The organism is Streptomyces noursei (genome assembly GCF_016917755.1).
Taxonomy (GTDB): domain Bacteria; phylum Actinomycetota; class Actinomycetes; order Streptomycetales; family Streptomycetaceae; genus Streptomyces; species Streptomyces yunnanensis.
In genome coordinates this window covers 8,739,806-8,964,787 of record NZ_CP070326.1, presented here as the reverse complement: position 1 = coordinate 8,964,787, position 224,982 = coordinate 8,739,806, and the positions used below count along the sequence as shown (strand labels likewise).

The following is a 224,982-nucleotide window of genomic DNA, read 5'->3' as shown; positions in this document are numbered from 1 at the left end:
GCCGGGCGTGGGCCGCGGCGCGGGACCGGTGCGGCGGCCAAGGACGCGGGCCGGCGCGGTCGGCCGCGCCGGCGGTCCTAGCGTCTGATCGTGCGCCCCGGCCTCAGCGGCCCTGAGCGGACTTGGCGTTGTCGCCGAAGGTCCAGCCCTTCGCGCCGTCCCAGTTGAGGGACCAGGTCATCAGGCCCTTCAGGCCGTTGCGGTAGGTGTTCCACGCCTGGGCGACCAGGTCCGGGGACATATAGCCGCCGCCCGCGCCGGGCTGGGCGGGCAGACCGGGCACCTGCTTGTCGTAGGGGACCTTGACGGTGGTGCCCTGGATGGTCAGGCCCTTGTCCAGGCAGTCGGTCTGCCGGGTGAAGCCCTCGACGGTGCCGGCCTCGTAGGAGTCGCCGGAACACCCGTACATGCTGCCGTTGTAGTACTGCATGTTCAGCCACCAGAGGCGGCCGTTGTCGGCGTACTTCTTGATGATCGGCAGGTACGCGCCCCAGATCGAGCCGTAGGTCACGCTGCCACCGGTGACGTAGGCGGTCTCGGGGGCCATGGTGAGGCCGAAGCCCGCGGGCATCTGGGCGAGGATGCCGTCGATGATGCGGATGAGGTTGGACTGGGAGGGGGACAGCTGGTTGATGTCCCCGCTGCCGCTCAGGCCGGTCTCGATGTCGATGTCGATGCCGTCGAAGTTGTACTTCTTCAGGAGCGGCACGATCGTCGCGACGAAACGGTCCGCGACCGCGGTGGAGTTGAGGTCGATGCCGGCCGTGGCACCGCCGATGGACATCAGGATCGTCGCGCCGTCGCTCTTGGCCTGGCACATCTCGGCCGGGGTCGGCACCTTCACCGTCGCGTCCATGCCGTCCTCCCAGAGGGCGGTGCCGTCCGAGCGGATCACGGGGAACGCGGCGTTGATGACGTTGTAGCCGTGGGCGCGGATCTGAGGGTCGGTGATCGGGGTCCAACCGAACGGCGGGTGGACGCCGTTGGCCGCGCCGTCCCAGTTCTCCCAGTACCCCTGGAGGACCTTGCCGGTGGGCTTCGTCTTCACGGCGCAGGTGTCGCTGCGCGGCGCGGCGGTGGCGGGTGCCGCGGCGCCCAGCATCGGCAGGAGGCAGACGGCCGCGAGGCCGGCTTTCAGCAGACGCGCTATCCGACCGGTCACGCTGTGCTCCCTTCGCGCCACGACAGGCGTCAGCGGCGGGGAATCGGGGGGTGGTGCGCACACCGTAGATTGGTCCATACCTTTCGTCAATGGGTATGGAGCGGAGGGGAGTTGGGGTGCGGACGGCCCTCTGGTGAGGGGTCAGGAGCCCGTGCGGCGGGTGCGGCGGGGCCGGGAGGCGGCCTTGATCACGAGCGGGAGGTAGGTGCCGGGGAGCTCGTCCGGCGGAAGCTGGTCCGGTTCGACCAGACTCTGGGCGAGCGAGCCCTCATGGAGGGCTGTGACCAGCCGGGCGAGGGAGTCGAGAGCGATGGTGGGGCGCCGCCCCAGACGGTCGAAGAGGATCGCCAGCAGTCCGGCGATCTCCGCGCGGAGGCGACGGTCGTGCTCGGCGAGCGTGCGGGCCGTGTCCGGGTGCCGGACGGCGTGCAGGGTGAACTCCGTCGACAGCAGGTACCAGCGGCGCTCGGTCTCGTCCAGCGCGCTGGTGCGGCTGATCAGCGTGCGCAGCGGGTCCTCGGTGTCCTGCATCTCCTCGACCGCCGCGGCGAGCCGCTCGACCACACGCCGGGCGTGCAGGTCGAAGAGGGCGAAGAACAACTCTTCCTTGGTGCGGTAGTTGGAGTAGAACGCGCCACGGGTGAGGCCGGCGCGCTCACAGATCTCCTCGATGGACGCGCCGTGGAAGCCGCGGTCGGCGAACGTCTCCCGTGCTGCCTCCAGTAGGCGCGCGGTGGTCTGTGGGCGGCGCTTGGTCGGTCCCTTGGGCAACGCTTTCCTCCACAGGCATTCAGGCGCCGACGTGACCCGGCTCACGGTACAACACCGTATGGGATGCGAATCTGTATCCTATACGGCCTGTATTCGGGGCGTTCCGGGTGCTCGTGAGGCTCGTCCGCCATGCTTGTGCGGCCCGTGTGCCAGCCCGTAGGACCCGTGCGTCTGCACCGTGCGCGCCGCCCGACAGCGCCCTAGCGGAGCGTCAACCACTCCTCGCGGGTCAGCGCGTACTCCACATCGCCCTCTTCGTCGCCCTCGACCCGATAGGGCCACTCCTCGAAGTAGGTGCGGACGTAGGAGAGTCCGCACTTCTCCATCACCCGACGGGAACCCGCGTTCACGGACATGGTGTTCGCGGTGATCCGGTCGTGGCCCAGTTCGCCGAAGCCCTTGTCGATGAGGGCGAGGGCCCCTTCGGTGGCGATCCCCTTGCCCCAGGCCGCCCTGCGCAGGCGGTACCCCAGATCGGCCGAGCCCGCCGGGCTGTCCGCCAGCGGGCGGAGGCAGTGCCAGCCGAGGAACTCCCCGGTCGTGCGCAGATGCGTGGCCCAGAAGCCGCCCGGCAGCATCCGCGCGAAGGAGTCGGCGCGGATCTCGTCCCGGATCATCGGGCGGCCGCCGGTGATGTACCGCATCACCTCCGGGTCGCTGTCGAGTTCCACCACCAGATCGAGGTCGGCCTCGGTGTCGGCGAACGGCCGGAGGGTCAGGCGGTCGGTCGTCAGGAAGGTGTCCATGGGGGGATGTTCGGTGGGGCCCGACGAGTTGCGCCAATCAATTACGGGGGCGGGGAGGAGGGGTGGACGGGCCCATCGTGGCGACTTGACCTTCACGCCGACGTGAAGGTCGAGGGTGGTGGCTGTGCGCATCGCGGCGAGCGCGACCGCACGCCGCTCTCGGACGTCCCACGCACCGCCAGTGCGCTCACACCACCGAACACCTCGGCACCCTGAACAGGACCAGCAACATGGACACGACCAGCAACACCCACACCGCCAGTAGCAGGGCAGCGGCACGCAGCACGGCAGTGACCCACAGCAGGGTGGACGGGTGTCCCGCCGTCGACGACGCCCCCGTCGTCCAGGACGCCCCGGCCGTCGAGCGCGCCCCCGTCGCCGTCATTGCCCCCGTCGTCCGCGATCCCGCCCCTGGTGCCAGTGGGGACAACGCGGGCGGGAACGCCTTCAACCGCCGTGTCATCGCGGAGTTCCGGGCCAACGGGGGTGTCGTCGGCGGCCCGTTCGCGGGTCAGCGCTTGCTGCTCCTGACCACCACGGGGGCCAGGTCGGGCCTGCCGCGCACCACGCCCGCCTGCTACCTGGCCGAAGCCGACGGCCGGCTCGCCGTCTTCCCTTCCAACGGGGGCGCGGCCACCCCGCCCGCCTGGTACCGCAACCTCACGGCGCACCCCGAGGTCACCGTGGAGGTCGGCACCCGCGTCTTCCGGGCCCTCGCCACGGAGGTCGAGGGGGCGATGCGGGACCGTCTGTGGGACCGGCAGGTCGCGGCCGACCCGCAGTTCGCCGCGTTCCAGGAGCGCGCCGGGCGGCCCATCCCGGTGGTCCTCCTCACCCCGCTCGGCGACCTGGCTTGACCTTCACGTCCACGGCAAGGTTTACGCTTCCTCCTGACCGCGGCCACCAGGAGGGAGCACCATGCGCATCGGGGAACTCGCCCGCATCACCGGCGTCACCACCCGGGCGCTGCGCTACTACGAGGAGCAGGGCCTGCTCCGCCCGGAACGGTCCACCAACGGCTATCGCAGCTACGGGGAGAGCGCCGTGCGGGTCGTGGCCAACATCCGGCTCCTGCTGGCCGCCGGCCTGACGACCGACGATCTGCGGCTGCTCGACGGCTGTCTGCGCGACGAGTTGACCGGCACGCACGCCTGCGTCGACCCCACCCCCAAGATCGAGGTCTTCGAGCAGCGGCTCGCCCTGCTCCAAGCCCGCATCAATGATCTGGTCGGGGTCCGCGACCAGCTCCTGGACCGGCTGTCCGACCTCCGCGCCCAGCCGAACCTGCCTGCCCGGACGCCGGACCTGCCAGCCCAGCCGCGGAGCCTGCCCGCGCAGCCGGACCTGTCCGTGCGGCCGGCCTGTCAGGGTGCCCCGGACGCCGAGCCCGCCGTCGCGGCCTGAACCGAGGTGTGAGCCGGATCTCATACCTGGGGTCCAGTGCCATACCCAGGGGTGACCGCCCGGCCCCGGAAAGCCCGAACCACGGGTCGACGCTGAACACCGGCCTCGCCAGGCACCGTTGGGGTATGAGCGAATTCAACCGAACGACCAAGCCCTACCGCAGCAGCAGCGTCCAGGGCCGGACCCTTCCGCTTGGCTGTCCGCCGCCGTCGCGGTCATCGTGCACCGCCCGATCGGCGCGACGAGTCGGCAGCCGAGGGTGGCCGGATCGGGGCCGTCCCCGCCGTCCACAGGTCTTGTCGCCGCCATGGGCTGCCCTCCCGATGAGGCTTATGCTGTGCTGCCTGGAGAGGCCGTCGGGTCCGTACGGGGAAGGATGTCCGTGGGGACCGCAGGGGCGAGATCCGGTCACTCATACTCGGGCCAACGGGGGCGCGATGCGAGAGCTTTCACGGGATCCGGCGCGGGATCCCTCACGGGACGGTTCACGGGACGGGTTGCTCCTCGCGGTACGGCAAGCCGTGGCTGTCGTCCGCGACAGCGGCGACCTCACCCCGCTGCGGGCGCTGGAGCGGCAGGGGGTGGTCACCCGGTTGGTGATCAGCATGGACGACGCCCGGTACTCGGACCTCGCAGCGCTGCACGCCGTGGGCATGGCCCGCTGGCTGCAGTACGTCGCCGGCCCCGAGGGCGCTCACCAGGCGGAATGGGAGGCGTCCTTGGAACCGCTGTCCTGCGTCCACGCCAGGGAGCGGGACGCGGTGCCGCCGGAGGCCGCCGCGGTGCTGGAGGCGGTGCGGTCCGGGCGCCGCTTGAGCGGCCCCCGGGTCCCGCGGGAGGTGCGCCGCCGGGTGCTCGCAGGGCTGCGACAGCGCGAGGAGCTCTCCGAGGACTTCCTCACCGCGATCCGCGGGCTGGATCCACGCGGCGGCCGACCGGAACGGGACGCGGCGGCCCTCCGGCCCTTCCTCGAACTGACACCCCGCCACCATGCCGTTCGCGTAAGGGCGTTGCGCCTGCTGACGGTCACCCTCCAGAGGAGCTACCGCGCCACCGGTGACGCCCACACCCTGGCCGAAGCGGTCCGTCTCGGCCGGGAGCTGCTGTTGCTCATCCCGGCCGGCGGGGCGTGTTGGGCCGACGCGGTCGCCCAGCACGCCCGCGTGGTCGGCGACCACTACCGGCACACCGGTGACCGGCGCGACATCGACGAGGCGGTCGACTGTGGCAGGGAAGCACTGCGACACACCCCGCCGGACAGCGAGCGGTTGGCGCCCCGGCTCGACGACTTCGCCATGCACCTGGCGTTGCGCCACGACGTCAGCGGCGCCCCGTCGGACCTCAACGCGGCGATCGACGCCAGCCGGGGTGCGGTACGGGCCGTGCCCGGTGGGACACCGGACGCCGTGTCCCACCGGGCCCGGTTGGCCGGCCTGTTGGTGAAGCGCCACCGGGTCAGCGGGGACGGTGCCGCGCTGGACGAGGCGGTGCAACTGGTCCGCGGCGAACCGCAACCGCTGCCCGCACCGGGCCGGGACGGGGTGTGCGTCGCGCACGCGGAGGTGCTGCACGCCCAGTACCGGCGCACCGGGCTGGTGGACGTGCTGGACGACGCCATCGAGCTGTACCGGCAGGCGGCGGACGAGCGACGGGCCCGCCGCGGCAACCCCGCCGACCTCGCGCTCGCCCTCGCCCACTTGGGCAACGCGCTCTACGACCTGTGCGCCGACTCCCCCGAGGGCGACCTCCCTGCCCAGGGCGCATCGCGGCCCCCGGAACCGCTTGCGCTGCGCGAGGCGATCGCGGTCCACCGCGAAGCCGTGGAGGTCAGCGCGGCCGACGACCCGCAACGGCCCGGCCACCTCGACGACCTCGCCCGCAGCCTGCGCGAACGGGCCCGCCGGGAAGGGCGCCCGGACGCCCTCGACGAGGCGATCTGTCTGCTGCGCGAGGCCATCGAGACCGCCCACCCCGACCGCGTCTTCCGCTCGGGCATGCTCTCCCATCTCTCCGGGGCCCTGTTGGAACGCCAACGGCACGCCGAGGGCCACGAGCCGGAACCCAAGCTCATCCGGGAGGCGTACGCCTTCGCCGAGGCCACCGCCCGGAACGCCGCCGGCCCGCCCGGCGAGCTGATCCGTCTGCACCGCGGACTGGCGGAGCTGGCGACCGCCACCGGCCGCCGCCAGGAGGCCGCCGCGGCATACGCGCGCGCCGTCGCCCTGCTGCCGCAGGCGGTGCCCCACCCACTGCACGGCAGCGAACCGGAGTCGCGACCGGCCCGGCACGGCCAGGGCCTGGCCGCCGACGCCGCGGCCGCGGTCCTCCGGGCGGGCGGCCCCGACGCCCCCGCGCGAGCCCTGGAACTCCTCGAACAGGGTCGCGGCATCCTGCTGACCCGTGCATTCGGACTCCACGGCGAGGAGGAAGCCCTTCGGGACGCCGCACCGCAGCTGGCCGACCGGCTGGCGAAGCTGCGCACCGCCCTGACCACCGCCCCGGCAACTGCCCGCACCGAGCCGGGCGACCTCCGCTGCCAACTGGCCGAACAGTGGGACGCGGTGGTCGCCGAGGCCCGCCGCCTGCCGGGCCTGGCGGACTTCCTCAAGCCGCCGCGGCTGGCCGCACTGCGCCCGGCGGCCGCCGGTGGCCCGGTGGTGACGGTCAACGCCAGTCCGCTGCGCTGCGACGCGCTGATCCTGACCAGCGGAGGAGTGACCGCCGTACCGCTGCCCGCGCTCTCGCATACCGAGGCGGAGATCCGCGCCGCAGGCTTCGCCGAGGCGCTGCGCGCCGCCGAGGCCCCCGGCGCCCCGCCCGTGGACCGCCGTACGGCCCAGGCGCAGCTCCGCGAAACCCTGGAGTGGCTCTGGGACACCACCGCGGCTCCCGTCCTCACCCACCTCTCCCACACCACCGCCCGCAACGGCACCGCCACCACGGCCCCCGCCGATCCGCCCCGCATCTGGCTGTCCGCCACCGGCCCCCTGGCCCTGCTCCCGCTGCACGCCGCCGGCCACCACGACGACCCGGACGGCGCACGCTCCCTGCTGGACCGGACGGTGCCCTCCTACACCCCGACCGTCGCCGCCCTCGCCGCGGCCGTCCGCACGGCCGCCCGCCGGAGCCGGCGCCCCCGGCGCTCGGTGCCCCTGGTCGTGGCGCTGCCCCGCACCCCCGGTTTCGCACCCCTGGCCGGCGCCCTCACCGAGGCCCGCGTCGCCGCCGACCACTACGGGCCCGACACCGTCCTGTTCACCGGTGCGGATGCTCGCCGTGCCCGAGTGCTGACGGCCCTGCCCACGAGCACCCACGTCCACTTCGCCTGCCACGCGGTCGCCGATCCGACCAGCCCCTACGGCAGCCATCTGATCCTCCACGACCAGCCGCTGACCGTCGCCGAGATCTCCCGACTCCGCCTCGCCCACGGCGAGTTCTGCTATCTCTCGGCGTGTGCCACCGCTCGGTCCGGCCGTCCCCCCGACGAGGCCGTTCAGCTCGGCGGCGCCTTCCACCTCGCCGGCTTCAGCCAGGTCGTCGCGACCCTCTGGCCCGTCGACGACCCCACCGAGGCCGCCCGCCTCTTCCACACCAGTCCCCGCACCACCTCCGCCCACGCTCTCCACGAGACCGTACGCACCCTCCGCGCCAACGCACCCCTGCTGCCGAGCCGTTGGGCGGGCCATGTCCACATCGGGCCGTAGGTCGTGTCCGCAAGGTCCCGCCTGCCGTTCGTCGCCCGGCGGGCCGGGGCCGCACTGCCGGGCGGAGCCCTGTCGGGGCGAGGTCCCGCCCGGCTCGGGCCGTTCGGTCAGTTCAGCCGGAGCGGCAGCGCGGCCAGCTGCCAGTTGCCCGGCAGCGGGTTCCGCTGGAGGGTGTCCGGCGCGACCGCCAGCGTCAGGTCCGGGTAGTGCGCGAGCAGCTTGCCGAAGGCGACTTCGCCCTCCTGGCGGGCCAGGCTGGCCCCCAGGCAGTAGTGCATGCCGTGGCCGAAGCCGACGTGGTTCTCGGCCCGGCCCGCCGGTTGGCGGGTGATGTCGAGCCGGGCGGGGTCGGCGTAGTGGCGGGGGTCGTGGTTCGCCGCGACCAGCAGGGGCAGTATGGCCTCGCCCTTCGCGATCCGTACCCCGGCCAGCTCGACGTCCTCGACGGCGTACCGCAGCCGCGTCATCTGCACCGGACCGCACCAGCGCAACAGCTCGTGCACGGCACGGGGGAGCAGCTCCGGATCGGACTTCAGCAGATGCAGTTGATCGGGGTGGGTGAGCAGCGCGGCCGTGCCGTTGGCGATGAGATGGGCGGTGGTCTCGTGACCGGCGATGACAAGGGTCAGGACCATGGTGACCATCTCGCTGTCGCTGAGCCGGCTGCCGTCGTCGTCATGCACCCGGATCAGTTCGCTCAGCAGATCGTCGGCGAGTGCCCCGCGCCGTTCCCGGATCAACTCGTGAATGTAATCGATCATCGCCGGGAACGCCACGCGCAGCGATTCCGGCTGTACGGAGATGAGTTGGGAACTCCAAGTGCGCCACTGCGGCTGGTCCGCCTCCGGAATTCCCACCAGTTCGCAGATGACCGTGATGGGCAACGGATAGGCGAAGTGCTGAATGAGGTCGACGACGCCGTTGTCCGCGTGATCGGGGAGCCGATGCAGCAAGGTATCGGCTATTTCCTCCACCCGGGGCCGCAGATCGGTGATCTTGCGGGCGGTGAATGCCCGGGTGACAAGCCGCCGGAGCCGGGTGTGGTCGGGGGCGTCCATGGTGAGGATGAAGCCGGCAAAATATTCCCGATAGCGCTCGGGCAGTCCCATCATCTCCAGCATCCGGCTGGTCGGCGATTCCCCGTTCCCGGTTCCGGCGAATTTCGGGTCGCTGGCGAAACGCTGATCGCGCAGCGCTTCCCGGGCCTCCTCGAAGCGGGTGATGAACCACACCGGTGTGTCGTCCACGAACCGGCCACGGACCACCGGCCCCTGCTCGCGCAGCTCGCCGTATCCGGTGAACGGGTCGGCGAGCAGGGCCGGTTCCATCACGTTCGGCTCGCCGGGGTGTTTGCCGATGTTCTGGTTGAAGGGGGATTCCGCTAGTTCCGTCATTTCCGTCTCCTGTGAAATGAGCCTTGGGGTGAAAGGGGGCGCGATGGGCACCGGCCGGGCACCGGCCTTGTGCCGCCCGGGTGTTCAGTCGCGCAATTGCCGACGCATCTCCTGGACGCTGCGCTCCACCACCTGCTCGTACAGCGGGATGATCTCGCGTGCGGCGGCGGCCATCGCCTCGTCCGCGGTCGCGCACCGGGGGGCGTCCACATCGGCCGCGGCCCCGACATCCGGCGTACGGAATGCCGCCGGTGGAATTTCCAACGTGCTGCGGATGGTCGTGGCGAGGAGCTCGCCGCGCACCTCCGGAGCGTCCGGCGCGCGGTCGTACAGCATCGCCTCGGCCATGAAGAACCCGCCGGTCGTGGCGAGCAACATGTATTGCTGGTGCCACAGGTCGATGTCGGTGCGCAGCAGTCCGTGCGCCCGCAGCACTTCGAGGTAGCGCACCATGACCTGGTCGTTGAACGCGATGATCTCGGCGAATTCCTTCTTGGCGGCGTCGTTGAGCCGGCCGAGGATGTCGACGTCGTCGGTGTAGAGGGCGCGGAGCACCGGCTCCTCCAGGAAGTCCTGGTAGTAGCCGCGCATCATCCGGCTCGGCAGGACTGCCCGGGCATCGGCCCGCATCCGTCCCAACTGCTGCTGCAGGCTGCGCATCTTGGCTTGCAGGACGACGGCCAGCAGTAGGGAGTCCTTGGTCTTCCAGTGCAGGTAGACCGTCCCCTTACCGACCTTGGCGCGGCGGGCGATCTCGTCGATCGTCACGCGCCGGTAGCCCCATGCGAGCAGGAGCTCTCCAGCGGCCTGCAGGATCCGTTCGCCGCGTTCGGCCCGTTCCACGTGCCTTCCCCTTCCACGTTTGTGACCAGATTTTGAATCTGGTCACACAGTCAAAGCTAGGTCGGGCATGGCATGCCGATAAGGCGGTTTTCGGCCACTCGCCTTTGGTGGAGCGGTAGTTGACCGTCCGCATATGAGGGCCCCGAACGGGCCGGAAGCGTGGCATCGTTCGCCGCAGACCGCGCCGACCGCTCCGAGGCGGCGACGGCACCGAACGGAGGAGAACGCCATGCTCAAGACCTTCGCCGAGCTGTCCACACCCCTGGTGGCCGATGCCTGCGTCCGGCTCGGCGTACCGCTGCGCGCGGCCCCGCCCGGCATCGGCACGGTGGTTCCCGGCCAGCGGGTCGCCGGGCGCGCACTTCCCGCCCGCCACTACGGGAGCGTCGATGTCTTCCTGGAGGCGTTCACCGACGTCCGGCCCGGCGACGTGCTGGTCATCGACAACGCCGGCCGCCAGGACGAGGCGTGCGTCGGCGACCTGCTGATCCTCGAGGCGCAGGCCGCGGGAGTGGCCGGCGTGGTCATCTGGGGACTGCACCGGGACACCCCGGAGCTGGTCGAGATCGGTCTCCCGGTGTTCAGCTACGGTCGCTGTGCGCCGGGCCCGGTCCGGCTCGCCGAGCGGGAGCCCGACGCTCTGACGAGCGCTCGCTTCGGGCCCCATCTGGTCACCGCCGACGACCTCGTCCTCGGTGACGACGACGGGGTGCTGTTCATCCCCGCGACCCGGGCCGCGGACGTACTGGACACCGCACGCACCATCCGGGAGACCGAGCGCGAGCAGGCCCGCAGGATCCGCGCCGGCGACACCCTGCGCCGGCAGACCGGCTTCGACGACTACCTCGCGCGCCGCGCCGCCGATCCGGAGTACACCTTCCGCCGGCACCTCCGCCGTGTCGGTGGAGCCGTGGAGGAATAGAGCCAGGTCAGGGGAGTGGGACGAGGCGTCGGTCGACCTGGGGCATGAGGCCGGCGCCCTCGTACGAGCAGGGGTTGACGTCGAGTTACCACCCTCGGGTCGATGTCGCCGGGCGGCGGATCGCGGACAGTGAGAGGTGTCCGGCACGGCGGGCGGCCGCGCCGGACACACCCGGTCAACTGTCCGTACAGGGAGGCATCATGATCAGGACCGCAGCCACCGCGACCGCATGGTCCGCCAGGGAGCGTCACGAGGCGCTTCGCCCAAGAGAGGTGACATGCCGCAGATGGCCTAATCGTCGGGTTGGCTGTCCATGGGCGTCAGGCTGTGGGCCTTGAGCACGGTCTGACAGGAGTCCGTGGCGGGAGCCCGTGTGAACAGGTCGCGTAAGTGGGTCGTTGAGCGGTGGCGCTGAAGACGAGGGTGACGGCGTTGGCGGGTCCGGTCCCTGCGGCGCGGCGGGAGCAGTCACCATGAGGTCGTCGGGCCACGGCCATGCGGCCCAGCGGCTCTCCGGGCTGGTGGACAACAACGGCTTCGAGGCGCCCCGGGTCCCCGCCTGGATGCGCTGGCTGCCCGCGCTCTATGTCCTGGCCGTGCTGCTGGTGGAGTTCGTGACGCCCACACAGTGGGCGGTGAGCTCCCTGCTGATCGCCGTGCCGGTGCTCGCCGCCTTCACCCACGGCCCGGTCGGCGTCGCCGGTGTCACCGCCTTCGCCGTCGGCCTGGAGGGCGTGCTCGCGGGAACCCCGTGCTGCACGGGCCACAATCCACATCAGTTATGGGGGAACCACTATGTCGCGACGTATATCTCCACCATCGTCGTAGGGATCATGGGCGTGGCGCTGGCCTGGTACCGGCAGCGTCAGCAGCGGCACCTGGTGCGCGTCAACTCGGTCGCCGAGGCCCTGATGCGGACCCTGCTGCGGCCGGTGCCGCACCGGGTCGGCAACGTGCTGGCGGCGGGGCTCTACCGCTCGGGCGAGGTCGGCACCATGGTCGGAGGGGATCTCTACGACATCCGTGCCACGCAGGCCGGCGAGCGGGCCATCATCGGTGACGTCCGGGGGAAGGGGCTGCAGGCGGTTCGTACCGTCGCCGACATCCTCGGCAGCTTCCGCGAGGCGGTCTACGACCCCGGCGACCTGCTGGCAGTCGCTTCCCGGATGGAACGGCGGCTGGCCCGCGAGGCGGCGGAGATCCCCGACGACGAGTTGTTCGTGACCGCGGCCCTGATCGAGTACGACGCCCGGGCCCACCGGGTGACGATCATCAATCACGGCCATATCGAACCGGTGCTGATCTCCGCAGGGGAGGTGATCCCGCTCACCGGTCCGCCTGCTCTTCCGCTGGGGCTGGGCGGGCTGGCCGCCGACTCGCCCGTCTCCTACACACACCGTTTCGCCCACGGTGATGTGCTGCTGCTCTGCACGGACGGTCTGATCGAGGCCCGCGATCAGACCGGTGCGTTCTATCCGCTGTTGGAACGGCTCGGGCAGCGGTTCGGGGGCCGGTCCGCTCCCGGCCCGGCCGATGTCATCGACTTCCTCAACGTCGACCTGCCCCGCCACACCCGCATCCTCCACGACGACGTGGCGATCCTCGCGATCGCACCGTGCGGGCAGGATCCCGCCTAGGCCGGGTCCGGACATCGGTGGGCCGGCTGGGGAACGGTCGGGTGGGGAAACGGCCGGGTGGGCCGTGTGCACTCGGGTCGCCGCCGGCCGCCGGGCGGGGGACCCTGGAAGACGTAACGGGGGCCGTTGAGGAAGCTGTGAGGTGTCCGATGAGCACTCTCGAAGAACACATCGACATCGGTGCTCCCCTCGAAACCGCCTGGGATTGCCTTCATCGTGCGGAGACCTATCCCCGGTTCCTGAAGGGCGTCCGGGATGCCCGGTCAGAGGGTGAGCGGCGGGCGCACCTGGACGTTGACGCGGGCGGCCGGGCGCAGGAGTTCGAGGTCGAGATCGTCGACCGGGAGATGGAGAACGTGATGACGTGGCAGACCACGAGCGGCCCCGATCTGGCGGGGACGTTCTCGCTGCTGCCCATCGACCGGGGGCACACCCGGCTCCAGGCCCGGTTCGAGTACGACCCGGGCACGATCAAGGAGACCTTCGGCGGGCCGCAGGGGTTCGCACAGGCGGTCGCGATCGAGCGGGGCGTGCGCAGAGACCTCCAGCAGTTCAAGGAACTGGTGGAAGCGCAGGGCAAGGCCAAGTGAGCGGCCGGTGACAGGGCCCAGCAGGCACGGGACGACGGGAGGCGACCGATAGCGGGAGGTCGGAAGCGGAGGGGGAGAGGAGCGCAGGACGGGAGGGGAAGCGCCGCGGGAGCGGTGGGAACGCGAGGCGAAGGGGGGAGCAGCGGGTGGCGAGTTGGCCGCACACGCGATGCGGTGGCCCACGGCCCGTCGGTGACGGGTGGGGCGGTGGCGGATGTGGGGTCAGGCGAGGAAGCGTTCCGGCATGGGGCGTTCCACCCCGTCCAGCTCCAGTGTGCAGCGGGGTGCGGTGGGGACGAGCCGCGGCTCCCGGACGCGTATGCGGAAGATCCGGACGGGGTCGTCGGGGAGTTCCCCGGTGAGGAGGTTCAGCCCGGTGCCGTGCTGCTGCTGGTATGCGACGACCTTGCCGTTGACGAGGAGCTCTATCTCGCCGTCCCGCCCGGGGCCGACGTTCACGGTGATCGAGTGGCCACCCTGGTCGAGGTGGAAGTGATGGCTGCGTCCCATGGCCCTCGCCTCCGTCCGCAGGGGGGTACGCGTTCGGTGAAGGCGTTCGCACCTACCGGCGTTCGCACTTCCCGACTTCCAGGTTAGTTCGACGGCGGGGCCGGGACCGGCTGGGACGGCGTCCGGCAGGGAATCCGACGGGGAGGAGTGGCGAGTGACAATGGGGGTGAGTCCGGTGTCGGGCGGTCCGCGGAGCGTGGGGCGTGCGGCCCCGCCAGGAGCAAGCACCGCCCGGGCCGGCGGGAGACGCTGATGAACGGCTCGGTCCGGATCGGACACGTCGTCGGGGTGCCGCTGCGCATGCACTGGAGCGTGCCGCTGCTGGTGGCGCTGTTCGCGTACGGCCTGGGGCGGCAGACGCTGCCGGTGATCACTCCGGGGCGGTCCGCTGTCGTCTACGCCCTGGCCGGGGTCGTCGGAGCCGCGTTGCTCACCGGGAGCCTGCTGCTCCACGAGACGGCGCACGCCGCGATCGCGCGGCGGAAGCAGATATCCGTCGAGGACGTCACTCTGTGGGCGCTGGGCGGGATCACGCGGATGGGACGGCCGCAGACCGCGGCCGCGGCCTTCGCGGTGGCCGTCAGCGGCCCCCTCACCAGTCTCCTCATCGGCGGTGTCGCGCTGGGGGCCGGCTTCGGGCTGAGCCAGTTGTCGCTGTGGGAGGTGCCCGCGGTCGTCCTGGTGTGGCTGGGCTGGGCCAATGTGATCCTGGGCGTGTTCAATCTGCTGCCGGCGGTACCCCTGGACGGGGGCCGGGTGGTGCAGGCGCTCCTGTGGTGGCGCACCGGGGACCGGGACCGCGCGGATCTGGTGGCGTCCCGGGGCGGGCAGGTGATGGGCGCGCTGCTGGTGGCGGTCGGCTGGGTCTCCGTTCTGCGCGGGATGCCGAGCGGGCTGTGGCTGGCGTTCATCGGGCTGTTCGTGATGGTCGTCGCCGGGGCGGAGCGGCGGCGGGCGACGCTGCAGTCCGCGCTGCACGGGATACGGGTGGTCGACGCCATGTCCAGTCCCGTGGAGACCGGGGCGGACTGGTTGACCGTCCAGCGCTTCATCGAGGAGGTGGCGGTGCACACCGGGCACTCGGCCGTCCCGCTGCTGGATTTCGAGGGCCGGCCGAGCGGGATGGCGCAGCTGCGCAGGCTCGCCGCGATACCGGTCGCCCAGCGCGAGGAACTCCGGGTGCGGGACGTGGCGACGCCGCTGTCCCACTGCGCGGTGGCGGCGCCGGACGAGCTGCTGACCGAGGCGCTGGAGAAGCTGTCGCTGCGGGCCGGGCTGCCGATCCTGGTCGTGGATGCGGGGCATCTGGTGGGGATCATCACCGCCAAGGACGTCTCCCGGCTGATGCAACGGCATACGCTCAGCGGCCGGGCGGGGGCCGGATGAGCCCGCGGGCCAGGGGCTGGGCCGTGTCCGCACAGTGCGGCCTGCCGTCCGGCGCCCGGTACGCCGAGAGCACGCGGACACAGCCCGGCCCGCCCGCCGGGCGCACGACGGGACTGTGCGGACACGACCCGGGGGCGAGGCGGGAGGTGCCGCGGCGGATCCGGCGGGGGAGCGACCGCGAGGAGCGACGGCCATGGAGACGGCGGTGCGGTACATCACGGTGGCGGCGCTCAGCCATACCGGCCTGATCCGGGACCACAACGAGGACAGTCTGGTCGCCGGGCCGTGGACGCTGTGCGGCACGGTGACCGAGAACCCTCAGATGCTGGTGTTCCCGATGGGCAGCCCCCTGGTGGTGGCGGTCGCCGACGGCATCGGCGGGCAACCGGGCGGCGAGGTGGCCAGCGCACTGACCGTGGCGCACCTGGCGGCCCTCGGCCCCTCACTGGACAGCGAGGAGGCGGTGCGGGAGGCCCTGACCCGCTGCAACCGCGCGGTGTACGCCGCGGCCGAGCGCGATCAGGCGCTGACGGCGATGGGCACCACGGTGGCCGGCACCGTCGTCCTGCCCGATGCGCTGCTGGTCTTCAACGTCGGCGACAGCCGGGTCCTGGAGGCCGACGGGGACGGGCTGCGGCAGGTGAGCGTGGACGACAGCCCGCCGCTGCGGCCGGGGCAGCGGACCACATCGCTGGTGACCCAGGCGATCGGCGGCGCGGCGCGGTTCAACGCGATCACCCCGCACGTGCGGACCGTGCCGCTCGCCGAGGGCCGTCGGTATGTGGTGTGCACGGACGGACTGACCGACCCGGTCCTGGAGGAGGAGATCGCCGCGGTGCTGCGGGCGCACGACGGCGGGCGGGCCGTCTTCGAGCTGTGGAAGGCGGCCATCGAGGCGGGCGCGCCGGACAACATCACGCTGGCGTTGATCGGCGTCGAGGGCGAGCCGGCTCCTGACTGACGTAGCGGGGTGAGCCGGTCCCCCCGATCGGGCGGGGAGGCGAGCCGGCCCCGATCGGGCTGGAGGGGGGAGCCACCGCCCCGACAGGCGCCGGGGGCGGTGCGGATCTGCCCCCGCGGGGGCGAGGCGGTCGTCAAGGGCCGGGTGCGCGGGCCACCGCCGGGTGTCCGGCGATGCTCTTCGCGGGGCCGGTCGAGAGCACCCGCCCGGACTCCAGGGTGTACACGGTGTCGGTGTACGCCGCGACGAGCGGGGCGTCGTGGCTGACGACGACGAGCGTCAGACCGCGGTCCGCCCTGATCGTGGTCAGCAGGTCCATCACCGCCACGGCGGTGTCCGGGTCGAGCGCCGAGGTGATCTCGTCGCAGAGCAGCACGTCCGGTTCGGGGGCCAGGGCGCGGGCGACGGCCACCCGTTGGCGTTGGCCGCCGGAGAGCTCGTGCGGATAGCGGCCGGCGAAGTCGGGGGCCAGCCCGACCCGTTCGAGGAGTTCGGCCACCCGGCCGGGGATCTCCGGCCCGGCGGCCCGGCGGTGGAGGCGCAGCGGGCGGGTCAGCGTCGCGCCGACGGTGCGGGCCGGGTTGAGGGCGCCGAGCGGGTTCTGCGGTACGAGTTGGATGCGGCGGCGGTCCTCGCGCGAGCGTCTGCGGACGAGGACCGGCAGCGCCCGTCCGTCGAGGGTCAGCGCCCCCGCGTCCGGGCGCTGGAGCCCGGCCAGGACGCGCAGCAGGGTGGTCTTGCCGGAGCCGGAGGGCCCGCACACCCCTGTGGAACTGCCGGGCGCGGCGGTGAAGTCGACGTCCGTGAGGGCGGGGTGCGCGGTGCCCCGCCGGTGGATGACGCGGAGGCGGCGCGCGCCGAGGCCGGTGGCGGCGGGGAGCCGCACCGGGGTGGTGGGAGCGCGCGGCCGGTCGTGGGCCGGATGCGCCGCGGCGCTCTCCCGTGCTCTCTCCGCGGCGGGGGCCGCCGCCGGGGGCGGGCCCGTCAGATCGATCACGTCGTCGGCGTACCGGTCGACGAGTTCGGGGTCGTGGCAGGCGAGGACGATCGCCAGGTGCCGGTTGCCGGCCAGGTCGCGCAGCAACGCGCCGATCTCGTCGCGGAGGGCGGGGTCGAGGCCCGCGGTGGGTTCGTCCAGGAGCAGCACTTCGGGCTCGCGGGCGAGCGCCCGGGCGAGCGCGACGCGGCGCTGCTGGCCGCCCGACAGGGCACCGGGGCGGCGGTCGGGCAGCCCGTCGTCGAGCGGCAGCCGGCATTCGGCGAGCAGCTCCCGCACGGCCCGGGGCCCGGGGTCGGCGGCGACCTCGGCGACCAGCCGCCGGACCCGCATCCGTGGGTTGAGCGCCGAGCCCGGGTCCTGGCCGACGTAGCCGACGCGGCGCCGGCGCAACTCCCGTAGGGGGGACGGCGGGAGGGCCAGCACGTCGTGTCCGAGGACCTCGACCGTGCCGGAGGTGACCTGCGCGCCGTCGGGCAGGGCGCCGAGCAGCGCGCGCAGCAGGGTGGTCTTGCCGGAACCGGAGGAGCCGGTGAGCGCGGTGATCCGGCCGGGTCGCAGGGTGAGGTGGGCGCCGGCGAGCAGCACGGGCCCGTCGACGAGGCGGATCTGAAGATCGGTGACGCGGACCAGGGGCGGTGGGACGGGCTGTTCGTCGGTCATGGTCGGGCCGGGTTCCTCCGTGCGAGTCCTACGGATGGCGAGGGGACGGGAGGGCGGCTCACCGTCTGCTCCATGACGAGGGCGGCTCACCGCCTGCTCACCGCCCGGCGTTCTGCCCCGCGTCCTGCCCCGCGTCCCGCCCGGGGTCCCGACCGGCGTCCCGCCTTCGGCGCCACGGTGTCCGCCGCGAGGTTGACGCTGATGGCCAGCAGGCCGATGGCGAGCGCGGGAGCGACCACGGACCAGGGGTCGAGCAGGATGCCGGAGGCGTTCTCGCGGATCATCAACGCCCAGTCCGCGGTGGGGGGTTGGGGGCCGAGCTGGAGGAATCCGGCCATCGAGATGACGTACACCGCCTCGACGAACCGCAGTCCGAACAGGGCCAGGACGGTGGCCCGCAGATGGGGCAGGATCTCCCGCAGCGCCAGGTGGAACAGCCGCTCGCCACCTGCCGCGGCCGCCTCGACGAAGCCGGAGGCGGCCAGCGGCGCGGCGGCGCCGGCGACGATCCGCACCGCGTACGGCGTGCCCAGGGCGATCGCCGCGACCGTCACCGCGGGCCGTCCGCCCCCGGGCCAGGCCAGCGACAGCAGCATGATGCCCAGCACCGGCGGCAGCAGGATCGCGACGTCGGCGACCGCCTCGATCACCCGCCCCAGCGCGGGGCTGAGCGCGGCCAGGCACCCCAGCAGGGTGGCCAGCGCGGTGACCACCACCGCCACGGCCAGCGCGCTGCCGATCAGCGCGCTGCCGCCGTGCAGCAGCCGGCTCAGGACGTCCCGGCCCAGCTGGTCGCCACCGAGCGGCGCGCCGTCGCCGGGGGGCGCGTACGGGGCGGTGACCGGCTGGTCGGCGGGGTGCGGTGCGAGCAGCGGGCCGAGCAGGGCGAGGACGGTCAGCAGCAGCGCCGGGGCCACCCGGGGCAGGGCGCGGGGCCCGCGGAGCCGGGTGCGGTCGAGGACGGCGGTGGTGCTCATGACCGGTCTCCCAGGGTGCGGTACCGGATCAGGTCGGCGAGGAACAGCACCAGGCTGACCGCGGCGCCGGCGCAGGCGACCACGCCGGCGATGACGGGGGTGTCCCGGTCGGCGAGGGCCCCGGCCAGCACCGTGCCGATTCCCGGGTAGTTGAACAGCGTCTCGACCACGACGGCGCCGCCCAGCAGCATGCCGGTGGAGGTGGCGGCGCCGATGGCGATGGTCGGCAGGGCGCCCGGCAGCGCATGCCGCAGCAGCACCTGGCGGCGGGGCAGACCGTCGAGGTGGGCGGCGGCCACGTGCGGGGTGCGCTCCTGGTCGGCGAGGGCGGCCCGGACGATCCGGGTGTTCCAGCCGGTCTGCGGGACGGCCAGGGCGAGGACGGGCATCACCAGCATCGTCCAGTCGGCGGGGGCGCCGCCGCCGTCGGTGAGGGTGACCGCGGGCAACCAGCCCGTCCACAGGGACAGCACCAGCAACAGGCCGACCGCGACGATGAATTCGGGCAGGGCGAAGGTGGCGGTGGACCCCAGGCCGATCGCCCGGTCCAGCCGTCCGCCGGGCCGGGCCGCCGCCCAACAGCCGAGCACCAGTGCCGCCGCCATCGTCAGGACGAAGGCGGCGCCGCCGAGCAGCAGGGTGTTGGGGAACGGCGCGGCGAGCAGATCGGTCACCTTCTGGCCGCGGGCGGAGGTGCCCAGGTCGCCGGTGGGCAGTCCGGTCATCCACTGCTGGAAGCGCTCCCACAACGGCCGGTTCAGGCCCAGCAGATGGCGGCGGGCGGCGACGCCGGCGGCGCCCTCGCCGCGCTCGGAGGTGGCCGACGCGGCGTCCCCGGGCAGGAGTTGTACCGCGGCGAACACCACTGCCAGGAGGACGGCCAGCATCAGCACCCGTTTGCCGAGCAGCATCCCGATCCGCGCGGCGGCCCGTCCGGCGCCGGTGCCCCGAGTCGGGCCGGGCCGCGCGGTGCGGTCGTCGGGCGGGGCGCTCACCGCGCCAGCCACACGTGCTCCAGCTGCACCCGCCCGTAGCCGGGCAGCTTGGGCAGGTTGCGGACCTTGCGGGCCGCCAGGTCGATGCCGTCCGCCATGCCCCACAGCAGGTAGCCGGACCGGTCGTGCTCGATCTGCTGGAGTGCGCGCAGGGCACTGCGGCGCCGTGCGGCGTCGGCGGTGCCCAGGACCTTGGCACAGGCGGCGTCGAACTGCGGGTCGGACCAGCCGGCCTCGTTCTGCCCGGCGCCGGTGGTCATGGTCTTCGAGGCGAAGAAGACCACCGAGTCGTTGGTGCCCCAGTAGTTGGTGTAGAGGTCGCCCTTGAGCCAGGTCCTGGCGTAGAAGGTCCCGGACTCCTGCTTGGTGACCTTGATCTTCAGACCGGCCTCGCGGGCCTGGGCGGCGAAGAGCGTGGCGGACTCGGCGAGCCCGGCGATGTCCTCGGTGGTGATCAGCTCGTAGGTCCGTGACAGGTCGAAGCGCGCCTCGCCCAGCAGTCGCCGGGCGCGCGCGAGGTCGCGGTGGCGCTGCGGGACGGCCTTGGCGTAGTCGGGGTCGCCGGTGCCGAGGATGTCGTTGGCGACCGTGCCGTAGCCGGAGAGCACCTGCTTGACCATGGCCTCGCGGTCGACGATCAGCTTGACCGCCTCGCGGACCTTCGGGTCGGCGAACGGGCCGTCGGCGGCGCGCATCACGATCGGCATCGCCATGTCGTTCGGGCGGCGGAGGACCTGGATGTCCTGGCGGCCGGCGGCGGTGCGGGCGGCCACCGCACCGGCGTTGGAGGCGAGGTCGATCTGCCCGGCGAGCATGGCGTTGGCCATGGCCTGCGGGCTCTCGAACATGGTCACCTCGATGGCGTCGAGGTGGATCCCGCCGCCGTGCCAGTGGTCGTTGCGGACCAGGCGGGCGTTGCCGCCGCGGTACCGGTCGAGCCTGAACGGGCCGGTCCCGGGGGCCTGGGCCAGCTCCTTCTCGGGGGTGTCCTTCTTCAGGACGAAGGTGGTCAGGCGGGTGAGCAGCGGGAGTTCGGCGTTGGGGCGGTCGGAGACGAGGACGACGGTGTCCTTGCCCTCGGCGGTGATGCGGTGCGCCTGGATGCCGGGGAGCCGGGCGGCGCCGGCGGGGGTGTTGCGCAGTCGACGCAGCGACCAGACGGCGTCCTCGGCGGTGACCGGCGTCCCGTCGTGGAACGTCGCGCCTTCGGCGAGCCTGAACCGCCAGGTCCGCAGATCCTCGGACGCCTGCCAGGAAGTCGCCAGCCGGCCCGCGGTGTTGTCCTTGCGGCCGGGTGCGGTGAGGGTGTCGTGGACCAGCGCGATGATGAGGTAGTCGCTCTCGTTGCCCTGGGTTCCGTGGGGGTCGCGGGTGATCGCGGAGGCCCGGCCGAGGGCGCCCACGCGCAGGGTGCCGCCCTTGCGGGGCGGGCCGTCGGGGCCGCCGCCGTCGGAGTCCGCGCCCGGTCCGCCACCGCACCCGGAGAGGAGTGCCGCGGCCCCCAACCCGCCACTCATACACAGCAGTTGACGCCTGTTCAGGTCCACCTTCGCGCCCTCGTTCCCGCGGTGTCGGAGGAGGGGGATCCGCGAACGGACCCACCGTGACTAAGGTTTGCCTACCCTAAGGTCGGGTGCCTGTGCAAGGGCTCGCACGGGCCTCGGTACGAATCAAAACTAAGGTTTGCCTAACTTAATCCATCTGTGTAGTTTCGGCGGCACCCGCTCACCGCGACCGGCCTCCGTAGTGGACTCAACTCCCGTATGCAGTAGCCGAGTTGTGGTGTGACGACACCTCCAGGAACGGATGACCTCGCCATGAGCACGGGTTCCGCCCCCGTTCGCCTGCTCGACGACGCATCGCTCACCGAACTTCGCCGCGCGGCCGAGGAGATCCTCGCCGCCGCCGGCACCTCGGCCACCTCGCCCGAGCTGCTCGCCGCCGTGGCGCGCTCCGCCGCCGCCCTCGGCGCCCCGATCCGCCACGCCTGCCGCCCCGTCGACACCGACGACGGCCTGTTCGTGCTCCGCGCCCTGGCCGTCGACGACACCGGGATAGGCCCCACACCCGGCAGTTGGGCCACCGCCGGCGACCGCGCCGCCGTCCACGACATCGCGCTCCTGCTGCTCGCCACCGTCATGGGCAACCCCCTCGCCTGGGAAGGCCAGCAGGACGGCCGCTTCGTGCACAACATCATCCCCTCGTCCGGCCACGAACAGGCCCAGACCGGCGCCAGCAGCAGCGTCCTGCTCAGCCCGCACACCGAGGACGCCTTCCACCCCGGCCGCGCCCACCTGCTGATGCTCGGGTGCATGCGCAACCACGACGCCATCGCCACCACCGCCGCCAGCATCCGCAAGGTCCGGCTCGGCGACGAGGACCTGGCCGTCCTCGCCCGCCCCGAGGTCCCGATCCTCCCCGACGACGCCTACGCCGAGGCCCGGGGCTTCGACGGCCGCCCCCCGAACGTCCCCACCGTGTGGGAGTCCGAGGACGGCCGCACCCTCCGCTTCGACCCCGCCTACACCCCCCTCGACGAGGCCACCCCGGAGTACCGGGCCGCCTACCGCCGCCTGTCGGAGCAACTCGCCGCCGTCTCCACCGCGGTCAGCCTCGCACCCGGTGAGGTCCTGGTCGTCGACAACGACCTCGTCGTCCACGGCCGGGTGCCCTTCCGGGCCCGCTACGACGGCACCGACCGCTGGCTCAAACGCGCCTCCGTCCGGGTACCCGGCCGCCGCACCCGCCCGCCCGCCGAGGCCACCGAGCACGGCTACGGACAGGCGGCCATCGAGGCGCACGCCGCATGAACCACCAGCAGCCTCTCCCGGAGGACCTCGTGACCGACCGGAGCACCCCCGTCCACGACATACCCGGCCGCACCCTGCGCGCCCTGTCCACCAGTGACCTCGCCGGCATCGACATCACCCTCGCCGACGTCGTCGAGACCGTCGAGCAGGCGTACCGCACCCTGGCCGGCGGCGCCTCCGACAACCCCCGCAAGCTCACCGTCAAGCCCGCCGACGGGCACTCCGTCGGCTATGCGATGCTCGGCCGCGACGGCTCCCGCGAGATCGTCGCCGTCAAGACCTCGTACAAGCACGGCCTCGACAAGGACCGCGGCGACCAGCACTACTACACCGCGCTGACCCTCTACGACGACATCAGCGGGCTGCCCATCGCGATGATGGACTGCGGCCGGATCGGCGCCCTGCGCACCCCGGCCGTCTCCGCGCTGCTGGCCCGCGCCTGCGCCCGGCCCGGCGCGCGCACCGCCCTCGTCATCGGCACCGGCACCCAGGGCCGGCTGGCCCTGCCGTTCCTGCTCACCACCCTCCCGGACCTGGACCGGCTGCTGCTGGCGGGCAGCCACCCCGACGGCATCGACGCGGTCCGCGCGGAGCTGCACCGCCACTTCCCGGACCGCGACGTGGAACTCGTGACCGATCTGCGGGCCGCCGCCCCCTCGGCCGACATCGTCGTCGCCACCGCCGGTGGCCACACCGCCGCCGCGGTCGAGGCCGACTGGCTCGCCCCGGGCGCGCTGGCCGTCCTCGTCGGGCACGGCCTGGCCCCCTCGACCCTGCACCGCGCCGACCGGGTCATCGCCACCAGCGAGGCCCAAATGCGGGTCACCGGCACCGACATGGCCGACGCCGAAGGGCACCTCCGCCCGGTGGACGCCGAGTTGCCGCGGATCATCGCGGGCGCCGCGGTCGGTCGCCGCACCGCCGACGAGCGGATCTTCGGCTACAACAGCGGACTGGTCGTCACCGACATCGCCCTCGGCCACCGCTTCGCCCAACTCGCCCTCGCCCAGGGCCGGGGGACGCAGGTACCGCTGTGGCAGTGACCGGCGACCGCACCCCCGCCCCCTCCGCGGTCCCCTTCCTCCCGGCCCTCCCGGACCCCGGCACCGACGCCGTCCTGGACAGCGGGCTGCTGCCCGAGCTCTCCCACGCCTTCGGCGGGCCCTTCCACTTCCTGCTGCCCGACCGCTTCGACGCCAATGTCGCCGCCTTCCGCACGGCCCTCGCCGAGACCGGCGTGGACGGCCGGATCCACTACGCCAAGAAGGCCAACAAGGCCGCCGTCTGGATCGAGCGGTGTGCCGCCACCGGCACCGGCGTGGACGTCGCCAGCCTCGGCGAACTCCGCGAGGCCCTCGGCAACGGCGTCCGCGGCGAGCGGGTCGTGGTCACCGGCCCCGCCAAGAGCGACCAACTGCTGCGGGTCGCGGTCCTCCAGGCATGCCTGATCGCCGTCGACTCCCTCGACGAACTGGACCGGTTGCTGCACCACGCCCCGCCGGGCGCCCCGCGCGCGCCCCGCATCCTGCTGCGGCTGCTGCCCCCACAGCAGCCGGGCAGCCGCTTCGGCATGACCGGCGCCGAGCTGGACACCGCCCTCGCCCGCTGCGTCGCGGCCGGTGACGCGGTCCGGATGGAGGGCTTCAGCTTCCACCTCTCCGGCTACGCCATACCGCCGCGCGTCGAGCTCGCCGCCGCCCTCCTCGACCGCTGCCTGGCCGCCCGCACCATGGGCCTCCAGGCCGACCGCATCAGCATCGGCGGCGGCTTCGCCGTCGACTACTGCGCCCCCGCCGACTGGTACGCCTTCCTCACCGCGCAGCGGCCCGGCCACTACCACGCGGACCGGACCTTCGACCCGGCCGACTTCTACCCGTACCACTCACCGGTCGCCGGGGCCGACGCCCTGCGCGCCGTCCTCGCCGGCACCACCGCCACCGGCAGGGACAGCGGACCGCGGACCCTGGCCGATCGGCTGCGGGACACCGGCACCCTGCTGCTGCTGGAGCCCGGGCGGGCGCTGCTGGACGGCGCCGGCGCCTCCGTCTTCCGGATACAGGGCGTCAAGGACCGGGCCGGCTACGCCATCGTGACCGTGGACGGCACCAGCCTGAGCCTGTCCGAGCAGTGGTTCAACAGCGAGTTCCTGCCGCAACCGGTCCTGGTCGGCGCGGACGGCCGGGCGACCGGCGACGCCGCCCACCCCGCCTGCGTCGGCGGCGTCAGCTGCCTGGAGTCGGACCTGCTCACCTGGCGCAAGGTCCCCTTCCCCCGGCGACCCCAACCGGGCGACCTGCTGGTCTACCCCAACACGGCCGGCTACCAGATGGACTCCAACGAATCCCCCTTCCACGAACTGCCGTTGCCCCCCAAGGTCGTCCTCGACCGCACGGACGGGCGCCCGCGCTGGCGGCTGGACCGCCGCCCCGCCCCCTGACCCGACCGCCCTCCCGCCCCAGGAGCCCGCCCCATGAACGAGGCACTGAGCCGCCCCGCCGTGGTCTCCCGCGTGTCCGAACTCGTCGGCTGCACCCCGCTCCTCGAACTGTGCCGCACCGAGAACGGCAGCCGGCTGCTGCTCAAACTGGAGATGTTCAACCCCACCGGCAGCGCCAAGATCCGGATGGCCCGGCAGATGGTCCTGGACGCCGAGGCCCGCGGCGCGCTCCGCCCCGGCGGCCGGATCGTCGAGTCCACGTCCGGCAACACCGGCCTCGGCCTCGCCGTCATCGCCGCCGAACGCGGCTACACCTTCACCGCCGTCGTCGACCGCCACGCCAGCGCCGACAAGCTCCGCACCATGCGCGCCCTGGGCACCGAACTCGTCTACGTCGACGACGACGGCAGCGAGGACCTGGCCACCGCCGCCCGCGAGGAGCTGGCCGAGGAGCTGGCCCGCGGCCGCGACAACACCGTCTTCACCGAACAGCACAACAACCCCAGCAACGGCGTCGGTTACCACCCCGTCGCGCACGAGCTGCACCAGGCACTGGACGGCCGGCTCGACCTCCTCATAGGGGCCGTCGGCACCGGCGGCGCGCTCTGCGGCACCGCCGGCGAACTGCGCACCCTCATACCGGACGTCACCACCATCGGCGTGGAACCCAAGGGCTCCATCGCCTTCGGCGGCCCCGCCCACGACTACTACCAGTCCGGCACCGGCACCCCCGAAGGCGCGGAGATCGGCGCCCTGGTCGACTTCGCCCTCATCGACGAGGGCGTCAAGGTCGGCGACGTCGAAGCCTTCGCCACCGCCCGCGCGGTGGCCCGCACCGGCCTGCTGATCGGCGGCTCCGCCGGCGGCGTGGTCCACGAGGCGCTGCGCCGACTGCCGTCACTGCCGCCCGGGACGACCGTGGTCGCCCTCGTCAACGACGGCGGGGAGAAGTACCTGGATACCGTCTTCGACGACGGGTGGCTGGCCGCCCGCGGCCTCCTCGCCCCCGACGTCGAGCGCGAGATCGACGAACGCCTCAGCAAACTCCGCAGGAATTGACGGCTCATGCCCTTCATGCCCGCCCCGCAGCCCACCACCCTCCTCCGCGACGGCCGCGCCCTGGCCGCGCTGGCCGTGCCGCTGGTCCTCACCCAGCTCGCCCAGGTGGCCCTGACCACCACCGACACCGTGATGATGGGCTTCCTGGGCGCCCGGGACCTCGCGGCCGGCGGCCTCGCCATCGTCCTCTTCAACCAGCTGCGCACCATGGGCGTCGGCCTGGTCACCTCCGTCGGCAACCGGATCGCCGCTGCCGCGGCCCGGGAGGAGGAGGGCGACGCCCCGGGAACCGACGCCGACGTGGCCGCCGTCCGGGGCATCGCCCGGGCCGGGATGGCCGTCGCCACCCTCGCCGGACTGGCCGGCGCGGTCCTGATGGTCCTCATCGGCCAGGCGCTCACCTGGTTCGGCCAGGACGCCGAGATCGCCGACCGGGCGCGGCCGATGCTCGTGGCGCTCGCCCCCGGGCTGCTGCCCTGCCTGTGGTTCCAGGCGATCCGTCAGTTCACCGTCGGCCTGCGCCGCCCGCAGGCCCTGCTGCGGATCACCGTCGCCTCGGTCGCGGTCAACGCCGGCCTCAACTGGGTCCTGGTACAGGGCACCTGGGGACTGCCCAGGCTCGGCCTGCCCGGCATCGGCGTCGCCACCTCCGCCGTCCACCTGCTGTCCTTCCTCGCCCTGTACGCCGCCGCCCGGCGGGACCCGGTCCTGGCCCCGCGGCTCAGCCTCAACGCCGCCGGGGCCGCCGCCGCCACCGTGCGCACCCTCGTCGGCCTCGGCGTGCCGATCGCCGCCACCTACGGCTCCGAGGCCGGCTTCTTCTCCGTCACCGCGCTGATGGCCGGCAGCTTCGGCAGCGCCGCGCTCGCCGCCCACACCGCCGTCAACCAACTCGTCTACATCGTCTTCCAGGTCGCCGTCGGCCTCTCCCACGCCGCGTCCATCAACGTCAGCCGGGAACTGGCCCTGGGCCGCACCGACTCCGCCCGGCGCCTGAAGAACACCGCACTGGCCTGCGCCGCCGTGGTCATGGCGGTGGTCGCGGTGGTCTACCTCGCGCTGCCGGAGCTGGTCCTGCGCCCGTTCTTCGACCCGGGCGCGGCCGGCGACCGGGAGGCCCTCGCGATCGCCGGCCAACTCCTGTTCGTCATCGCCGTGCTGCAGTTCTTCGACTGCGCCCAGAACATCGGCGTCGGCCTGCTGCGTGGCCTGGACGACACCAGGAGCGGCTTCCGGATCACCCTCGTCGGCTACTGGCTGGTCGGCCTGCCCGCCGCCTGGGCGCTCGGCTATGCCGCCGGGCTGCACACCCTGGGCATCTGGCTCGGGCTGCTCGCCGGACTCGGCACCACGGCGCTGCTGCTGCTGCGCCGGTACGGCACCGCCCTGTGGGCGCGGGACACCGCTGCCCCCGCGGAGGCCGCCTGAGCCGTGGTGGGCGGCCGTGCCGCACGGCCGCCGCTACTGCCGGTCGCGGGAGAGCGACGGCAACCCCAGCCGGTTCCCGGTGTCGTCGTCGAATTCCGCGCAGAACCCGCCGATCGCGTCCTCAAGATGGGCGAAAGACCGCGCCGCGAACAAAACAGACTGATAGCAGGAAATACGGTACTGAGTGCTTGCTGCGGCGCAGAGGTCCAGTTCGCGCACTTCCCGGACCTCGTGCGCGGCGATCTCCCCGTACGAGGACAGCAGCGCCGCGCCGAAGGCTTTCGGCCCGCCGGATTCGGTGATCAGCCCGTATTCGAGGGTGTACCAATACACGCGGCTCAGAATGTCCAGCGCCTCCGCGGTCCGGACCCGGTTCGCGGCCCGGCCGATGACCCGGTACAGCTCGGCGATCGCCGGCGACGACAGATGGATCCCGTGCCCGAACACGTCGTGCAGGACGTCCGGTTCGGGGGTGTACAGCGGCACGGCCGGATGGCGTACGAACTGCACCGCATGGAAGTAGCCGTGCTCCATCGCCCCCAGGAACCGCTCGTTGGGCACCACTCCGCCGGCCAGCGTGAGCGAGAATCCGGTGCGGGTCCGCAGCCCGGGCGTGATCTCCGCGTGCTGCGGGATCTGCTCGGCAGGTATGTCCGCGGCCTCGCCGGCCGCCAGCACCTCCCGGCAGGCGTGCGCCCGGTGTGCCGGGGCCAGCGCGTCGTGCACCGTCCGCCAGGTCCGGTGCTCGTCCTCGGTGTACGCGACGTCCTCGTACGGCGCTCCCACCCGGTGGTTCTCGGCGCGGGCCGCCAGGGCGTCGCGCCGCCGCCGGTAGTCCTGGTCGTGGCGCCCGGGGTGCTCGTTCGCGCGACCGAGCCGTCCCTCGACGGAGACGGGGGTCTGCTTTCGTACGGTGCTCATGGCCCTGAACCTGCCCCGCGACGGGGCGAAGATCACCTGGCGTAGCGGTCGAAGTACCCGGTGCCGCGGACCGTTCCGGAGGCCCCGCCGGCCGCTACCGCTCTGCCTTCGGCCTCTCAACGCAGGAGCCGCCCCGATGTCGTTATTGGTTCGTTTCTTGACTATCCGGGCTTCAGTGACGTTCACTCAGCCATTCATGGGCCGAGTCAGGGCGGCCCCTGTGGAGGTACCTTTCATGAGGCCGATGAAGGCTATGGACGCGGTGAATGTGATGAATGCAACAATACGTCGCCGTGTCGTCGTCAGTGCGTTGACTCTTTCCCTCGCCGCCCCCCTGGCGGCGTGCGGAAGTGATCATCAGGAAGCGCCCGAAGGGAAGGACCACATCGGCCTCCTTCTTCCGGAGAACAAATCCACGCGCTACGAGAATTTTGATCGCCGTATCATTTCCCGGCGAATCGCGTCGCTCTGCCTCGAATGCAAAGTGGACTACGGAAACGCCGAGTCCAGCGCGGAGACCCAACGCACCCAGTTCGAGTCCCTGGTGAAGAAGGGCGTCAAGGTCATCGTCCTCGACCCGGTCGACGCCCGGGCCGCCAAGGACTGGGTGGACTCCGCCGCACGTCAGGGCGTCCAGGTCGTCGCCTACGACCGGCTCGCCGAGGGCAACGTCACGGCGTACGTCTCCTACGACAACGACAAGATCGGCCGCCTCCAGGGCGAGGGAATTCTCACCGCGCTCGGCTCCCGGGCGGCCACCGCCGACGTCGTCATGTTCAACGGCTCCCCGGGCGACCCGAATGCCCCGTCCTTCAAGAAGGGCGCGCACGCCGTCCTCGACGGCAAGGTCCACAAGGTCGTCTACGAGAAGGACGTTCCCGAATGGTCCGAGGCGACCGCCAAGAAGGACATGACCGACGTCATCAACTCCCGCGGTCCGCATGGCTTCGACGCGGTCTACTCGGCAAATGACGGCATGGCCGGCGGTATCGCCGCGGCGCTGAAGGCCGGCGGCGTGAAAAACGTCCCGGTCGGTGGCCAGGACGCCGAACTCCCCGCACTGCAGAGGCTGTTGGACGGAACTCAGGCGTTCACTGTTTACAAGGAGGTGCGCCCGGAGGCCGAGACCGCCGCGGAGATCGCCTTCCGCCTGCTGCGCGGGCAGAGCATCGCCTCCCTCACCTCGACCACCGCCGCCAACACGAGCAAGTCCGGCATCCCCGCCAAGCTCTTCAACGCCACGCTGGTCACCAAGGCGAACCTCAAGGACACCGTCGTCCAGAACGGCGCGGTCCGCGCCGACCTGCTCTGCACCCCGGCCGTCGCGGCGGAGTGCTCCTCCCTCGGCATCCAGTGAGGCGCCCCGGGGCCGGCGCGCGCGGACGCGGCCGGCCCCGGGCACACCACGCTTCCCCCGCGCCGTCCGGCCGCCCGCGCCACGCCGGCGCCGCCCGCGCGCCGAACTCCCGCCGGCCGCCCGGCCCGCCGCCCTCAGTCCGGCTGCGCCGCCGCCCCGCCCACGGCCTCGACCAGCGGCAGCATCCGATGCGGTACCCGCTCGCGCAGCACCACCTCGGTGCGGGTGCGGACCACCCCCGGCAGGCTGATCAGCCGCTGGATCACGTCCTCCAGATGTGCCGCGTCCCGGGCCACCACGCGCGTCAGCAGATCCCCGCCGCCGGTGGTCGAGAACGCCTCGATGATCTGCGGCACCTCGCCCAGCGCGGCGGCGACCTCCTCCAGATGCCCCTGTGTCACCTCGATGTGCACGAAGGCCAGCATCGGATGGTCCAGCGCGGCGGGCGAGAGCCGCGGCCCGTAGGCGGTGATCACCCCGTCCCGCTCCAGGCGGTCCAGTCGCGCCTGCACCGTCCCGCGGGCGACCCCCAGCACCCGGGCGTACTCCCGCACGCTCGTCCGCGGCTGCTCCAGCAGCAACCTGAGGATCTTCGCGTCCAGCGCGTCCACGGCCATCGGCCCACGGCCTCCTCACGGTCGGCGGATCGGTCGGCACGGTGCCGAGAGGGGCGGAGCGTTTCCGGGGATAGATCCATTATCCAGGCGCGGAGCCCCTCCCGTCACCGTATCCGAGGAGGATCTTTTGCGCCGATTCGCCCCCTAGCGTGGAGGCACCCGACCCGACGCAGGGTCACCCTCGATGTCTGGAGCACGATGGCGCACGACACACCCCGGCACCGCACCGACGACCTCGCCGCGGCGGCGGCCGAACTGGTCGCCATGGCCGCCGAGGACAACCGGGCCGCACCCCGCGCCAACAGCGGCGACTTCGCCGACCAGTTGGCCTGGCGCCGGCTGACCGCGCGGCACGCCGACCGGCTCACCGAGATCATCGACGCCCACGGCTGGCCCACCGCGGACCGCTTCGGGGCGGACGCCGCCCGCAGCGCCTGGCTGGTAGCCCAGCACGCCGACCGTCAACTGGACGTGCAGCGGCGCGCCCTGCACCTGATGGAACGCGCCGTCGCCGACGGCCTGGCGAGCCCCCGCGACCTGGCCTTCCTCACGGACCGCACGCTGGTCAACGACGGGCGGGAGCAGATCTACGGCACCCAGATCGCCGGGGTCCGGGACGGCGCGCCCGTGCCGTGGCCGTGCCGGGATCCGGAGCGGATGGACCAGCGGCGGGTCGAGGTGGGCATCCCGCCGTTCGACGAGTACGTCGCCCAGTTCGCCTGAGCGCCCCTCGGTGCCCACCCGGCGTCCGGCGGCCCACCCCTCAGGTCACGGTGAGCGTGGCCCTGCCCTCGGCGGTCGAACTGCCGCCCACATAGAGGTCGATGGCGCCGGGCTCCAGCCGGAACTCGCCGCGCGGGTCGTTGGTCCAGAAGCCGAGGTCCTCGGCCGCCAGCCGGAACCGCACGGTCCGGCTCGCCCCCGGCGCCAGCGTCACCCGCTGGAAGCCCCGCAGCCGGCGGACCGGTTGGGCGATGCTGGCGGCCCGGTCGTGGACGTAGAGCTGGACGACCTCGTCGCCGGTCCGGGAACCGGTGTTGGTGACGGTCGCCGTGACCTCGACGGTGTCGCCCGCGCGCAGGCCGCTCGCCGCGATCCGGCCGGTGCTCAGCCGGGGCGCGTCGGTGCGGAACGTCGTGTAGCTCAGCCCGTGGCCGAACGGGAACTGTGGTCCGTCCGGGAGGTCGAGGTACTTCGAGGTGTACTTGTCGTCCGGGTCGTAGGGCCGGCCGGTGTTCTCGTGGTTGTAGTGGATCGGGATCTGACCGACCGAGCGCGGGAACGAGACCGGCAGCTTGCCGCCGGGAGGGACCGTGCCGAACAGCACGTCGGCGACGGCGTGGCCGGCCTCGATGCCCGGGTGCCAGGCCACCAGCACCGCCGGGGCCCGCTCCAGCCAGCTCCCGACGGTCAGCGGACGCCCGTTGACCAGCACCACCGCGAACGGCCTGCCGGTGTCGGCGATCGCCGCGACCAGCCGCTCCTGCGCGCCCGGCAGCCCGAGGTCGCTGCGCGCGGCGGCCTCCCCGCTGAGCGCCGGGGGCTCGCCGACCACCACGACGGTCACGTCACAGGCCCTGGCGGCGGCGACGGCGGCCGGGATGCCGCTGGTGTCGTCCCCCTGCGGGTCCACGCCGCGCGCATGGCGCACCGCGCTGCCGGGCGCCGCCTGCCGCACGGCGTCCAGCACCGTGCCGGCCGGGAACTTCCGGGCCGCGGGCGGCATCACCCACGTCCCCAACAGGTCGGTGGAGTCGCCGAACGGACCCACCACCGCGATCGAACCGACCGAACCGCGCAGCGGCAGCACCCCCTTGTCGTTCTTCAGCAGCACCATCGACCGGCTCGCGGCGGCCCGGGCCGCCGCCCGGGCCTGCGCGGACGGCTCGCCGATCGCCGCGCCCTCGTCGACGTAGGGGTGCGCGAACAGCCCGAGCGCGAACTTCAGCCGCAGCACCCGGGCGACCGCCTCGTCCAGCCGCCGCCGGCCGATCCGGCCCTCCCGGAGCAACCGCTTGCCGTGGGTGACCAGGTTGGTGCTGGTCATCTCCATGTCGACCCCGGCGGTCAGCGCGAGCCGCGCGGCGTCCGCGCCGTCCTCCGCGACACCGTGCGGGATCAGTTCCTGCACGCCGTTCCAGTCGCTCACCACCATCCCGTCGAAGCCCCACGCCCGCCGGAGGATGTCGGTGAGGGTGTGCGGATCGGCGTGCGCCGGGACGCCGCCGATGAGGTTGAACGAGGCCATCACGGTGGCCACCCCGGCGTCCGTCGCGGCCTTGAACGGCGGGAGGTAGAGGTTTCGCAGCCGGGACTCGGAGACGTCCACGGTGTTGTAGTCCCGCCCGCCCTCGGCGCCCCCGTACGCCACGAAGTGCTTGGCGCAGGCGGCGATCCGGTCCGCGGCCGAGAGCCGGTCCCCCTGGTAGCCGCGCACCTTGGCGGCGGCGAACGCGGCGGTCAGATACGGGTCCTCGCCGTTGCCCTCGGCGATCCGGCCCCAGCGCGGCTCGTGCGTCACGTCCATCATCGGCGCGAAGGTCCAGTGCACCCCGTTGGACCGGGCCTCCCGCGCCGACACCTCCGCGTCCCGCACCGCGACCTGCGGATCGAAGCTCGCCGCCTGCGCCAGCGGGATCGGGAACGTCGTCCAGAAGCCGTGGATGACGTCGAGTCCGAACAGCAGCGGGATGCCCAGCCGCGACTCCTCGACGGCGAGCCTCTGGAGCGCGTTGCAGGTCCGGGCCCCGTAGATGCTGAGCACCGAGCCCAACCGCCCCGCGCGGGCGGCGTCCTCGACCGCCCTGGTACCCGGCCCGCCCGGCCCGGTGTCGTACGCCCACGGGAGCTGCTGCAACTGCCCCAGCTTCTCTTCGAGAGTCATACGCGCCAGGAGTTCGCCGACCTTCCCCTCGTCCGGCCCGGGCCGGTGGCCGGAAGCCGTCCCGGCCTGAGTCGCCCCCGCCGCGGCGCCCCGGGGGAGCGCCTGCGCCTGGGACGATCCGGTGCTCGCCAGACCGGCGGCCGCCGCGGTACCGCCCGCGGCGGCCAGCAGTGAACGACGTCGCAGCCCACCCATGCCTTCACCTTTTTCATCGAGAGAGGGGTAAAGGTTTTCCCAAGGCGCCAGGAGCTGAAGCGACGGTAAGTGAGCGCCCGGTAACCGTCAAGGAGTCGCGCGTGAACCGGATGCGCCGACCCGCCGCGCGGGGCCGGGCGCACAGCGCCGCCGCACACCGTGCCGCCCCGCTGGACCGTTGGCCCGCTAATGGCGCATCGAAACCCCGCGATGTTGTGCCAATGGCCCAGCATTTTCGGCATCTGTTGAGCCACCTGGTGCCTTGATGGTGTGATGGCCCTGTCGATGGCGCTGCGGATCCCCGCGGCGCCTTTCTCATGTCGCGGTGCACCTGTGTGCGGAAGGGGCGGGGCAACTTGCTGAAGAAGGCGTTCGTGGCGCCGGATCCGGGGCGTATGCGACTGCGGTTCGCGGCCCGGGCCGTGGTCGGGGTCGGCCTCGCCGTGGCGTTGTGCGGGCTGGCCGGGCACACGCTGGTCGCCGCCATCACCGGCGGCCTGGCCGCGCTGCTCGCCTTGTTCACGGTGACCGACCCGACGGTGCGCGGCCAGGCCGTGACGACGGCGCTGCTGCCCGTCGTCGGCCTCCCGGTGCTGGCGCTCGCGGCGCTGCTGCACGACCTGCCGCTCGCGCGCGACCTGGCGTTCCTGGCCGTCGTGGGGGCGGGGGTGTACGCGCGGCGGTGGGGGCCGCGCGGCCACTCGCTGGGCGTGTTCGCCTTCATGATCTTCTTCGCGGCGCAGTTCCTGCACACCGTCCCCGGCCAGCTCCCCGAGTCGTACGCGGCCGTGCTGCTCGGGCTCGCCGCGTCGTCGGCGGTGCGTTTCGGGGTGTGGTGCTACGAACGGCGGCTGCCGGCGCCCACCGCGGTGGCCGCGCCGGCCGGCGGGACCGGGCTCGCGCGGATCACCACGCGGCAGGCCGTGCAGGCGACCGTGGGGGCCGCCTTCGCCCTCGGCGTCGGGCAGATGCTGTCCGAACAGCGCTGGTACTGGGCCGTCGGCGCCACCTGGTGGGTGTTCGTGAACACCACCTCGCGGGGCGAGACGCTCGTCCGCGGGTTCCGGCGGTTCCTGGGCACGGTGCTCGGGGTCGGGCTCGGCTTCGCACTTGCCGTTCCGCTGCACGACGAGCCGGTCGCGGCCGCCGTGATCGTCGCCCTCGGCGTCTTCGGGATCTTCTACACGGCGGCCGTCTCCTACACCTGGATGATGCTCGCGGTGACCGTGATGGCGAGCACGCTCTACGGGCTGCTCGGCGTGCTCGATCCGGCACTGCTCGCCCTGCGGGTGGGCGAGACGGCCGTCGGGGCCCTGGGCGCGCTGCTCGCGGTGCTCCTGGTGCTGCCGGTGACCACGCACTCCGTCACCGACGAGCAGGTCGAGCGGGCCGTGCGGTGCGTGCACGCGTGCACCGCACAGGCCGCCGCCCGGCTCGCCGGGGACGCCGCGGCCGATCCGGCGCCGCGGGTGGCCGAGTTGGAGGCGATCCTCGGCCGCGTGCGGCTGTCGCTCGTCCCGCTGGTACATCCGCTCAGCCCCCTGCGGGCGCGCAAGCAACGGGCCCGGCAGATCGTCGCGCTGCTCGACGACTGCGCGCGCGAGGTGCGCGGACTGGCGTCCATCGCCGCCGACCCGGAAGCCTCGCACGACGACCGGCTCGTCGCGGCGTGCCGGCGGGTGGAGGCCGCCGTCGAGGCCCTGACCGACGCCCCGCTCGACGCGCCCGGCCGCCGGGCGGAGGCCGGGACGCTGCCGCAGACCGGCGAGGGCGGACCCGTGCTGGCCCATCTGCACGCCCTGGAACAGGCTCTGCTCGCCCTCGCCGTCCCCCTCGGCCGGTCCGAACGGCTCCCGATGGGCGCCTGAGCGGGCGAACCCGCGGCGGCCGAGCCGGTGGCGGCCGGTCGCGTCCCCGGCCGGCCGCGCCACGGTCGTGGACGCTACCTCCTCCGTTTCTCGAAGCGGAGGAATGCCTGGCGCATTCCTCCCGACTTCCACTCGGCTTCCAGCTCGTGCTGCATGGCGAGCGAGATGCGCAGGCGCCGGCGCTCCGGGCTGTCGATCCGCTCGCTGCCGAGGCCGTCCAGCGTCGCCCGGGTCCAGTCGATGCTCTCGCGCCAGAACGGGGTGGCCTGGGCGGTGATGTCGACGTCGTCGACCAGGGCGAAGCCCGCCGCTTCCGCGGCGGTCGCATACGCCTCCACGGTGCCCGGGCGGGCGTGGAAGTAGTCGGCCCACACGACCGCTCCGCGCGGCCGCATCGGGAAGATGTCCTCGACGCACACGCTGCCGCCGGGGCGTATGAGGCGGGCCAGGCGCTGGAACCACGGACCGCGGGCGATCTGACAGCTGCTCTCGATCGCCACGGCGGTGTCGTACTGCCGGTCCACCGGCACGTCGGTCGCGTCGCACACCAGGGCGCGGATGCGGTCGGCGACGCCCACCTGCCGGGCGAAGTCGTGCAGGACCGGCGGATGTTCCGGTGCGATCGTGACGGCCGTGACGTGGGCGCCGTACTCCTGAGCCCAGAAGAGGGAGCCGCCGCCGAGCCCGCAGCCGACGTCGAGGACGGTGCCGGTGAAGCGCCTGGGCGCGTCCCAGAGTTCCGCCGCGTGCCGCAGATGGAGCTCTTGGTGGTGCCAGATGCTGTGGCGGATGGTCTCGGGCGGGGTCCCGGGGGCGTGTTCGGGCGCTGTGCCGTCGGCGTAGTAGCCCAGGTGGTAGTGGACGCGCGGACCGGGCCCGTACTTGTGCTTGAGCTTGGCCGTCATGCCGTCGTAGTAGCCGCTCAGCACATCGGGGTTGAGCCGCGGGTCGAGTTCGGTGGGGAGGTTCACGGTCGGGCTCCTTGCCGGTGCGGGTGCTTCCCGGTCGAGCGGGCGGGAAGGTGGGCGAGGGTGCGGGGCGGTGGGACAAGCGCGCGGCTCGGGTCGCAGAGGGCGCCGAGCCGGGCGCGGGTACTGGTGAGGGCGGGGAGCCGATCGGTCCACTCGACCACCGTCAACCGGGCGGAGGTGATGCGGCATCGTGCCTTGGCCGCGGTGTGCAGCAGCGCGCCGTCGCGCAGGCCGAAGAACCAGAGCGGCAGCGGCAGCCGCGGCAGGCCGCTGCTGCCCGGTGTCCAGACGAGCGTGGCGAGGGGGCCCTCGTCGTCGCTGACGCGGACGCGGCGCTGGCTCCAGTCGAAGGTGGCGGGTTTCTTCGGCAGGCCCCAGATGTGGACTCCGCCGAGCAGAGCGGGTTCGTCGTCCACCCAGATGTGCCGGATCTCCAGACCCGGGCGGAGGCCCCGGCGCGCGTAGGCCGCCAGCACCAGTTCGCTGTAGGCCAGCGTGCCCCGGCGATAGCGGCCGAGGAACAGCAGCATGCGGCGGTCGGACAGGTGGCGCACCCCGCCCATCGGGGCGAGCGGGTCCCGCGCCTTCACCTGCCCCACCACGATGCGCCCCTCCAGGGCCCACGGTGCGTCCGGGTAGCCCGGGCCCGACGGTGCGGATGCTTCGTGCATCGACTCGACTCCCTGCTGTGTGGTGGTGCCGGCTGCGGATTTTCATCGTCTGTTGCGGCGCCCGGTCACCGGTGCCCGGTCACCGGTGCCCGTGCGCCGGGTGCGCGCCCTGCTCCGCACCGTGCAGGGCCGCCCGGGTGCGGGCCACGACGGAATGTCGGTCCGCGATGGGCCAGTCCGCGCGCCCGGCCCGCTCCCGCAGCCCCCGGTCGGGTTCGTAGGCCACCGGAACACCGACCAGGCGCAGGATCTCCGCGTCGGCGTCCGTGTTGCCGAGGGCGTAGGAGCGGGCGAAGTCGATGCGGTGGCCCCGCAGCAGCGTGCCGAGAGCCCGCCGCTTGACGCCGGGAACCCCGGTGGGGAGCCGGACGCGGCCGTTGTACACGCCACCCGGCGCCGCCATGACGGCGCCCTGGCAGGTGCGCACGCCCAGGTGGGCGGCCATCGCCCGGATCACTTCGTGCGGGCTTCCGGAGAGCAGCACGATGTGCAGCCCGTGCCCGCGCAACGTCGACAGGAGGGACGGCACGAACGGGAACAGGTCCCCCTCCACGCGGCGCCAGGTCCGCCGGGCGGCGTCGGCGACATGCGCCGTCGGGAGCCCGGCGAGCACGGCCGCGAAGCCGGCGTTGGCGTCGGCGACCGTGCGCGCGTAGGTGGTGCCCCGCTCCGAACGGCTCCGCTCCACGAGGATGCGCAACGCGTTTCTGTCGGTTGCCCGGCACACTCCGTCCTGGTCGAGGGTGCGCAGGAGTTCGAGGCCCAGCATCGACGGAGTGAGGGTGCCGTCGACGTCGAGCACGGCGATCCCACGAGATCCCGCAGTCATGCGTACACCCTCCGATCCCCGGAGAATCCGAACCAGTGAGTCTTCGGACAGGGGCGATCGGGGCTCAATCGGCGTACTTGCGAAAGGGGTTGGCGTCGGTTCGCGCGCCCGGCGGCGCCCGCGCATTCCGTGCGGGGCGTCGGCGGGTATCCGATGATCCTGTGTTGCTTTTCGGCCGGGCCGGCGACGCCTCCCGATCTGGCTGCGGGCGAGTGTGGCGGGCACATGCCGCTGACATCGGCGACATCGGTGCATTGTCGGGTTTCGCGACGGCCGTCGCTTCCCGCGTCCGGCATCCCCAAACTCAGGACGATTGTTCGCCGCCTCATGCGAACGGTCGGGTTTTCCCTGGGAATTCCCCGCCTGCGGGGAGGGCTGGCCGCCGGCCCTTCTCGGTGTTCGGGAGCTCTCGACCGTGCGTGACGTCCCGCGAACCGGCGGAAAGTCCGGTGCTGGCCTGCGGAGTCTCCGACCGCTTGATTTCCGTGAGGTTCTCCCGTTTCCCGCAGGGCGGCGTGACAGCGCTCCGCGGTACGGCCGTTCGCCCCGTCGCCTGGCCGGAAACCCCTGTTTACCCAAGGGGGCGCGGCGGGGAATCTGGTGGTGGATATCGGCCACGATCAAGGCCGTTACGGGAATGCGAGGGGGCGTGATGAGGGGGCGCTGAGCGTCAACGAACAGGGTTTGACGAGCGCGACACCGCTCCCCGCTTCGAGGTTGAGGTCTCCGCCCCGCCCGAGGGCGACTCGACCTTTCCTTTCTGGTGTCCGCGGCAGAAATGTCGCATGAGCGGGCATCTTCCGAGGTGCGTGTGCGTATATCCGCCTGCCGGGCGAAGTCCGATGGTAGCTACGGCGATTCCGTTGACACGTCCTGCCGGAATTCCCCGAGCTCCGTGGAGGACTCCGGCGAAGCGGACCTCGACCGGAAACGTCTTCGACAGGGAACCTCGGGCAACTTCAGGAAACTTCGACGACTCCGAAGGAACGTAAAGGCATGGTAATGCTATGCATCTGACTCCCCATGAGCAAGAGCGTCTGATGATTCATGTGGCGGCGGACGTCGCCGAAAGGCGCCGGGCCCGTGGGGTGTTGCTCAATTACCCCGAGGTCATGGCCCTGTTGACCGTGCACATCCTCGAAGGGGCCCGGGACGGCCGCACCGTCGCCGAACTCATGGCGTCCGGCAAGAAGGTGCTCGGCCGGGAGGAGGTCATGGTCGGAGTGCCCGAGATGATCTCGTACGTGCAGGTGGAGGCCACCTTCCCCGACGGCACGAAGCTGGTGGCCCTCCACGACCCCATCCCCCGTCGCGACTGCTGTGCGGAGTCCGACGACGAGACCCTGGTGCATCCGGGGAAGATCGACCACCCGGAGGGGGCCGGCCGCATTCCCTTCAACAAGGGTCGGGAGACCACCCCGCTGACCGTCTGCAACCAGTCCGACCGGCCCATCCAGGTCGGCTCCCACTACCACTTCGCCGAGGTCAACCACGGCCTGAGCTGGCGCGAGCCCGGCGGGGGCGAGCGCACCTTCAAGGGCGTTGCCTACGGCAAGCGCCTGCATGTCGCCTCCGGCAGCTCCGTGCGCTTCGAGCCCGGCATCCCGCAGCCTGTTGAACTCGTCCGCATCGAGGGCGAACGCCGCGTCCTCGGGCTGCGTGGTTGCGTCGGAGGTGACCTCGATGACTGACCCCACGACCCGCCCCGCACCCGGGACCCCGCCCGACGACGCATGCGGGAGCCTGGCCCGTGCCGATTACGCCGACCTGTTCGGCCCCACCGAAGGCGACTGCATCCGCCTCGCGGACACCCGGCTGCGGATCGAGATCACCGAGGACTGGTCGGGCGGACCGGAACACAGCGGCAACGAGGTGGTATTCGGCGGCGGCAAGGTGATCCGCGAGTCGATGGGGCAGTCCGCTGTTCCGCGGGACTCGGTGGCGGCGGTGCCGGAGCGTCCCGAACCGCCCGACACCGTCATCACCGGTGTCGTGATCCTGGACCACTGGGGCGTGGTGAAGGCCGACGTCGCCCTCCGAGACGGCCGGATCAGCGCGCTCGGCAAGGCGTACAACCACGAGACCATGGACCGCCTGCACGACGGCCATCCGGTCGCCACGGACTTCGTCATCGGTCCCGAGACCGAGGTCATCGCCGGCAACGGCAAGATCCTCACCGCGGGCGGTGTCGACACCCACGTCCACTTCATCTGCCCCGAGCAGGTCGGTGAGGCCCTGGCCGCCGGGGTGACCACGCTCGTCGGCGGGGGGACGGGGCCGGCGGAGGGCAGCACCGCCACCACGGTCACCCCGGGGCGCTGGCACCTCGCCCGGACCTTCGAGGCGCTGGACGCCTTCCCGGTCAACGTCGGACTGCTCGGCAAGGGCAGCACCATGTCCGAGGAGTCGCTCCGCAACCAGGTGGAAGCCGGTGCGATCGGTTTCAAGATCCACGAGGACTGGGGCGCCACGCCCGCCACCCTTCGCACCTGCCTGAAGGTGTGCCGGGAGACCGGCGTGCAACTCGCCCTCCACGCAGACTCGTTGAACGAGGCGGGCTTCGTCGAGAGCACCCTCGAAGCCATCGGCGACGAGCCCCTGCACGTGTTCCACGTTGAGGGCGCGGGCGGCGGCCACGCACCGGACATGATCACCATGGTGGGCAAGCGGAACGTGCTGCCCGCGTCCACCAATCCCACGCGGCCGCTGACCGTCAACACGGTCAAGGAGCACTTCGACATGGTGATGGTCTGCCATCACCTCAACCCCGCGGTCCCGGAGGACCTGGCCTTCGCCGACTCGCGCATCCGGCCCTCCACCATGGCCGCCGAGGACATCCTGCACGACCTCGGCGCCATCTCGATCATGTCCTCCGATGCCCAGGCCATGGGTCGGATCGGCGAGACGGTGTTGCGGACCTGGCAGACCGCGGACGTCATGAAGCAGCGGCGCGGCTTCCTGCCGGGCGACGGCTGCACCCGGGAGACGGAGGTCTGCCGGGAACACCCCGCCCCGAACCGGGCCGACAACAACCGCGCCCGGCGGTACGTCGCGAAGTACACCATCAACCCGGCCATCGCCCAGGGCATCGACGCGGAGGTCGGCTCGGTCGAAGTGGGCAAGCTTGCCGACCTGGTGCTGTGGGAGCCGAAGTTCTTCGGCGTCCGGACCCATCTGGTCCTCAAGGGCGGCCAGATCGCCTACGCGCAGGTGGGGGACGCCAACGCGTCCATCCCCACCCCGCAGCCGGTGCTGCCCCGCGCCGTGTGGGGGGCCACCGGCCGCTCGCCCCGCTCCATCTCGTTCAACTTCGTCGCCCAGCAGGCCATCGACGACGGCCTGCCCGAACGCCTCGATCTCGGCAAGGAGTTCAAGGCCATCCGCAACACACGGAACATCCGCAAGGAGCACATGAAGGAGAACGACGCCCGCCCCGACGTCACGATCGACCCCGACACCTTCGAGGTCATCATCGGCGGGGCGAAGGTGGAGGACGTCTCCGCACAGATCGACGGCCACGGCGTGGAACGGAACTACGCCACCGAACTGCCCATGACCCAGCGCTACTTCCTCTTCTGAGGGCCGCGGGCACGGTGCGAGGAGAGAAAGGTGAACTGCGGACCATGACGCGCGCCGCGCTGCTCGTCCTGGCCGACGGCCGGTTCCCCGCCGGAGGACACGCGCACTCCGGCGGGGCCGAACCGGCGGTCCGGGCGGGCCGCGTCACCGACAGCACTTCCCTGGAGACCTTCTGCCGGGGGCGGCTGCACACCGCGGGGCTGGTCGCGGCGGGCCTGGCCGCCGCGGCCGCGGCCGGACACGACCCACTGGCACTGGACGAGGCCGCCGACGCTCGCACCCCGGTGCCCGCGCTGCGGTCCACCGCACGGAAACTGGGCCGTCAGATGATGCGGGCCGCCCGCGCCAGCTGGCCGAGTGCCGCGCTCGACGCGCTGGCCGCGGCCCGCCCGCGCGGTGCCCACCAGCCGGTCGTCCTCGGCCTGGCCGCCCGGTCCGCCGGGCTGACCCCGCTGGACGCCGCGTACGCCGTCGCCTACGAGAACATCAGCGGCCCGGCCACCGCGGTGGTCCGGCTGCTGAGCCTGGACCCGTTCGACGCCACCGCCGTCCTCGCCCGTCTGGCCACCGACGTCGACCGGGTGGCCGCCGCGGCCACCCGGGCCGCCGACCGCATCCCCGCGGAGGGGTACGACGCGCTGCCCGCCGCCTCGGCGCCCCTGCTGGACATCACCGCCGAGGCGCACGCCGCCTGGCCGGTACGGCTCTTCGCCTCCTGACCTGCCCACCGGTCCCCTCCCCACACGAGTACGGAGTCACCATGCACCTCGATCATCAGGACGGCTTTCCCGAGCGGCACACCTACAGTGCGGCTGCTCCCGTGCGCGGCGACGGGACGCGGCGTGCGTTGCGGATCGGTCTGGGCGGTCCGGTCGGTACGGGTAAGACCGCGACCGTGGCCGCGTTGTGCCGGGTGTTGCGTGAGGAGTTCTCGATCGCCGTTGTCACCAACGACATCTACACGCGGGAGGATGCCGAGTTCCTGCGTCGTGAGGCGGTGTTGCCGACGGAGCGGATCGTGGCGGTGGAGACCGGGGCCTGCCCGCACACCGCGATCCGTGACGACATCTCCGCCAACCTGGAGGCGGTGGAGGATCTGGAGGAGAGTGTGGGTCCGTTGGACCTGGTGTTGGTGGAGTCCGGTGGTGACAACCTGACCGCGACGTTCTCCAAGGGGTTGGTCGATGCGCAGATCTTTGTGATCGACACCGCCGGTGGCGACGACATCCCGCGCAAGGGCGGGCCGGGTGTGACCACCGCCGACCTGCTGGTCGTCAACAAGACCGACCTCGCCCCGTATGTGGGGGTGGATCTCGACGGTATGGCTCGTGACGCCAAGGCGCAGCGCGGCGAACTCCCGGTCGCCTTCACGGCCCTGAAGCAGCCCGACGGCGTCAAGCCGGTCGCCGACTGGGTCCGGGCACAGCTGACGCACTGGACCACGGCCACCGCATGATCCCCACGATCCCGGAAGCCGCGAAGCCCGCGCCCGAGCCGACCACCCCGGGCGTACGCGCCACCGCACGCATCGCGGCCACCGGCCGGGGCGGCGCCACCACACTGACCGCCCTCGACGGCGACGGCCCCTTCGAGCTGCGCCGCCTGCGCCCGCGCGGGAACGAGGCCCGGGTCATCGTCGTCGGCGCCATGAGCGCACCCCTCGGCGGCGACCGGCTGCGCATCGAGGCCACCGCGGAGCACGGCGCGTCCCTGCACATCACCTCCGCGACCGCGACCCTCGCCCTCAAGGGCGCCACGGCCGCGCCCGCCACCTATGACGTCGCCCTGACCGCCGGCGAGGGAACCCAACTGCACTGGCTCCCCAAACCGTTGATCAGCGCTGTCGGCAGCGACCTGCGGCAGACCCTCACCGCCGACCTCGCCCGCACCGCCCGGCTCGTACTGCGCGAGGAACAGATCCTCGGCCGGGCAGGGGAGCCACCGGGCCGGCTGGCAACCCGCCTGGTCGTCCGGCGCGGGGGACGCACCCTGCTGCACCAGCAGGCCGATTACGGACCGGGCGCGGTCGGCTGGGACGGCCCCGCCGTCCTCGCCGACCACCGCGCCATCGGCCAACTCCTCATTGTCGACCCGTCGTTGGAGTACGCCCGGAACCCGCCCCGGCTGCTCGCCGAAGCCCCGGAGTCGGGCCAGGCCCTGCTGGCCCCGCTCGCCGGCCCCGCCGTGCTCGTCACGGCGGTGGCACGCGACGGCCTCCGGCTGCGCCGCCTCCTCGACACGGCGGAAGCCGCCGTGCGCGGCCCCGGAGGCTGACCGCGGCACGTCGCGCCGTACCGGTCACTCCCGGCCATCACCGGCGCCGCCCCCGCCCGCCCTGTTAGCGTCGCCCGGACAACGGGAACCGTCCGGACGGCGCGGGCCGCCGTGGACCGGCCGGACCCCACGGCCGGGCGGCCCCGACGGGCGGACGAAGGGTGGCGACCAGTGGCGACGACGGGACCAGCGACCGAGCGGACCGGCGGCGGACCGGCGCACGAGGACGGGCCGCGCGCCTACCTCGGCTCCTTCACCACCGCCGGTGGCCTCGGCATCACCACCGCGGCCGTCGACCCGGTATCCGGGGCGCTGACTCCCCTGCACTCCACCGACGTCGTCCCCAACCCCTCCTACCTGGTGCCGGACCCCGGTGCCCGCCGCCTCTACGCCGTCAGCGAGACCCCCGACGGCGCGGCGGCCGCCTTCCGCCTCACCCCCGAGGGGCCCGTCCTGCTCGCCCCCGCAGTCCCCGTGGGCGGCGCCGACCCCACCCACCTCACCCTGACCGCCGGCCACCTGGTCACCGCCAACTACAGTTCCGGCGACGTCAGTACCCTCCCGGTACGCGACGGCGGCACCCTCGGCGGGCCGGCACGGGTCCTCGCCCACCACGGCAGCGGCCCCCGGACCGACCGCCAGGAGGGGCCGCACGCCCACGCCGTGCGCCCCGCCCCCGCCGGCCGATGGCTGCTCAGCGTCGATCTGGGCACCGACGCCGTCCGGATCTGTGCCCTCGACGCGGCCGACGGCACCCTCACCGTCCGGGACGAGACCCGCCTGCGGCCCGGCAGCGGGCCCCGCCACCTCGCCTTCCACCCCGCCGGCGACCTCGTCTGCGTCGTCAACGAACTCGACCCGACCGTGACGCTCTGCCGGTGGGACGCCGAGCACGGGACGCTGACGCCGCTGGGGGAGACCCGGCTGCTCCCCGAAGGGGCCGCGGACACCGGCCCGACGTTCCCCTCCGCGCTGGTCCTCTCCCCGGACGGCCGGTTCGCCTGGGCCGCCAACCGCGGCCACGACAGCATCGCGGTTCTCGCCCTGGACGCCCGGGCCGGGACCGCGACGCTGGTCACCACCGTGCCGTGCGGCGGCCACTGGCCCCGCGACCTCGCGCTGCACCCCGACGGGCGGCACCTCTACGCCGCCAACGAGCGCTCCGGCGACGTCACCTGGTTCACCGTCGACCCGGAGACCGGCGTCCCCGCCCGCGGCGGCTCGGTCCCGGTGCCGGCCGCCTCGTGCGTGGTCTTCGCCTGACGGGCCGGGCGCGGGGCGTTCACCCCTGGGGGAAGCGCCCGCCGAAGTACACCTGGGTCTCGACGAGTCGCCCGTCCCGGACCGTCATCACCTCGACGTTGCGGTGGCGTTCGCCGGTCGTGAGCTCGTACGCGTAGCGGACGAAGACCTGGTCGCCGTCGAACGGCACGGCGTCCAGGATCTCCTGGGAGCGGAACCGGTCCGCGGTGGGGAAGCAGACCGCCAGGAAGGCGGCCCGGTCGATGTGGTCGTCCTGCGGGCTGGTGAAGACGAACTCCTCGGCCAGCAGCCGCTCCATGGCCGGCCGGTCCTGGGCCAGGTACGCGGCGAAGCAGGCCCGGGCGACGTCCTCGGGCGCGGTGGTGTCCGGCACGGTGTCCTCCTGCGGGGCGGGTCGGGTCGGTTCGCGTCGGGTCGGCACGCGGCGGGACCACGACGGTAGCGAGGCGGGGGCTCGAAGCGAAGGCCGCGCGGGGGCGAGGGGCGCGGGCGACGCATCGTGGGGCGCACGACGGCCACAGGGCGCCCGTACAGCGCCTGTGGCGACCCGCTCGCACCTCGGGGGCGCCGCGGCCCTCCCGGGCCGCCTGGTGGGCATCCGCGCCGCTCAGAGGGGGCGCGGGCGGGGTGCGGAGGGGAAGCGCGGAGGGCCGCCCCGCGTGCGGGACGGCCCTCGGTGATCGGGTGCGGCTCCGGTGGTGGTTCCGGTGCCGTGCGGCTGCGGCGCGGCTTACCGGACGGCTGCCCCCAGGCCCTGGCCCGGCAGGGTGATCCCCATCGCCGCCGCGTAGTTGGACAGCACCAGCCGGCCCACCGCGCCGTACGCGCCCAGCGCCTCGGCCGAGGCGCAGCCCGCCTCCGCCGCGGCCGCCCCCAGAAGGCCGTCGGCGAGTTCGGGACCGATCAGGTACGGAGCCAGCGCCAGTTGCTGCGAGCCCGACGAGCGCAGCTGCTCGGCGGTGCGGGCGATCGCGCCCTCCTCGTCCAGGCCCGCCGCCAGGACCGGCACGGCCAGCCGGGCGGAGAGCAGCATGCCGGTGATCCCGGCGGCCTGCACCGCCTCCTCGCCGCCGACGGTGGCGAGGATGATGCCGTCCGCCGCGGTGGCGACGGTGAACAGCCGGGCCCGGTCGGCGCGGGCCAGACCGGCCTCGGACAGCCGGACGTGCAGCGCCTCGGCCAGCAGCGGGTGCGGGCCCAGGACGTCGGTCAGCTCGGCCCCGGAGGCGCTGTTCAGGATGGCCTGGCGTATCCGGCGCAGCAGGGCGCTGTCCGGGCCGGCCAGCAGCGGGACGACGACCGCGGCGGGGCCGGCGGGAGCGGGCTGGCCGGTCTCGGCCGCCCGGGCGTTCTGCTCGGCGGCGGCCTGTGCCAGCACCGCCTCCAGGGACGGGAACTCCTCGCCCTCGCCGTCGACGTAGCCGAGCCGCGCGTCGAGGCCGGGCAGTTCGGACCGGGCGATGCTGGAGACCTCTTCCGCCAGGCTGCGCGAGGCGGGGGAGGGGGTGCCGGGCACGGCCAGGACCAGGGCGGGTGCGCCCTCGGGCGCGGCGAGCGGCTCCGGCTTGCGGTGGCGGCCGGACGGCCGCGTGCGCGGCAGGCGGACGGGCAGGCCGGGTGCGGCGGCGTCGATACGGGGCGAGCCAGGTGCGGGCCCAGTGGGGGAACTCATGGCGCCGCATGCTAACGCCTCGTCGCGCCCGCCCGCCGGGGGAGGGTTCCGCCGCGAGGTATCCGTCCCGTTTTATCCCGCGCGTCGTGCCGGCGAGGGCGTCACATGCCCTGTGATCTGCAACAACTTGCCGTCGACGGGGAGCGTCAGACGGTCCGCGGCCAGCGCCGCGGCGATCGCCAGCGAACCGTCGAGTGGGCTCCCGGCGGCCTCGACGGGACGGGCGCCGGGCAGTCGCTCGGCGAGCGCCGCGCGAAGCGGCGACAGCAGCGGGTCGCCCAGGGCGAGCAGACCGCCGGTGAGCGCGACCGCGGCGTCGGGGCCCGGCGGGCAGACCGCGGCGGCGGAGTCGGCGATGTGGCACGCGGCATCGTCCAGGATCCCGGCGGCGACCGCGTCCCCGGCGGCGGCACAGTGCGCCACCTCGGGGGCGAAGGAGGCCAGCACGGCGGGCCGGTCCGGTCGCGGGTACAGCGCCGCGGGCAGCCCGGTGACGGGGCCGAACGTCTTCTCCGCCCGGGTCAGCAGTTCCTGCGAACCACCGGGGCGTCCGTCGTGGGTGCGCAGCGCGGCCTCCAGCCCGGCCCGCCCGATCCAGGCGCCGCTGCCGCAGTCGCCCAGCAGGTGCCCCCAGCCGTCCGCCCGGCGCCAACCGCCCGTCGGCGTCAGGTCCGTGCCCAGGGCGACCAGGCCGGTGCCCGCGGCCACCACAGCACCGGGCCGTTGGCCGAGCGCCCCGGCGTAGGCGGTCACCGCGTCCGCGGCGAGTGCCAGCCGCCGGACCCCGAAGGCGGTGGCCAGCGCCCCGGGCAGTCGGGCGCGCAGCGCGTCGCCGAGGGTGCCCATGCCGGCCGCGCCGACGCACACCGCGACGAACCGGTCCGCGCCCACCTGGTCCGCCAACTCCGCGCCGGCGGGCAGGAGCTGACGAAGCATCTGATCCGCGTCGATACCGTCCGGGCCGGTATGGACCGGCTCGTGCGAGGCGAACGTGGCCGCCGGTCGGAGCCGTTCGCCGTCCCCGTCGATCCGGGCCACCGCGATCCGCAGCCCCGACCCGCCCGAGTCCACCCCCAGGACGTGGTCCCCGGCTCGCGTGCCGGTGGGCTCAGCCAAGGCCGCGGGAGTCCTGCTTGAGGGCGGTGTCGACGGTCAGCGCGGTGGCCACGACCAGGCTCAGCAGCGGGTCGGGCAGCTGCCGGTGGATCTGGAGGACGTAGTTGTCCGCGGTGGTGAACATCGTCTTGGCCAGGCCCTCCCAGGTCTTGGTGATCCGGGCGATCTCGGCGTCGGTGTGGTCGACGATCGCGAAGTTCCAGGCGCGCCAGTTCTCCGCCTTGATGGCGCCGATCTGCTGGCCGTTGACCATCATCGTGAAGTTGATCTTCCCGATGGCGTTCTGCTGGACGATCTCGCCGACCGGCTGGCCGTCCGGGCGCGTCACCAGCACCTTGGACTTGATGAGCTTGGCGGGCCGGGTCAGCACCAGCTGCGGCTGCCCGTGGGCGTCCCGGATCTCCAGCTTGTGGGTCATGTACTGATCAAGGCTGGAGACCACCCGGAACACCTTGCGCGCGGTGCTCTGACCGATCTCGACGACCGAACCGAGGGTGTTGCCGTTCTGGTCGTAGACCGCGTACTCGTTGCTCACCTCGATGAGCCGGGCCTTCTGGTTGACCACCAGCACCGGTTCGGTGAAGAGCGTGCCGCCGCCCGGCCCGGTGGGGGCCACACCAGCCCTCTGCTGCACCTGCTGCTGTATGCCGGCCTGCTGCATCGCCTGGTGGTGCGCGTCGGCCGGGTAGGGGCCCGGCTGCCCGGGCTGCCCCGGCGCCTGCTGCGGGTAGCCGGCCGGCTGGCCGTACGGGGCGGCGCCCGGCTGCTGGCCGTACGGGGCCTGGACCGGGGCCTGCTGCTGCGGCGGGTACTGCTGCGCCATCTGCGGCTGGGGCGCCTGCTGCGGTGCCTGCTGGGGCACCCGCTGCGCCGCCTGCGGTTGGCCCGGCTGCGCCGCCTGTTCCGGGGCCGGTGCCTGCTGGCCCGGGTGGGTGTGCCCGGTCCACTGGGCGCCGTCCCACCAGCGGAGCTGATGGGGGGTGCCCTGCGGGTCGGCGTACCAGCCCGCAGGGATGTTCGCATTCGTCATGCGGGGAACACTATCGCCCGGCTTCCGGCCGGGGCCCGGGTCAGGGCAGCCGCCAGTCCACCGGCTGGGCGCCCTGCCGGACGAGGAGGTCGTTGACCCGGCTGAACGGCCGCGAGCCGAAGAAACCCCGGTCGGCGGACATCGGGGAGGGGTGCGCGGACTCGACCGACGGCACCTCGCCCAGCAGCGGCCGCAGATTGCGCGCGTCGCGCCCCCACAGCACCGCCACCAGCGGCCCGCCGCGCGTCACCAGGGCCCGGATGGCCTGCTCGGTGACCTGCTCCCAGCCCTTGCCGCGGTGTGCGGCCGGCTTGCGCGGCGCGGTCGTCAGCGCTCTGTTCAGCAGCAGGACGCCCTGCTGGGTCCACGGGGTCAGGTCGCCGTTGGACGGCCGGGGGAGCCCGAGGTCGGAGTGCATCTCGCGGAAGATGTTCTCCAGGCTTCCGGGCAGCGGCCGGACGTCCGGCGCCACGGAGAAGCTCAGCCCGACCGCGTGACCGGGCGTGGGGTAGGGGTCCTGCCCGACGATGAGCACCCGCACCCCATCGAAGGGTTGCTGGAAGGCGCGCAGCACATTGTTGCCGGCCGGGAGGTAGGTCCGGCCCGCGGCGATCTCCGCCCGCAGGAAGTCGCCCATCGCGGCGATCTGCCCGGCGACCGGCTCAAGTGCCTTGGCCCAGCCTGGTTCGACGATGTCTTGGAGAGGTCGTGCAGCCACGGGATCACCCTACTGGCCGATGCCCGTCCTCCTTCAACTCCGGGCCACCGCGGCTCAGGCCGTCGCCGCCGCCCGTACGCAGAGCACGTCGGGCAGGTGGGAGGCGAGCTGCCGCCAGCTGTCGCCGTCGTCGGCACTGGCGTAGAGCTCGCCGTTGCGGTTGCCGAAATACACCCCGGCGGGGTCGGCGTCGTCCACTGAGAGGGCGTCCCGCAGGACCGTGCCGTAGTGCTCCTCCGCGGGGAGGCCGGCGCTCAGCGGCTCCCAGCTCGCGCCCGCGTCGTCGGTGCGGAAGACCCGGCAGCGGTGCTCGGCCGGCACCCGGTCGATGTCGGCGGTGATCGGGAAGAGGTAGGCGACATCGCCTCTTCGGGGGTGCGCGGCCACCGCGAAGCCGAAGTCCGAGGGTAGGCCGCCGCCGATGTCCGTCCAGCTCGCCCCGGCGTCGTCGGACCGATAGACGCCCCAGTGGTTCTGGAGGTAGAGCCGGTCGTGGTCGACCGGGTCCGGCGCGATCTTGTGGACGCACTGGCCGAATTCGGGGTGCTGGTCGGGCAGGAAGACCGCCTTGACGCCCTTGTTGGACGGCGCCCAGCTGGCGCCGCCGTCGCGGGTGCGGAACACCCCGGCGGCGGAGACCGCGACGGTCACCGCGTCGGCGTCCCGGGGATCGGTGACCACCGTGTGGACGGCCAGTCCGCCGCCGCCCGGTACCCACTTCTCCCGGCTGGGGTGCTCCCACAGTGCCCGGACCAGCTCGAAGGTCTCGCCGCGGTCCTCGGACCGGAACAGGCCGCCGGGCTCGGTGCCGGCGTAGACCACCTCGGGCGCGGCCGGGCCCGCGGGGTGCAGCTGCCACACCCGCTCCAGTGAAGTCCCGGTGTGCGCCGGGTACGTGACGGCCGGGCGGGCCGGCTCGTGCCAGGTCTCGCCCAGGTCGTCGGAGTGGAAAACCGACGGGCCCCAGTGCGCGCTGTCGGCGCCCGCCAGGAGCCGGGGCCGTCCGCCACGGGTGTCGATCGCGAGGGAGTACACCGCCTGCGCGGCGAAGTGCGGGCCGCTCAGCCGCCAGGCGCCGCGCCGCCGGCGGCCGATGAACAACCCTTTGCGGGTGCCCACCGCGAGGAGTACGTCTGTCATGCCGGAACACCTCCGGGACGCCGTTGTCTCAGATAGTCGCCAGTGTGCACCCGGCCACTGACAACGGCGTGCCGGTCGGTGTCCGCGCAGGTCGGACGGCCCGGTGACGCTGCTGCGGGATGCCACCGTGATCTTCATGTCCGGGGTGGTGGCCCACTCCAGGACGCGTGCCGACCTTCCGCCGACTCTCGTTCCCCTGCCTCGGCCTCCTGACGTCTCGTCACGTCGCCCGCGGGCGGTCGCAGTCGCGGTGGCGCCGCGGTCGGTGGCCGACGGGACAGGTGCGCTTGTACGAAGGATGTCGTAATTCGAAGGTCTTCGTAGTACGGTACTTGTCGTATCAAGCGCGGCCGAGGTGGCTGCCCGTGTGAACGGAGTCCTTTGTGAGCACCCTCTTTGAGCCCTTTCGACTTCGGTCGTTGACCATCCCCAACCGGGTCTGGATGTCCCCGATGTGCCAGTACAGCGCTGACGCATCGGGACCGGACATCGGCGTGCCGGGCGATTGGCACTTCGCGCACTACGGCGCGCGAGCCGTCGGCGGTACCGGACTGATCGTGGTCGAGGCCACCGCTGTCTCCCCGGAAGGGCGGATCAGCCCCGGAGACCTGGGCATCTGGAACGACAGGCAGTCGGCGGCGTTCCGGCGGATCACCTCCTTCCTCAAGGAGCAGGGCACGGTGCCGGGTGTGCAGATCGCTCACGCCGGTCGCAAGGCGTCGACGGACGCGCCGTGGCGCGGTGGTGCCCCGGTCGGCCATGACGCACACGGCTGGCAACCGGTCGCGCCGAGCCCGCTGCCCTTCGACGAGGGCCACCCGGTCCCGGACGAGCTGACGGTCGAGGGGATTCAGCAGGTGGTTCAGGACTTCGCCGCCGCGGCCCGACGGGCTCGGGACGCCGGCTTCGAGGTGGTGGAGATCCACGGCGCCCATGGCTACCTCATCGGCGAGTTCCTTTCCCCGCACACCAACCACCGCACTGATGCGTACGGCGGATCCTTTGCGAACCGGACGCGTTTCGCGCTGGAGGTCGTGGATGCGGTGCGAGCCGTCTGGCCCGAGGAGCTTCCCGTCTTCTTCCGCATTTCCGCGACGGACTGGCTGACGGAGAACCCCGATGACGAGCGCGAGGGGTGGACGGCCGACGACACCGTGCGGTTCGCCGCCGATCTGAAGGCGCATGGCGTCGACCTGCTGGACGTGTCCACCGGCGGTAACGCGCCCAAGGCCCGTATCGCCACCGGGCCCGGCTATCAGGTGCCGTTCGCGGAGCGGGTCAGGGCCGAGGTCGGACTTCCCGTGGGTGCTGTCGGGGAGATAACCGAAGCACGGCAGGCCGAGAAGATCACCGAGAACCACCAGGCGGATGCCGTACTGATCGGTCGCGAACTGCTTCGCAATCCGTACTTCGCACGGCATGCCGCGCGTGAACTCGGCGGCGACGCGGCAGCGCCGGTGCAGTACCACAGGGCCACCTGACCTCGGATTCCCCACGCGTGCTCGGCAATTCCAGCAGCACGGCCACCGGCGACGGGCGGACCGCCGGTTCGGGGCGTCGGCGGCCGATGCCATCGCGGTGCAACTCGCCCGAACCGGAGGCCGGTTGGCGGTCATCGGTCACTTGCCTTGCTGCCAGACGGAGTTGGCGTGGGCCAGATGCCCTACGGAGCGACGCCCTGCACCGCGCGGACGGTGGTCGTCCGCGGGAAGGCCAATCAAATCGCATGCTTCCAGGGCCTGTTGGGCGCTGACGGCGCCGATACCGGACCGTGGAAGCCCTGCGCCATGTCGAAGGTGTGACCTGCGTCGAGGGCACCTCCCGGCTGCGGACCGGGCGCCCCCCGGGTGATGGCCACCTGGCCTTCACCGGAAATCCCGCGATCAAACCCGCCCTCTCGCTCTTCTCGGCTCCACATGATCAAATAGAAACGGAATTTCCACTGCCTCTCATTGCCGTTCTGTCCGGGGCGGGAAAATGGTCCGTCTACCTACCATTTTCTTCAATGGAAGATTTTCGGTCTTGTGGTCGGACGGGTTCCGGTCGTCCTCGGTGCTCCGGCGGCCATAAGTGAAGGGATCTAGTGCTTTGACCGGGTTGGTTCACCGGGTTGATGGTTCTGGCGGTTGGATGTGCGGTGACGTCCGTGGGCCCGACCGTTGGGGGTGTGGTGGCTGAGCCTGTTCGTGTGCGCAGGTTGACCGACCAGGAGGGGCAGAAGCTGCAGCAGATCGTGCGCCGGGGCAGTACCAGTTCGGTGCGATTCCGACGCGCGATGATGCTGCTGGCCTCGGCCGGCGGGAACCGGGTCCCGGTGATCGCCCAGCTGGTGCAGGCCGACGAGGGCACCGTCCGCAACGTGATCCACCGGTTCAACGAGATCGGCCTGGCTTGCCTGGACCCTCGGTGGGCGGGAGGTCGTCCCCGCCTGCTCAGTCCTGACGACGAGGACTTCGTCGTTCAGACGGCCACCACCCGCCCGACCAAACTCGGCCAGCCCTTCACCCGCTGGTCGATCCGCAAACTCGCCTCCTACCTGCGGAAAGTGCACGGCCGCGTGATCCGGATCGGCCGCGAGGCGTTACGTTGCCTGCTCGCCCGCCGAGGCATCGCCTTCCAGCGCACCAAGACCTGGAAGGAGTCCCCCGACCCCGAGCGTGACGCCAAGCTCGACCGCATCGAGCACGTCCTGGACCGCTTCCCCGACCGGGTTTTCGCGTTCGACGAGTTCGGGCCGCTCGGCATCCGCCCCACTGGCGGCCCCGGCTGGGCTCTTGCCGATCAGCCCGAGCGGCACCCCGCGATCTACCACCGCACCCACGGCGTCCGCTACTTCCATGGCTGCTACTCGATCGGCAATGACACACTCTGGGGCGTCAACCGCCGCAAGAAGGGCGCCGCGAACACCCTGATCGCCCTCCGGTCGATCCGCGCGGCCCGCCCGGACGGCGCCCCGATCTACGTCATCCTGGACAACCTCTCCTCCCACAAGGGCGAGACCATCCGGCGCTGGGCGAAGAAGAACCGCGTCGAGCTGTGCTTCACCCCCACCTACGCGTCCTGGGCTAACCCGATCGAGGCCCACTTCGGCCCACTGCGGCAGTTCACCGTCGCCAACTCGAATCACCGCAACCACACCGTCCAGACCCGGGCCCTGCACGCCTACCTCCGCTGGCGCAACACCAACGCTCGCCACCCCGCTGTCTTGGCCGCGCAACGCAGGGAACGTGCCCGCATCCGCAGCGAGAAGGGAATCCGCTGGGGCGGACGCCCCCTCGTCGCATAACCCCGCGGTCACACGCCCAGCTGACCGCCCGGGACCACCACCGGGTCGGCATCGCGGGCGGGCATCGACATCGCCATGAACAGGGCGACAAACCAGAACAAACCAGTGAAAGTGCCGATCACATTGATCGCGATGACCAACCGCAGGCGCTGAACCCTCCTGCGATAGGCGACGAGCGACGGCACGCCGAGGAAGAGCAACGCGACGAGGGCCAAGCCCGTCAGCTCCAAAGGACCTATGTCTGAGAACACCAGTCCACCCTATCTACGTCCCCCGATCCATCGGATGTGAGGCCGGTCGGCACCACCCCGGCGAACCTTCCCGGTCAGAGCACTAGTGTGATGCGCCAGAAATCTGGTGGGTTAGTTCTTCTCTGTTTTCTGGCTGCTGGTGCCAACCTTGGTGAGGTAGTCGGCGAGGGAGTTGAGGATCTCGTCGGCGGTCTTGGTCCAGGTGAAGGGTTTGGGGTCTTCGTTCCACTGCGCGACCCACGCCTTGATATCGCTCTCCAGGGCCTTGACGGAGGTGTGGACGCCGCGGCGGATGAGCTTGTCGGTCAGCAGGCCGAACCACCGCTCGACCTGGTTCATCCAGGAAGATCCGGTCGGGGTGAAGTGAACGTGGAATCGGGGGTGTTTGCTCAGCCAGGTCCTGATCTCGGCGGTGTTGTGGGTGGCGTAGTTGTCGCAGACGAGATGGACGTCGAGGCCGTCGGGCACGGCCTTGTCTATCGTGATCAGGAACTTCTTGAACTCGATGGCGCGGTGGCGGCGGTGGAGTTCGCCGATGACAGTACCGTCGGCGATGTTGAAGGCGGCGAACAGGCTGGTAATGCCGTGCCGGTAGTAGTCATGGGTGCGCCGCTCGGGCATGCCGGGCATCATCGGCAGCACTGGCTGCGAGCGGTCCAGCGCCTGTATCTGGGCCTTCTCGTCGACACACAGCACCACCGCCTTCTCGGGCGGATTGTGGTACAGGCCGACGACGTCGACGACCTTGGCGACGAACTGCGGGTCGGTGGAGAGCTTGAACGCGTCCTGGAGATGAGGCTTGAGGTCGAACCGCTTCCAGATTCGCCCGATGGTCGATTTGGACAAACCGGTGCGCTTAGCCATTGATGCGCGTGACCAGTGCGTGTCCTTGCCTGGCGTGGACTCCAAGGTGGCCACGATGACCTCCTCGACCTGGTCGAGGAGGACCGAGGGCGGCCGGCCCGAGCGGGGCTCGTCATGCAGACCGTCGAGGCGTTTCGCAATGAACCGTGCCCGCCAGCGGTCCACCGTCGACCTGTCGATGCCGAGGTCGGCCGCGGCCTGCTGGTTTGTCCCGCCCTCCGCGCAGCGCAGCACGATCTTGGCTCGCAACGCGAGGAACTGGGCGGTCTTGGCCCGGCGCGCCCACTGCATCAGCTGCCTGCGCTCCGCCTCGTCCAGGACCAGGTCGGCCTTCGGCCGGCCAATCCAGCCGGCGTCCTCAAGCCCATCCATCCGCTCTGCGGCGAAAGCCCGACGCCACTTGCCGACCGTCCTGGCCTGGACGCCAATGATCCGTGCGACACCTGCGTTTGACATGCCATCAGCACACGCCAGGATGATGCGGGCCTTCTCGGCCGAGCGACGGTCCGGCATTTCCGTCCGGCGCACCAACTCGGCGCGCTCGGCCTCGGACAGCGTGATCTCCACAGCAGAAGGACCCGGATGCGACATAGCAACAGGGTACTTACTAAGCCACTGAATTTCTGGCGCATCACACTAGAGGGAAGACCCACACGATTCACGCCATCCAGCGGCCGGGTGGTGACTTGAGAGGTCTTGTGTGACCCCCGAGTTTGTTGTTGTCTCTTGTTATGTCGAAACCCGGCCAGGATTGATAGTCGGGCGGTATATGTCCGGGACGGGGGTGCCGACTATGCAGGGGACCGTGGAGAGGCGACGCCGCTCACCTGATGCCGGCGTCATGGGGCCAAGGGCGGGACTCGCCATGCCGGATGCCGTCGCGCCGGCCCCGCACCTCGTGCCGAGGCCGACGCCACCGCCATGTCTGGCGCCTATGGGGGCGAACGCCGCCCGCGCGCCCGCCGGATACTGAACGCGGCGTACCCCGTCTCCCAAAGAGGGCAGCGGCAGGGCCGGCTGCGGATGGCGATCCGGATGCCCTCCAGGGCACCGTGCTGATCGATCCGATCTTCGTCAAGCAGGGGGAGCGGCCCGATGTCGCCGACCACTCGCTGCTGGAGTGGTTCTTCTGGGAGCTGCTGTGGACGGAGGGCGGGGCCGCGCCGGTGATCTCGCTGCCGGACGGGCTGGAAGAAGAGGAGAAGTTCGGCTTCATCGTCGAACACGCCACGCGGGCGGGCGTTCTGCCGACGGGCAGTTCACGCACCACCGTGCGGCGCCTGTTCAGGATGTTCCAGGCGCACTGGCGGGCGATCCTCTCCTACCAGCCCGGATCGGGCGACGAGGACCTCGCACTGCTCCGCGCCACCGCGGAACTGCCGGAGATCCTCCGGCCGATGCACCGAGCCGCACAGAGCCTGCACGAGGACCCCACCCATGGTTGGGGAGCCCTGACCACCGGCCATGTCGAGGTGGTGGACGTGCCCGGTGACCACCTGGTCCTCCTGGAGGGACCGCACGTGAACGTCGTCGCCCGCAGAGTCGCCGAAGCGATCGAGAGGAGCGGGAAATGACACGGCGCTCCCCGCGCAAGGCCCTCATCGTCGGAGCCGGGATCGGTGGGCTGGCGGCCGCGGCCACGCTGCGCCGGGTCGGCGTCGAGGTCCAGATCTTCGAACGGGCCGCCGAGTTGCGCCCAGGGACCACGGCGGTCTCCTTGATGTCCAACGCGATCCTGGCGTTGCGCACCCTGGACATCGACATCGCCCCTGGCCTGGACAAGCGCGGTGAGGTCTTCGACGAGCTGAAGTTCCTCACCCGGCGCGGCCGGCCGATCAGGGCGATGCCGTTCCGTGAACTCGCGAACCGCCTGGGCGCGTCGAACTACGCCGTCCACAGGGCCGATCTCCAGCAGACGCTGCTGGACGCGATCGGCGGCGATCAGGCCATCGAACTGAACGCCGCGGCCACGGAGTTCGTCACCGGCGACGACGGGGTCGAGGTGACCTTCGAGGACGGGCGGAAGGCCGCCGGCGACGTCCTGATCGGCGCGGACGGCTTCAACTCCACGATCCGCCGGCAGGTGGCGGTCGCCGACGACCCGCGGCCCGGCAACTACATGTGCTGGCTGGCGACGGTGCCCTTCGGCCATCCGCGGGTGACCAAGGGCTACGCCGCGCACTACTGGGGGCGGGGCCAGCGCTTCGGCCTCGCCGACATCGGTCACGGCCGCGCGTACTGGTGGGGGACGAAGAACATCCCCGCCGGGGCTTCCGGGAGCCGGCGACTCGGCAAGGAGCAGGTCGCCGGCCTCTTCGCCGGCTGGGCCGACGAGGTACAGGAGGCGATCCGGGTCACCCCCGAGGGCATCACCGCCCAGGACCGCCCGTTCCTGCAGCGGTGGGGCACCGGACGCATGACCCTGCTCGGGGACGCGGCGCACCCGATGCTGGTGAGCCTCGGCCAGGGCGCTGCGCTCGCCATCGAGGACGCCGTCGTCCTCGCCGAGCACCTCAAGGAGGCCACGGAACTGCCCTCGGCCCTGCGCGGCTACGAGGACCGGCGCCGGCCGCGGACCGAGGCCCTGGTCGCCGAGGCCCGTGCGCTCAGCGAGACCGAGCAGTTGGAGGGCCCGTTCGCCTCCCGGATGCGCGACCTCTACTTCCGGTTCGCGCCCCCGTCCAAGTTCACCAGCCAGAACGAAGCGGTCCTCACCTGGCCCCCGCCGGGATGACCACGCCCCCTGACCGTCGGCGGCCGCCCCGCGGCGGGTACCCACGTGCCCGCCGCGGGGCGGACACCCCAGCCCGCCGGACCGCCCGCACCCCTCCCAGGAGCACGCCATGGATCTGGCCCACCCGCTGTTCTCCCTCGACCCGTACGCGAACGACGTCCACGCGGAGGCCGAACGGCTGCTCGCCGCCGGCCCCGTCGTACCCGTCGACGTGGTCGGCGTGGCCGCCTGGGCGGTGAGCCACCACGCCGTCGCCCAGCACATACTTGAGGATCCACGGTTCTTGATGAACAGCAGGAACTGGGGGCCCTGCAGCGCGGCGAGGTCTCCGAGGGCTGGCCCCTGATGAAGATCATCAGAGGTCAGAACATGGGAACCGCCGACGGCGCCGAGTACCGGCGGCTGCGCGGACTCGTCTCCCGGGCCTTCACCCCGCGCAGGGTGGAGGCCCTGCGGCCGGGGATCCAGCGGATCGTCGACGACCTGCTGGAACAGCTCGCCGTCACCCCCGCCGGTGAGGTGGCCGACCTCAAGGCCGCCTTCGCCGTCCCGCTGCCGATGGGGGTGATCTGCGAGCTGTTCGGAGTGCCGGACGAGCAGCAGGCGCTGCTGCACGCCCTGTGCAACGCGGTCTTCGACACCACCTCCCGGCCGGAGGAGGTCGCCGCCACCGAGGAGGGCCTGTACCGCTTCATGGCCGAACTGGCCGAGAGCAAGGTCGCCGAGCCCGGCGACGACCTCACCTCCCTGCTGGTCGAACACCGGACCAACGGCACCATCACCCTCGACGAACTCGTCGACACCCTCATCCTGGTCCTGGCCGCCGGACACCAGACGACCATCAACTTCTTCACCAACTCCCTGCTCGCCCTGCTCACCCACCCCGACCAGCTGGAGCTGGTGCGCGCCGGTGAGGTCTCCTGGGAGGCGGTGACCGAGTCGGTGCTGGCGTGGGACTCCCCGGTCGGCCAAAGTCCGTTCCGCTACCCGACGCAGGACATCGAGATCGGGGGCGCACTGATCCGCGCGGGCGAGCCGGTGATGATGTCCTACGCGGCGCTCGGACGGGATCCGGCGCACCACGGCCCGCTGGCCGCGTCGTTCGTCGCCGCTCGCGACACCCGCCATCTGTCCTTCGGCCATGGACCGCACTTCTGCGTGGGCGCCCCGCTGGCCCGCTTGGAGGCGCACATCGCACTGCCGGCCTTCTTCAACCGCTTCGATACCGAACTGGCCGTCCCGGCAAAGGAGGTGGAGCCCTTTCCCTCGCTGGCGCTCAACGGCATCCGCGCACTTCCGGCCGTGATCAGGCCGCGTGCGGGGGCGGCCGCCGGGGTCTGAGACGCGCCCCACCGGGCCGGGCGGCGTCCGTCAACCCGTCGACGTCCGAAGGCACATGGGCGCATCGGCGCATCAGCGGATCGGCACACCGTCACGCCCGGCGCGAAACCCGTGATCGTCACGCAGCAGTGGTTGCGGCATTGGCCGCACATCGTCCGCGGCGACTTCGGCGGTCCCGCCGTCCGGGCCATCGCGGGCGAGAACCCATTTGCGTTTCTGATCAACCACCGCGACTCGATGGAACGGCCGGATGTGATGGCCCGCGGAAGCAAACGCGAATGCGCTGTCAGTGAACAACTAGGCGCTGAGTCAGCCCAGTTGGACGATTGTTGTTACGGTGTGTCAGGTAGGCGTGGGCGGACACGGTGTGGCCTGTTGGGTGGTCCGCCGAGTGGTCCGCTGCCGAATTCAAAGGAGGATCTCGTGGCTATCCGTCAGGCATTAGAAATTAACTCGACGAGCCCTCGACTGGCATCGCCAGCCCCCGGCGGCGGTCTCGGTGATCAGGTCTTCAGCAGGCTGCTGAATGACCGCATCATTTTCCTCGGGCAGGAAGTCGACGACGAGATCGCAAACAAGATCACCGCGCAGTTGCTGATGCTTGCGGCGGAATCCGAGAACGACATCTACCTTTACATCAATTCTCCCGGCGGTTCGATCACGGCGGGCATGGCCGTCTACGACACGATGAACTACATCAAGAACGATGTGGTCACCATCGCCATGGGCTTCTGCGCTTCCATGGGGCAGTTCCTGCTCACCGCGGGCGCCAAGGGGAAGCGTTTCGCGCTGCCGCACACGAAGATCCTCATGCACCAGCCCTCCGCGGGGCTCGCCGGCACCGCCTCCGACATGCGGATCTACGCGGACCAACTGCTCAAGACCAAGCGGGAGATGGCCGAGCTCATCGCGGCGAACTCCGGCAACAGCGTCGAGACGATCACCAAGGACTCGGACCGCGACCGGTGGTTCACCGCGGAAGAGGCCCGGCAGTACGGACTCATCGACAAGGTCATGACCTCTACCGGGGACGCTCCTGGCGGCGGCGGCACCGCCTGAGCGCGTTGCCGGACAACTGGTGCGCCGACCGGCACGCACCGGGTGTCCGACAACGGTCCAGCGAAGCGAGCCCCCCGTCATCGGTGGGGCGTCGGCAGCACCCGAGAAGAGGAAACGAGACCGTCATGACACCAGACTCTTTGCGCGGCAGTGCGCAGGGAATCCTGACGAGCCGCTATATTCTCCCGAACTTCTCGGAGAGGACGACGAACGGGACCCGGGAGTACAACCCGTACGGCAAGCTCTTCGAAGAGCGGATCGTTTTCCTGGGTACCGAGATCGACGAGACGGCGGCCAATGACGCCATGGCGCAGCTCCTCTGCCTGGAGTTCCTGGACCCGGATCGTGACATCTCCATCTACATCAACTCGCCCGGTGGATCGTTCAATGCCCTCACCGCCATCTACGACACCATGCAATTCGTGAGGCCGGATATCCAGACGGTCTGCCTCGGCCAGGCGAACTCCGTCGCGGCGGTCATTCTCGCGGCCGGTACCGCGGGCAAGCGAATGGCGCTTCCGCACTCCCGCGTTCTCCTGTGCCAGCCGGTCAGCCCCGTACGCCAGGGCCAGATCTCCGATCTGGAAATCCATGCGGACGAACTGGATCGAGCCAGGAACTGGATCGAAGAAGTCCTCGGCAAGCACTGCAACTTGGACGCCAAGAAGGTCCGTGAGGACATCGAGCGGGACCACATCATGACCGCCGACGAGGCGAAAGAGTACGGCTTGGTCGACCAGGTGCTCGCCCCCCGCGGCAACTCGGCAAAGAGCGCTGCCACGTTGGCGGGCGGCGCGGGAGGATCCTCGCGCTGATCACGGTCACCGGCGCCGTACCTCCGGCTCCCGCTCGACCTCCGCTCCGCAGCTGGGAGGCGTCCTCGACAAAGGTCACGCCTCCGACATGCTGCGGAGCTTCCGCGGTTCGGTGCCGGCGCATCGTGCGGACGAACGGGCGGGTGGGGCGGTCTCGCCGCTTCTACGACGAGCATCGTATTATGGCAAGTGTCAAACTACGATGGGTCTCGTACAATGGGGTCTTCAAGGGCCGCCGCGACCACCGGAGAATGCCGGGTGCGGGCGCGCCGCAGCTCAACAGATCCGCAGGTCAGGAGCCGTCATGCCGACCGAAACGCCCGCCGCCGGGGCCGCCTCGGGCGCCCGGTCGCTCCCGCACCCGGACCGTGAGGACATCCGGCTCGCCCAGGTGCTGCACGCCCTCGCCGACCCCATGCGGCTGCGGATCGTCTGCGCCCTGGCCGCCGCCGAGGGCGAGCTGAACTGCGCGGACATCGAACTGCCGGTCAGCAAGTCGACCTGTACGCACCACTTCCGGGTGCTGCGCGAGCATGGCGTGATCCAGCAGTTCTACCGCGGCACCGCCAAGATGAACGGCCTGCGCCGGACCGACCTCGACGAGCTGTTCCCCGGCCTGATCGACGGCGTCCTGCAGGCGGCCCGCCTCCAGGAACGCCGCCTCGGCGCACTCTGAACGGCCCGCCGACCGCCCCGGCTCAGCGCCCCACCAGCACCGACCGCGCCGCCCGCAACAGCCCGTCCCAGTCGGCCAACTTGACCGTGCCGCGCCCCAGGCTGCGTCCCCGTTCGGCCTCCGCCGCCTCGATGGCCAGCCAGCCGCGCCAGGGCACCGGCCGCGCCCCGATCCGCTCCAGCGCCGCCACCGGTTCCGCCGCCACCGGCCGCCCGGCCAGCCCGGCCGCGTCGGCCAGCAGGGACCTCGCGGTCTCCTTGGCGCACGGCCGGTTGGTGCCGATCACCCCGGTGGGGCCGCGCTTGATCCACCCCGCCACATAGACGCCCGGATACGGCTGCCCGTCCTTCAGGACCCGCCCGTTCGCGTGCGGCACCGTCCCGCTCGCCTCGTCGAACGGCAGCCCCGGCTGCGGCAGGCCGCGGTAGCCGACCGAGCGCAGCACCAACTGCCCGGCGATCTCCTCGTATTCACCCGTCCCCGTGACCCCGCCGCGTCCGTCGGGCACGGTCCGCTCGAACCGCACCGCCCGGACCCCGGTGACCGGGTCCCCGAGGAGCTCCACCGGGCGCAGGAAGAACCGCAGATGGATCCGGCGCTCGCGCCCCACTCCCGCCGCCATGGCCACCGGCCGCTCGGCCCAGTCGCGCAGTACCTCGACGTTCCGCCGCATCGGGGCCGGGAGTGTGCTCGGATCGCGGTACGCCGGGTCCAGCGCCAGTTCCTCGGGCCGGACGAGCACCCGCGTGCCGGGCAGCGCGCCCAACTCCCGCAGCTCCTTGGTGGTGAACTTGGCCTGCGAGGGGCCGCGCCGGCCCACCATCCACACGTCCTCGACCCGACTGTCGGCCATCGCTCCCAGCGCGCCCTGCGGCATATCGGTCGAGGCCAGTTCCGCGGCATCCCGGGACAGCATCCGGGCCACGTCCACCGCGACGTTCCCCACCCCGATCACCACCGCCGAGCCGGCCGTCAGCGTGAAGCCGTCGACCGCCGCGTCCGGATGCGCGCTGTACCAGGCGACGAAGTCGGTGGCCGGATAGCTGCCGGGCAGGTCCTCCCCGGGGATGTTCAGATGCCGGTCGGTGGCGGCGCCCACGCAGAACACCACCGCGTGGAAGATCTCCTGGAGCTGCGCGAGGCTCACGCCGGCTTCCCCCACCTCGACGTTCCCCAGGAAGTGCACCCGGGGGTGCTCCAGCACCGCCCGCAGGTTGCTCTGCAGCGACTTGATCTTCTCGTGGTCGGGTGCCACGCCGTAGCGCACCAGGCCGTACGGGCAGGGGAGTCGGTCCAGGACGTGGACCTCGACGTCTGGGACGTCCTCCTGCTCGACGAGCGTCTGAGCGGTGTAGACACCGCTCGGTCCGGAACCGATCACTGCGACACGAAGCACGGGTGGCCCCTTCCGCGGAGTACCCCCAGGATCGCACCGGCCGGCCCGCGGCGGGAGAGCTGCGCTATCGGGGTTGCTCCCGGTCCGATGAGCGTGCCGCGCCCGTTGGCCGGGTGAGCTGGAGGCTAGGTTTTGTTTGTGTCGGAAAGTGAGTTTTATACCGATAACCCCCGATATAAAGCGCGAGGCGGGGCATTGGAGTGGCCGGACTGGGAGCTTCAGGCGCATGGCTCGGCCGCGTCCGAACTGGGCCCCTGGTTCAGTGCCCGGCTGACCTTCCCCCACGGCGCCCGGATCGACGTCCTGGTGACGGTCACCGGTGACCGCCTCACCGTCGAGGACGTCCGCGCCGATCCGCCGCTGACACTGGACGATCTCGCCATGCTCGCCCGCTGGATCGAGGGCCCCCTCGACGACGCCTGCCGGGCGGCCACCGGACGCCCCCCGAAGACCGCGCCCGGCCCCGGCGCACCCCGGGACCCGGAGCCCGGACCGGCAGCCGCCGCAGCGGAAGAGGGCGAGGGCCTGGCCCGCCCCCGGTCGGCCCGCTCGGAGGTCGCCGCGCCGGCGGACGACGTCGTCCACGGCGAGGGAGTGCTGCGCGGTGCGGGCGCCGGGCCGGCGGCCGGCAGTGGCGCGGCGGGCGCGGCGCCGGCCGACGGCGCGCCGGATCCGGTGCCGATCGCCGCGGACGACGGTCCGGAACCGGCCGCCGGCCCGGCGCGCGCACCGAGCCCCGACCCGGGCCGGGAGGCCGACGCCGCCCCGTCGCCCGCCGAGTCCCGCGCCGCGGTCCTCGTCCGCTCGCGGGCCGGAGAGCGCCGCAAGATCGCGGCGGCCGCCTACCGCGCCGCCCAACAGGAAGGCCGGGACCCGATCCTGGCCGTCATGAACGCCACCGGCCGCAACCGCCGACGAGCCCTACGGCTGATCGCCGGCGCCCGCGACGCCGGCCTGCTGACGCCACGCCACAACAAGCGCTAGGTCGTGCCGCGCCACCCGCCGGGGCGGCCGCGTGTCGTCGTCCCCTCGGGTGGGCGTTCGCCCGGTGGCACGCCCAACTCCCAGTCCAGTTCGTACCGTTGGAACAGTTCGGCGCGCAGCCGGACCCGGGGCATCTGTGCCCCCGGCAGCAGCATCGGCACCACGGATCCCATCAGCAACGCCCGCAGCATCGGATAGTCGGTATCGGGATCGGCCGACCCGTAGGCCACCACCGTCTCGCGCAGCAACTGGGCCAGCCGCTGTTGCTCCGGGCACTGGATGAAGCCAGGGGCCGTCAGGATGCCGGCCATGTGCGTGCGCATCAGCAGCGGCTCGTCGTGCGCCAGCCCCAGGATCGCGTCGACGGCCCGGGCCAGCAGCTCCCGCCCGGCGTCCGGCCCGGTCGGCCGCGGTTCGCGCTCCAGCGCTGCCTGGAGCGTGCGGTGCATCAGCCGGTGCACGGCCGACTGGAGGAGCTGGTGCTTGCCAGGGAAGTAGTAGGAGATCAGTCCGCGGGCCGCGCCCGCCCGCTGGGCGATGTCGCCGAGCGTCGTCGCCTCGTAACCGCGCTCGCCCACCAGTTCGACCGTCGCCTGCAGCAGTCGCTCGCGGGAGCGCCGCCGCAATTCTTCGTTGACCGATGCGCTGCGGGGGGACATGCTGTAACTCCTGCGTTGACTGGCTCAGAGCCAATATACTCAGCGCAGGTTCCGGAAGTCCGTCCGTGGTGGCGGTATTTCCGGCCAGGCTGCTTGATTCGGGCGACGCGGGGGATCGCCCGAATCAGGTGGAGGTACGTTCGCGATCTGCCCCCTGACCTGCGTTCCCGTAGGTCAGGGGGCAGATCGCGTCCTGGGATGACGCGGACGCGCCGAGGTGACGCGGGGCGGCTGCGGGCGGCGCCGATTGACGCAATGTCAGGAACCCGGAACGCACCGGGCGAATGATCATTGTGTTGCGGCGGAACGACGGCCGCATTTCGGAATGATCAATTGACGGGACGGTCGTCGAGGAAACGATTGTTCGGTTTTGTTGGCTGAGTATCGCCGGCCTGCGGGATTTTCGTGCGGCGGTGCGGCGGTGCGGCGGTGCGGTGCCCTGGGCCTCGCGGGCGAGGGTCTGTCCGATGGGTCAGGGCGCGGACTCGGCCATGACCCGTCGGAGACCCTAGGCGTCCCACCACTCCCGGTGCGTGCGGTACCACTCCACGGTTTCCGCCAGGCCCTCGTCGAAGGTGTGGCGGGGGCGGTAGCCGAGCTCGGCGGTCGCCTTGCCGTGGTCGAGGGAGTAGCGCAGGTCATGGCCCTTGCGGTCGGCGACGTGGTCGACGCTGTCCCAGGTGGCGTCGCACTCCTTGAGGAGCCGGTCGGTCAGTTCCCGGTTGGTCAGCTCGGTGCCGCCGCCGATGTTGTAGACCTCGCCCGGCCGCCCGTGGCGCAGCGCGAGGCGGAGGGCGTGGCAGTGGTCGTCGACGTGCAGCCAGTCCCGGGAGTTCCGGCCGTCGCCGTAGAGCGGCACCCGGCCGCCCCGGAGGAGCCGGGTGGTGAAGAGCGGGATCACCTTCTCGGGGTGCTGGTACGGGCCGTAGTTGTTGGTGCAGCGGGTGATCCGGACGTCCAGGCCGTGGGTGCGGTGGTAGGCGAGGGCGAGCAGGTCGGACGCGGCCTTGGAGGCGCTGTAGGGGGAGGTGGGGGCCAGCGGGGAGTCCTCCGTCCACGAGCCCTCGGCGATCGAGCCGTAGACCTCGTCCGTGGAGACATGAAGGAACGTTCCCGTGCCGTGGCGGACGGCCGCCTCCAGCAGCACCTGGGTACCCACCACGTTGGTGGAGGTGAACGCGGCGCCGGAGGCTATCGAGCGGTCGACGTGCGACTCCGCTGCGCAGTGCACCACCGCGTCGTGGCCGGGCAGCAGCCGGTCGACGAGGTCGTGGTCGCGGATGTCGCCGTGGACGAAGTGCAGCCGCGGGTCGTCGCTCACGGGGGCGAGGTTGGCGCGGTTGCCGGCGTAGGTGAGGGCGTCCAGCACGGTGACGCGGTCGGTCTCCCGGAGCCCCGTGGGACCCAGCAACGTGCGGACGAGGTGGGAGCCGATGAAGCCGGCGCCACCGGTGACGAGGATGTGCATGAGGCGGGTTCTCCCCGGGGTCGGGTGGTCAGGAGGTGAGCTGCACCTTGCTGTGGTCGGCGAGCACGAGGCGGTGCGCGCGGGGTGCCCGGCGCGCGCCGCTGACCTCCACGCCCCGCCCGATCAGCGAGCCTTCGAGGCGGCCGGCGTGGTCGATGCGCGAGCCGTCGAGGACGATGGAGAACTCCACCTCGCTGCCGGTGATCACGCAGTCCCGCCCGACGGCGGTGGACGCGCCGATGTGGGAGTCGGTGATGACGCTGTCCCCGCCGATCACCACCGGTCCGACGATCCGCGACCGGACGATCTTGGCGCCGGGTTCCACCCGGACCCGGCCGACCAGCTCGCTCGCGGCGTCGACGCTGCCGAGCCGGGCGGGCGCGACGCTCTCCAGCACACAGCGGTTGGCCTCCAGCATGTCGGCGGCGTTCCCGGTGTCCTTCCAGTATCCCGTGATCACGGTGGGGCGCACGACGTAGTCGTGGGCGACGAGCCACTGGAGGGCGTCGGTGATCTCCAACTCGCCGCGGGCCGACGGGTTGATGGCCCGGATCGCCCGGTGCACGACCGGGGTGAAGAGGTACACGCCGACCAGCGCCAGATCGCTGCGCGGCGCGCGCGGCTTCTCCTCCAGCCGCACCACACGGCCCTCCGGGTCCAGCTCGGCGACCCCGAACGCGCACGGATCGGCGACCTTGGCGAGCAGCACGCGGGCGTCGGGGCGGGGCGCGTGGAAGTCCGCGACGAGTTCGTCGACGCCGTCGACGATGATGTTGTCCCCGAGGTACATCACGAAGTCGTCCTCGCCCAGCCAGTCGCGGGCGATCAGCACCGCGTGCGCCAGCCCGAGCGGTTCGCCCTGCGGGAGGTAGGTCACCCGGGCACCGAAGCGGGAGCCGTCGCCGACGGCCGCCTCGATCTCGGCCGCGGTGCCGCCGGTGACGATGCCGATGTCGGTGATGCCCGCGGCGACCAGCGACTCGATGCCGTAGAAGAGCACGGGCTTGTTGGCGATGGGGACGAGTTGCTTGGCGGAGGTGTGGGTCAGCGGCCGTAGCCGGCTGCCGGTGCCGCCGGCCAGGACGAGTGCCTTCACGGTGAGTTCACTTCCATGGTGCGTAGCGCATGCAGGCGAGCAGGGTGCGGGCCTGGACGTTGACGTAGTTGCCGTGCCGGGTCAGGTCGGCCAGCTGGCCCGGCGTGGTCCACAGGAAGCCCGGCGGGGCCTCGTCGGGGGCCTCCTCGGCGGTCGCCTCGACGAGCAGGTAGCGGCTCTCGGCCCGCAGGAACCGGCCGCCCTCCTCGGAGTGCACCGCCGCGTAGCGGATGCGCGCCGGCGGGGCGCCGCGCACGAGATCCAGGAACGGCGGTCGCCCGTCCGCCAGTCCGGCGTAGTTGCCGGGCGTGCACTGCACCGTGGGGCCGATCTCGACCGACTGGAGCAGACCGCCCTCGACCTTGGCCCGCGCCAGCAGGTGCCGCACCCCGCCGATCCGCCGGGTCACGAAGGCCGTCACGCCCTCGCCCACCGGCGCGAACAGCGGCTGTGTCCAGCTGCCCACCTCGCGGTTCCCGGCCCGCACGGCCACCGCCACCACCCGGAAGAACCGCCCCTCGTCATGGCTGACCGCGGTGTCGGTGCGGGTCCAGCCGCGGACCTCGGCGAGCGGGATCCGATCGACCCGCAGCAGGTGGGCGGCGCGCTGTGCCGTGAGCCACGAACGCACCGCGGTGTCGGAGTGCAGCGCTTCCGCGCCGTCGTCGGTCGGGGGCACGCAGGACAGCACCGAGCGCGCGTCCATGTTGACGAGGTTGTCGTGCCCCAGCAGCTCGCCGATCTGGCCGAGGGTGAGCCAGCGGAAGTCCTCGTGCTCGGGGACGTCGTCGCGGGTCTCCACGATCATGTTGCGGTTGGCCTTGTGGAGGAACCACGCGCCGTGCTCGGACTGCAGCACGTCGACGAGGACCGAGCCGGGCGCGGGCCGCGCGAAGTACTCCACGTACCGGACCGGCGCGCCCCGGTGTGCGCCGGTGAAGTTGCTGCGGGTCGCCTGCACGGTGGGGGAGAGCTGGACCAGGCCGGGGTTGCCGGGCTCCATCTTGGCCTGCATGAGCACGTGCGGAACCCCGCCGAACTCCTTCACCAGGAGACCGAGGATGCCGACCTCCGGCTGTCGGATGACCGGCTGGTCCCACGCCGGGAACGGCTCCGGACCGCCGGTGACCCGCACGCCCTGCACGGTGAAGAACCGGCCGGTGCGGTGGCCGAGATCGCCGCTGTCGGGGTCGAAGGACCAGCCGTCCAGGGCGTCGAACGGGATCGGTGCGACGTGGTGGCGCTCGGCGGCCCGCCGCTGCGCGATCCACTCCGCGACCTCGCCGGTCGGGGTCCGGGTGCCGGCGAGGTGCTCGGCGGACCGGGCCAGGCGCCGTGCGGCATCGGCGTCCGCGCGTCGGGTGAGGCTCATGTGCCCGCTCCCGCCGCGATCCGCGCCAGCTGCGGGACCAGGGCGGCCGGTGGCGGCATGGCCTCCATGGTGTGCCGCAGCCGCTCGGCCGCGTGCCCGTAGGACGGCTCCCCGAGCAGCGCCTGAAGCGCCTTGCGCAGGAACTGCGGGTCGTTCTGCTGCTCAACGGTGTCGACGGCCATCCCGGCGCCGACGGCCGCCAGCCGCTCGGCGAACGCGAAGGTGTCGGCGAACTGCGGGAGCACCAGCTGCGGTACGCCGAGACCGGCCACGGTCATGCCGGTGCCGGCCCCGCCGTGGTGCACCACCACCGCACAGTCGCCGGCGATCAGGTGCAGCGGCAGCGGGTCGATCAGCCGCACCGTGTCCGGTACCGGGCCGAGCTCCGCGCGGTACGCCTCCGGCACGGTCGCCAGGACCTCGACGCCCGACGACCCGTCGCCGGCCGCCGCCAGGATGCCGCGCAGCAGCGGGACGCCGTTGAGAGCCAGGGTGTGCGAACCGAGCGAGACCAGTACGCGGCGCGGTGGCGCCCCGGCCCGCCGCTCGGCCCGCAACCAGTCCGGCAGCCCCCCGTTGCCGTTGTAGGGCACGTACCGCATGGGCAGGCCCGGGGCGACGCCCGGGAGCTGCAGGTCCGCCGGGCAGGGGTCGATCACCGCGGTGGGTTCCGGCAGTTCCGCCAGTCCCAGTTCCTCGTGCAGCGACCGCAGGGCGGCCCGCGCGGCCGGGCCGACGCCGCCCAGCAGCGGATCGACGCCGTACCGGTGCCGCACCACCGGGACGCCCACGTGGGCGCCGACCACCGGGGCGTTGAACTCCATCACGTCGCAGACGATCAGGTCGGGGCGATGCGCCCGGGCCAGGTCCAGATAGCGCGGCAGCACGTCCGCGCTGTGCCGCTGCCACACGGGCGGGAAGGCGGCCAGCATCTCCGGGGTCCAGCGGCCGACGCATTCGAAGGGCCGCAGTCCGGGCCGGAACAGCAGCTCGCGCATCGCGTCGTCGATGCCCGCGCGCCGCCCGGTCGGCACGGCGTTCAGGCCGGCTCCGGCCACCGCGTCCAGGACGTCGGGCTGGCCCGCCACCAGTACGTCGTGGCCGGCGGCCCGCAGCGCCCAGGCGAGCGGCACCATCGGCAGGAAGTGGGTGGCCGACGGACTGGTGATCAGCAGGACACGCATACGGGCCTCCGGAGCGGCGGCGGGTCCCCGCCGGACCGGCGTCATGCCCGGCCACCCGCGGCGAGCGCGCCGTACTGCGCCAGGCAGTCGGCATAACTGGGCAGCAGCCCGGCGGCGGCGGCCTCCCGCGCGGTGGGGGCGGCCCGGTCCTTGTCGGACATCACCGGCTCCCCGGCCAGATCCCACGGGATGCCGATCTCGGGATCCAGGGCCTGCACATCGATCATGGTGCCGGGCACGTACTCGGCCGAGCAGAGGTAGTTCATGCACACGTCGTCGCTGAGCGCGAGGAAGGCGTGGCCGATGCCGTCGGCCATCAGGACCCCGATGCCGGAGCCCTCGTCCTGCCGGGTGATCTCGTAGCGCCCGAAGGTCGGCGAGCCCACCCGCAGGTCGACGGCCACGTCCAGGGCGCTGCCCCGGACACAGGTGACGAGCTTCTCCTGGCCGGGCGGCACGGACGTGGTGTGGATGCCGCGCAGCGTGCCGCGCCGGGAGACCGAGTAGTTGACCTGGCGGATCGGGAACGGGCGGCCCAGCGCCGCGCCGAGCGCCTCGGCGCGGAACGCCTCGTAGAAGTGGCCTCTGCGGTCCGGTATGTGGTGCGGCTCGATGCGGTAGGCGCCGGGTATCGACAGCTCGGTGACCGTGGCGCGCGGAGTGCGGCTCATGACACGTCCCCCGGGGCCTTCGTGCGGACCGCGCGGGCCGCGAGGGCGTCGATCGTCTCGGCCACCCGCTGCGACTCCGCCGCCGAAGCGGCCCGTTCGGCGGGCGCCTCGCCGCGGACCTCGCGGACGAACGCCGCCACGATCCTCGCGAACTGGTCGTCCGGCGGCAGGCTGATCTGCTCCCGGTGGTCCTGCCGGGCCACGTCGACGACGGGCTGGTGGCCGGGCGGCGGGGTGAAGGCCCGGTCCAGGCGCAGCCGGCCGGTGGACCCGGTGAGGGCGTACTCGGTCCGGTACGCGTGCTCCATGCCGAAGGTCAGCTGGGCCGGCACGCCCTCGGGGGTGACCAGCAGCGCGCTGCCCGACCGGACCACCCCGTCCGCCTCCCGGAGCGTCGCGCCCACCACCTCCAGGCGCGGCCCGAGGAACCGCAGGGCCGCGCGCACGGTGTAGACCGCCACGTCCAGCAGCGCCCCGGCGCCGAGGTCGGCGTGGTTGCGGATGTTGCTCTCCGGCAGCGGGGGGATGGTGAACGCGGCGCTGAATCCGCGCAGTTGGCCGATGGCCCCGTCCGCGAGGAGCCGGTCCACCGCGGTGTGCTGGGAGTGGTGCAGGAACATGGCGTTCTCCTTGAGCACCACCCCCCGCTCCTCGGCCAGCGCGAACAGCCGCGCGGTGTCGGCGGCCCGGGTCGACAGCGGCTTCTCGGCGAAGACGTGCTTGCCCGCGGTGAGCGCCCGCTCGATCCACCCCGCCTGGAGCATGGCGGGCAGCGGGATGTAGACGGCGTCCACGTCGGGACGCCGCAGCAGTGCGTCGTAGTCGGTCACCGCGGCATCGCCGAACCGCTCGGCGAACCGCCGGCCCTTCTCCGGCGAACGACTGGCGAAAGCGGTCAACCGGACGCCGGGATCGGCCGCGAGAGCCGGGGCCGTTCGGCGCCAGGCGATATCCGCGCAGCCGAGCACCCCGAATCCGAGCGGCGGGCATGAGGACGGCCTGGTCACGTCGGTGAACACCCCCTGCGACGCGGCGTGCCGCCGCCTGGGCAGACGGCCACCGCAACGGGAAAAGAAAACGGAAGACGGAAAACTTTGAGAATCGATCTGTGCAGACCCGAAACCGAAGGGTCGCTGCAGTGATTACAAAGGATCCGCTGCTAGGTGATTCCCTAGAGCCATCGGATTGTGCCCATCTGGCGGACTTCTTGACGAAATGTCAGTGTCTTTGTGGGTGCGGGTGTTACCTCCCTCCCTGGAGGAGAGGCTCCGCTGTCCCCGTCCGTCGTCCGTCGTCCGTTTCCGGGTCATGCGGGGCGGTGCCGGGTCACCCGCGACGGTCCCGTGTCCCGTACGGGCTGTGCATGGTGAGATACCGGATCTCCAGGTCCCGTTCCAGGTAGTCCATGCGGCGCTCCCAGAAGTCCTGGAGGTGCGGCAGGGCCAGGTGGGCGTCCAGGTCCTCCTTGCTCCGCCACGCTTCGTAGAAGACGAAGACGTCCGGCTCGTCGCGGTCCTCGTGGAAGTGGTACTCCAGGCAGCCCGGCTCCTGCCGCGTCGGCTCGACGAACGACAGCAGGAGCTCCCGCAGTTCCGTTGCGCGCTCGGGCTTGGGGCGGGCGGTGCCGACGAGGGTGAACGGCTGGTCCATGACTGATCTCCCATCCATAGGTACGGCATTCGTCGTACCTCTCGGACGGTAACGGTGACGCAAGGTACGATGCAAGTCATACCTTGGAGGTGGTGGTGATGCCCGATCGCGAGGGGCACCCCGAGCTGACGGAGATCGAGCTGGGAAAGGTGCTGTCCGCGCTGGCCGATCCGCTGCGGCGGCGGGTCGTGCGGGAGCTGGCGGGCGGGCCCGACGGCGAGGCGCGGACGTGCAGTTCCTTTGCTCTTCCCGTCGGCAAGGCGACCGTCACGCATCACTTCCGCACGCTGCGCGAGGCGGGGCTGATCCGTCAGGTCGATCGGGGCAACAGTCGGATGGCCACCCTCCGCCGGGCCGACATCGAGGACCGCTTCCCCGGACTGTTGTCGCTGCTGGTGGCGGAGGGGGTCGAGGAGGCCGGCGGGGCTGGTGGTGTCGGGGACGCCGGGGGTGCCGGGGGTGTCGGCCCGGCGGTGTGAGGTTTTGCCTTACGGTCGACCGGCGGAGCGCCGTCGTGTCATAGCGTCACTGCATCCCTTGCTCACGATTGCGGGCGTCTCCGGCGGCTGATGCGGCCCTCCGGTGCGGCGGCCCGCCAGGAGGTATGCCATGAACGTCGTCGCCCTGCAGGACAAGGCCGCGCAACTGCCCGATGCCTGGAGCTCGTTGCTGCTCGGCCGGGTCGGGGGCGCGGGGGTGAAGGTGCTGCGGATGGACGGGCGCCCTGTGGTGCCGGAATCCCATGACACGGCGGAAGCGCTGCTGGTGATGGACGGGGTGCTGCGGTTGACGGTCCACGGCGGCGAGGTCGAGGTGCACGCGGGGGAGATGTACCTCGTCGAGGCGGGGGTGGAGCATGCCGTGCGCCCCGGCAGTCGGGGCACGCTCGTCATCGTCGAACACGGCTCGGCGGCGCCCTAGGCGGGTCCGCGAATCCCCGCCTGACGTTCGGCGCTCCCCCAGCTCACGCCGGGAGGTACCCCCAGGCGCGACGCGACCTGGGCGCGTGCGCAACCAGCTGCCCCACTGCCCCGCCTGCAGCCCTCGCCCGGCCGGGCGAGGCGCGAGCCCCCAGAACCCCTTCCCGCCTGCCGGCCTCGCCCGGTACGGTCTCGACCACGTGCCGCGGCGGGGAGCCCAAGGGCTCCGTGCACGGCCGTCCCGGCAGTTCCCGCGCTGAGAGTAGGTTTCGGCCATGGCATCTCGGATCAGTGAACTCGTGCTCGATTGCCGCGATCCCGAGGTGCTGGCGCGGTTCTGGTGCGAGGTCCTGGACTTCGTCGTGCTCGATCGTGAAGAGGACGGCACCCTGGAGATCGGGCCGCGTGAGGGGTTCGGCGGCGCGCAGCCGACCATCATCCTCAGCCGTAGTGACGAGCCGGAGCAGGGCAAGTCCCGGCTGCACATCGATGTCAACGCCACCGACCGCGATCAGGACGCCGAGCTCGAACGCCTCCTGAAGCTCGGGGCGCGCCCGGCGGACATCGGCCAGACCGGCGACGAGCAGTGGCACGTCCTTGCCGACCCCGAGGGCAATGAGTTCTGCCTGCTCAAGGCCCGCCTCAACCCGCTCTGACGGCTCGGTGCCCCCGGCGCGGCGAGAGCGCGTGCCCGGGGGCACCTCCCAGCGTGAGCTGGGGGAGTGCCGAACGCCAGGCGGGACTGTGCGGACACGACCGGGGTCGTGTCACCGGCCTTGCCGTCGAACTCCCCTCTGTCGTGTCGGTCGTGCGGGGGTTGAGGATGCCGGCCGCGCCGCTCCGCTGCCGTCGGTGAGGGCGGTGCTGCCCGCGGCGTCAGTGGTGTCCGTGGCGTCAGTGGTGCTTGTGGGGCCCATGGCGTTGGGGCTGTCCGCGGGGGTGGTGGCGTCGGTGACATGGGTGAGGACGGTGCGGAGGCGTTCGACGAGTGGGTTGGTGTCGTCGGAGCGCCAGACCAGGTGGAGCGTGGTCGAGGTGCCGGCCAGTGGCCGGGGGGTGACGCCGATGCGGCGCAGCGCACGGTGCGAGTCGGCGAGCACCGCTGCGCCGAACTTGGCCGCGACCAGGGCCAGGAGGGTCTGCACGCTGCGGCCCTCGGCGCTGATCTGCGGCACGATCCCGGCGCCGTGGCACAGCGCGACGATCTCGTCGTAGGACCGGGGCGAGACGTCCCGGGGCCAGATGACCAGCGGGATCTGGCCCAGTGCCGCGAGCGGGGCGGGCTCGGAGGGGTAGGCCAGCGGGTGGCCGGCGGGCAGGAACAGCGTCAGCGGCTCGCGCCACCAGACCTGGGTGGACAGCCGGGCGTCGCGCATCGGGAGGCGCTGGACGGCGAGGTCGAATCGGCCCTCCAGAACGCCGGTGGACATCTCGGCGTCGTTGAAGCTCTCCTCCAACTGGAGGTGGACGCGGGGGAGTTCGCGCCGCACGCGGCCAAGTGCGGCGCCCAGCGGCCCGTTGATGCCCGACCCGGCGAAGGTCACGACCAGTCGCCCGGTGATGCCCTGGGCGGCCAGTCGTACGTCCTGCAAGGCGGCCTCCGCCTCGGCGAGCACGGTGGTCGCGCGGTGGACGAGTACCTGTCCGGCCGGCGTCGGGGTCAGTCCGCGCCCCTCCCTGACGAACAGCACAGTGCCCAATTGCCGTTCCATTTCGCGGAGTTGGCGACTGAGTGTGGGCTGCGTCAGATGCAGTCGGCGGGCCGCGCCGCTGATGCTGCCCTCTTCCGCGATCGCGACCACATAACCGAGCAGCCTTAGCTCCATCCATACCTCCCAGGCATGGCAAGTATAGAGGGTGATGCCTCAGAGGCAGATATGGAGGAGTTCTTGGGCCAGAGTGGAGGCGACGCACCGGCCGGACCGGAGCGCGCATCCGACCCCGAGGAGAACCATGAACCGCGAAGACCGCTACGCGTACGGCATGAAGGTGCTGGAGCAGGTGGACGGCGAGGCGGGAGCGCGGATCGTCGACTCCCTCGCCGACACCTCGCCGGAGTTGGGTCACCAGGTGGTGGCATGGGCCTTCGGCGACATGTATGCACGTCCCGAACTGGCGCCGCGCGAACGACAGTTGGTGACCCTGGGGGTGCTCACCGCGCTCGGCGGCTGCGAGATCGAGCTGGAGGTTCACCTCAACGCCGCGCTCAACGTCGGCCTGACCACCACCGAGATCACCGAGGCGCTGCTGCACTCGGCCGTGTACTGCGGCATGCCGCGGTCGATCAACGCCACGCTCGTCGCCAAGAAGGTCTTCGCCGAGCGCGGCCTGCTCCCCGTCACCAACCTCGGCTGAACGGTCCGACGCGGCGGGTGGGCGGCTGCCCGGCAGGGCGGAACCGGCGGACGGTGAAGGGGCCGAGGCGGTCGCCGCCCCTTCCGCGCCGGTCCGCACGCGGCGTTCGGAACGAGGCATCCGCACCGCGTGAGGTACACGTCGTGCCGGCGACGGCTACCGGGCGGGCCGGTGCGCGTCGTCGTGTCAGGCCAGTGCCCGCTGTTCCGGGGCGACTTCGGACTCGTCGAGGTGCCAGTGCAGGTCCCGGACGTCCGGCTCCAGGGAGAGTCGGGCGATGACCTGCTCCAGGGCCTGGGCGAGGTCGCCGGAGACGGTGACCGAGGCGCGGATGCCGGTGGTGTCCTCGGTGTCACGGCGGGCCCGGAGGCTGAAGGGGGTCAGATCGGAGGCGGTGAGCGCCTGGAGGAGCAGGGCGCGGATGTGCGTCTCCGCCCGGCGCTCGCAGACCACGTGGACGGTGGCGTGCACGGCCGCGTCGGGGTCGGAACCGGACGCCGGGGCCCGGTCCAGCAGCCGCCCGGCGGGGCGCAGCACGAGGTGCACCGCGAGCACGGCGAGGGTGCCGAGGACGGCGAATTCGAGGCGCCCGGAGGCGGCCAGGACGCCGACCGCGGCCGAGCACCACAGGGTGGCCGCGGTGTTCAGCCCGCGTACCCCGGCGCCGTCGCGCAGGATCACCCCGCCGCCGAGGAAGCCGATGCCGGAGACGACGTAGGAGGCGACCCGGGTGGGGCTGCCGGAGTCCCCGACGGCGGTGCTGTAGAGGACGAAGAGGGTGGCGCCGGCGGCGACCAGGGCGTTGGTGCGCAGCCCCGCCATCCGGGCGCGCCACTGGCGCTCGACCCCGATGAGTGCTCCGCAGGCCACACCGGTGGCGAGCCGGACCAGGAAGTCGACGATGGTCAGGGTGTGCACGGAGCACCTCCTCGGGGACGGGGAACGAGGGGACGGGGCCGGCGGCGGGCCGGCAGTGGGCCGATGTCGGGCCCGTGGCGGGTCGGGGTCCTCAGTGGCCGAGGGCGACCTGGACGATCTTGACGACGACCAGGGCCATCGCGAGCAGCAGGTACGTCCGCAGGGCGGCCAGGCCGACCTTGTGCCCGGTGGAGAGGACCGGGCGGGTCAGCGTCTCCAGGGGCGGCATCCGCCAGTCGTCCCGGCCGGTGCGGTCCACCGGCCGGCCGCCGCGCGCCCAGCCCTTGCGGCGCCGCCGCACCTCCGCGTACCCGAGCGCCAGGACGCCGGCCCCGCCGCAGCCGGCCATGATGCCGAGGATGGTGCCCGGGCCGAGGTCCGGGAAGAGGACGGCGGCGGTGAGGATCACCGACAGGGTGACCAGGACGCCGACGACGGCGGCCGTGAAGGCGTTGGTCCGGCGGCCGTTGACCCAGGGGCCGAGCACCGCCCGGTCGTTGCACAGGAGCAGCAGGAAGACCGAGGCGGAGGGCAGCAGCACCCCGGCCAGGGTCTGCACGCCCTCGGTGAGCAGCCCCAGCGGCGAGCCGGGAATCAGCACGATCGCGGCGGCCGCGGCGACCAGGCCCGCGTAGACGCCGTAGAACCCCTTGGCGCCGCCGACGCCGCGGTGCAGGGAGTGCCGGATGCCGAAGACGTCGCCGATGGCGTAGGCGGTGGACAGGGACACCGCGAACGCGCCGATGATCGAGGCGTCCAGCAGGGCGATGGCGAACAGCACCCCGGCGAGCTTGCCGGCGTGGGCGGCCAGGCCGTGCGCGATGCCGGCGGTGTCGGTGAAGGCGCCGGCGCCCGAGGTGCCGGCGAAAGCGGCGGCGGCGCAGCCCATCAGGGCGGCGGCGCCGAGCACCACGATGGCGATGCCGATCCACAGGTCGGCCTTCTCGTAGCCCATGTAGCGCGGGGTGATGCGCTTGTCGATGACGTAGGACTGCTGGAAGAACAGCTGCCAGGGGGCGACGGTGGTGCCGACGATGCCGATGATCAGCAGCATCACGGCCGACAACTGGCCCGGCCCGCCGGGGAGGTGCGGGACGACGAAGTCGTGGGCCATCCGGCCGGTGGACGGGTGGACCATGAAGTAGAGCGGGACGAGCAGCAGCGACGCCGCGCACAGCGCGATGGCGATCCGCTCGAACCGGCGGAACGACCCGGTGAAGGCGGAGGCGATGATCACGGCGGCGGCCAGCAGCACCGCGCCGACCTTGGGCAGTCCCAGGTAGCCGGCGGCGAGGGTGATGCCGATGAACTCCGTCACCAGCGTCAGCGCGTTGAGCAGGAACAGGTCGATGACTGAGAACGCGCCCCAGAACTTCCCGAACCGCTCCAGGATGAGCCGGGCGTGCCCCACGCCGGTGACGGCGCCCAGCCGCAGCACCATCTCCTGGTTGACGTAGAGGACCGGGACGAGCAGGAGCAGGGTCCACAGCAGGTGGGTGCCGTAGTTCTGGCCGGCCTGGCCGTAGGTGGTGAAGGCGCCGGCGTCGTTGTCGCCGACCATCACGATCAGGCCGGGGCCGACGATGGCCAGCAGGGTCTTGAGCTTGGCGGACAGGCCCCGGCGCGGGGCGGTGTCGTCGTGCTTGATGGTGCCGAGCGCGCCGCGGATGTCACCGGTGTGCGCGTCGTCGAGCACCGCGGTGGCGTGCGGGGCCGGGGCCGTGGTCGTGGCCCCGGCCGTGGAACGGATCGTGGTGTCGGTCATGGCAACCTCCCAAGTCCCCCGAGCGGGGGAGGTGTTGGGGGCGCGGGGCAGTCATCTCCCCTGCGCGGGCGCGCAGCACGGCGACCCGTGACGGCGGTGGGCCGTACGGGGGCGTGGGGCGGCGGGGAGGCCGCGCAGGGGAGATGACTACCGCGTGCCGGAAGTGAGCGAGGGCAGACGGAAGGGGGGCCGATGATGGCCCGGACTACTGCATTCCATGTCTCTCGCCTCCTTCCGGCCGGGGCGCGTCGGGCGCGCCGTCGTCGATCCGGCAAGGAGCGGACCAGTCGCCGTCGACCGGCTCACCCCTACTCGTCAGAGCTTTGGCACGTCACGGCGTAGCCCCGTGTGCGGGCAGCCACTTGGGGTCACCCCTTGGGCCGGGGAGACCTGTCCTGATCCGGAGCGTCTCTCGACGGGTGGGATCAGTGGCCTGTGTCCGTGACGACGCCTCACCGAACGAGGTGCTCGCTTCGTCAAACCTCTAGGAGTCTAGACCCTGCCCACGGGGTACTTGCACAAGGACGCAAGTTCTTGACCGACTCTTAACCCCGCGGCGGATCCGTCCCGGCGTCCGGGACGGGCTGCTGGACACCGCTGCGACCTCGGGTGAGCATGAGGCGCATGTCCGAGAACCCCGAGCCCGGCAAGGCGGGCGAAGCCGGTACCGAAGCCGAGCGGCTGGACCGCATCGAGGCGCTGCTGGCGCCTGCCGTCGCGGGGGTGGAGGAGGCCGGACGGCGGCTGCGGCCGGCCTGGCGGCGGGTCACCCGCGGTGAGCCCCGCTGGCCCTCGACGCTCGCGATGCTGGTGGCGGTGGCGCTCCAGTGGCGGCTGCCGGAGCGGCTGGCGATCCATCCGGAGTGGCTGCTGCCGGGGCTGGAGACCGCGCTGCTGCTGGTGCTGGTGGCGGCCGACCCGTACCGCATCGAGCGGGTCTCCCGGCTCTACCGGTGGGCGGGGCTGGTGCTGATCGCGATGATCAGCGCGGCCAACGGGTGGTCCGCGGTCCATCTGGTGATCGGCCTGGTGCGCGGCACGGAGGGTCAGGACGCCGGGGAGCTGCTGGCGACCGGTGGCGCCATCTGGGCCACCAACGTCATCGTCTTCGCGCTCTGGTACTGGGAGTGGGACCGCGGCGGCCCGGTCGCCCGGGTCCACGCCGTGCGCCGCTACCCCGACTTCCTCTTCCCGCAGATGGCGACGCCGGAGATGGCCCCGGAGCACTGGGAGCCGCAGTTCGCCGACTACCTGTACCTGTCCTTCACCAACGCCACCGCCTTCAGTCCGACCGACGTGATGCCGCTGACCCGCTGGGCGAAGCTGCTGATGCTGCTCCAGTCGGCGGTCTCGCTGCTGACGGTGGTGCTGGTGGTGGCCCGTGCGGTCAACATTCTCAAGTAGACGGACATCGGGCCCGGTTGGGATGACCTCCGGTGGGCGCCCCGAGGTGTAGAGGGGGCCTTTCGAGGGTATGGCGGCATCGTGACGGGACGGTGAGACGGGTCTGAGAACTTCATGAATACTTGTTCAATTGCGCAATCATTTGGCCAAGGTTTGACTGGTTGACCCGTAACCAATCGCTCACAAGGCTCTGACCTGCACTTTTGTCGCTTCGGGGCGGCGGTGCCGAAAACAATCTCCGGTCGGAGTCAATTCTTTCTCACGCCGTGGTCAGGTGTCGGGGCCAATTTCCCGCTGCTGCCTGGCCAAGCGCGCATCGGCCGCTTTCACAACACGTTCGAATGGTGGATCTGTGGGTCCCCAGCGAGAACCCATGCCTGGTCAGCGGCATCTCTAGTGGCGAATGTCCGAGGGTCTCCACCCACCGGCACCGACACAACAGAGGCATAACGATGTCGTCGCCCCTTCTCGAATCGTCCTTCGAGCCGTCAGAGCCACTGCCCGCACGGGCCGTTTACCGCACCGTCGGCACCCCGGCCCCGCGGACCCTGCTCGACGTGCTCGACGCCACCGCAGCCGCACACCCCCAGGCGATCGCCCTGGACACGGGCGCCGAGGTGATCACCTACCGCGACCTGTGCAGCGAGACCGAACGTCGTGCACGGCAGCTCAGGGACCTCGGGATCGGTCCCGGCGACCGGGTCGGAGTCCGCGTGCCCTCCGGAACCGCCGAGCTGTACCTGTCGATCCTCGCCGTGCTGCGCAGCGGAGCGGCGTACGTCCCGGTCGATGCCGACGACCCCGACGAGCGGGCCGCCACCGTCTTCCGGGAGGCCGCCGTCTGCGCCGTCCTCGGCCCGGCCGCCCCGCCGCCCGCCCTGGCCCGGCCCGCCGGGGCGCCACGTCCCCCGGGCCTCCAGGACGACGCCTGGATCATCTTCACATCGGGTTCGACCGGCGCGCCCAAGGGCGTCGCGGTCAGTCACCGCGCCGCCGCCGCCTTCGTCGACGCCGAGGCCGTCCTGTTCTGCCAGGACCGGCCGCTGGGCCCCGGCGACCGGGTACTGGCCGGATTGTCCGTCGCCTTCGACGCCTCCTGCGAAGAGATGTGGCTCGCCTGGCGGCACGGCGCCTGCCTGGTGCCCGCCCCCCGCTCGCTGGTCCGCGCCGGCCACGAACTCGGCCCGTGGCTGGTCGAGCGGGGCATCACCGTGGTCTCCACCGTGCCCACCCTCGCCGCGCTCTGGCCCGACGAGGCGATGCGCCGGGTCCGGCTGCTGATCGTCGGCGGCGAGGCGTGCCCCGCAGCTCTCGTCGACCGCTTCGCCGGATCCGGCCGCGAGATGTGGAACACCTACGGCCCGACCGAGACCACCGTCGTCGCCTGTGCCGCCCGCCTCCGGCCGGGCCAGCCGGTCCGCATCGGCCTGCCCCTGGAGGGCTGGCAACTGGCCGTCGTGGACCGGGCCGGCCGGCCGGTGCCCTACGGCGCCGAGGGCGAGTTGCTCATCAGCGGCGTCGGCACCGCCCGCTACCTCGACCCGGTCAAGGACGCCGAGCGCTTCCGGCCCGACGACGTCCTGGACACCGCTCGCGCCTACCGCACCGGCGACCTGGTCCGCGCCGAACCCGAGGGCCTGCTCTTCGTCGGCCGCGCCGACGACCAGATCAAACTCGGCGGCCGACGCATCGAGTTGGGCGAGATCGACGCCGCGCTGGCCGCCCTGCCCGGCGTCCTCGGCGCCGCCGCGGCCGTCCAGACCACCCCGGCCGGCACCCAGGTCCTGGTCGGCTACGTCGTCCCCGAGCAGCGCACCGCCGACGGCTCCAGCTTCCAGCAGGACAAGGCCCGCGCGCTGCTCCAGGAACGGCTGCCGGCGCAGCTCGTGCCCGTCCTCGCGGAGGTCGAGAGCCTGCCCACCCGGACGTCCGGCAAGGTCGACCGCAAGGCGCTGCCCTGGCCGCTGCCGACCGCCCCGGTCGACGGTGCGGCCGGCGCCCCGGCTCCGGCGCTGCACGGCACCGCTGCCCGCCTCGCCAGCATCTGGGAGGAACTCCTGGGCGTCCGGCCCGGCCCGGACAGCGACTTTGTTTCCCTCGGCGGCACCAGCCTGGTCGCCGCCCGGATGGCCTCCCAGCTCCGCGCCCACCACCCCGGCGTCTCGGTCGCCGACCTCTACCGCCACCCGGTGCTGCGCGACATGGCCGAGCACCTCGACTCGCTCGGCGGCCCGGTGGACGAGGTCCGCCCGGTCCGCCCCGTCCCGCGCCGTGCCGGCGTCGTCCAACTCCTCGTCCAGACCGCCCTGTACGGCGTCGCCGGCCTGCGCGGACTGGTCGGGCTCGCGCTCGGCGACAACATCCTCGGCTGGCTCGCCCCGCAGGTCTGGGCCCCGCACACCGCCTGGTGGCTGATCATCGTCGGCTGGGTGGTGCTCTACAGCGCCCCGATGCGCTGCGCCCTCGGCGCCCTCGCCGCCCGGACGCTCGCCGGCTCGATCCGGCCCGGCGCCTATCCGCGCGGCGGCGCCACCCATCTGCGCCTGTGGACCGCCGAACGCGTGGTCGCAGCCTTCGGCATCCCGTCCCTGCTCGGTACGCCCTGGGCGCGGCTGTACGCCCGGACCCTGGGCTGCACCACCGGGCGGAACGTGGCGCTGCACACCATGCCGCCGGTCACCGGCCTCGCCGAACTCGGCGACGGCTGCAGCGTCGAACCCGAGGCCGACATCTCCGGCTGGTGGCTCGACGGCGACACCCTGCACATCGGCGCGGTCCGGATCGGCGCCGGTGCCCGGGTCGCCCACCGCAGCATGCTGATGCCCGGCGCCGTCGTCGGACAGGGCGCCGAACTCACCGCCGGTGCCTGCCTGGACGACGAGATCCCCGAGGGCGCCTGCTGGTCCGGCTCCCCGGCCCGCCCGGCCGGCGCCGCCGAGCGGATGGCCGGCGCCGCATGGCCCGCCCCGCGCTGGCGGCGTTCGCTCGGCTGGAGCGCCGCCTACGGGCTCTCCCTGCTGGGCCTGCCGCTGCTGGCGCTGCTGTCCACCGCCCCCGCACTGGTCGGCGCGTACTTCCTGCTCCGCGACAGCGGCACCCTCGCCACCGCGGCGGTCCGCCTGCTGCTGGCCGTCCCCGTCTTCACGCTCGTCACCACCGGCTCCTCGATCCTGGTGACCGCCGCCGCGGTGCGGCTCCTCGGCCGCGGCATCAGGCCGGGGCTGCACCCGGCGAGCGGCGGCGTTGCCTGGCGCGCCTGGCTGGTGACCCGCCTCCTGGACGGCGCCCGCGGCAGCCTCTTCCCGCTCTACGCCAGCCTCGGCACCCCGCACTGGCTGCGGCTGCTCGGCGCCAAGGTCGGCAAGCACGCGGAGATCTCCACCGTGCTGCCGCTGCCCTCCCTGCTGCACGTCGACGACGGCGCCTTCCTGGCCGACGACACCCTGGTCGCCCCCTTCGAACTCCGCGGCGGATGGCTGCGGTTGGGGACCGTCCGGATCGGCCGCCGGGCCTTCGTCGGCAACTCCGGCATCGTCGACCCCGGCCACGACGTCCCCGACCACAGCCTGGTCGGCGTGCTCTCCAACGCACCCGCCGACGGCGAACCCGGGATGTCCTGGCTGGGCCGGCCCGCGATGCCGCTGCCCCGGGTGGCGGCCCAGGCCGACCCGGCGCGCACCTTCGCGCCGCCGCGCAAGCTGGTCCTGGCCCGCGCCGCCGTCGAACTGTGCCGGGTGCTGCCCCTGATGTGCGGAGTGGCCCTCGCCGAGGGCGTGTTCCTCGCCGAGCAGGACGCCTTCACCCGCGGCGGCCTCGGCCTCGCGGCGCTGGTCGGCGCCCCGCTGCTGCTGCTCTCGGGCCTGTTGGCGCTGCTCATCACGACCCTGGCGAAGTGGACGCTGGTCGGCCGGTTCACCGTCGGCGAGCACCCGCTGTGGTCGCCGTTCGTCTGGCGCAACGAGCTCTACGACACCTTCGTCGAGTCGCTCGCCGTGCCGTCGATGGCCGGCGCCTTCACCGGCACCCCGGTCCTCAACTGGTGGCTGCGCACCCTCGGCGCCAAGATCGGCCGCGGCGTCTGGCTGGAGAGCTACTGGCTGCCGGAGACCGACCTGATCACCCTCGCCGACGGCGTCAGCGTCAACCGCGGCTGCGTGCTGCAGACCCACCTGTTCCACGACCGGATCATGCGCCTGGACACCGTCCGGCTCGCCGAGGGCTCCTCGCTCGGCCCGCACGGCATCGTGCTCCCCGGCACCGACGTCGGCGCGCGCGCCTCGATCGCACCGTCCTCCCTGGTCATGCGCGGTGAGAGCGTGCCCGCGCACACCCGCTGGGCCGGCAACCCGATCGCCGGCGAACGCCCGACCCGTCCCGCCGCGGCGCTCGCGGAAGGTGGTGCTGCCGCGTGACCCGATGCAGTCGGCGCGCCCTCATCAGGGGCGCCGCCCTGCTCCCGCTCGTCGCGACGGTCGCCGACGGCCTGGGCGGATCGCGCCCCGACCGCTACTTCCCGCGGCACGGCACCTACGCGCACGACACGGTCTCCTACGACCTGCACCTGTCCTATCGCCCGGCCGACGGCAGCCTCGACGGCCGGGCCCGCATCGAGGCGGTGGCCAACGAGCCCCTGAACCGGGTGGAGTTGGACCTCTCCCGGCTCAGCGCGCACACCGCCCGGATCGACGGGACCCGGATCCGGGCCCGTCAGCAGAACGGCAAGCTGTACCTGGACACCCCGCACCCGCTCGCCACCGGCACGCGCTTCACCGTGGACGTCGGCTACCGCGGCCGGCCCCGGCCGGTCCGCTCGCCGTTCGGCCCGATCGGCTGGGACCGCACCGGCGACCCGCACGACGGCACGATGGTCGCCTCCCAGCCGCTCGGCGCCCCGTCGTGGTTCCCGTGCAACGACCGGCCCGACGACAAGGCGGCCTTCACCTTCCGGATCACCGTCCCGCACGGTCAGCACGCCCTCGCCAACGGCACCCTGCTCGAACGCCGCCGCGACGGGCACCGCGAATGCTGGACCTACCACCACCCCGGCCCCATGGCCCCGTACCTCGCCGCGCTCTACACCGGCCGCTTCCGGCACGACAGCGGCACCGCCCACCTCGGCCCGGAGCACCCGTCGATCGCGCTGCACAACTCCTACCCGTCGTGGATGGCCGAGGACGCCGCGCACGACCTGGCCCGCCAGCCGGAGATGCTCCGGGCGTTCAGCGGCCACTTCGGCCGCTACCCGTTCGAGGCGTACGGCGCGGTGGTCGTCGACGCCGAACTCGCCGCCCCGGTCGAGAACCAGACCCGGTCGGTGTTCGGCAGCAACCACATCGACGGGGAGCGCGGCGCGGAGACCCTGGTCGCGCACGAGATCGCCCACCAGTGGTACGGCAACAGCGTCAGCCTGCGCGACTGGCGCGACATCTGGCTCAACGAGGGCTTCGCCACCTACGCGGAGTGGCTGTGGTCCGAGCACATCGGCGAGGACAGCGCCGACGAGATCGCCCGCCGTGAGTGGCGCTCGCTGCGCGACCGCCCCCAGGACCTGCGGGTCGCCGACCCCGGTCAGCGGCGGATCTTCGACGACCGGGTCTACGTCCGCGGCGCGTGCGCCCTGCACGCGCTCCGCCGGTCCGTCGGCGACAGCCGGTTCTTCGCCGTGCTGCGCGGCTGGCACGGCGAGCACCGCGGCGGCAGCGCCAACACCGCGGCGTTCCTGGCCCATGCCGAACGCTGTGCCGGCCCGGTCCGCCCGCTGCTGCACAACTGGCTGTACGAGAAGCCGCTGCCCGCGCTGGCGGCCTGAGAACCCGGTACCCCGGTGGCGGACGGCCGACCCGCCCGCCACCGAGGACGGCCCCGGTCAGCCCCGGCGCCGCACCTTCAGCGCCGCGTCCGTCCGCTGGGCCGGCTGCCCGTCGGGGCCGTGCTGCACCCGCGCGAACTCCTCGCTGAGCTGCACCTCCCACTCCTGTGCGGGGAGTGCGAGGGCCGCCAGCACCTCCTCGGTCGTCGGGAAGCGCTCCATCGGGTGCGCCTGCGCGTGCTCCCAGGGCGGCGCCCCGGCGTGCCCGACGACCAGCAGCACCCCGCCGGGCGCCACCGCCGACGCCGCGGTCCGCAGGATCCGCTCCCGGAAGATCTCGCCCGGATTGTGCAGGAACTGAGCCGAGACCAGGTCGAATCCGCCCTCGGGGAACGACTCCGTCAGGTCGCGCCGCTGCCAGTCGACGCGGTCGGCGACCCCGGCCGCCGCGGCCTGTTCCGCGGCCCGGCCCAGTGCCACCCCGGACACGTCGACCGCGGTGACCCGCCAGCCCTGCGTGGCCAGCCAGATCGCGTCCGCACCCTCGCCGCACCCCAGGTCCAGCGCGGTGCCCGGGGCCCGGTCACGGACCTCGCGGACCAGTACGACGTTGGGGTTCCCGCTCCATATCCGGTCGCTCTCGGCGTACCGGGCGTCCCAGAACTCCTCGTCGGGGACCGTGTCCGTGCCGCTGCCGCTGCCGCTGCCGCTGCCATGGCCGTGGTTCATGGATGTGCTCTCCTCTTCGTCCGGTCACGGCACAGCGTCCGCCGTACGCCGACCGTCCGGCAAAGTCTGTTGCCGATCCCGCAACGGACCGGAGGGAGCCTCCGTTAAACCTCGCCCTCGACCACCCCGCCCACGTCGTGGGCGATGTGCACCGCCGCCTCCTCGGCGGACGCCGCACCCCCGTCGATCCCGACGTCCCGGGCGACGATGTCGTTGCTGCCGCCACCGCGCCAGAAGCCCTCGTCGTAGCTGACGATCCGGCCGGCGCGCTCCTCGCCGACCTGGTCGTCATAGGGCTCGCCGGCGCCGTCCGGCAGATCCCCGATGCCGTCGCCGTCCGGTGCGCAGACGTCCGGCAGCTCGCTGGCGAGCCGATGGGCCAGGGACTCGCGGTCGTGCTGCTCCTGCGCGGTGGTCCCCTCGTGGTTCACCACGAACGGGCGCTCCGGTGGCGAATAGCCGGTGTCCAGCGCCTCGTCGAGCCCCGGCTCGTCCAGGGCGTCCTCCATGTCGAGGTCGTTGGGATAGTCCTGCGGATCGGATCTGGGCGGCTGGTAGACCTCGTCGCCCATGGCGTCGTCGGACATTGCCGCCCTCCTCCTCGCCTCAGTGTCGGGTGGTGTCGCGCCCTCAGTGGCATTGTCCGCCAGCGAGCGCTCCTCGGCCTCAGGAGCGCCGGTCCTCGGTGCCCAGCCCGAGCGACTCGGCGATGCCCTGCACATTGCCGTACCGGTGGTGCGCGGGCAGCTGCTCGGCCATCGTGACCAGGCGGTCCGGGGCGTGGTTGCTGCGCAGGGTACGGATGATGTCGTTGCGCTCGGCCGGATAGAGGCTGCGGCCGAGGTACTGCGCCAGTTCGGAGCGCACACCGACGTCGCGTTCCGACATGCCGTGCGGGGTGCCACCGCGGTAGATGCTCTCCGGTGACGGCGCCGCCACCGGCTGGTCCTCGCCGGCCGGCTCCAGTTCGCGGTTCTCGTCCGCGCGCAGCGAACGGTCCATGGTCAGCTGGCTCCGAAGCTGCTTCTTCATCATGTCGTCCCGGGCGGGACCGGTCTTGTCCATGCCGTGTTCCATGACCATCTGCCTCCGTTGCCTCCTGTTCCAGTCTCCCTTTTCCCCTCGTGCTGACAACACGACGGAGGTCGGGGCAGGGAGCGGGCGCCGGCCGGCGCCCCGCGCGGGAGGAAACGCGACCGCCCGCCGCCCCGGGGGTCCGGGTGCGGCGGGCGGTCGGTGCGCGGCCCGCGCCGTCAGTCCTGGGCCTCGGCCGCCACCGGCTTCGGGATCAGGAACGACGTCGCGATGGCGAGCGCCAGGATGACCACACCGGCGATCATGCCGGCGGTGTAGCCGCCGGCCGAGGTCGGATCGGCCGGCGCCAGCGCGGTCTTCACCGCGTACAGCGCCGCGAAGCTCAGCCCCGCGCCGAGGTTGAAGGCGCCCGCGTTGAGCCCGGGCAGGAAGCCGGGGTTCTCACCGGGGGAGAGGACGATGCCGAGCCCGTTGAGCACGATGTTGGCCACGCCCGCGTAGGTGATGCCGACCAGCAGCGAGGTCACCAGCAGCAGTCCGTGCGTCTGGCTGTGCATCGTCAGCAGCATCAGCACCACCGACCCCACGGAGCCGAAGAGGCCCAGCCGCAGGATCCGGCCGTAGCCGAAGGTCGCGGCGAGTCGGCCGGCCACCGGGCCCATCGCCAGCCCGGCGAGCGCGTACGGCGTCAGCGTCCACCACGCGGACTGCTCGGCGGACATCCCCAGACCGGCCTGGGCGTCCTGGGCGAAGGCCGGGATCAGCCCGTTCATCACCGCGAACACGCCGGTCATGGTCAGCACCGTGGTCAGCAGCAGCGACCAGGTGGCCCGCTGCTTGAGGTGCCGGGTGGCGACCAGCGGGTGCCCGCTGCGGTTCTCGGTCCGCCAGAACAGCGCGAACGCGGCGGCGGCCAGCACGACCAGCACGGCGATCATCGTCCAGTCGGCGTCGGCCAGCTTCCCGGCCTCGTTCAGCGCGATCAGCAGCGCGCCGACCGAGACCACCAGCAGTGCCACGCCCGGCCAGTCCATCCTGGACGCGGTGGCGGCCTTGGACTCCGGGGTCAGGGTCGCCACCAGGGCGGTGGCCACGGCCGCGACGACGCCCATCGCCCAGAAGACCGACTGGAAGCCGTGGTGGTCGGCGAGGTAGCCGCCGGCCAGCGAGTCGACGCCGGCGATACCGCCGTTGACGGCGGTGATCACGCCCAGCAGGGTGCCGTACTTCTTCGGCTCCTTGACCTCGACGCGCAGCATGATCAGGCACAGCGGGACGACCGGCCCGCTCACGCCCTGGATGATCCGCCCGGCGAACAGCATCGGGATGCTGGTCGCCAGCGCGGCGACCACACAGCCGACGGCCATCAGGCCGAGCATGCCGGCCAGCACCCGGCGCCGGCCGAAGACGTCGCCCAGCCGGGGCAGGAACAGCGAGAACAGCGCCGCGGACGTGAAGAACGCGGTCTGGGTCATGCCCACCTCGGCGGAGCTGGCCCCGAGCGAGTCCTCGATGCTCTTCAGCGCCGGGCTGAGCATGCTGGCGTTCAGCTGGAAGGCGAAACAGGCCGCGAGCAGCGCGGTGACCAGCACGCCGATCCGGACGCCGGACCCGCCGCCGGAAACCTCGGTGGTACGTGGTGCGGTGGAGATGTTCATGCCCGGCCTTCGCCGATCCGCTCCAGGGCGTCCACCACGAGGTTCCAGAACCGCTCGTGGTCGAGCTTGACCGCGACCTGTGTGTGGCAGTCGGCTGGTGCCGGCGCCCGGAAGTCGGTGACGGTCATGCCCAGGGTCAGCGCGCCGCGCAGCTCGATGTCGACCGGCGCCTTGCGGACGGTCATCACGTCCGGGTCGATGACGTACGCCACCGCGCACGGGTCGTGCACCGGCGGGTGGTCGAAGCCCTGGTTCTCGCGGTACGCCTCGCGGAAGAAGTCCAGCAGCTCCAGCACGAAGCGGGACGGTGCGGTGCCGACCGCGGCGATCTTCGCCTCGACCTCGGGGGTGGCCAGCGCCTGGTGGGTGAGGTCCAGGCCGACCATGGTGACCGGCCACTTCTCGTTGAAGACGATGTGCGCGGCCTCGGGGTCGATGATGATGTTGAACTCGGCGACCGCGCTCCAGTTGCCCTCGTGGTAGCCGCCGCCCATCAGGACGACCTCGCGCACCCGCTCGGCGATCCGGGGCTCCTTGCGCACCGCCATGGCGATGTTGGTCAGCCCGGCCGTGGGGACGATGGTGATCTCGCCCGGCTCGTGCGCCATCACGGTGTCGATGATCAGGTCGACGGCGTGCCGGCGGTCCAGCTCGAAGGCCGGCTCGGGCAGTTCGGGCCCGTCGAGGCCGGTCTCGCCGTGGATGTCGGGGGCGGTCTCGATGGACCGGACCAGCGGACGCGGGTTGCCCGCGGCGAACGGCACACCGGTGATGCCGGCGATGGCCGCCACCGACAGCGCGTTGCGGGTCACCTTCTCCAGCGTCTGGTTCCCGACCACGGTCGTCACGGCGACCAGTTCGACGTCGGGATTGCCGTGGGCCAGGAGCATGGCGATCGCGTCGTCATGCCCCGGGTCGCAGTCGAGGATGATCTTTCTGGCCAACGGGAGAGCCCCTTTGCTCTGCGGAACGGTGAAGCGGGGTGAACTCGATCTCTGGGGCGCGCCAGCCAGGGGCACGGCGTCAGCCGCTCCAGTGGAGCCGGTGCTCGCACCGGGCGCTACCTCGGGAAAACGTTCTCCGGAAATTTCGCTCATGCCACGCGGAGATGTCAATGAAACGTCAACGAAGTGTGAGGCAAACGACCTGCTTACCCGCTGGTACGGAGCGCACGGAGCTGGTACGCCTGTGCACGGGCGGTGATAACGTTTGCCGCCATCGTCCGGGACGGCGCGGTGTGCAGGGCCGCCGTCCCGTAGTGGAAGGGCACGCCGTCGTGGCCGAAGTGACCTTGCGGGACGTCGCGCGGGCGGCGGGCTGCTCCGTCGCCACCGTCTCCCGAGTGCTGGCCGGCACCCGCCCGGTGGGAGCCGAGACCGCGCGCGCCGTGCGGGAGGCCGCCGACCGCCTGGACTACCGCCCCAACGAGGTCGCCCGCGCGCTGCGCAGCCGCTCCACCGGCACCGTCGGCCTGGTCCTCCCGCAGATCACCAACCCCTTCTTCCCCTCCCTGGTCCGGGAGTTGGAGCACGTCCTGCACGCCGAGGGCCGGGCCGTGCTGCTCGCCGACTGCGACGACGACCCGGAGACCGAGGCCGCCCGGATCGGCGCCCTGTTGGGCCGCCGGGTGGACGCCCTGCTGCTCATCCCGGTCGACGAGCGGCGCAGCCGGGAGGCGGTGGCCGCCGCCGCGGCGCAGGTGCCGCTGGTGCTGTTGGACCGGGGCTGCGGCCCCGGCGTCGCCGACTCGGTCGCGGTCGACAACGCGGCCGGGATGGCCCTCGTCCTGGAACACCTCGCCGCCACCGGCCGCCGTCGCCCCTGTTTCCTCGGCGCCGCCGGGACCGCCTCGGCGGCGGCCGAACGGCGCGCCGCCTACGCGGCGGGGGTGGCCGCCCTCGACCCGTCCGCACCGGAACGCGCGGTGCTCGGCGACTTCTCCGTGGAGTGGGGCCGGGCCGCCGTGGACCGCATCTGGCCCGCCCGCCCGGACGCGGTGGTCTGCGCCAACGACCTGATCGCGGCCGGCGCGCTGCAACGCCTGCGCCAGCTCGGCGCCGACGTGCCCGGCGAGGTCGCGGTCACCGGCTTCGACGACGTCCCGCTGGCCGGCCTGGCCGATCCGGCGCTCACCACGGTCCGTCAGCCGGTGGCCGAACTGGCCGCCGAGGCCGCCCGGTTGCTCACCCGTCGCCCGGCCACGGCCACGGCCCCGGTCCCCGGCCCCCGCCGTCCGGTCCGCACCGTGCGCCTCGCGCCGGAGTTGGTGGTCCGGGCGTCCAGCGCGCCGGGCGGGGTGCGCGGCGAGCCCTGCGCGACCTCTTGACCGTACGCGGTCAGAGCGTTAAGTCTAGACCAATCACCTGGCATGCCCTCACGTCAACCACCCCCCTACGCGAAAGGGTTGACATGAACAAGAAGAGAAGGCTGGCCCTCGCCCTGGGCGCCGGCATCGCCCCCCTCCTCGTCGTCGGTCTGCCGGTCGGCTCGGCCAGTGCCCACGGTTACGTCTCCTCGCCTCCTAGCCGGCAGGCCCAGTGCGCCGCCGGCACCGTCGACTGCGGCCCCATCAAGTGGGAGCCGCAGAGCGTCGAAGGGCCCAAGGGGCTGACGAGTTGCAGCGGCGGCAACAGCCAGTTCGCCGACCTGGACGACGACTCCAAGCCGTGGAAGGTCACCCCGATCAACAGCAGCCAGACCTTCACCTGGCGGTTCACGGCCCGGCACGCCACCACCAACTGGCAGTACTTCGCCAACGGCCAGAAGGTCGCCGAGGTCGACGGCCACGGTGCCCAGCCCCCGGCCGAGGTCTCCCACACCGTCAACTTCGGCAACATCAAGGGCCAGCAGAAGATCCTCGCGGTCTGGAACATCGCCGACACCGCGAACGCCTTCTACGCCTGCATCGACGTCAACATCGGCTAAGGGTTGTCCCGTAATTCCTGGTGGATCAGCGCACGGCGTCAGATGCGGTGCATCGCAAGGCGGAGGGGCATCCGGATACCGGGTGTATCCGGATGTTCCGACAACGCGGCGTGGGGGTACCTCCCGGCGTCAGCTGGGGGAGGGCCGCATCTGACGCCGCGCGCCCGCCAGGGATCACGGGACAACCCTTCGGTGGTGTCCGCACGGTCCCGTGGTCGCCCGGACGGCAGGCGGGACAGGGCGGCCCCGACCTGGCCCGCGGTCCGTCGCCTCTTCTTTCCCCCGGTCCGCCTTCTCCCTTCTCTGCTCACCGTCCCCCACCGTCGCCCCGCGTTCCGTCCCGGACGCGGGGCGACGCCGCTGTCAGGGGCACCCGTTACGATCGGCGCATTCAAGGACCGATGCGGCCGGCCGCAGCCGGGAGGAAGAGATGGGTCTGTTCCGCCGAGGACCGAAGCGGGATCCCCGCGAGCTCGCACGCGACGAGGAGTTCAGCTTCTTCTCGGAGCGGGAAGGCCGGGTCTTCAGATCCGAGGTCCGGCAGACGTTCGCCGAGCACGGTCTGGAGGTCACCGCCTATCCGGGAGTGGTCACCGACTCCGCGGGCCGCCAGTTCGGCCTCGGCAATCTGGCCGCCGTCTGTCACCGCGACCGCCGCGGCGAGCGCTGCTGGCCACGGCTCATCCGCGACCACGTCGGCAAGGTGCTGCGCACCATGGACGGCCCGCAGCCGCTGGAGATCCTCTCCCACGACGAGATCCGGGCCTGCCTCTACCCCCGGATCGTCGCCCAGGAGACCCTGCCCGCCTCCGACGCCTTCCGCTACGGCCACGAACCGGCCCCCGGATTGCGCGAGGTGCTCGCCCTCGACCTGCCCGAGGCCGTCCAGATGCTCAGCGAGGACTCCCTCAGCGACCTCGGCGACGTGGCCGAGCTGCGCATCCGCGCCATGAACAACCTGCGCGCCCTGCCGGTCGAGGGGCACGAGACGGTCCGGCGCGGCGACGGCTCGGCGTTCGAAGTGCTGCTCGGCGACTCCTTCTTCACCGCGAGCCGGGTGCTCGTCCTCGACGACCTGGTCGAACGTCTCATGGGCACCGCCCTCACCCGGGACGGCGCCCTGGTCGCCCTGCCCTTCCGCCATCAGCTGGCGTTCCACCGCATCCACGACGCCCAGGTCATCCCGGCGCTCCAGGCCATGGCGCAGTTCGCGGCGGCCGGCCACGAGGACGCGGCGGGCGCGATCAGCCCCCGGGTGTACTGGTGGCGCCGCGGGATGATGACACCGCTGAGCGAACCGGACGGCGACGGCCTGCGGGTGGTGGTCGACATGGAGTTCCAGGACATGTTGGAGCGCCTGGTGCAGGACGAGTCGTAGCCGCCCGGGCCTCCCGTCGGGGCCCGGCTCCCGGCCCGGAAAAAAATTCTTTCGCGAAATCTTCGCCCGAGGGGAACCCCGACCGCCCGCACTCCGTTATTCCCAGTGAGACCCCGCGTTCTCCCCCGTGCGCGGGGTCTCACCATTGCCGCGTGCGCCTGCCGCTGCCGCCCGTGCGGGCCTCACTCGCCGAGCCGGGCCCGCTCCTCGTCGGTGAAGAGCCGCGAGCGGATCAGGAATCGCACCCCCTCCGGCGCCTCCAGTGAGAAGCCGCTGCCCCGCCCCGGTACGACATCCACGGTCAGATGCGTGTGCCGCCAGCGGGCGAACTGGTCGGCCGACATCCAGAACCCCACCGGTTCGGGCACTCCGTCCACCGCCAGCCGCTCCAGCAGCACATCGGACGCGCCGGTACGGAACTCTCCGGCCGGGTAGCACATCGGTGCGCTGCCGTCGCAGCAGCCGCCGGACTGATGGAACATCAGCGGCCCGTGCTGCTCCCGCAGCGACCGCAGCAGCGCGGCGGCGGAGTCGGTCAGCGCGATCCGCGCGGCGTCCCGCGGGAGGCCGGTGTCCTGCTCGTCCGTGTCGTTCACGTGCTGCCCCTTCGTCGGCCGGTCACGACGGGCGCGGTTCCCCTGCCGGGCGGGGGAGTGCCCCGCCCGGCAGCATGGCAGAAGGCCGCCGCGCCGCGGAACACGGCGCGGCGCGGCGGCCCGGGCGGTGACGACGGCTCACGCCCGACCGCGGTGCCTCATCGGCCGCGTCACATCCGGTGCTCCAACAGTGCGGTGGCGATGGCGACTTGGTCCGCGTCGAGGGCGGACTCGCCGTCCTCGACGTCCCACAGGGCGTTCTGCAGGACCCGGCCGAGCGTCCAGCCCGCGGCCCGTTCGCGGTCCAGGCCCACCACCTCGGTCAGCAGGTCGAAGCGGCGCAGCACCGCCCGCCGGACGTCGCCGGTCGCCACCACGTCGTCCCATCGGTTGTCCAGGGCGGGCAGCAGCTCGAAGCCGGGGTCGCCGGCCAGCGGTTCGGGGTCGATGGCCAGCCACGGCTCCCGTTCGCCGGCCAGCACGTTGTCGTAGTGCAGGTCCCAGTGCAGCAGCCGGTCCCCGCTCTCGCCGAGCAGCCCGGCCACGGCGGACGCACAGGAGCGCACCAGCCGCCGCTCCGCCGGGTCGTGCAGTGCGCGGACGGCCTGCGGGGTCTGGTCGAGCATGGCGGCGGCGAGGTCGGCGAGCTGCCGCAGCCCCGCCGGGGCGGGCACCGCCACCAGCCGCGCCATCAGTTCGGCCAGGATCCGCAGCGCCTCGGTGTCGTCGGGCACCGCCGACAACGGCCGGCTGGCGTCCAGCCGTTCCAGCAACTGGGTGGCGCTGGCCTCGTCGTGGTCGAGCAGGCGGACGATGCCGTTGCCGCGCCAGGCCCGCAGGCCGGACGTGGCGCCGGCGGTCTCCTCCCGCGGCCGTTGGAGCTTGAGCGCGGCGGGCGTTGCGTCCGCCTGCCGCACCGGCAGGACGAGCGAGGCCATGCCGTAGCGGGCGGGGCCGTCCGGCCGCAGTGCCCAGCGGTCGAGGAACGCCGCGCCCAGCGCGGGCAGCTCGGTCAGCCAGGCACGCTCCGCGGCGCCGTGCGCACCGTAGGACGCGACGAACGCGTCGGGGACGTCGATCAGGGCCGACGTGGTCATCGGGAACTCTCCTTCGTGGATCCGGATCAGGGATGCGGGAACGAAGGAGGTGGCGGGGGTGCCCGGGCCGCGGGCAGGCGTCAAAGCATGCCCCCACCCTAACCCGCCCGGGCGATAAGGCGTCCGGGCGCTACCGGGTGCCGTTCCCGGCGGAGCCCGGCCCGGAACCCTGGGCCGGGATGCGGGCCCCCGCCCAGCCCTGCACGGCCGGCTCTTCCAGGGAACGGACCCACCAGTCGGCCAGCGCGTCGGCCGGCCCGGCGGGCCGCGGGCCGACGCCGATCACCCGCAACCCCGCCGCCGCGGCGGCCTGGATGCCGCAGTGCGAGTCCTCGACGGCCAGCGCGCGGGCCGGCTCGACCCCGCAGAGCCGGGACGCGGTGAGATAGACGTCCGGATACGGCTTGGGTCTGGTGGTGGCGTCGGGCACCACGACATGGTCGAAGTACCGCCGCAGCCCGGCCACGTCGAGGCAGGACTCGACGACCTCCAGCGGGCAGTTGCTGGCCACCGCCAGCGGTGCGAACTGCGCGGCCGAGCGCACCAGTTCGGGGGCGCCGGGCATGGTCGTCGGATGTGCGGTGACGCGCTGCCGGAAGCGGTCGAGCAGCGCCGCGGTCAGCTCCTCGGTCAGCTCCGGCCGGCCGACGGACTCGGCCATCAGCCGTCCGCACGCGGTGTAGTGCAGGCCCCGGGCCTGTTCCGAGAAGCCGGGCGCGGGGACGTGGCCGTACTCGCGCAGCACCGTGTCACGGGCGTCCACCCAGTGGCGTTCGGTGTCCATCAACGTGCCGTCGCAGTCGAAGACCACGGCGGCTGGGGTCCAGGAAAGGATGCGGTGTGCGGTCATCCGAGATTCCGTTCCGATGGGCCCGGCGGGCGGCGACGCGACCGGGCGCCTCGGAAGGCAGGACGGTGTCGGTGCGCGGCCGCGGCAGCGGGCTGAGGGGTTCCGGCGGAGGGCGGCTCCCGGACCGGGAGACCTGGGCGCGCTCGGCGTCGGAAAATAACGATCGTTACGTTACGGACGACCGCGCAGCAGGGTCAATAGGTCGATAAATGTCCATATTTTATGCCCTATGGGTAACTGAGGGTTCCATAGGCCGTTGGTGTGCCGTCCTGGACGACGCGGAACACCCAGGTCGAGTGGTGACCGATGCACAGCACCCGTGCGGGCGGCGTGAGTTCGGTGAACCTGACCGCCTTCAGGCGCCCGGCGCACGGCCGGGCCAGCGCACCCCGGCTGCGGTGGGCCACGGCCTGCCGCGCGGCCTCCAACAGCACGATCCCGGGCGTGTGGTCGGTGGGGTGGTCGAAGAGGAACGGGTGCAGCGGGTCGGCCGGCGCCACCAGTAACCCGTCGCCGTCCTCGGCGAGGACCGCGTCCTGGGGGTGGTTCACCGTCAGCGCGGCGGCTGCCGGCCGGTGTGCCGTCGTCCGGGGCAGGGGTGACGTCGGCCCGGGCGCACTCCTCGCCCGCAGTGCGGCGTAGCCCGCCCCGTCCACGAACCGCACCCCGCCGCCGCCCCGGCCGAACACCGCTCCGCGGGCGGCGAAGGCGACGTCCAGCCGCAGGCCGGTGACGGAGCCGTCCCGGGCCCGTCGGACGTCGCTCACCCGGGCACGGCAGGTGATCTCGGTCGCGCCGGGCCCGGCCGGCGGCTCGCTCTCCGGGCGCAGGCGGAAATACAGGTCGGTGATGATCGCGTGGCACGCCGCCGGCACCCCGTGGAACCGCAGCGGGACGTACAGCCCGAGTTGGCGCAGGGTCTCCACCAGGACCAGCGGGCTGTGCCGCTGCGACCCGTCGCGCGGGAACGTCGTATGGGCGCGCGGCCAGGACGCCGCCGCCTCGAAGGCGTCCGCGGCGTCCGCCCGCCGGACGTCCGTGAGGAGGACCTCCGCCACGGAGGTCCGGTGCACCAACTCCCGCTCGACGGTGCGGGACCAGCTGAGCGGTCCGCGCCCGCCGACCGTGCCGACAGGTGACGTATTCATATGACTAGGGAATATCGAAATTCGAACATGCGCACCGTGGGGAAGTGCCGGGCGGCATCGCGAATTGGCGGTGGCCGACCGCGGTAGATTTCCTGCAGCTGGCACGAGGACGACATCTGAGGGGCATGTGCAGACCCGGGCGAAGACGACGCGTAGGTTCCTGCTGGAAGCGGCCGCCACCCTGTTCGACGAACGGGGCTATGCCGGGACGAGCATCAGCGATATCAGCGCGCATTCCGGCCGCACCAGCGGCGCGATCTATTTCCACTACGCCAGCAAGGAGAAGCTCGCCCTCGCCATCGTCGAGGAGCACTTCGCCACCTGGCCGCAGTTGATCAGCCGCTATCGACAGCCCGGAGTGCCCGCCCTGGAGAAACTCGTCGGGCTGAGCTTCGAGGTGGCCCGGGCGTTCCGGGACGACATCGTGGTCCGCGCCGGGGCCCGCCTCTGGGCGGAGCGCAAGGCCATCGAGACCCAGCTCCCGGCGCCGTTCCTCGGCTGGATCGAAGCCGTCACCGAGCTGCTGGAAGAGGCCGACCGCAACGGCGAACTCGCCGTCGGAGTGCCGCCCGCCGCCACCGCGCACGGCATCGTCTGCGCCTTCTTCGGCCTGCACACCGTCTCCGACGCGCTGGAGGGGCGGCGCAACATCGAGGAGCACCTGGGCGATCTGTGGCTGCTGCTGCTCCGCGGTCTCCAGGCCGAACCGGACCCCGCGGCGCTGCTCGACCGGGTGCGCCGGCGGGCCCGCGGCCAGCAAGCGGCGGCCGAGCCCGCCTGACGGTGCGGCGGATCCGGCCGGTTGCTACGACCGGCGGGCGCCGCCGCGCAGGAAACGCCGCAGTGCGGTGAGCGGCCAGGTGTTGATGATGTCGTCCTTCGTGAGCCAGCCGCGCTGAGCCGTGCCGACTCCGTAGCGCATATAGGGCAGATGCGTGGTGGAGTGGGCGTCGGAGTTCACCGCGAATTTCACGCCGTGGCGCTTGGCCCGCAGGATGTCCTCGTCGCACAGGTCCAGCCGCTCGGGATGGGCGTTGATTTCCAGCGCGGTGCCGGTCCGCGCACAGGCTTCGAATACCGCGTCGAAGTCCGCGTCGATTCCCGGGCGTTTACCGATCAGACGGGTGGTGGGATGCCCGATGATCGAGACATGGGGATTCTCGCAGGCACGCACCAGGCGGCGGGTGAGCGCCTGCCGACTCTGATTGAAGTGTGAATGCACCGAGGCCACGCAGAGGTCGAATTCCGCCAGGAACGCATCGGGCCAGTCGACGTCCCCGTCCGGGCCGATGTTGAGTTCGGTGCCGTGCAGCAGCCGCATGCCGCGGTGCCTGCGGTCCAGGGCGCGCACCGCTTCGCGCTGCGCGAGCATCTTCTCGTCGGTCATCCGCTGCATGGAGAGGTTCGGGGCGTGGTCGGTGACCGCGTAGTACTTGTAGCCCCGGGCGGCGGCCGCGGCGACCATCTCCGCCAGCGGGGACAGGCCGTCGGTGAGGTCGGTGTGGGTGTGCAGATCGCCCCGGATGTCGCCCTCGGTCACCAGGTCGGGCAGCTCGCCCCGTAGGCCGGCGGCGACCTCGCCCCGGTCCTCGCGCAGCGGCGGCGCGATCCACGGCAGCCCCAGCCGGGCGTAGATCTCCTCCTCCGTCTCCGAGGCGACCAACTCCCCGCTCCCGCTGTCGAACAGCCCGTACTCGGACAGCTTGAGACCGTGCCGCACCGCGATCGCACGGGTGCGGATGTTGTGCGCCTTGGCCCCCGTGAAGTACTGGAGCCCCGCGCCCCAGGAGGCGGGCGGCAGCACCCGCAGATCCACCTGGAGGCCGTTGGTGGTGCGGATCGAGGTCTTCTTCGCGCCGTGCGCGATGACCTCGGCGGTGGACGGGAGCTCCGCCAGCGCGGTCATGAACGGCGCGGACCGCTCGGCCGCCACCAGGATGTCGATGTCCCCGATCGTCTCCCGCATCCGGCGCAGCGACCCCGCGTAGGCACACCGCCCGCACCCGGTGATCCGGGACAGCTCCGCGGTGATCTGCTCGGCGACGTCCATCGCGGCACTGATCAGGATCCGCCCGTCGCCCGCCTTCTGGAGCAGCGAGATGCCGTGCAGGATGTTCTCCTCGGTCTTCTCGCCGAACCCCTTCAGATCCCGCAACCGCTGCGCGTGGACGGCGTCCAGCAGCTGGTCCACCGAGGTGATGCCGAGGTCCTCGTAGAGCACCATGGCCTTCTTCGGGCCCAGCGTGGGGATGGTGATCAACTCCCGCACCCCCGCCGGGATCGCCGCCCTGGTCTCCTCGATCACCGAGACCCGACCGGACCGCAGGTACTCCACCACCTTCTCCGCGATCGACGCCCCGACGTGCGGAATCTCCCGCAGCCCCGGCACGTCGAGCTTCGAGACGTCGGCGGGATGGCCCCCGATGGCCCGGGCGGCCTTCTCGTACGCCCGGGCCTTGAAGGCGTCACCACCACTGATCGCGATGAGGTCGGCGTACTCCTGGAGCAGCGCCTCGACCTCTTCGTTGGCGCGGACCATACCTCCAGGGTGCCCCGGTCCCACCGCGGCGGCATACGAAGGACGAGGGGCCCGCGCGGGGCATCAGGAGCCCGGAGGGTGCGCGAGGCGCTCCAGGACCGCCGCGGTGTCGGTGCGCCGCGCCGTCTCCACCAGGGCGCGGGCGATCACCGAGCCCGGCTCCCGAGCGGCGGCCACCAGGCCGATGGGCGCGCTGTGGTCGGGCTCCACCAGCGGCACGGCCTGCATGCCGTGCGGGACGCCGAACACGTGCAGCCAGGCGTACGGCACGATGCTGGCCCACCGGCCGGCCCTGACGTGGGCGAACAGCGAGGCCACCGAATCCGTTTCGACCCGCGGCGTCGGCCGCAGGCCCAGGCCGGCGAAGACGTCGTCCAGCACCCGCCGTCCCTGCATGCTCGTGGTCAGCAGGCACAGCGGCAGGCGGGACGCCTCGGTCCAGGTCGTGGTGGGACGGCGGGCGAGCTTGTCGGCCACGCCGGTCAGCAGCACGTACCGCTCCTCGTAGAGGGCGACCGTGTGGAAGCTCTCGGCGAGGCGCGGGTCCAGATAGGTGATGCCGGCGTCGATCTCGAAGTTCCGCACCCGGTGCAGGATGTCCTCGGCGCGCAGGTCCGCCAGCACCTCCACGGTGACGAGCGGATGCGCGGCGCAGAACGGTCCGGTGAGCTGCGAGACGGCGCCCGAGGCGGTCGGGACCGAACCGATCCGCAGGCGCCCGCCGAGGCCGGTGCGCAGGGCGTCGACCTCGTCCTTGAGGGCGTCGCGGTCGGCCAGGATCCGCTGCGCCCACAGCACGATGCGCTCGCCTTCGGGGGTCAGGCCCCCGAAGGTCCGGCCGCGCCGGACCAGCAGCACGTCCAGCTCGTTCTCCAGCTTGCGGATCGCCTCGGACAGGGCCGGCTGGGAGACGTAGCAGGACCGCGCGGCGCGCGCGAAGTGCAGCATGCAGGCCGCCGGTGCGCTCGAACACCCGCTGGGCCGCCCGCAGCCGGTCGGGCAGGGCCGCCAGCACCTCCGGAGAGGTCCGCAGCGGATCTTCGGCGACGCTCCAGGCCGCCGCGGTGCGCACCGCGTCCAGGCTGGCCCTGCCGCACAGCCCGCAGGAGGAGGTGGTGTAGACATGGCGCTCCAACGAGGCGTCGGGGGCGGCCACGCCGGGGGCGAGGACGACCGGCGGGGACCAACCGGACCAGGACCCCCTTCGAGGTGGGCGTGTTGCTGATGTCGGCCACGCTGTCGAGGGGGACCAGGACGTTGGTCTCCGGGTAGTAGGCGGCGGCCGAGCCGCGCGCCGTGGGGTAGGAGACCGCCACGAACCCCTCTGCGCGGCGCTCCACACCGTCGTGCCATACGCTCACCAGGTCCACCGGGGCGCGGTCGGCGAGGCCGAGGGCGTCCAGGTCGGCGGGGTTGACGAGGACGACCCGGCGGGCGTGGGGGATGCCGCGGTAGCGGTCGTTCGGCGCGTACGGGACGGTGTTCCACTGGTCGTGCGAGCGCAGGGTCTGCAGCAGCAGATGGCCCGTGGGGACGTGCGGCATCGTGAAGGCGTTGCGGGTGAAGACGGCCTTGCCGCTCGGGGTGCGGAAGACCCGCCGGTTGACGGGGTTGGGCAGCCGGAAGCCGCCGGGCGCCGCCACCCGGGCGTTGAAGTCCTCGAAGCCGGGCACGACGCGGGCGATCCGGTCGCGGATGGTGCCGTAGTCCGCCTCGAACTCCTCCCAGGGGACGGCCGGATCGGCGCCCAGGGTCCGGCGGGCCAGCCGGGCGATGATCGCGACCTCGCTGAGCAGGTGCGGGGAGGCGGGCGGCAGCTTGCCGCGGGAGGCGTGGACCTCGCTCATGGAGTCCTCGACGGTGTAGAACTGCACGCCCGTGGCCTGCACGTCCCGGTCGCTGCGGCCCAGGGTCGGCAGGATCAGGGCGGTGTCGCCGCACACGGTGTGCGACCGGTTCAGCTTGGTGGAGACGTGGGCCGTGAGCCGGCACCGCCGCATGGCCGCCTCGGTGACGTCGCTGTCGGGGCTGGCCCGTACGAAGTTGCCGGCGACGCCCAGGAAGACCGTGGCCGTGCCGTCGCGCATGGCGCGGATGCCGTCGACCGAGTCCAGCCCGTGCCGGGTGGGCGGGGTGAAGCCGAACTCGCGGCCCAGTGCGTCGAGGAACTCCCGCGGCATCCGCTCCCACACGCCCATGGTGCGGTCGCCCTGCACATTGCTGTGGCCGCGCACCGGGCACACACCCGCCCCGCGGCGGCCGAGGTTCCCGCGCAGCATCAGGAAGTTGACGACCTCGCGGATGGTGGGCACGCCGTGCTTGTGCTGGGTCAGCCCCATCGCCCAGCAGACGATCTCGCTCCTGCTCGCCAGGACCAGCCGGTGCACCTCCTCGATCTCCTCGCGGGCCAGCCCGGTGGCGGCCCGGACGTCGTCCCAGGAGGTCTTGCGGACGTGCCCGGCGAAGTCGGCGAAGCCGGTGGTGTGGGCCCGTACGAAGTCGTGGTCGAGCACGGTGCCCGGCGCGGCGTCCTCGGCCTCCAGCAGCAGCCGGTTCAGGGCCTGGAACAGGGCGAGGTCGCCACCGGCGCGGATCTGCAGGAACCGGTCGGCGATCGGGGTGCCGCGGCCGATCACACCGCGCGCCTTCTGCGGGTGCTTGAAGCGGATCAGGCCGGCCTCGGGCAGTGTGTTGACCGCGACGACCTTCCCGCCGTTGCGCTTGGTCTCCTCAAGGGCGGTGAGCATCCGGGGGTGGTTGGTGCCGGGGTTCTGCCCCACCACGAAGACCAGGTCGGCGTGGTGGATGTCGTCCAGCGAGACGCTGCCGTTGCCGATGCCCAGCGTCTCCTGGAGGGCGGACCCGCTGGACTCGTGGCACATGTTGGAACAGTCGGGCAGGTTGTTGGTGCCGTAGGCGCGGGCGAACAGCTGGAGGAGGAAGGCGGCCTCGTTGTTGAGCCGCCCGGAGGTGTAGAACAGCGCCTCGTCGGGGGAGTCCAGCGCCCGCAGCTCGCGGGCGACCAGGTCCAGGGCCGCGTCCCAGCCGATCGGCTCGTAGTGGTCGGCGCCCGGGCGCTTGACCATCGGCTCGGTCAGTCGGCCCTGCTGATTGAGCCAGTAGTCGGACCGACGGCCCAGGTCGGCCACGGAGTGGGCGCGGAAGAACGCGGCGGTGACGCGCCGCGAGGTGGCCTCGTCGTTGATGTGCTTGGCGCCGTTCTCGCAGTACTCGTTGCGGTGCCGCTTTCCGGCCGCGGGCTCCGGCCAGGCGCAGCCGGGGCAGTCGAATCCCTTGGCCTGATTGATGTTCAGCAGCGTCAGCGCGGTGCGTCGCACCGACGTCTGGGACAGCGAGTACTCCAGTGCGTGGGCGACCGCGGGCACCCCGGTCGCCCACGTCTTCGGCGCCGTCACCGACAGGTCGTCCACCGGATCCTCGATCGGGCCTTCGATGGTGCCCATGGCCTGCTCGGCCCCCCCTTGCGCCCCCTGCTGATGCGTCCGGCGCACAGGGCGGCGCCGGTCGGCGGAGCAGGGCGCCGGGCGCCTGAATTCGCCCTTTCCGGACGCTTTCTGATCCGCCGCCGCATCAGTCTCCGTTCGCCCGCGGAAGGAAGTCAAAGAGGTGTTTCTTCTGGGGTGATAAGGAGCGCCTATCACGTGCTCGGGGTGCTGTTCGGGGCGCTGGTGCGGGACGACGACAACGCACGACGCCCGGTGCCGCATCCGGAAGGCCGGCACCGCCTCCGGAACGGAGGAATTCCCGGCACCGACGGCGCCGGCGCACCTTCCGGCGCCTCGTCGCGGGCCGGCGGGTCGTCGATGTGCCCGACCGGTGGGTCCGGGCCTCGCCGCCGTCGGCACCGGCCACCTCACGGAGATCGCCCCGCCGGCCCCCGGCGTCACGGCGCGCCTGCGGGAGGCCAGACCGCTGGTCGAACTGCGGGTGCCGTTCTCCGTCGGCCGGGCCGCCGTGGACGACGTCGAGCGCGGCTCGCACCACTCCGACTGGCAGCCCGTGAAGGACGCGGCGCGCCATGGCGTTCGCCGAGGACCGGGCGATCTTCGACGGCTACCCGGCGGCGGGCGTCGACGGGCTGCGGAACCGCACGTCGAACCCGATGCTGAGCCTTCCCGTCGGCCGCGTGAGTACCCCGACACGGTCAGCCGCGCACTGACGTCGCTGCGCCTCGCCGGAGTGGACGGCCCGTATGCCCTGCTGCTGGGCGCCGACGAGTACCGGGCGGTGAGCGAGACCTCCGACCACGGTTACCCGATCGCGGCGCACCTGACCCGGATGCTGGACGGCGCCCCGATCTGGGCGCCGGCGCTCAGCGGCGCCTTCGCCCTGTCCACCCGGGGCGGTGACTTCGCACTCCACCTCGGCCAGGACCTGGCCATCGGCTACGCCTCCCATGACGCGAGCACCATCGAGCTGTACTTCCAGGAGACGCTGACCTTCCTGACATACACGGACGAGGCCGTCGTCGTGCTGAAGCACTGACGCGCTGGAGCACGGAAGCGCCGGAGCAGTGGAGCGCCGCCCGGCCCCGCGTCACTCGCCGCTGCCCGCGCCCAAGAGCCTGCGCAGCCAGTTCAGATGCGCGGCCAGGGCCGCCCGGGACAGCCGCGCCCGCGGGACCAGGTCGGCGAATCCGTGGAAGCCGCCGGGCCAGACGTGCAGTTCGGCCACGCCGCCCGCCTGCCAGATGCGGTTGGCGTAGGCGACGACCTCGTCGCGGAAGGTCTCCGCGGTGCCGACGTCCAGGAAAGCCGGCGGCAGGCCCGTGAGGTCCTCGGCGCGGGCGGGCGCGGCGTACGGGGACACGTCCGGGCCGCCGCGCGAGGCGCCGAGCAGCGCCGTCCAGCCGGTTTCGTTGGCCGAACGGTCCCAGACGCCGATGCCCGCCATCTGGTGGGCGGACGGGGTGTCGTTGCGGTCGTCCAGCATGGGGCACATCAGCAACTGACCGATCGGCCGCGGGCCCTTGCGGTCGCGGGTGAGCAGCGCCAGCGCCGCGGCGAGACCGCCGCCCGCGCTGGTGCCCGCGACCACGATCCGGCCCGCGTCGGCGTCGAGTTCCGCGGCGTGCTCCGCCGTCCAGACCAGCCCGGCGTAGACGTCCTCGATCGGCGCGGGGTGCGGATGCTCCGGTGCCAGCCGGTACTCCACCGAGACGACGACCGCGTCCAGTTCGTCGGCCAGGGCCAGCGGCACGGTCATACCGTCCCTGTTGTTTCCGACGACCATGCCGCCGCCGTGCACGTAGTACAGGAGCGGGCGGGGGCGCGCGGGTGCCGGCCTGGTGGGGCGGCAGATCAGGAGGGAGACGTCCGGGCCGTCCGCGGGCCCGGGCGCCCACCGGTCCTCGACGTGGAAGGCCCCGTCCATGGTCAGGTCGACCTCGGCCATCGGGTCCGCCCCCGGGCCGTTGCGGAGGGCTTCGATGTCCTCGACGGACAGGCCGGTCGTGAGCACGTCCTTCATCGACTCCAGGCTCGCGGCGAGTTCGGGGTCGAACGGCGGCGGAGCTGTCGGCATGGCTTCTCCTCACGCGTGGTCGTCACGCCCCTTGGCGTCGTGTCGCACCCATCATCACTTCGACCTCGTGCGTGAACCAGAGGGCCTGTCGGCACCGGCCGCCCCTGCCCGGGGCGCGGCCTGCTACCGCGTGCCGGCCGGTGCGGCCGTGACCGGACGACCGCCGATGAGGGTGTGGGTGGGGTCGAGGTCGCGCAGGGCGTCGGCGGGGCAGTGGACGGGGTCCCGGTCCCAGATCGTGAGGTCGGCCAGGCGGCCCGGGGTGAGGGAGCCGCGCAGGTGCTCCTCGCCGAGCAGGCGGGCGGCCTGGGTGGTGTGCAGGGCGACGGCCTCGTCGTAGCTGATGGCGTGCTCGGGGCCCTGGACGCCGATGACGGTCTGCCGGGTGGTCATGCCCCAGACGGAGCGCATCGCGCCGAACCGGCCGACGGGGAAGTCGGATCCGGCGGCGACCAGGGCGCCCTGGTCGAGCCAGCCGCGGGCGGGAAAGAGGCGCGCGACACGCTCCGGGCCCCAGAACCCCAACTCCACCTCGGCGGTGTCGTGCAGCAACGGCTGCTGGAGGGTGACAGGGATGCCCAGCGCGACGGCGCGGGCACGCTGTTCCGGGCCGGCCAGGCCGCCGTGCTCCATCACCAACGTGCCGGCGGGCAGGCCGGGGTGGCGTTCGAGGACGCGCTCGTAGACGTCCAGCAGGACGCGGACCGCGCGATCGCCGTAGGCGTGCGTGCCGACCCGCCAACCACGGCGGACCACCGCCTCCACGGCCTCAACCAGTGCGTCGGGTTCCCACGTCAGCGTTCCAGCGAAGGTGTGGTCGCAGGCGTAGGGCTCTTCGGTGGCCCCGGCCTCCAGCCCGCCGTCGAGGCCGAACTTCACGCCCCATACCGACAGCCACGGGTCGCAGCCGTGGCGCCAGTCCGCCATGGCGTCGAGCAGCTCCTCGACCTGGGCCGCGGAGGTCAGGCCGAGCGCCGAGATCAGGGACCGCACCCGGGTGCTCAGCGCCCCCGCCTCCCGGGCGGCCAGCAGCGCCGCGTAGTCGTCGGGGGTGACCGCGCAGTCCCGCACGGCCCTCGACCTCGACACCGCGCTGATCACGGCGCTCACCGAGGACGGCCGGGCCACACCGACGCCGTCGGCCCCCTGGACGGCGTCACCGCCCTCGACAGCACCCCGCTCCTGGCGACCGTCAAACGCACCGGCCTGATCCGCCACCCCTCCCGAACTCCCGGCCCCAGCGGCCCGAAAGAACGCGCCTGACGGGAAAATCCCCCGGTCAGGCGCCCCTTCTCGCGGCTCTGGAAGAACCCGAGCTTCTTCGGCGAGTACGACACCCGAAGGTTCTTGGTCTGTCGGTGGTGCGGTGCCCGCGTAGTGCTGACCTGCTGAAACGACGGAAGGGGCGCTCGTCGGCGGCGCGTTGGGCCGTGCCTGGTCCGGATCTCGGTCTCTCCCCTCGGATGCCGGGAAAGCCCTCGGGCCTTGTGGTCCAGATGCATCGACGGTGTGGGTGAGACGCGCGTGATAGCAGGTGAGAGGTGAGGGACCTCCGTCGGACGACCGTCCCGTGATCCGAGGTGTCGACCGGGAACAGCCGGCCCCGCCGACGCTGTTGCATCGACCGAGGGACCGGTGCCGCACGGGCGGGGACCGCGGAGACCGCAAGGTCGTCCGCCCCGATAGGACCGGGCCCCGGGATCGCGGTACACCCGCCGCGCACTCGGACCAAGACGTAATTCCGCAGGAGGACTGTTTCATGACCGACCGGCCGTTGACGCTCATGGCGGTGCACGCCCACCCCGACGACGAGGCCACCGGAACCGGAGGGGTCCTTGCGCGGTATGCGGCGGAGGGCATCCGCACGGTTCTCGTGACGTGTACCGACGGCGGTTGCGGTGACGGACCGGGGGGTGCCAAGCCGGGCGATCCCGGCCACGATCCGGCGGCCGTCGCCCTGATGCGCCGCCAGGAACTCCAGGCGAGCTGTGGCGTCCTGAAGGTCAGCGATCTGGAGATGTTGGACTACGCCGACTCCGGGATGATGGGCTGGCCGAGCAACGACGCCCCCGGTTCCTTCTGGCAGACCCCCGTGGAGGAAGGCGCCGCCCGACTCGCGGAGCTCATGCGGCACTACCGGCCCGATGTGGTCGTCACCTACGACGAGAACGGCTTCTACGGCCACCCCGACCACATCCAGGCCCACCGCATCACGATGGCGGCGCTGAAGCTGACCGCGCTGACACCGAAGGTGTATTGGACGACGATGCCCCACTCGATGATGCAGCGGTTCGGTGAGGCCGTGCGCGAGTTTCACGAGGACGTGCCGGAGCCGGATCCTGCCGAGGCCGCCGCGATGGCCGAGATCGGCCTTCCCGACGATGAAATCACCACGTGGGTGGACACCACCGCGTTCAGCGGCCAGAAGTTCGACGCGCTGGCCGCGCACGCCAGTCAGGGCGAGAGCATCTTCTTCCTCAAGATGGGCAAGGAGAGGTTCGGCGAGTTGATGGGCATGGAGACCTTCGTACGCGTCCAGGACGCCACCGGCGCGGCCATACCCGAGAACGATCTCTTCGCCGGACTGCGCTGATTCGCCGCCCGACCGGGGCCCGGGCATGCTCATCGGCCGCACGGCGCGATCGAGCATGCTCACACCCGGGGGCTCGTCCACGCGGGTTGCGCTCCGGCCCCCCGCGACCAGGCCGGCACGAGGCGCGTCTGCGGCCTTCGAGATCCGGCCGGCGGGTCGCTCACGCGAGGGACACCGCCCTCGCCCTCCTCTCCGGCTCCGGCCGCACGAGGACGCTGCGTCGCGAACGAGGTCGACGAGGGCACCGTGGGCCGGGGCGATGCCCTCGCCGCCGGCGTGCGGGTAGGAAACGGCAAACCTGGCAAGCAAAGAGCGCGTTGCGGGTAGGGCAGGGGCCGCAGCCGCACCGAGGTGTCCGCGCCAAGGAGCATCGGGTTCCGATGAGGATGGTCGACATGCAAACAGCGCCATCAACCCCCACGGCCGACGCAGCGGCTACCACCCCGTGCCCGTCTGGATGCGGCTCCCCAGGGCCGTGTTGCCCGTGCCCGGGTAGAAGTACAGGGCTCCGGTGGAGCCGGCGGGGGCCTGGACGGCTTCGAGGTCGCCCTTGCCGTCGTTGTCGAAGTCGGCGCCGACCAGCTGGCGCATGGTGTCCCAGCCGGTACCGATCCGGGTTCGGCTGCCGAGCGTGTCGCTCGCGTTGAGCGAGCCCGTGCCCGGATACGCCCAGAGGGCACCGGAGCGGTCCACCGCGACGAGGTCGGCCCTGCCGTCGGCGTTCAGGTCGCCGGGGCTGGTGAGTTCGGCCATGCTGTCCCAGCCGGTACCGATCCGGACGCGGTTGCCGAGGGTGTTGCCGCCTGCGAGGGACCCGGCGCCCGGGTAGGCCCAGAGCGCGCCGTCGGCGTCGACGGCCAGGAGGTCGGCCCTGCCGTCGTCGTTGATGTCGATGGCGGTCAGCTCGCGCATGCTGCTCCAGCCGGTGCCGATCCGGGTCCGGACACCGAGGGTGTTCATGCCGTTCGCCGTGCCGGTGCCCAAGTACACGTACAGGTCGCCGGTGGCCGAGTCCACGGCGAGCAGGTCGGCTTTGCCGTCGCCGGTGTAGTCGGCGGCGGCGAGCTTGCTCATGGCGTTCCAGCCGGTGCCGATCTGGACACGGTCGCCGAAGGTGCCGTCGCCCTTGCCGGGGTAGAGCCACAGCTTTCCGGTGGCCGATTCGACGCCGATCAGGTCCTTCCTGCCATCACCGGTGAAGTCCGCGGCCGTCAGGTGGACCATGCCGACCGGCGCGGGATCCTTGGGCCAGGGCGTGTTGACGACGACGCGTTCGCCGGTGGACTCGTTGACCGTCCAGAGCTGGTCGGTGCCGGGCCAGTAGGAGAGGTTCTCCGGATTGGTGGGGGTCCTGGTCACCAGGCGTACGGGCTCGCCCGGCCGGGCGTGATAGAGGCAGCCCGGGAAATTCCGGATGTGCTCCGGGTCCGGCTGGTGCTCGGCGGGCACGAACTCCGGGCAGGGGCCCGAGAGGACGAACCGGCCGTTGTTCATGGCGATGCCCTGCGTACCGCCCATCGGGGACGCGAAGGCTTCATGGGCGCGCACGCGCCCGCCGGCGTCGGCCTTGAGGACGCCGGTGGCCGGGTCGATGGGCCAGCGGACGACGGGAGCGGTGGCCTTGCCGAACTGCCCCTCGACCTTGCCCGGGTCGCCCTCGGCGGTGACCAGGGCGGGCTGCGAACCGCTGAGGTCGAGCGAGGCCGCGGTGATGCAGGGGCGCTGCGGGACACCGGCGTACGAGCCGCAGCCTGTGCCCTGGCCCGTGGAGGTGTAGGTGCCGACGCGTGGCAGGACGTAGCGGTGGCCCGCGCCGTGGGCCTTGCCCTTCGCGTCCATGCCGAACGAGGTGTCGGTGGTGACGTCCATCTTCCAGATCTCGTTCAGGTCGAAGACGTCGATGCGGCTGCCGGTGCTCGCCACGTACAGCCTGCTGCCGGCCCAGACCGCCGCGTGGGCATGTCCGCCGGTGATCGGGACGAAGTTGTCGCCTGTGTCGTCGAGGGCGGCCAACTGGACGTGCCGATAGGTGACATGGGCCGGGTCCGTCACATCGGCGAGGGTGACCCGCTCGGTCCCGGAAGCGCCGTACCAACTGGTGATGAGCACCTTGCGGCCGTTGACCAGGGCCTGTGACCGGGGGGATTCACCGGAGCCGGTGAGCCCTTGCGGGATCCAGGAGCCGGTGTTGTCGTCCGCGGCGGACCAGCAGAAGCCCTGGGCGCCCGCGATGTTGGTGGGGTGGCAGAGGGTGCGGCCCGCGCCGGCGCCGGAGGTGTCGGCGAGGACGTCGACTGTTGCGATCCGTCCCAGTGCGGGGTGGGCGGATGCGAAGGCGGAGACCCGGCGCGCCTCACGGCCGTTGTCCGATTGCAGCCCCATTCCGTCGGTGCTTGTCCGGGTGATGCTGTTGTAGGTGGCGGTGGTCCCGTCGGGAGCCGTCCCGGCGACGGCGTGGCCGCCGGTGGCCAGGGAGGCGAGCGCCATCACGCCCGCCACCGCGGCGCCTCGCCCTCGGGCGCGGGTCCTGCGGAGGAGGTGTCGGCGTGCCATGGCGGCACTGGTCCTTTCATCGGCCGGGTCGGTTCCCGGAGAGTGGCGGGGAGCAGGCGGGGCCGCCACCGCGGTGTGGGTGCGGTGGCGGCCCTTCGGAGAGCGGCGGTCGGGGGCCTTGCGGCGGGATTACCAGCCGGTGCCGATCTGGGTACGGGAGCCGAGGGTGTTGGTGCCGTTGATGGCGCCGGTGCCCGGGTAGCTGTAGAAGGTGCCGGTCTCGCCGACCTTGGCCTGGACGGCATCCACGTCGCCGATGCCGTCACCGTTGAAGTCGCCGCTGACCAGGTTGGTCATCGAGTCCCAGCCGGAGCCGATCTGGGTACGGGAGCCGAGGGTGTTGGTGCCGTTGATGGCGCCGGTGCCCGGGTAGACGTACAGGTTGCCGGTGGAGACCTCACGGGCCACGATGTCGGCGTTGCCGTCCTTGTTCATGTCGCCGGGGCTGACGATCTGGTCCATGCCGTTCCAGCCGGAGCCGATCTGGACGCGGTTGCCGAAGGTGCCGTTGCCGTTGCCCGGGTAGGCGTAGAGCTTGCCGGTGGAGGACTCGACGGCCACCAGGTCGCTCTTGCCGTCCTTGTTGAGGTCGGCGCCCGCCAGGTCGTGCATGCCGTCCCAACCGGTGCCCGCCTTGATGCGGTTGCCGAAGGTGCCGTTGCCGTTGCCCGGGTAGATCCACAGCACTCCGTCGTTGTCGACGGCCGCGAGGTCCAGCTTGCCCGAGCCGGTGAAGTAGCCGGAGGTCAGTTCGCTCATCGTGTTCCAGCCGGTGCCGGCCTGGACGCGGTCGCCGAGCCGGCCGCCGCCGATGCCCGGGTAGGAGAACAGCTTGCCGCTGGACGCTTCGACCGCGACCACGTCGGCCTTGCCGTCACCGCCGAAGTCGCCGCCGGTGAGGTTGGTCATGCCGACGTCCTTCGGAGTCGGCTTGGACTCCACGATCTTGGTGTAGCGGTAGGGGCGGAAGCCGTGGTTGTTGATGTAACTGCGGGTGTAATAGGACGAGTTGACGCGGGCGGTGGTGCCCTGGTGGGCCTCTTCCCAGACCTTCGCCGTGGTGCGGCCCGAGTCGGCCCAGCCGCCGAAGAGCACGACGTGGGAGTCTATGTTGTCGAGCATGTCGCCGGGCTGCAGCTCGTCCAGGCTGGACAGTCGGGTGGCGACCTGCGGCAGCGTCCAGGTGGTGAGGCTGGTGTTCAGGTGCCAGGCCATCGAGACGAACCCGGAGCAGTCCTGGCGGTAATTGCGGCCCTGCGGGTCCGGGTCGTAGTCAGACTGGCTGTACGGAACGGCGCGGTCGACCCAGTACTGGGCACGGGACATGACCTCTGCGGTGGTGATCTCGCCCCCGACGGCGGAGGTGCCGGCCGCATGGGCCGGGGCAGCGGCCGGTCCGGCGATGCCCAGACCGGTGACCGCGGCGGCGACGACCAGGGTGGCGACGCTGGTCTTCTTCAACTTGGCTGCGAACGTGGACATGACGGGTCTCCTGAAATCTGAAAGCGTGAAAGTCCGGAAGCGGCGCGGCGGACTGCCGCGCGAGCGGTGCAGGCGTAGCGAAGTCGGTGCGGGTGGCGCGGCTACCAGCCGGTGCCGATCCGGGCGCGGTCGGCGAGGCCGCCGCTGCCGTTGCCGGGGTAGAAGTAGAGGCCGCCGGTGGAACCGGCCTGTGCCTGGACGGCGTCCAGATCACCCTTGCCGTCGTTGTTGAAGTCGGCGCCGACCAGCTGGTGCATGCTGTTCCAGCCGGAACCGATCTGGTTGCGGGCCCCGAAGGTGTTGCTGCCGTTGAGGGCGCCGGTGCCGGGGTACTTCCACAGCGCGCCGGCCGGGTCGACGGCGACGAGGTCGGCCTTGCCGTCCGAGTCGAGGTCGCCGGGGCTCGCCAGCTCGGCCATGCTGTTCCAGCCGGTGCCGATCTGGACGCGGCCGCCCAGGGTGCTGCTGCCCGCGAGGGACCCGGTACCCGGGTAGGCCCACAGGCTGCCGTTGGTGTCCACGGCAACCAGATCCGGCTTGCCGTCCTTGTTCACGTCGATCGCGGTGAGGTCCCGCATGCCGCCCCAGCCGGAGCCGATCTGGGTCCGGGCACCCAGGGTGTTCATGCCGACCGCGCTGCCGGTGCCCGGGTAGAGGAAGAGATTCCCGGTGGAGTTCTCGACGGCGAGCAGGTCGGCCTTGCCGTCGCCGGTGTAGTCGGCGGCGGCGAGCTTGCTCATGGCGTTCCAGCCGGTACCGATCTGGACACGGTCGCCGAAGGCGCCGTCGCCCTTGCCGGGGTAGAGCCACAGCTTCCCGGTGGCCGATTCGACGCCGACCAGGTCCTTTCTGCCATCACCGGTGAAGTCCGCGGCCGTCAGGTGGACCATGCCGACCGGCGCGGGCGGGGTGGTGGGGTAGGGGTCGGCGTGGTCACCGCCAAGGCCGGCGCTCGCCCCGCAGCTTCCCCAGGCGCCCGCACCCTGCCCGGCGAGGATCTTCTCGGCTATCAGGATCTGCTGCTGCTTGGTGGCCTGGTGCGGGTAAGTGGCGTATTCGCGGCCGCCGTAGGCGTTCCACGTGGGCAGGTAGATCTGCACGCCGCCGTAGTAGCCGTTGCCGGTGTTGATCTGCCAGTTCCCGCTGGACTCGCACTGGGCGACCTTGTCCCACGTGCCGAGCGAGGCAGCGGTCGCGGGGGCAGCGGAGACGAGGGAGAGGGTGAGACCTGCGAGGGTCAGGGCGGCCGTGGCGGCGGACTTCCAGGCCGTACGGGACGTGGCGCGGGGTGTTTCGGGCATGGCGGAACCTCAATAGTGGCGATGCGGGATGCAGTGACGGGCGGCACGGGCAGCTGCCGGGCCTACCCGGTGCGGCTCGGTACTGCGGGTGTTGCGCAGCATGTGCGGCCGGGACACCGGGCTGCTGCAGCTGCCCTACGGAGCGGCTGGGAGCGGTCCGGGGTGATGGGGCCGAAGCCGGGGGCTACGACCAGCCCATGGTCTGCCTGGGGGCGGCGGTCGCGGCCGAGGCAGCGATGGTGGCGACCGCGGCGGCCGTGGCGAGACGGAGACGAAGCATGGGGAAAGCCCTCTTCTGACGTTGTGTCGGTGTCCTCGACCGGTTCGCATCCCGCGGTGATGCTGTCCGGTCCGTTGCCCGCCGGGCGGTGTTCCCTGCAGGCAAGAACTACTTTCGCTGCTGGTCAGAGGGGGTGGAAGGGTTTTCGGCTGGACCAAAATGGCCTTGGCCGCATCCGTCCATCGCCGGACCGGCGGGTCCCGGGTCGGACAACCGCGACTCGTAGAAGGGGGCGACCATCGGCGCCTCGACGACCGGCAGTGACCAGCCGTCGAACCCGGCGCAGCCCAGCAGCAGCCGGCAGACCAGGGCCGCCCGGTATTCCGCGGCGGCCAGGCTGTCGGCGCGTACGTAGAGACCGACCACCGGGTGGGGCAGAGCATCCGGGTGGACGGTGACGTGCTCGACGCCGTCGCCGTCATGGATCTGGGAACGGACCAAGGACCGCGTCTCAAGCGGGAGGGAAGCGCCGGGCGGTCCCTGCAGGCGGGCGTGGACGAGATACATGACCCGACTGTCCCAAACCGACAACTCGCCTACCAGGAGCGGAATGTGGACGCTTCCGTCCATGGACACTTCGGTCCAGCGCCGAACTATTTCCTTATGCCGGACATACAGATATCGGCCCCGTATGGCATGATCCACACGAATCCAGGGGTGGAGTTGTGCATGAATGAGGGGGATGTGTGTTGCTGACCGCATTGGGACTCGACGCAGTCGCGGAGTCCGTCTACCGCGCGATGCTGGCCGATCCGCCGGGCGGGATCGCCGAGCTCGTCGCCAGGGTGGGCAAGCCCGAGGACGAGGTGCGCGATGCCCTCGACCTGCTCAGCGAGTTGGCCCTGGTGCGGCCGTCGATCGAGCAGCCAGGAAGGCCGAGGGCGGTCTCGCCGGAGATCGGCATGGAGATCCTGATGGCCCGCCAACAGGCGGACCTGGCCGCACAACAGCAGCGCCTGGAGACCTCGCGCGCCGTCGCCGCGCAGCTGATCGCCGAATACGCGGATCTGCGCCCGGCCGCCTCCAGCCCCGGCGTCGAGCAACTCATCGGCATCGAACAGATCCGGGACCGCCTCGCCAGGCTCACCCGCGATGTGACCACCGACGTCATGTCGTTCGCCCCGGGCGGCGCCCAGCCCGCGGCCCAGATGAAGGCGTCGCGCCCGCTGGACGAGCAGTTGCTGGGGCGGGGGGTGCGGATACGCACCGTCTACCTCAGCAGCGTCCGCAACGACCAGCCCACCGTCGACTATGCCAACTGGCTCACGGAGCTGGGCGGTCAGATCCGTACCACCCCGGCCCTGCCCACCCGAATGATCATCACTGACGGCTCGACCGCGGTCATCCCCGTCAGCAGCGACGACACCGCCACCGGCGCCGTCGTCCTCACCAGCCAGGGCACTCTCACCGCACTGTGCGCCCTCTTCGAGGGCGTCTGGTCCTGCGCTCAGCCACTCGGCGAGGCCGCTCCCAGGAACTCCCACGGGCTGAACCCGCAAGAGTCCACCACCATCGCCCTGCTGGCACAGGGCCACACGGACGAGGCCATCGCCAAACGCCTGGGGGTCTCCCAGCGCACGGCGCGACGCATCGCGACCGACCTGATGGAACGCCTCGGTGCCCGCAGCCGCTTCGCGGCGGGCGCGCGAGCCGTGCAGCACGGCTGGCTGCCGTCGCAGCCCACCTGAGCTCGGGAAAAGCTGCCTCGGAAAGAGCACTACTGGGCACATTCGAGGCCGTTCAGCTCTTTATCTCAGCGAACCCAGGCTTCTGACGTGCATCGGCCGTCAGCTTCGCCGGACCAACGGAGCGGCCTTGCCCGGCCCATTGCCCCTTACCCGGTGACTCACTGGGGGAAGCCTCGGTGACTCTCGGGTTCCTGGTGCCGGGAATGGCCAGCACATGCGGACCGTGGTGGAGGGTCCAGGCCGGCATCGCGCAGCTCGCCCGAACCCCGGGTTCGCCCCTGTCACCACGGCTATGTACGCAATCGTCATGCTCGACATGATCCTCTCAAGGCTCGTCTCACGAGGGGGGAGACGCCTGCGACTCGTCAGCCGACGTCGTCACTCCCGGAACGTGGCCTCCTTGCGGAAGTTGTGCGTGATGAATGCTTGGTGGATGTCGTCGCGGATCTCCCAGCGGATCCGCAGCCGGCGGAACCGGCGCAGGTGGGTGAACGCCCGCTCTGCGAACCAGCGTTGGGTGCCCGAGCCGGAGCCGTGCTCGGTGCCGGGGCGGGCGATCGGTGGCTGCACGCCGAGATCCCAGACCTGACGCCGGAACTTGCCGTGGTCGTAGCCGCGGTCACCCGGCACCACGTCCGGGCGGCGTCGGGGCCGCCCCCACCTGGAGTTGTGACAGGCAGGGCTGGGCCAGGACGCACGTCGGCCCGGCGGCCTCGGCCCAGGGACCACTGTTTGGCGCGGCCCAAGGGGGCTTCGAGGCGGCCGTGGTGTGCCCGGCTCCCCGCTGTGCAACCCGATTCGCCTGTGGCCCATGCCAGGCACCCATATCCTCGGTACCGCCGTACCCGCCACCCCGGAGGTATCCGATGACCGGCTCAAACACACCGGACCAGCCCGTCCCGCAGGCCGACATGGCCGCAGCCCTGATGGAACGCCTGGCCGAACAGCTCGGTAGTCGGGTCTCGGCGTCAGCCGTCTTCGGCGAACCCGTCACCAGCGACGGAATCACCGTCATTCCGGTTGCCGAATTCGGCTTCGGGTTCGCCGGAGGCATGGGCCCCGAAGCCGGATCCGCCAACACCGGCGAAGGAGGGGGCGGAGCCGGTGCCCGCCCCCGCGGCTACATCGAGATCAAAGACGGTACCGCCACCTACAAACCCCTCCGAGTCCCCTGGGTGAATGTCGCCGTACCGCTGGCCGCCCTCATGGCAGGAGCCGTCGTCCCCCTGCTCGTTCGCCGCCTCGCCAAGCGCCGCACTCGCTGACCACCTGCAACGACGAACCAGACATCAACTCACGTACCGCCAGCGGCAGGTCCCCGGCTTGCGAGACCACACCACGACCGCCGACCTCAATGCGTACACGCAGGGAGGACCCGATGCGCCTCTTCACTTGGAAAGCGCCTCCGAATCAGGCACGAACGAGGACCTCGGCAATCCTCATTGCGGCTGTTCAGAGGCGCTTTCCGCGGTGCTGACCACCTGTCGGACAGCCCGTCACCCCACCACCCGAGGTGAGATCCCGGTGTCGGTACCGGTCAGTCGTGGCGGGGTTTGCCGAACTCTTCGATCAGCACGGGATACTGCTCCCCGCCGTGTCCGGCGGCGATCGCACGGTCGGCCATCGCCTTGATCAACTTCGGCAGTTCGGCGTTGACACCCACCGCCTCGCTCTCCTCGATCAGGTGTGCCATTGACCGGACATGGGTCTCCAGGGACGCCACCTTGGCAGGGAAGGAGCTGCTGTCGATCTGTTCGGCGTGCCCCGGCAGCCATGCGGCCACCCCGGTGGCGATCTGCTGCGCGAACGGCGCATACGTCACGGCGTCCACACCGGCCGTCCTGAGCAGGGCCGTGCCCTGGAGCCAGGCGTTCAGGACGCTCCACATCATGGCCAGGCCCGCCACGTCGTACAGGGACGCCAGCCCGTGATCCGCGCCAAGGTAGGTGACAGTGCCGAGTGCGTCGAGTGTTGTCCTGTGTGCCTCGAAGTCCGCCTGCGGCCCGCTGTGCAGAATCGTCGCCTCAGCGGTTCCGATCGCCGGTGGGATCGCCATGATGGCGCCGTCCAGGTAACGGGCGCCACGCTGCTCGGCCCATTGGGCGGCCTCCCTGGCCTGGGTCGAGTCACCCGAGGTCAGGTTCACCAGCGTCATGCCGTCCAGGTCGATATCGTCCGCGCCGAGCAGATCGTGCATGGCCTGGTAGTCGGTGACGCAGACGATCGTCAGGGACCCCGACTTGAGTGCGTCGCTCACCGTTGGCGCCAGCACGGCACCCTCGGCAACCAACTGGTCGGCCTTGGAGGCCGTACGGTTCCACACGGTGGTGGGGTGCCCGGCTTTGAGGAACGCGCTGGCGAGTGCCTGGCCCATCCGTCCAAGGCCGATGATGGTCACAGGTGTTTCGGTGGTGTTGTTCATGGCAGCATCGTCAACGTTGATACCGGTGTGAAGGTCAAGCGAGGTTTTGATGCGGATCGGGGAACTGGGGCGTCGGACGGGCGTCAACACCCATCAGTTGCGCTACTACGAGGCCCAGGGCCTGCTGGAGGCGGACCGCGGCGCGAACGGCTACCGCGAATTCGACGAGAACGCCGTGCTGCGGGTCAGGCAGATCCGGCATCTGCTGGGTGCCGGTTTGTCCTCCGAGGACATCGCGTACGTGCTGCCCTGCGCGGTCGGCGAGGCCCCGCAGTTGCCCGGGTGTCCCGAGTTGCTCGCTGCGATGCGGTCACGGCTGCAGCGACTGGACGATCGGATGGGCAGCCTCGCTCAATCCCGCGACGCTCTTGCCGACTACATTGACGCGGCCGAGCGGATGGCCGGCGAGAGCTATCCGCCCTTCGACCATGCTGGCCAAGAGCCCGTCCCCTCCTGAGCAGCCGGGTGCCCGTCTTGCGGACCGTCTCGACCAGCAACACTCCGCCTGCCTGCGCGGCCACCGCCCATGCCCCGGCCTGAACACGAACACGAACACGCGGATACGGAGCAACACGCCCACCCGGTAAGTGACTTCTTCCCCGCGGTGGACGGAGCCTTGGGCAAGTCCCATCTTCCCAAGCCAGGAGCGCCCTCCGCTCGTTCGATCAGCATCCGGGACGCCCCACATCGTGCAAGGCCGAACTCCGGCAGCCGGTGATGCGGTGGGCGGCGGGCACCTCTTGTCCGCCGGATGGGCCGCTACCGCCGAGGTGAGGGGGCGCCCACGGGGCCTTCGGTCACCGATATCATGGGCGCGAGGCGGCGTCGATGACCTCGTCGAGGGTGGCTTGCGAGCGGCGCAGGTCCGCGATGGTGCGATGGATGCGCTCGCGTTCAGCCAGCAGTTCCTGCACCAGCCACGGTGTGGCGGTGACCGCTGGGCCGCCGTCGTGGTCACGTATGCAGGGCAGCAGTTGGGCGATCTTCTTGCTGCACAGGCCGGCGGCGAACAGCTCCTGGATGCGGATGACCCGGTCCACGGCGCGCTCCGGATAGTCCCGGTGGCCGCCGGGCGTCCGCTCGGACGCGAGCAATCCCTGTTGTTCGTAGTAGCGCAGCGAACGCTCGCTCACGCCGGTGCGGCGGGCCAACTCACCGATCCGCATCACGCATCTCCCCTCGCGGACTTGAACTTGACATCAGTGTCAGATTCTACGGTTTGCGCATGATGAAGCTCCTGACGCCCTTCACCTCAGCGGAACTGACCCTCTCCAACCGCATCGTGATGGCCCCCATGACGCGCTTCCGCGCCGAAGAGGACGGCACCCCGCTACCGATCGTCGCCGACTACTACCGCCAGAGGGCCGGCGCCGGCCTCATCGTCACCGAGGGCATCTGGCCCAGCCTCCGCGGCCAGAGCGGCTGGCGCATCCCGGGCCTGGAGTCCGAACGACACGTGTCCGCCTGGCAGCACGTCACCGAGGCAGTGCACGACGCCGGCGGCCGGATCTTCGCCCAGCTGATGCACGGCGGCCGTCAAGGGCACCCACGCTCCCGTGTCCTCGGCGACATCCCGACCGGTCCCTCCGCCGTCCCCGTGCCCGGGCCCGTACACGTGAAGGACGGCAAGGCAGACCCGGTCATACCGCGTGCGATGACGCACGACGACATCCGCACGGCCATCGCCGACCACGTCGCCGCCGCCCGCAACGCGATCCGGGCCGGCTTCGACGGCGTCGAACTGCACGGCGCGAACAGCTACCTCATCCACCAGTTCCTGGCCGACAACACCAACCTGCGCACCGACGCCTACGGCGGCGACATCTCCGGCCGCATCCGCTTCCCGCTGGAACTGGTACAGGCCATCACGGACACAGTCGGCGCCGGCCGGCTCGGCCTGCGCCTCTCGCCGGGCAACCCCCAGTTCGGCATGGAAGAGGCCGACCCGGCCCCGGTCTATCGCGCGCTCCTCGCCCGCCTCGACGGCCTCGGCCTGGCCTACCTCCACCTCACCGACGACGACCGCTACCCCGCCCTCGCCGACCTGCGCCCGCGCTGGCACGGCACACTCATCGCCAACGTCGGCGAGAACCGCGCCCCGACCACCCGCGAGGCCGGCGAGGCGGTGCTCGCATCGGGGCGCGCGGACCTGGTCTCGTACGGGCGCCTGTTCATCAGCAACCCCGACCTGCCGCACCGCTTCGCAGCCGGCCTGCCGCTGAACACGCACATCGACCAATCAGCGCTGTACGGTCACGGCGCCGCGGGCTACACCCACTACCCGGCATGGCAGGAGAGTTCCAGGCCGATCATGCGGTCGGTTGTCCCCAGCAGCCCGGGACGCTGACTCCGCGCCCGAGTGGCCGGGCCCCACGTCCAGCCGTCGGCGTCGGGCGCCGTGTGCTGCGCGTCGGCCGTGTCCTTGTACTACGGCAACGAGGTCCTCACCTGCCTGGGCATGTGGCTGTTCGGTCAGGCGCTGCCGGGCACCCTCAGGAATTCGAGGTGCCCGGCAGCGTCTGCGCGGTGGGGGCGCAGTCACGACCCCCGCACGACCGCCCTGGTCGCTACGCGGAGTTGATCTGGTGGTGTTGAATGCGAGCTGGCGGTGTCTGTCGACGGCCGTCCTGTTTGACGGGGTTCCAGGGAGAGCAATGACAGCTGACAACGCGGCCGGTGTACACGAGCGGCTCGCCGGATACCAGGAGCGCTTCAACGGGTTGTTCGCGAACTACTTCGACTCGGTCGCCGAGCAGGGGCCGCCGCGCAATGCGTTCGTGCCCGAGGCGCTGGAGCTGGTGCGGGACATGTCGCTGCGGGGCGGGAAGCGGCTACGGGTCGCGCTGCTGTACGAGGCGGCGCGCCTGGTGGCTCCCGCTGCCGTGCCCGGGCTGGACGAGGCCGCGCTCAGCATTGAGTTGCTGCAGACGCACGGGCTGATCCACGACGACATCATCGACGACTCCCCGGTACGCCGGGGGGCGCCGTCGGTGTACTACGCCTACCGCGAGCGGTTCCCCGGCCGTCCGCAGACGGCGTTGGGTCTGGCCGTCCTGGCCGGGGACCTGGCGGCGTTTCTGTCGGTCCAGGTGCTGCTGACCGCGCCGGTTCCCCGCGAGCTGCGGCAGGCGATGGCGGCCGTACAGGCGACGGCGGGGGCGGACACGGTCCGCGGGCAATTCCTCGACCTGGAGCGGGACTTCGGCCCGATGCCCGACCGCGAGGTGCTGGACACCGTGTCCGAGTACAAGAGCGCCCGGTACTCGGTGCTGGCCCCGTTGCAGCTGGGTCTGCTCGCGGCGGGCGCGGACCCGGCCGCCCATGAGAACGAACTGGCCCGGTACGCCCGACTGCTCGGGGTGAGCGGGCAGATGCGCGACGACTACCTCGACCTGTTCGCGGACGCGGGCACGGTCGGCAAGCCGGCCGGATCGGATCTTCGCGAGGGCCGCCGCAGCTACGCGGTGTGCGCGCTGCTGGCAGCGACGAGCGGTGCGGAGCGGGCGGTCGTGGAGTCGGCGCTCGCCGGCCCCGGCTGCCCGCCGGAGACCGTCGAACGGATTCAGGGCATCGCCCGGCGCCACGGCGTCGACACCGAGCTGCTCGCCGAGATCCGCCGCTGTGCCCAGGAGGCGGCCGCCGTCGCGGCCAACTGGCGGGGGCGGTGGCGGGACGAAGCCGTCGAGTTCTTCGAACAGCTGCCGCTGTGGGGCGTGCTGCGCGCCCAGTGATCTTCCGTGCGGTTCGGCGCTGGGTGAGCGTGGTGAAGTCCCATCCGCCGATCGCGGCACCGACCACGACCTGGGCGCGGTCGTCGCAGCCGCATGGCCGCGAGCACACAACCAGTGAAGGCCCGGTGGGATCACCGGGCCTTCACCTTCGAGTAGCGGGGACAGGATTTGAACCTGCGACCTCTGGGTTATGAGCCCAGCGAGCTACCGAGCTGCTCCACCCCGCGACGGCACACTGAACCTTACGGCACCGACCTGGATCGGCCGAATCGACATCCGTCCCGGCCCGACCTGATCCGTATGCGTCGGCGAGGAGGTCCGGTCGGGCTCCAGGCCCGCACTGATCTTTCTGGCGGCTTTGGGTGCTTGTCTCGGCACCGTCCTGGTTCGTCTAGTGCCGCATCAGACAACGTACGCCCTGTATGGCGCTCATCGGCAGCCGTGGCAAGCAGGGGGATCGTGAATGTCCCGACGCCAGGTGGGACGTGCGTGCCAGGATCGACCGTATGACTTCCGCTTCCAGAAGCTCTGACGTGCACGCAGGCATCCCGGCAGCCTCGCAGCCGCCGTGGATCCGTCCTGTCCCGGAGGGTTCCGCCGGGCCCGGCGAGCAGGCCGTGCCCAACGACTACGACAGCTTCGCCGAGGCGTACTCGGCCCAGAACGAAACCAGCCTCTTCAACGCGCACTACGAGCGGCCTGCGATGCTGGACCTGGCCGGGGACGTGGCCGGCCGACGGATCCTGGACGCCGGCTGCGGCTCCGGCCCCCTGTCCGCGGCGCTGCGCGACCGGGGCGCGATCGTGACCGGCTTCGACTCCAGCACCAAGATGCTGGAGCTGGCCAGGAAGCGGCTCGGCGACGACGCGGCCCTGCACCTCGCCGATCTGGGCAGCCCGCTGCCGTTCCCCGATGCCGCGTTCGACGACGTCGTCGCGTCCCTGGTCCTGCACTATCTGGAGGACTGGACGGCACCGCTGGCCGAACTGCGGCGCGTGCTGACTCCCGGCGGCCGGCTGATCGTGTCCGTTGATCACCCCTCCATCGGCCTCGTGCAGCCGGGCACCGACTACTTCGCGACGTACAAGCACTCCGAGGAATGGACCCTCGGCGGGCACACCGCCCTGATGACCTTCTGGCATCGGCCGCTGCACGCGATGACCGACGCCTTCACCGCGGCCGGCTTCCGGATCAACGTCATCAGCGAACCGCTCCCCGCACCGGGCGCCCGCGAGCTGTACCCCGACATCTTCGTGGACAAGCCCTCGGGGGCCTTCGTGTGCTTCCTGTTCTTCGTCCTGCAGGCCGACTGACGTCGTATCAGGCCACGTTGGCCTTGGCGACGACGGCCTGGAGGCGGCGGTCGTCGGCATGGCGGTTTCGCCGGATCAGGTAGCGGCGGATCATGCTGCCCTGCCCTGCCCTGCTCTGTATCGCTGGCGTGGTCGGTGCCGTCCAGGGAGAAGTAGCGCGGGGCGGTGAACTGGGACTCGATGCGGTTGAGCCAGGAGGAGTTGGTCGGGGTTGAAACGAGACGCCCTCTTCGCGGACCAGGACCCGAAGACCCTCGTGGCTGATGCCGTCAACCACCCCCTCGGCGACCAGGAAGTCGGCCAGCTCGGCCGGGCTCCAGGTCGAGAACGGCAGGCCGTGCCCGGTCGGCTTCGACCTTCGGCACGGCCGAAGGGGGCCAGGACGCGTACCGTCGACATGCCCCTCCTCGGTGGCCGGAGAGTTGAAGCGTCACGTGGCAGCGTTCCCGCCGGTAGAGGTGGAGCTTCCGTGGGGGAAGCCGGAGGCGGACGGGCAGCGGAGGAAGGTGTCTCCTCTGCTCACCACGCGATTCGGCAACGCGGTTGGGCATGCCAGTCGAACTCCCCGGATTGTCCCCAGTGCTGAGAGCCGGCGTCCCTGATACCTCCGTCGGGTGCGGTCTGACCGGGGGGCGGAAGACGGCCCGACGGTGTGGCCGTCGGGCCGGGGTGAAGCCACTCGCCCCTCAGCTTCCAGCAGACGTCAGCCGTCGTTCTCCGAGGACGGAAGGTACGCGCCCGGCACGTCCTGCGGCGCGAAGATCTTGTTCTCGCCCGGGTACGGCCTGTTCCAGTTGTGCGTCTCGTACCAGGTGAGGTGGTTCATCTGGGCGGGGTTGGCGTAGTCGGGGACGGCGTGGGGGCCGGTCAGCCGCTGCTTGGACTTCCATTTGTCCCAGGTCGCCGCCAGGTCCTGCTTGTCCGCCGGTACCGTCGCGGGCGAGACGGCCGCTGCCCTGGGGCTCTGCGCTGCCGGGTTGTCCGAGCCGCAGGGCGGCTGGGTCTTCAGACCGTCGGTGAGGGGGACGCGGTTGGGCTGCGCCTTGAACGGGGCGGTGTCCGGGTGGGCGGTGAAGGCGCCGCTCATGGGGCTGGCCGCGCTGTCCTTCTGGTTCATCGGGTGGATCCCGAGGATCTGCTCGATGGTCCGGATCATCGTGATCTGGGTGTAGTAGTGGCTGTCGGTCCTGCCGTGCTGTGCCCAGGGGCTGATGATCTGGATCGGGGCCCGGTGCCCGTCCACGTGGTCGAGGCCCGCCTGGGAGTCGTCCTCGACGACGAAGATGGCCGAGTCCTTCCAGTACTTGCTGTGCGAGATCTTGTCGACCATCTTGCCGACCGCGAGGTCGTTGTCCGCGACCTGGGCGGACGGGCTCGCGGGACCACCGGTGTGGTCGTTGGAGAACCAGAACATGTTCAGGTTCGCCGGCCCGTTCTTCTCGAAGTCCTGCTTCCAGACCTGGTACTTGTAGATATCCGGGACGTCGAGGTCGAACATCGGGAAGCCGGGCACCGACACGTCGTTGAGCGAGGGGATCGCCGACCCGGTCTTGATGGGGTAGGCCGTGGGCCTCCCGGTTGCGTCCATGGTCCTGGCGTCGCAGTACAGGTTCTGCCAGGACGCTCCGGACGGCTTGCTCTCCACCGACTGGAACTCACCGAAGTCCTTGACGGACCTGCCTGCAGCCTGCGCACCGGTCCACAGGAAACCGGACTTCTGGTGGCCGAGCGCGTCGTTCTCGGTGTCGTAGCTGCGCTGGTACTCGCCGGCCGAGGACTCGGTGTACTCCGGATTGTCGCTCTGCATCAGCCAGTTGTGACCTTCGGCAGAGTTGGTGCCGATGTCGTAGGTGTTGTCGTACAGCCCGAACTGCTTGGCCAGCGCGTGCTGGTTCGGCGTCACGTTCTCGCCGAACTGCGTCAGCTTCGGATCGCCGTTGCCCTGCGGGAGGTCGCCGAAGACCTGGTCGTAGGTCCGGTTCTCCTTGACGATCAGGAAGACGTGCTTGATCGTCGAGGGGTCGCCGAGCCGCTTCGGGACCGCTGTCGGCTTCGCGTGGCTCGTGCCGTCGGTCCTCTTGACCGAGTCGCCCGTCCAGCCGTTCTGCTTGAAGACCTTGGCCGTCTCGGACCTGATGACGCTGTCGTCGGGCAGGGTGAACCGCTGCAGGCTGGAGGTGGTGTCGTGGGTGCCGTGCGCACCGCTTGCGGTGGGGCGGCGGGCGTCGATTCCACGGGAGTTGGAGACCAGCACCTGCTTGCCGACGGTGGCGATCTCCGAGGGGAAGTAGTCCGTGGGGAGCAGGCCGACGTAGCTGACCGGCTCCTGCGGGCTCTTGTACTTGTATACGGCGACCGCGTTGGCGCGGCCGAGCGTCACCAGCAGATGACCGTCGTCGGTGAGTGTCACCGCGTTGGGCTCGTAACCCACCGACGCCTCCGGCCACGGACGGGTGGCGATGGTCTGCACGACCTTGTCGCCGGTGGTGCTGATGACCGACACGTCGTTGGTGGCGGTGTTGGTGACGAACAGTGCCCCGCCCTTGGCGTACAGGGCGGTCGGGTGCAGACCGACGTCGATGCTCTTGACGGCGGCACCCGGCTTCGCCAGGTCGATGACGCTGACCGTGCCGGTGGTGGCGGCACCGGTCTTCGGGTCGGCGGGCACCTGGGTGTCGTAGGAGTTGATCGTGGGCTCGCCGGGCTTGGCCGGACGGCCGCCCTCGTTGCTGACGTAGAGCTTGTGGCCGACCTTGACCATGTCCCGCGGGGCGTTGCCCACGGCCCAGCTGTGCTTGACGGCACCGGTCGCCGCATCGAGGGCGACCACCTTGTTCTGGCCGTTGACCGCGGCGTACACGGTGGAGCCGTCGGAGGAGAACACCGGCTCGCCCACCAGCGCGTGCTTGGTGCCGTCCGCCGGGATCTTGATGAACGTCGGGTTGCTGACGCTGCCGTCCGGGTTCATTGTGAACTTGGTGTAGCCGTCGGTCTGGCCCAGCCACAGCTGCTTGCCGTCGGGCGAGTACGTGGGGCCTTCCTGGCCCACGGAGTTGCTGCTGATGCGCGGGGTCGACGAAGCGGAGGCGCCGACGAGCTGCTGCACCTTCCAGTTCTTGCGGTCGACGATGGCCAGCGCCGCCCCGCCGTCGGTGAGCGAGGCCGCGACGTGGGTGCCGTCCGGGCTGACCGAGGACGACATGATCTTGCCGTCGTCGATGACGAGACGGTCGCCGTACGGGGCGATGTACTGGTCGCTGGAGACGACCTGGCCGTCAGCCGTCCTCTGACCGACCCGGGCGGTGCCGAACTGGTGCGTCTGGGCATAACCGATGCCGGCGGTGGCGGCGAGGACGACCGCGGTGGCCGTGGCCAGGGTGCCGCGGCGGCTGAAACGTCTGCGGAGATTGCCGGCACGGTCGTTCGCGTCATGCCGGCGGCGGCGTATGACCTGCATGGAGTCATCCCTTCGAGGTGGCGAGCAGCGCGACATTGCCGTCGAACTGCCACAGCGGGTTGGGTGCGTCGCCCTGCGGGGTCCGCACCAGGAAGTAGCCGTTGACTTCCTTCGGTCCATCGCCATCGGCCATGAACCGCCCGTCCGGGGTCACGTCGAGCTGATAGATGGCCTGGCCGGCGGCGTCGACGCCGGGGAGGTGCCAGGAGACCACGCAGCGCCAGTCGTTGCCCGCCCCCTGCGCGGCAGTCTGGAGGCTGCCCTTGGTGCACGTCGCCTCGGCTTTCAGCTGGGCTTCGGCGACGTGGGGCCGGTGGAGCTGCTCGGTCTGCATGCGGTACAGGTGGGCGAATGCCGTGGCGACCGAGCGCTGCACCTTGTCCTGCTCGATCCCGGAGCCGGTGGCCGTGGCCGTGGCCGACGTGGTGAGGACCGCCACCGTCACGGCGACCAGCCCGGCCAGCGGCAGGACTCCGACGGTGACCGTGCGGCGCCCCGAGCCGTCGTAGCTCAGGTTCGTGAAGTCGCGCCGCAGGAACAGCAGGTAGGCCAGCGCCGTCGCCAGCGCGGCCCACGCCAGGCTGACACCGGTGCCGATCAGGAGCGGGGCGAGCTGGGCCGGGCCGGTGAACAGACCGTTCCAGGCGATGAAGGCGTAGCTGGGCAGCGCGAGGCGGACGGCGACCGGCAGTGGCATCATCTGTGCGAGCTGCATCGCGAGGGCGACGAGGACGGGCAGCAGCAGCCCCATCGGGGAGCGCCCCAGCGCGACGGACCCGAGCAGTCCGATCCCGGCGAGGGAGAGGGTCGGAGCGAGGACGCAGACCCAGGCGAGCAGGACCTTGACGGCGGCGTCCGCCGGCGTCAGCAGGTGGCCGTCGAGGCCGACCAGCGGCTGGTTGCCGACCGCCACGACCCCACCGGCCGCGCTGGAACAGGCCAGCCCGGCCACGAGCAGCAGCAGGACGGTGAGGCTGGCGAACGCCTTTGCGGCGAAGATCCGCCTGGGCGACCGGACCGCCACGAGCAGGTGGCGCCAGGTGCCGAGTCGGTCCTCGGCGGCGAACACGTCGCCGGCGACCACCGAGGTCAGCAGCGGAAGCGCCCAGGTGCCCGCGAAACCGAGCGTCACCAGCGGTCCGGCCCATCCGGTGGCGTGCATCCAGCGGCCGAAAAGGGTGTCGACGGGGAGCGTGCTCTGTTGGCTCACCGCGGCGACGAAGAGCGCCGGCGCGATCCAGCAGGCGAGAACCAGCAGGCGGATCCGCCACTGCGAGACCAGCTTGACCAGCTCGAAGCGGTAGCCACGCGCCACCGAGGCGCGGCGGGTACCGGCACCGTGGGGCCGGGCGTGGGCGTGCGTGAGGGGCGCGTTCATCGCCCGGCCTCCTCAGGTTCGGTGAGGGCGAGGAACGCTGCTTCGAGCGGCGACACCACGGGGGAGAGCTCGCGTACCGCGATGCCCGCCCGCACCAGCCGCACCACCAGTTCGTCGAGGGCAGGCACCTGCGCGCGCACGACGAGCACCTGCGCGTCGTGCCGTGCCCCGGCGTCGTCGACGAGGCGGATCCCGGCTGTTTCGGCGGCCAGTCGGCGGGCGGCGTGCGCGTCGGAGGTGCGTACGCGGTAGTCGAGTTCCCGCTCCTCGGCGGCCAGTTTGCTCAACGGCCCGGAGAAGACGACCCGCCCGGCGGCGAGGATGCTGACGTCGGAGCACAGGGCCTCGACGTCGTCCATGCGGTGACTGGAGAGCACGACGCCGGTGCCGTCCGTCGCGAGCCGGGTCAGGACACCGTGCACGTGCTTCTTGCCGGCCGGGTCCAGGCCGTTGGACGGCTCGTCGAGCACGAGCAGCCGGGGCTTGGTGAGCAGCGCCGCGGCCAGCCCCAACCGCTGTCGCATGCCGAGGGAGAAGCCGCGCGCCCGGTCGTCGGCGACATCGGTGAGCCCGACCTGCGCAAGTGCGTCGTCGATCGCCGTGGTCCGCGCGTCGTCACCGCGGAGAGCGGCCAGCGCGGCGAGGTTCTGCCGGGCGGTGAGCGAGGGGTAGAGACCGGGTCCGTCCACGAAGCCCGCGACACCGTCGGGAGCGTCGAGCGCCCGCCCGACCGGCGTACCCAGGATCTGGAGGCTGCCGCTGTCGGCGACGGCCAGACCCAGCAGAAGGCCGAGCAAGGTCGTCTTGCCGGCGCCGTTCGGTCCGACCAGGCCGTGAATCTGCCCCTGCGTCACATCCAGGTCGACGCCGTCGAGCGCGACGACATCGCCGAACCACTTGGTGATCCCGCGAGCCCGGACTGCGAGGAGTGCGTCCATGAGTCCCTTCCTTCGAGAGCCTCAAGGACCGTAGATGCGGTGCGCGGCAACGTTCAGGAGCAGTCAGCTGAATGCTCAAGAAACGGTTGACGACCGGTATGCGCCGTGACGAAGCCCGGGAGTCGCCCCCCACGGGCCGGTGTGGCGGACGATGACCGCATGCGCCGCGGTCGCCTTCGCCACGCTCGCCGTATCGGTGTCTCCGCTGACGACCGGAACGGCCCATGCGGACACTCCCGCACCGGCGGGCCTGTCCCTGTCGCCGCGGTTGACCCAGGCGGACGGCCTCGCGCCGTCCCTGGATCCGGCGAAGGACTCGCCCGACTACGGGACCGAGAGCGTCGTCAACAAGACGTCAGATGGCGAACTGGAGCATGTAGCCCAACGGTGAAGGAAGCTTCCTGATCCGCAACGACACGACGCAGAAGTGCCTCGACTCCAACACCGCCAACAACCCTCTCGTCGAGCCGGGGTACTGCGACCAGGCCAACACCAGGCAGAACTGGTATCTGCAGCCCTCGGACGGTGGCGGCGGCTACTACCTGATCCGGAACGTCAACACCGGCAAGTGCAGGGACGTGTTCGGGGGAGCGGCAACGACGGCACGACGGTCGGTCTCTCCGGCCCAGGCACACGACCGGAGCATCACCGACGGCAGTCTGAGCAGGGGCGGCTACCGGATACACACCACCTTCGACAGGAAACCGACCGCGGAACTGGCCGGCGCCGTCGCCAGGGTCGGTGCGCAACGCCTCGACCCCGCCCACCGGTCGGCCGACCGGAACGTCCAGGTCGGAGCCGCCTCGGCCGAACCCACCACCGGCAGGATCGTCGCGATGTCGGCGATCGGGTGGTGTCGGTGTATGCGGGGGTCGAGCGGCGGATGATCGGGGTTAGGGCGTGTGGAGATCAACGCGTTGATCTCCACACGCCCTACGATGCTTCCCTCGCGAAGTGACCGGCGGCACGGCGAGTGATGCCTCTGGTGTTCCCGGAGCTGCGCCGGGCGACTATAGGCCGTCGTGAGAATTCACATGCGCCTGGTAGATGATCAGCCCCGTGTACTGTGCCGCCTGCTCGAACGTCTCAATGCGGACCGCTTGTGTGTCGTTGCCGTTCCGTGATGCCGGACCGATCTGCACCGGCGCGGCGTGGGCATGTTGGCTGACGTCATGGACGAAGTCCGAAAGGCGGCCCCAGTTGGTCTCCAGTTCCTGCTGCAGTGGAGTCAGCTGGTAAGGGGTCCCAGTGAGGAAGGCGTTGGCCACGCCGGTCCCGATGGGGTTGAAGCGCACGGCCTCCGAGGTGATTGTCACCATCCTCAACACGGCCCGAGCGGTATCCCGTACACCGTTCCTGTTGTTCAGGTTGACGCCGTCGTGCAGGGTCTGCACGGAGCTGTCGATGCTGTTCGCGGTGATCTCCATGGCACCGCGTGATTCCCATCCGGCTGCCCTTTGCAGAGCCGTGTAGCTCTCACCGAACGGCAGAGTGATGGGCTGGTGCTCGCCGCTCCACGCCAGCCTTCTCCCCAGATTGGTCCCGTTCAACTGGTACAGACGACCGGTGTCGTCCGAACTCCAGCCCAAAAAGTACATGTTGGACGCGTTAAAGTAGATCGTGACGGACTCGACCTGATGCTGCCTGCCGTCTCCGCCCTCGCCCAAGTCCCTGGTGACATTCAGGGCGACGAGCTGGTTTCGGTCGTGTGTGGTCTCTTGGACATTGTTCCGAAAGGAGTGCCCGACGGCTGTCCGGAGCTGTTGGAGCATCGCCAGGTACCGATTGCTGTCGTGGGTGTCGACCCAGTGGACAGTTGAATAGGAAGGACGGTTGGCGGCGCGGTTGGTGACGGTTGCGCTGTCCATGTGCACGGGTGTGGCCGCAGCGGTTCCCCCTGCGAGCATGACGGCTGCGATTGCGGCACTTATGCCGATTCCCCACTTCATAATCGCTGTCCTCCCATTGCTGTGATCTCTCGTCTCGCTCTTGGACGACAATCAGCTTCAACGGTCGGGCTGGCGTTGCGCTAACGGACGGCTAACGCGGTGTAGCGGCGTACGGCAGTGAGCTCGCCGACGACGACATGACTGTCTTCATCCCTGGCATTCAGCGGGCCTGCCGGCAGGTTTCGTGAGCAATGCTCACGACCTGTGGATCACTCCTGACGGAAGGAGGCGTACCTTCCTGATGGATCGATCGACAGGTCATCGAGCAAGGCCGACGTTGCAGCGTCGGTCGGGAAGGCACGTCCGTGCTTGCGGTAGTCAACGAGGACGGCACCACGCCAAGCGGCAGTTCGCTGCTGGATGAGGTCGTTCGGGAAGGCGCACGGCGGATGCTGGCCGCCGCGCTTGAGGTCGAAGTCAACGCCTACATAGCCGAGTTGGCCGATGAGCGCGACGACAAGGGGCGCCGCCTGGTGGTCCGCAATGGCTATCACCAGCCCCGGAAGGTCACCACCGCGGCCGGCGTGGTCGAGGTCAAGGCGCCGCGGGTGAACGACAAGCGGGTCGACGAGGCCACGGGCGAGCGCAAGCGGTTCTCGTCCGCGATCCTGCCGCCGTGGTGCCGCAAGTCCCCGAAGATCAGCGAGGTGCTGCCCCTGCTCTACCTGCACGGCCTGTCCTCCGGCGACTTCGTGCCCGCCCTGGAGCAGTTCCTCGGCTCCTCCGCCGGGCTCTCGGCGGCTACGGTCACCCGGCTGACGACGCAGTGGCAGGCCGACCACGCCGCCTTCATGGACCGCGACCTCGCGGAGGTCGACTACGTCTACGTATGGGCCGACGGCATCCACCTCAACGTCCGCCTGGAGGAGGCCAAAGCCTGCGTCCTGGTGCTCATCGGCGTCCGCGCCGACGGCTCCAAGGAACTGGTCGCCCTCAAGGACGGCTACCGCGAATCCGGTGAGTCGTGGGCCGACCTGCTGCGCGACTGCGCCCGCCGGGGCATGCGCGCCCCCATCCTCGCGGTCGGCGACGGCGCCCTGGGCTTCTGGAAAGCGCTGGCCGAGGTGTTCCCCGACACCCGCGAGCAAAGGTGCTGGGTTCACAAAACCGCCAATGTCCTCGACTCCATGCCGAAGTCCGCGCAGCCTGCCGCGAAGAAGGCCATCCAGGACATCTACAACGCCGAGGACCGCGACCACGCCGAGGCGGCGATCAAGACGTTCGCCCAGCTCTACGGCGCGAAGTTCCCCAAGGCGGTCAAGAAGATCACCGATGACCAGGAGGAGCTGCTGGCGTTCTACGGCTTCCCGGCCGAACACTGGATCCACCTGCGGACCACGAACCCCATCGAGTCCACGTTCTCCACCGTCCGGCTGCGGACCAAGGTCACTCGCGGCGCCGGCTCCCGCGGCGCCGCCCTGGCCATGGTCTTCAAACTCGTCGAGTCCGCCCAGCAGCGGTGGCGGGCGGTGGACGCGCCCCACCTCGTCGCCCTCGTCCGTGCCGGAGCCCGCTTCGAACGCGGTCAGCTCGTCGAACGCCCCGAGGCGGTCGCAGCGTGAGCACCCTCGCGGCCCAGGCCCTCAGCACCCGGCGGCTGGACCTGCTGCCGCTGCACGTCGAGCACGCCGAGGAGATGGCCGCCGTGCTGTCCGACCCGGCCCTGCACACCTTCATCGGCGGCACTCCGGACACCCCCCAAGCCCTGCGCTCGCGCTACCAGCGCATGACCGCAGGCTCTCCCGACCCGGCCGTCTCCTGGCTGAACTGGGTAATCCGGCTCCGGGACGAGTCCTCCCTGACGGGCACCGTCCAGGCGACGGTCGGCCCCTCCGGCCACGGACTCATCGCCGAGATCGCCTGGGTGGTGGGGACCCCGTGGCAAGGGCGGGGCATCGCCACCGAAGCGGCCCGAGGACTCGTCGACTGGCTCAGCCGGCAGCCGGTGCACACCGCCATCGCCCACATCCACCCCGAACACCGGGCATCCGCCGCCGTCGCCACTGCCGCCGGCCTCACACCCACCGACGAATGGCACGAAGGCGAGATCCGATGGCACCGGAGCATCAGACGATAACTTCAACGATCCACAGGTCTTGACTATTACTCCCTGGTTGGTGTTGTGGATGGAGCATGCAGGAGGCGCCGGGCCGCTCGTCGTGCTGTGCGTGGCAGCGGTGTTGCCGCTGGGGGGCTTGGCGGTGGAGCTGCCCGAGCATGTGCAGGTGCGGCTGCGGCGCGTGGCTGATCTGGTCGAATCCGTGGGCATGGTGGGGCTCTTCCCGCTCGCCTTTGGTGTGTTCGGATCGAAGTCCCCTTCCGCCACTACGCCAAGTTCCTGGACGGGGTCCGGGAGCAGGCCAACCGCCTCATCGAGCAGTCGATGAAGGAGTGGGACCGCGTCAGCCAGGGTGTGGCGCCTGAGGGGTGAGTCGGGGGTTTGGTCCGCGACTGGTCCGGAACAGCTGGTCAGGAGCGGGATAGCGGTGGGGGAAACTGGGAGTTATGGCGTAAACCGGGCCCTGGGGTGAGCGGGCCCTGGGGTGAGCGGGCCGAACGGAAGGCGCCTGACAGGAAAAAGTCCAGGTCAGGCGCCTTTTCTCGTGCCTTTAGAAGAACCCGAGCTTCTTCGGCGAGTACGAGACGAGGAGGTTCTTGGTCTGCTGGTAGTGGTCCAGCATCATCTTGTGGGTTTCGCGGCCGATGCCGGACTGCTTGTAGCCGCCGAAGGCGGCGTGGGCGGGGTAGGCGTGGTAGCAGTTGGTCCATACCCGGCCGGCCTGGATGGCGCGGCCGGCGCGGTAGGCCGTGGAGCCGTCGCGGGTCCAGACGCCGGCGCCGAGGCCGTAGAGGGTGTCGTTGGCGATCGTGATCGCCTCATCGAAGTCGGCGAACGGGGCCACCGCCACGACCGGGCCGAAGATCTCCTCCTGGAAGATCCGCATGTCGTTGTTGCCCTCGAAGATGGTCGGGCGGACGTAGTAGCCGCCCTCCAGCTCGCCGCCCAGCTCGGCCCGGGTGCCGCCGGTGAGGACCTTGGCGCCCTCCTTCTGGCCGATGTCGAAGTAGGAGAGGATCTTCTCCAGTTGGTCGTTGGACGCCTGCGCACCGATCATGGTGTCGGTGTCGAGGGGGTGGCCCTGGACGATCTTCTCCGTGCGGGAGACGCCGGCCGCCAGGAAGTCGGCGTAGTGCCCGCGCTGGATCAGTGCCCGGGACGGGCAGGTGCACACCTCGCCCTGGTTGAGGGCGAACATGGTGAAGCCTTCGAGGGCCTTGTCCTGGAAGTCGTCGGCGGCCCGGGAGACGTCGTCGAAGAAGATGTTGGGGCTCTTGCCGCCCAACTCCAGGGTCACCGGCCGCAGGTGCTCGGAGGCGTACTGCATGATCAGTCGGCCGGTGGTGGTCTCGCCGGTGAAGGCGATCTTGGCCACTCGGGGGCTGGACGCCAGCGGCTTGCCCGCCTCGACGCCGAAGCCGTTGACGATGTTGACGACGCCCGGCGGCAGCAGGTCGGCGATCAGGCTCATCAGGAAGTGCACCGACGCCGGGGTCTGTTCGGCGGGTTTGAGGACCACCGTGTTGCCGGCGGCCAGTGCCGGGGCCAGCTTCCACGTCGCCATCAGGATGGGGAAGTTCCAGGGGATGATCTGGCCGACCACGCCCAGCGGCTCGTGGAAGTGGTACGCGACGGTGTCCTCGTCGATCTCCGAGAGGGTGCCCTCCTGGGCCCGGACCGCGCCCGCGAAGTAGCGGAAGTGGTCGATGGCGAGCGGGATGTCCGCGGCCAGCGCCTCCCGTACGGGCTTGCCGTTCTCCCAGCTCTCGGCGACCGCCAGCGCCTCCAGGTGCTGTTCCATCCGGTCGGCGATCTTGTTGAGCACCCCGGCGCGTTCCGCCGCGGGGGTGCGGGCCCAGCCGGGGGCGGCGGCGTGGGCCGCGTCCAGGGCGCGCTCGACGTCCTCGGCCGTGCCGCGGGCGACCTCCGTGAACGGCTGACCGTTGACCGGCGTCGGGTTCTCGAAGTACCGGCCCTGGGCGGGCGCCACGAACTCACCGCCGATCCAGTGGTCGTAGCGGGACTGATAGCTCATCACGGCATCGGTGGACCCGGGGTGCGCATAACGTGCCACGGACGGCCTCCCCATCACTTGCGCGGCGTGGCCCGCCGCTCCCGTGCGGCGGGCGGTGGTGGGGAGGGTAGGGCGGCGGAGGTTGCACGAACGTTGCGCGGTGCGGCGACGGGGGAGCGGGGCCGGCGGGCCGGGGCGTTCCGTCACGGGGCGGCGGCTCCGGTGCGGTCGGCGAGCCCGGGGCGCGGGCCGGTGCGGCCGGCGGTCAGGCCGTACTCGGTGCGCAGCCGACCGGCCGCGGTGGCGGCCGCGGCGCGCGCCGGGGAGCGCTCCGGCAGGGCGCCCACCAGGGCCTCCCGGATCTCCAGGTCGTGTTCGCCCCAGGGCGTGTGTGCCCACGCCCGGAGCTGGTCCGGGTCACCGGCGGCGAGCAGCGCCCGGCGCAGCCGGTCCTCCAGTGCGGTGCGCAGCCGGCGGATGCCGGGCGCCTCGGACGACGGCAGCAGCGGGCCGCGGTAGGTGTCGAGCGCCGAGGTGAGGTGATGGGCCATCACCTCCCGTTCCACGGCGCACAGATCGGTCTCCACCGGAGCGCCCAGACGGTACGGGCGGGAGCACAGCAGCGGGCCGACGAGCTGCCGCAGCCGGGCCAGCTCGGCCCGTAAGGTCACCGGCCGCACCTCCCGCTCGCCGTAGATCAGCACCGCGAGCTGTTCCCCCGTCAGGCCGGCCGGATGGTGGGCGAGCAGTACCATGATCTCGCTGTGCCGGCGGCCCAGCCGCAGGCGCTCGCCGTCGCGTACCAACAGCGCCTCGTCGCGCCCGAGCGCCGTCAGATGGGTGCCCGACTCCCTTGTCCTGACGGCGAGATGGGCCTCCGCGGCGCGGGCGGTGGCCTGGACCAGGGCGAGGCTGTGCGGGCTGGCCAGGTGGTCGCCGCCGGTGATGTCCACGGCGCCCAGCAGCCGCCCGGTCCGCGGGTCGTGCAGCGGTGCGGCGGCGCACGTCCAGGGCTGCGCCCGCCGGTTGTAGTGCTCGGTGGCGAAGATCTGGACGGCGTGGTCGGCGGCGAGCGCGGTGCCCGGCGCGTTGGTGCCGGCGTGCCGTTCGTCCCAACGGGCGCCGACCACGAAGTTCATCCGTGCGGCACGGCGCAGCACCCCCGGGTGCCCCTCCACCCACAGCAGCCGCCCCTGCGGGTCGCAGACCGCCAGCAGATGCACCCCGTCCTGGGCGATGCCGCCCAGCAACTCCCGGAAGACCGGCATCGCGCGGGCCAGCGGGTGCGCCTCGCGGTAGCTGCGCAGCGCGGCCTCGTCGAGTTCGACGGGGGCCACGCCCTCCGGGGCCGCGCACGCCCGGGCCGAGCGGCGCCAGGAGTCGGCGACCACCTGCCGGACCGGCGGCGCCACCGTCCCGTCGCTCAGGAACACCGCGTGCGCCCGGCGCACCGTACGGATGCGTTCGGCCGGATCGGCGCCCGCCTCGATCGCCAGCCAAGGATTGCCCACGCCTCACCTCTCCGTTGCGGCTCCTGCCCGTACGCCGATGGTGCTCGTAGCGGGCGGGGCCGTAAACCCCGCGTCGGGCGCGTCGGCTCAGCCGCCGGCCGGGTCGCCCGCCTGGAGCCGCAGGCCGTTCGCGACGATCAGGTCCGAGGTCACCAGGGCCTGCTCGGCGGTCACCCGCGTCATGTAGACGAACGGCGGGACGATCGGGGGAACGGGCAGGGTGTCGGGGGTGAAGGTGAGACAGAGCACCCCCTCGATGCAGCCGCTGAACTTGGTGAGGTAGAGGGTCACCTCGCCCTTGAGGTCCAACGCGTCGGAGGACAGGCGGAGTTGCGGGCCCTGCGCGTCATGGGTGAGGAGGCGGTAGTCGGTCAGGGAAGCCGCTTTCATGCGCAGCACCATCACCTTCTTCGGCCCGCCGGCCGTCGGGACGGTGGTCACGCCGGCCAGGGTGAAGCCCTGCGGGGCGAACTTCGTGGTGGTCACGGTCGGCGGGACCGCCGGCGCCGGCGGGCCGGTCGCCACGGCCCGCTGCGCCGGTCCGCCGAGGGCGGTGAGCAGCGCGAGCGGCAGCCCGACGGCGAGGGCCTTGCTGCCGGTGCCGCGGCGGGCGGGCGCAGGGTCCGGCGCGTCCTCCGCCTCGTCTCCGCCCGCCGCTCCCTCCGAGTCGTCCGCCCCCGTCCGGCCGCCGTCCGCCGTGGCGTCCCGGACCGGCGTCCAGCCGAATCCCATCGCGCTGCCGGCGATCCCCAGTCCCATCCCGATCAGGAACCCGCCGAGGTTGGTCGCGGCGAACGAGAGCACCGACAGGATCAGCGCATTGATGCTCACGTAGTGGTGCGCGGCCGGCGTGCACCACAGGAACACCCCGGCCGCCATCAGCGCCAGCCCGATGCCCAGCGCGGCCAGTCCGCCCAGCCCCAGGCTGATCAGCACGGGCAGCGGGGAGAGCGGCACCAGCAGCAGTTCGACGCCGCCCAGCAGGAGCAGCAGCCCGCCCCAGAACGGCCGGGTTCGGCGCCACCGGCGCAGCGCGGCCCGCCGCTGCGGCCAGGGCAGGGCCCGGTCCAGGCGGGCGCCCCACCGGGCGCGGCGCGCGCTCAGAAACACGTCCGGCCGTCCAGGCTCACGCTCACCCGCAGTCCCTTGAGGCGGAAGTTGCCGCCGGTGGCGGACCAGGCGTGCGACTTGACGCCGGCCACCTCGATGTTGCCGGCCTGGAGTCCGAACTTCCCGCGCGGGCCCTTGACCCCCGGCACCGCGTCGAGGGTGCCGGCGTCCCGGCCGATCTGGGCGGTGCCGAACCGGGCGTCGCCGACCAGGTCCTCCCCGTCGATGACGAGGTTGTCGGCGCGCACCGGCCCGGCGTCGCCGCCCGCGGTCAGCTTGAACACCACGGTCCCCACCGGGGTCTCGACCCGCGCGGCCTGGCAGATGTCGGTCAGGTCGGCCTTGCCGATGCCCAGCAGGGCGACCGGGTGGCCGTGGTCGTCGGCGTCGCGGTCGGTGTGCACGTACGAGGCGAGGCCGGCGCTGGTCAGCTTGCCCGACGCGACCTGGAAGTTGCTGCCGGACACCGCGAAGGAGGCGGCCAACGCGCCCTGGGCCATCGCGGCGGCCAGCGCGCCCACGGCGAGTACGGCGGGCACCGCCACCGCCGCGGTCTTCTTCCAGGCGGTCCGTCCTTCGGGCGCCGTACCGTTCGGTGTGCTCACTGCGTCCTCCCCGGGGCAGCGGTCGAATGCGCGAGGGAAGTGCTTCATGGAGCTGTCCGCGGGGGCCCACCGCAGAGCCGAGGGCACAGATGACGTTCTGTCATACTGCGCAAAAATCCTGGCAGTTGGAGACTAGGGCGGATTTTGAATAAGAGTCAACAGCGCGGACGGGCGGCCTCGCGCGGCGCCCACGGAACCGACCGCTACCAGGCGCGTCGGGCCGAACTGATAGCCACCGGAAAGAAGTTGTTCGCCGACACCTCCTACGACGCGCTGTCCATGGACGACATCGCGCGCCAGGCGGGGGTCGCCAAGGGCCTGATCTACTACTACTTCACCAACAAACGCGGCTACTACCTCGCGATCATCGAGGACGCGGTGGCCGAACTCGTCGAGCGGGCCGGCAGCACCCACGACCTGCCACCGGTCGAGCGCGTCCGGCGCACCGCCGACGGCTATCTGCGCTACGCCCAGTACCACCAGGCCGCCTACCGCACGATCGTCACCGGCGGGGTCGGCTTCGACGCCGAGGTGTTGGCCATCCGTGCCCGGGTCCGCGCCCGGCTGCTCGACACCATCGCGCGCGGCGCCTGGGGGCGGGAGGAGATCCCGGTGCTCGCCCGCACGGCGTTGACCGGCTGGCTCTCCAGCGTCGAGGGCGTCACCCTCGACTGGATCGAGGAGCAGGAGCTGCCGCGCGAGACCGTCGCGTTGCTGCTGGTCCGCGGGCTGGGGGACACCCTCCGCCTGATAGAGGAGTTCGAGCCGGGCTGTCCGGCGCCGCCCCGGCCGCCGGCCTGACGAGGTGCCGCCCCGGTCGCCGTCGGGCCGGGCGCTACGGAGCGGGCGGAAGGCCGTCGCCTCCCGCCCGCTCGCGTCCCCCGTTCCTCGGGGCGGTTCGTCGGTGCGGTCCCCCCGTGGCCGGTGCTCCCGGTCCTACGTGATGGACTTGATCAGCTCACCGTCGGGGGTGTCGCCGCTCAGCTCCCAGAAGAACGTCCCGCCCAGGCCCTGGGCGTCCTTGTAGGCCATCTTGTTCCCGATGGTCTGCGGGGTGTCGTAACTCCACCACTGGTCACCGCACTTGGCGTAGGCGGTGCCGCCCACCGTGCCGGTGGCCGGGCAGCGGGTCTTGAGCACCTTGTAGTCGTCGATGCCCGCCTCGTAGGTGCCAGGTGCCGCGCCGGTCGCGGTGCCGCCCGGCGCGTCCTGGGTGACGCCCGACCAGCCGCGGCCGTAGAAGCCGACGCCCAGCAGCAGCTTGTCCGACGGGACGCCCAGCTTCTTGAGCTTGGCGATGGTGTCGGTGCTGTTGAACCCGGCCTTCGGTATGCCGTTGTACGACGTCAACGGGGAGTGCGGGGCGGTCGGCCCCTTGGCGTCCCACGCGCCGAAGTAGTCGTAGGTCATCGGGTCGTACCAGTCGACGTACTGGGCCGCGCCCGCGTAGTCGGTGGCGTCCATCTTGCCGCCGTCCGACGCGTCCGCGGTGATCGCCGCGGTCACCAGGTTGCTCTGGCCGAACTTCTCCCGGAGCGCCTTCAGGACGCCGGTGAAGGCGTCCTTGCCGCTGGTGTCGCAGGTCAGACCACAGGCATTGGGGTACTCCCAGTCGACGTCGATGCCGTCGAAGACGTCCGCCCAGCGCTTGTCCTTGACCAGGTCGTAGCAGGACTGGGCGAACGCCGCCGGGTTCTTGGCGGCCTCGCCGAACCCGCCCGACCAGGTCCAACCGCCGAACGACCAGAGCACCTTGAGGTCGGGGTGCAGCTTCTTGAGCTTGCGCAGCTGGTTGAAGTTGCCGCGCAGACCGTTCGGGTCGTCCCAGGTGTCGGCCTTGCCGTCGACGCTCTGGTCGGCGGTGAACGCCTTGTCGTAGTCGGCGTAGGAGTCGCCGATGGCGCACTTGCCGCCCTGGACGTTGCCGAATGCGTAGTTGATATGCGTCAGCCTGGCCGCGGAGCCGGAGGTCTCGATGTTCTTGACCTGGTAATTGCGGCCGTAGATGCCCCAGTTGGTGAAGTACCCGACGACCTTGTTGCCGGCCGCGGCGGTCCGGGCCGCGGTGACCGGGTGGGTGGCGGTGGGGACGCCGGTGGGTGACGAGACGGGGTGCCGCGCAGCGGTTCCTGCCGGGGCGGTGGCGGGCGACGGGTGGGCGGAGGCGGAACCGGCGAACAGCGTGCCGGCCAGGGCCGCGGTACACAGGGCGGTCGCGGCGGCGATCAACTTCCGCGGCGCTCGCTTCCGGTGCGGTCTGAGCATGTCGTCTCCTCGGAGGGGGCGAGGGTGGAGCATGGCGGCGTTCCGGGGCACATGCCTGCCGAATTGGCATGAACGCGCGAAACGTTGGTGGAGAAGGTAGAAGGACTAGACCACTGAGTCAATGGTTCGGACCAATTTGCCGACGGCGTCGCCCGCTGCGCGATGTGGTCCGGATCTGCCCGACGATCGATGATCAACCCGTGACGCCGGGCCGCCGATCGGGCATACTCCTAGCGCCACAGCCGCAGGTCATCGCCTTCCGCGACCCGGAAAGCGATCATCGGCCAGGCACGACGGAAACCGGCGCCGCCGCCAACCCTGCGCGCGTCGCCGTAGCGCCCGAAAGGGAGGAGAGCGCCGCCATGACCGACTACGTTCCGCCGCCGGTGGACCGCAGGCTGCCCACCGAGGAGGCCCGCGACCTGATGGCCCTGGTCCGTGAGCTCGCCGAGCGCGAGATCCGGCCAGCGGCCGCCGAGGAGGAGGAAGCCGGCCGCTTCCCGCGGGCCCTGTTCACCCTGCTCTCCGAGTCCGGCCTGCTCTCGCTCCCGTACGCCGACGAATTCGGCGGCGGCGGTCAGCCCTACGAGGTCTACCTCCAGGTCCTGGAGGAGCTCGCCGCCGCCCGGCTCACCGTCGGCCTCGGCGTCAGCGTCCACACCCTGGCCTGTCACGCGCTCGCCGGATACGGCACCAAGGAGCAGCGCGCCGAGTACCTCCCGGCCATGCTCGGCGGCGGCCTGCTCGGCGCCTACTGCCTCTCCGAGCCCGCCGCCGGCTCCGACGCGGCCTCGCTGACCACCCGGGCCACCCGCAGCGGCGACACTTGGACCCTGGAAGGGACCAAGGCGTGGATCACCCACGGCGGGGTGGCCGATTTCTACACCGTGCTGGCCCGCACCGGCGGCAACGGCGCCCATGGCATCACCGCCTTCCTGGTGCCCGGCGACGCCGAGGGCCTCAGGCCCGCCAAGCCCGAACGCAAGATGGGCATGAAGGGCTCGCCGACCGCACAGCTGCACTTCGACGGGGTCCGGGTGCCCGACTCCCGCCGGATCGGCGACGAGGGCCAGGGCTTCTCCATCGCGCTCTCGGCCCTGGACTCCGGCCGCCTCGGCATCGCCGCCTGCGCCATCGGCGTCGCCCAGGCAGCACTGGACGAGGCCCTCGCCTACACCGCCGGTCGCCGCCAATTCGGCCGCCCGATCGTCGACTTCCAGGGTCTGCGGTTCATGCTCGCGGACATGGCGACGCAGGTGGAGGCGGGCCGGTCGCTGTACCTCGCCGCCGCCCGGCTGCGCGACGCCGGCGCGCCGTTCTCCAAGGAGGCGGCGATGGCCAAGCTGTTCTGCACCGACGCCGCGATGAGGGTGACCACCGACGCCGTCCAACTCCTCGGCGGCTACGGCTACACCGTCGACTTCCCGGTCGAGCGCTTCATGCGCGAGGCCAAGGTCCTCCAGATCGTCGAGGGCACCAACCAGATCCAGCGGATGGTGATCGCCCGGCACCTGGCGGGGCCGGAGTCGCACTGAGTCACCGGGGCGGGGCCGGTCGGACGCCCCGCCCCGCCCGTCCGCGCGCCACCTCGACTCGCCTTGTGCGACGGGCGGTTCGGGCGCGCAAGGACGCCTCTTCGTCGCTCCCGGGCCGGATGCGGAGCGCTGTCGGCACACAGGTCGCCACCGGGCGCGGTGGCGAGCCGCCCCATCACCTTCCTCGGGGGTGTGGCCGCCCAGCGCTATCTGACGTACCGTCAATTCTCCGTTTCCCGGTGATCCACCGTCCGGCCGTGCCCAGGAGGGACCGTGTCCGACCGTCCGATCGCGCTCGACGAATACCCCATCCACCAGGCGCCGCTCTCCATGCGGCAGGTCGCCACCAGCGACCGCAACGCCTACGACCGCTGTATCTTCCACGTCCTGGACCACACCGGCCGCGCCCTGCTCATCGCCGGCCTCGGGGTCTACCCCAACACCGGCGTCATCGACGCCTACGCCACCCTGCGCCTCGGCGACCGGCTGCACGCCGTCCGGGCCTCCGACGCGCTCACCGACGACCGCCTGGCGCTCACCGTCGGCCCGCTCACGATCACCGTCGAGGAGCCCCTGCGCCGCCTCCGGCTCACCTGCGACCCCGACCCGTCCGACCCCGACGGCCTCTCCTACGACCTCACCTGGACCGCCTCCTTCCCCGCCACCTGGGAACCGCACCACACCCAGCACCGCGGCGGCCGGCTGATCCTGGAGGGCCGCCGCTTCGTCCAGGCCGGCACCTGCACCGGCACCCTCCAGGCGGCCGGCGAGCGGCTCACCGTCACCGCGGGGGAGTGGACCGGCACCCGGGACCGCAGCTGGGGCGTGCGCCCGATACCCGGCGAGGACGGCGGGCGGGCCGCCGCCGAGGCGCCCACCGAGGGGTTCCACTGGATCTGGTGCCCGGTCCGCTTCGACGACCGGTTCGTCATGGTCATCGTCCAGGAGGACGCCGACGGCCACCGCACCCTCAACGAGGCGCGGCTGGTCCGCGACGGCGCTCCCGACCGCCAACTCGGCTGGCCCTACGCCGACATCGGCTACCGCCCCGGCACCCGCCACCCCGAGCGCGCCGTCCTCCACCTCACCGACCCCGCCCGCAAGCCCCTCGAACTCACCGCCGAGATCCTCACCTCCTCGCCGCTCGCCCTCGGCGCCGGCTACCCGCCCCCAAGCTCTCAACTCCGTTCGAGCAAGGGGGACCCCCATGCCGACGACTGGCAGCACGGCACCTGGCAGGGCCGCGGTTGGATCGACCGTCGCGTCTACGATCTCTCCGATCCGGCCGCCCACCCCCATACCGCCTACGGGGTCACCGATCACGCCGCCCGCTTCACCCTCGACGGCCGCACCGGCTACGGCATCTTCGAGCACGGCAGCTTCGGCCGCCACGACCCCAGCGGCTTCACCGGCTACGACTCCGTCGCCCCCGGCCGCACCCGCCGCCCCGGGGAGGCCGCCCGATGACCGCCACCCCGCGCCCCCGCACCACCACCCGCGACCCCGAGGACCTCACCCGGCGGCTCACCGCCTGGCTCGCCACCCGCACCCGGGCTCTCGACCCCTCCCACGGGCTCCCGACTCCGGCCGAACAAGGGGGTCCTCCAGCCGCAGTGGGCATCCCCCTCCCGGCGCCCCGGGTCACCGCGATCACCGTGCCCGCCTCCAACGGCATGTCCAGCGAGACCCTGCTCTTCGACATCGACCAGCCGGCCCCGGACTCCGCCGAACCCTCGGCCGCGCACGCGCAGGGCGAGGCCCCCACCCCCTGCGTCCTGCGGCTGGCCGGCGACCCCGCCGCGTACGCGATCTTCCCGCGCTACGACATGCCCCGGCAGTACCGCACCATGCGCCTGGTCGCCGACCGCACCGACCTGCCGGTGCCCCGCCCCTTCTGGCTGGAGGAGGACCCCGCGCACCTCGGCGCGCCGTTCTTCGTCATGCCCCGCGTCTCCGGCCGGGTACCGCCCGACGTCATGCCCTATACGTACGAGGGGAATTGGCTGTACGACGCGACCGACGCCGAAAGCGACCGGCTGGAGGCCGCGAGCGTCGCCGTCCTCGCCCGCCTGCACGACCAAGTCCCCGTGGAATCAGCGGAGTTCCTCGCCCTGCCCGGCGCCGGGAACCCGCTCCGGCGGCACGTCGACGCCCAACGCGCCTACTACGCCTGGGTGGTCGACGGCCTCCCGCGCTCCCCGCTCATCGAGCGCGGCTTCGCCTGGCTCGCCGACCACTGGCCCGAGGACCCCGGCGAGACCGTACTGACCTGGGGCGACGCCCGGATCGGCAACATCGTCTACGACGGCTTCGCACCGGCCGCGATCCTGGACTGGGAGATGGCCGCCCTCGGCCCCCGCGAGCTGGACCTGGGCTGGATGATCTACCTCCACCGCTTCTTCCAGGACCTCACGCAGGGCGGCGGGCAGCGCGGCCTGCCCGACTTCCTGCGCCGCGACCGCGTCGAGGCCCGCTACGCCCGGCTGACCGGGCACGAGCCCCGCGCGATGGAGTTCCACACCCTCTACGCGGCCCTGCGGCACGCCATCGTGATGCTCAGGGTGGCCTACCGTCAGATCCACTTCGGCGTGGGGGTACCCCCGGCGTCAGCTGGGGGAGTGCCTGTCCCGGCCGACCCCGACGGGCTGATCATGCACCGGGACACACTGGAGGCGATGCTCGCCGGCCGCTACTGGTGAGTCGCGGCCGGCCCGCGGAACCTCAGCTCCGGCGGCGCGAGCGCGGCACCCGGGCCGGCCGCTCACCCGGGCCGCCGGGGTGCGAGAACGGCTGGCGCCGCCAGTCCAGGCCCTCGGGAAGGGTCAACAGGATCGCCGCGTCCTGCTCGTGAGCGTCCATCATGTCGTCGGTGTCCGCGGCGTCGGCCGCCGGCCGGCCGGAGCCCTGGCACACCGTCAGCGCGAACGGGTTCCACGGCGAGGGGCAGAGCGCGTGCTCCGGGAGGGTGTCCTCGTCCGCGAGCAGCGCGATCGGCTGCCCGCAGTCCGGGCAGCTCACGCGGTAGATCTCGTAGGTGTCGAAGGGATCGTCCGCGGTGTCCTCGATCAGGAAGTCGAAACTGTCGCCCTCCTGGGCGCCGATGTCGGCCGCGGCGAAGTCCTGCTTCAGGCGTCGCATGATGTCCATCCCCCTCGGGTGGGCCACTCGGACCGCTGACTTCGTTCGTGTGACCGGCGGTCTCGGCCAACACCAGCAATGCCCCTCATGCCGCGCGCATAATCGCCGGCGCCCCGCGGAGCCGGCGTCACCGGTGTGGCATTCCTCACATGGACCGGTGTTGGGGCGTCCGCGATCCGGCGCGCGCTGCGCGCACGCGCCCGCGCACAGTAGGTTGAGCGGGTGGAGGAGTTGGACCGACAAATCGTGGATCTGCTCGTCAAGGACGGGCGGATGAGCTACACCGACCTGGGCAAGGCCACCGGCCTGTCCACCTCGGCGGTGCACCAGCGGGTGCGCCGCCTGGAGCAGCGCGGGGTCATCCGCGGCTACGCCGCCATCGTCGACCCCGAGGCCGTGGGCCTGCCGCTGACGGCCTTCATCTCGGTCAAACCCTTCGACCCCAGCGCCCCCGACGACATCGCCGACCGGCTCGCCGAGGTCCCCGAGCTGGAGGCGTGCCACAGCGTCGCCGGCGACGAGAACTACATCCTCAAGGTCCGGGTCGCCACCCCGCTGGAACTGGAGCACCTGCTCACCCGCATCCGCAGCCTGGCCGGGGTCTCCACCCGCACGACGGTGGTGCTCTCCACCCCCTACGAGGCCCGCCCGCCGCGGATCTGAGCCGGCCGGGAGTCGACCCCCGGGCGCCGGGCGCCCCGGCGCAGGGACGAAACTGTCCGGTATGAGCGAGCGCAACCCCGAGCAGGCCCCCTCCCGCACCGTTCTCCTGCGGGGCGGTGAGGTGCACAGCCCCGCCGATCCCTTCGCCACCGCGATGGTCGTCGAGGGCGACCGGATCGCCTGGGTCGGCGAGGAAGGCGCGGCCGACTCCTTCGCCGACGGCGTCGACGAGATCGTCCACCTCGACGGCGCGCTGGTCACCCCGGCGTTCACGGACGCACATGTGCACACCACCGCCACCGGGCTGACCCTCACCGGTCTGGACCTCTCCGGTGCGGCCACCCTGGCCGAGGCGCTCGACCGGATCCGCGGGTACGCCGCCGGCCGGCCAGCCGGCACCGTGCTGCTCGGCCACGGCTGGGACGCCAGCGCCTGGCCCGAGGGCCGCCCGCCGTCCCGCGCCGAACTGGACGCCGCCGCCGGCGGCCGTCCCCTCTACCTCACCCGCGTCGACGTGCACTCCGCGGTCGTCACCACCGCCCTGCTCGACCTGGTCCCGGGCATCCGCGAGCGGTCCGGCTTCCACCCCGAGGCACCGCTGACCGGCGACGCCCACCACGCCGTACGGGCCGCCGCGTACGCCACCGTCACCCCCGCCCAGCGCGCCGAGGCCCAGGCCGCCGCGCTGACCCGGGCCGCCTCGCTCGGCATCGGCACCGTCCACGAGTGCGCCGGCCCGGAGATCTCCAGCGAGGACGACTTCACCGCGCTGCTCGCCCGGGCCGCCGAGGGCACCGGCCCCCGCGTCATCGGCTACTGGGCCGAACTGATCGCATCCGCAAAGGATGCCGACCGGATCCGTGCGCTCGGCGCGCACGGCGCGGCCGGCGACCTCTTCGCCGACGGCTCGCTCGGCTCGCACACCGCGCATCTGCACGCCCCCTACGCCGATGCCCCTCCCGGCTGCGCCGGCGGGACCCACACCGGCACCGCGCACCTCGACCGCGACACCGTCGCCGCCCATGTCGCCGCCTGCACCGAGGCCGGCATCCAGGCCGGCTTCCACGCCATCGGCGACGCCGCCCTGACCACCGTCACCGACGGCGTCCGGGCCGCCGCCGACCGGGTCGGCCTGGCCCGCGTCCGCGCCGCCCGGCACCGCGTCGAGCACGCCGAGATGCTCACCGAAGCCACCATCGCCGCCTTCGCCGACCTGGCCCTGACCGCCTCGGTGCAGCCCGGCTTCGACGCCGCCTGGGGCGGCCCCGACGGGATGTACGCCGCCCGCCTCGGCGCCGACCGGGCCGCCGGCCTCAACCCCTACGCCGCGCTGCTCAAGGCCGGTGTCCCGCTCGCCCTCGGTTCCGACAGCCCCGTCACCCCGCTCGACCCCTGGGGCACCGTGCGCGCCGCCGTCTTCCACCGCACCCGCGCCCACGGCATCTCCGCCCGCGCCGCGTTCACCGCCCACACCCGCGGCGGCTGGCGGGCCATCGGCCGTGACGACGCCGGCGTCCTGATGCCCGGCGCCCCCGCCGACTACGCGGTCTGGCGGACCGGCGACCTGATCGTCCAGGCCCCCGACGAGCGCGTCGAGCGCTGGTCGACCGACCCCCGCTCCGGCACCCCTGGCCTGCCCGATCTCACCCCCGGCAACGACCTTCCGCACTGCCTGCGCACGGTCGTCGGCGGACGGCCGATCTTCGACCGGCCGATCGAGTGACATCGCGGGCGCCGGTGGCGGCGGACACCGCGCCCGAACCCGCCTGCCCCACCTGGGAAGGCTCGGCACTGACCTGGGACGACGCGAAAACCACGCAGGCGGAGCGACTGTTGACAGCAGGCGCCGGTCGGCGGGTAGGTTCGGCCGGGTCCACCACAGGACGTCCGACCGGGAGACCTCCGCGCAGTCGTCGAACGCAGCTGGGCCATGGGACGGCGAGCCATCCGGCACGCCGCCACTGGGAGCCAGGTCCAGCGCCAGGGCGATGGCTAGGTCGGTCGGCAGGTGCGACCCGGATGGGGCCCGGCGCTCAGTAGACAACGGCTCTCGGTCGACCCGCAGCCAGCGGGTCCCAGGTCGGCCCGAAGGGCGCCGGGCCCCGATCCGCACCCCACCCCCCGCACCAGACGGCACCGGGCGCCGCGCTCGTCACGGTCCGCGCACGGTCCGCGCACCCCGGCCCCACGCCCCCGGCCCTCCCATGTACGGTCAGCTGACAACCGGACGACCTGCAGGAAGGCCCGCGACCGTGCCATCGGGTTCCGACACCACCGCAGAAGCCGTGCGCGGCCCCGCGCCCGCCGGCGCGGTGCCGTCCACCGTGACCGGCGCCGACCGCCGCCCCGGCCGCGCCCGCCGACTGGCCGCCCTGGCCCGCCGCGAGGCGCCGCGCACCGCCCTCGCGGCCGGCGCCGGCGTCGCGCTCGGCCTCGCCTTCCCGCCCTACGACCTGTGGCCGCTGTCCCTGGTCGCGGTGGCCGCGCTGTCGCTGCTGACCCGCGGCCGGCGGGCCCGCCAGGGCGCCTGGGCCGGCTTCGCCTTCGGGCTGCCGTTCTTCCTCATCCTGCTGAAGTGGCTGCACGTCGTCGGCTGGGACGCGGTGGTGGGCCTGTCCGTCGCCGAGACGCTCTTCGTCGTGCTGCTGGGCGCGGGGCTGGCGCTCACCTCCCGGCTGCCCGCCTGGCCGCTGTGGACCGCGTGCCTGTGGGTCGCCCAGGAATGGGCCCGGGACAGGCTGCCGTTCGGCGGTTTCCCCTGGGGCCGACTGGCCTTCGCCAACACCGGCTCGCCGTTCACCCCGCTCGCCGCGCTCGGCGGCGCCCCGCTGGTCACCTTCGCCGTCGCGCTGGCCGGTGCGCTGCTGGCCGCCACCGCGACCGCCCTGTGGGGGCTGCGCCGCGGCGACGGTCCGCGCGCGGTGGTCCGGACGATGGAGGCGTTCGGGCTGGCCGCCGCGGTCACCGTGGCCGGCCTTGCGGTACCGGTCCCCACCAAGGCCGACGACACCGTCCGGATCGCCGTGGTGCAGGGCAACGTCCAGCAGGCCGGCATGGACTTCCTCGGTCGCCCGATGAAGATCCTGGACAACCACGCCACCGCCACCGAGAAGCTCGCCGACGACGTCCGGCACCACCGCGTGCCCAAGCCGGACCTGGTCATCTGGCCGGAGAACTCCTCCGACCTGGACCCCTTCCAGTTCCCGCAGGCGTACGACCGGATAGACCAGGCCGTGAAGGCGATCGGTGTGCCGGTCCTCGTCGGCGCCCTGGTGGACCATCCGACCAAGCCCGGCTACGTCTTCAACGAGGGCATCGTCTGGGACCCCAGGACCGGCCCGGGCGCCTCGTACACCAAGCAGCACCCGGTGCCGTTCGGCGAGTACGTCCCGTTCCGGGAGCAGCTCAGCAAGATCATCACGCGGTTCCAGCGGGTGCCCCGCGACTTCTACCCGGGCGACCACACCGGCCTGCTGAAGGTCGGTCCGGCCAAGCTCGGCGACGTCATCTGCTTCGAGGTCGCCTACGACGAGATCGTCCACGACACCGTCGGCGCCGGCGCCCGCGCCCTGGTCATCCAGACCAACAACGCCACCTACGGCCGCACCGGCCAGCCCGAGCAGCAGCTGGCGATGTCCAAGCTGCGGGCCGTCGAGCACGGCCGGGCCGTGGTCACCGCGGCCACCAGCGGGATCAGCGCGGTGGTCGCCCCCGACGGGACCGTTACGCACCAGATTCCCGAATTCACCCAGGGTGTGGTCTCGGCCCGCATCCCTCTGCGCGACGAAACGACGCTCGCCGACCGCGTTGGAGCGGCTCCCGAGTGGCTGCTCGCTATCGTGGGCCTCCTGTCCTGCGGGGCCGCCGTCATCGTCGGCCGCCGCGGGCGTACGAAGGACGAGAAGGGGCAGCAGTGACAGACGGTCAGCGGCAGTACGGTCCGCTCGGCAGCACGTTGGTGATCATTCCGACGTACAACGAGGCGGAGAACATCAAGCCGATCGTCTCGCGGGTGCGGTCCGCCGTCCCCGAGGCGCACGTCCTGATCGCGGACGACAACAGCCCCGACGGCACCGGCAAGCTCGCCGACGAACTGGCCGCCGAGGACGACAAGGTCCACGTGCTGCACCGCAAGGGCAAGGAGGGGCTGGGCGCCGCCTACCTCGCCGGCTTCCGCTGGGGCATCGAACAGGGCCACGGCGTGCTGGTCGAGATGGACGCCGACGGCTCCCACCAGCCCGAGGAACTGCCCCGGCTGCTCACCGCCCTCAAGGGCGCCGACCTGGTGCTCGGCTCGCGCTGGGTGCCCGGCGGCCGGGTGGTCAACTGGCCCAAGTACCGCGAGGTCCTCTCCCGCGGCGGCAGCACCTACTCCCGCATCATGCTGGACGTCCCGATCCGCGACGTCACCGGCGGCTTCCGCGCCTTCCGGGTGGAGACGCTGCAGGGCCTGGGCCTGGACGAGGTGGCCTCCCAGGGCTATTGCTTCCAGGTCGATCTGGCCCGGCGGGCCGTGCAGGCCGGCTACCACGTCGTCGAGGTCCCGATCACCTTCGTCGACCGGGAGCTGGGCGACAGCAAGATGAACCGCGACATCGTCGTGGAGGCGCTCTGGCGGATCACCGCCTGGGGCGTCGGCTCCAAGGTGAGCAAGATCCGCGGTCGCTGACCGCCGGGCGGGCCGGGCCAGGCACACTGGTGGCATGACGTTCGGAGCCACACCACCGCCGAGTCCCCGTCCGCCGCGCTCGCGCGCCCGCCGATTCGCCCCGTTGGGCATCGCCGCCTGGATGGTGCTGGAGATCTGGCTGTTGACGGTGGTCGGCGGCGCCACCAACGGTCTGACGGTCTTCCTGCTGCTGCTCGCCGGGGTGCTCGTCGGCGGCGCGGTGATCAAGCGGGCCGGCCGCCGTGCCTGGCGCAACCTCACCGGCGCCCTGCAGACCGGCGGCGCCCCCGAGGCGCCCCGGGAGACCGGTTCCGGCGGCACCGGCAACACCCTCCCGATGCTCGGCGGGCTGCTGCTGATCGTGCCCGGCCTGCTCTCGGACGTGCTCGGGCTGCTCTGCCTGTTCCCGCCGACCGGGCGGCTGATCCTGCGCGGCGCCGACAAGCTGCTGACCCGGTCGGGCGGCTTCACCCCCGGTTCCTTCGGCGACGTCTACCAACAGGCGCGGATGCACCGCCCCGACGGCAAGGTCGTCCACGGCGAGGTGATCCACCCCGACGAACCGCCGGCCGCGCGGCGCCAGGACCCGCCGCTCACCCGCTGAGGCCGGGCCGCACCGGGCGGCCGGGGGCGGATCGGGCGCGCGAGGCCCGCCCACCCGCCCACTCGGCCGCCCGGTCCGGCCAGAACGCACGGCAAGGGCCGGTGCCACCGTTGGTTCGGTGGCACCGGCCCTTGCCGTGCCGCTCTGCTCGTTCCGCCCGTTAGGCGGACTTGCGGTTGGTGTCGCGCGGATGCACAGCGATGTTCATGGTGCCGGAGCGCAGGACGGCCAGCCGCTCGGCCAGCACCTCCTCCAACTCCTCGCGGGTCCGCCGCTCCATGAGCATGTCCCAGTGCGTACGCGCCGGCTTGCCCTTCTTCTCCTCAGGACCATCCCCATCCACCAGAAGAGAGGGTGCGCCGCAAACCTTGCACTCCCACTCCGGCGGAATCTCGGCCTCAACCGAGAACGGCATCTCGAAACGATGTCCGTTCTGGCATGCGTACTCCACCGCCTGGCGCGGGGCCAGGTCGATGCCGCGGTCGGTCTCGTAGCTGGTCACCACGAGGCGCGTGCCGCGGAGAGCTCGCTCACTCATGAATCGTGCCTCCCGGGCTTGTCGCCCACAGGACAGGTGTCGCTGTCGTCGTCATCCGGTCAACGTCCGGTCGGCGGTGAAGATTCCCGTCATCGGGACATACGTCGCCTGCGTCGCCCGTCGTGCCGCCCCTTGTTGTACCCACCAACGCCCGGTTTGTCACATCTGGCAGCAGATGTCACCCAGCGCCTCAAGGAGTTGAGCGCGCAGTAACGGTCCGCCTGGTGAGTCAAAGGCGTACACTACCGCCCCGCGCCCTCAAGGGCTAAATCCGGTCAGGTACCGGACTACCGGCCGCCGCGCTCGCGCGCCCCACCGGCACCCCTGCCAGCAGGGCGAATCCGACCGCGAAGAACGCCACCGGGGTCACGATCGCGTCCCGGTGGCTCCCGGTCGGCCGGCAAGCCGCTCCGAACGTCAGCGGCCCGACCGGCTCACTCCCGGTCGCCCCTCCCGTACGCGGAAAAATACTCCGCTTTCTTGCCGCGCGGGATCGGATGGGAGAACGGGGGGAGAGCGGCTGACTGTCGCCCGGCGCCGGCCCGATCCCGGCGGCCGGCGCGAGGAACCCTACCGGCGCCCGCGCGGACCGGGACGCCCGCATCGGCCGCCGCCTGCATCACCGGCCGCCGCGACCTAGACCCAGCGCCCCCGCGCGGTCAGCACCGTGCGCAGCGTCTCGATGCGGTCGGTCATGATGCCGTCCACACCGAGGTCCAGCAGCGCTTCCATCCGATCGGCATCGTTGACCGTCCAGACGTGGACCTGCATGCCCAGTGCGTGCGCGGCGCGTAGGAAGAGCGGGTCGACGACGCGGATCCCGGACTGCCGCTCGGGGACCTGGACGCAGACCGCGCTGCGCCGCACCGCCGCGCCCAGCAGCCGGTCCAGCGGCAGCGCCCCGCGCCCGTAGGAGCGCAGACGCAGTCCGGCCACCCCGCGGGTGCCCAGCGAGCTGGCCATCCGGCCGCCGGCCAGGCGCTGTGCCCGGGCCACCCGGGCCTCGGAGAACGAGCCGACACACACCCGCTCCCAGGCGTCGGTGCGGCGCAGCAGGGCCAGCAGCGGCTCCAGCGCGCCCTCCGCCTTGAGGTCGACGTTCCACCGGGCCTCGGGGAACTCCTCCAGCAGCTCCTCGAAGAGCGGCAGCGGCTCCCGGTCGGCGACGCGAGCCCGGCGGACCGCCCGCCAGGGCAGGGCCGCGATGGCGCCCCGGGAGTCGGTGACCCGGTCCAGGGTCGCGTCGTGGAAGGCGACCAGCGCACCGTCGGAGGTGGCGTGGACGTCGGTCTCCAGATAGCGGTAACCGAGGCCGACCGCGCGGCGGAAGGCGAAGGCGGTGTTCTCCAGGCCGTCCGCGGCCCCGCCGCGGTGGGCGAAGGGCAGCGGACCTGGGTGGTCGAGGTAGGGATGGCGAAAGCGTATCGCGGGGGTCACTCCGGCAGTATCGCGCGCTCCGGTGACGGCCGAGGGGAGCGGGCCACCACTGTGGACGGCCGCCCGGGCAGGCCCTCGATTGCGAACCGGCGCAGGAAGAACTGGGCCAGCGGCCCGATGGCCAGTGCGTAGACCACCGTGCCCACGCCGAGCGAGCCGCCGAGCGCGAAACCCACGGCGAGGACGGTCACCTCGATGCAGGTCCGCACCAGCCGGACCGGGCGGCCGGTGCGCCGGTGCAGCCCGGTCATCAGTCCGTCGCGCGGCCCCGGGCCGAAGCGCGCGCTGATGTAGAGCCCGGTCGCGGCACCGTTGAGGACGATCGCGGCGACCAGCAGCGGGATGCGGACGGCCAGGGGGCCGAGCGGCGGGACGAGCGCCAGCGTCGCGTCCATCACCAGCCCGAGGATCACCACGTTCGAGACCGTGCCGAGGCCGGGGCGCTGGCGCAGCGGGATCCACAGCAGCAGGATCAGTGCGCCGGAGACGATCGTGACGGTGCCGATCGTCAGTCCGGTGTGCCGCGCTATGCCCTGGTTGAGCACGCTCCACGGCTCCAGGCCCAGGCCGGCGCGGACCATCAGGCCCATGCTCACGCCGTACGCCACCAGCCCCGCATAGAGCTGTACGAGCCGGCGCGGCAGACGCGACCGCCTGGTGCCGGACCCCTGGGTGATGGACACGACTCTTCCCCCTCCTGGCAGGATTGGACTGGTGCGTGCCACCATGTGGCATGTCCGGGCTCGCAATGTAGAGCCAATTCGGGGAAGGTGGACTGATCTTCATGGCGCAGTGGACCTCCGCGGTGGGTGCGCCCCAACTCGCCCGGCTGCTCCGGTCGCAGGACCCGCGGGCCGCCGAACTCACCGCAAACGGGCGGAAGTTGCCCGCCTACCGCAGCCTCGCCGACGGCGTCCGCCGGCTCGTCCTCGAAGGTCGGGTGCCGGTCGCCGCCCGGCTCCCCGCCGAGCGCGAGCTGGCCGCCGCGTTCGGCGTCAGCCGCACCACCGTCGCCGCCGCCTACGAGGCGTTGCGCGCCGAGGGGTTCCTGGAGTCCCGGCGCGGCTCGGGCAGCTGGACCGCCGTCCCGGCGGGCAACCCGCTGCCCACCCGCGGCCTGGAACCGCTCCCGCCGGAGGCCGCAGGATCGATGATCGACCTCGGCTGCGCCGCCCTGCCGGCCCCCGAGCCCTGGCTCACCCGCGCCGTCCAGGGCGCCATGTCCGACCTGCCGCTCTACGCCCACACCCACGGCGACTACCCGGCCGGCCTGCCGGTCCTGCGGCAGGCCCTCGCCGACCGCTTCACCGCCCGCGGCATCCCCACCATGCCGGAACAGATCATGGTCACCACCGGCGCGATGGGCGCCGTCGCCGCGATCTGCCGGCTGTGTACGAGCCCCGGTGAACGGGTGGCCGTCGACTCGCCCTCGTACGCCAACATCCTCCAGCTGATGCGCGATGCGGGCGCCCGCCTCGTCCCGGTCGCCCTCGGCGAGCGGCTGGCGGGCTGGGACATTCCGGCCTGGCGCCAGGTGATGCGCGATGCCGCGCCCCGGATGGCCTATGTCGTCGCCGACTTCCACAACCCCACCGGCAGCCTCGCCACCGAGGACCAGCGCCGCCGCCTCGTGGACGCGGCGCGCTCGGCCGGCACCCTGCTGGTGGTCGACGAGACCATGGCCGAGATCGTGCTCGACCCGGACACCGAACCGCCCCGCCCGGTCTGCGCGTTCGACCCGGCCGGCAGCGCGGTGATCACCGTGGGCTCGGCCAGCAAGGCGTTCTGGGCCGGGATGCGGATCGGCTGGGTGCGGGCCGCGCCCGACATCATCCGCAGCCTGGTCGCCGCCCGCGCCTACTCCGACCTCGGCTCGCCCGTCCTCGAACAGCTCGCCATCGCCTCCCTCTTGGAGGGCGGCGGCTGGGAGGAGGCCGTCCGGATACGCCGCGAGCAGGCCCGCGAGAACCGCGACGCGATCGTCGAGGCGGTCCACCGGCACCTGCCCGACTGGGAGTTCAGCGTCCCGCGGGGCGGTCTGACCCTCTGGGCCCGGACCGGTGGACTCTCCGGCTCCCGGATCGCCGAGGCGGGGGAGCGGCTCGGGGTGCGCGTCCCCTCCGGGCCGCGGTTCGGTGTGGACGGCGCCTTCGAGGGCTTCGTCCGGCTGCCGTTCACGGTCAGCGGCGCGGTCGCCGACGAGGCCGCGATCCGGCTGGCCAGGGCCGCCCGGCTGGTGGCCACCGGGGCGTCGGTGGAGGCGGAGCCGCCGCAGGCGTTCGTGGCCTGAGACGACGTCAGGCGTGGGCGGTGGGGGCGTCGGAGTCCCCGCCGCCCACCGGCGTCGCGTCGCCGTGCTTGGCGAACGACACCGGTGGGTGCGTGGGTGCGGGCGTCCCCGCCGCGTCCGCCGGGTCGGTGCGTTCCGGCAGCAGTGCCAGGACCGCCTGGCGGTGTGCCTCACCGGTGGCGTCGTCGTACGGGTCGGGGGTGGCCGGCACCTGGAGGCGGAGCACCGGGCCGCTGCCGAGCCGGGCGTAGCCGCGGCCCGGTGGCACCTGGGGGAGCGGGGTGGTGTGCGGCTGGGTGCCCAGCACCGCCCGCACCTCCTCGGCGGTGGCCGGTCCCAGCACGATCCGCGCCTTGGTGTGGGCCCGCACCGGGTCGCTCAGCAGCTCCGCGGTCTCGAACTGGTCGGCCGCCACCACCGTCACCTGGGCCGCCCGGCCGTGCCGCAGCGGCACCTGGAGCAGCCGCTGGGGGTCGTCCCGGCCCTCCACCGAGGCCAGGTGGGACAGCGCCGTCAGCCGGTCCGCGATGATCCACAGCGGCCGCCGGGTGTTCGCCGGCGCGGGCTGCCCGGACTGCTGCGCCCGGTTGGCGGCGACCAGCCGCCGCTCCGTCTCGTGCGCCGCCCACTCCAGCGCCGCCAGTGCGCCCGCCAGCCCGCTCTCCACCGCCAGCACCCCGTGCCGCCCGGCCAGGCAGCCGAACTCGCCGGAGCCGCCGCCGTCGATCACCACCACGTCGCCGTGCCGCAGCGCCTGGAGCGCGATCGAGCGCAGCAGCGTCGTCCCACCGGCGCCCGGCTGCCCCAGCGCCAGCAGGTGCGGTTCGGTGGACCGCCGGCCGGTGCGCCACACCACCGGGGGCACGTCCTGCGGCGCGCCCCCGCACACCACCGGCAGCGTCCGCTGCACGGATTCGGGGTCGGTGAAGCCGAGCACGGTCTCGCCCGGCGAGGTCACGAAGGGCTGCGCCGCGATGTCCGACGGCAGCGGCCCGAGCGCCGTCATCACCAGCTGGTTGGCCGCCTCGTCCCAGTCGAAGCGGTACTCCCGGCCGCGGCCGGACTTGGCGTGCAGCAGCTGCTCGACGCGGACCCGGCACTCGTCCTCGCCGTCGGGGAAGTACGCCGGGTACTTCAGCCGGAGCCGCGCCGGCCGCCCGTCCTCGTCGAAGGCGTACGCGGTGAACGCCCCTTGCCAGTCGCCGTCATGGGTGTAGAGGGGGTTGGGGTCGCCCTCGTCCGAGAAGCACGGCACCAGTGCCTCGTAGAGCGCCTGCAACCGTCCGGTCTCCGCCTCGCTCGGGCCGGGCTCCGCCACCTGCGGCTGGTCCCGGCCCAGCCACGCCGCCACCGCCATCAGCGCCACCAGCGCGAGCAGCGGACCGTACGGCGCCACGCCCACGATCAGCACCCCCGCGCCGATCAGGAAGCACAGCGGCCCGCGCTGCTCCTTGGGCGTCGCGGCCCAGCGCCCCCGTCCGGCCGCCACCAGCCGGCGCAGCCCCCGGCTGATGGTGATCAGCGGATGGAGCACGTCGGTCGCGCCGTCGGCCGCGGTCCGCGCCAGCTCGCGGCCGCGGGCGATCGGGGCGCTGCTGGTCAGGGCGTTGCTGGTGAGGATGCGGGGCAGGGGGCGCCGGGCCACAGGGGGTCTCCTGGTGCTCGTAGGGGCGGCGGGCCGGCTCGGCGTGGGAGGCGAGCCGGGGCGGGTTTCGCGCGCCGCCGCCCGGACGGGACGGACCGGTCCGGACGGCCGGTGGGACGGGCGGCGTCGCGCGGTGGGGAGGACGGGCGGGGCCCGCCCGGTCGGGGTGCCTTAGAGCTTGATCCCGCCGAGGAGGCTGGCCAGGCTCGCTCCGCCGGCCTTGATGCTGGGCGCGATGGCCGAGCCCGCGAGGTAGAACCCGAAGAGCGCGCAGATCAGGGCGTGGGACAACTTCAGGCCGTCCTTGCGGAAGAAGAGGAAGACGATGACACCGAGCAGGACGACGCCGGAAATGGACAGAATCATGAGGGTTCTCTCCTGGGTGTGGGGACGGTCACCGTGAGTTCTTCCAGCCTCACCGCCGGTATCAAGCCAAGAAAAGCTGCAAATGGAGTATTTGTCGGGGAAATCCCTCAAATGGGCCACGGTCATGGGATCCTGACCGGCCGACACCTCGCCCGGCGCGGACCGGCTCCGCCGCACCCGGCACAATCGTGGCGTGTCAAAGCCCAAAAAGCCGTCGAGAACCCCGAAGCGCCGGACCCGGCAGCAGCCGCCCGCGCCGCCCACGATCACCGAGGACGCGCCCTGCCCGTGCGGTCGTGAGGCGTCGTACGGCGCGTGCTGCGCCCCCTTCCACCAGGGCCGCGCCACAGCGCCGACGGCCGAGCGGCTGATGCGTTCCCGCTACAGTGCCTTCGCCGTCGGCGACACCGCCTATCTGCTGCGCAGCTGGCACTCCACGACCCGCCCCGCGGCCCTCGAACTCGACCCCGCGCAGCGCTGGACCCGCCTGGAGATCCTCGCCGCGACCGGCGGCACCGCCTTCCACGCCGAGGGCACGGTCGCCTTCCGCGCGCACTACACCGTGCACGGCCACACCGACAGCCAGGAAGAGCACAGCCGCTTCGTCCGCGAGGACGGGCAGTGGGTCTACGTGGACGCGCTGCCCGACATGCCGTAGGGCACGCTCCTACGGACGGTCGTCGGGGTCCGGGCCGGTGCCGAGCCGGCCGCGCAGCTGGTCCAGTTCGCGGCGGTCGCGCTTGGTGGGCCGGCCCGCGCCGCGGTCCCGCACGGCGATGACCGCGATCCCCTCCCGCGGCGGAGCCGGCGGGCTGTTGTCGACGTAGCACTCGACGGCGACCGGGGCGCCCACCCGCTTGCGCACCAGCCGGGTCACCACCACGATGCGCTCCCGGCCGGCCTGCCGCAGTCGCACCTCGTCGCCGGGCCGCACGCCGTGGGCGGGCTTCACCCGCTCGCCGTTGACGCGCACGTGCCCGGCCCGGCAGGCCGCCGCGGCCGCCGAGCGCGTCTTGGTGAGTCGTACCGACCAGATCCAACTGTCGACCCGGGCGGTGGTCATCCCCTCGTCTGAAGCCATGCCGTGACTCTAGAGGAACGGCGGACCCGGCCGTTCGGGCCCGCGGTGGGCGGACCCTAGGACGCCGTGGGCTTCGTCGTCCGCTTCGCCCGCGTCTGCTTCTTGGTCGCGGTCTTCCCGGTGGCGCCGCGGTCGGCCGGGGTCTTCGCCTCGGTGGACGAACCGGCGCGCGCCGTGCCGGTGTTGGCCTTGGCGCCGCCGGTCTTCCCCGCGGCGGTCTTGGTGGCCTTCGTCGTCCTCGTGCCCGTGGTCCGGGCGGCGACGTCCTTCGCGGGCGGTGGCTGCTTCGCCGCCGTCTTCTTGCGGGCCGTGCCGCGGCCCCGGATCGGGGTGACCGAGGCGGCCTCCGCGCCGTCCCCGGCCGTGCCCGAGGTGCCGCCGCGGGCGGCCCGCACGCTCCGCTCCAACGCCGCCGTCAGATCGATGACCTGGGCGCCGGGGACGGCCTGGGCGCCGGGTGCGGCCGGGGTGCCGCCCTGAAGTTTCGCGGCGACGAGTTCCTCCACCGCCTCGCGGTAGTCGTCGTGGAGTTCGGCCGGGTCCAGTGCGCCCAGCGAGTCCATCAGGGTCTCGGCCAGTTTCATCTCGTTCTCGCGGATCCTGACGGCCTCCGGCGCGATCCCCTCGGCGGAACGGACCTGGTCCGGCCACAGCAGGGCGTGCATCACCAGCGCCCCGTCGTGCGCCCGCAGCATGGCCAGGGTCTCCCGCCCCCGCAGCGCCACCTTGCCGATCGCGACCTTCGCGTGGTGCTCCAACGCCTCCCGCAGCAGGGCGTACGGCTTGACGGCGGAGGCCCCGTTGGGGCCGAGGTAGTACGCCTTGTCGAACTGGAGCGGGTCGATCTCGGAGGGGTCGGCGAAGGAGAGGATCGACAGCGTCTTGGCGGTCGGCATGGGCAGCCGGGACAGGTCCTCGTCGGTGATCGGCACGACGACCTCGTCGCCGGGCGGCTGATACCCCTTGCCCACCTCCTCGTTCGGCACCTCCGTACCGTCCAGTTCGCAGACCTTGCGGTACTGGATCGGTGCGCCGTCCTTCTCGTGGATGCGGACGAAGGAGACCGACGAGGTGCGGTCGGTGGCGCTGTAGGTCTTCACGGGGATGGTGACCAGGCCAAACGATATGGACCCATTCCAGATAGATCGCATGGTTCGTCCCTTGTGTGGGATTCTCAATGGTATGTCGCCGATCACCGTCGTGGAGGGGCGGCGCCTCTCGCTGACGAACCTGGACAAGGTCCTCTATCCCGGGACCGGCACCACCAAGGGTGAGGTGCTGCACTACTGCACCACCACCGCGGACGCGCTGCTCCCGCACCTCCACGACCGCCCGGTGTCCTTCCTCCGCTACCCCGACGGGCCGGACGGCCAGCGCTTCTTCACCAAGAACGTGCCGCCCGGCGCCCCCTCCTGGGTGAAGAGCTGCGAGGTCCCCCATTCGAGGTCGGGTCCGGCCCGCCAGGTGCTCCTCCAGGACCTCGCCTCGCTGGTCTGGGCCGCCAACCTCGTCGTCGAACTGCACACCCCGCAGTGGACCTGCGGCGCGCCCGGCATGGCCGACCGGCTGGTCTTCGACCTGGACCCGGGCGCCCCCGCCACCGTCGTGGAGTGCTGTGCCGCCGCCCGTTGGCTGCGCGACAGGCTGGCCGCCGACGGCCTCGACGCCTATGTCAAGACCAGCGGCTCCAAGGGCCTGCACCTCGTCGTGCCCGTCGAGCCCACCCCCGCCGACCGCACCACGGCCTACGCCCGGACGCTGGCCGTCGAGGCCGGTGCCGCACTGGGGGACCTGGTCACGCACAAGATGACCCGGGCGCTGCGGCCCGGCAAGGTCTTCGTCGACTTCTCGCAGAACGCCGCCGCCAAGACCACCGCGACCGTCTACACCCTGCGCGCCCGGGCCACCCCGACCGTCTCCACCCCGGTCACCTGGGACGAGGTCGCGGGCTGCACCGAACCGGGGCAACTCACCTTCCTCTTCGACGAGATCGCCGGGCGCAGGGAGCGCTACGGCGATCTGCACGCGCCGTTGCTGAGCCCGGCCCGAGCCCGTCCGGTGCCGCGCGGCGACCGACGGCCCGTATAGCCCGCGGAGTCCGCCGCATAGTTTTGGAACGATCGGTTCAAAGGTGCGGTAGGGTCGGCGCGGGCGGGGCCGGGGGGCGTTCGGCCCGGTCGATCTCCCCTGTGAATGCAGGGGCCTTCGCCTGCCTTCATATTGGAACGATCGGTTGTGAAAGGTGGTGTCGGCGGAGTGCAGCGCGCCGTATATGTGCTGGCCATGGGGGTTTTCGCCATGGTGACCAGCGAGTTCGTGGTGGCGGGACTGATGCCGCAGATGGCCCGGGGACTGGACGTGGGGATCCCGGAGATCGGCTACCTCATCACCGCGTACGCGGTGGCGATGGCGGTCGGCGGGCCGATCCTCACCCTCGCCGTCCGAAGGCTCCGTCACCAGACGGCGCTGACGACGCTGTTCGGGGTCTTCCTGGCCGGCAATGTGCTGGCCGCCCTGGCGTCGGACTACGGCGTGATGATGGCCGCCCGGATCGTCACGGGGGTCGCCGCGCAGGCGTTCTTCGGCGTGGCCGTCTCGCTCTGCGTCCAACTGGTCCGCCCGGAGATCCGGGGCCGGGCCATCGCGGTGGTCATGAACGGCCTGATGCTCGGCACCCTGCTCGGGCTGCCGCTCGCCACGCTGGTCGGCGAGCACCTCGGCTGGCGGGCCGCGTTCTGGGTGATCACCGGGATGACGGTGCTGGTGGCGCCGGCCACCGTCGCAGGGGTGCCCGGGACGGCTCGGGCCGAGGGCGGCGGGGGCATACGGGAGGAGGCGGTCGCCTTCCGCCGGCCGCGGCTGTGGCTGGCGTTCTCCACCAGCACCCTGATCATCGGGGCGACCTTCGCCGCCTTCAGCTACCTCAACCCCGTCCTCACCGAGGTCACCGGCTTCGCCACCGGCACCGTCCCGCTGCTGCTCATCGCGTACGGCGCGGCCACCGTTGTCGGCAACACCGTCGTGGGGCGCCTCGCGGACCGGCACCCGGTCGGGGTCCAGGTCGTCGGGCTGACGCTGAACGCCCTCTTCCTCGCCGGCTTCGCGCTCCTGGCCCACCTGGCCGTCCCGGCGGTGGCGATGATGCTGGGCATCGGGCTGGTCGGGGTGACCATGAACCCGGCGATGGCCACCCGGGTCCAACGCGCGGGCAACGCCGGTCCGTTGGTGAACTCGGTGCACTCCTCCTTCATCACCCTCGGGGTGATCGTGGGCTCGTCGTTCGGCGGCCTGGTCATCGACTCCCACGGGCTGCGGGCACCGTTGTGGCTCGGCGCGGGGCTCGCCGTCCTGGGGCTGCTCACCCTGCTGCCGGACCTGTTCCGCGGCGCCCGGCCGGAAGGGGGCCCACGGTCCGCGACCGACGCGGCGCCGCGGGCCGCCGCGCCGACGCCGGAGGCGTGCGCCGTGCGGTCCTGACGGCGCGGCGGCGGGGGAGCGGTGGGCGGGTCCCGGACGTCCGGACGGGCCCGTCCACCGCCCTCGGCGACCGGAAACCGTATGGAGTAGGCCAACCGGCGCGCGGCCCGGGGCGTTCTTAGCGTGGCCACATGTCGACAGCGACGTGGTCCCCCGTCAGAGCCCTGTCCGCAGCGGTGGTCTGCGTCGCGAGCCTGCTGGCCCTGTGCGGTCCGGTGGTCGCCGACGGCCCCAACGGCATCGACGACCTGCGCGGCGCACCACCGGCCCCGGCCGAGAACCTGCTGGACGAGCCCGGCGTGCAGTTCCTGCCCCGGCCGGGAGTCCCCGAGCCGCCCCGGGTCTCGGCGCTGTCGTGGGCCGTCACGGACCTGGCGAGCCACCGGATCCTCGCGGCCAAGGACGTCCACCGGCCGCTGCCGCCGGCCAGCACCCTCAAGACGCTCTTCGCGCTGACCGTGCTGCCGAAGTTCTCCCAGGCGGCGGTGCGCACCGTCTCCAGCGCGGACCTGGCCGGCATCGAGGCCGGCAGCTCGCTCGCCGGCCTCAAGGAGGACATGCCCTACCGCGTCGCCGACCTGTGGCACGGCGTCTTCCTGACCTCCGGCAGCGACGCCGTGCACGCCCTGGCCGCGATGAACGGCGGCTGGGGCAGGACCATCGACGAGATGCAGGCGACCGCGCGGCGACTGGGCGCCCGCGACACCACCGTCGAATCCGCCGACGGCTTCGACACGCCCGGCCAGACCTCCTCCGCCTACGACCTCTCCCTCTTCGGGCAGGCCGGGCTGACCAACCGGGACTTCGCCCACTTCGCCGCCACCAAGACCGCCCTCCTCCCGGAGGACGGCGGGCCGGACGCGTACGGCATCCAGAACACCAACCGGCTGCTGGTCGGCTCGCACGGGGTTGCCCCCTACGACGGCCTGATCGGGGTGAAGAACGGCTACACCACCCATGCCGGGAACACCCTGGTCGCCGCCGCCCGGCGCGGCGACCGGACGCTGCTGGTCACCGTGATGAACCCGCGCTCCGGCGCGGAGAACGCCGTCTACGAGGAGGCCCGGGCCCTGCTGGACTGGGGATTCGCCGCCGCGCCCCGGGCCGCGGCGGTCGGCCTGCTGCCCGCCCCGTCGCCCGACCCGCGCGCCCCCGGCAGCGAACGGGCCGCCCAGCGGGCACCGCGCACCACGCTGCACCGGGCAGGGGCCGCCGGGGCGGACGGCGGCATCGACGACCTGGTCGTCTGGACCTTCTGCGGCACCGCGGTGGTCGCACTGGCCGGGCTCGGCACCGCGCTGTGGTGGCGCCGACGGCAGCCGGCCGGTCAGGACGACGACGGCGCGACGTCCTGACCGGTCCAGGTGTCGCACATTCATCCGATCGGTCGGGGATACGGAGGACGTGGTGTGGCCTTGCCCGGTGAAGGATGACGCGTTTGCCATGGTTTGTGGTGACTGGCGGGCCTGGTCGGTGTAGCGTCCTGATCAGCTGTCATGGTTCCGAAGTGCCGGGCGCCCGTGCTGCATTCACGGGCGTTCTTGCTGTCCGGTACGTCTCCGGGCCAGGGCGATCACCTCCGGATTCCGCGGGTTGCGGGAGCCGATTCGGGCCCATAGAGCGAAGGAGACGCAACATGGCTTCGGGCACGGTGAAATGGTTCAACTCGGAGAAGGGCTTCGGCTTCATCGCGCAGGACGACGGCGGCGCCGACGTCTTCGCGCACTACTCGAACATCGACGCCACCGGATACCGGGAGCTGCTGGAGGGCCAGAAGGTCACCTTCGAGGTCACCCAGGGGCAGAAGGGTCCGCAGGCGGAGAAGATCCGGGTGATGGCCACCCCGTGAGCGCGGCCCCGCCGCACCGGACGGCGCCCGCCCCCGAGCAGGGGGCGGGCGCCGCCGTACGACACGACCCGCCTACGGGAGCCGGTCGTTGAGGATCTTCTGGAACAGCCGGTGGTCCTGCCAGGCACCGTTGATGAACAGGTACTTCTCGGCGGTGCCGTACGGCGTGAAGCCGCAGCCTTCCAGCACCCGCTGCGAGGCGGCGTTGTCCAGCAGCGTGCCCGCCTCCAGGCGGTGCAGGGCCAGCTCCCGGTCGGCCACCGCGCAGACCGCCCGCACCGCGGCGGACGCCAGTCCGCGGCGCAGGTGCCCGGCGTCGATCCAGTAACCGACGCTGGCGCTGCGCAGTGGGCCGTAGGTGATCTGGGACAGGGTGATCGAGCCCACCACGTCCGGCTCCCCGGCCCCCTCGTCCGCCTCGCGGACCAGCACCCAGGGCATCACCCGCCCGGCGTCCCGCTCCGCCAGCTGCCCCCGCAGGCGCTCCACCTGGCCGGCCGGGGTGTAGAAACCCTCCTCGCGCCGGGGTTCGGTCCGGCTGAGGTGGCTCAGACTGCGCTGGTAGGAGCGGGAGAGCCCGGGCGCGTCCGCCAGCTCGGCGGGGCGCATCAGGACGTCGGGGGCGAGCCGGACGGGCGTGGTGATCATCCGGTCAGGCTAATCCCGGGGTCCGTTCTTGTCCCGGGGCCTGCGCGGATTCACCGCGATCGATCACTGCGGCGGCCGGTCCGTGTCCCGGTCCGTCCCGCCGAGCTGCTCCTTGAGCTTGTCCTGGGCGGTGTCGACCTGGCTCTGGTACTTGCCTTGGGTCCGCTCGTCGACGTAGTCGCCGGCCTTGTCGATGCCCTTACCCGCCTGCTCCTCGTGACCCTTGAGCAGTTCCTTGAGCTTGTCCAGCACGGACATGGATCGTCCTCCTCGGCGTGGCCCCCCTCGACACTCCCAGCATCGCCCCCGAACGGACGAACTGCATCAGGAGTCGCTGGGAATCGGCGCCTTCAGCTGGTCGCTGATGAATTTGATGGAGCTGGTCTCCATGCCCTTCTGGTAGTCCCAGGCATTGTGCCGGCCGCCGGGAATGACCTGGAAAGCGGTGTGGATCGGGCTCTTTCCGTACTTCTCCCGGAAACGGCGGATGGGGTTCAGCACCCCGGCGCCTTCCTTGCTGCCGGCCTGGAACGCGATGTACACGTCCGGTCCGCCCTTTTTCAGCAGGCTCGCCGCGAGCTTTTCCGGATTGTTGGCGTCCTTCTCCTTCTGGTGCCCGGCCCACATCGGGGAGTCCGGCACGATGTCCGGGCCGCTGGCTATCGCCGCCTTGAACTTCTCCGGGTACTTCAGCACGGACTTCAGGCTCGCGAAACCGCCCGAGGACGACCCCATGAAGGCCCAGCCGTCCCGGGAGTGGAAGGTGCGGAAGTTGGCCTTGACCAGGTCGACGACGTCGTCGGTCAGCCAGGTCCCCATCTTCTGCTGACCGGGAATGTCACTGCCGTCGTGGTAGCGGGTGTCCGGATTGAGCATCGGCATCACCACGATGAACGGCAGGCTTTTGCCCGCCGCAGTCCACTTCGTGAGATTTTCCTGAAGCTTGATGTCGCCGCCGACCCAGTAATTGGTGACCCCGTCCTTGTCCTGCGGACTGCCCAGGCCGCCCGGCAGGGCCATCAGCACCGGAAAACCGCTCTTGGCGTATTTGGGATCCTGGTATTCCTTGGGCGCCCATACCCAGACACTGCCGGTGACACCGGATTTCGCGCCCTTCAGCGTCGTGCGGGCTATGTGCGTCCCGTCGTCCAGGGTGCGGGTTATTCGGAACTCGCTCTTCGGGCCGCTGGGCATCCGGGTGTCCTGGTCCACCGGCTTGACCGGGGTGGACGCGCTGCCCGGGCCGCCGGCGTTGAAGTCGACGGGGTTGCCGTTCTCCGAGCAGCCGGCGACGGCGAGCAGGGCGCAGGACGCGACGAGGACGGCGGCGAGGCCGCGGGCGTAAGGGTGTTTCAACGGTGGCTCCGCTACTGACGATCACACGCGAGTGACCATGACGATCAAGTGCAAGTGACCATAAAGAGGGAATTCGGGCGCGCGCGGTTCCCTCGTGCGCCCATCGGCCCGCTCGACGGGCAGTCCGCCCCGGTCCGGCCGAGAATGCAGCGGTGACCGATGAACACCGCAGTGCCGATGACACCGCCGCCCGCGCCGTGCCCGGTGACGAGGAGCGACGGCTGGCCAGAAGGGCGCTGGCCGGCCGCGCTCGGGATGTGGCGGAACTGGCGTTGCTGATGGACATGCTCGGGCTGGACCCCCGCCGGGACCCGGCCCGGGAGGCCGCGCCCGGGCCCGGTCCGCTGCGCGGGGGTCGCGGGCGCGGCCCCGGCCGGGACCGGCGGCGGGCGACCCGCCGGGACACCTGCCGGGACGCCCGCACCCGCTCGGCCGACCCCGGCTGAGCCGCGCCGCCGGTGTCAGTCGGACGGCTGCGCCCCCACCGCCCGGCACAGCCGCAGCGTCACGATCTGGAACGGCCGCAGCGCCATCCGCACCGTGTCGCCCTCCCGTTCCAGGGCCGGGCCGTCCTCGGTCAGCCGCTCCAGCAGGTCGGTGGTGACCGCCCCCGCCAGCGCGAAACCGCAGGTCAAGGTCGCTCGGGCGCGTCCACCGAGGGCCTCGTGGAGCCGGACCACCACATCGCCGCTGTGGTCGTCGGCCAGCTTGACCGCGGTGACCACCACCGCGTCGTCGTCCACCGCGACCAGCGGCGGCACCGCACCGGACCCGGTGACCACCCGCTCCGGCAGATTGATCCGGTGCCCCTCGCGCACCGCGTCACCGATCGTCGCCCCGGGGACCAGCGCGTAGCGGAAGCGGTGGGTGCCCTGGTCCGTCTCCGGGTCCGGGAAGCGCGGGGCGCGCAGCAGCGAGAGCCGCACGGTCGTGGTCGTGCCCCGCTCGCCCTCGGAGCCGCCCTCCCGCACCGTCCGGGTCACGTCGTGCCCGTACGTCGCGTCGTTGACCAGCGCCACGCCCCAGCCCGGCTCCGCGGCGTGCACGAATCGGTGCGCACACGCCTCGAACTTGGCCGCCTCCCAGCTGGTGTTGGTGTGGGTCGGCCGGTACAGGTGCCCGAACTGGGTCTCCGCCGCGTACCGCTCGGCGTGCAGGTCCAGCGGGAACGCGGCCTTGAGGAACTTCTCGGTCTCGTGCCAGTCCACCTCGGTGTCGATGTCCAGCCGCCGCTGCCCGCGGGCCAGCGTCAGCGTCTGGACCACCCGCGAGCCGCCGAAGCTCCGCACCACGCGCACCGTCGCGGCCTCCGGTGACGCCCCGGCGAGCACCACCTCGTCCGCGTCGGTCAGGTCGGTGGCCACCTCGCGGTAGAACGCGTCCACGTCCCAGGCGTCCCACATGTTGGGGAAGTCCGGATGGAGCTGGAGGAGGTTCGCCGCCGCGCCCGGGGCGACGGCGTCCCGCCCGGCGCCCTTGTCGTACGCGGAGACGACCAGGCCGCGGCCGTCGATCTCGATCCGGAGCAGGTCGTGCTGGAGGACGAACCCGCCGTCCGGGCGCGGCCCGGCGACCACCGGGCCGCCCTCCGTCGCAGGCGGGGCCACCGCGCCGGCCGCCACCCCGCCCCGGGCGTGCGGCGCCGCGTTCGCCACCAGCCGCCGGTCGCCACCGCCGGCCAGGGCCGCCAGCGCGCCGCCGATCAGCCCCTCCAGCTCGGCGGCGACCGCCGCATAGGTCCGTTCCGCCTCGCGGTGCACCCAGGCGATCGAGGAACCGGGCAGGATGTCGTGGAACTGGTGCAGCAGGACGGTCTTCCAGATCCGCTCCAACTCCTGGTACGGATAACGGAATCCGGAGGTGACGGCGGCGGTCGCCGACCACAGTTCGGCCTCCCGCAGCAGGTGCTCGCTGCGGCGGTTGCCGCGCTTGGTGCGGGCCTGGCTGGTGAGCGTCCCCCGGTGCAGCTCCAGATAGAGCTCGCCCACCCACACCGGGGCGTCGGGGTGCTCCGCCGCGGCCCGGGCGAAGAAGTCGGCGGGCTTCTCCCACCGCACCACCGGCGAGCCGTCCAGGTTCCGCAGCCGGCGGGCCTTGGCGACCATCTCGCGGGTGGTGCCCCCGCCGCCGTCACCCCAGCCGGTGGGCGCCAGCGAGTGCCGGGCGGTGCCCTTCTCCTTGAAGTTGCGTGCCGCGTGGGCGAGTTCGGCGCCCGACAGCTGGCAGTTGTAGGTGTCCACCGGCGGGAAGTGGGTGAAGATGCGGGTGCCGTCGATGCCCTCCCAGCGGAAGGTGTGGTGCGGGAAGGAGTTCACCTGGCTCCAGGAGATCTTCTGCGTCAGCAGCCACTTCGCCCCGGCCGCCTTGATGATCTGCGGCAGCCCCGCCGCGAAGCCGAAGGTGTCCGGCAGCCATGCCTCGTCGTTCTCGACGCCGAACTCCTCCAGGAAGAACCGCTTCCCGTACACGAACTGACGGGCCATCGCCTCCGAACCGGGCATGTTGGTGTCCGACTCCACCCACATCCCGCCCGCCGGGACGAACCGCCCCTCCGCGACCGCCTGTTTGACCTTCGCGTAGACCTCGGGCCGGTGCTCCTTGAGCCAGGCGTACTGCTGCGCCTGCGACATGGTGTAGACGAACTCCGGCTCGTCCGCGAGCAGCGCCGTCATGTTCGCCGTCGTCCGGGCCACCTTGCGGACCGTCTCGCGCAGCGGCCACAGCCACGCCGAGTCGATGTGGGCGTGCCCCACCGCGCTGATCCGGTGCGCGGACGCCGCCGCCGGCGCCGCCAGCACCTCCCGCAGCCGGCGCCGCGCCGCCGCGGCCGTCCCGCCCACGTCCTGCAGATCGACCGCGTCCAGCGCCCGGCCCACCGCCCGCAGCAGCTCCCAGCGCCGCGGGCTGTCCACCGGCAGCTCCGCCATCAGCTCGCCCAGCACCTCCAGGTCCAGGGCCAGCTCCCACACCTCGGTGTCGAAGACCGCCAGGTCCATCCGCGCCAGCCGGTACTGCGGTTCGTCGCCCGCGGTCGCCCGATCGCCCAGCGCGGTGGGCCGGAACGGGGGGACGTCGAGGATGACGGGGTTGGAGGCGGCCTCCAGGTGCCACTCGACCCGCTCGCCGCCGCGGGCCGGCGCGCCCACCCGCACCCACTGGTTCCGGGGATTGAGGCCCTTCACCGGTGTGCCGTCCGGCAGGTACACCAGCGCCTCGCACTGGAACCCCGGCATCCGCTCGTCGAACCCCAGGTCCAGCACCGCCTCCACGGTGCGGCCCGCCCACGCCTCCGGGACGGTGCCCCGCACCCGGAACCACGTCGTCGCCCAGGGCGCGCCCCAGGCGTCCCCCACCGCCACCGGTGAGTGCGCCGCGGCCAGTCCCTCGGCCACCGGGACGGGCTCACCGGGGGCCACCCAGGCGGCCACCTCCAGCGGCACCGATTCCGGGTACACGGCGGGTCGGATCCGTTCGTCGAGCACCCGCTTGAGACGGGCTTCGACCAGTGCGCGATCGTCATGCATGGCTCACGGCTCCAGAGGTCGGGGAGACGGGGTGCGGGGCGGGCCGGCGGGGGGTCACTGCCCCACCTCGTCGGGGGCGCACACCTCGGTGATCCCACGCGACGTCAAATGGACGGTGTCGGTGGCGAGTTGGGCGAGCACGAGGGCGGGCCTGGCGCCTTGCGCGGCCAGCCGCGCCCACGCCTCGAAGACCGGGCCGCCGGGCGCGCACACCGACCGGCGCGGCGCCTCCTCGGCGTCACCGACGTCCACGACCAGTGCGGTGGTGCGCGCCGGCGGCCGGTGCGGCCGGTCCCGCCAGTGCGCCGCCTGCTCCGCGAAGGCCCGGCCCACCGGCTTGACCGCCCGGTCTTCGGTGAGCAGGCCCAGTCCGTACTCCAGCTCCGGGAAGTCCGCGAGCGACCGCGACACGTCGTACGCGCACCACCAGGTGATGCCCCAAACCTCTTGGCAGTCAAGGGAGTTGGTGACGGTCGTGGTGGTGAAGCGGGCCGCGCGGTCCTCGGGGATGTGCGGGGCCGGGGCGCCGACCTCCTGGAGCCAGACCGGGCGCCGCGGGTCGCGCGCCCACGCCTTGGACAGCTCGATGAGGTACGCGGCGTGCTGCTCGGTGGCGACACCGGCCGGGCCGTGGCGCTGCGCGGTCCCGTTGAACACCCAGGAGTGCACCGCCGTCATCGCGCCCAGCCGGGCGGCGTGCGCGGGGGTGAAGGGATGGCCGTCGAGGTACCACGCGGCGTCGTACGCGGCGTGCAGATGCGCCCGGCCCGGCGCGCCCTGCTCGCACGCGGCCAGCATCCGCTCCAGCCAGGCCGCCGCCTGCGCCCCGGTGATCCGGTCCGGGTCGGGGTGCGGGCGGTCCGCGAACTGGTTGATCTCGTTGCCGAGGGTCATCCCGAGGAAGCCGGGCCGGTCGGCGAGCGCGGCGGCCAACGTCCGCAGGTACTCCTCCTGGCCGGCGAGCACCTCCGGGTCGGTGAAGAGGTTGCGGCGGTGCCAGGTCCGCGTCCAGGCGGGCAGGAAGTCGAAGCTGGACAGGTGGCCCTGGAGGCCGTCCACCGCGACGTCCAGGCCGCGCTCGGCCGCCGCGTCGGCCAACTGCACCAGCTGCTCGACGGCGCGCGGCCGGATCAGCGTGCGGTTGGGCTGGAACAGCGGCCACAGCGGGAAGACCCGCACATGGTCCAGGCCGAGGGCGACGAGCGCGTCCAGATCGGCGCGCACCGCGTCCAGGTCGAAGTCCAGCCAGTGGTGGAACCATCCCCGGCTGGGTGTGTAGTTGACGCCGAAGCGGATCCGGCGGGGCTCCTGGGGTACGGGCATGGTGGTCCTGTCCCTCCGGGTGGGTGTGGCATCAGCCCTTGACGGCGCCCTCCCCGACGCCGCGGAAGAAGTAGCGCTGGAGACCGGCGAACAACACGATCAGCGGAAGGACGGCGATCACCGAACCGGCCGCCACCAGCCGCTGGTTGTCCGCAAAGGTGCCGTGCAGATAGTTCAGGCCGACGGTCAGGGTGAACTTCGACTGGTCGTTCAGCACGATCAGCGGCCACAGGAAGTCGTCCCAGGCACCCATGAACGCGAAGACCGCGACCACCGCGAGGGTGCCCTTGACCGACGGCAGCGCGATCCGTACGAACCGCTGCCAGGCGGAGGCGCCGTCCACGAACGCCGCCTCCTCGACCTCGTACGGCAGCGCCGCGAAGGCGTTCCGCATCAGCAGGACGTTCATCGCGCCGATGCAGCCGGGCAGCACCACCCCGAGCAGGGTGTTGTGCAACTGCAACTGACGCAGCGTCATGAACTGGGCGATCATGATGCTTTCGACCGGCACCAGCATCGCCATGATGAAGACCACCACGGCGACCCGGCGGCCACGGAACCGCAGCCGGGCCAGCGCGTAGCCCGCCAGCGCCGCGCCCGCGCAGTTGGTCAGCACATTGGCCGCGGCGACCTTGAGGGAGTTCAGTGCGAAGTCCCAGACCGGGATCACCCGCGCCACCTCGGCGTAGTTGGCCAGCGTCGGATGGTGCGGCAACAGGCTCGGCGGAAAGCGGTAGATGTCCTCGCCGGGGCCCTTCAGCGAGGTCGACAGCTGCCACAGGAACGGCCCGACGGTCAGCGCCAGCACCGCGAGCAGCAGCAGATAGCGGGCCGCCAACGACCATCCGGCCGCCCTCCGCCGGCGCCCCGCCGCCCCCGTCATCGGTCCTCCCCGCGATTGGCGCGCAACACCGACAGCATCAGCCCGAGCGTGAGCACGAAGACCACCACCGACAGCGCCGAGGCGTATCCGACCCGCCCGCTGAGCCCGGTGCCGGCCTGCTGGACGAGCATCACCAGCGTGGTGTCCTCCCCACCGGGGCCGCCGGCCGCCCCGGCCATCAGATACACCTCGGAGAACACCTTGAAGGCGTTGACCGCGGAGAGCGCCGCCACCAGCACCATCGTGGCGCGCACCGCCGGCACCGTGACGGTCAGGAAACGCCGCACCGGCCCGGCCCCGTCGACCGCGCACGCCTCGTGCAGCTCCCGCGGCACCTGGGCCAGCGCCGCCAGATAAATGATCATGTAGTAGCCGAGGCCCTTCCAGACCGTCACCGCCATCGCGCTGAGCAGCAGTAGCCACGGATCGCTGAGGAAACCGGCCCGGCCGAACCCCAGCACCTCCAACAGCGCGTTGATCAGCCCCCGGTCGTCCAACAGCCACACCCAGATCAGCCCGACCACCACGACCGAGGCGACCACCGGCAGATAGAACGCGGCCCGGAAGAAGGCGATGCCGGGGACGCTCCGCCGGACGAGCAGCGCCAGCAGCAACGGCAGCACCACCAGCGGCGGCACGACGCCCAGGACGTAGAGCACGCTGTTGCGCAGCCCGGTCCAGAACATCGGGTCGTGCAGCATCTCCTGATAGTTGGCGCCGCCGGTGAACCGCCCGGCCCGCAGCGTCCGGGCATCGGTGAAGGAATGGGCCACTGTGCTCAGGAACGGATAGAGGCTGAATCCGCCGACGACCAGCAGCCCGGGCGCGAGGAACAACCAGGGGCTGGTGGGCAGATGCGTACGGATTCCCCGGCGGCGACCGGAGTCCCGTGGCGCGACGGCCGCCGCGGCATTCCGCATGCCCATCCCGGCCTCAGCCGGTCTTCAGCAGACGATTGCACTCCGCCACCGCGGAATCCAGTGCCTCCTGAGGCGACTGCTTTCCCTGGAGGGCCCGGGCGACCGCATTGCGCAACACCGTCTTCATCTGGTCGCTGAGCACTACCGGGGTGTAATTCACCGCGGTCTTCAGGGATTTCGCCGCCGCCACCCGCACCCGCGTGGCGTCCGTACCGTCCTCCTTGGTGAAGTACGGATCGTCCAGCGACCCCTTCGTGCTCGGAAAGACCGCGACCTGTTTCGCGAACGCCATCTGGTGCCGCCGGTCCGTCACGAAGTGCGCGAACGCCACCGCCGCCGGTTTCACCTTGCTGTCCGCGCTCACCATCAGGCCCTGCACATACATATTGGCCTTGCCGGTGTTGTTGACCGCGTCGGTGATGCCGATGTTCTCGTAGAGGCCCGGCGCGTCCCGTTTGAAGTTCTCCAGATCGAGCGCGCTGCCCGGATTCATCGCCACCGACTGCTGCTGGAACTTGCGCCCCGCCGACTCGGCCACCGCGGTAAGCGCCTGCGCATCCAGCGCCCCGGCCGCGTACAGCTGTCGGTAGTGCGTGAGCAGCTCCACGCCCTTGGGCTCGTTGAAGGTGAACTCCGTGCCCCGGGCGTCCATCAGGCGCACGCCGTAACGACCGAAGTCCTCGATCGACGGCGCGCCGGCCAGCATCGCGATCCTGCGGTCGCTCTTCCGCGCCATGGTCAGCGCGTCCGCGAACAGCCGGTCGTAGGTGGTCGGCGGCTTCGCCGGATCCAGACCGGCCTTTCGGAACAGGTCCTTGTTGTAGAACATCGGGCCGGTGTTGAGATACCAGGGGAAGGCGTAGACGCCGGATAGCCCCGGCATCTGCTGGCTCCGCCAGGCCCCGTCCAGATACTCGCCCCGGTATTTCCCCGCCGCCGCGCCGATGTCGAGCGCCAGTCCGGCCTTCGCCAGTGGATAGGCGAGGTCCGGCGACACATTGACCACATCGGGCAGGGTGCCGGCGGCGGCGTCCGCACTCAGCTTCTGCGGATAACCCTCGGCCGGCTGGTCGATCCACTTCACCTTGGTGCCCGGGTACTTCTTCTCGAACTCCGCGATGACCCCGTCGAAATACTTCTGGAAGCGCGCCTTCAGATTCCAGGTCTGAAAGGTGACCTGCCCTTCCACCTTCCCCGCTGCGCTGTCGGAATCCCCGCCGCCGTCCGGGGCACCACACGCGGACAGGAGAAGTGCGGAGGCGGCGAGTGCCGCGGTGGCGGCGGGTGTTCGACGGGAATGACGACGCATGGCCGGCTCCTTGGCTGAAGTGCTCGGAAGTGCTCGGACCAGAAATCTGTCGAAGGTCTCGCAGCGCGGGGAACCGGTGCCGTACCGTGGGCCTCAAGGCTCCCGGATCGCGACGCGGCAGACGCTACTAATGCGATTTAGTAGGTGTCAACACCCCGGTATCACAACGCTTTTGAGGTGCTGCCCCTCGCCGCCCGAGCATTGATTGACAGGCCCCGCCGCCCTGATCAGACTGTCGGCACTCATGCGGTTCGGCCCGGAGGAGCCCGCGATGACAGCGCCCGGTGAGGCGGCCCGCCGCAAGCCGGCGCGCCGCCCGACGATCAAGGACATCGCCCGGCGGGCCGGCGTCTCCGAGAGTGCGGTGTCCTTCGCCCTCAACGACCGGCCGGGCGTCTCCGCCGACACCCGCGCCCGGATCCGCAAGGTCGCCGACGAACTGGGCTGGCAGGCCAACAGCGCCGCCCGCGCCCTCTCCGGCGAACGCGCCGACTGCCTGGGCCTGGTGCTGGCCCGCCCCGCCCGCACCCTGGGCGTGGAGTCCTTCTTCCTCCAACTCGTCTCCGGCATCCAGGAGGTGCTCTCCGCCCGGCGCACCGCCCTGCTCTTCCAGGTCGTCGAGGACCTCGACACCGAGTGCGCGCTCTACCGCCGCTGGTGGGCCGAACGCCGGGTGGACGGCGTCCTCGTCGTCGATCCCCGCACCGACGACCCCCGCCCCGCACTCCTCGCCGCCCTCGGCCTCCCCGCCGTCGCCATCGGCGGCCCCGCCGCCCCGGCACCCACCGGACCGCCCACCGCGCCGCTGCTCTCCACCGTCTGGGCCGACGACGCCAAGGCCATGGCCCGGATCCTGGACCACCTGCACGACCTCGGCCACCGCCGGATCGTGCACATCGCCGGACTGCCCGGCCTCGCCCACACCGCCCGCCGGATCCACTCCCTGCGCACCGAGGCCGTCCGGCGCGGCCTGGACGCCCGACAGGTCCGCTCGGTCACCACCGACTACTCCGACGCCGAGGGCGCCGAGGCCACCCGCCGCCTCCTCGACGCGGCGGCCCCGCCCACCGCGATCATCTACGACAACGACGTGATGGCCGTCGCCGGCGCCTCGGTCGCCGCCGGCCGCGGCATCCCCGTCCCCGGCCGGCTGTCCGTCGTCGCCTGGGACGACTCCCCGCTGTGCCGCGTCGCCCACCCCCCGCTCACCGCACTGGTCCGGGACACCGCGGGCTTCGGCCGGCTCGCCGCCGGCGAACTGCTCGCCCTCCTCGGCGGCGGTCCGCCCCGCACCGTCGAGGGCGAACTCCCGCATCTGGCGCCCCGGGAGAGCACCGGCCCGCCACCGTACGACAACTGACGAACCGTCACAATCGCCGCGGGGGCCGCACCCCCTACCCGTCATACCTGAGGACTACGCGCGAGATGCGCTCCCTGGCGGGACGCCGATCACCCACCGCGCTCCCTAGCTTCGGTGCCGGAACCACCCACCGCCCCGGCACGGAAGGACCACCCACCATGGCGCCCCGCGCGCGCACCAGACGCCTGACCCGCACCCTGCTCGCCGTGCTGGTCACCGCCTCGGTGGCCGTACCGGTATCGGGCGCGGCCCGCCCCGCCGCGGTCCCGGCACCGGCCCCCACCGCCCTCGGCCCACTGCGGGACACCACCCCCACCGCCCTCGCCCGCCGCTACGCCACCGCCCGCGCCGACATCCGCGCGGCCGAGCGCACCGCCGACGCCCACGGCGACCACCGGCGGGCCGCCGCCCTGCACGCCATGGCCGACCCCGGCCGGCACTTCCTCACCTTCGACGGCCGCGACGGCGGCCGCAGCACCGAGGTCTACGGCGACCTCGCGCACGCCGACCGCATCGCCGTCCTGGTCCCCGGCTCGGACACCGGCCTCGACACCTACCACCGCCTCCGCGCCGGCGCCCGGGCCCTCCAACAGCAGCTCCGGCGGGAACCCGGCGGCCACTCCGCCGTCCTCGCCTGGCTCGGCTACCCCACCCCCGCCACCTTCGGCCCCGCCGCCCTCACCACCGCCCGCGCCGACGACGCCGCACCCGAACTCGTCGACTTCACCACGCAGTTGAGGAACGCCGCCCCCACCGCCCGGATCGCCCTGCTCTGCCACTCCTACGGATCCGTGGTCTGCGGCCGGGCCGCCCCCGACCTCCCCGCCACCGACGTGGTCCTCTACGGCAGCCCCGGCGTCGGCGCCGACACCGCCGCGGACCTGCACACCCGGGCCACCGTCTGGGCCGGCCGCGCCACCGACGACTGGATCGGCCACGTCCCGCACGCCCAACTGCCCCTGCCCACCACCACCCTCGGATTCGGCACCGACCCGGTCTCCCCAGGGTTCGGCGCCCGGATCTTCCCGGCCGGCGACGGCGGCCACAGCGACTACCTCAAGCCCGGCACGCTCTCCTTGGAGAACCTCGCCCGGATCACCGCCGGACGCCCCCCGGTCGCGGCCCCGCACGGGACCGCCCCGGACGGGACCGCCACCGCCCCGCAGCGGGAGGCCCACCGTGGCTAACACCCCACGCGCCGCCGCGGCGGCCCTCGTCCGCCGCGTCCAGGCCGCCACCCCGCCCGGCCGCGACCGCGCCACCGACGCCCTGCGCGCCTTCGCCATCCTCGGCGTGGTCCTCGGCCACTGGCTGGTCACCGCCCTGATCACCGACAGCGGCACCCTGCACGGCGCCAGCCCGCTCCAACGGATGCCCCAACTCGCCCCGATCTCCTGGCTGTTCCAAACACTGGCGGTGTTCTTCCTGGTCGGCGGCGAGGTCGCCGCGCGCAGCCATGCCGCCGCCCGCGCCCGCGGCACCGCCCACCACCACTGGCTGCACGCCCGACTCGGCCGACTGTTCCGCCCGGTCGCCGCGGTGCTCGCGATCTGGACCGCGGCCACCGCCGCGATGCTCGCCGCCGGCGTCGGCCTGGACACCGTCCACACCCTGGTCAAACTCGTGCTGTCGCCCCTGTGGTTCCTGCTGGTCTTCGCCGCCCTCACCGCGGCCACCCCGCTGATCGCCCGCCTGCACCCGGCCTGGCCGTGCGCCGTCGTCGTCCTCGTCGACGCCCTCCGCTTCGGCCTCGACGCCCCCGGCTGGCTCGGTTGGCTCAACCTCCCCGCGGGCTGGCTCGTCCCGTACTGCCTCGGCGCGGCCCGCGCCCGCGGCGCCGCCCACCGCCGGACGACCGGGTGGGCACTGCTGCTCGGCGGCGTCACCGCCACCGCCGCCCTGGTCCTGTGCGCCGGCTACCCCGCGTCCATGGTCGGCGTCCCCGGCGCCGCGGTCTCCAACCTCAACCCGCCCACCCTGGCCGCCGTCACCTTCGGCCTCGCCCAGTGCGGCGCGGCCCTGCTGCTGCGCGCCCCGCTGAACAGGGCGCTGCGCCGCCCCGGCGCCTGGACGGCGGTCGCCCTGCTGAACCTCTCCGCGATGACCGTCTACCTCTGGCACCAGACCGCGATGATGGCCGTCACCGCCACCGGCTGGTTCCTGGCCGGCCCCCTGCCCGGTCTGCACACCCTCCCCGACGGCCCCGCCTGGCTCCTCGCCCGACTCGCCTGGCTGCCGGTCTTCGCGGGCGCACTGCTGGTGTGCTGGGCCGCGTTCGCCGCGTACGAGCACCGCCGGCCGCGCGCCCGCGATCGGCACCGGGCGGAGCCCGAGGGCACCGGCCCGTTCACCGCCGAAGGGAACCCCGCCCGCCCGGCGGTGCTGCCCCATGCCTAAGGTGCATCCCGTGACGAGGGGGAAAGCGGCAGGTCGGCTGAGGGCGGCCCTGCGAACGGTGCCGCACCGGCTGCGCGAGGATCTGTGGACCCACGCCGGCGAGGAACCGCCGGCGGCCGGCGGCCGACCACCCGGCTGGCTCGAATGGCGGCCGGCGATCATGGTCCCGCTCCTGATCGGGGCGGTCGTCATGCTCGCCGGGAACACCAACATCTACGCGTTCGGATACGGCATGGGCATGCCGCTCGCCGTCCTCGCCGCCGGGGTGCAGGCAGCGGCGCCCGTCCTCGCCCTCTACCGCCCGGTCCTGGCCTGGTGGGCGACGACCGCGGCGCTGCTCCTGGCCGGCTGCTACGCGGCGCTCCACGTCGACCCGTTCACTCCGTTCGGACCCGAACCACCCTGGCGGCGCACCGGGCTGCCCGCCCAGGCGGCCGTGCTGTTCCTCGCGGCGCTGCGGGTCCGCCCCAGAGCCACCGCCGAAATGCTGGCCCTCGGGGCGCTGACCGGCCTCCTCGCCGACGGCCTGTGCGCCGACGGACCGCTCATCGGCCAGCTGAACGACGCCCGCCTGCCGGTCACCGTGCTCACCCTCTGCGCCCTGGTCGGCGCCCTCCTGAGGGGCCGCCAGAAGGCCCGCACCGAACTGGTCGTCCAGGAAAAGCTCACCGCCGAGGAACGTGCCCGCCGCACGCTCCTGGAGGAGCGCAACCGGATCGCCCGCGAACTCCACGACGTGGTCGCCCACCACATGTCGGTGATCTCCATCCAGGCCCAGGTCGCCCCCCACCTGGCCGAGAACCCCTCCGACGAGTTCAAGGAGAACCTCCGCGGCATCCGCCAGAACGCGGTCGAGGCGCTCACCGAACTCCGCCGGGTCCTCGGCGTCCTGCGCTCCGAGGACGCCCGACCGGAGCACGCCCCGTACGCCCCGCAGCCCACCCTCGACCGGCTCGACGAACTCGTCGGAAACGTGCGCGGCGCCGGCGTCCCGGTCACCGTCGACACCACCGGCACGCCCCGCCCGCTCTCGCCCGGCACCGGGCTGTCGGCGTTCCGCATCGTCCAGGAGGCGCTCAGCAACGCCATGCGGCACGCGCCCGGCGCCGCCGTGCACGTCGCGCTCGGCTACCGCCCCGACCGCATCACCCTGCGCGTCACCAACACCGCCCCCGACCGCCCCGCCCCGCCCTCCCCGGGCACCGGCCACGGCCTGCTCGGCATGCACGAACGCACCGCGATGCTCGGCGGCGAACTGGCCGCCGGACCCACCCCCGACGGCGGCTACGAGGTCACCGCGATCCTCCCGGCCCCCGCCGCCCCCGCCGTACCCTCCGACGACGCCGAGGACACCCGATGACGACCGCCGCCACGCCCCCCATCCGCGTACTGATCGCGGACGACCAGATGATGGTCCGTCAGGGCTTCACGGTGCTGCTCAACGCCGAACCGGGCATCGCGGTCGTCGGCCAGGCCGTGGACGGCCACGACGCCATCGCCAAGACCGCCGAACTCGCCCCGGACGTCGTCCTGATGGACATCCGGATGCCCGGACTCGGCGGCATAGAGGCCACCCGCCGGATCACCGAACCGGCCGACGCCACCGTCAAGGTCCTCGTCCTGACCACCTTCGACCTCGACGAATACGTCTACGAGGCACTGCGCGCCGGCGCCTCCGGCTTCCTCCTCAAGGACGCCTCGGCCGACGAACTCGCCCAGGCCGTGCGCGTGGTGGCCGCCGGCGACGCGCTGCTGGCCCCCAGCATCACCAAGCGCCTGATCGCCGAGTTCTCCCGGATGTCCGGCGCCCCGCGCGCCCCGCTCAAGGACCGGGTGGCCGGTCTGACCGAGCGGGAGACCGAGGTGCTCTCGCTGGTCGCCCAGGGCCTGTCGAACGCGGAGATCGCCCATCGCCTGGTGGTCGCCGAGCAGACCGTGAAGACCCATGTGGGCCGCATCCTGGTCAAACTGGAACTGCGCGACCGGACCCAGGCCACCGTCTTCGCCTACGAGACGGGGCTGGTGCGACCCACCGGGTACTGAACCTTCCTACCGGGGCGGCCGGTTCAGTGCCGGACCACGACCCCGGGCGCCATCCGCCCGCAGTTGGAGCCGGCGACCCGGACGCTCACCTTCTCGATGGCCCCGCCCCAGTCCACGCACCGGCCTTTCGCCGCGAGATAGACCGGTCCGGCGTACGTGGTGTATTTGCCGCTGTCGAATACCGGATCGGAACTGTGGTCGGACGACCCGAGCTCGGCATGGATGAATACCGGCTTCCCCGGACTGTTCCGGATCGTCACCACACAGTTCTTTCCGGTCTTTGCGCTGTACGTGAGATAGACCGTGCCTTTTCCGCTGACCGGTGCGGAATTCACGACGCCGTAACCGCCGCCGCACGCCCCGTTGTACGCCGCGCTGGGGATCGGCGCGGCCGCGGCGCTGGTGGCCAGGCCCATGGTGGCGATGCTCGCCACGGCCAGCGTCGCGGAACCGATGAGGAGAGAGGAACGCTTCATGGAAAACCCCCGTCAGGTGGTGTCCTTCGCGTGGTCGTGCACCGAATTGGTGCTGCACCGTGTTGGACACCGGCCGGACGGGGATGGTTGCAGGCGAAATTCCGCCAGCACGCGTGTTCCTGTTTCCGCTGCGTCGCCTTTTGCCCGCTCGCGGGCCTTCGCTCAGTCGTCGTCCTCGCCGTTGGCCAGCACTTTCAGCCTGCTGTACGGGCCGTTGAACCGGTTGTGGTCGCCGACGGTGTGCCCCGAGGAGGTGTGCTGCCAGATGCTGTGGAACCGCCAGGCGCCCGGCAGGGTCCCGACGGACGAGCCGTAGCGCGGGATCCACAGCGGGTTGCTCCGACCGAACCGGTCGGAGTTGCCGGTGCACCGCTTCCACCAGTTCGTCGAGGTGTAGATCACCGCGTCCCGACCGGTCTCCTCCCGGTAGGCGCGCACGAAGTCGGCGATCCAATTGACCATGCTCGCATGGCTCCTGCCGTAGCAGGTCGCGCCGTAGGGGTTGTACTCCATGTCGAGCGCGCCCGGCAGCGTCCGGCCGTCCCGCGACCAGCCGCCGCCGTGGTGCGAGAAGTATCGGGCCTGCTCGGCGCCGCTGGAGTGGTCCGGCAGTGCGAAGTGGTACGCACCGTGGATCATGCCTGCGTTGTACGAGCCCCGGTACTGCTGCTCGAAGTACGGGTTCTTGTAGCTGTTCCCCTCGGTGGCCTTGACGTAGGCGAACCGCACCCCCATCCGGCGCAGCTTGCGCCAGCCCACGGTGCCGTTGTGGCTGGAGACGTCGACGCCGGCCACGGTCTTCCGGTTCCAGGCGCCGCGCTGCTCCGACGCGCCGGACCGCTCGGTACCCTCGTGCACCGCGATGGTCGAGCCCATCCAGTCCTGCTCGGGGTGGGCGGGGGTCTTTCCGGCGTCCGGTGTCGCGGTGGCGGTGCCGGGCAGGCCGAGCGGCAGTGCGAGCACGGTGACGAGTGTGACGAGGGAGCCGGCCGCAAGGGGGACCGTACGCCGGGCCGGTGCGGATCTGCGCAAGGGCATCGCGTGCCTCCGAAGGACTTCGGTCGAGTCTGTTTCGGCAGCTTTTGAGCAGGATCTTGCCGATGAAAAGACTTATACGCTGAACTGACCGATTCCATGGCTCGATGGGCCCGTGGTCCGCCGTCCGGCCGGGCCATCTCACTCGTCTGGGCGGCCCCCGCGGGCCCTCCGCCCGACGACCGTGGCACATGACGAGCGGGCCCCGGCAGTGCCGGGACCCGCTCTCCGCTCAGCGGCGAACGCGCCATGTCGCCGCTTCGCCAGCTCTCTATGTCGACCCTGCCGGGTCGCCTGTCTCCTGCGTTGCTTCCGTCATCGACGGTGGCTCGCTCAGTACGCCGAGTTGACGTTGTCGATGGAGCCGTAGCGGTGCGCCGCGTAGTTGGCGGCGGCGGTGATGTTCGCCACCGGGTCGGTGAGGTTATGGGCGGTGCCGGACACGTGGTAGGTGTCGAAGGTGGGCTGGATCACCTGCAGCAGGCCCTTGGAGGGTATGCCGTTCTGGGCGTTGACGTCCCAGTCGTTGACTGCCTCGGGGTTGCCGCTGGACTCGCGCATGATGTTGCGGTGCAGGCCCTCGTAGCTGCCGGGGATGCCCTTGGACTGCATGATGTCCAGGGACTGGCGGATCCAGCCGTCGAGGTTGTCGGCGTACTTCTTCGGTGCGGCCGGGCGGTCGGCGGAGCGGCTGGCGGCCTGCTCGGCGACGCGGTCCTGCTTCGCGACGGCGGTGACCTTGATGTGGTCCGCGACGGACGCGCTCACCGGACGCTCGGCCTTGCTGTCGGCCTTGGCGGGCATCCCGTCGGCGCTCACCGGCTTGACCGCGGCGGGGGCGTGCGCGGCCGTGGTCGCGGCGTGGCTCGGGGCCGCGGTGACGGCCAGGCCCGTGGTGGCGCCGGCGGCGGCCAGGGCGGCCACGGCGACCTTGTGGGTGCGGGTGATGCGGGCGATCCGGGCAGCGCGGGGCAGGGTGAAACTGGGCATACGGGGGTGACCTCTTCCAGGTGCGGGGGACGGGGAGGCGGCCATCGTTGGCGCGTTCGGACCGGAGGCTCCTGGCCGCGTTCACCGTTGGGGCGGGAGGTGCGGCGCGCTCTCGGTGCGACGAGATCCATGGTTAACGGCCGACCTCGTGGGTGGCAATGCCCCCCTGTACTACCTCTCTTCGTGAGATGTCATCCGATGTCCGAATTGAGTGGGTATTTATGCCGTGTTTGCGGGTCGGCTGCGCCTCGACATCGACTAGGCGGACTCGTACGTGACGTACGTCGCGTGCCCGGGGTCACCTGCGGAGGCCCTCGAAAGCCCCCGCGGCGTCCCGTGAAAGTTGCCTGGGTCACATCCGAAATCCCCATCGCCGCCGCGCACTTCAGGCTCCCCGGGGCGCGCCCGAAGCGGTTCGCGCCCCCCTCGTCCGTCGATACGGCGGTGCTGCTCGTCCGTTCGTAGCAGCGCCCGGGCTGTCGGAAGGCGACGGAACCGCGGGTCCCGGAGAGTGAGACCACGCACAACCGCCACTCACCGTAGGGAAGTGCTCATGCTCCGTCGCCTCACCGTCGTGCTCGCCGGCCTGGTCGCCGCAGGATCCCTCGCCACCGGCGTCGCCGCAGCGGCCCCCGCCGACCACCACGGCCGTCAGCGTCAGCACGACCGTCATCACCAGCACGACCGTCATCACCAGCACCGCCTCACCCCCAGGGAGCGCGAGGGCCTCCGTATCGCCGGCCACGTCCTGGACGTTCTCTTCGGTGGCCCGTCGCGCCAGGACCACATGTACTGACGCCCATGGCGATGGCCCTGACCGCACAGTGCGGTCAGGGCCATCGCCATGGGCGTCAGTAGGCGCCTCGGAGGCGCGAAAGGCCGCCTCAGTAAGCCGAGTTGACGTTGTCGATCGAGCCGTAGCGGTGCGCCGCGTAGTTGGCCGCGGCGGTGATGTTCGCCACCGGGTCGTAGAGGTTATGGGCGGTGCCGGACACGTGGTAGGTGTCGAAGGTGGGCTGGATCACCTGCAGCAGGCCCTTGGAGGGTATGCCGTTGCGGGCGTTGATGTCCCAGTCGTTGATGGCGTACGGGTTGCCGCTGGACTCGCGCATGATGTTGCGGTGCAGGCCCTCGTAGCTGCCGGGGATGCCCTTGGACTGCATGATGTCCAGGGACTGGCGGATCCAGCCGTCGAGGTTGTCGGCGTACTTCTTCGGCGCGGCGGCCTTGGGGGCGGCCTTCGGCGCCTCCTTGGCGATCTCCGTGCGCTCGGCGGAGCGGTTGGCGGCCTGCTGGGCGGCGTGGCCCTGCTCGGCGACCGCGGTCACCTTCAGGCCGTCCGAGACCGAAGCGGCGACCGTGCGGTCCTGCTCCTTGGCCTCCGTGCCGGCCTGCTCCTTCGCGGCGACCGGCAGGCCGTTGGCGCCGACCGGCTTGACCACGGCGGATGCGTGGGCGGCCGGGGACGCGGCGTTGCTCGGCGCCGCGGTCATGGCCAGGGCGGCCGCGCAGCTCGCGGAGGCCACCAGCGCCGCGGAGACCTTGTGCGTGCGGGTCAGGCGGACGGAGCGGGGCAGGGAGAAGTGGGGCATGGGCATGCGGGGGTGACCTCTTCCAGGGCGTGGTGGCGGGGAGGTGGCCATCGGTGGCGTTTGTCGGAACCGAGGGTCAGTGCCGCGCTCGCCGCTCTGGCGGGGTCCGCAGGCCCGTTCTCGGTGGTACGGCAAACATGGTTAGCGCCGGCCCGGGATGATGGCAATGATGTCGTGTACTACCCATCTTCGTGCGTTCGGGCGAGATGTCCGTAATAGGGCCTGCGATTTCCGGCCCGCACCACCCCCGGACCCGACTAGCCCGCGTCGTACGTGACGTACGTCGCGTGCTGGGCGTCACCGCCGGAAGCCCTCAAGAACCCCTCCGGACGCGGCGGTTTGTGCCCCCGGTCACAGCCCGGCGGGGCCGGTCCGCCACCTCCGGCGACCCCGGCCCCGCCACTGCGTGGTCACCCGGCTACGGCACGTGGCCGCCGGGTCCCTCCGCTCACGCCCACGCCGGATCGGCGACCGCTCCCGCCCCCGTCGCGGCCTGGCGCGCCACCGTCCCCAGCGGCCGGTCCGTGAAGAAGCGGACCGCCAGCTCCGCGACCTCCGCCGGGCGTTCCAGCACCACCCAGTGGTCCGCGTCGGGAATGCTCAGGAAGTGGCTGCCCGCGATCGTCGCCGCGAAATCCCGCTGCCGGGCCGGTGGGGTCACCGTGTCGTGCTCACCGCTGAAGACCAGCGCGGGGATGCCGGACAGGCCCCCCGAGAAGTCCGGCCGGTCGGTCAGCGCCCGGCGCAGCGAGTCCACCGCGTGCGGCGAGTGCAGCGCCGCCTGCAACATCGCCCGCCGTACATAGCGGTACGCCAGCTCCCGCCGGGTCACCGACCGGCTCTCGTCCCGACACAGCAGCCCCTCGGCCACCATCGTCGCGAAGGTGTCGGTGTCCCCGTCCGTGAGGAACCGCGAGGCCCGCCGCCAGTGCGCCACCTGCCCCTCGGTGATGTGCGACGGCACCCCGCCCAGCGCGAGCCGGGCGATCCGCCCGGGGAACCGCCGGGCGCACCCGAAGGCCAGGCCCGCCCCGTAGGAGAAGCCGAAGAGATTGATCCGCGGGGCGCCGAGATCGTCGATGATCCGCAGGATCGCCGTACACAGCAATTCGATGCTCGGGCCCGGCGGCAGCGCCTCCGCGCCGCCCATCCCGGGCAGATCCGCGGTCACCACGTCCGCCACCGGCGTCAGCCGGTCCTCCATCTGCGGCCAGCCGAACATCCCCTGCAACGCACCGCCCAACACCATGACGGGCTCGACGCACCGATCCGGCCGCCGCAACACCCGGTACGCGTACGACACCCCGCGCACCGACAAGGAACGGATCACTTCCTCGGACATGGCTTTCCTTCTGGGAGAGGCTCGATGGGGCCCGGAGCACCGGTCATGCCCCGGGGCGCGACCGGTGGATCACGACCGGGCGCCCCGATCCACCGGAGGGGCCCTAGCCGCGGGTCAGGACGAGCGCCGCATTGTGGCCCCCGAACCCCAGCGACGTCTTGACCGCACAGTCGAACGCCGCCGGCCGGGCCTCGGCGTGCACCACGTCGATCGGGATCCGGGGATCGGGCACCGTCAGGTTGGCGGTCGGCGGCACCAACTGCTGCTCCAGCGCCAACACGGTCAACGCGGTCTCGATCCCGCCCGCCGCGCCCAACGTGTGCCCGGTCATCGCCTTCGTCGACGTCACCAACGGATGCTCGCCGAGCACTCTGCGCAACATCACCGCCTCGATGCGGTCGTTGAGCACCGTCGAGGTGCCGTGCGCGTTCACATGCCCCACGTCGCCGGGCCGGACGTCGGCGTCCGCCAGCGCGCTGCGCAGCGCCCGCTCGACGCCCCGCCCTTCGGGATCCGGCGCCACCGCCCCGTACGCATCACTGGACGCTCCGTAGCCGGCGATCTGCGCGCGGATCGGCGCCCGCCGGGCCCGGGCGTGCTCGGGCCGCTCCAGCACCAGCAGCCCCGCACCCTCGCCGACGACGAAACCGTCCCGGTCCACGTCGAACGGGCGACAGGCCGCGGTCGGGTCGTCGCGCCGCGTGGAGACCGCCTTCATCTGACAGGCGCTGGCGATCAGCAGTCGGGAGAGCACCGACTCCGCGCCGCCCGCGATGGCGATGTCGCAGGCCCCGGCGCGCAGCAACTGGTGCGCCGTGCCCACCGCGACGGTCCCGGAGGAGCAGGCCGTCGCCACCCCCAGGCTGGGGCCGTGCGCCCCGAGGTCCATGCAGACGCTGCTGGCCGCGCTGTTGATGACGGTCAGCGGAGCGAGCTTGGGGGAGACCCGCCGGGCGCCGTTACCGGCCATCGCCGCGCTCTGCTGGTCGTAGAACGGCAACCCGCCGTGGGCGGATCCGATCACCACCGCGACCCGGCCGCTGTCCCAGCTCTCCGGGTCCAGCCCGGCGTCGCCGACCGCCTCCCGGGCGGCGATCACCGCGAGCTGCGAGAAGCGGTCCATCAGCCGCTGGGCGGCCACACCGAGGAGCGCGGTGGTGTCCAGATCCGCCGCGGTGTACATGAAGTCGCAGGGCAGGTCGACGAGTTCGGCCTGCTGGGACACATTGCCGGGCACCACCTCATGGGTGATGGTGTGCCAGGTGGCCTTGGTCCCCACCCCCGCGGCGGTCACCAGGCCCAGTCCGGTCACGGCCGCGGCGAACGGCTGCTGGCGGGCCGTCACGCGGCGACTTTGCCGTCGATGGCCGCCACCAGCTGTCCCACCGTGTCGCGCGAGGTCAGCGACACCTCTTCCAGATCGATGTCCAACCGCTCCTCGATGAGCACCCGGAGCTCTTCCAGGGCGAGGGAATCCAGCCGCAGGTGGCGCAGCGGGGTCTGCGCGGTCACCTCTCCGCGGGCGACCCCGAACCGTTCCTCCAGCAAGGTGTTGACAACTTCTGCCGCGTTCACGTGGCGCTCCTCCGCTGTTCGTAGGCGATGCCGCCAACCGCGTTCTGGGCGGGATTTCGCCGGTGGCTCCGGCTGGTTTGGCCACCCTTTATACGCCTTTGTCCCGGTCGTTCCCCAACCGTGGTAGCTCAAAGGGGTGATGGGGCACACCGGAGTGGGGGAGAGGCCCCCTTACGGGCGCCATGCGCCGCGGGGGCAGCTTGTTGTCTAACGCTCGAACGGGCAGCGGGGTACGGGTCGGACGCCGGCGGCTGCGGGACGCGCCCCCGCGCCGCGCCCGCCGGGCCGCGGCTTGCGCTCAGGCTTCGTCGAGCGCGCCGGTGACCCGCCCCAACAGGCTGCGCAGCGTGCGGAGTTCGTCGACGGTGAGCCCGGTGGCGGCCATCATCCGCCGGGGGACCGGCAGTGCCCGCTCCCGCAGTTCCTCGCCTGCCCCGGTGAGTCGGATGATCACCGAGCGCTCGTCCTCGGGGCTGCGCTCCCGGTGCACCAGCCCCGCCGTCTCCAGCCGCTTCAGTAGCGGCGAGAGTGTGCCGGAATCCAGCCGCAGCCGCTCGCCGATGCTCTTCACCGGCTCCGGCCCGTGCTCCCACAGCACCAGCATGACCAGGTACTGGGGGTAGGTCAGCCCCAGCTCCTTCAGCGCGTCCCGGTAGACGTTGCCGAACGCCCGCGAGGCGGCGTGCAGCGAGAAGCAGACCTGGTGGTCGAGGCGGAGCAGTTCGGCGTCGGAAACCGGGAGCGTGGTCATGGCTCCAGGTTAACGCGCCGCGGTCAATTGAGTTGTGCACAACTAACTTGCGCGCAACTCAATTGCGTGCGAGTGTGGTGTTCGGTCGGATCGCACGGCCGGCCCACCGCGGGCCGCGAGATCGTGCGCCGTCCGCCCTCATCCACCACCCGCTCGAAGGGACCCCTCATGGACGCGCTGTACACGGCCGCCGCCACCGCCAACGGTCGCGAGGGCCGGGCCGTCAGCTCCGACGGTCAGCTCGACCTCGCCCTGGCCATGCCCCCGGCCCTCGGCGGCAACGGCGCCGGCACCAACCCGGAGCAGCTCTTCGCCGCCGGGTACGCCGCCTGCTTCGCCAGTGCGATGGCCAACGTCGGCCGCCAGATGAAGCTCGACACCAAGGACGTCTCGGTCACCGCCGAGGTCTCGATCGGCAAGGACGACACCGGCTTCGGCCTCGCCGTCGTCATGCGGGTCGAGCTCCCGGAGGCCCTGGCGGGCGAGACGGGGCGGCAGCTCGTCGAGGCCACGCACCAGTTCTGCCCCTACTCGAAGGCCACGCGCGGCAACATCGACGTCGAGCTGGTCATCGAGTAGCGGGCCGAGGGCGGGGCGGCGACGCGGAGCGGAGGGCCCGGCACCGGCACCGCGCCGGCGTCGAGGGACGTCACGGGATCATCATCGTGAATCGGGTTATCCGGGCATTTGCCTCATGTGAGTGCGACCATGGTGCATGCCCTTTCGACGGCTGACGCATCTGTACCAGCGACCGGATCCGAGCCACGCCCTGATGCTGATCCCGGTCGGGCTGATCGTCGCGGTCTGCGTGATCGACGTCCTCTCCCCGGCGGACATCCACCTGGGGCCGCTCCTCGTCGCCGCCCCCGCCCTCACCGCCGCCCTGGCCGGCCCCGGCCCGACCGCCCTGATCGGCACGCTGGCGGTCGCTGCCCAGGTGAGTGTCGGCCTCGCCCGCGGCGTGTTGTTCACGGAGAACCTCTACGCGCAGATCGGTGCCCTGATCGTGGTCTCCGCACTGGTCTTCGTCTTCACCGTCGTACGGGAACGCAACGAACGCCGCCTCTCCCGCAGCCGCTCGGTGGCAGCCGTCGCCCAAAAAGTCCTCCTGCGCCCCCTCCCCCCACACAGCGGCGACCTCGAAATCGCCTCCCTCTACCTCCCTGCCGAAGAAGAAGCAGAAATGGGCGGCGACCTCTTCGCCGCCGCCCGCACCACCGCCAGCACCCGCCTGATCATCGGCGACGTCCGCGGCAAAGGACTCCCCGCCTACAGCCACGCCGCCCTCATCCTCGGCGCCTTCCGCGCCGCCGCCCACCGCCAAGCCACCCTCCCCCGCCTCGCCCGCCACCTCGACGGCGCCATCCGCTGGGACACCAGCCAATGGCACACCACCGCAGACAACACCAACCCCAGCACCGGGACCGGGACTGGGGTCGGCGCCGAAGCCGACGCCGGGACCGGGACCGGTGCTGGTGCTGGGGCTGGGGCCGAGGAGACCTTCGCCACCGTCTCCCTCCTCGACATCCCCGACCACCGCCACGAACTGAGCACCATCAGCTGCGGCCACCCACCCCCACTCCTCCTCCGCAACGGCCACGCCCACCCCCTCACCCCCCACCACACCGCCCTCCCCATCGGCCTCGGCACCCTCGCCGGGCCCCCCAACTACCCCATCGAAACCTTCCCCTTCCACCCCGGTGACCTCCTCCTGCTCTACACCGACGGCGTCACCGAAGCCCGCAACCCCCACGGCACCTTCTACCCCCTCACCGAACGCGCCCCCGCCTGGACCCAGCACACCCCCCACCACCTCCTCCAACAACTACGCCAAGACCTCCTCACCCACACCAACGGCCGCCTCACCGACGACGCCGCAGCCGTCGCCATCCGCCGCCTCCCACCCCACCCCCACACCCCCGACCATCCGCATGCGGGGGACGGGGCCACATAGCCGGCCCGGGCCCGAGGGCGACATCGACCGCCGGCCGCCACCGCCGTCCAGCCGGGCGCGACATCCGACGCGCCGGGCATGACATCCATCACGCCCCGCCGCCCGGCCTCCCGCCTCGCCCCCGATATTCCGCGCTTCCGCGGCTTTCCCTCGCCCGCATCCGGAGGGTTCATCCGGCTGACGCTTCCTCAGTCGCGTCCCACTTGCTAAACACGTCCGATCGGGGGGAATCGTCCGAATCGTCCGCGAGTGGTACAGGAAGCGCACCATGACCGACCGCACCGGCTCCTCCGACTCCGGAGCCGACATATCCCGCGTCACCGGCATCTCCGGTGACGGTTCCCTGGGGACCTTCGAGTTCGACTTCGCCGGCCACGAAGCCCGACGACGGGCCGAGATCGTCGCCGCGCTCGGCGACGACTGGGACCCCGTCGCGGTGCTGGCGGGCGAGGCGGAGGCGCAGCGGCTCCTCTACTCCGACCTCGACGCCGACCAGCAGGCCCTCTACGCCCGGCTGGTCGCCGCCGGAGTGCTGCCGGCCGCCGAGCAGGGCTGAGCATGCTGCCGATCGACCCCACCGCCGACATCGGCCGCCGCGCCTGGGTGCCCTGCCCCCGCTGCCAGGACCACCAGGACTGCGGTACCTGCCGCGACGGCCGCACCTGCGCCGACCACTGGCGCTACCTGCTGTCCAACAAGGGCAGCCGGCTGCACCTCCAGTGCCCCACCTGCGCCCACCTCTGGTCCTGGGACTCCGGCTTCGGCGCCGGCGGCCGCCCCTGACGGGGCCGCTCCCGCTGCACCGGCACCTGCCTCACACCTCGCTCCGCCGGGCCTCCTCGTAGGCCACTGCGAGTGCCCGCTCCGCCGGAACGGGGCGGTCGGGGCGGACTCCCACGCCCTCCCAGTTGGTCCCCGTCACCGCGTTCACGGTCCGTGCGGTCGGCACCGCGACGGTGATGTGCGCGGTCACCGGATGCCGGGCGGTGGGATGCGCACCGCCGCGCGTCGTCTCGCCGACCACCACCGCCCGCCCGTGCGCCTGCAGCGTGTACGCCACGTCCTCCCCGCCGGAGAACGTGGTGGCACTGGTCAGCACGTACACCGCCCGGTCGAGGTAGCGGGGCGCGGGCAGGTGCGCCATCGTCCAGTACTGGCGGGTGGAGTCGGTGGCCCGCTCGTAGATGTCGTTGAGGTGCACCTGGTCGTCGGGGAAGAAGTAGCTGCGCCACGTGGCCGCCCCCTCGGGCGAGCCGCCGAGGCAGCCCCGCAGGTCGAGCAGGAGGGCCCGGGTGTGCGCGACCAGTTCTATCGCCGCGCCGATCGCCCGAGCGCCCTCACCGGCGTCGGCGATCCGCCGGAGCTCGATCCGGCCCACGTTCCCGTCGAGCCGCTCCACGGCGCGGATGCCCTGCCCCTCCGCCCGCAACCCGGCGAGGAAGGCCGCCCGGCCCGCGTCGTCGTCCTCCGGTGCCACGGACTGCGGCTCGTCCTGCCACAGCAGTCGGAGGTGCTTGTCCGGGCAGACCTCCTGAAGATGCGCGGTCACCGCCGCGCAGAGCTCCGCGCCGTCCAGTGCGTCATACGCCCCGCGGCCAGCCGGCCCCGTATCGACGCCGCGATCTCCGCCGTCCGCTCCGGGAACACATACCCGGCCACGATCCGGTCGAGCGCGTTCTCGACGATCCGCGCCGTCTCCCGGTCGTCCGCCACCCCGCGCGCCCGCATCCGCAGCCGCTCCTCCTCCGCCCCCGTCCCCGTCCACGTCGCCCGCACGTCCGCCTCCGCATCGTGCCGCATGCCCATGAGTCCCTCCCGCTCCCGCGCGGCCCCGTCATGGACCGTCGCGGTCGGTGATCCTAGGGCGTGTCCGCAAAGTCCCGCCGCTCTCCTGCGCCGCCGCCCGGACGGCGATAGCGTGCGGATCACGGAGCCCCCGGGAACCGCCCCGCGCAGGCCACCGGGACCGCCCCACCGCCCCACCGCCCCTCGCACTTCCAGCAGCCGACCGAGGAGTACACAGCATGGAGTCGACCACGGCACAGCAGGCACGATCGCTCTGGCTGATGACCGAACCCCTGCACGCGGTCTGCTACTTCGACGACGACTGCCGGGCCCTGGGCAAGTCCCTCGGTCTCAAGGGCTTCTGGATGGGCTACTTCGCCTCCCGCACCGCGCCCCTGGGCGCTGTCGAACCCGCGGCCGCCACCGCCGTCCTCGGCGTCTTCGCCCCGGGTATGGTGGCCCGCGCGCTGCCCGCCGCGTGGCACATCGTCAGCCCCGCCCACGTTCTCGACGAACGCGGCATCCGCGCCGCCCACGCCCTGCGCAGGATCGCCCCGGACCTGGACCGGACCGCCACCGCACTGCTGCCCCGCCTCCAGGAACTCGTCGACGCCGCCCCCGACACCGCACGCCCCCTCTTCGCCGCCAACCGCGCACTGTGCGACCACGCCGACCCCGTGGAACGCCTGTGGCAACTCACCACCGCGCTGCGGGAGTTCCGCGGCGAGGCCCATCTGGCGGTGCTCGCCGAACGGGAACTGGACGGCTGCGAGGCGCTGGTCCTCACCGCCGCCTCCGGCCGGGTGCCCGAGGGCACCATGCGCGAGGACCGCGGCTGGACCGAGGAGGAGTGGGCCGCCGCCGCGGACCGACTGCGCTCCCGCGACCTCCTCGACGCCCACGGCGCGTCGACCGCGTCGGGGCTGCGCGAACGCACCCACATCGAGGAGGAGACCGACCGCCTGGCCGCCCGGCTGCTCCGCCCCCACTCCCCATCGGAAGTCGACGAACTGCTGGAGCTGCTGCACCCCGTCGTCCGCCGCATCCTCGCCGCGGACGTGCTGCCCTTCCCCAACCCCATCGGCCTGCCCCACCCCGACACGCCGTAACGCCGTTCGACACCGCGCCCCCGAAGCATCCCGTACCACCTTCCGCTCGTCGGAACGACCGGTACGAGCCGCCGACCCCCGGCACGTCCGGCTGATTCAGAAGGTAACGCGCCGCACTGACAATCGAGTTCTCGCCGATGAGGGCGGCCCCTGGACGACGACGTGATTGTCAGCCGCGCTACGAGGTGATTGTCATCTGGTGGTCCGATGGGTGCTTTGGGGTGCTTTGCAGCGACAGATCGGATCACCTCCGACGGAAGCGGCGTTGTCTGAGTATGGATCCGAGAGATTTGTGGGACCGTAACGCCGTACTGGCAGAAGCGTTTTGTCGTGGTGACGAACGTGTCCGGGAAGCGCAGGCCAGACTTGACGAGGCGCAGGCCGACCGCTCCCGCGTGCTGGCGGCGTTCGCGGTGACGGTGGGCAGTACGGGCGCGGTGGCCGGGCTGTTCGGGCTCAACGAACGGGAAGTGCGGATCGCCCGGCGCACAGTGGGCAAGGACGACGCGCGCGCCGTCGCCGAGGAACTCCTGTCCACCACTGCCCGCGTGCCGCCCAGGGAAAAGGAACCGGAAGAACCAGCTCCGGTGATCGACCACAATTCCGATCCGCTCACCGCGACCGGCAGTCGCCCGGCCGCTACGGTGCCCCCTGCCGTCCCGCCGGAACAGAACTGGTCGCCCGCCATGGACGCGGTCCTGATCGGCAGTTGGCAGACCGGCGTGGACCTGAGGGAACTGGCCGTCGAATTCGGTCTCGACCTCTCGCGCCTGATCGCCCGCGCCCAGCAACTGTCCGCCCAAGGGCGCTTCTACCCGGGCCCCACCGAGACCTACGCGGGCCGGCACCGCCGCGGCCCCGGCGACGCCCAAGAGGCCGAATACACCATCCCCGCCCAGCAGTCGGCGACCTGGAACGGCGCGCCGGCCGCCCATCACATGACCTCCGCCTGGCACACGGGCGCGATGTCCGCCACCGACTCCGTTGCCGACGTCACCGCCCTCAGCTCCGACTGGGACAGCGCCCTCGCCCCCTGGGGCAGCATCGCCCCGGCCCACGAGGAGCCCGCCGCGGCGGCCCACCAACCCTGGGCCCAATATCACCTCAGCTCCTGACCACCGAGTCTGTACGAATTCGGTTGCTGTCCAGCTCCTTGGCAACGAATTCCGTGAAATACCTGGCATGAATATTATGAAGTCGTTAATCTGACGGGCAGACCCGCTGGGCTGCCCACTCGCGTACACAGCCCGCCTCCCGGCCCGTGGCACGGCAGTGCCCGTACCCCGGCAGCCCACAGCAGACAGGTAGACAGGCAGACCGCCATGACCACGTCCATACCCGCCACGGACCGCACACTGAACGAAACCGACCGCACCCGACACCGCCGGCTCCGCGAACAAGGCAGCCTCGACCGCGCCGAACTCGACGCCATCCTGGCGGCCGGCTTCGTCTGCCACCTCGGAGTGACCGTCGACGGCACCGTCCGCGTGATACCCACCGTCTACGGAACGGACGGCACCACCCTCTACTTCCACGGCTCGGTCGCCAGCCGCAGCCTCGTCTCCTCTCCGGGCGCGGACGTCTGCGTGACCGTCACCCACGTCGACGGCCTGGTGCTGGCCCGCTCGGTCTTCGAGCACGGCGTCAACTACCGCAGCGCGATGATCTACGGAGCACCCCGCCCCGTCACCGACGACGAGGAAAAGCTCGCGGGACTGCGCTGCCTCACCGAGCAGTCCGCACCCGGCCAATGGGAGTACGCCCGTCGGCCCAACCGCAAGGAACTGGCCGCCACCGCCCTGCTCGCCCTGTCCCTCGACGAGGCATCGGTGAAGATCAGGACCGGCGCCCCGGAGGACGGCGACGGCCCGGACGCCGAACTGGGCCTGTGGGCCGGCGTCCTCCCGCTCCGCACCACATGGGGTACCCCCGAACCGGACCCCGCACTCGGCACCGAGACACCGCTCCCGCCCCACATCGCCGCCCGCGCCGGAACACCCGCGTCCTGAGGGCCGCAGGGCACGAACTCCCGAGTGAACGGGCCATGAGGAAGCGGTCCCGCGTGAACGGGCCGTGCGATCAGCCCCCGCGCAACGCCTTCCGCTTGTACCAGGCGATGGCCACCGCCACCAGGCCACTGACCGCGATGAAGCCCATGGACAGCAGGAACGCCGGCGAGGTGGGCGCCGACGCCCGGGCCCCCGCGACCGCATAGGCCGCCGTATTCGGGACGCTCCCCAGGGCCGTGGCCACCAGAAACGGGAACCACCGCATCCTGGAGACCGCCGCGCAGTAGTTCGTCGCCGCGAACGGCAGCCCCGGGAGCAGCCGGATCAACAGCATCGAGCGGAACCCGTGCTCGCTCAACTGCCGGTCGGCGGCGGTCAGCCAGCGGGCGCGCAGCAGCGGCCGCAACGCCTGCTGCCCGAGCAGCCGACCGAGCCCGAACGCCAGCCCGGCGCCCAGCACCGTGCCGGCGAGCGCCGTGACCAGCCCCGACTGACTGCCGAACAGCGCGCCCGCGGCGAGGTTCAGGACCGGCCGCGGCACGAAGGCGGTGGTGCACACGCCGTACGCCACCGCGAACATCACCAGCGCCGTCGGCCCCGACCACTGCGCGGACCAGCCACCGGACAGCAACTGTTGCGGGCGCCACAGCAGCATCGCCGACGCGGCGCAGGCCAGCAGGACCAACAGCAGGGCAAGCCGCGACCAGGGCGAGAACAACACACGCGTGCAGCGCGCGGCGAGGCCGTCGGGCGTGGCGGCGGGGACGGGCATCCCGGGAGCGTAACCGACGCCTCCGGCGCGCCGGAGGAATCCGGGCCGCACGGCCACGAATCGGGACAGCCGGCAGCTCCGGGTCCGCCGCGCGCCGGCGCCCTGCACCGCGCACCGGGTGACCGCGCAGCGCCCGCGAGACGTCGTCCCGATGCCGTCCCGATGCCGTTCCACTGTTGCCGCGGTGCTGTCCGACTGCCGTCCCGCGGCCGTAAATCATTCGACGCCGGAGTGGCGCCCCGGCACCATATGACGCATGTTCCGGCACGCCTTTCTTCCGATGCCGTCCGCGGTCGCACCGACCGCCGCGGACGCGCCGAAGGCTGCCGCCGCATTCCTCGCCGCAGCCCCGGCGATCGACGGTGCCGTCCCCGCCGCATGCCTGGCCGACACCGCAGCGCTCGCCGTCGCAGCCACCACCACCGCTCCCGCCGCCGCGGCAGCCCTCCAGGCCGCCGTTGCCGCAGACGGCGCGCGAAGCTGACCCTCTCCGGATCGTCCGGCGGACCCCGCAGGGGGAGGGTCGGAGCGGACCAGGGGTCCCCACGGCGCCACGTCGCCGTCGTCACCGCATTTCGCGAGGAAGAACACCATGCCCAAGACGGCATACGTCCGGACCAAGCCGCATCTGAACATCGGCACCATGGGCCACGTCGACCACGGCAAGACCACGCTCACCGCCGCCATCACCAAGGTCCTCAGCGACCGGGGCACCGGCACGTTCGTACCGTTCGACCGCATCGACCGAGCCCCGGAGGAGGCCGCCCGCGGCATCACCATCCAGATCTCGCACGTCGAGTACGAGACCGACACCCGGCACTACGCCCACGTCGACATGCCCGGCCACGCAGACTTCATCAAGAACATGGTCACCGGCGCGGCCCAGCTCGACGGCGCGATCCTGGTCGTCTCCGCGCTCGACGGGATCATGCCGCAGACCGCCGAGCACGTCCTGCTCGCCAAACAGGTCGGGGTACGGCACGTCGTCGTCGCGCTCAACAAGGCCGACGCGGGCGACCCCGAGCTCACCGACCTCGTCGAGCTGGAGGTGCGGGAACTGCTCACCGCGCACGGCTACGACGGGGAGCACCTGCCCGTCGTCCGGGTCTCCGGCCTGCGCGCGCTGGAGGGCGACCCGCGCTGGACCGACGCGATCTCCGCCCTGCTGGACGCCGTGGACACCTACGTCCCGGTGCCCGAGCGGTATGTGGACGCGCCGTTCCTGCTGTCCGTGGAGAACGTGCTCACCATCACCGGACGCGGCACCGTCGTCACCGGGGCCGTCGAACGCGGCACGGTGCGCTGCGGCGACCAGGTGGCCGTACTGGGCGGGGAGACGCTGCACACGGTCGTCACCGGGGTGGAGACCTTCGGCAAGCCCATGGAGTCCGCCCAGGCGGGCGACAACGTCGCGCTGCTGCTGCGCGGCCTGCCCCGCGACCAGGTGCGCCGCGGCGACGTGGTCGCGAGGCCCGGCAGCGTCACCCCGCGACACCGTTTCACCGCCGAGATGTACGTCCTCTCGTCCGAGGAAGGCGGCCGCCGCACGCCGCTGTCCACCGGATACCGACCGCAGTTCTACATCCGCACCGCGGACGTGGTCGGCGCCGTCGACCTCGGCGAGCGGGCCGTCGCCCGCCCCGGCGAGACCGTGACCGTGACGGTCGAACTCGGCCGCGCGGTACCGCTGGAGCCGGGCCTCGGCTTCGCCATCCGCGAGGGCGGCCGAACCGTCGGCGCGGGCACGATCCGCACCGTGGAGGGCTGACCGCGTAGGGGACCAGAGGGGGGGAGGACGGGGCCGGCCGCCAGCTTGGACCCACCCGGGCCCACCCGGCGCCCGCCAGGGGCCCGTCCGGCCATGCCCGGCCGGACGGGCCCCGACTCCGTCGGTCCCGCCGTCCCTCCCGGCCGCCGTTCCGGTTCGCTTCCCCGTGCCACTGTTCACCTCCGCGCCTCGCCTTTACGATTCCGCCGGGCCCCGTCCCCTACGACGACCACCACAACCACGACCATGACCGCAACCGCAACCGCAACCACGACTGCTAACTGCTGCTGCGAACTTCGGCCATCCACGACGGCGAGGAACCAGGGCACGAGAGGAAGGTCATCGCATGCCGAGAACGGCGTTGGTCCTCGGGGGTGGGGGACTCACCGGCATCGGCTGGGAGGTCGGCATGCTGGTCGGGCTCGCGGAGGCGGGTGTTGACCTCGGCGGGGCCGATGTCGTGATCGGCACCTCCGCCGGATCGATCGTCGGCGCGCAACTGACCTCCCGTCTGCACCCGTTGGAGGAGCTGTACGCGCACCAACTGGCCGCGCCGGACGGACGGCCGGTCGACCGCATGGGCCCGGCGATGTTCGCCCGGTTCGCCACCATCGCGCTGCGTTCCCGGAACGCGGTGTCCTTCGGCGCCCGGATGGGCCGGCTCGCGCTGACCGCACACACCGTCACCGAGGCGGCGCACCGCAGGGGGATCGCCCGGACCCTGGGCGTGCACGACTGGCCCGCGCGACGGCTCATGGTCACCGCGGTGGATGCGGTGACGGGGGAGCGCACCGCGTTCGACGCCACCAGCGGAGTCCCGCTCCTCGACGCGGTGAGCGCCAGCTGCGCCGTACCGGGCGTCTACCCGCCGGTGACCATCGACGGGAAGCGGTGGGTGGACGGCGGAGTGCACTCCAGCGCCAATGTGGACCTGGCCGCGGGCTACGACCGAGTCGTGGCAATCGCCCCCGTCGCCGTCAGCGGTGGCCCGATCGTCGCGCCTCGGACGCAGGGCGCACGACTGACGGGCGAGGGCGCGCGGGTCTGCGTGATCACTCCGGACCGCGCCGCCAGGTCGGCGTTCGGCCGCAACGTCCTGGACCCCGCCAAACGCGCCGACGCCGCCCGAGCCGGCCGCCGACAGTCAGCCACCCACGCCCCGGAAGTCCGCGCCCTCTGGACCACTTGATCATCCAGTCGCCCATCCGACCTCACCTCCCGATCACCCCTCACCACCCGATCACCCGGCGCCCCACCTCAAGGGGCACCGCAAGCCTCAAGAGGCCCCTCTAGCCTCAAGAGGCCCCTCTAGCCTCAAGAGGCTCTGCCGCCTCACTCCAGTCGCCCCCACCTCACCCCACCCCACTCCAGTCACCCCGCCCCGCCCGTCACAATGGCAGCGTGCACAACGAATCACCGGCGAACGGCTCACCGCGGACCGACGAACCCCCGACGGCCGACCAGGGTGATCGACGCGAATCGGCCGCCCCGCCCGCTGAGGACCCGGTCCCCGTGACCCGCGCCGTCGACCACGGCACGGCCAAACTCCTCCCGGACATCGATCGCCCCCGCGCATGGCTGCTCACCGTGGACGGGGCCCCGCAGTCGTACGTCGACCTCGACGACCCCAGCCACCTGGAGTTCGAGTACGTCCGCAGGCTCGCGCACGTCCTGGACGAGTCCGCGCCGGCGGGGCAGCCACTGGACGTGCTGCACCTGGGCGGCGGCGCGCTGACCCTGCCTCGCTACCTTGCCGCGACCCGCCCGCACTCGCGGCAGGACGTGATCGACGCCGACCGCGGCCTGGTCGCCCTCGTCACGGAATACCTGCCGCTGCCGGACGACTCCGGGATCACGGTGCACGCGCGGGACGCCCGAGCGGCCTTGGCGGACGCGCCGGAGGCCGGCGTCGACGTGATCGTGGCGGATGTCTTCAGCGGCTCACGGGTGCCCGCGCAGCTGACCTCCATCGAGTACGCGCGCGCCGCCGCCCGCGCACTGCGCCCCGACGGCTGCTACGCCGCGAACCTCGCGGATAGCGCCCCCTTCGACTTTCTGCGTCGCCAACTCGCCAACTTCGCCGCGGTCTTCGCCCACCTCGCCGTGATCGCGGAACCGTCGGTGCTGCGCGGCCGCCGCTTCGGCAACGCCGTGCTGCTCGCCTCGCACGCGGAGCTCCCGATAGCCGACCTGGCGCGTCGTACCGCCGCCGACGTCTTCCCCGCACGTGTCGAACACGGCCCAGCCCTGCAACGCCTGATCGCCGACGCGCGTCCCGTGCCAGACACCGAGGCGCGCCCGTCCCCCGTACCGCCTGACGGCACCTTCAGCGTCGGCTAGTCGCCCAGTCCCTAGAGCCGCCCAGCCCCTCGACCTGCTCTCGGACCTTCAGCTCTCCGCGTCCGAGGCGCCCGAGCCGGAGGGGGAAGGGGGCAGTGAAGAGTGAAGGGGGCAGTGGTGAGGCGCTCGGGTGTGGGGCCTTCTGCCTGGTGCCTCCTTTCTTCTTTATCGGCAACGCTTACGCAGCGTGATTGATTCCCTTCGTTGTGTTGCCTTCGAAATTGAGGTTGGGGGCTGTTGTGGGGGTGCGGCCGGGTGGGCGTTGGTCCGCCGGGTGCCGGGTGCCGGGTGCCGGGTGGCGCGGCGGGGTTGGGTTCTGGGTGTGCGGTGGGGGAGGGAATGCCCCGGTTTTTGGCGGGGGTTGGGGTGTGTGGCGCGGGGCGGTGGCGGGGTGGGGGATGACCTCTTCACAGCTAAGCTACCGCTAGGTAACATGGCGCCATGTCCTCAGAGTCCTTGCCGTCGATCGGCGACATGATGGCGGCATCCGTGCCGATGGTCCGCACCCTGAACCTGGAGTTCACCGAGACCACCACCGAGCGTGCCGTGGTCCGCATGGCCGACCAGCCCGACTTCCACAACCACGTCGGCGGCCCGCACGCCGGGGCGTAATGCCCCATAGGTATACGTCGGGGTTCCGTGCGGAGTTGCTGATTCCAGCGGTGAGGCGACTCCGTGACCCGAGGGGTTTCTATCGGGCGGGCGGTGTGCCGGGAGCGGGGATGGCGGGCGATTCTACTGATGGGTAACATCAAGTCCATGACAGTTGAGAAGACGCCGATCGGCGAGATGCTCGCTACCACGGTGCCGATGGTGCGCACCCTGAACCTGGAGTTCCTGGAAGTCACTCCGGAGCGTGCCGTGCTCCGGCTCCCTGACCAGCCGGAATACCACAATCACATCGCTGGCCCACATGCGGGTGCCATGTTTACGCTGGCTGAGTCGGCCAGCGGTGCCATCGTCCTCTCCGCGTTCGGAGACCAGCTCTCGCGGGCCGTCCCGCTGGCGGTGCGGGCCGAGATCGGCTACAAGAAGCTAGCCAAGGGAGCGGTGACGGCCACGGCCACGCTGGGGCGCCCGATTGCCGAGGTCATCGCGGAACTCGACGCGGGGCAGCGTCCAGAGTTCCCGGTGAGCATCGCCATCCAGCGCGAGGACGAGGCGGTCACGGGTGAGATGACCGTGGTGTGGACTCTCCGTCCCAACAGCTGAGTCGAGGGACCGGAAGCACGAGGACTTCGGGGCCTTCCTGCTTCTGGTCGGAAACGGTGTGGGGGTGTCCGAGCGCCGGATGCCCCTACGTCGGGGTTGTGGGCGACGTTGCCGATCCGCGTGATTGGCGCAGCCATGGGGGAGGTCGGGGGGCGAGTCCCTGAGGTGAGTTGGATCAACACCCCACGGATCACGCCGCTCATCGCCGAACACCCGAGGGAGCCTCTCCGCACAGCCCGCCCTCGCGCCCAAGGCATGTGAAATCCGCATGGGGCTCACCTTCCTCTGCAACGGTGAGGAGTACCCCTGCCATCTGATGCTGCTCACCTCGGCCACAACCTCCCGAGGCCGCGCCCACCACTGGTCTGGTCCGCGACCGCTGTGCGCCTCTCCAGCCCGGGGTACCAGCCGGGACATCGCGGCCCTGGCCGTCGGTCTGCTGTCACCGGACGCCACCGTCGTCCTTGTCCTGGTCATCGTGACGCTCACCGGCACATTCCCGGTCTACCGGCGGGTCGCCAAAGTAAGCCCCCACGGCTGGTGTTCCTCTACACGACCGTGGCCAACGTCATCGAGCGGCCGGACGAAGTGAAGATCGACGCCTGCTCAAACGAGGCGGATACCTCCTTCACGCTGCGGGGAACGGATCCAGCCGGCAGCCGCGGAGTGGTTCACCCGGGGGAAAGAAGCCGCAGATCGCGAAGCATCTGGAGGACACCGAGCGGTCCGTGGCGCGCTGGCGACGCACGTGGCACGAAGCCGGTGTGCAAGGACTGGCCTCCCGGCTCGTGCCTCCGTGCCGGCCTCGTCATCGTCACATTCGTCGCCGGGTGGCACGGTGTTCGGCGTGTCCACGGAGGCGCAACGAGGGTGGTGAGGGGCGGCCTGGCACGGTGTTGTCCTGCGGTGACGTGGCGTGATCCGGTCGGTGAACGGCCAGCATTCGACGCCTCACCTACCCCTGGCCGTCAAGGGTCCGTGAAATCCGTGGCCGGTGAGCCCAATCCACGGGACCCGTCTGCCTAGCCTCCCTGAGCGTAATGATCACCACGACAACGCTACGAGATCACCACGGGGGTCAGTCTTGACGCGCAACTTTTTCTCCTTCCGTCCCGAACCGGCTACCGTGCTGGCCAAGGGCCTAACCGTATCCGCCGACCATCTCGACAGTCGCGTCCGTGAGTTCGCCGCGCAGGCCGGGAACGTGACCGACACCTTCGGCTCGAGCTCTGGGTCCTCCGAGGCCCGCTCCCTGTACGCGCCGATGACCCGCCATGCGGCGACGGCCCTTCGAGAGATATCCGCGGACCTGCGGGACCACGCCTCCGGTCTGCATCACGCCGTCGCCTCTTACGAGGGCGCCGAGTACGCGCGGGCTCAGCAGTTCTGGGGGAAGTGACATGACCAACCAGCAGCAGGAGCAGCGGGTACAGCGGATGGAGATTGAGCAGATCGCGATGAGCTTCGACCTGTTCGCCCCCGACGCGGACCCGTCCGCACTCCGGTCCTGCGCCGAAGCATGGCGGCGCATGGCCAACGACCTGAAGACCACGATCGAGGCCCAGGACCAGGAGGCCACCCTCCTCGGCGACAGCTGGATCGGCGCGGCCTCCGACACCTTCCACGCCCGCTGGAGCCACACCAAAGAGAAGGCGGAGAAGGCCCTGCCGCACTTCGCCGCCGTCGCCGAGCAGCTGGACCACGCAGCCGACGTCATCCAGAAGGCCAACGGAGAGCACGTTCATCGCCGGGAGCCGGTCGGGGGCCACTCATGACGCACGAACACTTCACCGTGCACCCGGACAAACTCCGTGCATTGTCCAAGGGCTTCGCGCACACGGCTGACCGGCTCGACGAACAGGTCGCACGCTTTGCCGACAAGGCGGAGAACGTGGACGACGCGTTCGGAGTGCTCAGCGAATCCACCGAAGCCCTAGCGCAGTACGTAGAAATGACGAAGGCCACGGTGCACAGCCTTCAGCAGCTCTGCCGGCAACTGGCCGGATACGCCAGCGGGCTCGACCGCTCGGCGGCCGGATACGAGTCCACCGACGCGCAGCACACGGCCATGTTCAAGGGGGCGTAGCGGGGGTGGCGGAGGAACAGCAGCACATCGAGAAAAGCTTCAACATCCTCAAACCCGGCGGGAATCCCGAGGTGCTGCGGAAGTGCGCCGCGGCCTGGCAGGAGATGGCCCAGGACCTACGGACGGCGAGCGCCGATCTGAACCGGCAGGTGGAGGATCTGGATAAGGCCGACTGGGACGGCCAGGCCGCCGCCGGATTCCGCGCCCACTGGGCGCACACCAAACAGCAGATCGATCACTCGCTGCCCAGGTTCCAAGAAGTGGCAAAGGAGTTGGAGCAGGCGGCGAACCATATTGAGGACACCAACAAGCAGGTCCAACGCGTCCTGGAGGAGCTCGCGGTCACCGCGGCCGTGGGCATCGGACTGACCGTCATCACCGCCGGCTTTTCCGACCTGGTGGCCGCCGCGGGTGCGGCGGCTGAGGTCGCCGAGGCGGGCACCGTCGTCGCCCGGCTCGGCAGGCTGCTCAAGGAGGTCGAATCGGCCCTGGCGACCCTTCACAAACTGATGGAGGGCAACAAGTACCTGAAATTCGGCATGGATTTCGCTTCGAACACCGCGGGTAACTTCACCGGAAACGTGCTGAACCAGGCGTTCACCGGCCAGAAGGTCGACGTGAAACAGGACTTTCTGGACGCGGCGATGGCCGGCGGCGCGGGCTCCTTGCTGGGAGCGGGCGGCAAGGCTCTGGGCCACGATATGTCCGGCGGGCTCGGCAAGGTCTTCAAGGGGGAGGGATTCTGGGGGAAGGCGGCCCATGGTGCGGTCACCAGCGGGGCCGGCCAGATGGCCGCCGACGGCGTCGATATTGCCAACAACCACGCGGGCGACAAGACAACCGACAGCCTCATCCCCGATCTGATCACCAGTGCCCTCGGCGGCGCGGTGGCCGGAGGGGCAGTGCACGCTGGCGAATCCTGGTACGAGCGCGGCGGATTCGGCGGAGGGGGGCGGCACCGCGACCCTGACACCGGCCCGAACTTCGATCGTGGACGGGAGGCGGCCACCAATGGCGTGGTGTACGGAGACGCCAATGCCACCGAGACCGATCGCACCGCCAAACATCCGGACAGCCCGTTTGACCAGCCTCGCTCCGCACTAACCGATCCTGACGGCGCCTACGACGGCTGAGGGGAGCAGACAGCAATGTGGGGGCGGGTACGGAAGAGCGTTCGTCAATATCGCCAAGACCCTGAATGGCACAGCTACCGGAAGCGTGAATCCGGGGACTGGCACCGCCAGTTCGGACGACCCGGATATCCCTTCGGGACGCTCCGCAACCACGCCAGGCACGTGCTACAAGGGCGGGTACGGGGATATGAGACGACGCTCTTCCACCTCGCTGCCGTTTACAGAGGCGGACCGCACGCCACCGATGTCAGCTGGTACTCGGTGGCAGTGCTGACTCTGCCGGGCGCGCTGCCCGCCGCCACGGTCTCTGTCGCCAGCCTGGTGCGCTGGCTCAACACGGTTCCCCTCCCACCCCGCGCCGGCACCCCCGTCTACCTACCCCCGCGCCGCAAACCCCACGTGATCATGTGCTCCGCCAACCATGCCTTCGCCAAGTCGGTTTTCACCGAGCGAGTGATCCACATGACGGCCGACGCCAAGATGGGCTGGCGGCTGCACGAGAACCAAATGATCGGATGGATCAACAACTACAAGCCGTACGACCAACTCATCGGGCTCGCGGAGACGATGGCCGATATCGTCGACGAGTTTCCGGCGGACGTGTGGAGGTAGAGCGGGGACACGCACTTCCGTGACGCTTCCGGTACAGCTGCTGACTTGTAGGCGTGGTGTCGTGGGGGCTCACAGATGGTGATGGTCGCGGAGAATTCTGATACCGCACTGCGCCGCCTCGCTCATCGCAGGAAAGCCCCCCGACGGGCTCTTGATGGAATTCACCCATGTCAGAACCTGGAGTCCGGCCTCCTGACTAAGCACATGCCCCGCGGCGGTGAGGTTGAGTCGGGAGCAGGGGGAGGATCGGGAATGGTGCGCTGGGAACAGAAGGTGGTGACAGGGCGTCACCGAGTAGGCGGTCCACGCCTCGTACCGCAGCGGCGCTGGCTGCGGCCGGGCGGCCCCGGTACCCCGGTGCGTAGGCTGGTCGTCCTGCTGCTGATCCCGCCGTCGGCACTCACTCTGCTCGTTGCCGGGGCGGTAGCGCCGTTCGGTTGGATGCTGCTGCTCGCGGTCATCCTGGGGGCCGTCGCCGTCATCGGTCTGGCCGTGGCGGTGTTCTGGGCATTTCCGTCGCCGGCTCCGGACCCACCGGGGGTGCTGCTGTCGCTGATACTCGGCCTGGTGCTCGCCCCTCTGGTGCTGGCCGCCAAGGCGTCGCATGCCTATGTGCTGGAGGTGCGCGGGATGACACGGCCGGCCGTCGTCACGCGGGTCGTCGAGCACCACGGGAAGTCCACCTCGTACGAGTGCGTCTTGCGTTACGGAGGAGGGGGCCAGGGGCCGGGGAGCGTCTCTTGCGAGGAGGATGACCGGGTCGGCGACGAAGTGCGGGTGGTCTGGGATCCCGAGGGGGCGGTCAAACCGGAATTCGAGCGGGATGTGGGGGACGCGTCGTCCTACGCGGACTTCGCCGTGGCCGCGGATCTCCTGGTGATGTGCTTGACCGACGGGGTGGCCGCCGTGGGGTTCGTGAAGCGGCGCACGGATGCCCGCTCCCGTGCCGCGGCAACTCCCGGCGGCGCCTGAGCTGTCGCCCGCGGCGCTGCGCCTACCTCATGCGGCGCACCCACCACGTCACACTGTCGCAGCACACCACCGCGCTGTCCCGCCACCCGATGCGGCCGGGCCGGAGAAAGAGTGGATGACCTACCCGTCCCGTCCAGTGCTGACCGCTGCGTCGGTTCCCCGCACGCCCCCCTGTTCCCCGTCGGCGGGGCGGTGGCACCCCTGGGATGGCTGGCCTCATCGCTCCCCGTCGGCCAAGTCGCCACTCTGGTATCCGAACTGGTGGCAGCCGACATCGCCGCCGTCAGCCGCCGAGGGTAGCAAGCCTGATGTTCGCTGCCCCTGAGCCAGCCGTCAGGGACCGCATGCTCTCCGCCCGCCACCACGCCTGCGTCCTGCTGGACGCCGTCGATGCCGCGGGCGGAAAGGTGTGGGGATACGAGGGTCGGACGCTGTCCGGGGCTGTGACGGCCCCGGATGGCCTCGCCTGGCTCCGACTGGTCAGCGAACCCGAGGACAAAACAGGCGGGAAGCTGTGGGAGGGCCCCAAGGAAGCGGAACGATCCGTACCTGCCGCGGTGCCACGGCCACGTCTGCTCGGATTGCGGGACTGGTCGGCCGACGGCTGGGCTCACCGGGCCGGGCTCTGCCAGCACGTCGACACACCACCGGTGTCCCGCAGTCCCGTTCTCCACCACGGCGTGGACCTACCGGACGCCTGGTGGCACGACCTCCACCAGGCACTGGACCACCTCACGCGCGTCGACACCGGCCGCCAGGTGGTGCGCGAGCAGTACATCCGCCGCCGCGTCCCCGAATACACCGGCATCACCTCCCGCGAGATCACCTGGGCAACAGCACACGGTGACCTCCACTGGGCCAACCTCACCGGACCTCAGCTGCGTCTCATGGACTGGGAGGGCTGGGGCACCGCCCCCACCGGCTACGACGCCGCGACCCTCTACCTGCACTCCCTTCCCGCACCTGATCTCGCAGAACGGGTCCGCAAGGAGTTCTGCAACGTCCTGGGCACTCCGGTCGGCCGGGTCGGGGAGCTGACTGCCTGTACCGAAATCCTGCAAGCAGCCAACCGCGCACCGTTCCATGCGGCCCTCGCCGACAGAGTGCGGCAGCATCTCGATCACCTGCAAGCCTCAGCTCCCAGGTCGTGATCGGTTTACTGGTGAGGCCGTCGAACTTCAGCTCACAGACCGCATCGCGGAGTGCACGAGGCCGAGCGCCCAAGTCATAGGGGGCCACACCGACGCTGATGACGCCCACACGCTTGCGTACTCGCCACTACGCACCGCTCCATCACCGGACGACGACGTCGTGTTGCTGGGTAGGCACCGACGGGTTCCTGACGGACACGGCGCTGCGGCAGAACACCGAGGGCGCGCATAACACCCGCCTTTCGTTCGGGACGAAGAGGCCGGGGTTCAAACCCCGCTGCGCCGAATGCTTTCCCGGCGTGAGCGGACGGTGGAGCACGAGCCGCCGCGTTTCGCAGCACCGGCTAAGCGGTCTTGGTGAAGTGTGGTGCTGTTTGGGTATGTGCCATACCAGGAGGGGGGTTTGGAATGGCAGGACCGTTGTGGGTGGAGCTCTCGTCGGAGGATGAGGCGGAGTTGGGGCGGCGGTTGAGGGCTCGGGACTTGCCGGTGAATGAGCGGGTGCGGTTGGAATGCGTGCGGCTGTCGGCCCAGGGCCGCAACGCTCCCGAGATCGCGTCCATTGTCGACCGGCATGTGGTCACCGTGCGCAAAGCTCTGCGCCGGTTCCTTGACGGAAGTTTCGAGGCCCTGGCCGACGCGCCCCGGTCGGGCCGGCCGCCACGGTGGACGCGCGAGGACCTGGACGCGCTGGAGGCGATGCTGGATACCGCGGCGGCTGAGGGGACCACGTGGACGCTGCCCGCTTTGGCGGAGTGGCTGCGCCGAGAGCGTGGGGTAAATGTCGATTCTTCCTGGCTGTCGGTGCTGCTGCACCGGGACGGTTTCCGCTGGAAACGTACCCGCGACAGTCTGCGGCACAAGGCCGGCCCGGCCCTCCAGGCCGCCGCGTGGGAGCGGCTGGAGGGCCTACGGCTGTACGGCTGAGGGCCGAAGCCGGTACCGAGGATCTGTACTGCCTGGACGAGTCCGGGTTCTCTCCGACCCTGCCCACCGGTTTCACCTGGGCCCGCACCGGTGTCCGCGCTGTCGTCAAGCGGGAGGACACCAAGAACCGGCGGGTCAACGTCCTGGGAGCACTGAGCGAGAGCGGGCCAGGCCCCGAACTGGTGTGGAGGGCCGTCGACCACAAAATTGACGCTTCGATGGTTCTCGACTTCGTCTGCACGCACATCGCACGCCTGCCCAAAGGAACGGACAGTCTCACTGACCCGCCGCCTGGTTGGCGGCGGGTCAGACCGTGCACGATCGTCATGGACAACGCCCAGATCCACCACGCCAGACTCTTCAAGGGACGGCGTGAAGAACTGGAGGCCATCGGCGTCCACCTGTGCTACCTCCCACCGCGATCGCCGGAGCTGAACCTCATCGAGCGCATATGGCGCTCAGTGAAGTACCAGGACATGCCCGTCCGTGCCTACACCAGCACCACCGCACTACACACCGCCGTCGACCAGGCAATGACCCGACGGGCAACAGCACTGACACCAACCACAGAAGACTTGCTCAAGACCGCTTAGCTGGCGGGGGCAGTGCTGTTGCTGTGCCCCTCCCGCGTGCTGGGGTGGTGGCCATGGTGTTGATGATCGCCCCGATGTTCGCCGCGCCACTGTGCGCCATGGACGGGTCGCGGGCTCTCGTCCTACAGACACGGGGCGTGTCACGGCCCGCGGTCATCACACGGATCACGGTTCATCACGTGAAGTCGACCACGTACGACTGCACGGTCCGCTACGGGAGTTCCGCCAAGGCGGCGACCGGCGCCGTCGGCTGCGGCGACGATGACCGGGTGGGCGACCACGTGAAGGTGGTGCGGGATCCTGGGGAACTGGTCGCACCGGAATTCGACGGGCGGGTGCGTGCTTCCCGGGCCGAGGTCGGGCTCGCCGTCGGGTGGGAGGCCGCTTTGCTGACCGTCTCGGCGTCCGCGGTGGCCGTCGGTGCCGTCGTCCGCCTCGTGTCCCGCAGCCGTGCGGCTACCCGAACCGCTGGGTCCTGACGGATGGCTCGTCGCCCTCCCCGACACACGCCATGACCTCACCCGGCCTGTCCTTGTCCGGGCAGCCGGCGACATGGCCGAGGACCTCGCCACGACCGACCCCACCGGCAGCTGCACCCCACAGCGAGCTGCGTCGCGAACGCCGCCGGGCGATTCGCCGCGATGCCTCTGCCGCTCCTCGCCGGGACCGCTGTGACGGTGGCGGCCGCGACGCGCGACCGGCGCACACCCGTGAGCTGAGCACCGGGCGGGGCGGTGAGAGTGTCCGGGAAGCCCGGTTCATCAGGGGGGCGTCAAAAGCGGTACGGCCCTCTTGAAGGCGGGTGCGGAGCGGAATTTGATGGAGCTGTGAACAGCGCCTGGCTCCTCCTCGACCGTCCGCCGTCATGGCGAAGCCGTGCCATGTCACGGCCGGCGGCCCTGTGTCGTGTGCCGCGCTGCACGGAGACCTCCGCGTCACGCTGAGACGTCTTCCGCATTCGGACGGGGCCCCTTGACCTGATCGGGCGTCCCGCCTCTTTGCGCACCCGTACGTCATGGCCCTGATCGGCCAGTACGGCGCACTCGACCCTTTTTGTTCTCTTCCCGCGAATGGATCATGTCCGTCTTCGACCTTTCCTCCCGTACCGTCCTGGTGACCGGCGCCACCTCCGGCATCGGCTACGAAACCGCTCGCCAGCTCGCCGAACGCGGGGCCACCGTCCTCGTGCACGGCCGCACCGCCGAGGCGGCGCAGGCAGCCGCCGACCGGCTCGCCGCCGCCGCGGGCATCAATGCCGCGCAACTGTGCGCGTTCTCCGCGGACTTCACGCGCCTGGAGGAGGTCGAGACGATGGCGCGCCGCGTCCTGGCCGAGCACCCGCGGCTGGACGTCCTGGTCAACAACGCCGCCACCGCCGCGCCCGAACGCCACACCCTCACCCCCGACGGCAACGAGATCTCCCTCCAGGTCAACTTCCTCGCCCACTACCTGCTGACCTGCCTCCTGGAGCCGGCGCTGACCAGTGACCCGGGCGGCCGGGTCGTCAACGTCTCCTCCTCGCTGCACCGCACCGCCTCCATCCAGTGGAACGACCCCCAGCGCGCCCGCCGCTACTCCCGGCTCGCCGCCTACGCCCAGTCACAGCTGGCGCTCACCGTCTTCGCCGCCGACCCCCGGGTCACCGCGGTCTCCGTCCACCCGGGCGTCTGCGAGACGGACCTGCTCTCCCTCTACGGCATCGAGGGCGGCACCGCGGCGCAGGGCGCGGCCCATGTGGTCCGGCTGTGCGACCCGGCCATCGACGTCATCAACGGCGCCTACTACGACCGCGACAAGCGCGTCGACCCGGCGCCCGCTGCCACCGGGGACCGCACCGTCAGGCGGCTCAGCAAACTCGCCGACCATCTCGTCGGCCAGCACGCCTGAGCCACGCACCACCAACTGAGGGACCATCAGGCGGTCGCCCGTAGAACGAAAGGCACATGCGCGTCCCGTGTCCAAGCGCGCCCGCAAGAAGAACGCCAACCACGGCAGCAAGGCCGGCCAGAGCTGAATCGCTGGGCGGGGCGGCGTTCGGTCGCCCCGCCCGTGCACCCTGCGAGCCTCACAAGGAGCCCCTGTGATCGAGCTGTCCCCCACACAAGCCACCGCAGTGGCCCACTGGTTCACAGCCGTTCCCCCTGGGGCGAAGGCTCTTGCCGAACACGCGCTGACCCCGGGAGCCGGTCACTGGTGGGCCGACCGTCCCCTCGCTCCCCGAGCCGTCACGGTGGCCTGCGCCGACCACCTGCTGCTCCGCGGCGACCCAACCGCCCTGGCCCCGCTCGCGCTCGCCCCGTTCGCTGCGCACTACGTCCAGGCACCGGCCCGCTTCCTCCCCCTGCTGGCCAGCGCGTTCGACCTCATCGTGCCGTGGGAGCGCATGGGATACGTCCACCGCGTTCCCGTATTGCCGCCGCGCCCGCCCCGCGGAGTGACGGTGCGTCGGCTGACACCCGCGGATGCACCCGCGGTTGCCGCGTTGGGGCCCGAGTCGGGCTGGATTCATGCCAGTTGGGGTGGTCCGGCCGACCTCGCCGCCTCCGGTCACGGGTGGGCGGCCTTCGTGAAGGACAGGGTGCTCGCCCTGGCCTGCACGTACTTCCGCGGCAGCGCATACGAGGACGTCGCCTGCCTCACCGTCCCCGAACACCGCCGCCAGCGCCTCGCACTGGCCTGCGTCGCCGCCCTGTGCCAGGACATCACCGCCCGAGGTCACACCCCCAGCTGGACCTGCTCCCGCGACAACCGCCCCAGTCGGCTCCTCGCCTGGACCGCCGGCTTCCGCCTGGAGCACGAGTACGTCCACTACCGCACCGGGCGACCCGTCCGCCGCGTCGCAGAGCTCGCCGCCTGAACACCACCGACATCGAGGAGTCCTCTTGACGACCCGCCGCACCCCTCTCACCACCCTCGCGTCGGCGAAGATCCTCAACGACGACCACGAACTGTCCCGGTGCCCGGGCGCTCTGCGTCAGGTACGGACTGGCTTGTGCATCACTCCGGCGAGCGGGGAATGAATGGTCCATCCCAGGGCCTCGTAAAGCGCTCGGCCGTCCGTGCTCGCTGCCAGCACACCCACTGTGGCGCCGCGCGCCGCCGCGGCGTTCGCCAGCGTGTGCATCACCACTGTGCCCAGCCCCCGGCGCCGGTGGGCGGGATCGGTCTTGACCCGGTCGACGACCGCGGTATCGCCGGTGGCCGCGATCTGGCCGCGGGCGGCGGGGGACCCGTCGTGGCTGAGGACGCGTACGTAGGTGACGGCCTCGTGCGTTTCGGTCGTGACACGGTAGCCGCAAGGAGGTTGTGCCGTGCCTGGTTGCAGATCGGCAGCCATCAGGAAGGCGGGGTTCTGGTTGTCTGGTACCCAGTCCGCGCCGGTCCACGAGACCGCCGTCTCCAAGGGCATCAACGCCTTTATTCGGGTGCCGGGTGCGCCGACGCTGCGGGCCACGGTGCGGACGGTCACCTCGTCGGTGTCGATCAGCACGTGGCGGGTCGTGTGGTTCGGGAGGCCGACATCGATGCGGAGGCCCCAGGCTTCCTCCACCGGCGGGGGTGTTCGCCGGGAGACGGTCCAGCCCGCCACCCAGGCCCTGGCGAGATCCGGCAACTGCTGTGCTGTGCCCATGTTCACGGGGCGACACGGTAGTCCGGTTCCGGGCCCACTGATCAGCCGGGGTGCGTGCCGCTGGGCTATGAGGTCTAAGGCGTGCTGCCGGAATGTCGAGTCCGGTGGCGGCAAGGCGTCCGTCGAGGAAGGCGCTGCGGTACTGGATCTCTCGCCGGCCTCGCCGTCGGAATTCTCCCGTCGAGCGGATTCCGGCCGCCTCGGCCACTTCGTCGGCTACGTCGTCAGCATGTCCCGGGTCCGGACTGGCGCCGTCATGCCCTTGACCGGCCTCGACGAGGTGGTGCCGATGGCGCTCGGCGGCGTGCCGGAGGGCAGCGCCATCCTCGAAGTCGCCACCGGCTCTGCCTCGCGGTGCGCAGCGTCCGCTCATCCGGATCGAGAGTGGACGTTCCGCGATCAGGATTGTCGGGACATGGCGCATGGTTCCGGTGCGCACGGCAGTTCGGTGTCGAAGTTCCGTATGGGCGGCATCCCAGTGCTCCTGCGAGGTCCACGGCCGGTGGGCATGGTGGCACATGCGTTCCGGGCGGCGAACCCGCCACCAGCGAAGGTGCCGGTCACACCGGTCGCACCGAAGACCGAGGCGAGCCCGGCCAGGGCCCCTCCGGAACCGTTGCCGGAGGCGTTCGGGACGAGGCAGAGGGTGGCCGCCGGCGCAAGCCGGTTGTTGCTCACCGGCCGGCACCCCTTGAAGACGCTACCGGGGTGGTCAGTTGCTGATGGATGCCCCAGAGATCCAGCTGCGCCCACTGCCCGGTGACCCTGCCGTCGGTCACGTGCACGATGCGGATGGCGTGGAACGAGACCTTGCGCCCCGTCGCCGGTACGCCCAGGAACTCCCCGGCATGCGTGGCCTCCACGCGGAAGCGGATGGTGACGGCGTCCCGCCCTTCCACGACCTCCTCCTCGTGCATTTCCAGGCCGGTCCAGGGCCGGACCATGTTCTTCTCGTAGTGGGTGAGTGCGATCTCGAAGTCGGTGAGCCAGTCGGTGAGCCCGAGGCATTTCTCGCGCCAGTTGTCGGCGTCGATGAACCGAGCCGCTCCTTTCATGTCGCCAGCGAGCAGGCAGGCGTTCCATGCCCGGTAGGTTTCCAGCGGTCCGGACTTCGTGAGGGGCGTCATGGAAGTTCCCTTTCTCTGTGGTCCTGTTGAACAGTCCGCTGTCAGGTCAGTCACCGAGGAATACGGCCGTCTGCCGCCAGATCTTTCCGTCGCGCAGCACCAGCGTCCCCAGGGCGTCTCTTTGCCGGTCTCCCACATTCATCACGGCTCGGTAGAACAGGGTGTCCGCGCATTCGGCGTACTGGAGCAGTTCCACGAGCCACGGTTTCAGAGTGAGGTAGGCAGAAAGCATCTCCCGGATCTGCCCGGTTCCCACGCAGATTCCGTCGAATCTGACGAGGATCGCGTCCGGTGCGTAGTTCTCCATCACTGCTTCGATGTCGCCTGCGGCCAGGGCTGCCAATTGGCGTTCGAGTACGGCGTGCATGTAAGGCATCTCCCTCAGGGGTTTCCGTTGACCGGTATCCGTGCGACCAGCCAGGTGCTGCCCGGTGCCGAGCGCGCGGTGAGCGATCCGCCGTGCCGCTGGGTGACGATCCGGTACGAGAGGTGCAGCCCGAGGCCAGTCCCTTTGCCGACGTCTTTGGTGGTGTAGAAGGGCTCGAAGATCCGGGAGAGCGCGTCGGCGGGGATCCCATGGCCCGTGTCCCCGATCTCGACGGTCAGGCAGCCGCCCTGGAGGCAGGTGCGCAGGGTCAGTGTGCCGTTTCCATGCATGGCGTCCACCGCGTTGTCGATCAAATTGGTCCACACCTGGTTGAGTTCGGTGGGGTAGCCGGTCACCGCCGGGAGATCCGGCGCGTAGTCGCGGATGATCCGCACTCCGGCCAGCTGGGGCCGCATCATGGTGAGCGTGGCTTCCAGCCCGGCGGTGACGGAGAACTCCTGCCGTGGGGCGCGGTCGACGTTGGCATAGTCCCGGGTCGCGGCGACCAATGCGGAGATTCTCGGTGCTGCCGACCGCAGCTGGTCCGTCAGCGCGCGGGCTTCGAGGAGCGCGGACGTCTGGTCGAGCGCGGCGGCGAGGACGCCTGGCCGGAGGCCCGTCGTCCTCGCCGCCGGCCAGCCCCGGTCCAGCCCACGCTCGGCCAGCGCGGTGGCCAGGGGCGCCGGCCGTGCCGCGCCCCGCTCGGCCGCCCAGTCGGCCACGGCGTCTTCGCGGTCCGTGAGGTCGAAGGGATCGGAGTCGGCGGTGAGCGGCGTCCGTAGGATCTCGCCGACCAGCTCGCTCAGGTCGAACCGTTCGTGGGCGGTGGCCATGCTCCCCCAACGCTGTGCGGTTTCGACGAGTCGGTCGAGCGCCGGCGTCAAGTCCTGTGCGGCGCGCGCCACGGCCGCCGCTGGGTTGTTGAGCTCGTGGGCCAGGCCCGCTGCGAGCGTCCCCAGAGCGGTGACCGTGGCCCGGTTCCTGGCCTGGATCTCCGAGGAGGTGATGCGCCAGGCGAGGACCGGCAGCAGTACGCGTGCCACGGTCGGGCAGCGCACGAGCATGTCGTAGAAGACCTGCTTGGGGCAGGCGAGGATCACCGTGTGGCCGGACGCGGTGGCGGTGGCCACGTAGCTCCCGTCGGTCAGGAGTGGCAGCTCTCCGGTGAAGCGGTGCGCGGCGGACGGTTTGCCGTCGTGTCCGTCGCCGGGGCGTGGGCGGGTACTGTGCCGGGTGAGTAATTCCTCCCGGCCGTCCACGAGTTTGGTGACGACGAGTTCGCCCTTGAGGAGCACGTAGAAGTGGGTCGCCGGGTCGCCGTCCTGGAACAGGGTGTCGCCGTCTTCCAAGGGGCGCTCCTCGGCCCCTTCTGAGAGCCAGTCCAGCTGGTCGTCGGTCATCTCCGCGAAGAGCTCGATCTCCCGAAGTCGTCTGCGGCGCTGGAGGTTCGCGTCCGGTGTCCGGGCGTCTGGTGTGCTCGCTTCCGTCATCGCGATCCGATCAGCCGTCGCAACGGGAGGGCCGGCGCGTAGGGCGCGCCGCTGCGTCCCGCAGCTCGGGACAGGACGGATATCGCGTGCGCGAGGGAGACGAGGGTGGCGTGGTGGTGCCAGCCGCGGAAGGTCCGTCCGGCGAAGTCGCGGACGCCCACTCGGTCGCTGATCTCGTGGAGGTCCTGGGACACCCGCCGGGTGAGTCTGGCGATCCGGAACAGCGCCGAGGAGGAGAGGTGACTGACATTGGACAGCCAGAATTCCGTGGGGCGGGTGCTGGCCGGATCCGTCCAGGCTCCGACCAGGAGGAGCGGAGGCGTTCCCATCGCGCGGGTCATGTGGCCGACGGGTGTCGGCAGCCCCACGCGGGTACCGACCACTTTGCTGACGCGGTGCCGCGACCGGCCGAAGTCCCGCCATTCCACCGCCGCGGCCTGGTCCTTGAGCGCCTCGGTAAGCTGGTGTGCCGGGAGGGTGCGCCGCTCGGAGACCGCCCGTGCGGGATCGGAGGCGACGACCGGAAGGGAGCCTTCGATGCGGAGCACGAAGGGGACGCGGCGTCCGGTGAATGTCCTGACGGCCCTCGGGAGGTCGGCGTTGGGCACGGACATCACGACCGGCCGGGGTGTGAGGCGCCATTCCTGCGCCATGTCGACCACCGAGTCGATGGCGCACTCCAGGGGGGTCGTGGCTCCGATGCGATCGGGAATCGCGGCCCGCTTGCGCTGCTCCGGTACTGCCACCCAGCTCGTGGGCAGGGCAAGCTGCCAGTCCACGGGGCAGCTGGATACCTCCGAGGCCAGCCAGACAGTGGAACTCTGCTGGCAGTTGGCCACTTTTCCGAGGCCGATGGCGAATTGGCGCTCGACTCCGACCGAGTGCTTCCCGGCCTTGGGGACCACGAGCGGTTCGACGATCCAGGCACGCGGCTGGATCTCGCGGTCCATATGGCGGGCGAGGGATTGCCGTACCGGCCTCCAGTCCCACGGAGAGCTGCTGATGAACTGCTGGAGGCTCTGCATGGCGGTGGTGCCGGCCACGTCCGCGATGGCCTGCATCGTCTTGCGTCCCTCCGCCAGGAGGAGTCCGCGTACGTACAGTTCCCCCCAGCGCCGCTGATCACTTCTCGGAATGGAGGCGAGCAGCAGCCCGCACATTTCGTCGACATGGGAAAGCCACTGCGGATCGAGCCCTTCGAACCCGGCGTCCACACAAATCCCTCCTCGCAGCGCAGTACGAAACCAAAAATGGCGGGAAAGATTCACTGAAACGGGCGGGCCGAGGGGTGTGAAAATGCCCTTCGGCCGGTGGGGTTCCCGGATACAGTCTGCACCTCTGTATTCGATCAAATGTTGCACTGTCTAGACAGGGTGCCGACCATCAAGCCGCATCACACCGATCGTGAGAACGTCTCTGGCGTATCCATGCGCGCAACGCATGGGAGAATTTCCGTCAACTATTAAAACGGGACCGCACAACTTCGGCCAACCTGATGGGCCGTGCCTTAGCGCGTTCCATATGCCCGCCCTTGGCGGCTGACCAGCGGCCCGACCGCGGAGGGGAATTGGTGCGGTTTCCGGCAAACGGGATGATAAATCGCCGCTCTTGACAAGGCAGGCCGGTGATTGCCGACGCACCGACCGTGCCTGGGTCATGCGTTTCCAGGACACGGCCCACCTCGGTCAGCCGCGACAGAGCGCCGCTTCCTCCAGGTCCAGGTCGTGCATGACGCGCCGCAGCACCTCGTCGTTGATCCGCCCCTCCCGGCAGAGCCGGACGAACACCTGACGTTCGGCAGCAAGCATCTCCCGCCGCAGCCGACGGTAGGCGGCGGTCGGCGTTTCGCCGTCTTCCGGCCGGGTGCGTGCCGCCAGCCGCTCCCAGGCCGTGTGGCGGCGGTGCTCGGCCAACTCCCGTAGCTTCTCGACCACATGACCGGGCGTCGTGCCCTGGCCGGCGGTGATGAGCTCCTCCACGCGGGTCCAGGCGGCGCGGGCGGCGGCGTCCTGCGCCAGCGCCTCCGCGAGATCGTCGTGGTGTTCCTGCCGGTCGTCCTGGCTCAGTCCGATCCGCCGCACCACCACCGGGAAGGTGAGTCCCTGCAGCAGGAGCGTGCCGAGCACCACCGAGAAGGCGAGGAAGAGCAGCAGGTCGCGGTCGGGCATCGCGGGCGGGACGGCGAAGGCCGCGGCGAGCGAGACGACGCCCCGGATTCCCGCCCAGGAGATCAGGGCTGGATGCTGCCACGGCGGCGACGGGTCCCGCTCCCGGATCCGCGCCGACATCCGGCGGGGCAGATACGTTGCGGGGAAGATCCAGCAGATGCGTGCGAGCAGCACGGCGGTGAGGACCCCGCCGGCGTACCCGCCTAGTGTGATCGGTTCGGTGGTGTGCAACACCCTTACTACGGGGCGGAGTTGGAGGCCGATGAGGGCGAAGACGACGGATTCCAGCAGGCAGGTGGTGAGCCGCCAGGTGGCCCTCTCCTGCAACCGTGCCTCGTGCGAGGCCCCGGTGGAGTGGTGGCCCAGGTACAGCCCCGCGGCGAGCACGGCGAGAACGCCGGAGGTGTGCCACGACTCCGCGATGACATAGGCCGCGAAGGGGACGATGAGTGACACGGCGTTCTCCGTGACCGCGTCGGGAAGCCAGCGCCGGAGCCACCGCACGAGTGCGGCGAGGAGCAGGCCGGTGGCCACTCCGCCGCAGGAGGCCAGCAGGAACTCGCCGATTCCCTGGAGGAGCGAGGTGGCACCGCCGAGAGCCACGGCCACCGTGAGCCGGAAGGCGGTCATGCCGGTGGCGTCGTTGACGATGCTCTCCGCGACCAGGATGGTGGCGATCCGGCGCGGCAGCCCCAGCCGCCGGGCGATGGAGACGGCGGCTACCGCGTCGGTGGGCGCCAGGACCGCGCCCAGGACGAAGGCCACCGCCCACGGCATGCCGGGGATGACCGCGTGGGCCACGACGCCGACCACGACGACGGTGAACAGCACAAGACCGACGGAGAGCAGGCCGATCGGGCGGGCGTTGGCCCGCAGGTTCAGGTACGAACTCTCCAGCGCGTCCGAGTACACCAGCGGCGGCACGAAGACGAGCAGCGCCAGATGCGGGTCGAGGTGGTAGTCGGGGACTCCCGGCACGAACGAGACCGCAAGCCCGGTGACGACGAGAGCGATGGGGGCGGAGAGGCCGGCCCGTCGGGCCGCGGCGGTCACCAGCGTCGCGCCGACGACGAGGAGCAGCACGTCGGTCATGTGCGCTCCGGGGCGAGCCAGAGCGCACCGAGCGGAGGTAGTACCACCGAGGCCCGGGCCGGGAACCCCGCCCAGGCGCGCGGCTCGGCCCGTACACCGCCGAGATTGCCCACGCCACTCCCGCCGTAGCACAGGGCGTCGGTGTTCAGAACCTCCCGCCAGTGCCCTGCCTGGGGGAACGCGAGGGGAAAGGAACACCTGGTCTGCGGGGCGAAGTTGTATGCGCAGACGAGCGGGTCGGCGTCGGCGTCGTAGCGGACGAAGGAGAGGACGTTCTCCGCGTCCGCGTCCGCGTCGATCCACCGGAATCCGTACGGGGCGGAGTCTCCCTGCCAGAGCGCGGCGGTGCCGCGGTGGAGCCGGTTGAGGTCGCGGACCAGGTCCCGCACCCCTCGGTGATCGGCGGATCCCGGTGCGGAGGCGTCGAGCAGGTCCCAGTCCAGCGTCCCGTCGTGCCACCATTCGGCCTGCTGGGCGAACTCCTGTCCCATGAAGAGCAGTTGCCTGCCGGGATGGGCCCACATGAAGGCCAGGTAGGCGCGCAGGTCGGCGAACCGCCGCCGGCGGTCTCCCGGCATCTTCCCGAGGAGCGAGCCCTTGCCGTGCACCACCTCGTCGTGGCTGATCGGCAGGATGTAGTGCTCGCTGTGGGCGTAGGCCATGGGGAAGGTCATCTTGGTGTGGTGGTGCCGGCGGTGCACGGGGTCCTGGCGCATATAGCCGAGCGAGTCGTGCATCCACCCCATGTTCCACTTGAAGCCGAAGCCGAGGCCGCCGGCGTCGGTGGGGCGGGTGACGCCGTCCCAGGCGGTGGATTCCTCGGCGATGGTGAACGCTCCGGGGCACCGCCGGTAGACGGTGGCGTTGAGCTCCTGGAGGAAGGCGATCGCGTCGAGGTTCTCCCGTCCGCCGTGGGCGTTGGGCCGCCACTGGCCGTCTTCCCGGGAGTAGTCGAGGTAGAGCATGGAGGCGACGGCGTCCACCCGGAGGGCGTCGATGTGGAACTCCTCGCACCAGTAGACGGCGTTGGCCACCAGGAAGTTGCGGACCTGGGGGCGGCCGTAGTCGAAGACGAGGGTTCCCCAGTCGGGGTGCACGCCCCGGAGCGGGTCGGGGTGCTCGTACAGCGGGAAGCCGTCGAAGCGGGCCAGTGCCCAGTCGTCCTTGGGGAAGTGCGCGGGCACCCAGTCGAGGATCACGCCGATCCCGGCCCGGTGGCAGGCGTCGACGAGGTGGCGGAAGTCGTCGGGGCTGCCGAGGCGTCCGGTCGGGGCGTAGTACGAGGTGACCTGATAGCCCCAGGAGCCGCCGAACGGGTGCTCGGCGACGGGCATCAGCTCGATGTGGGTGAAGCCGAGGTCCGCGACGTATGCCGGCAGGACTTCGGCGAGTTGCCGGTAGGACAGGCCCGGGCGCCACGAGCCGAGGTGGACCTCGTAGACGCTCATCGGCGCCTCGTGGGGGCGCTGGTTACTTCGTCCGGCCATCCACTCCGCGTCCGTCCACCGGTGCCGGGAGGCGTGGATCCGCGATGCGGTTCCCGGCGGGCACTCGGCGGAGAAGGCGAAGGGGTCGGCCTTCTGCCGCCAGTGGCCGTCCACGCCGCGGATCTCGTACTTGTAGAGGTCCCCTTCGCCGGCCTCTGGGACGAACCGCTCCCACACGCCGGACGTGCCGTGGCGCCGCATCGGGTGCGCGCTGCCGTCCCAGTCGTTGAAGTCCCCGATGACGCGGACCGCGTGCGCACCCGGTGCCCATACGGCGAAGGACGTCCCGGTCGCGCCGGGGTGGGCGCCCATCACCTGCCAGAGCTGTTCGTGCCGACCCTCCCCGAACAGGTGGAGGTCGAGTTCTCCGAGGGAGGGAGGAAGGGTGTCGGTGACGGTCACCATGAGGTCCTAGGTCCTTTTCAGGGGGCGGATGGTGAAGACGTGGGCGACCTGGTGGCGGCCCGGGTCGAGCCGGACGTAGTTGTCCTGGCCCCAGCGGTACGTCGCTCCGCTCAGTTCGTCGTGCGCGTCGAAGGCCGCGTCCGGTTCCAGTCCGAGTGCGGACAGGCCGAGGGAGATGGTGCCGTGCTGCGCGTGGTGCGGGTCGAGGTTGATCACGACCAGCACGGCGTCCGTGCCGTTCGGGGTGGCCAGGTGTTTGGAGAAGCAGAGGAGCGCGTCGTTGTCGCTGTGGTGGAAGCGGAGGTTGCGCAGGTGGTGGAGGGCGGGGTGCCGTTCGCGGATCCGGTTGAGGGCGGTGAGGAGCGGCGCGAGGGAACGGCCCTCGGCCTCTGCGGCGGCCCAGTCCCTGGGGCGGTACTCGTACTTCTCGGAGTGCGCGTACTCCTCCCGTCCGGGGGCGGCGGCTGCCGCCTCGCACAGTTCGAAGCCGGCGTAGACACCCCAGGCCGGGGAGGCCGTCGCGGCGAGTACCGCGCGCACCTGGAAGGCCGGGCGTCCGCCCCGCTGGAGGTACTCGGGGAGGATGTCCGGGGTGTTGACGAACAGGTTGGGCCGCAGGTACGCCGCGGACTCCTCGCCGTCGCCGCCGGACAGCTCACGCAGGTACGACTCCACCTCGTCGCGGGTGTTGCGCCAGGTGAAGTAGGTGTACGACTGGTGGAAGCCGATCCGGGCGAGGGTGCGCAGCATCGCCGGGCGGGTGAAGGCTTCGGAGAGGAAGAGGACGTCCGGGTCGGTGCCGTGGATGTCGGCGAGCAGCCGCTCCCAGAACCCCACCGGTTTGGTGTGCGGATTGTCGACCCGGAAGATCCGCACTCCCTGGGCGATCCAGTGCCGCAGCAGGTCCGCGCAGGCGGCGTGGATGCCCTCGGGGTCGGCGTCGAAGTCCAGGGGGTAGATGTCCTGGTACTTCTTGGGCGGGTTCTCGGCGTAGGCGATCGAGCCGTCCGCGCGGTGGCGGAACCATTCGGGGTGCTCGTGCACCCAGGGGTGGTCCGGCGAGCACTGGAGCGCGAAGTCCAGCGCCACCTCCATCCCGAGGTCGTGGGCGGTGCGCACGAAGTCGCCGAAGTCCGCCGCAGTGCCGAGGTCCGGGTGGATGGCGTCGTGCCCGCCGGCCGGTGAACCGATCGCCCACGGTGACCCGGGGTCGTACGACCCCGCGGTGAGGGCGTTCCCCGGGCCCTTGCGATGGGTGGTGCCGATCGGGTGGATCGGCGGTAGGTACACGACCTGGAAGCCCATCGCGGCGATGGCGGGCAGTCGCTGGGCGGCGGTGTGGAAGGTGCCCGAGCGGGGCGGACGGCCGCCCGTCGGGTCGACCACTGCTCCCTCGGAGCGCGGGAAGAGTTCGTACCAGGCGCCGTAGAGGGCGCGTTCCCGGTCCACCCGGAGGGGCAACTCGGGGGAAATGGTGAGGAGTTCACGGAGCGGATGGCGTTCCAGCGCCTGGGCCACTTCGGGTGCCAGGGCGGCGGCGAGCCGTACGGATGCCGGGCGGGCGGTGTCCCTCAGGGCCGCGGCGGCGTCGGCGAGCAGCGGCTGCGCGGAGGTGCCGGCCACGGATGGACGGAGCGCTGCCCGGTCCAGCAGCCGGGCGCCTTCTTCGAGAGTCAGCTCCACGTCGCTTCCGGCGGGGACCTTCGTCTTCGCCGTGCGCCGCCAGGTGGCGACCGGGTCGCTCCATGCCTCCACCCGGTAGGTCCACTCTCCCGTCCGGTCAGCGGTGACCTCGGCGGTGAACCGGTCGGTGCCCGGGACCCGTTCCGTCATCCGGACCGTGGACCGCTCCCCGTCGGGGCCGGTGAGCACCACGTGGGCGGCAAGCTCGTCGTGGCCTTCACGGAAGATGGTCGCGGAGACCTCGAAGGGTTCCCCCGGAACCGAACGTGCCGGTCTGCGTCCGTCGTCGACCGAGGGTCGGATGTCGGTGATGAGAATGTGTCTTACGGGGGCGACGGGCCGGACGTGCTGCGGACGTGGCGGACGGAACTCCTCGTCGAAAAGACGCGCGAGGACGGTCCGTCCCAGGGGCCCCTGCCCGTTCGTCTCAGTCGTCTCGCTCGTGCCGCTCGTGTCGCTCGTGTCGCTCGTCATCGGACGTGGAACCTCCCTTTCCCGTTGTCGGCTCACACCACTCACACCGCTCACACCACTGACCGGTAGATCTCGTGGACCTGTGCGGCGATGGCTGGCCAGGAGAAGTGCTCGGCCGCGCGGTGGCGGCCGGCCCGGCCCATCCGGCGGGCCCGCTCCGGGTCCGCGAGCAGCTCGTTGAGGCAGGACGCGAGGTCCTGGGCGAAGCCGTCCGCGTCGGCCGGTTCGCCCCCGTCGTCCGGGCCGGCCTCGATGGGGACCAGCAGCCCGGTCTCGCCGTCGGCGACCACTTCCGGGATGCCGCCGACGGCCGTGGCGACGACCGGCGTCCCGCACGCCATGGCCTCCAGATTGACGATGCCCAGCGGCTCATAGACGGACGGGCAGGCGAACACGTCGGCGTACGAGAGCAGTTGCCGGAGGGCGCCGCGGGAAAGCGGTTCCCGGACGTGCACCAGGTCGACGCCCTGGGCCCTCACCTCCTGCGCCAGTCCGGAGAACTCGGACGCGATCTCCGCGGTGTCCGGGGCGCTCACGCACATCACCAGCTGGGTGCCGGGTGCCAGATACGGCGCGGCCCGCAGCAGATGGAGCAGGCCCTTCTGCCGGGTGAGGCGGGCGACGCAGGCCACGGTGGGCCGGTCGGTGCGGATGCCGAGCGGCGTCAGTTCCGCGGTGCCGGGGTCGGGGGCGAACTCCTCGGTGTCGACGCCGTTGTGGACCACGACCACCCGGTCGGGGTCGAGTTCGGGGTAGCAGTGCAGTAGGTCGTCCCGCATCGCGTGGGAAACGGCGATGAGCCGGTCGGCTCCGAGGACTGCGGTGCGCTCGCAGAAGAGGGACAACTGGTAGCCGCCTGCGAGCTGTTCGGCCTTCCACGGGCGCAGGGGCTCCAGACTGTGTGCGGTGAGCACATGGGGTGTCCCGTGCAGCAGCTTGGCGAGATGGCCGGCGAGGTTCGTGTACCAGGTGTGGCTGTGCACCACGTCGGCTCCGGCGGCGGCCGCCGCCATGGCCGGGGCGACGCCGATCACGTGCAGGGCGGGGTTGGCGCCGGTAGGTTCGGAGGGGATCCGGTGGGCCGTGACGTGCGGTTCCGGGCGCGGTGTGCCGAAGCAGTGCACCTGGAGGTCGACCAGCCGGCGCAGTTCCCGGGAGAGCCGGTAGACGTGGACGCCCGCGCCGCCGTAGACGTCCGGCGGGTACTCCCGGCTCAGCAGAGCGGCCCGCATCACGCCGCCCTCCCCAGCCCGCGCAGCACGTCCTGCAAACACGAGAGTTCGGCACCGGGCGATATGCCGAGGCCGCCATGGATCTCCAGCTGCGGATACACCCGCACTCCGCTGAGCCGGGTCCCCGCCCCTATCCGCACTTCGTCCCCCAGGGCGCAGAAGCCCAAGAGGACCACGGGGCGGCGGACGGTGGAGCGGATGTCGACCATGGCTCCGAGGAAGGTGTCGGAGATCCTGGCGCCGGGGCCGATGACGCTGTGGTCGCCGCAGGCCACGCCGCGCAGCACGCTCCCTGCGCCGATGTCGACGCCGTCTCCGATGTCGGAGTCGGTGAGGGCCACTCCCGGGCCGATCTCCACGTCCCGGCCGATGCGGACGCCCGGTCCGATGTGGACCGTGCCCTCGGTGATCTTCTCTGCCAGTGTCCGGCCGGTGGCCTCGTCCTTCAGGCACAGGCTGCTCCGATGGATCCGGGCACCGGCGAAGGGACTCGGCGGTGGGTCGATACGCCCGCTGAGCAGCGGGTACTCGTCGTGGAGAACCTCGCGCAGGGTGGTCAGGTAGTCGCGCGGGCTGCCCAGATCACCGAATCTGGCGATCGGGAAGGAGGCCACCCGGTGGCCGTGCCCGGCGAGGTAGGGCAACAGGTCCCCGCCCCAGTCCAGGCTGCGTAGGGCGAGCGCGGCGAGTGCCGATTCGCGTCCGGCCAGCCGCAGCCGGTGGCAGTCGACGAGGTACATGCCGGCGTTGGTCTCGACCTGGCTTCCGCCTCGCGCGAGCTCGCTCAGCTCCGGTTTCTCCAGGAATCGCCGCACCAGTCCGTCCGGGCCCCGCTGCACCACCCCGTACTTGCCCGCGGCCTCGGCGGGCGGGCGGAGCACGGAGGCGACGGTGACCACGGCGTCGGCGGCCCGGTGGGCGCGGATCATGGCGTCGAGGTCGAAGTCGAAGACCGAGTCGGAGGGGAAGACCAGGGCGAGTCCGTCGAGGTCCCAGTGCTCCAGGCAGCGCAGGGTGGCTTCCCCGGATCCGGTGTTGCCGCTGTCGAAGCGGGTCCGGGAGTAGCGGACCGAGACGCCCAGGCGTTCGCCGTGCTCCAGGATCGCTTTGGTCTGGGCCCGGTTCTGTCCGCCGTTGGCCGCCACGAAGAACCGGTCGACACCTTGGCTCCGCAGCGTCTGCACCGCCCACTCGATCAGGCTGCGGCCGGCCAGGGACATGGCGGCCTTGCTGCGCAGGCAGCCCGGGGAGTGCAGGGTCAACGGCCGGGCGCGCACTCCCTGTCCACCGACCAGTGCTATCCCGGAAACACCGTCCATCGTCACCGTCACCTCAGTCCTCGTACAGCAGGGAAGGAATCACCGCGCGGAATTGCGCCACCAGCGGGTGGCCCGGGTGGGCCGCGGCGAACAGCCGGTCGCCCGCGACGCAGGCCAGCTCCGGCGCGTAGGGCAGGACCGCCGTAGCGGCCGTTCCGTATGCGGCTTCTGCGCGCTGCCTGGCATGGTGTCCGTCCGTTCCCGGCGGCACCATGTTCACCACGAGCGCATGGCGCGAGCAGCCGAGCTGGTGGGCGAAGTCGATGGTCTCGCCGGCTCCGGTGAGGTCGAGCCGGCAGGACCTGGTCACCACGATCAGCCGGTCCGCGCTGGCCACCGCGGTCACCGTCTCGTTGTTGATGCCCGCGTGGGTGTCGAGCAGGAGTACGTCGAGCCGTAGCGCCTCGACGAGCCGGTCGAACCCCTCGCGCAGCAGACCCACGTCGTACCCCTCGGCGATGATCTCGTGGATCCCGGAGGTCTCCGCCCGCGCCGGCACCAGGAAGAGTCCGGCGCCGCCGGGGACGGTGGGCACGGCGGCTGCCGCGTCCTCGACCTCGCACCGTCCGATCAGGTACTCGGCGAGGGTGGCCCGGGGCGCGAGCGTCGTCAGCCCGAACAGCACATGGGCCGCCGGCGACTGGAGGTCGGTGTCCACCAGCGCGACCCGCAGTCCGGCCTCGGCCATCAGCCGGGCGAGGTTGGCCGCGATACTGGATCTTCCGGTACCGCCGCGGTGCGAATGCATTGCGATGATCTGTGCCATGGGCCGTCCGATCCCGTCCGGTTGTCCCGTCGTCGAGCCGCGTGTGCTGCCAAGGCCGGTCAGCCCGCTGCGACCGCCCGGTTGACGGCCATCATGGTGATGTCGTCGTGCTGCTCGGCGGAACCGCTGTGCTCCCACAGGGCGCCCTCGACACGGGCGAGCAGCGCCCGTCCGGACGGCACCGGCTCCCGCAGCAGTTCCAGGAGGCGGTCGTCGCCGAAGAACTCGCCCGCGGCATTGCGGGCTTCGGGCACTCCGTCCGTGTAGACGAAGAGCGTGTCCCCGCGCCGTACCTTCGCGTATCCCAGGGAGAAGGCGCAGTCGGGGATGACGCCGACGGCCGGGCCGGTGGGTTCCAGCGGGTGTGGCGGACCGCCTTCCCTGGGGATCAGAAGCGGTGGGTTGTGGCCGCCGTTGATGTAGACGAGGTTGCCGGTGACGGGATCCAGGACGCTGAAGAACATCGTCGCGAAGTAGCCCTGGCCGCTGTGGTTGCGGGTGAGATAGCCGTTGGTGCCGACCACCGCGTTCATCAGCGGGGTGGCCCCCACGACAGGGATCATGTGGGCTCCGCCCGGTCCGCCGTCGCTCTGGTCGGGCATGAGCTGGTTGGCCGTCATCAGGCTCTGCAGACCGCTGTGTTCGGCGGTGTGCCGGAGCAGGCTGCGGATGAGGGCCATGAAGAGAGCGGCGCCCACTCCCTTGTCGCAGACATCGGCCACGACCAGTGCGAGCCTGCGGCGGTTGACCAGCTCGAAGACGTCGTAGAAGTCACCGGCCACGTTCCTGGCGGGACTGAAGCGCACGTCGAGATCCCAGCCGTCGAGCATCGGGAGCCCTTCCGGCAGAAACCCTTCCTGAATCTCCCGCCCGATCCTCAACTCCCGCTCATAGCTGAGGAGTTCCGCTTGCGCCTCCACTTCCTCCATGGTCCGGCTCAGCTTGGCCCGCTCGTAGCAGCTGCGCAGGCGGGCCCGGACCAGCGGGGGAAGGAAGGGGGGCACCAGGTAGTCGTGGCCGAGCTTGATGTGCTGGTCGAGGGCGGCGAAGTCCTGCTCGGTGTAGACGACCACGATCGGGGTCGGGCCCGTCTCGCTCATCCGCCGACTCACAGCCCGGACGGTGCGCGGCGGCATGGTCGCCGGTGCCAGCAACACCTCGGCCACAGGGACCGGC

208 protein-coding genes, 1 tRNA gene, 6 pseudogenes and 1 riboswitch (2 of these 216 only partly in view) are annotated in these 224,982 nt (G+C 71.7%); of the genes and pseudogenes, 104 read left to right on the top strand and 111 right to left on the bottom strand.

Features of this window, described 5'->3' with window-relative positions; genetic code table 11:
• Positions 1-81, top strand: the final stretch of a protein-coding gene (locus tag JNO44_RS39085; RefSeq protein ID WP_205368724.1) for a LysR family substrate-binding domain-containing protein. Its footprint begins 726 nt before the window's first position; the window shows 81 of its 807 coding nt (coding positions 727-807); the start codon falls outside the window, past its left edge; the stop codon is at positions 79-81.
• A 22-nt stretch (positions 82-103) separates the two neighbouring features.
• Here the strand turns inward: JNO44_RS39085 and JNO44_RS39080 are convergent, their stop codons facing one another.
• The 3 genes from JNO44_RS39080 to JNO44_RS39070 form a co-directional block, all read right to left on the bottom strand.
• Positions 104-1,102 (bottom strand): chitinase, encoded by a 999-nt coding sequence (locus JNO44_RS39080; RefSeq protein WP_205371299.1) that lies wholly within the window; start codon positions 1,100-1,102, stop codon positions 104-106.
• A gap of 201 nt (positions 1,103-1,303) precedes the next feature.
• Positions 1,304-1,933: a TetR/AcrR family transcriptional regulator gene (locus tag JNO44_RS39075; protein ID WP_205368723.1), complete on the bottom strand. Its 630-nt coding sequence runs from the start codon at positions 1,931-1,933 to the stop codon at positions 1,304-1,306.
• A gap of 200 nt (positions 1,934-2,133) precedes the next feature.
• Positions 2,134-2,679: a GNAT family N-acetyltransferase gene (locus tag JNO44_RS39070; RefSeq protein ID WP_205368722.1), complete on the bottom strand. Its 546-nt coding sequence runs from the start codon at positions 2,677-2,679 to the stop codon at positions 2,134-2,136.
• Positions 2,680-2,909: 230 nt separating this feature from the next.
• On the opposite strand from JNO44_RS39070, the gene JNO44_RS39065 reads away from it, so the two are divergent.
• The 3 genes from JNO44_RS39065 to JNO44_RS39055 all read left to right on the top strand — a co-directional run bounded on the left by JNO44_RS39065 (position 2,910) and on the right by JNO44_RS39055 (position 7,787).
• Entirely contained in the window at positions 2,910-3,536 is a 627-nt protein-coding gene (locus tag JNO44_RS39065; RefSeq protein WP_240167863.1) for a nitroreductase family deazaflavin-dependent oxidoreductase, read from the top strand.
• A gap of 61 nt (positions 3,537-3,597) precedes the next feature.
• Complete coding sequence (locus tag JNO44_RS39060) at positions 3,598-4,083, top strand: MerR family transcriptional regulator (protein WP_205368721.1); 486 nt, start codon at positions 3,598-3,600, stop codon at positions 4,081-4,083.
• Positions 4,084-4,604: 521 nt separating this feature from the next.
• Positions 4,605-7,787, top strand: coding sequence for a CHAT domain-containing protein (locus JNO44_RS39055; protein WP_205368720.1), 3,183 nt, complete (start codon positions 4,605-4,607; stop codon positions 7,785-7,787).
• 107 nt (positions 7,788-7,894) lie between these two features.
• On the opposite strand, the gene JNO44_RS39050 is transcribed toward JNO44_RS39055, so the two are convergent.
• Both JNO44_RS39050 and JNO44_RS39045 read right to left on the bottom strand, forming a co-directional pair.
• Positions 7,895-9,181 (bottom strand): cytochrome P450 family protein, encoded by a 1,287-nt coding sequence (locus JNO44_RS39050; RefSeq protein WP_205368719.1) that lies wholly within the window; start codon positions 9,179-9,181, stop codon positions 7,895-7,897.
• Between the two features lie 84 nt (positions 9,182-9,265).
• Positions 9,266-10,024, bottom strand: coding sequence for a TetR/AcrR family transcriptional regulator (locus JNO44_RS39045; protein ID WP_205368718.1), 759 nt, complete (start codon positions 10,022-10,024; stop codon positions 9,266-9,268).
• A 229-nt stretch (positions 10,025-10,253) separates the two neighbouring features.
• Here JNO44_RS39045 and JNO44_RS39040 point away from each other — a divergent pair, with 229 nt between their 5' ends.
• From JNO44_RS39040 to JNO44_RS39030, 3 genes are all read left to right on the top strand, one after another.
• Positions 10,254-10,946 carry an RraA family protein gene (locus JNO44_RS39040; RefSeq protein WP_205368717.1) on the top strand — a complete coding sequence of 231 codons (693 nt, stop codon included), beginning with the start codon at positions 10,254-10,256 and terminating at the stop codon, positions 10,944-10,946.
• A gap of 473 nt (positions 10,947-11,419) precedes the next feature.
• Complete coding sequence (locus JNO44_RS39035) at positions 11,420-12,583, top strand: PP2C family protein-serine/threonine phosphatase (RefSeq protein ID WP_240167862.1); 1,164 nt, start codon at positions 11,420-11,422, stop codon at positions 12,581-12,583.
• A 149-nt stretch (positions 12,584-12,732) separates the two neighbouring features.
• A complete protein-coding gene (locus JNO44_RS39030; protein ID WP_205368715.1) occupies positions 12,733-13,173 on the top strand; it encodes an SRPBCC family protein in 441 nt (146 codons plus the stop codon).
• A 222-nt stretch (positions 13,174-13,395) separates the two neighbouring features.
• Here the strand turns inward: JNO44_RS39030 and JNO44_RS39025 are convergent, their stop codons facing one another.
• Positions 13,396-13,683, bottom strand: a complete 288-nt coding sequence (locus JNO44_RS39025) for a hypothetical protein (protein ID WP_067344612.1) — start codon at positions 13,681-13,683, stop codon at positions 13,396-13,398.
• A 252-nt stretch (positions 13,684-13,935) separates the two neighbouring features.
• On the opposite strand from JNO44_RS39025, the gene JNO44_RS39020 reads away from it, so the two are divergent.
• Positions 13,936-15,069 (top strand): site-2 protease family protein, encoded by a 1,134-nt coding sequence (locus tag JNO44_RS39020; RefSeq protein WP_205368714.1) that lies wholly within the window; start codon positions 13,936-13,938, stop codon positions 15,067-15,069.
• 193 nt (positions 15,070-15,262) lie between these two features.
• On the top strand, positions 15,263-16,030 hold the full coding sequence (locus JNO44_RS39015) for a PP2C family protein-serine/threonine phosphatase (protein ID WP_205368713.1): 768 nt from the start codon (positions 15,263-15,265) through the stop codon (positions 16,028-16,030).
• 133 nt (positions 16,031-16,163) lie between these two features.
• Here JNO44_RS39015 and JNO44_RS39010 read toward each other — a convergent pair whose 3' ends face one another.
• From JNO44_RS39010 to JNO44_RS38995, 4 genes are all read right to left on the bottom strand, one after another.
• On the bottom strand, positions 16,164-17,690 hold the full coding sequence (locus JNO44_RS39010) for an ABC transporter ATP-binding protein (protein WP_205368712.1): 1,527 nt from the start codon (positions 17,688-17,690) through the stop codon (positions 16,164-16,166).
• 86 nt (positions 17,691-17,776) lie between these two features.
• Complete coding sequence (locus tag JNO44_RS39005) at positions 17,777-18,667, bottom strand: ABC transporter permease (protein ID WP_205368711.1); 891 nt, start codon at positions 18,665-18,667, stop codon at positions 17,777-17,779.
• Entirely contained in the window at positions 18,664-19,674 is a 1,011-nt protein-coding gene (locus JNO44_RS39000; RefSeq protein ID WP_338058601.1) for an ABC transporter permease, read from the bottom strand. The genes JNO44_RS39005 and JNO44_RS39000 overlap by 4 nt, the downstream gene beginning before the upstream one ends.
• Positions 19,659-21,179, bottom strand: a complete 1,521-nt coding sequence (locus JNO44_RS38995; protein ID WP_205368710.1) for an ABC transporter substrate-binding protein — start codon at positions 21,177-21,179, stop codon at positions 19,659-19,661. Before JNO44_RS38995 ends, JNO44_RS39000 begins: the two co-directional genes overlap by 16 nt.
• A gap of 300 nt (positions 21,180-21,479) precedes the next feature.
• Between JNO44_RS38995 and JNO44_RS38990 the strand changes: the two genes are divergently transcribed.
• Genes JNO44_RS38990 through JNO44_RS38970 form a run of 5 tightly spaced genes read left to right on the top strand, consistent with a single transcriptional unit; the run spans position 21,480 to position 27,396 of the window.
• Entirely contained in the window at positions 21,480-22,472 is a 993-nt protein-coding gene (locus JNO44_RS38990) for a TauD/TfdA family dioxygenase (protein WP_205368709.1), read from the top strand.
• Positions 22,469-23,515 carry an ornithine cyclodeaminase family protein gene (locus JNO44_RS38985; protein WP_205368708.1) on the top strand — a complete coding sequence of 349 codons (1,047 nt, stop codon included), beginning with the start codon at positions 22,469-22,471 and terminating at the stop codon, positions 23,513-23,515. Before JNO44_RS38990 ends, JNO44_RS38985 begins: the two co-directional genes overlap by 4 nt.
• Positions 23,506-24,909, top strand: coding sequence for a Y4yA family PLP-dependent enzyme (locus tag JNO44_RS38980; RefSeq protein WP_205368707.1), 1,404 nt, complete (start codon positions 23,506-23,508; stop codon positions 24,907-24,909). Before JNO44_RS38985 ends, JNO44_RS38980 begins: the two co-directional genes overlap by 10 nt.
• Before the next feature lie 33 nt (positions 24,910-24,942).
• Positions 24,943-25,968 (top strand): cysteine synthase family protein, encoded by a 1,026-nt coding sequence (locus JNO44_RS38975; RefSeq protein ID WP_205368706.1) that lies wholly within the window; start codon positions 24,943-24,945, stop codon positions 25,966-25,968.
• Positions 25,969-25,983: 15 nt separating this feature from the next.
• Complete coding sequence (locus JNO44_RS38970; RefSeq protein ID WP_205371293.1) at positions 25,984-27,396, top strand: MATE family efflux transporter; 1,413 nt, start codon at positions 25,984-25,986, stop codon at positions 27,394-27,396.
• Between the two features lie 33 nt (positions 27,397-27,429).
• On the opposite strand, the gene JNO44_RS38965 is transcribed toward JNO44_RS38970, so the two are convergent.
• Positions 27,430-28,317 (bottom strand): phenylalanine 4-monooxygenase, encoded by an 888-nt coding sequence (locus JNO44_RS38965; protein ID WP_205368705.1) that lies wholly within the window; start codon positions 28,315-28,317, stop codon positions 27,430-27,432.
• 271 nt (positions 28,318-28,588) lie between these two features.
• Between JNO44_RS38965 and JNO44_RS38960 the strand changes: the two genes are divergently transcribed.
• Entirely contained in the window at positions 28,589-29,674 is a 1,086-nt protein-coding gene (locus tag JNO44_RS38960; protein ID WP_205368704.1) for a sugar ABC transporter substrate-binding protein, read from the top strand.
• 134 nt (positions 29,675-29,808) lie between these two features.
• On the opposite strand, the gene JNO44_RS38955 is transcribed toward JNO44_RS38960, so the two are convergent.
• A complete protein-coding gene (locus tag JNO44_RS38955; protein ID WP_039630452.1) occupies positions 29,809-30,291 on the bottom strand; it encodes an Lrp/AsnC family transcriptional regulator in 483 nt (160 codons plus the stop codon).
• A gap of 198 nt (positions 30,292-30,489) precedes the next feature.
• Between JNO44_RS38955 and JNO44_RS38950 the strand changes: the two genes are divergently transcribed.
• Positions 30,490-31,014, top strand: coding sequence for a DUF6624 domain-containing protein (locus JNO44_RS38950; RefSeq protein WP_205368703.1), 525 nt, complete (start codon positions 30,490-30,492; stop codon positions 31,012-31,014).
• 40 nt (positions 31,015-31,054) lie between these two features.
• Here JNO44_RS38950 and JNO44_RS38945 read toward each other — a convergent pair whose 3' ends face one another.
• The gene (locus tag JNO44_RS38945) at positions 31,055-33,370 is read right to left on the bottom strand and encodes a glycoside hydrolase family 3 N-terminal domain-containing protein (RefSeq protein WP_205368702.1); all 2,316 of its coding nucleotides are present in this window, start codon (positions 33,368-33,370) and stop codon (positions 31,055-31,057) included.
• A 356-nt stretch (positions 33,371-33,726) separates the two neighbouring features.
• Here JNO44_RS38945 and JNO44_RS38940 point away from each other — a divergent pair, with 356 nt between their 5' ends.
• Positions 33,727-35,238 carry an FUSC family protein gene (locus JNO44_RS38940; RefSeq protein ID WP_205368701.1) on the top strand — a complete coding sequence of 504 codons (1,512 nt, stop codon included), beginning with the start codon at positions 33,727-33,729 and terminating at the stop codon, positions 35,236-35,238.
• A gap of 74 nt (positions 35,239-35,312) precedes the next feature.
• Here the strand turns inward: JNO44_RS38940 and JNO44_RS38935 are convergent, their stop codons facing one another.
• The 3 genes from JNO44_RS38935 to JNO44_RS38925 form a co-directional block, all read right to left on the bottom strand.
• On the bottom strand, positions 35,313-36,209 hold the full coding sequence (locus tag JNO44_RS38935) for an SAM-dependent methyltransferase (protein WP_235095132.1): 897 nt from the start codon (positions 36,207-36,209) through the stop codon (positions 35,313-35,315).
• Positions 36,206-36,880 (bottom strand): acetoacetate decarboxylase family protein, encoded by a 675-nt coding sequence (locus tag JNO44_RS38930; RefSeq protein WP_205368700.1) that lies wholly within the window; start codon positions 36,878-36,880, stop codon positions 36,206-36,208. Before JNO44_RS38930 ends, JNO44_RS38935 begins: the two co-directional genes overlap by 4 nt.
• Before the next feature lie 79 nt (positions 36,881-36,959).
• Positions 36,960-37,709: an HAD family hydrolase gene (locus JNO44_RS38925; protein WP_205368699.1), complete on the bottom strand. Its 750-nt coding sequence runs from the start codon at positions 37,707-37,709 to the stop codon at positions 36,960-36,962.
• Between the two features lie 1,007 nt (positions 37,710-38,716).
• On the opposite strand from JNO44_RS38925, the gene JNO44_RS38920 reads away from it, so the two are divergent.
• The 6 genes from JNO44_RS38920 to JNO44_RS38895 all read left to right on the top strand — a co-directional run bounded on the left by JNO44_RS38920 (position 38,717) and on the right by JNO44_RS38895 (position 44,825).
• The gene (locus JNO44_RS38920; protein ID WP_205368698.1) at positions 38,717-39,400 is read left to right on the top strand and encodes an urease subunit gamma; all 684 of its coding nucleotides are present in this window, start codon (positions 38,717-38,719) and stop codon (positions 39,398-39,400) included.
• Entirely contained in the window at positions 39,393-41,288 is a 1,896-nt protein-coding gene (locus JNO44_RS38915) for an urease subunit alpha (RefSeq protein WP_205368697.1), read from the top strand. The genes JNO44_RS38920 and JNO44_RS38915 overlap by 8 nt, the downstream gene beginning before the upstream one ends.
• A 44-nt stretch (positions 41,289-41,332) precedes the next feature.
• Positions 41,333-42,007: an urease accessory protein UreF gene (locus tag JNO44_RS38910; protein WP_205368696.1), complete on the top strand. Its 675-nt coding sequence runs from the start codon at positions 41,333-41,335 to the stop codon at positions 42,005-42,007.
• 41 nt (positions 42,008-42,048) lie between these two features.
• Entirely contained in the window at positions 42,049-42,744 is a 696-nt protein-coding gene (gene ureG / locus JNO44_RS38905) for an urease accessory protein UreG (RefSeq protein WP_073449168.1), read from the top strand.
• Entirely contained in the window at positions 42,741-43,562 is an 822-nt protein-coding gene (locus JNO44_RS38900) for an urease accessory protein UreD (RefSeq protein ID WP_205368695.1), read from the top strand. The genes ureG and JNO44_RS38900 overlap by 4 nt, the downstream gene beginning before the upstream one ends.
• A gap of 171 nt (positions 43,563-43,733) precedes the next feature.
• On the top strand, positions 43,734-44,825 hold the full coding sequence (locus JNO44_RS38895) for a lactonase family protein (RefSeq protein ID WP_205368694.1): 1,092 nt from the start codon (positions 43,734-43,736) through the stop codon (positions 44,823-44,825).
• A 19-nt stretch (positions 44,826-44,844) separates the two neighbouring features.
• Here the strand turns inward: JNO44_RS38895 and JNO44_RS38890 are convergent, their stop codons facing one another.
• From JNO44_RS38890 to JNO44_RS38865, 6 genes are all read right to left on the bottom strand, one after another.
• Positions 44,845-45,198: a nuclear transport factor 2 family protein gene (locus JNO44_RS38890; protein ID WP_205368693.1), complete on the bottom strand. Its 354-nt coding sequence runs from the start codon at positions 45,196-45,198 to the stop codon at positions 44,845-44,847.
• 357 nt (positions 45,199-45,555) lie between these two features.
• The gene (locus JNO44_RS38885; RefSeq protein WP_205368692.1) at positions 45,556-46,497 is read right to left on the bottom strand and encodes a sirohydrochlorin chelatase; all 942 of its coding nucleotides are present in this window, start codon (positions 46,495-46,497) and stop codon (positions 45,556-45,558) included.
• Between the two features lie 72 nt (positions 46,498-46,569).
• On the bottom strand, positions 46,570-47,613 hold the full coding sequence (locus tag JNO44_RS38880; protein ID WP_205368691.1) for an N-acetylglucosamine kinase: 1,044 nt from the start codon (positions 47,611-47,613) through the stop codon (positions 46,570-46,572).
• Positions 47,606-48,643 carry an LURP-one-related family protein gene (locus JNO44_RS38875; protein WP_205368690.1) on the bottom strand — a complete coding sequence of 346 codons (1,038 nt, stop codon included), beginning with the start codon at positions 48,641-48,643 and terminating at the stop codon, positions 47,606-47,608. The genes JNO44_RS38880 and JNO44_RS38875 overlap by 8 nt, the downstream gene beginning before the upstream one ends.
• Before the next feature lie 40 nt (positions 48,644-48,683).
• On the bottom strand, positions 48,684-49,361 hold the full coding sequence (locus JNO44_RS38870) for a uracil-DNA glycosylase (protein WP_039630429.1): 678 nt from the start codon (positions 49,359-49,361) through the stop codon (positions 48,684-48,686).
• Positions 49,362-49,415: 54 nt separating this feature from the next.
• The gene (locus JNO44_RS38865) at positions 49,416-50,501 is read right to left on the bottom strand and encodes a WD40/YVTN/BNR-like repeat-containing protein (RefSeq protein ID WP_205368689.1); all 1,086 of its coding nucleotides are present in this window, start codon (positions 50,499-50,501) and stop codon (positions 49,416-49,418) included.
• Positions 50,502-50,884: 383 nt separating this feature from the next.
• On the opposite strand from JNO44_RS38865, the gene JNO44_RS38860 reads away from it, so the two are divergent.
• Entirely contained in the window at positions 50,885-51,982 is a 1,098-nt protein-coding gene (locus tag JNO44_RS38860) for an NADH:flavin oxidoreductase/NADH oxidase (RefSeq protein ID WP_205368688.1), read from the top strand.
• A gap of 689 nt (positions 51,983-52,671) precedes the next feature.
• Positions 52,672-53,787, top strand: coding sequence for an IS630 family transposase (locus JNO44_RS38855; protein ID WP_338058600.1), 1,116 nt, complete (start codon positions 52,672-52,674; stop codon positions 53,785-53,787).
• Between the two features lie 8 nt (positions 53,788-53,795).
• Here JNO44_RS38855 and JNO44_RS38850 read toward each other — a convergent pair whose 3' ends face one another.
• The gene (locus tag JNO44_RS38850; protein ID WP_205368686.1) at positions 53,796-54,038 is read right to left on the bottom strand and encodes a superinfection immunity protein; all 243 of its coding nucleotides are present in this window, start codon (positions 54,036-54,038) and stop codon (positions 53,796-53,798) included.
• 111 nt (positions 54,039-54,149) lie between these two features.
• Positions 54,150-55,493, bottom strand: coding sequence for an IS630 family transposase (locus JNO44_RS38845; RefSeq protein ID WP_240167428.1), 1,344 nt, complete (start codon positions 55,491-55,493; stop codon positions 54,150-54,152).
• Between the two features lie 461 nt (positions 55,494-55,954).
• Between JNO44_RS38845 and JNO44_RS38840 the strand changes: the two genes are divergently transcribed.
• The 4 genes from JNO44_RS38840 to JNO44_RS38825 all read left to right on the top strand — a co-directional run bounded on the left by JNO44_RS38840 (position 55,955) and on the right by JNO44_RS38825 (position 58,977).
• A complete protein-coding gene (locus JNO44_RS38840; protein WP_205368685.1) occupies positions 55,955-56,476 on the top strand; it encodes a thioesterase domain-containing protein in 522 nt (173 codons plus the stop codon).
• Positions 56,473-57,636, top strand: coding sequence for an FAD-dependent monooxygenase (locus tag JNO44_RS38835; RefSeq protein WP_205368684.1), 1,164 nt, complete (start codon positions 56,473-56,475; stop codon positions 57,634-57,636). The genes JNO44_RS38840 and JNO44_RS38835 overlap by 4 nt, the downstream gene beginning before the upstream one ends.
• A 109-nt stretch (positions 57,637-57,745) precedes the next feature.
• Positions 57,746-57,982, top strand: a complete 237-nt coding sequence (locus JNO44_RS38830; protein WP_205368683.1) for a hypothetical protein — start codon at positions 57,746-57,748, stop codon at positions 57,980-57,982.
• A complete protein-coding gene (locus JNO44_RS38825; RefSeq protein ID WP_205368682.1) occupies positions 57,982-58,977 on the top strand; it encodes a cytochrome P450 family protein in 996 nt (331 codons plus the stop codon). The genes JNO44_RS38830 and JNO44_RS38825 overlap by 1 nt, the downstream gene beginning before the upstream one ends.
• A gap of 72 nt (positions 58,978-59,049) precedes the next feature.
• On the opposite strand, the gene JNO44_RS38820 is transcribed toward JNO44_RS38825, so the two are convergent.
• Positions 59,050-59,274: a hypothetical protein gene (locus tag JNO44_RS38820; RefSeq protein WP_205368681.1), complete on the bottom strand. Its 225-nt coding sequence runs from the start codon at positions 59,272-59,274 to the stop codon at positions 59,050-59,052.
• A 150-nt stretch (positions 59,275-59,424) separates the two neighbouring features.
• On the opposite strand from JNO44_RS38820, the gene JNO44_RS38815 reads away from it, so the two are divergent.
• The 3 genes from JNO44_RS38815 (at position 59,425) to JNO44_RS38805 (ending at position 61,527) form a co-directional block, all read left to right on the top strand.
• On the top strand, positions 59,425-60,036 hold the full coding sequence (locus tag JNO44_RS38815; protein ID WP_073448745.1) for an ATP-dependent Clp protease proteolytic subunit: 612 nt from the start codon (positions 59,425-59,427) through the stop codon (positions 60,034-60,036).
• A 125-nt stretch (positions 60,037-60,161) separates the two neighbouring features.
• A complete protein-coding gene (locus tag JNO44_RS38810; RefSeq protein WP_205368680.1) occupies positions 60,162-60,851 on the top strand; it encodes an ATP-dependent Clp protease proteolytic subunit in 690 nt (229 codons plus the stop codon).
• Positions 60,852-61,155: 304 nt separating this feature from the next.
• Positions 61,156-61,527 carry an ArsR/SmtB family transcription factor gene (locus JNO44_RS38805; RefSeq protein WP_039630418.1) on the top strand — a complete coding sequence of 124 codons (372 nt, stop codon included), beginning with the start codon at positions 61,156-61,158 and terminating at the stop codon, positions 61,525-61,527.
• Positions 61,528-61,549: 22 nt separating this feature from the next.
• Here JNO44_RS38805 and JNO44_RS38800 read toward each other — a convergent pair whose 3' ends face one another.
• The gene (locus JNO44_RS38800; RefSeq protein ID WP_240167861.1) at positions 61,550-62,923 is read right to left on the bottom strand and encodes an FAD-dependent oxidoreductase; all 1,374 of its coding nucleotides are present in this window, start codon (positions 62,921-62,923) and stop codon (positions 61,550-61,552) included.
• A gap of 195 nt (positions 62,924-63,118) precedes the next feature.
• Here JNO44_RS38800 and JNO44_RS45390 point away from each other — a divergent pair, with 195 nt between their 5' ends.
• Positions 63,119-63,907, top strand: a complete 789-nt coding sequence (locus tag JNO44_RS45390; protein WP_420882721.1) for a DUF6214 family protein — start codon at positions 63,119-63,121, stop codon at positions 63,905-63,907.
• Here the strand turns inward: JNO44_RS45390 and JNO44_RS38790 are convergent.
• From JNO44_RS38790 to JNO44_RS38755, 8 genes are all read right to left on the bottom strand, one after another.
• Entirely contained in the window at positions 63,904-64,566 is a 663-nt protein-coding gene (locus tag JNO44_RS38790; RefSeq protein ID WP_205368678.1) for a TetR/AcrR family transcriptional regulator, read from the bottom strand. The two genes, JNO44_RS45390 and JNO44_RS38790, sit on opposite strands and share 4 nt — an antisense overlap.
• 508 nt (positions 64,567-65,074) lie before the next feature.
• The gene (gene rfbB, locus JNO44_RS38785) at positions 65,075-66,034 is read right to left on the bottom strand and encodes a dTDP-glucose 4,6-dehydratase (RefSeq protein WP_205368677.1); all 960 of its coding nucleotides are present in this window, start codon (positions 66,032-66,034) and stop codon (positions 65,075-65,077) included.
• Between the two features lie 28 nt (positions 66,035-66,062).
• The gene (locus JNO44_RS38780) at positions 66,063-67,130 is read right to left on the bottom strand and encodes a glucose-1-phosphate thymidylyltransferase (protein ID WP_205368676.1); all 1,068 of its coding nucleotides are present in this window, start codon (positions 67,128-67,130) and stop codon (positions 66,063-66,065) included.
• 7 nt (positions 67,131-67,137) lie between these two features.
• Positions 67,138-68,502, bottom strand: coding sequence for an NDP-hexose 2,3-dehydratase family protein (locus tag JNO44_RS38775; protein WP_205368675.1), 1,365 nt, complete (start codon positions 68,500-68,502; stop codon positions 67,138-67,140).
• Positions 68,499-69,686: a nucleotide disphospho-sugar-binding domain-containing protein gene (locus JNO44_RS38770; protein WP_205368674.1), complete on the bottom strand. Its 1,188-nt coding sequence runs from the start codon at positions 69,684-69,686 to the stop codon at positions 68,499-68,501. The genes JNO44_RS38775 and JNO44_RS38770 overlap by 4 nt, the downstream gene beginning before the upstream one ends.
• A gap of 41 nt (positions 69,687-69,727) precedes the next feature.
• Positions 69,728-70,357: a dTDP-4-dehydrorhamnose 3,5-epimerase family protein gene (locus tag JNO44_RS38765; protein WP_205368673.1), complete on the bottom strand. Its 630-nt coding sequence runs from the start codon at positions 70,355-70,357 to the stop codon at positions 69,728-69,730.
• Positions 70,354-71,364, bottom strand: a complete 1,011-nt coding sequence (locus tag JNO44_RS38760; protein WP_205368672.1) for a Gfo/Idh/MocA family protein — start codon at positions 71,362-71,364, stop codon at positions 70,354-70,356. The genes JNO44_RS38765 and JNO44_RS38760 overlap by 4 nt, the downstream gene beginning before the upstream one ends.
• Before the next feature lie 319 nt (positions 71,365-71,683).
• Entirely contained in the window at positions 71,684-72,007 is a 324-nt protein-coding gene (locus JNO44_RS38755; protein ID WP_205368671.1) for a putative quinol monooxygenase, read from the bottom strand.
• Positions 72,008-72,105: 98 nt separating this feature from the next.
• On the opposite strand from JNO44_RS38755, the gene JNO44_RS38750 reads away from it, so the two are divergent.
• The 3 genes from JNO44_RS38750 (at position 72,106) to JNO44_RS38740 (ending at position 73,583) form a co-directional block, all read left to right on the top strand.
• Entirely contained in the window at positions 72,106-72,486 is a 381-nt protein-coding gene (locus JNO44_RS38750; RefSeq protein ID WP_205368670.1) for an ArsR/SmtB family transcription factor, read from the top strand.
• 130 nt (positions 72,487-72,616) lie between these two features.
• On the top strand, positions 72,617-72,928 hold the full coding sequence (locus tag JNO44_RS38745) for a cupin domain-containing protein (protein WP_205368669.1): 312 nt from the start codon (positions 72,617-72,619) through the stop codon (positions 72,926-72,928).
• Positions 72,929-73,202: 274 nt separating this feature from the next.
• A complete protein-coding gene (locus JNO44_RS38740) occupies positions 73,203-73,583 on the top strand; it encodes a VOC family protein (protein WP_205368668.1) in 381 nt (126 codons plus the stop codon).
• A gap of 111 nt (positions 73,584-73,694) precedes the next feature.
• Here the strand turns inward: JNO44_RS38740 and JNO44_RS38735 are convergent, their stop codons facing one another.
• A complete protein-coding gene (locus JNO44_RS38735; RefSeq protein WP_205368667.1) occupies positions 73,695-74,753 on the bottom strand; it encodes a LysR family transcriptional regulator in 1,059 nt (352 codons plus the stop codon).
• Positions 74,754-74,880: 127 nt separating this feature from the next.
• On the opposite strand from JNO44_RS38735, the gene JNO44_RS38730 reads away from it, so the two are divergent.
• Entirely contained in the window at positions 74,881-75,282 is a 402-nt protein-coding gene (locus tag JNO44_RS38730) for a carboxymuconolactone decarboxylase family protein (RefSeq protein ID WP_052286558.1), read from the top strand.
• A 186-nt stretch (positions 75,283-75,468) separates the two neighbouring features.
• Here JNO44_RS38730 and JNO44_RS38725 read toward each other — a convergent pair whose 3' ends face one another.
• A complete protein-coding gene (locus JNO44_RS38725; protein ID WP_205368666.1) occupies positions 75,469-76,200 on the bottom strand; it encodes an MgtC/SapB family protein in 732 nt (243 codons plus the stop codon).
• Positions 76,201-76,291: 91 nt separating this feature from the next.
• Positions 76,292-77,965: an NRAMP family divalent metal transporter gene (locus tag JNO44_RS38720; RefSeq protein ID WP_205368665.1), complete on the bottom strand. Its 1,674-nt coding sequence runs from the start codon at positions 77,963-77,965 to the stop codon at positions 76,292-76,294.
• A gap of 299 nt (positions 77,966-78,264) precedes the next feature.
• Positions 78,265-78,436, bottom strand: a riboswitch (M-box (ykoK) riboswitch).
• A 153-nt stretch (positions 78,437-78,589) separates the two neighbouring features.
• Between JNO44_RS38720 and JNO44_RS38715 the strand changes: the two genes are divergently transcribed.
• The 3 genes from JNO44_RS38715 (at position 78,590) to JNO44_RS38705 (ending at position 85,178) form a co-directional block, all read left to right on the top strand.
• Positions 78,590-79,369: a DUF1345 domain-containing protein gene (locus tag JNO44_RS38715; protein ID WP_205368664.1), complete on the top strand. Its 780-nt coding sequence runs from the start codon at positions 78,590-78,592 to the stop codon at positions 79,367-79,369.
• Between the two features lie 452 nt (positions 79,370-79,821).
• On the top strand, positions 79,822-83,781 hold the full coding sequence (pls, locus tag JNO44_RS38710) for an epsilon-poly-L-lysine synthase Pls (protein ID WP_205368663.1): 3,960 nt from the start codon (positions 79,822-79,824) through the stop codon (positions 83,779-83,781).
• Positions 83,778-85,178 (top strand): M1 family metallopeptidase, encoded by a 1,401-nt coding sequence (locus JNO44_RS38705; protein WP_205368662.1) that lies wholly within the window; start codon positions 83,778-83,780, stop codon positions 85,176-85,178. The genes pls and JNO44_RS38705 overlap by 4 nt, the downstream gene beginning before the upstream one ends.
• 57 nt (positions 85,179-85,235) lie before the next feature.
• Here the strand turns inward: JNO44_RS38705 and JNO44_RS38700 are convergent, their stop codons facing one another.
• The 5 genes from JNO44_RS38700 to uriH form a co-directional block, all read right to left on the bottom strand.
• On the bottom strand, positions 85,236-85,907 hold the full coding sequence (locus JNO44_RS38700; protein ID WP_205368661.1) for a class I SAM-dependent methyltransferase: 672 nt from the start codon (positions 85,905-85,907) through the stop codon (positions 85,236-85,238).
• Between the two features lie 104 nt (positions 85,908-86,011).
• A complete protein-coding gene (locus tag JNO44_RS38695; protein ID WP_205368660.1) occupies positions 86,012-86,494 on the bottom strand; it encodes a DUF5709 domain-containing protein in 483 nt (160 codons plus the stop codon).
• A gap of 79 nt (positions 86,495-86,573) precedes the next feature.
• On the bottom strand, positions 86,574-86,990 hold the full coding sequence (locus JNO44_RS38690; protein ID WP_039630317.1) for a DUF2795 domain-containing protein: 417 nt from the start codon (positions 86,988-86,990) through the stop codon (positions 86,574-86,576).
• A gap of 170 nt (positions 86,991-87,160) precedes the next feature.
• Positions 87,161-88,600, bottom strand: coding sequence for a uridine transporter UriT (gene uriT / locus JNO44_RS38685; RefSeq protein ID WP_205368659.1), 1,440 nt, complete (start codon positions 88,598-88,600; stop codon positions 87,161-87,163).
• Positions 88,597-89,544: a uridine-preferring nucleoside hydrolase UriH gene (gene uriH, locus JNO44_RS38680; RefSeq protein WP_205368658.1), complete on the bottom strand. Its 948-nt coding sequence runs from the start codon at positions 89,542-89,544 to the stop codon at positions 88,597-88,599. The genes uriT and uriH overlap by 4 nt, the downstream gene beginning before the upstream one ends.
• Before the next feature lie 332 nt (positions 89,545-89,876).
• Between uriH and JNO44_RS38675 the strand changes: the two genes are divergently transcribed.
• From JNO44_RS38675 to JNO44_RS38665, 3 genes are all read left to right on the top strand, one after another.
• Positions 89,877-90,926 carry a LacI family DNA-binding transcriptional regulator gene (locus JNO44_RS38675; protein ID WP_205368657.1) on the top strand — a complete coding sequence of 350 codons (1,050 nt, stop codon included), beginning with the start codon at positions 89,877-89,879 and terminating at the stop codon, positions 90,924-90,926.
• Positions 90,927-91,009: 83 nt separating this feature from the next.
• Positions 91,010-91,525, top strand: a complete 516-nt coding sequence (locus JNO44_RS38670) for a lytic polysaccharide monooxygenase (RefSeq protein ID WP_073448704.1) — start codon at positions 91,010-91,012, stop codon at positions 91,523-91,525.
• 430 nt (positions 91,526-91,955) lie between these two features.
• Positions 91,956-92,903: a hypothetical protein gene (locus tag JNO44_RS38665; RefSeq protein ID WP_205368656.1), complete on the top strand. Its 948-nt coding sequence runs from the start codon at positions 91,956-91,958 to the stop codon at positions 92,901-92,903.
• Between the two features lie 182 nt (positions 92,904-93,085).
• On the opposite strand, the gene JNO44_RS38660 is transcribed toward JNO44_RS38665, so the two are convergent.
• From JNO44_RS38660 to JNO44_RS38645, 4 genes are all read right to left on the bottom strand, one after another.
• Positions 93,086-93,499 carry a DUF779 domain-containing protein gene (locus JNO44_RS38660; RefSeq protein ID WP_052286556.1) on the bottom strand — a complete coding sequence of 138 codons (414 nt, stop codon included), beginning with the start codon at positions 93,497-93,499 and terminating at the stop codon, positions 93,086-93,088.
• Between the two features lie 170 nt (positions 93,500-93,669).
• The gene (locus JNO44_RS38655) at positions 93,670-94,596 is read right to left on the bottom strand and encodes an aminoglycoside phosphotransferase family protein (RefSeq protein WP_205368655.1); all 927 of its coding nucleotides are present in this window, start codon (positions 94,594-94,596) and stop codon (positions 93,670-93,672) included.
• Positions 94,597-94,726: 130 nt separating this feature from the next.
• Complete coding sequence (locus tag JNO44_RS38650) at positions 94,727-95,446, bottom strand: HAD family hydrolase (protein WP_205368654.1); 720 nt, start codon at positions 95,444-95,446, stop codon at positions 94,727-94,729.
• Between the two features lie 227 nt (positions 95,447-95,673).
• Complete coding sequence (locus tag JNO44_RS38645) at positions 95,674-96,594, bottom strand: ScbA/BarX family gamma-butyrolactone biosynthesis protein (protein WP_205368653.1); 921 nt, start codon at positions 96,592-96,594, stop codon at positions 95,674-95,676.
• A gap of 127 nt (positions 96,595-96,721) precedes the next feature.
• Between JNO44_RS38645 and JNO44_RS38640 the strand changes: the two genes are divergently transcribed.
• A complete protein-coding gene (locus JNO44_RS38640; RefSeq protein ID WP_205368652.1) occupies positions 96,722-97,375 on the top strand; it encodes a ScbR family autoregulator-binding transcription factor in 654 nt (217 codons plus the stop codon).
• A gap of 24 nt (positions 97,376-97,399) precedes the next feature.
• Here JNO44_RS38640 and polX read toward each other — a convergent pair whose 3' ends face one another.
• The 4 genes and pseudogenes from polX to JNO44_RS38620 form a co-directional block, all read right to left on the bottom strand.
• A complete protein-coding gene (gene polX, locus JNO44_RS38635; protein ID WP_205368651.1) occupies positions 97,400-99,133 on the bottom strand; it encodes a DNA polymerase/3'-5' exonuclease PolX in 1,734 nt (577 codons plus the stop codon).
• Between the two features lie 63 nt (positions 99,134-99,196).
• Complete coding sequence (locus JNO44_RS38630) at positions 99,197-100,081, bottom strand: LysR family transcriptional regulator (RefSeq protein ID WP_205368650.1); 885 nt, start codon at positions 100,079-100,081, stop codon at positions 99,197-99,199.
• A pseudogene (locus JNO44_RS45385) lies at positions 100,074-100,307 on the bottom strand (formate dehydrogenase accessory sulfurtransferase FdhD); the annotation flags it as partial. The gene JNO44_RS38630 and the pseudogene JNO44_RS45385, both read right to left, overlap by 8 nt.
• 4 nt (positions 100,308-100,311) lie before the next feature.
• Positions 100,312-102,597, bottom strand: a pseudogene (locus tag JNO44_RS38620) (FdhF/YdeP family oxidoreductase); the annotation flags it as partial.
• 373 nt (positions 102,598-102,970) lie between these two features.
• Here JNO44_RS38620 and JNO44_RS38615 point away from each other — a divergent pair.
• Positions 102,971-103,639, top strand: coding sequence for a family 1 encapsulin nanocompartment shell protein (locus JNO44_RS38615; RefSeq protein ID WP_275695788.1), 669 nt, complete (start codon positions 102,971-102,973; stop codon positions 103,637-103,639).
• A 51-nt stretch (positions 103,640-103,690) separates the two neighbouring features.
• Here the strand turns inward: JNO44_RS38615 and JNO44_RS38610 are convergent, their stop codons facing one another.
• Both JNO44_RS38610 and JNO44_RS38605 read right to left on the bottom strand, forming a co-directional pair.
• On the bottom strand, positions 103,691-104,677 hold the full coding sequence (locus JNO44_RS38610; protein WP_205368649.1) for an alpha/beta hydrolase: 987 nt from the start codon (positions 104,675-104,677) through the stop codon (positions 103,691-103,693).
• Positions 104,678-104,800: 123 nt separating this feature from the next.
• Entirely contained in the window at positions 104,801-105,895 is a 1,095-nt protein-coding gene (locus tag JNO44_RS38605) for an amidohydrolase (protein ID WP_240167860.1), read from the bottom strand.
• 541 nt (positions 105,896-106,436) lie between these two features.
• Here JNO44_RS38605 and JNO44_RS38600 point away from each other — a divergent pair.
• On the top strand, positions 106,437-107,270 hold the full coding sequence (locus tag JNO44_RS38600; protein WP_205368648.1) for a PIG-L family deacetylase: 834 nt from the start codon (positions 106,437-106,439) through the stop codon (positions 107,268-107,270).
• A 435-nt stretch (positions 107,271-107,705) separates the two neighbouring features.
• Here the strand turns inward: JNO44_RS38600 and JNO44_RS38595 are convergent, their stop codons facing one another.
• The 4 genes from JNO44_RS38595 to JNO44_RS38580 form a co-directional block, all read right to left on the bottom strand.
• Positions 107,706-109,823 (bottom strand): FG-GAP repeat domain-containing protein, encoded by a 2,118-nt coding sequence (locus JNO44_RS38595; protein WP_205368647.1) that lies wholly within the window; start codon positions 109,821-109,823, stop codon positions 107,706-107,708.
• A 129-nt stretch (positions 109,824-109,952) separates the two neighbouring features.
• Positions 109,953-111,305 carry an FG-GAP repeat domain-containing protein gene (locus tag JNO44_RS38590; protein ID WP_205368646.1) on the bottom strand — a complete coding sequence of 451 codons (1,353 nt, stop codon included), beginning with the start codon at positions 111,303-111,305 and terminating at the stop codon, positions 109,953-109,955.
• A gap of 101 nt (positions 111,306-111,406) precedes the next feature.
• Positions 111,407-112,606: an FG-GAP-like repeat-containing protein gene (locus tag JNO44_RS38585; protein WP_205368645.1), complete on the bottom strand. Its 1,200-nt coding sequence runs from the start codon at positions 112,604-112,606 to the stop codon at positions 111,407-111,409.
• 388 nt (positions 112,607-112,994) lie between these two features.
• On the bottom strand, positions 112,995-113,393 hold the full coding sequence (locus JNO44_RS38580; RefSeq protein ID WP_205368644.1) for a hypothetical protein: 399 nt from the start codon (positions 113,391-113,393) through the stop codon (positions 112,995-112,997).
• 182 nt (positions 113,394-113,575) lie between these two features.
• On the opposite strand from JNO44_RS38580, the gene JNO44_RS38575 reads away from it, so the two are divergent.
• Positions 113,576-114,574, top strand: a complete 999-nt coding sequence (locus JNO44_RS38575) for a helix-turn-helix transcriptional regulator (RefSeq protein ID WP_205371287.1) — start codon at positions 113,576-113,578, stop codon at positions 114,572-114,574.
• Between the two features lie 378 nt (positions 114,575-114,952).
• On the opposite strand, the gene JNO44_RS38570 is transcribed toward JNO44_RS38575, so the two are convergent.
• On the bottom strand, positions 114,953-115,207 hold the full coding sequence (locus JNO44_RS38570) for a hypothetical protein (RefSeq protein WP_205368643.1): 255 nt from the start codon (positions 115,205-115,207) through the stop codon (positions 114,953-114,955).
• Positions 115,208-115,440: 233 nt separating this feature from the next.
• Between JNO44_RS38570 and JNO44_RS38565 the strand changes: the two genes are divergently transcribed.
• Complete coding sequence (locus JNO44_RS38565) at positions 115,441-115,839, top strand: spore germination protein GerW family protein (protein ID WP_205368642.1); 399 nt, start codon at positions 115,441-115,443, stop codon at positions 115,837-115,839.
• 272 nt (positions 115,840-116,111) lie between these two features.
• Here JNO44_RS38565 and JNO44_RS38560 read toward each other — a convergent pair whose 3' ends face one another.
• Positions 116,112-116,996, bottom strand: a complete 885-nt coding sequence (locus tag JNO44_RS38560; protein WP_205368641.1) for an NAD(P)-dependent oxidoreductase — start codon at positions 116,994-116,996, stop codon at positions 116,112-116,114.
• Between the two features lie 49 nt (positions 116,997-117,045).
• On the opposite strand from JNO44_RS38560, the gene JNO44_RS38555 reads away from it, so the two are divergent.
• Positions 117,046-117,453: a MerR family transcriptional regulator gene (locus JNO44_RS38555; protein ID WP_205368640.1), complete on the top strand. Its 408-nt coding sequence runs from the start codon at positions 117,046-117,048 to the stop codon at positions 117,451-117,453.
• Between the two features lie 349 nt (positions 117,454-117,802).
• Here JNO44_RS38555 and JNO44_RS38550 read toward each other — a convergent pair whose 3' ends face one another.
• Positions 117,803-118,162 (bottom strand): MerR family transcriptional regulator, encoded by a 360-nt coding sequence (locus JNO44_RS38550; protein ID WP_205368639.1) that lies wholly within the window; start codon positions 118,160-118,162, stop codon positions 117,803-117,805.
• Between the two features lie 59 nt (positions 118,163-118,221).
• Here JNO44_RS38550 and JNO44_RS38545 point away from each other — a divergent pair, with 59 nt between their 5' ends.
• Together JNO44_RS38545 and JNO44_RS38540 are read left to right on the top strand one after the other, a co-directional pair.
• A complete protein-coding gene (locus JNO44_RS38545) occupies positions 118,222-119,343 on the top strand; it encodes an alkene reductase (RefSeq protein ID WP_205368638.1) in 1,122 nt (373 codons plus the stop codon).
• 307 nt (positions 119,344-119,650) lie between these two features.
• On the top strand, positions 119,651-120,727 hold the full coding sequence (locus JNO44_RS38540; protein WP_205368637.1) for a polyprenyl synthetase family protein: 1,077 nt from the start codon (positions 119,651-119,653) through the stop codon (positions 120,725-120,727).
• 153 nt (positions 120,728-120,880) lie between these two features.
• On the opposite strand, the gene JNO44_RS38535 is transcribed toward JNO44_RS38540, so the two are convergent.
• A tRNA-Met gene (locus JNO44_RS38535) sits at positions 120,881-120,954 on the bottom strand.
• Between the two features lie 306 nt (positions 120,955-121,260).
• Between JNO44_RS38535 and JNO44_RS38530 the strand changes: the two genes are divergently transcribed.
• On the top strand, positions 121,261-122,040 hold the full coding sequence (locus JNO44_RS38530) for a class I SAM-dependent methyltransferase (protein ID WP_420882720.1): 780 nt from the start codon (positions 121,261-121,263) through the stop codon (positions 122,038-122,040).
• Positions 122,041-122,047: 7 nt separating this feature from the next.
• Here JNO44_RS38530 and JNO44_RS44165 read toward each other — a convergent pair.
• From JNO44_RS44165 to JNO44_RS38515, 4 genes and pseudogenes are all read right to left on the bottom strand, one after another.
• Positions 122,048-122,413 (bottom strand): annotated as a pseudogene (locus JNO44_RS44165) (hypothetical protein); the annotation flags it as partial.
• Between the two features lie 330 nt (positions 122,414-122,743).
• Entirely contained in the window at positions 122,744-125,497 is a 2,754-nt protein-coding gene (locus tag JNO44_RS38525; RefSeq protein WP_205368635.1) for a bifunctional YncE/alkaline phosphatase family protein, read from the bottom strand.
• Positions 125,498-125,501: 4 nt separating this feature from the next.
• The gene (locus JNO44_RS38520; protein ID WP_205368634.1) at positions 125,502-126,875 is read right to left on the bottom strand and encodes an ABC transporter permease; all 1,374 of its coding nucleotides are present in this window, start codon (positions 126,873-126,875) and stop codon (positions 125,502-125,504) included.
• Positions 126,872-127,813 carry an ABC transporter ATP-binding protein gene (locus JNO44_RS38515; protein ID WP_205368633.1) on the bottom strand — a complete coding sequence of 314 codons (942 nt, stop codon included), beginning with the start codon at positions 127,811-127,813 and terminating at the stop codon, positions 126,872-126,874. The genes JNO44_RS38520 and JNO44_RS38515 overlap by 4 nt, the downstream gene beginning before the upstream one ends.
• Before the next feature lie 151 nt (positions 127,814-127,964).
• On the opposite strand from JNO44_RS38515, the gene JNO44_RS38510 reads away from it, so the two are divergent.
• Together JNO44_RS38510 and JNO44_RS45380 are read left to right on the top strand one after the other, a co-directional pair.
• Positions 127,965-128,204, top strand: coding sequence for a hypothetical protein (locus JNO44_RS38510; protein ID WP_205368632.1), 240 nt, complete (start codon positions 127,965-127,967; stop codon positions 128,202-128,204).
• A gap of 10 nt (positions 128,205-128,214) precedes the next feature.
• Positions 128,215-128,352: pseudogene (locus tag JNO44_RS45380) on the top strand (hypothetical protein); the annotation flags it as partial.
• 134 nt (positions 128,353-128,486) lie between these two features.
• Here the strand turns inward: JNO44_RS45380 and JNO44_RS44160 are convergent.
• Together JNO44_RS44160 and JNO44_RS38500 are read right to left on the bottom strand one after the other, a co-directional pair.
• Positions 128,487-128,741, bottom strand: a complete 255-nt coding sequence (locus JNO44_RS44160; protein ID WP_240167859.1) for a hypothetical protein — start codon at positions 128,739-128,741, stop codon at positions 128,487-128,489.
• Between the two features lie 82 nt (positions 128,742-128,823).
• The gene (locus JNO44_RS38500; RefSeq protein ID WP_205368631.1) at positions 128,824-129,681 is read right to left on the bottom strand and encodes a ribosome-inactivating family protein; all 858 of its coding nucleotides are present in this window, start codon (positions 129,679-129,681) and stop codon (positions 128,824-128,826) included.
• 386 nt (positions 129,682-130,067) lie between these two features.
• Here JNO44_RS38500 and JNO44_RS38495 point away from each other — a divergent pair, with 386 nt between their 5' ends.
• The 3 genes and pseudogenes from JNO44_RS38495 to JNO44_RS44155 all read left to right on the top strand — a co-directional run.
• A complete protein-coding gene (locus JNO44_RS38495; RefSeq protein WP_205368630.1) occupies positions 130,068-131,324 on the top strand; it encodes an IS256 family transposase in 1,257 nt (418 codons plus the stop codon).
• A complete protein-coding gene (locus tag JNO44_RS38490) occupies positions 131,321-131,839 on the top strand; it encodes a GNAT family N-acetyltransferase (protein ID WP_205361017.1) in 519 nt (172 codons plus the stop codon). Before JNO44_RS38495 ends, JNO44_RS38490 begins: the two co-directional genes overlap by 4 nt.
• Positions 131,840-131,876: 37 nt before the next feature.
• A pseudogene (locus JNO44_RS44155) lies at positions 131,877-132,149 on the top strand (hypothetical protein); the annotation flags it as partial.
• Positions 132,150-132,371: 222 nt separating this feature from the next.
• Here JNO44_RS44155 and exaC read toward each other — a convergent pair.
• From exaC to JNO44_RS38470, 4 genes are all read right to left on the bottom strand, one after another.
• The gene (gene exaC, locus JNO44_RS38485) at positions 132,372-133,895 is read right to left on the bottom strand and encodes an acetaldehyde dehydrogenase ExaC (protein ID WP_205368629.1); all 1,524 of its coding nucleotides are present in this window, start codon (positions 133,893-133,895) and stop codon (positions 132,372-132,374) included.
• A gap of 143 nt (positions 133,896-134,038) precedes the next feature.
• Positions 134,039-135,346, bottom strand: a complete 1,308-nt coding sequence (locus JNO44_RS38480; RefSeq protein WP_205368628.1) for a helix-turn-helix domain-containing protein — start codon at positions 135,344-135,346, stop codon at positions 134,039-134,041.
• An 87-nt stretch (positions 135,347-135,433) separates the two neighbouring features.
• A complete protein-coding gene (locus JNO44_RS38475; RefSeq protein WP_205368627.1) occupies positions 135,434-136,456 on the bottom strand; it encodes a DUF6114 domain-containing protein in 1,023 nt (340 codons plus the stop codon).
• Positions 136,447-137,061: a DUF6230 family protein gene (locus JNO44_RS38470; RefSeq protein ID WP_205368626.1), complete on the bottom strand. Its 615-nt coding sequence runs from the start codon at positions 137,059-137,061 to the stop codon at positions 136,447-136,449. The genes JNO44_RS38475 and JNO44_RS38470 overlap by 10 nt, the downstream gene beginning before the upstream one ends.
• 144 nt (positions 137,062-137,205) lie before the next feature.
• Between JNO44_RS38470 and JNO44_RS38465 the strand changes: the two genes are divergently transcribed.
• Positions 137,206-137,862 carry a TetR/AcrR family transcriptional regulator gene (locus tag JNO44_RS38465; protein WP_205368625.1) on the top strand — a complete coding sequence of 219 codons (657 nt, stop codon included), beginning with the start codon at positions 137,206-137,208 and terminating at the stop codon, positions 137,860-137,862.
• Between the two features lie 135 nt (positions 137,863-137,997).
• On the opposite strand, the gene JNO44_RS38460 is transcribed toward JNO44_RS38465, so the two are convergent.
• Positions 137,998-139,326: a glycoside hydrolase family 18 protein gene (locus tag JNO44_RS38460; protein ID WP_205368624.1), complete on the bottom strand. Its 1,329-nt coding sequence runs from the start codon at positions 139,324-139,326 to the stop codon at positions 137,998-138,000.
• Between the two features lie 362 nt (positions 139,327-139,688).
• On the opposite strand from JNO44_RS38460, the gene JNO44_RS38455 reads away from it, so the two are divergent.
• The 3 genes from JNO44_RS38455 (at position 139,689) to JNO44_RS38445 (ending at position 143,560) form a co-directional block, all read left to right on the top strand.
• Positions 139,689-140,861, top strand: coding sequence for an acyl-CoA dehydrogenase family protein (locus JNO44_RS38455; protein WP_205368623.1), 1,173 nt, complete (start codon positions 139,689-139,691; stop codon positions 140,859-140,861).
• Positions 140,862-141,134: 273 nt separating this feature from the next.
• On the top strand, positions 141,135-142,328 hold the full coding sequence (locus JNO44_RS38450) for an Rv3169 family protein (RefSeq protein WP_205368622.1): 1,194 nt from the start codon (positions 141,135-141,137) through the stop codon (positions 142,326-142,328).
• Positions 142,325-143,560 carry a phosphotransferase family protein gene (locus tag JNO44_RS38445; RefSeq protein ID WP_205368621.1) on the top strand — a complete coding sequence of 412 codons (1,236 nt, stop codon included), beginning with the start codon at positions 142,325-142,327 and terminating at the stop codon, positions 143,558-143,560. Before JNO44_RS38450 ends, JNO44_RS38445 begins: the two co-directional genes overlap by 4 nt.
• Before the next feature lie 22 nt (positions 143,561-143,582).
• Here JNO44_RS38445 and JNO44_RS38440 read toward each other — a convergent pair whose 3' ends face one another.
• Positions 143,583-144,008, bottom strand: a complete 426-nt coding sequence (locus JNO44_RS38440) for a hypothetical protein (RefSeq protein WP_174717846.1) — start codon at positions 144,006-144,008, stop codon at positions 143,583-143,585.
• A 213-nt stretch (positions 144,009-144,221) separates the two neighbouring features.
• Between JNO44_RS38440 and JNO44_RS38435 the strand changes: the two genes are divergently transcribed.
• From JNO44_RS38435 to fxsA, 5 genes are all read left to right on the top strand, one after another.
• Positions 144,222-144,662 (top strand): Lrp/AsnC family transcriptional regulator, encoded by a 441-nt coding sequence (locus tag JNO44_RS38435; protein ID WP_026248099.1) that lies wholly within the window; start codon positions 144,222-144,224, stop codon positions 144,660-144,662.
• A 61-nt stretch (positions 144,663-144,723) separates the two neighbouring features.
• Positions 144,724-146,385 (top strand): amidohydrolase, encoded by a 1,662-nt coding sequence (locus tag JNO44_RS38430; protein WP_205368620.1) that lies wholly within the window; start codon positions 144,724-144,726, stop codon positions 146,383-146,385.
• Positions 146,386-146,914: 529 nt separating this feature from the next.
• Complete coding sequence (gene lnt / locus JNO44_RS38425) at positions 146,915-148,579, top strand: apolipoprotein N-acyltransferase (RefSeq protein ID WP_205368619.1); 1,665 nt, start codon at positions 146,915-146,917, stop codon at positions 148,577-148,579.
• The gene (locus JNO44_RS38420; RefSeq protein ID WP_205368618.1) at positions 148,576-149,331 is read left to right on the top strand and encodes a polyprenol monophosphomannose synthase; all 756 of its coding nucleotides are present in this window, start codon (positions 148,576-148,578) and stop codon (positions 149,329-149,331) included. The genes lnt and JNO44_RS38420 overlap by 4 nt, the downstream gene beginning before the upstream one ends.
• Positions 149,332-149,365: 34 nt before the next feature.
• Positions 149,366-149,935, top strand: coding sequence for an FxsA family membrane protein (gene fxsA, locus JNO44_RS38415; RefSeq protein ID WP_205368617.1), 570 nt, complete (start codon positions 149,366-149,368; stop codon positions 149,933-149,935).
• A gap of 160 nt (positions 149,936-150,095) precedes the next feature.
• Here the strand turns inward: fxsA and JNO44_RS38410 are convergent, their stop codons facing one another.
• The 4 genes and pseudogenes from JNO44_RS38410 to yczE form a co-directional block, all read right to left on the bottom strand.
• A complete protein-coding gene (locus tag JNO44_RS38410) occupies positions 150,096-150,473 on the bottom strand; it encodes an RNA polymerase-binding protein RbpA (protein ID WP_006601711.1) in 378 nt (125 codons plus the stop codon).
• A gap of 265 nt (positions 150,474-150,738) precedes the next feature.
• A pseudogene (locus JNO44_RS44150) lies at positions 150,739-151,059 on the bottom strand (MFS transporter); the annotation flags it as partial.
• A 50-nt stretch (positions 151,060-151,109) separates the two neighbouring features.
• Positions 151,110-151,910 carry a glycerophosphodiester phosphodiesterase family protein gene (locus tag JNO44_RS38405; RefSeq protein WP_205368616.1) on the bottom strand — a complete coding sequence of 267 codons (801 nt, stop codon included), beginning with the start codon at positions 151,908-151,910 and terminating at the stop codon, positions 151,110-151,112.
• Positions 151,907-152,593 carry a membrane protein YczE gene (gene yczE, locus JNO44_RS38400; protein ID WP_443033097.1) on the bottom strand — a complete coding sequence of 229 codons (687 nt, stop codon included), beginning with the start codon at positions 152,591-152,593 and terminating at the stop codon, positions 151,907-151,909. Before yczE ends, JNO44_RS38405 begins: the two co-directional genes overlap by 4 nt.
• 101 nt (positions 152,594-152,694) lie before the next feature.
• Between yczE and JNO44_RS38395 the strand changes: the two genes are divergently transcribed.
• Positions 152,695-154,200, top strand: coding sequence for an SCO1417 family PLP biosynthesis transcription factor (locus tag JNO44_RS38395; RefSeq protein ID WP_073448990.1), 1,506 nt, complete (start codon positions 152,695-152,697; stop codon positions 154,198-154,200).
• A 7-nt stretch (positions 154,201-154,207) separates the two neighbouring features.
• Here the strand turns inward: JNO44_RS38395 and JNO44_RS38390 are convergent, their stop codons facing one another.
• Complete coding sequence (locus JNO44_RS38390; protein WP_205368615.1) at positions 154,208-155,845, bottom strand: hypothetical protein; 1,638 nt, start codon at positions 155,843-155,845, stop codon at positions 154,208-154,210.
• Positions 155,846-156,016: 171 nt separating this feature from the next.
• Positions 156,017-156,211 (bottom strand): hypothetical protein, encoded by a 195-nt coding sequence (locus tag JNO44_RS38385; protein ID WP_016576341.1) that lies wholly within the window; start codon positions 156,209-156,211, stop codon positions 156,017-156,019.
• A gap of 193 nt (positions 156,212-156,404) precedes the next feature.
• Here JNO44_RS38385 and JNO44_RS38380 point away from each other — a divergent pair, with 193 nt between their 5' ends.
• Positions 156,405-156,869, top strand: a complete 465-nt coding sequence (locus JNO44_RS38380) for a YchJ family protein (RefSeq protein WP_420882719.1) — start codon at positions 156,405-156,407, stop codon at positions 156,867-156,869.
• Positions 156,870-156,878: 9 nt separating this feature from the next.
• On the opposite strand, the gene JNO44_RS38375 is transcribed toward JNO44_RS38380, so the two are convergent.
• Both JNO44_RS38375 and ku read right to left on the bottom strand, forming a co-directional pair.
• Positions 156,879-157,292: an RNA-binding S4 domain-containing protein gene (locus tag JNO44_RS38375; protein ID WP_205368614.1), complete on the bottom strand. Its 414-nt coding sequence runs from the start codon at positions 157,290-157,292 to the stop codon at positions 156,879-156,881.
• 56 nt (positions 157,293-157,348) lie between these two features.
• Positions 157,349-158,443 (bottom strand): non-homologous end joining protein Ku, encoded by a 1,095-nt coding sequence (ku, locus tag JNO44_RS38370; RefSeq protein ID WP_205368613.1) that lies wholly within the window; start codon positions 158,441-158,443, stop codon positions 157,349-157,351.
• 31 nt (positions 158,444-158,474) lie between these two features.
• On the opposite strand from ku, the gene ligD reads away from it, so the two are divergent.
• The 4 genes from ligD to JNO44_RS38350 all read left to right on the top strand — a co-directional run bounded on the left by ligD (position 158,475) and on the right by JNO44_RS38350 (position 162,618).
• Entirely contained in the window at positions 158,475-159,380 is a 906-nt protein-coding gene (gene ligD, locus JNO44_RS38365; RefSeq protein ID WP_205368612.1) for a non-homologous end-joining DNA ligase, read from the top strand.
• A 168-nt stretch (positions 159,381-159,548) separates the two neighbouring features.
• Entirely contained in the window at positions 159,549-160,769 is a 1,221-nt protein-coding gene (locus JNO44_RS38360) for an MFS transporter (RefSeq protein ID WP_205368611.1), read from the top strand.
• Positions 160,770-160,900: 131 nt separating this feature from the next.
• A complete protein-coding gene (locus JNO44_RS38355) occupies positions 160,901-162,124 on the top strand; it encodes a D-alanyl-D-alanine carboxypeptidase family protein (protein ID WP_205368610.1) in 1,224 nt (407 codons plus the stop codon).
• A gap of 281 nt (positions 162,125-162,405) precedes the next feature.
• A complete protein-coding gene (locus JNO44_RS38350) occupies positions 162,406-162,618 on the top strand; it encodes a cold-shock protein (protein ID WP_039630209.1) in 213 nt (70 codons plus the stop codon).
• Between the two features lie 72 nt (positions 162,619-162,690).
• On the opposite strand, the gene JNO44_RS38345 is transcribed toward JNO44_RS38350, so the two are convergent.
• The 3 genes from JNO44_RS38345 to JNO44_RS38335 form a co-directional block, all read right to left on the bottom strand.
• Entirely contained in the window at positions 162,691-163,266 is a 576-nt protein-coding gene (locus tag JNO44_RS38345) for a GNAT family N-acetyltransferase (protein WP_205368609.1), read from the bottom strand.
• A 63-nt stretch (positions 163,267-163,329) separates the two neighbouring features.
• Positions 163,330-163,524, bottom strand: coding sequence for an antitoxin (locus JNO44_RS38340; RefSeq protein ID WP_067344474.1), 195 nt, complete (start codon positions 163,522-163,524; stop codon positions 163,330-163,332).
• Positions 163,525-163,590: 66 nt separating this feature from the next.
• Entirely contained in the window at positions 163,591-164,622 is a 1,032-nt protein-coding gene (locus tag JNO44_RS38335; protein ID WP_205368608.1) for an alpha/beta hydrolase, read from the bottom strand.
• A gap of 152 nt (positions 164,623-164,774) precedes the next feature.
• Here JNO44_RS38335 and JNO44_RS38330 point away from each other — a divergent pair, with 152 nt between their 5' ends.
• Positions 164,775-165,068 carry a hypothetical protein gene (locus tag JNO44_RS38330; protein WP_205368607.1) on the top strand — a complete coding sequence of 98 codons (294 nt, stop codon included), beginning with the start codon at positions 164,775-164,777 and terminating at the stop codon, positions 165,066-165,068.
• Between the two features lie 15 nt (positions 165,069-165,083).
• On the opposite strand, the gene JNO44_RS38325 is transcribed toward JNO44_RS38330, so the two are convergent.
• Genes JNO44_RS38325 through JNO44_RS38305 form a run of 5 tightly spaced genes read right to left on the bottom strand, consistent with a single transcriptional unit; the run spans position 165,084 to position 172,581 of the window.
• The gene (locus JNO44_RS38325; protein ID WP_205368606.1) at positions 165,084-168,146 is read right to left on the bottom strand and encodes an alpha-mannosidase; all 3,063 of its coding nucleotides are present in this window, start codon (positions 168,144-168,146) and stop codon (positions 165,084-165,086) included.
• 54 nt (positions 168,147-168,200) lie between these two features.
• Positions 168,201-169,469, bottom strand: coding sequence for a glycoside hydrolase 5 family protein (locus JNO44_RS38320; RefSeq protein ID WP_205368605.1), 1,269 nt, complete (start codon positions 169,467-169,469; stop codon positions 168,201-168,203).
• A 31-nt stretch (positions 169,470-169,500) separates the two neighbouring features.
• A complete protein-coding gene (locus JNO44_RS38315) occupies positions 169,501-170,352 on the bottom strand; it encodes a carbohydrate ABC transporter permease (RefSeq protein ID WP_205368604.1) in 852 nt (283 codons plus the stop codon).
• Positions 170,349-171,272 (bottom strand): carbohydrate ABC transporter permease, encoded by a 924-nt coding sequence (locus tag JNO44_RS38310; protein WP_205368603.1) that lies wholly within the window; start codon positions 171,270-171,272, stop codon positions 170,349-170,351. Before JNO44_RS38310 ends, JNO44_RS38315 begins: the two co-directional genes overlap by 4 nt.
• Positions 171,273-171,285: 13 nt before the next feature.
• Complete coding sequence (locus tag JNO44_RS38305; protein ID WP_205368602.1) at positions 171,286-172,581, bottom strand: ABC transporter substrate-binding protein; 1,296 nt, start codon at positions 172,579-172,581, stop codon at positions 171,286-171,288.
• 271 nt (positions 172,582-172,852) lie between these two features.
• On the opposite strand from JNO44_RS38305, the gene JNO44_RS38300 reads away from it, so the two are divergent.
• From JNO44_RS38300 to JNO44_RS38280, 5 genes are all read left to right on the top strand, one after another.
• Positions 172,853-173,941 carry a LacI family DNA-binding transcriptional regulator gene (locus tag JNO44_RS38300; RefSeq protein ID WP_205368601.1) on the top strand — a complete coding sequence of 363 codons (1,089 nt, stop codon included), beginning with the start codon at positions 172,853-172,855 and terminating at the stop codon, positions 173,939-173,941.
• Between the two features lie 158 nt (positions 173,942-174,099).
• Positions 174,100-175,128 carry an alpha/beta hydrolase gene (locus JNO44_RS38295; protein WP_205368600.1) on the top strand — a complete coding sequence of 343 codons (1,029 nt, stop codon included), beginning with the start codon at positions 174,100-174,102 and terminating at the stop codon, positions 175,126-175,128.
• A complete protein-coding gene (locus JNO44_RS38290) occupies positions 175,121-176,338 on the top strand; it encodes an acyltransferase family protein (RefSeq protein WP_205368599.1) in 1,218 nt (405 codons plus the stop codon). The genes JNO44_RS38295 and JNO44_RS38290 overlap by 8 nt, the downstream gene beginning before the upstream one ends.
• Entirely contained in the window at positions 176,331-177,698 is a 1,368-nt protein-coding gene (locus JNO44_RS38285) for a sensor histidine kinase (RefSeq protein ID WP_205368598.1), read from the top strand. Before JNO44_RS38290 ends, JNO44_RS38285 begins: the two co-directional genes overlap by 8 nt.
• Entirely contained in the window at positions 177,695-178,381 is a 687-nt protein-coding gene (locus JNO44_RS38280; RefSeq protein ID WP_205368597.1) for a response regulator, read from the top strand. The genes JNO44_RS38285 and JNO44_RS38280 overlap by 4 nt, the downstream gene beginning before the upstream one ends.
• 23 nt (positions 178,382-178,404) lie before the next feature.
• Here the strand turns inward: JNO44_RS38280 and JNO44_RS38275 are convergent, their stop codons facing one another.
• The 3 genes from JNO44_RS38275 to JNO44_RS38265 form a co-directional block, all read right to left on the bottom strand.
• Positions 178,405-178,857 carry a spore-associated protein A gene (locus tag JNO44_RS38275; RefSeq protein WP_205368596.1) on the bottom strand — a complete coding sequence of 151 codons (453 nt, stop codon included), beginning with the start codon at positions 178,855-178,857 and terminating at the stop codon, positions 178,405-178,407.
• A gap of 162 nt (positions 178,858-179,019) precedes the next feature.
• Positions 179,020-179,895 carry a lysozyme gene (locus JNO44_RS38270; RefSeq protein ID WP_205368595.1) on the bottom strand — a complete coding sequence of 292 codons (876 nt, stop codon included), beginning with the start codon at positions 179,893-179,895 and terminating at the stop codon, positions 179,020-179,022.
• Between the two features lie 330 nt (positions 179,896-180,225).
• A complete protein-coding gene (locus tag JNO44_RS38265; RefSeq protein ID WP_205368594.1) occupies positions 180,226-180,882 on the bottom strand; it encodes a transglycosylase SLT domain-containing protein in 657 nt (218 codons plus the stop codon).
• A gap of 553 nt (positions 180,883-181,435) precedes the next feature.
• On the opposite strand from JNO44_RS38265, the gene JNO44_RS38260 reads away from it, so the two are divergent.
• Positions 181,436-181,678, top strand: a complete 243-nt coding sequence (locus JNO44_RS38260) for a hypothetical protein (protein WP_205368593.1) — start codon at positions 181,436-181,438, stop codon at positions 181,676-181,678.
• 88 nt (positions 181,679-181,766) lie between these two features.
• Here JNO44_RS38260 and JNO44_RS38255 read toward each other — a convergent pair whose 3' ends face one another.
• The 5 genes from JNO44_RS38255 to JNO44_RS38235 all read right to left on the bottom strand — a co-directional run bounded on the left by JNO44_RS38255 (position 181,767) and on the right by JNO44_RS38235 (position 186,142).
• Positions 181,767-182,474: a transglycosylase SLT domain-containing protein gene (locus JNO44_RS38255; protein WP_205371280.1), complete on the bottom strand. Its 708-nt coding sequence runs from the start codon at positions 182,472-182,474 to the stop codon at positions 181,767-181,769.
• A 448-nt stretch (positions 182,475-182,922) separates the two neighbouring features.
• Positions 182,923-183,816, bottom strand: a complete 894-nt coding sequence (locus JNO44_RS38250) for an alpha/beta fold hydrolase (protein WP_205368592.1) — start codon at positions 183,814-183,816, stop codon at positions 182,923-182,925.
• A gap of 103 nt (positions 183,817-183,919) precedes the next feature.
• The gene (locus tag JNO44_RS38245; RefSeq protein ID WP_205368591.1) at positions 183,920-185,161 is read right to left on the bottom strand and encodes a beta-ketoacyl-[acyl-carrier-protein] synthase family protein; all 1,242 of its coding nucleotides are present in this window, start codon (positions 185,159-185,161) and stop codon (positions 183,920-183,922) included.
• Positions 185,158-185,391 carry an acyl carrier protein gene (locus JNO44_RS38240; RefSeq protein ID WP_039630177.1) on the bottom strand — a complete coding sequence of 78 codons (234 nt, stop codon included), beginning with the start codon at positions 185,389-185,391 and terminating at the stop codon, positions 185,158-185,160. Before JNO44_RS38240 ends, JNO44_RS38245 begins: the two co-directional genes overlap by 4 nt.
• 298 nt (positions 185,392-185,689) lie before the next feature.
• Positions 185,690-186,142, bottom strand: coding sequence for a MarR family winged helix-turn-helix transcriptional regulator (locus JNO44_RS38235; protein WP_039630175.1), 453 nt, complete (start codon positions 186,140-186,142; stop codon positions 185,690-185,692).
• Between the two features lie 168 nt (positions 186,143-186,310).
• Between JNO44_RS38235 and JNO44_RS38230 the strand changes: the two genes are divergently transcribed.
• The 4 genes from JNO44_RS38230 (at position 186,311) to JNO44_RS38215 (ending at position 188,879) form a co-directional block, all read left to right on the top strand.
• The gene (locus JNO44_RS38230) at positions 186,311-186,721 is read left to right on the top strand and encodes an organic hydroperoxide resistance protein (protein WP_205368590.1); all 411 of its coding nucleotides are present in this window, start codon (positions 186,311-186,313) and stop codon (positions 186,719-186,721) included.
• A 136-nt stretch (positions 186,722-186,857) separates the two neighbouring features.
• Entirely contained in the window at positions 186,858-188,096 is a 1,239-nt protein-coding gene (locus tag JNO44_RS38225; RefSeq protein WP_240167856.1) for a PP2C family protein-serine/threonine phosphatase, read from the top strand.
• 268 nt (positions 188,097-188,364) lie between these two features.
• Positions 188,365-188,652, top strand: coding sequence for a DUF6400 family protein (locus JNO44_RS38220; RefSeq protein WP_235095206.1), 288 nt, complete (start codon positions 188,365-188,367; stop codon positions 188,650-188,652).
• Between the two features lie 2 nt (positions 188,653-188,654).
• Positions 188,655-188,879 carry a hypothetical protein gene (locus JNO44_RS38215; protein ID WP_039630171.1) on the top strand — a complete coding sequence of 75 codons (225 nt, stop codon included), beginning with the start codon at positions 188,655-188,657 and terminating at the stop codon, positions 188,877-188,879.
• A gap of 31 nt (positions 188,880-188,910) precedes the next feature.
• On the opposite strand, the gene JNO44_RS38210 is transcribed toward JNO44_RS38215, so the two are convergent.
• Positions 188,911-189,645 (bottom strand): S41 family peptidase, encoded by a 735-nt coding sequence (locus JNO44_RS38210; RefSeq protein WP_240167855.1) that lies wholly within the window; start codon positions 189,643-189,645, stop codon positions 188,911-188,913.
• Complete coding sequence (locus JNO44_RS44145) at positions 189,642-189,896, bottom strand: hypothetical protein (protein WP_240167854.1); 255 nt, start codon at positions 189,894-189,896, stop codon at positions 189,642-189,644. Before JNO44_RS44145 ends, JNO44_RS38210 begins: the two co-directional genes overlap by 4 nt.
• Before the next feature lie 224 nt (positions 189,897-190,120).
• Here JNO44_RS44145 and JNO44_RS38205 point away from each other — a divergent pair, with 224 nt between their 5' ends.
• From JNO44_RS38205 to JNO44_RS38195, 3 genes are all read left to right on the top strand, one after another.
• Positions 190,121-190,990, top strand: coding sequence for an SCO6745 family protein (locus JNO44_RS38205; RefSeq protein WP_205368589.1), 870 nt, complete (start codon positions 190,121-190,123; stop codon positions 190,988-190,990).
• A 395-nt stretch (positions 190,991-191,385) separates the two neighbouring features.
• The gene (locus tag JNO44_RS38200; RefSeq protein ID WP_235095210.1) at positions 191,386-192,105 is read left to right on the top strand and encodes a hypothetical protein; all 720 of its coding nucleotides are present in this window, start codon (positions 191,386-191,388) and stop codon (positions 192,103-192,105) included.
• 207 nt (positions 192,106-192,312) lie between these two features.
• The gene (locus JNO44_RS38195) at positions 192,313-192,999 is read left to right on the top strand and encodes a pyridoxamine 5'-phosphate oxidase family protein (RefSeq protein ID WP_205368587.1); all 687 of its coding nucleotides are present in this window, start codon (positions 192,313-192,315) and stop codon (positions 192,997-192,999) included.
• A gap of 70 nt (positions 193,000-193,069) precedes the next feature.
• On the opposite strand, the gene JNO44_RS38190 is transcribed toward JNO44_RS38195, so the two are convergent.
• Positions 193,070-193,771, bottom strand: a complete 702-nt coding sequence (locus JNO44_RS38190) for a TVP38/TMEM64 family protein (protein ID WP_205368586.1) — start codon at positions 193,769-193,771, stop codon at positions 193,070-193,072.
• A 256-nt stretch (positions 193,772-194,027) separates the two neighbouring features.
• Here JNO44_RS38190 and JNO44_RS38185 point away from each other — a divergent pair, with 256 nt between their 5' ends.
• The 18 genes from JNO44_RS38185 (at position 194,028) to JNO44_RS38100 (ending at position 209,422) form a co-directional block, all read left to right on the top strand.
• Positions 194,028-194,255 carry a hypothetical protein gene (locus tag JNO44_RS38185; RefSeq protein WP_205368585.1) on the top strand — a complete coding sequence of 76 codons (228 nt, stop codon included), beginning with the start codon at positions 194,028-194,030 and terminating at the stop codon, positions 194,253-194,255.
• A gap of 108 nt (positions 194,256-194,363) precedes the next feature.
• Positions 194,364-195,539 (top strand): elongation factor Tu, encoded by a 1,176-nt coding sequence (tuf, locus tag JNO44_RS38180; RefSeq protein ID WP_205368584.1) that lies wholly within the window; start codon positions 194,364-194,366, stop codon positions 195,537-195,539.
• A gap of 346 nt (positions 195,540-195,885) precedes the next feature.
• Positions 195,886-196,728 carry a patatin-like phospholipase family protein gene (locus JNO44_RS38175; protein WP_205368583.1) on the top strand — a complete coding sequence of 281 codons (843 nt, stop codon included), beginning with the start codon at positions 195,886-195,888 and terminating at the stop codon, positions 196,726-196,728.
• Positions 196,729-197,051: 323 nt separating this feature from the next.
• Complete coding sequence (locus tag JNO44_RS38170) at positions 197,052-197,879, top strand: spermidine synthase (protein ID WP_240168033.1); 828 nt, start codon at positions 197,052-197,054, stop codon at positions 197,877-197,879.
• Positions 197,880-198,320: 441 nt separating this feature from the next.
• Positions 198,321-198,491 carry a DUF4442 domain-containing protein gene (locus tag JNO44_RS38165; RefSeq protein WP_403417769.1) on the top strand — a complete coding sequence of 57 codons (171 nt, stop codon included), beginning with the start codon at positions 198,321-198,323 and terminating at the stop codon, positions 198,489-198,491.
• Positions 198,492-198,638: 147 nt separating this feature from the next.
• Entirely contained in the window at positions 198,639-199,091 is a 453-nt protein-coding gene (locus JNO44_RS38160) for a DUF4442 domain-containing protein (RefSeq protein WP_205368581.1), read from the top strand.
• A gap of 1,084 nt (positions 199,092-200,175) precedes the next feature.
• On the top strand, positions 200,176-200,490 hold the full coding sequence (locus tag JNO44_RS38155; protein WP_205368580.1) for an ESX-1 secretion-associated protein: 315 nt from the start codon (positions 200,176-200,178) through the stop codon (positions 200,488-200,490).
• 1 nt (position 200,491) lies between these two features.
• Positions 200,492-200,866 carry a WXG100 family type VII secretion target gene (locus JNO44_RS38150; protein WP_205368579.1) on the top strand — a complete coding sequence of 125 codons (375 nt, stop codon included), beginning with the start codon at positions 200,492-200,494 and terminating at the stop codon, positions 200,864-200,866.
• Positions 200,863-201,177 (top strand): WXG100 family type VII secretion target, encoded by a 315-nt coding sequence (locus JNO44_RS38145; RefSeq protein ID WP_205368578.1) that lies wholly within the window; start codon positions 200,863-200,865, stop codon positions 201,175-201,177. The genes JNO44_RS38150 and JNO44_RS38145 overlap by 4 nt, the downstream gene beginning before the upstream one ends.
• 5 nt (positions 201,178-201,182) lie before the next feature.
• Positions 201,183-202,310 carry a WXG100 family type VII secretion target gene (locus JNO44_RS38140; protein ID WP_205368577.1) on the top strand — a complete coding sequence of 376 codons (1,128 nt, stop codon included), beginning with the start codon at positions 201,183-201,185 and terminating at the stop codon, positions 202,308-202,310.
• Positions 202,311-202,571: 261 nt separating this feature from the next.
• Positions 202,572-202,922, top strand: a complete 351-nt coding sequence (locus JNO44_RS38135) for a hypothetical protein (RefSeq protein ID WP_205368576.1) — start codon at positions 202,572-202,574, stop codon at positions 202,920-202,922.
• A 357-nt stretch (positions 202,923-203,279) separates the two neighbouring features.
• Positions 203,280-203,894 (top strand): hypothetical protein, encoded by a 615-nt coding sequence (locus tag JNO44_RS38130; RefSeq protein WP_205368575.1) that lies wholly within the window; start codon positions 203,280-203,282, stop codon positions 203,892-203,894.
• 308 nt (positions 203,895-204,202) lie between these two features.
• Positions 204,203-205,045, top strand: a complete 843-nt coding sequence (locus JNO44_RS38125) for a hypothetical protein (RefSeq protein WP_205368574.1) — start codon at positions 204,203-204,205, stop codon at positions 205,043-205,045.
• Positions 205,046-205,453: 408 nt separating this feature from the next.
• Complete coding sequence (locus JNO44_RS38120) at positions 205,454-205,972, top strand: helix-turn-helix domain-containing protein (RefSeq protein WP_205360206.1); 519 nt, start codon at positions 205,454-205,456, stop codon at positions 205,970-205,972.
• Positions 205,936-206,565 (top strand): transposase, encoded by a 630-nt coding sequence (locus tag JNO44_RS38115; protein WP_205368573.1) that lies wholly within the window; start codon positions 205,936-205,938, stop codon positions 206,563-206,565. Before JNO44_RS38120 ends, JNO44_RS38115 begins: the two co-directional genes overlap by 37 nt.
• A gap of 179 nt (positions 206,566-206,744) precedes the next feature.
• Positions 206,745-207,044, top strand: a complete 300-nt coding sequence (locus JNO44_RS38110) for a hypothetical protein (RefSeq protein WP_205368572.1) — start codon at positions 206,745-206,747, stop codon at positions 207,042-207,044.
• Between the two features lie 598 nt (positions 207,045-207,642).
• Positions 207,643-208,452: an SDR family NAD(P)-dependent oxidoreductase gene (locus JNO44_RS38105; RefSeq protein WP_205368571.1), complete on the top strand. Its 810-nt coding sequence runs from the start codon at positions 207,643-207,645 to the stop codon at positions 208,450-208,452.
• Positions 208,453-208,645: 193 nt separating this feature from the next.
• Positions 208,646-209,422 (top strand): GNAT family N-acetyltransferase, encoded by a 777-nt coding sequence (locus JNO44_RS38100; RefSeq protein ID WP_205368570.1) that lies wholly within the window; start codon positions 208,646-208,648, stop codon positions 209,420-209,422.
• A 117-nt stretch (positions 209,423-209,539) separates the two neighbouring features.
• On the opposite strand, the gene JNO44_RS38095 is transcribed toward JNO44_RS38100, so the two are convergent.
• The 12 genes from JNO44_RS38095 to JNO44_RS38040 form a co-directional block, all read right to left on the bottom strand.
• A complete protein-coding gene (locus JNO44_RS38095) occupies positions 209,540-210,196 on the bottom strand; it encodes a GNAT family N-acetyltransferase (protein WP_205371268.1) in 657 nt (218 codons plus the stop codon).
• 674 nt (positions 210,197-210,870) lie between these two features.
• Positions 210,871-211,323, bottom strand: a complete 453-nt coding sequence (locus JNO44_RS38090; protein WP_205368569.1) for an ester cyclase — start codon at positions 211,321-211,323, stop codon at positions 210,871-210,873.
• Between the two features lie 46 nt (positions 211,324-211,369).
• Complete coding sequence (locus JNO44_RS38085; protein ID WP_205368568.1) at positions 211,370-211,690, bottom strand: nuclear transport factor 2 family protein; 321 nt, start codon at positions 211,688-211,690, stop codon at positions 211,370-211,372.
• Between the two features lie 14 nt (positions 211,691-211,704).
• Positions 211,705-213,180 (bottom strand): ATP-binding protein, encoded by a 1,476-nt coding sequence (locus tag JNO44_RS38080; RefSeq protein WP_205368567.1) that lies wholly within the window; start codon positions 213,178-213,180, stop codon positions 211,705-211,707.
• Positions 213,177-214,394, bottom strand: coding sequence for an IS701 family transposase (locus tag JNO44_RS38075; protein ID WP_205368566.1), 1,218 nt, complete (start codon positions 214,392-214,394; stop codon positions 213,177-213,179). Before JNO44_RS38075 ends, JNO44_RS38080 begins: the two co-directional genes overlap by 4 nt.
• Before the next feature lie 471 nt (positions 214,395-214,865).
• Complete coding sequence (locus tag JNO44_RS38070; protein ID WP_205368565.1) at positions 214,866-216,440, bottom strand: Na+/H+ antiporter; 1,575 nt, start codon at positions 216,438-216,440, stop codon at positions 214,866-214,868.
• Positions 216,437-218,332 carry a 1,4-alpha-glucan branching protein GlgB gene (gene glgB / locus JNO44_RS38065; RefSeq protein ID WP_205368564.1) on the bottom strand — a complete coding sequence of 632 codons (1,896 nt, stop codon included), beginning with the start codon at positions 218,330-218,332 and terminating at the stop codon, positions 216,437-216,439. The genes JNO44_RS38070 and glgB overlap by 4 nt, the downstream gene beginning before the upstream one ends.
• Before the next feature lie 6 nt (positions 218,333-218,338).
• Positions 218,339-220,489 carry an alpha-1,4-glucan--maltose-1-phosphate maltosyltransferase gene (locus JNO44_RS38060; RefSeq protein ID WP_205368563.1) on the bottom strand — a complete coding sequence of 717 codons (2,151 nt, stop codon included), beginning with the start codon at positions 220,487-220,489 and terminating at the stop codon, positions 218,339-218,341.
• A gap of 50 nt (positions 220,490-220,539) precedes the next feature.
• Positions 220,540-221,721, bottom strand: coding sequence for a glycogen synthase (gene glgA, locus JNO44_RS38055; RefSeq protein ID WP_205371266.1), 1,182 nt, complete (start codon positions 221,719-221,721; stop codon positions 220,540-220,542).
• The gene (locus JNO44_RS38050) at positions 221,721-223,040 is read right to left on the bottom strand and encodes a nucleotidyltransferase family protein (RefSeq protein WP_205368562.1); all 1,320 of its coding nucleotides are present in this window, start codon (positions 223,038-223,040) and stop codon (positions 221,721-221,723) included. The genes glgA and JNO44_RS38050 overlap by 1 nt, the downstream gene beginning before the upstream one ends.
• A gap of 13 nt (positions 223,041-223,053) precedes the next feature.
• Entirely contained in the window at positions 223,054-223,806 is a 753-nt protein-coding gene (locus tag JNO44_RS38045) for a MinD/ParA family ATP-binding protein (protein WP_205368561.1), read from the bottom strand.
• 59 nt (positions 223,807-223,865) lie between these two features.
• Positions 223,866-224,982, bottom strand: partial view of a PP2C family protein-serine/threonine phosphatase gene (locus tag JNO44_RS38040; RefSeq protein WP_205368560.1) — the 3' portion only. The gene runs 137 nt beyond the window's last position; only the last 1,117 of its 1,254 coding nucleotides appear in the window; the start codon falls outside the window, past its right edge; the stop codon is at positions 223,866-223,868.

Excerpts from the sequence above, each read along its gene's own strand:
- JNO44_RS39080 (WP_205371299.1), bottom strand. The coding sequence starts at position 1,102 with ATGCTGGGCGCCGCGGCACCCGCCACCGCCGCGCCGCGCAGCGACACC.
- JNO44_RS39070 (WP_205368722.1), bottom strand. The coding sequence starts at position 2,679 with ATGGACACCTTCCTGACGACCGACCGCCTGACCCTCCGGCCGTTCGCC.
- JNO44_RS39065 (WP_240167863.1), top strand. The coding sequence starts at position 2,910 with ATGGACACGACCAGCAACACCCACACCGCCAGTAGCAGGGCAGCGGCA.
- JNO44_RS39060 (WP_205368721.1), top strand. The coding sequence starts at position 3,598 with ATGCGCATCGGGGAACTCGCCCGCATCACCGGCGTCACCACCCGGGCG.
- JNO44_RS39050 (WP_205368719.1), bottom strand. The coding sequence starts at position 9,181 with ATGACGGAACTAGCGGAATCCCCCTTCAACCAGAACATCGGCAAACAC.
- JNO44_RS39040 (WP_205368717.1), top strand. The coding sequence starts at position 10,254 with ATGCTCAAGACCTTCGCCGAGCTGTCCACACCCCTGGTGGCCGATGCC.
- JNO44_RS39035 (WP_240167862.1), top strand. The coding sequence starts at position 11,420 with ATGAGGTCGTCGGGCCACGGCCATGCGGCCCAGCGGCTCTCCGGGCTG.
- JNO44_RS39030 (WP_205368715.1), top strand. The coding sequence starts at position 12,733 with ATGAGCACTCTCGAAGAACACATCGACATCGGTGCTCCCCTCGAAACC.
- JNO44_RS39025 (WP_067344612.1), bottom strand. The coding sequence starts at position 13,683 with ATGGGACGCAGCCATCACTTCCACCTCGACCAGGGTGGCCACTCGATC.
- JNO44_RS39020 (WP_205368714.1), top strand. The coding sequence starts at position 13,936 with ATGAACGGCTCGGTCCGGATCGGACACGTCGTCGGGGTGCCGCTGCGC.
- JNO44_RS39015 (WP_205368713.1), top strand. The coding sequence starts at position 15,263 with ATGGAGACGGCGGTGCGGTACATCACGGTGGCGGCGCTCAGCCATACC.
- JNO44_RS39010 (WP_205368712.1), bottom strand. The coding sequence starts at position 17,690 with ATGACCGACGAACAGCCCGTCCCACCGCCCCTGGTCCGCGTCACCGAT.
- JNO44_RS39005 (WP_205368711.1), bottom strand. The coding sequence starts at position 18,667 with ATGAGCACCACCGCCGTCCTCGACCGCACCCGGCTCCGCGGGCCCCGC.
- JNO44_RS38995 (WP_205368710.1), bottom strand. The coding sequence starts at position 21,179 with ATGAGTGGCGGGTTGGGGGCCGCGGCACTCCTCTCCGGGTGCGGTGGC.
- JNO44_RS38990 (WP_205368709.1), top strand. The coding sequence starts at position 21,480 with ATGAGCACGGGTTCCGCCCCCGTTCGCCTGCTCGACGACGCATCGCTC.
- JNO44_RS38985 (WP_205368708.1), top strand. The coding sequence starts at position 22,469 with ATGAACCACCAGCAGCCTCTCCCGGAGGACCTCGTGACCGACCGGAGC.
- JNO44_RS38975 (WP_205368706.1), top strand. The coding sequence starts at position 24,943 with ATGAACGAGGCACTGAGCCGCCCCGCCGTGGTCTCCCGCGTGTCCGAA.
- JNO44_RS38970 (WP_205371293.1), top strand. The coding sequence starts at position 25,984 with ATGCCCGCCCCGCAGCCCACCACCCTCCTCCGCGACGGCCGCGCCCTG.
- JNO44_RS38965 (WP_205368705.1), bottom strand. The coding sequence starts at position 28,317 with ATGAGCACCGTACGAAAGCAGACCCCCGTCTCCGTCGAGGGACGGCTC.
- JNO44_RS38960 (WP_205368704.1), top strand. The coding sequence starts at position 28,589 with ATGAATGCAACAATACGTCGCCGTGTCGTCGTCAGTGCGTTGACTCTT.
- JNO44_RS38955 (WP_039630452.1), bottom strand. The coding sequence starts at position 30,291 with ATGGCCGTGGACGCGCTGGACGCGAAGATCCTCAGGTTGCTGCTGGAG.
- JNO44_RS38950 (WP_205368703.1), top strand. The coding sequence starts at position 30,490 with ATGGCGCACGACACACCCCGGCACCGCACCGACGACCTCGCCGCGGCG.
- JNO44_RS38945 (WP_205368702.1), bottom strand. The coding sequence starts at position 33,370 with ATGGGTGGGCTGCGACGTCGTTCACTGCTGGCCGCCGCGGGCGGTACC.
- JNO44_RS38930 (WP_205368700.1), bottom strand. The coding sequence starts at position 36,880 with ATGCACGAAGCATCCGCACCGTCGGGCCCGGGCTACCCGGACGCACCG.
- JNO44_RS38925 (WP_205368699.1), bottom strand. The coding sequence starts at position 37,709 with ATGACTGCGGGATCTCGTGGGATCGCCGTGCTCGACGTCGACGGCACC.
- JNO44_RS38920 (WP_205368698.1), top strand. The coding sequence starts at position 38,717 with ATGCATCTGACTCCCCATGAGCAAGAGCGTCTGATGATTCATGTGGCG.
- JNO44_RS38915 (WP_205368697.1), top strand. The coding sequence starts at position 39,393 with ATGACTGACCCCACGACCCGCCCCGCACCCGGGACCCCGCCCGACGAC.
- JNO44_RS38910 (WP_205368696.1), top strand. The coding sequence starts at position 41,333 with ATGACGCGCGCCGCGCTGCTCGTCCTGGCCGACGGCCGGTTCCCCGCC.
- ureG (WP_073449168.1), top strand. The coding sequence starts at position 42,049 with ATGCACCTCGATCATCAGGACGGCTTTCCCGAGCGGCACACCTACAGT.
- JNO44_RS38900 (WP_205368695.1), top strand. The coding sequence starts at position 42,741 with ATGATCCCCACGATCCCGGAAGCCGCGAAGCCCGCGCCCGAGCCGACC.
- JNO44_RS38885 (WP_205368692.1), bottom strand. The coding sequence starts at position 46,497 with ATGAGTTCCCCCACTGGGCCCGCACCTGGCTCGCCCCGTATCGACGCC.
- JNO44_RS38875 (WP_205368690.1), bottom strand. The coding sequence starts at position 48,643 with ATGACGAATGCGAACATCCCTGCGGGCTGGTACGCCGACCCGCAGGGC.
- JNO44_RS38865 (WP_205368689.1), bottom strand. The coding sequence starts at position 50,501 with ATGACAGACGTACTCCTCGCGGTGGGCACCCGCAAAGGGTTGTTCATC.
- JNO44_RS38845 (WP_240167428.1), bottom strand. The coding sequence starts at position 55,493 with ATGTCGCATCCGGGTCCTTCTGCTGTGGAGATCACGCTGTCCGAGGCC.
- JNO44_RS38835 (WP_205368684.1), top strand. The coding sequence starts at position 56,473 with ATGACACGGCGCTCCCCGCGCAAGGCCCTCATCGTCGGAGCCGGGATC.
- JNO44_RS38830 (WP_205368683.1), top strand. The coding sequence starts at position 57,746 with ATGGATCTGGCCCACCCGCTGTTCTCCCTCGACCCGTACGCGAACGAC.
- JNO44_RS38825 (WP_205368682.1), top strand. The coding sequence starts at position 57,982 with ATGAAGATCATCAGAGGTCAGAACATGGGAACCGCCGACGGCGCCGAG.
- JNO44_RS38810 (WP_205368680.1), top strand. The coding sequence starts at position 60,162 with ATGACACCAGACTCTTTGCGCGGCAGTGCGCAGGGAATCCTGACGAGC.
- JNO44_RS38805 (WP_039630418.1), top strand. The coding sequence starts at position 61,156 with ATGCCGACCGAAACGCCCGCCGCCGGGGCCGCCTCGGGCGCCCGGTCG.
- JNO44_RS38790 (WP_205368678.1), bottom strand. The coding sequence starts at position 64,566 with ATGTCCCCCCGCAGCGCATCGGTCAACGAAGAATTGCGGCGGCGCTCC.
- rfbB (WP_205368677.1), bottom strand. The coding sequence starts at position 66,034 with ATGCACATCCTCGTCACCGGTGGCGCCGGCTTCATCGGCTCCCACCTC.
- JNO44_RS38775 (WP_205368675.1), bottom strand. The coding sequence starts at position 68,502 with ATGAGCCTCACCCGACGCGCGGACGCCGATGCCGCACGGCGCCTGGCC.
- JNO44_RS38770 (WP_205368674.1), bottom strand. The coding sequence starts at position 69,686 with ATGCGTGTCCTGCTGATCACCAGTCCGTCGGCCACCCACTTCCTGCCG.
- JNO44_RS38765 (WP_205368673.1), bottom strand. The coding sequence starts at position 70,357 with ATGAGCCGCACTCCGCGCGCCACGGTCACCGAGCTGTCGATACCCGGC.
- JNO44_RS38755 (WP_205368671.1), bottom strand. The coding sequence starts at position 72,007 with ATGGACCAGCCGTTCACCCTCGTCGGCACCGCCCGCCCCAAGCCCGAG.
- JNO44_RS38750 (WP_205368670.1), top strand. The coding sequence starts at position 72,106 with ATGCCCGATCGCGAGGGGCACCCCGAGCTGACGGAGATCGAGCTGGGA.
- JNO44_RS38745 (WP_205368669.1), top strand. The coding sequence starts at position 72,617 with ATGAACGTCGTCGCCCTGCAGGACAAGGCCGCGCAACTGCCCGATGCC.
- JNO44_RS38740 (WP_205368668.1), top strand. The coding sequence starts at position 73,203 with ATGGCATCTCGGATCAGTGAACTCGTGCTCGATTGCCGCGATCCCGAG.
- JNO44_RS38735 (WP_205368667.1), bottom strand. The coding sequence starts at position 74,753 with ATGGAGCTAAGGCTGCTCGGTTATGTGGTCGCGATCGCGGAAGAGGGC.
- JNO44_RS38730 (WP_052286558.1), top strand. The coding sequence starts at position 74,881 with ATGAACCGCGAAGACCGCTACGCGTACGGCATGAAGGTGCTGGAGCAG.
- JNO44_RS38720 (WP_205368665.1), bottom strand. The coding sequence starts at position 77,965 with ATGACCGACACCACGATCCGTTCCACGGCCGGGGCCACGACCACGGCC.
- JNO44_RS38715 (WP_205368664.1), top strand. The coding sequence starts at position 78,590 with ATGTCCGAGAACCCCGAGCCCGGCAAGGCGGGCGAAGCCGGTACCGAA.
- pls (WP_205368663.1), top strand. The coding sequence starts at position 79,822 with ATGTCGTCGCCCCTTCTCGAATCGTCCTTCGAGCCGTCAGAGCCACTG.
- JNO44_RS38700 (WP_205368661.1), bottom strand. The coding sequence starts at position 85,907 with ATGAACCACGGCCATGGCAGCGGCAGCGGCAGCGGCAGCGGCACGGAC.
- JNO44_RS38695 (WP_205368660.1), bottom strand. The coding sequence starts at position 86,494 with ATGTCCGACGACGCCATGGGCGACGAGGTCTACCAGCCGCCCAGATCC.
- JNO44_RS38690 (WP_039630317.1), bottom strand. The coding sequence starts at position 86,990 with ATGGTCATGGAACACGGCATGGACAAGACCGGTCCCGCCCGGGACGAC.
- uriT (WP_205368659.1), bottom strand. The coding sequence starts at position 88,600 with ATGAACATCTCCACCGCACCACGTACCACCGAGGTTTCCGGCGGCGGG.
- JNO44_RS38670 (WP_073448704.1), top strand. The coding sequence starts at position 91,010 with ATGAACAAGAAGAGAAGGCTGGCCCTCGCCCTGGGCGCCGGCATCGCC.
- JNO44_RS38665 (WP_205368656.1), top strand. The coding sequence starts at position 91,956 with ATGGGTCTGTTCCGCCGAGGACCGAAGCGGGATCCCCGCGAGCTCGCA.
- JNO44_RS38655 (WP_205368655.1), bottom strand. The coding sequence starts at position 94,596 with ATGACCACGTCGGCCCTGATCGACGTCCCCGACGCGTTCGTCGCGTCC.
- JNO44_RS38650 (WP_205368654.1), bottom strand. The coding sequence starts at position 95,446 with ATGACCGCACACCGCATCCTTTCCTGGACCCCAGCCGCCGTGGTCTTC.
- JNO44_RS38645 (WP_205368653.1), bottom strand. The coding sequence starts at position 96,594 with ATGAATACGTCACCTGTCGGCACGGTCGGCGGGCGCGGACCGCTCAGC.
- polX (WP_205368651.1), bottom strand. The coding sequence starts at position 99,133 with ATGGTCCGCGCCAACGAAGAGGTCGAGGCGCTGCTCCAGGAGTACGCC.
- JNO44_RS38630 (WP_205368650.1), bottom strand. The coding sequence starts at position 100,081 with ATGCTGCACTTCGCGCGCGCCGCGCGGTCCTGCTACGTCTCCCAGCCG.
- JNO44_RS38610 (WP_205368649.1), bottom strand. The coding sequence starts at position 104,677 with ATGCCGACAGCTCCGCCGCCGTTCGACCCCGAACTCGCCGCGAGCCTG.
- JNO44_RS38600 (WP_205368648.1), top strand. The coding sequence starts at position 106,437 with ATGACCGACCGGCCGTTGACGCTCATGGCGGTGCACGCCCACCCCGAC.
- JNO44_RS38595 (WP_205368647.1), bottom strand. The coding sequence starts at position 109,823 with ATGGCACGCCGACACCTCCTCCGCAGGACCCGCGCCCGAGGGCGAGGC.
- JNO44_RS38590 (WP_205368646.1), bottom strand. The coding sequence starts at position 111,305 with ATGTCCACGTTCGCAGCCAAGTTGAAGAAGACCAGCGTCGCCACCCTG.
- JNO44_RS38585 (WP_205368645.1), bottom strand. The coding sequence starts at position 112,606 with ATGCCCGAAACACCCCGCGCCACGTCCCGTACGGCCTGGAAGTCCGCC.
- JNO44_RS38580 (WP_205368644.1), bottom strand. The coding sequence starts at position 113,393 with ATGTATCTCGTCCACGCCCGCCTGCAGGGACCGCCCGGCGCTTCCCTC.
- JNO44_RS38565 (WP_205368642.1), top strand. The coding sequence starts at position 115,441 with ATGACCGGCTCAAACACACCGGACCAGCCCGTCCCGCAGGCCGACATG.
- JNO44_RS38560 (WP_205368641.1), bottom strand. The coding sequence starts at position 116,996 with ATGAACAACACCACCGAAACACCTGTGACCATCATCGGCCTTGGACGG.
- JNO44_RS38555 (WP_205368640.1), top strand. The coding sequence starts at position 117,046 with ATGCGGATCGGGGAACTGGGGCGTCGGACGGGCGTCAACACCCATCAG.
- JNO44_RS38550 (WP_205368639.1), bottom strand. The coding sequence starts at position 118,162 with ATGCGGATCGGTGAGTTGGCCCGCCGCACCGGCGTGAGCGAGCGTTCG.
- JNO44_RS38545 (WP_205368638.1), top strand. The coding sequence starts at position 118,222 with ATGATGAAGCTCCTGACGCCCTTCACCTCAGCGGAACTGACCCTCTCC.
- JNO44_RS38540 (WP_205368637.1), top strand. The coding sequence starts at position 119,651 with ATGACAGCTGACAACGCGGCCGGTGTACACGAGCGGCTCGCCGGATAC.
- JNO44_RS38525 (WP_205368635.1), bottom strand. The coding sequence starts at position 125,497 with ATGCAGGTCATACGCCGCCGCCGGCATGACGCGAACGACCGTGCCGGC.
- JNO44_RS38520 (WP_205368634.1), bottom strand. The coding sequence starts at position 126,875 with ATGAACGCGCCCCTCACGCACGCCCACGCCCGGCCCCACGGTGCCGGT.
- JNO44_RS38515 (WP_205368633.1), bottom strand. The coding sequence starts at position 127,813 with ATGGACGCACTCCTCGCAGTCCGGGCTCGCGGGATCACCAAGTGGTTC.
- JNO44_RS38510 (WP_205368632.1), top strand. The coding sequence starts at position 127,965 with ATGACCGCATGCGCCGCGGTCGCCTTCGCCACGCTCGCCGTATCGGTG.
- JNO44_RS38500 (WP_205368631.1), bottom strand. The coding sequence starts at position 129,681 with ATGGACAGCGCAACCGTCACCAACCGCGCCGCCAACCGTCCTTCCTAT.
- JNO44_RS38460 (WP_205368624.1), bottom strand. The coding sequence starts at position 139,326 with ATGCTCAGACCGCACCGGAAGCGAGCGCCGCGGAAGTTGATCGCCGCC.
- JNO44_RS38455 (WP_205368623.1), top strand. The coding sequence starts at position 139,689 with ATGACCGACTACGTTCCGCCGCCGGTGGACCGCAGGCTGCCCACCGAG.
- JNO44_RS38445 (WP_205368621.1), top strand. The coding sequence starts at position 142,325 with ATGACCGCCACCCCGCGCCCCCGCACCACCACCCGCGACCCCGAGGAC.
- JNO44_RS38440 (WP_174717846.1), bottom strand. The coding sequence starts at position 144,008 with ATGGACATCATGCGACGCCTGAAGCAGGACTTCGCCGCGGCCGACATC.
- JNO44_RS38430 (WP_205368620.1), top strand. The coding sequence starts at position 144,724 with ATGAGCGAGCGCAACCCCGAGCAGGCCCCCTCCCGCACCGTTCTCCTG.
- fxsA (WP_205368617.1), top strand. The coding sequence starts at position 149,366 with ATGACGTTCGGAGCCACACCACCGCCGAGTCCCCGTCCGCCGCGCTCG.
- JNO44_RS38410 (WP_006601711.1), bottom strand. The coding sequence starts at position 150,473 with ATGAGTGAGCGAGCTCTCCGCGGCACGCGCCTCGTGGTGACCAGCTAC.
- JNO44_RS38395 (WP_073448990.1), top strand. The coding sequence starts at position 152,695 with ATGGCGCAGTGGACCTCCGCGGTGGGTGCGCCCCAACTCGCCCGGCTG.
- JNO44_RS38385 (WP_016576341.1), bottom strand. The coding sequence starts at position 156,211 with ATGATTCTGTCCATTTCCGGCGTCGTCCTGCTCGGTGTCATCGTCTTC.
- JNO44_RS38375 (WP_205368614.1), bottom strand. The coding sequence starts at position 157,292 with ATGGCTTCAGACGAGGGGATGACCACCGCCCGGGTCGACAGTTGGATC.
- ku (WP_205368613.1), bottom strand. The coding sequence starts at position 158,443 with ATGCGATCTATCTGGAATGGGTCCATATCGTTTGGCCTGGTCACCATC.
- ligD (WP_205368612.1), top strand. The coding sequence starts at position 158,475 with ATGTCGCCGATCACCGTCGTGGAGGGGCGGCGCCTCTCGCTGACGAAC.
- JNO44_RS38355 (WP_205368610.1), top strand. The coding sequence starts at position 160,901 with ATGTCGACAGCGACGTGGTCCCCCGTCAGAGCCCTGTCCGCAGCGGTG.
- JNO44_RS38350 (WP_039630209.1), top strand. The coding sequence starts at position 162,406 with ATGGCTTCGGGCACGGTGAAATGGTTCAACTCGGAGAAGGGCTTCGGC.
- JNO44_RS38345 (WP_205368609.1), bottom strand. The coding sequence starts at position 163,266 with ATGATCACCACGCCCGTCCGGCTCGCCCCCGACGTCCTGATGCGCCCC.
- JNO44_RS38340 (WP_067344474.1), bottom strand. The coding sequence starts at position 163,524 with ATGTCCGTGCTGGACAAGCTCAAGGAACTGCTCAAGGGTCACGAGGAG.
- JNO44_RS38325 (WP_205368606.1), bottom strand. The coding sequence starts at position 168,146 with ATGCATGACGATCGCGCACTGGTCGAAGCCCGTCTCAAGCGGGTGCTC.
- JNO44_RS38320 (WP_205368605.1), bottom strand. The coding sequence starts at position 169,469 with ATGCCCGTACCCCAGGAGCCCCGCCGGATCCGCTTCGGCGTCAACTAC.
- JNO44_RS38315 (WP_205368604.1), bottom strand. The coding sequence starts at position 170,352 with ATGACGGGGGCGGCGGGGCGCCGGCGGAGGGCGGCCGGATGGTCGTTG.
- JNO44_RS38310 (WP_205368603.1), bottom strand. The coding sequence starts at position 171,272 with ATGCGGAATGCCGCGGCGGCCGTCGCGCCACGGGACTCCGGTCGCCGC.
- JNO44_RS38305 (WP_205368602.1), bottom strand. The coding sequence starts at position 172,581 with ATGCGTCGTCATTCCCGTCGAACACCCGCCGCCACCGCGGCACTCGCC.
- JNO44_RS38300 (WP_205368601.1), top strand. The coding sequence starts at position 172,853 with ATGACAGCGCCCGGTGAGGCGGCCCGCCGCAAGCCGGCGCGCCGCCCG.
- JNO44_RS38295 (WP_205368600.1), top strand. The coding sequence starts at position 174,100 with ATGGCGCCCCGCGCGCGCACCAGACGCCTGACCCGCACCCTGCTCGCC.
- JNO44_RS38285 (WP_205368598.1), top strand. The coding sequence starts at position 176,331 with ATGCCTAAGGTGCATCCCGTGACGAGGGGGAAAGCGGCAGGTCGGCTG.
- JNO44_RS38280 (WP_205368597.1), top strand. The coding sequence starts at position 177,695 with ATGACGACCGCCGCCACGCCCCCCATCCGCGTACTGATCGCGGACGAC.
- JNO44_RS38275 (WP_205368596.1), bottom strand. The coding sequence starts at position 178,857 with ATGAAGCGTTCCTCTCTCCTCATCGGTTCCGCGACGCTGGCCGTGGCG.
- JNO44_RS38270 (WP_205368595.1), bottom strand. The coding sequence starts at position 179,895 with ATGCCCTTGCGCAGATCCGCACCGGCCCGGCGTACGGTCCCCCTTGCG.
- JNO44_RS38265 (WP_205368594.1), bottom strand. The coding sequence starts at position 180,882 with ATGCCCAGTTTCACCCTGCCCCGCGCTGCCCGGATCGCCCGCATCACC.
- JNO44_RS38260 (WP_205368593.1), top strand. The coding sequence starts at position 181,436 with ATGCTCCGTCGCCTCACCGTCGTGCTCGCCGGCCTGGTCGCCGCAGGA.
- JNO44_RS38255 (WP_205371280.1), bottom strand. The coding sequence starts at position 182,474 with ATGCCCCACTTCTCCCTGCCCCGCTCCGTCCGCCTGACCCGCACGCAC.
- JNO44_RS38250 (WP_205368592.1), bottom strand. The coding sequence starts at position 183,816 with ATGTCCGAGGAAGTGATCCGTTCCTTGTCGGTGCGCGGGGTGTCGTAC.
- JNO44_RS38235 (WP_039630175.1), bottom strand. The coding sequence starts at position 186,142 with ATGACCACGCTCCCGGTTTCCGACGCCGAACTGCTCCGCCTCGACCAC.
- JNO44_RS38230 (WP_205368590.1), top strand. The coding sequence starts at position 186,311 with ATGGACGCGCTGTACACGGCCGCCGCCACCGCCAACGGTCGCGAGGGC.
- JNO44_RS38225 (WP_240167856.1), top strand. The coding sequence starts at position 186,858 with ATGCCCTTTCGACGGCTGACGCATCTGTACCAGCGACCGGATCCGAGC.
- JNO44_RS38220 (WP_235095206.1), top strand. The coding sequence starts at position 188,365 with ATGACCGACCGCACCGGCTCCTCCGACTCCGGAGCCGACATATCCCGC.
- JNO44_RS38215 (WP_039630171.1), top strand. The coding sequence starts at position 188,655 with ATGCTGCCGATCGACCCCACCGCCGACATCGGCCGCCGCGCCTGGGTG.
- JNO44_RS44145 (WP_240167854.1), bottom strand. The coding sequence starts at position 189,896 with ATGCGGCACGATGCGGAGGCGGACGTGCGGGCGACGTGGACGGGGACG.
- JNO44_RS38205 (WP_205368589.1), top strand. The coding sequence starts at position 190,121 with ATGGAGTCGACCACGGCACAGCAGGCACGATCGCTCTGGCTGATGACC.
- JNO44_RS38195 (WP_205368587.1), top strand. The coding sequence starts at position 192,313 with ATGACCACGTCCATACCCGCCACGGACCGCACACTGAACGAAACCGAC.
- JNO44_RS38190 (WP_205368586.1), bottom strand. The coding sequence starts at position 193,771 with ATGCCCGTCCCCGCCGCCACGCCCGACGGCCTCGCCGCGCGCTGCACG.
- JNO44_RS38185 (WP_205368585.1), top strand. The coding sequence starts at position 194,028 with ATGTTCCGGCACGCCTTTCTTCCGATGCCGTCCGCGGTCGCACCGACC.
- tuf (WP_205368584.1), top strand. The coding sequence starts at position 194,364 with ATGCCCAAGACGGCATACGTCCGGACCAAGCCGCATCTGAACATCGGC.
- JNO44_RS38175 (WP_205368583.1), top strand. The coding sequence starts at position 195,886 with ATGCCGAGAACGGCGTTGGTCCTCGGGGGTGGGGGACTCACCGGCATC.
- JNO44_RS38165 (WP_403417769.1), top strand. The coding sequence starts at position 198,321 with ATGTCCTCAGAGTCCTTGCCGTCGATCGGCGACATGATGGCGGCATCC.
- JNO44_RS38160 (WP_205368581.1), top strand. The coding sequence starts at position 198,639 with ATGACAGTTGAGAAGACGCCGATCGGCGAGATGCTCGCTACCACGGTG.
- JNO44_RS38150 (WP_205368579.1), top strand. The coding sequence starts at position 200,492 with ATGACCAACCAGCAGCAGGAGCAGCGGGTACAGCGGATGGAGATTGAG.
- JNO44_RS38145 (WP_205368578.1), top strand. The coding sequence starts at position 200,863 with ATGACGCACGAACACTTCACCGTGCACCCGGACAAACTCCGTGCATTG.
- JNO44_RS38125 (WP_205368574.1), top strand. The coding sequence starts at position 204,203 with ATGTTCGCTGCCCCTGAGCCAGCCGTCAGGGACCGCATGCTCTCCGCC.
- JNO44_RS38120 (WP_205360206.1), top strand. The coding sequence starts at position 205,454 with ATGGCAGGACCGTTGTGGGTGGAGCTCTCGTCGGAGGATGAGGCGGAG.
- JNO44_RS38105 (WP_205368571.1), top strand. The coding sequence starts at position 207,643 with ATGTCCGTCTTCGACCTTTCCTCCCGTACCGTCCTGGTGACCGGCGCC.
- JNO44_RS38095 (WP_205371268.1), bottom strand. The coding sequence starts at position 210,196 with ATGGGCACAGCACAGCAGTTGCCGGATCTCGCCAGGGCCTGGGTGGCG.
- JNO44_RS38090 (WP_205368569.1), bottom strand. The coding sequence starts at position 211,323 with ATGACGCCCCTCACGAAGTCCGGACCGCTGGAAACCTACCGGGCATGG.
- JNO44_RS38085 (WP_205368568.1), bottom strand. The coding sequence starts at position 211,690 with ATGCACGCCGTACTCGAACGCCAATTGGCAGCCCTGGCCGCAGGCGAC.
- JNO44_RS38080 (WP_205368567.1), bottom strand. The coding sequence starts at position 213,180 with ATGACGGAAGCGAGCACACCAGACGCCCGGACACCGGACGCGAACCTC.
- JNO44_RS38070 (WP_205368565.1), bottom strand. The coding sequence starts at position 216,440 with ATGACCGACGTGCTGCTCCTCGTCGTCGGCGCGACGCTGGTGACCGCC.
- glgB (WP_205368564.1), bottom strand. The coding sequence starts at position 218,332 with ATGGTGACCGTCACCGACACCCTTCCTCCCTCCCTCGGAGAACTCGAC.
- JNO44_RS38060 (WP_205368563.1), bottom strand. The coding sequence starts at position 220,489 with ATGACGAGCGACACGAGCGACACGAGCGGCACGAGCGAGACGACTGAG.
- glgA (WP_205371266.1), bottom strand. The coding sequence starts at position 221,721 with ATGCGGGCCGCTCTGCTGAGCCGGGAGTACCCGCCGGACGTCTACGGC.
- JNO44_RS38050 (WP_205368562.1), bottom strand. The coding sequence starts at position 223,040 with ATGGACGGTGTTTCCGGGATAGCACTGGTCGGTGGACAGGGAGTGCGC.
- JNO44_RS38045 (WP_205368561.1), bottom strand. The coding sequence starts at position 223,806 with ATGGCACAGATCATCGCAATGCATTCGCACCGCGGCGGTACCGGAAGA.